Source organism: Chitinilyticum litopenaei DSM 21440, from assembly GCF_000428145.1.
In the GTDB taxonomy this organism is placed as follows: Bacteria; Pseudomonadota; Gammaproteobacteria; order Burkholderiales; family Chitinibacteraceae; genus Chitinilyticum; species Chitinilyticum litopenaei.
Window position 1 is genome coordinate 1 of sequence record NZ_ATZJ01000002.1, and the last position, 216,918, is coordinate 216,918.

Consider the following 216,918-nt stretch of genomic DNA (forward strand, 5'->3'; position numbering starts at 1 on the left):
CTCAAGATCGGCGCGGCGGTGATCCGCAACACCCGGCGTATCCGGATCCTGTTTGCCAGCCATCACCCACTGCGTGAGGTGTATCGCCTCGCGGCAGAGGCACTGGCCAGCCCATAGTCAAAACGAGTGCGGCCCCGACACGTTGACGCTTCGGGGGTAGGGGAAGCTGCGCCCGCAATCTGGAAAGCAGGCCAGTGCCCGCGCTGCAGAGCGGCGATCTGCTATCCGGGAGGAGTTTCTGCTGCTTGAGCCCGCTCAGTGAGCAGGTGGTGAAAAATCCGGGCTAGCCAGCAGGCTTGTATACGTTGGCGTATACGTTCACGGCGCTTCTTGGCCGGAATGCAACAAGGGCCTACGACCGTGAAGTCGTAAGCCCTTGTTTTTATTGGTCGGAATGGCGGGATTCGAACTCGCGACCCCTTGCACCCCATGCAAGTGCGCTACCAGGCTGCGCTACATTCCGAAAGAGGACGCATTATAGCGAGAGCGCAGGGCCTGGGCAAGCTGTATTGCATGCGTTGCCTCAGGCCTGCGGCTTGCCACGACATGCCGCGTTGCCTGCACAGTGAACAAGGGCCCAATGAACAAGGCCCGCGATGTGCATCACGGGCCCTGGTCTGATGGGTCTGATTCGGCGCTGCTGAATTTGGCACACGGTGACTTGCCGCCGCTAATCACACAGCTCAGCTTTCCAGCCAGTCCAGCAGATCTTCCAGCTCGTGGCGGATTTCCTGCACGCTGATGCCTTCGTCGGCGAATTCTGCGGCATCGCCACCATGGGCCGCGAGCTGATTGCGCGCGCCACTAATGGTAAAGCCCTGCTCATACAGCAGGCTGCGTATGCGCCGAACCAGCAACACTTCGTGATGCTGGTAATAGCGGCGATTGCCGCGGCGTTTGACGGGCTTGAGCTGGGTGAACTCTTGTTCCCAATAGCGCAGCACATGCGGCTTCACCCCGCACAATTCGCTGACTTCACCAATGGTGAAGTAGCGTTTGGCGGGAATCGGCGGCAATTCACTGCTGGGTATGACGCTGGCTGTGCTGTGCATAATGGGTTTCAACCATGCCCTTCAGCTTCTGACTAGCATGGAAAGTTACCACACGACGCGCGGAAATGGGAATTTCCTCGCCGGTTTTCGGGTTGCGCCCCGGGCGTTGCGGCTTGTCGCGCAACTGGAAGTTGCCGAAACCGGACAGCTTGACCTCGTCGCCATCGGCAAGCGAGCTGCGGATTTCATCAAAAAACGCTTCCACCATATCCTTGGCTTCGCGCTTGTTGAGCCCGACCTTGTCGAACAGCATGTCGGCAAGGTCGGCTTTGGTCAGAGTCAGGGTCGTGGACGGAATAAACTGCATGGCTATCTATCAAACTCGCAACTGGGCGCCGTGTTGTTCGGCAATCTGGATCAGGGAAGCGATGACCGGTTCAACTTCTTCATCGGTCAGGGTTTTCGCAGTATCTTGCATTAACACCTTGAATGCAAGGCTCTTTTTCCCTTCCGGCAAGCCCTTGCCACGATATACATCAAAGATTTCGATGCCGGTGACCAGCGGGTTTTTCAAGCCGGAAAAGGCCGCCAGCAGGCTGGCCACGGTGGCTGATTCATCGACCAGCAAGGCCAGATCGCGGCGCACCGGCTGGAATTTCGCATGGGGTTTCGCCTCGATGCGCGCAACATTCAGCAGCGCATCGGCCTCAAGCTCGAACAGCACGGGCGCAGAACCCAGTTCATAGCTTTGCACCCAGCGCGGATGCAGCTCACCCAGCACGCCGATGCTGCGGCCATCGAGCCACACCTCGGCCGAGCGGCCCGGGTGCAGCGCCGGATGGCTGGCGCGCCTGTATTCGGCCGTGCGTGGCGCCAGCAGCGCCTCGACGTCGGCCTTGATATCGAAGAAATCGACGGCATCCTTGCCGGCGCCCCATTGCTCGGCGTGGCGGCCACCCCAGGCGAGCGCGGCCAGCTTCTCGGGCTGCGTATCGGCCGTGGTGCCCTGGAACACGCGCGCCAGCTCGAAGAGGCGTACGCGATCCTGGCGGCGGTTCTGGTTGGCCTTCAGCGCGTTCACAAGGCCGCCGATCAGGCTGGAGCGCATCACGTTCCACTGGCTGGCGATCGGGTTGATCAGGCGTACCGGCTTGTCGTTGCCGGCCAGCTCGTTTTCCCAGCGCTCCTCGACGAAGGCGTAATTGATCGCCTCGAAATAGTCGCGCGCAACCAGCAGGTTTTTCAGCAGGGGCTTGCCGCGCAGATTGCCCGGCTGCGGCAGCATGGCCAGCCTGGCGGCCGACGGCGCAACCGGAATATTGTCGTAGCCGTAAACGCGGGCGATTTCTTCGATCAGGTCTTCCTCGATTTCGATATCGAAGCGGAAGGACGGCGGCGTCACCGCCAGCACCTCGCCCTGATCGGCCACGCCCAGCCCCAGGCTTTCCAGGATAGCGATGATGCGTTCGCGCGGCAGATCGACACCCAGCACGCGGGCGACGCGCGCCAGGCGCAGGCTCACCGCCGGGCGCGCCGGCAGCTCGGCAATCTGCTCGACGACCGGCCCAGCCTCGCCGCCGCAGATGTCCAGCACCAGCTGCGTCGCGCGCTCGAGCGCCACGCGCGTGGCGGTGAAATCGACGCCGCGCTCGAAGCGATAGCTCGAATCCGAGCCAAAGCCGATGCGGCGCGACTTGCCGGCGATCACGTTCGGCGCGAAGAAGGCGGACTCGAGGAAGATCTCGGTGGTGTCATCATCAACGGCTGTCTGTGCGCCACCCATGATGCCGGCCAGCGCGACGGGCTTTTGCGCGTCGGCAATCACCAGCATGTCGGCGTCCAGAGCCAGTTCCTTGTCGTTCAGCAGCACGATTTTTTCGCCGGCCTGCGCCATGCGCGCGGTGATCGCACCGGACAGCTTGGCATTGTCGAATGCGTGCATCGGCTGCCCCTGTTCGAGCAGCACGTAGTTGGTCACATCGACCAGTGCGGAGATGCTGCGCACGCCCGAGCGCTCGAGGCGCTGCTTCATCCACATCGGCGTTGCCGCCCTGGCGTTCACGCCGCGGATCACGCGGCCGGCGTAACGCGGGCAGGCCGCGGCATCGCCCAGCACCACAGCGCGGGTCACGTCCGTGCTCACTGCCGCCTCGGATACAGCAACGGATGTCTGCTCGCAAGCCACAAGGGCAGCGACTTCTCGGGCAATACCCTTGATGGACAGGCAATCGGTGCGGTTGGGCGTGAGCTTGAGCGTCAGCAGGCGATCGTCGAGCTGCAGATAGTCGCGCAGCGGCGTGCCCACCGGCGCATCCGCCGGCAGGATCAGCAGGCCATCGACGCCATCGGGAATGCCCAGCTCGTCGCCCGAGCACAGCATGCCGAAGGATTCGACGCCGCGCACCTTGGCGCGCTTGATCTTGAAATCGCCCGGCAGATTGGCGCCGATGCGCGCGCACGGCACTTTCAGACCCGGCGCCACATTGGGTGCGCCGCAGACGATGGTCAGCGGCTCGGCTTCGCCGACGTTCACCTGGCAGACGTTCAGGCGGTCGGCATCCGGGTGCTTGGCAATCGACAGCACTTCGGCCACGAACACGTCGTTGAAGGCCGGTGCGGCCGCTTCATTTTCTTCGACCTCAAGGCCCGCCATCGTCAGCAGATGAGCCAGTTCGTCGGAATTCAGCGCAGGGTTGACCCAGGTGCGCAGCCATTGTTCGGAGAATTGCATGGTTTTGCCCCTTGATCGATTAACGGAATTGCTGCAGGAAGGACTGGTCGTTCTCGAAGAACAGACGCAGGTCGTTCACGCCGTAATACAGCATCGCAAAGCGGTCCAGACCGATGCCAAAGGCAAAGCCGGTGTATTTTTCCGGATCGATATTCACATTGCGCAGCACATTCGGGTGCACCATGCCGCAGCCGCCAACCTCCAGCCAGCCACGCGCGCCCAGCACGTCGATTTCCGCCGACGGCTCGGTAAACGGGAAGAAGGACGGGCGGAAGCGCACCTGCAGGTCGTCACGCTCGAAGAAGCGGCGCAGGAAATCGACGATCACGCTCTTCAGATCGGCAAAGGACACGCCCTCTTCCACCCACAAGCCTTCCATCTGGTGGAACATCGGCGAATGCGTGGCGTCGGAATCAACACGGAACACTCGCCCGGGTGCGACGATCTTGATCGGCGGCTCGTTGTTGAGCATGTAGCGCACCTGGATCGGGCTGGTGTGCGTGCGCAGCACCAGCGGTTCCCCGTCGCTCTCGACGTAGAAGGTGTCCTGCATCGCCCGTGCGGGGTGATTCTTCGGGATGTTCAGCGCTTCGAAATTGTGGAAGTCGTTCTCGATTTCCGGGCCGTCGGCGACGTCGAAACCGATCGAACGGAACAGCGATTCAATGCGCTGCTGCACCAGGGTCACCGGATGAAGGCCGCCGGTGCTCGCCGCACGGCCGGGCAGCGTGATGTCGAGCGCCTCGGCGGCGAGCTGCTGGGCAAGCCGGAGCGCGGCCAGCGCCTCGCGGCGCGCGTGCAGCGCGGCTTCGAAGGCCTGCTTGGCCTGGTTGACCGTCGCGCCGAAGGTTTTCTTTTCCTCCGGCGGCAGGCTGCCCAGCTGCTTCAGCAGCGCGGTGATGGCGCCTTCCTTGCCGATGTAGCGGGCCTTGGCATTTTCCAGCTCCTGACCATCGGCAGCGGCATTCAGCGCCGCCAGCCCTTCTTCTAGCAGTTGATTGACATTGGCTACCATGATGTTCTCTTTGCCGCCAAAGCGGCATGAAATGGAGGAATGTTGGATCGAGGCTGTTTTCCACATGGTCCGCACCGGATACCCATCATGGGATATCGCTACAGGCCATCAGGAAAATAGGCTGGCTGCCTATACCCCCTTGCAATTCGGCAAGGGAATAAAAAAGGGAGGCTTGCGCCTCCCTTTTAACCAGCGGCTCCGCTTAGGCGAGGCTAGCCTTGGCCTTTTCAACGAAGGCGGCAAAAGCCGGCTTGTCGAAAACAGCCAGGTCGGCCAGAACCTTGCGATCCACTTCAACGCCAGCCTTCTTCAGGCCGTTCATGAAGCGGCTGTAGGCCAGACCCAGTTCACGCGCAGCGGCGTTGATACGGGTGATCCACAGTTGACGGAACTGACGCTTCCTTTGGCGACGGTCGCGATAGGCATACTGACCAGCCTTCATGACCGCTTGCTTGGCTACGCGGTAGACGTTTTTACGACGACCACGGTAGCCCTTGGCCAGGGCGAGAACTTTTTTGTGACGAGCACGGGCGGTTACACCACGTTTAACGCGAGGCATGTTTCTTCTCCTTTAGTTACGCGTAGGGCAACATCGCACGAACGTGACCCATGTTGGTCGCATCGACCATGCATGTGCCGCGCAGCTGGCGCTTGTTCTTGGTGGTTTTCTTGGTCAGGATGTGACGCTTGAACGCTTTGCTGCGCTTTACACCACCACCGCCAAGCACTTTCAGACGCTTGGCAGCGCCGCTCTTGGTTTTCATCTTGGGCATTGGAATGCTCTCCAAGTTTGCTTTTTGCTTCGGCGACAGGCGGCCACGGTTTCCCGCGACACTTAGGCCCGCCACCCCATGTATGCAGCCGGAGCAGGAAATCCTGCCAGGGAGCCGGCTGCCCCTCCCTTGAAATCAGCTCGGTCGGAGAAGATCAGATTTTCTTCTTCGGCGCCAGCATCATGATCATCTGACGGCCTTCCAGCTTGGGGAATTGCTCCACCACAGCCAGCTCGCCCAGATCGGCTTCAATGCGCTTGAGCTGCGCCAGACCGATTTCCTGGTGGGCCATTTCACGACCACGGAAGCGCAGCGTAACCTTGGCCTTGTCGCCGTCCTCGAGGAAGCGGACCAGATTACGCAGTTTGACCTGGTAGTCATTTTCGTCCGTACCCGGACGCAGTTTGACTTCCTTGACCTGGATCTGCTTCTGCTTGAGCTTGGCCGCATGCTCTTTCTTGGACTTCTGGTACTTGAACTTGCCATAGTCCATCAGGCGGCACACCGGGGGCTGCGCGTTCGGCGCGATTTCCACCAGATCCACCTCAAGCTCTTCGGCCTTTTCCAGTGCTTCGCGCAGGCTGACTACGCCCAGCTGTTCACCTTCTTCGCCCTGCAATCGAATTTCGCGCGCGGTAATCTCACCGTTGATCCGCGGCTCTTTTTCTTGAGCAGCTATTGTCGTTCTCCAAGTCAGTCAAAAGAAAAACCGTGCGTTCGGTCGCATCAGACCTTGGGGAGTTCCGCCCTCAGGCGTTCAATCAGCGCATCCACGCTGAGCTGCCCCAGATCTTCACCACTGCGGCTACGCACGGCCACCAAGCCCGCATCACGCTCCTTGTCGCCCACGATGAGCTGGTAAGGAAGCTTCTGCAAGCTATGTTCGCGGATTTTATAGGTAATCTTCTCGTTCCTCAAGTCGGCATGCACACGGAAGCCGGCGGCTGTCAGTTTCGCAGCCACGGTTTCGACGTATTCACGCTGACCTTCGGAGATATTGGCGATTACCAGCTGTACGGGTGCCAGCCACAGCGGGAAGGCGCCAGCATGATGCTCGATGAGGATACCGATGAAACGCTCCATCGAACCGAGCACCGCGCGGTGCAGCATGATCGGGCGATGCTTGCTGTTGTCCTCGCCGATGTATTCGGCCCCAAGGCGCTCCGGCAGATTGGGGTCAATCTGCAGCGTACCGCACTGCCACACACGGCCCAGACAATCCTTCAGCGAAAACTCGATCTTCGGGCCATAGAATGCTCCTTCACCCGGCTGATATTCGAACGCCAGGCCCTTGGATTCCAGCGCGGCGGCAAGACTGCCCTCAGCCTTGTCCCAACTCTCTTCCGTACCCACGCGTTTTTCCGGGCGCGTCGAGAGCTTGACCTGGATATCGGTAAAGCCGAAGTCCTGATAAACGGCCTGCAGCAGGTCGATGAATTTGGCGGCTTCGTCCTGCACCTGGTCTTCGGTACAGAAAATGTGCGCATCATCCTGCGTAAAGCCGCGTACACGCATCATGCCGTGCAGCGAACCGGACGGCTCGTTGCGGTGACAGGAGCCAAATTCGGCATAGCGCAGCGGGAGATCGCGATAGGAACGCAAGCCCTGGTTGAATACCTGGATATGCCCCGGGCAATTCATCGGTTTGACCGCGTAATCGCGCTTTTCCGACTGGGTGGTGAACATATTGTCGTGGTAGTTATCCCAGTGACCGGATTTCTCCCACAGCGAGCGGTCCATCACCGTCGGGGTACGGATTTCCTGATAACCGTGATTATTCAGCTGGCGGCGCATGTACTGCTCGATGGTCTGCCAGACATTCCAGCCCTTGGGATGCCAGAACACCATGCCCGGTGCCTCTTCCTGCATGTGAAAGAGATCGAGCTGCTTGCCGATCTTGCGGTGATCGCGCTTTTCGGCTTCTTCGAGCATATGGAGGTATTGCTCCATATCCTCCTTCTTCGCCCAGGCGGTGCCATATACCCGGGTGAGCATCTCATTGTTGCTGTCACCACGCCAGTAGGCGCCGGCCACCTTCATCAGCTTGAAGACCTTGAGTTTGCCGGTCGATGGCACGTGCGGACCGCGGCACAGATCGGTGAAATCGCCTTCGCGATACAGCGACAGCGGTTCATTGCTCGGAATGCTGGCGATGATTTCGGCCTTGTAGTGCTCGCCGATGCCCTTGAAGTAGGCCACCGCCTCGTCGCGTTCAAGCTCATAGCGCTCGACCGGAATATCAGCCTTGGCCAGCTCGGCCATTTTCTTTTCGATCAGTGCGAGATCATCAGGAGTAAACGGGCGCTCGTAGCTGAAATCGTAATAAAAGCCGTTGTCGATCACCGGGCCGATGGTCACCTGCGCAGTCGGGAAGAGCTGCTTGACGGCATAGGCCAGCAAGTGCGCAGTGGAATGACGAATCACCTCCAGCCCGTCGGCATCCTTGTCCGTGATGATTGCCAGCTGCACATCGCGGTCAATCAGGTAGCTGGTGTCGACCAGCTTGCCATCCACCTTGCCTGCCAGCGCCGCGCGCGCGAGACCCGCGCCAATGCTCGCTGCCACATCCGCCACACGCAGCGGCGCATCAAACTGTCGTACCGAACCATCCGGAAGAGTAATTACTGGCATGGTGATCGCCTTATGCAAAATTGATCTGAATTCTGTTTCGGGGCGCGCCGCAGGAACAAAAAAAAAGTGCGGCATAGCCGCACTTTTTTTACCTCAAGCCCAATGCACGGCTACCGTCTGCTTAACGCAAGGTAGTGGTGCAAGTTCGAAACATGGGCTTGACTCCATTTGTTTGGTAGGCACGATTGGACTCGAACCAACGACCCCCACCATGTCAAGGTGGTGCTCTAACCAGCTGAGCTACGTGCCTGAAGAGCTGCGAATATTACCGGCAAGACGGCAGACTGACAAGTGTTTTATTGCATATTCCGTGTCAGATTCCCGGTTTTCGCCAAAAATACCGCCAGATGAATCCCGGCCAGGCCAATACCAGAAACAGACAGAGCGTGGTCACATAAAACGGCCAGTTCTGTGGATGCGGGGGGCTCTGGCGCGACTCCAGCACATGGGCAAACACGCCCAGCAGCAGATAGAGCGCCATCCATTCCAGCAGGCGCCAGCCAAAATGCTTGCGCTGCCGGGTGCGCAAACCGAAGATGCGCTCATTCATAAAGGGCAGGTTGGCAGCAAGCGCCGCCAATCCGCCCAGCAGGATGGTTTCAGCCGCCACTTACAGCATCACTCCGGCCGCAGTGAGCTTGACCGCCAGCGACAGGCTGCTGAGCAACTGGCTCGGGAAAATGCCAAGAACCAGCAGCAAGAGGCAGTTCGCCGACAGCAGCACGCGCACATCGGCGCTCGCGGCAATGGCCGGCTGCTCACCCTCGGGCTCGTCGAAATACATGACCTTGACGACACGCAGATAGTAGAACGCGCCAATCAGCGAGAAGGCAACAGCCACCACAGCCAGCCAGACCGCATCGGCCGCAACCAGTGCGCGAAGAACCGACAGCTTGGCAAAGAAGCCGACGAAAGCCGGGATACCCGCCATCGAGAACATTACCATCAGCATCATCAGCGCAAACCACGGGCTGCGCTTGTTCAGGCCCTTGAAGTCGTCGACGTTCTCGCATTCGAAGCCGCTGCGCGACAACAGCATCAGGATGCCGAAGCCGGCCGCCGTGGTCACGACATAGGTAATTGCATAGAAGAAGGCAGCCGAGTAGCCCTGGCTATTGTGCACGGCCAAACCCAGCAGCAGGAAGCCCATGTGCGAGATGGTCGAATAGGCCAGCATCCGCTTGATGTTCTTCTGCGCAATGGCGGCAAGATTGCCCAGTACCAGCGAGGCGATGGCCAGATAAATCAGCATCTCGCCCCAGATCGGGCCAAATTGCTCAAGCGCCTGACCGAGCAAACGCAGCACGAAAACAAAAGCTGCGATCTTCGGCGCCGAGCCGATCAGCTGTGCCAGCAGCGTCGGGGCACCTTCGTAGACATCGGGCACCCACATGTGGAAAGGCACGGCACCCAGCTTGAAACCGATGCCGGTAACCACAAACACCATGCCGAAGGTCAGCAGGATGGGGTTGTACTGCTGCTGGCTGATGCGCGAAGCAACTTCATGCACATCGAGCGAGCCAGTCGCGCCATAAAGCATCGACATGCCATAGAGCAGCATGCCCGAAGCCAGCGCTCCCAGCACAAAGTACTTCATCGAAGCTTCACTGGCTTTGACCGCGCCACGCGGCAACGCCACCAGGGCGTAAATGGACAGCGAGAGCAACTCAAGACCAACGTACAGGGTCAGGAAGTTCGTGGCCGACGCCATCACCATCATGCCCAGCAGCGAGAACAGCGTCAGCGTGAACAGCTCGCCCTTGAGGATGCCGCGATCGGTCGCGTAGCCGCGGCCGTACACGAGCACCAGCGCAACGCCGAGCACCATGCCGATCTTGGCAAAATCGGCGACCGGATCGGCCACATACATATTGCTGAAGGCAAAACGGGCAACACTTGCACCACTTTCGGCCAGAGCCAGGCCCTGCTGCAGGCTCTGGATCGACAGCACGGCAGTCAGTGCCAGCACCAGCAGCGTCAGCAGGTAGGTTACCTGCTTGCGCGAGTCGGACACGAACAGATCAAAAATGAGGATGATGCACGCCGAGCAGAGCAGGAAGATCTCCGGCGTAGCCACCCATGCATTGAGACTGCTTGGATTCATGATTAAAACCTATGTCTTTGATTGGCCAGAGGGACTTACTGCAGCTTGGTCTGTGCAGCCAGCTCGATCAGATGATTGACCGATTGCAGCGTCACATCCGTAAAGGGCTTCGGGTACAGACCCATGCCAAGCACGGCAATTGCCAGAATCGCCAGCACCAGGAATTCGCGCTTGTTCACATCCTGCAGCTCGGCCACATGCTCGTTGGCAACCTCGCCGAAGATCACGCGTTTGTACATCCACAGCGTGTAGGCCGCACCGAAGATCAGTGTGGTCGCAGCGGCGAAGGCCACCCAGAAATTCACCTGAATCGCACCCAGCACGACGAAGAATTCGCCGACAAAGCCTGCGGTACCCGGCAAACCGGCATTGGCCATGGCAAAGAGCATGAAGAACGAAGCGAAGATCGGCATCTTGTTGGCCACGCCACCGTAGTCGGCGATCTTGCGGCTGTGTACGCGGTCATACATCACGCCGATGCAGAAGAACATCGCGGCGGAAACGAAGCCGTGGCTGACCATCAGTGCAATGGCACCCACCACCGCGTACTGGTTCAGCATGCCGTTGGCGAACATGAAGAAGCCCAGCGTCACAAAACCCATGTGGGAAATCGACGAATAGGCAACCAGCTTCTTCATGTCGCTTTGCACCAGTGCGACCATGCCGATGTAAACAACGGCGACCAGCGACAGCGCTACGAATACCCAGGCATACTCACGGGAAGCATCCGGGGCGATCGGCAGGGCAAACCGCAGGAAACCATAGGCCCCAAGCTTCAGCGTAATCGCGGCCAGCACCATCGAGCCGCCAGTCGGCGCTTCAACGTGAGCATCCGGCAACCAGGTGTGCACCGGCCACATCGGCACCTTAACGGCAAAGGCAAAGAAGAAAGCTACCAGCAGCAGGGCCTGGGCAGTCATGCCCAGCGGAACGCGGTAATAGTCGAGAATTTCGAAGCTGCCGGTCTGACGATACAGATAGATGAAGGCAACCAGCGTCAGCAGCGAACCCATCAGCGTGTAGAGGAAGAACTTGATCGACGCATAGACGCGGCGCGGACCGCCCCAGACACCGATGATCAGGTACATCGGGATCAGCATCGCCTCGAAGAACACGTAGAACAGGATCGCATCCAGTGCGGCAAACGCGCCGTTGATCAGGCCGGACATGATCAGGAAAGCCGCCATGTACTGGGCGACGCGCTCCTTGATGACCTCCCAGCCGGCGATCACGACCAGCAGGGTCGTAAAGCTGTTCAGGATCACGAACAGCACGGACAGGCCGTCCACACCGATGTGGTAGTTGATGTTGTAATCCGTCACCCAGGGGGTGCTGAATTCGAACTGCATGCCGGCGCTGAGCAGATCGAACTGCGTGTACAGCGGAATGCTCACCAGGAAACCGGCAAGCGCACCGGCCAGCGCCAGCCAGCGCGCAGTGTCTGCACGCCGGTCACCGCCGGTCGCCAGCACGATCAGGCCCGCCACAATCGGCACCCAGATCGCAAGGTTCAGAAAATTGCCCGTCATAGTCAACCTACTTGTAATGTATTGAATTCGGTCATCGGATGAGTTGAGCGGTCCGCCTTACAGCGCGCCGAACTGGTCCAGCTGGTACAGCCACCAGCTCAGCAGCAGAATGGCGCCGAGAATCATGGCAAAGGCGTAATGGAAGATGAAACCGGTCTGCACGCGACGCACGAGGCCGGATACGAAGCCCACCACACGCGCAGCACCGTTCACGATCAAACCATCGATCAGCAGCGTATCGCCCACCTTCCACAGCACGGTGCCGATGGCACGGCCGGCGGCGGCAAAGCCGTTGATGTAGAGATGATCCATGTAGTACTTCTCTTCCATCAGCTTCTTGATGCCGATGCCGCTGAAGAAGCGATCGCCGGCAGCAGCCAGATTCGGCTTGACCATGTAGAAGACATACGCGGCAACGACACCACCCAGCGCCAGCCAGAACGGCAGGGTCACAAAGGCGTGCATGGCCATCTGGAAGGCATGGCCGGCATGCTCAAGCACCGCCGTCATGCCGGGGTGAGCCGCCACATTGGTGTAAATCACGCTCTGGAAGAAGTCGCCGGCAACCATCGGGCCGATGGCGATGAAACCGATGATGACCGAGGGAATGGCCAGCAGCACCAGCGGCAGCGTGACCACCCATGGCGATTCGTGCGGCTTGTCATTGGGGCCAAGACCGTGATGATGGTCGTGCGATTCCTCTTCGTCGTCATGATCGCCATGATGAGCCTCATGACCCTTCTGCATCCAGCGCTCCTTGCCATGGAAGACGAGGAAATACATGCGGAATGAATAGAAGGCGGTAACGAAGACGCCCGCGAGTACGGCGAAGGTTGCGAAACCGGCGCCAGGCAGATTGCTGTGCTCGACGGCCAGGATGATCGAGTCCTTCGAATAGAAGCCCGACAGGAACGGAGTACCGATCAGCGCCAGCGAGCCGATCAGCGAAGTGATCCAGGTAATCGGCATGTACTTGCGCAGGCCGCCCATATTGCGGATGTCCTGGTCATGGTGCATGCCCATGATCACGGAACCGGCAGCGAGGAACAGCAGTGCCTTGAAGAAGGCATGCGTCATCAGGTGGAATACGGCCACCGAGTAGGCCGAAGCCCCCAGCGCCACGGTCATGTAACCCAGCTGCGACAGCGTGGAATACGCCACGACACGCTTGATGTCGTTCTGGATGATGCCGAGGAAACCCATGAACAGCGCAGTAATCGCGCCGATCACCATGATGAAGCTCAGTGCGGTATCCGACAGCTCGAACAGCGGGCTCATGCGCGACACCATGAAGATGCCGGCCGTCACCATGGTAGCCGCGTGAATCAGCGCGGAAATCGGCGTCGGGCCTTCCATCGAATCCGGCAGCCACACATGCAGCGGGAACTGGGCGGATTTGCCCATGGCACCGATGAACAGCAGGATGCAGGTTACGGCCAGCAGGTTCCACTCCACCCCGGCAAAGAGGCTGATGGTCTTGGCCTGCCAGCCGGCGGCGTCAGCCTGTACTTGCTGGAAGACGGTCGCGTAATCCAGCGAGCCGAAATGATAGAGCACGAGGCCGATGCCAAGCAGGAAACCAAAGTCGCCCACACGGTTGACCAGGAAGGCCTTCAGGTTGGCAAACGTCGCGGTCGGGCGCTTGAACCAGAAGCCGATCAGCAGGTAGGACACCAGGCCCACCGCTTCCCAGCCAAAGAACAGCTGCACGAAGTTGTTGCTCATCACGAGCATCAGCATCGAGAAGGTGAACAGCGAAATGTAGCTGAAGAAACGCTGGTAGCCCGGGTCTTCGTGCATGTAGCCGATGGTGTAGATGTGCACCATCAGTGACACGAAGGTCACCACGCACATCATCATCGCGGTCAGCGTATCGACCAGGAAGCCGACATTGAAGTCAACGCCATTGATCGTCAGCCAGGTATAGACGTTACCGTTAAAGGCCTCACCGCCCCCAAGCAGATACTTGAGCACGTATGCGGAAAGCAGGAAGGCGACCGCCACGCCGCCGATGGTGACGCAGTGCGCCGCCCGGCGGCCGATCGCCCAGCCAAAGAGGCCGGCCGCCAGCGCGCCAAACAAGGGCGCCAGCGGAATCAGCAGGTAGATTGTTTGCATGTCCATTGGATTTATCCGTATCTCTGTCGATTCTTGTTCTGGCCTTAACCCTTCATCGAGCCGAGGTCTTCCACGGCGATGGAGCGCAGGTTACGGAACAGCACCACGAGGATCGCCAGACCGATAGCCGACTCGGCTGCTGCGACCGTCAGGATGAAGAACACGAAAATCTGACCCGCCGAATCCCCCAGAAACTGGGAAAACGCGATGAAGTTCATGTTCACGGCCAAGAGCATCAGCTCAATGGCCATCAGCATCACAATGAGGTTTTTCCGGTTCATGAAGATCCCGAAAACGCTCAGTGCAAACAGGATGGCGCCCAGCACCAGATAATGCGTCAGTGTTACCACGATTGCTCCTCTCCCCTGCCTTAAGCCTGTTGTTCGCCGGCCGGCTTGTCAGCAGGCGCTTCCAGACGGGCATCCGCTTCCATCTTCAGCACGCGCACGCGATCTGCCGCCTTGACGGCGATCTGCTCGCCCGGCTGCTGGTACTTGGTGTTCTTGCGCTTGCGGATGGTCAGGCCAATCGCGGCAATCATGCCCACCAGCAGCAATACCGCCGACAGCTGGAAAGGCAGGAAATAAACGGTGTAGATCTGGCGACCGAGATCGGCCACGGTCGGGCCGGTCTCGACCAGCATTGCGCCCGGAATCTGCGCATTGCGGCTGGTCAGGATCAGGATCATTTCCACCACCATGATGGTCGCCACAACGGCTGCCACCGGGAAGAACTTCCAGAAGCCCTTGCGCAGTTCCTCGAAGTTGATGTCGAGCATCATCACCACGAACAGGAACAGCACCATCACCGCGCCGACATAAATGACGACGAGCGACACGGCCAGGAATTCCGCCTTGATGAGAATCCACAGACAGGCGCTGGTGAAGAAAGCCAGAATCAGCCAGAGCACGGCATGTACCGGGTTTTTGGCGGTAATCACGCGCAGGCCGGCAAAAACCAGCACTGCCGCGAAGATGTAGAACAAAGCCAGAGTCATTTGGCCTCCCCTTAGCGATATTTGGCGTCGGCCGCTTTGCGCTTGGCAATTTCGGCTTCGTATTTGTCACCCACCGCCAGCAACATCGGCTTGGTGTAGTACAGGTCGCCACGCTTCTCGCCGTGGTATTCGTAGATGTGCGTTTCCACGATGGCGTCGACCGGACAGGCTTCTTCGCAGAAACCGCAGAAGATGCACTTGGTGAGATCGATGTCATAACGCGTGGTGCGGCGGGTGCCATCGTCGCGCTGATCGGATTCGATGGTGATGGCCATCGCCGGACAAACCGCCTCGCACAGCTTGCACGCAATGCAGCGCTCTTCGCCATTGGCGTAGCGGCGCTGGGCATGCAGACCGCGGAAACGCGGGCTGTACGGTGTTTTTTCTTCCGGAAACTGCACGGTGATCTTCGGTGCGAAGAAATACTTGCCCGTCAGCATCAAGCCCTTCACCAGCTCGACGAGCATGAAGGTCTTGAAGAATTGAGTGATTTTCTCCATGGTCTTTTCCTTGTCCTTTTAATTCCAGATGGAGAACGGCGAGACGACCCAGGCGGCGACCACGATGATCCACACCAGCGTCACCGGAATGAAGATCTTCCAGCCCAGACGCATCAGCTGGTCATAGCGGTAACGCGGGAAGGTCGCGCGGAACCACAGGAACAGGAACATCATGAAAGCAACCTTGGCGACCCACCACAGGAAGGAAGAGGCGCCGAGAATCGGCCAGCTTTCCGGGAACGGCGACAGCCAGCCGCCGAGGAACATCACCGACGCCATCGCGGCAATCAGCCACATGTTGGCGTATTCGGCGAGGAAGAACAGCGCAAAGCTCATGCCCGAATATTCGATCATGTGGCCGGCCACGATTTCCGACTCGCCTTCGACCACATCAAACGGCGCGCGGTTGGTTTCGGCCACACCCGAGATGAAGTAGACGATGAACAGCGGCAGCAGCGGCAGCAGGTTCCAGCTGACCAGACCGTAGGCGCCAGCCTGCTTGTTGACGATTTCGGTCATATTCAGGCTGGAGGACACCAGCATCACGCCCACCAGCGCGAAGCCCATCGCCAGTTCGTAGGAAACCACCTGCGCTGCGGCGCGCATGGCGCCCAGGAAGGCATACTTCGAGTTCGACGCCCAGCCGGCGAGAATCACGCCGTAAACGCCCATCGAGGTAATTGCCATCACGTACAGCAGACCCACATTGATGTCGGCCAGCACGAAGCCCGGATAGAACGGCACGACCGCCCAGGCCGCCAGCGCCGGGACCAGCACCCAGATCGGGGCCAGGAAAAACAGACCCTTGCTCGACGCGGACGGGGTGATGATTTCCTTCAGCAAGAGCTTGATGCCGTCGGCTACCGGCTGCAGCAGGCCGAAGGGGCCGACGCGATTGGGGCCGATACGGATCTGCATGTAGCCGATCACCTTGCGCTCGGCGAGCGTGGCATAGGCAACAGCACCCATGATGGGCGCAACGATGCAGACAATCTTCAGCAGCGTCCAGACCACGAAACCGATTTCGTTGCCCAGCAGGCCATTGAGGAAGTCGGGAATCATTTGAATTTCCATGTTTTCTCCCCTCCCCTTATGCCTTGGCCACAGCGATGGCACCCACATGGGCAGCCAGCGCGCGAGTCAGCGGATGGTTGGCAGAGACGCGGATCACGTCATCCAGCAAACCGGCGTCCAGTGCCACTTGCAGCTCGGCAGTACCACCAGCCTGTTCCACACGGGCCAGCTCACCGGCAGCCAGACCCAGCTTGGCCAGCGTAGCCGCATTGGCTTTCAGCAATGTGGCATTGGCCGCATCGGCGGTCTTTTGCAGGCTGGGTGCGCGGCGCGAGTAGATGTCGGCCTGGTAAATCGACACTTCACCCAGGCGAACCAGGCCAGAGGCCGACTGCGCCTTAACGGCAACCGGGGCAGCCAGTGCATTCGACAGGCGCGGCGCAATGTCGCCGGCCAGCGCTTCGTCGCGGATTTCTTCGGACGAGGCGTAATCGAAGCCGGCAAAACCGAGCAGATTGCCCAGCACGCGCAGCACCTTCCAGGCCGGACGGGTTTCGCCCAGCGGACGCACGACGCCGTTGAAGCTTTGCGCACGGCCTTCCATGTTCACGAAGGTGCCGGAGGTTTCGCTGAACGGCGACACCGGCAGGATCACGTCGGCATGTTCCAGCGCGCAGGACGAGAAGCTCGACAGCGCCACGACCAGCTTGGCCTGCTTGACCGCAGCCAGCGCCTGAGCGCCGTTCTGCACGTCGAACTCGGCTTCCGCATTCAGCATGAAATAGGCCTGACGCGGCTTGGCGAACACGTCGCCGCCCGTCTCGGCGCCAACCAGTTGCGCGCCAACCGTGTTGGCGGCTTCGCCGAGCACGCCCAGCTTGGCGCCGGTCGCTTCGGCGATGGCGGTGGCAGCGGCGTAAATTTCGCCGTAGCGCGGGTGTTGCTGAGCGATATTGCCCAGCAGGATCGCAGTCTTTTCCTTGCCATCCAGAACGGCGGCAACAGCGCGAGCCTCGGCAGGTATATCAATGGAGCCAAAGTCCACATTGGCCGGCAGGGCAATACCCTTGGCTTCTGCCACAGCCTTCAGCACCTGCAGCACGCCTTCGACCAGCTGGTCCGGACGCACCACCAGTTCGGCGGCCTTGGCAGTAAGCAGATCGTCGCCATGCGGGTTGATCGCGGCGAGCTTCAGACCCTTCTTCACCGACTGGCGCAGACGTTGCGCGAGCAGCGGCTGTTCCTTGCGCAGCGTGGAGCCGATCACGACAACGGCGTCGCTGGCGGCCAGCTCGGCGATCGACTGGCCCAGCCAGGTCGCACCGGCGGTCTTCAGGGCAAAATCGGCAGCGCGCAGACGGGTTTCCACGGCATTGACGCCCAGACCGGACATCAGCTTGCGCAACAGGAACAGTTCTTCGACGGTGCTGTGCGGGGTGGCGACGGCGGCGACAGACTCGCGGCCGTGCTCGGCAATCACGCCCTTCAGGCCGTTGGCGACGAATTCCAGCGCGGTCTGCCAATCGGCTTCCTGCCAGACGCCGCCCTGCTTGATCATCGGCTTGGTAATGCGTTCTTCGCTGTTGAGTGCTTCGTAGGAGAAGCGGTCGCGGTCAGCCAGCCAGCATTCGTTGATGGCTTCGTTTTCCAGCGGCAGCACGCGCATGACCTTGTGGTTCTTGACCTGCACAACCAGGTTGGAACCCAGACCATCATGCGGACTGACGCTCTTGCGGCGTGACAGCTCCCAGGTCCGCGCCGAATAGCGGAACGGCTTGGACGTCAGCGCGCCGACCGGGCACAGGTCGATGACGTTGCCGGAAATTTCGGAATTTACCGTCTTGCCGATGAAGGGCAGCACCTCGGTGAATTCACCGCGGTTGGCCATGCCCAGTTCCTGGTAGCCGGCGATCTCTTCGGTAAAGCGCACGCAGCGGCTGCAGTGAATGCAGCGCGTCATGTCGGTGGAGATCAGCGGGCCCAGATCCTTGTTGGCCACCACGCGCTTTTCTTCCTGGTAGCGCGAGCCGGACTGGCCGTAACCGACGGCCAGATCCTGCAGCTGGCATTCGCCGCCCTGATCACAGATCGGGCAGTCCAGCGGGTGGTTGATCAACAGGAATTCCATCACGCCCTTTTGCGCGGTGACGGCCTGATCGGAATGGGTAAATACCTTCATCCCGTCGGTAACGGGCGTGGCACAGGCCGGCAGCGGCTTGGGAGCCTTTTCGACCTGTACGAGGCACATACGGCAGTTTGCGGCAATCGACAGTTTCTTGTGGTAGCAGAAGTGCGGGATGTGCACGCCAATGGAATTGGCTGCGTCCATCACGGTGCTACCCGAGGGAACCGTCAGTTTTTTGCCGTCGATTTCGATTTCCAGCATGATCGACTCGATTCAATGTGTGATTCTGTGATCCAACACTCAGGACAGCGCAGCGAACTGGCGCGTCTTGTGTTCGATCATGTATTCGAATTCGCTACGGAAATGCTTGAGCATTCCGCGCACCGGGAAGACGGCGGCATCGCCCAGCGCACAGATGGTGCGACCGGCAATGTTGTCACCGATGCTGGCAAGCAGGTCCAGGTCTTCCGGACGGCCCTCGCCATGCGCGATGCGGTGAACGATGCGGTACAGCCAGCCGGTGCCTTCGCGGCACGGCGTGCACTGGCCGCAGGATTCTTCGTGATAGAAGTAGGACAGGCGCTCGAGCGCGCTGACCATGCACACGGTTTCGTCCATCACGATCACGGCGCCGGAACCGAGCATGGAGCCGGCCTTGGCGATCGAGTCGTAGTCCATCGTGCACTGCATCATGATGTCGGCAGGCAGCACCGGAGCGGACGAGCCCCCCGGAATCACGGCCTTCAGCTTCTTGCCGCCACGCATGCCGCCGCACATTTCCAGCAGCTCGGAGAACGGGGTGCCCAGCGGAATTTCGTAGTTGCCAGGACGATTCACATGACCGGAAACCGAGAACAGCTTGGTGCCACCGTTGTTGGGTTTACCCAGCTCAAGGAATTTCTGGCCGCCTTCGCGGATGATGTAGGGTACGGAGGCGAACGTCTCGGTGTTGTTGATCGTGGTCGGCTTGCCATACAGGCCGTAGGACGCCGGGAACGGCGGCTTGAAGCGCGGCTGGCCCTTCTTGCCTTCCAGCGATTCCAGCAAGGCCGTTTCTTCGCCGCAGATGTAGGCGCCATAGCCATGGTGCGCATGCAGCTGGAAACAGAAATCGGTGCCGAGGATGTTGTCACCCAGGAAACCGGCGGCGCGCGCCTCTTCCAGCGCCTCTTCGAAGCGCTCGTAGGCTTCGAACACTTCACCGTGGATGTAGTTGTAACCCACGGTGATGCCCATGGCGTAGCCGCCGATGATCATGCCTTCGATCAGCGCATGCGGATTGGACACGATGATGTCCAGATCCTTGAAGGTGCCCGGCTCGCCCTCGTCGGTATTGCAGACGAGATACTTCTGGCCGGGGAAATTGCGCGGCATGAACGACCACTTCAGGCCGGTCGGGAAGCCCGCACCACCGCGACCACGCAGCGCCGAGGTCTTCATTTCGGCGATGATTTCGTCCTGGGTGATTTTCTCGTTCAGGATCTTCTTCAATGCGGCATAGCCGCCACGCTTTACGTACTCTTCGAGCCGCCAGTGGTTCGGATTGTCGAAATCGACGCCCTCGAACACGACGCCTTTTGCATAAACCGTCATCTTATTCGAGCTCCGCCAGTTTCTTGTCGATCGCGTCCGGGGTCATGTGATTGCACATGCTGTGGTTGTTCACCAGCATCACCGGCGCATAACCACAGGCCCCCATGCACTCGCCTTCGGCCAGCGTGAACCTGCCGTCCGCCGTGGTTTCGCCAAAGCCGATACCGAGCTTCTGCTTCAGGTAATCGGCCGTGGTGTAACCACCGGACAGCGCACAGGGCAGATTGGTGCAAACGGTCAGCTTGTATTTGCCCACCGGCTTGCGGTCGTACATGTTGTAGAAGGTTGCCACTTCATAAGCGGCCACCGGCGGAATGCGCACATAGCTGGCCACGAACTCGATCAGTTCGTTGGTCAGATAGCGCTTTTCGGTTTGCGCAATGCGCAGCGCGCCCATGATGGCCGAACGACGCTGGTCAGCGGGATACTTGGCCAGTTCGCGGTCAATCAGCGCGAGGGATTCTTGCGACAGCATTAGCGGTCCACCTCACCAAATACGATATCCTGGGTACCGATGATCGCGACGACGTCGGAGATCATGTGGCCGCGCGACATTTCGTCCAGCGACGAAAGGTGCGCATAGCCGGGGGCGCGGATCTTCAGGCGGTACGGCTTGTTGGCGCCGTCGCTGACCAGATAGATGCCGAATTCGCCCTTCGGGTGCTCGACCGCGGCATACGCCTCGCTGGCCGGCACGTGCATGCCTTCGGTAAAGAGCTTGAAGTGGTGAATCAGCTCTTCCATGTTGGACTTCATCGCATCGCGCGACGGTGGCGCAACCTTGTGGTTGTCGACGATGACCGGGCCCTTGTTGGCCTTCAGCCATGCCACGCATTGCTTGATGATGCGGTTGGACTGGCGCATTTCCTCGACGCGAACCAGATAACGGTCATAGCAATCGCCGTTCACGCCAACCGGGATGTCGAAGTCGAGCCTGTCGTACACTTCATACGGCTGCTTCTTGCGCAGATCCCAGGCGATGCCCGAACCGCGCAGCATCGCGCCGGTCATGCCCAGCTGCAGCGCACGCTCGGGCGTGACCACGCCAATGCCAACGGTACGCTGCTTCCAGACGCGGTTGTCGGTCAGCAGGGTTTCATACTCATCGACATAGGTCGGGAAGCGGTTGGTGAAGTCTTCGATGAAGTCGAGCAGCGAACCTTCACGGTTGTAGTTCAGCTTCTTGATGGCTTCGGCATTGCGCAGCTTGGATGCCTCGTACTTCGGCATTTCGTCCGGCAGGTCGCGATACACGCCGCCCGGACGGTAGTAGGCGGCGTGCAGACGCGCGCCCGATACTGCCTCATAGCAGTCCATCAGGTCTTCGCGTTCGCGGAAGCAGTACAGGAACATGGTCATCGCACCGCAATCCAGCGCATGCGCGCCCAGCCACAACAGGTGGTTCAGAATGCGGGTGATTTCATCGAACATGACGCGGATGTACTGGGCGCGCAGCGGCACCTCCAGACCCAGCATCTTTTCGATCGCCATGCAGTAGGCGTGCTCGTTGGCCATCATCGACACGTAGTCGAGGCGGTCCATGTACGGCAGCGACTGGATAAAGGTCTTGCTCTCGGCCAGCTTCTCGGTACCGCGGTGCAAGAGGCCGATGTGCGGGTCGGCACGCTCGACCACTTCACCGTCAAGCTCGAGCACGAGGCGCAGCACGCCGTGCGCGGCCGGGTGTTGCGGGCCAAAGTTCAGGGTGTAGTTGCGAATTTCAGCAGCCACCGTAATTCTCCTCGCGGATGATGCGCGGGGTGATTTCGCGCGGCTCGATGGTGACGGGTTGATAGATCACGCGCTTTTGCTCCGGGTCGTAACGCATTTCGACGTAACCGGAAAGCGGGAAATCCTTGCGGAAGGGGTGACCGACAAAACCGTAGTCGGTCAGGATGCGGCGCAGGTCCGGGTGCCCCTGGAACAGGATACCGAACAGGTCGAAGGCTTCGCGCTCGAACCAGTTCACGCCATTCCAGACATCGACCACGGAATCCAGTACCGGGAAGTCGTCATCGGTACAGAACACGCGCACACGCAGGCGGATATTGTGCTTGTAGGAAATCAGGTGATAGACCGATGCAAAGCGCGGGCCTTCCCAGATACCATCGCCATAGGCGCTGTAATCCATGCCGCAGACATCGACACAGGATTCAAAATGCAGCGCTGCGTCATCGCGCAGCAGCAGCGCGGTTTCATGCCAGCGCGCCGCCGGAACTTCGATGGTGACTTCGTTCAGCTCGCACTTCAGCGTGGCGATGCGATCGGCGCCGAGTACGCCATTGAGGCTCTCGATCAGTGTTTCAAGCTTGTTTGCCATGTCTCACCTCAGCCGCGCGCAATGGTGTTGGTGCGCTTGATCTTGTTCTGCAGCTGGATGATGCCGTAGAGCAAAGCCTCGGCCGTCGGAGGACAGCCCGGCACATACACATCAACCGGAACAATGCGGTCACAGCCGCGCACAACGGAATAGGAGTAGTGATAGTAACCACCACCGTTCGCACAGGAGCCCATGGAGATGACCCAGCGCGGCTCGGGCATCTGGTCATAAACCTTGCGCAGAGCGGGGGCCATCTTGTTGCACAGCGTACCGGCAACGATCATCAGGTCGGACTGGCGCGGGCTCGGACGGAACACCACACCAAAACGGTCAAGGTCATAACGCGCCGCACCCGCGTGCATCATTTCCACCGCACAACAGGCCAGACCGAAAGTCATCGGCCACAGCGAGCCGGTGCGCGTCCAGTTCACCACCGTGTCAAGCGAGGTGGTGATGAAACCTTTTTCCAGGGATTGCGCGTCAAGGGACTGTTTACTCATTTCGCTTACTCCCACTCCAGCGCACCCTTCATCCACTCATAGACGAAACCCACCACCAGAATGGCGAGGAAAATCATCATGGAGACGAAGCCGAACAGACCGATTTCCTTGAGCACGACAGCCCAGGGAACCAGGAAGGCAACTTCCAGGTCGAACAGAATGAACAGGATGGCGACGAGGTAATAACGGACGTCAAACTGAATGCGGGCATCGGTTGACGGCTCGAAGCCACATTCGTAGGGCGACAGTTTTTCCGGATCAGGACGGACGGTTCCCAGTACTTTCCCCACCCCCCAGCCGAGCAGCAGCGGGGCAACCCCCACCAGCAGACCGACCACAAGGAACAGAAGTACGGGGAAATAGCTTTCCAACATGCGATTCCCCAGTTCAGTGTGTTATCAAAAAGTCAAAACAGCGAGAAACTGTAAGCTTTTCTTGTTCTTGTTATTTGCCAAATCGTATTCGCAGACAAAGCGGCAGAGCCGCTTTGCTGGATGCCCCGATTGAGCGGGCATGAATGCTGGTGCCGACAGTGAGACTCGAACTCACACAGCCTAAGGCCACTACCCCCTCAAGATAGCGTGTCTACCAATTTCACCATGTCGGCAGCCTGGCCGGTACTGGCCAGAATAATTAGTTCGGGATTTCCTGCTTCGGCGCACTGGCCACGGCAGAAGCCTGCTGGCCGGCATCCAGCTTGACGTTCTTCATGACACCCAGATCATCCTTGGCCGGCGCAGTCAGCAGCACCAGTGCAAGCGCGGAAGCAAAAAAGACGGTCGCCATGACGGCAGTCATGCGACTCAGGAAATTGGCTGAGCCGGCGGAGCCAAACATGCTCCCGGCGGAGCCACTGCCAAAGGCAGCGCCCATGTCAGCGCCCTTGCCGTGCTGCAGCAGCACGAGCACGATCACCGACGCCGCGGCAATCACGTTGATCACAAGAGCGAATACAGCAAGTGCGGAAAGTTCCATGGTTTTTCCATCCAAACAGCGGCGAGCATTCTAGCATCAGCGCGCTGCTTTGCATATCTCGATGAATTCGAAACTGGACAGCGCAGCGCCGCCCACCAGTACGCCATCCACATGCTCGATCGCCAGAATCGACGCGGCATTGTTGGCCTTCACGCTCCCCCCGTACAGCACGCGCACGCGTGGATCGAGCTCGCTCTTGATGAGCGCATGAATGGGGGCAATCTGCTCACCCGAAGCCACCATGCCACTCCCCACCGCCCACGACGGCTCGTACGCCACGGCAAACAGGCCCAGCGGCAACCCCTTGAGCACTTGCAGCTGCTCGATGACCACATCCTCGGCCCTGCCCTCGCGGCGCTCGTCGGCCGACTCGCCAACGCAATACACACCAAAGAGACCCGCATCGAGCGCTGCACGCATCTTGATGCCGGCGCTCTCCGAGGTTTCGCCAAACAGGCGACGCCGCTCCGAATGGCCAATGATCACCAGCTCGCAGCCGACATCGGCCAGCATGCCGGCGGATACCTCGCCAGTATAGGCGCCAATGTGATACTGGCTGACATCCTGCGCACCACACTGGATACGGGTGGGGTGTAACAGCTGCTTGGCCAGCATCAGATAAGGGAAAGGGACACACACCCCTACGTTCGACTCAAGCCCAGCCTTGCTCACCTCGCCCAGCACCGACTTCACCTGACCGATACTGCCGTGCAGTTTCCAGTTGGCAATCACAAGCTGTTTCGGCATCCGGTCTCTCTGCGGCGGTGAAAGGTAAACAGTGATACTAGCAATGCGCCCAGTGAGGGTCAAACCGGCGCCGCCAGTACGAAGCAGTACCCGCGGCGAATTTGTAATATTTCGGAAATACTCGCTCGCTATGATGCGTCCAGCTCGAAAGACCGCGCCGCCTGACTAGCGCTACCAACTACACACGGAGACAACCATGACCTTTGGTCGCACACTGCTCGTTACCGCCGGCCTGACCGCTGGCCTGTTCACCCAAGCCTTTGCCGGCGACATCACTGGTGCTGGCGCCACCTTCCCCTTCCCGCTGTACGCCAAGTGGGCCGAACAGTACAAGGCAGCGACCAAGGTTGGCCTGAACTACCAGTCGATCGGTTCCGGCGGCGGCATCAAGCAGATCCAGGCCAAGACCGTTGATTTCGGCGCTTCCGACAAGCCGCTGAAGAAGGAAGAACTCGACAAGGCTGGTCTGATCCAGTTCCCGACCGTCATGGGCGGCGTGGTGCCGGTCGTGAACCTGGAAGCCGTCAAGGGCGGCGAGCTGAAGCTCACTCCGCAAGTACTGGCCGACATCTATCTGGGCAAGATCAGCAACTGGAACGACAAGGCCATTGCCGACCTGAACCCGGGCATCAAGCTGCCGGATCAGAAGATCACCGTGGTTTATCGCGCCGACGGCTCGGGCACGACCTGGATCTTCACCAACTACCTCTCCAAGGTATCGACCGAATGGAAGGACAAGGTTGGCAATGAAGCCTCCGTACAATGGCCGACCGGTGTGGGCGGCAAGGGCAACGAAGGTGTTTCCCAGTATGTGGGCCGCATCAAGGGCTCCATCGGCTATGTGGAATATGCCTATGCCAAGCAGAACAAGATGGACTTCACCCAGCTGAAGAACAAGGCCGGCAGCTTCGTGCAGCCGGATGACAGCACCTTCAAGGCTGCTGCTGCCGCCGCCGACTGGAAGGGCACCCCGGGCTTTGGCGTGATCCTGACCGACCAGGCCGGCAAGGATGCCTGGCCGATCACCGGCGCCACCTTCATCCTGATGCACGCCAAGCAGGACAAGCCGGAGCAGGCGCTCGAAGCCCTGAAATTCTTTGACTGGGCCTACAAGAACGGCGACAAGAGCGCCCTGGAAATGGACTACGTGCCGATGCCGGACAACGTGAAGAACGAAGTTCGCAGCAACTGGAAACAAATCGTCGGCGCCAACAACGCCCCGGTCTGGAAGTAATCCGCCCCACCCGAATGGCGGGTGATATACCATCGCCCGCTCTGCATTCGACAGCAACAGGAGCCACGGCTCCTGTTGCTGCTCCGGCAGGGTGTTGAACGACGTCGGCCTTTGCCACCGACGCCAGCCGCCGGGCCGCATCCGGTGCAGCGCGTCGCCTGAACGGGCCGCGACTTGTCCTATCGCTTTTCATGTCCTTTCCCGGCCTGACCGGGAAAACCGATCGCAGGCCGTTTTGCAACTGCCTGCCAGCCCCCAGGGAATTCACGATGACTGCGCAAGAACTCCGCCTGAAACAACAGCACAGACAGGATGCGGCATTCCGAGGCGCCACGCGCCTGTTCGCCATTCTGGTGCTGGCGCTGCTGGCAGCGATTATCGGCTCGCTGGTGTACGGCGCCTGGCCCGCCATCACCACCTACGGCCTGCCCTTCATTACCACGGTGGAGTGGAATCCGGTCACTTCCGCCTATGGCGGCTGGGACTCGATTTACGGCACGCTGCTCACCTCCTTTATCGCCCTGCTGATCGCCGTGCCGGTCAGTTTCGGCATTGCCGTGTTCCTGACGGAACTCTCGCCCCTGTGGCTGCGCCGCCCGCTGGGCATCGCCATCGAACTGCTGGCCGGCGTGCCGTCGATCATTTTCGGCATGTGGGGCCTGTTCGTCTTTGCCCCGTGGTTTGCCGACAACATCCAGCCCTGGCTGATGGACCATGTGGGCACCCTGCCCTACATCGGCTGGCTGTTCCAGGGCGCACCGATGGGCATTGGCCTCTTTACCGCCAGCCTGATTCTCTCGGTGATGGTCATTCCCTACATCACTTCGGTGATGCGCGACGTGTTTGAAGTCACCCCGCCGATGCTGAAGGAATCGGCCTACGGTCTGGGCGCCACCACCTGGGAAGTCGTCTGGAATGTGGTGATTCCCTACACCAAGAACGGCATCATCGGCGGCATCATGCTGGGCCTGGGGCGTGCGCTGGGCGAAACCATGGCCGTCACCTTCGTGATCGGCAATGCCCACCGGATTCCGGAAACGCTGTTCGACCCGACCACCTCGATTGCCGCGACGCTGGCCAACGAATTCGCCGAAGCCGCCAGCGAAATCCACATCGCCTCGCTGATCTATCTGGGCCTGTTGCTGTTCCTGATCACCTTCGTGGTGCTCGTCGCTTCCAAGCTCATGCTGATGCGCCTGCAACGCAATGAAGGCGCTCACTCCTGAGATCCAAGGACACCACAATCATGCTTAACCTCTATACCCGCCGCCGCATCACCAACTTCGCCACGCTGGGCCTGTCGATGGTTGCCATGACCTTCGGCCTGTTCTGGCTGCTGTGGATCATGTACACGCTGATCAGCAATGGCGCCAGCGCGATTTCCATCGACCTCTTCACCAAGACCACCCCCGCACCGGGCAGCGAGGGCGGCCTCGCCAACGCCATCCTCGGCAGCCTGCAGATGACCATCGGCGGCACGCTGCTGGGCACGCCCATCGGCATTCTGGCCGGCATTTACCTCGCCGAATTCGGCAGCAAGGGCTGGGTGGCGCCGACCACGCGCTTCATCAACGACATCCTGCTCTCCGCCCCGTCCATCGTCATCGGCCTGTTCGTGTACGGCGCCATGGTGGCGCAGATGGGTCACTTCTCGGGCTGGGCGGGCATCGTAGCCCTGGCCATCCTGGTGATTCCGGTCGTGCTGCGCACCACCGAGAACATGCTGAAGCTGATTCCGACCGCAATGCGCGAAGCCGCCTATGCGCTGGGTTGCCCGCAATGGAAGATGACGCTGTTCATCACGCTGCGCGCCGCCAAATCGGGCGTCATCACCGGCATCCTGCTGGCTGTGGCGCGCATTTCCGGTGAAACCGCCCCGCTGTTGTTTACCGCACTGAACAACCAGTTCTACTCGAACCTGAACGAGCCGATGGCCAACCTGCCGATGGTGATCTTCCAGTTCGCCATGAGCCCGTTCGAAGACTGGCATGCACTGGCCTGGGCCGGCTCCCTGCTGATTGGCCTGTTCGTACTGGGCCTGAACGTGCTGGCGCGCATCCTGACCCGCCAGCAAGGCTCGCACTGATACCCCTGACGAATTCACGAGACCACGACCATGACCACCGAACTGAAGCCCAAGATTGCCGTCAAGAACCTCAACTTCTACTACGGCAACTTCCACGCGCTGAAGAACATCAATCTCGACATCCTCGAAGGCCATGTCACCGCCTTCATCGGCCCCTCGGGCTGCGGCAAGTCCACGCTGCTGCGTACCTTCAACCGCATGTACGACCTCTACCCCAAGCTGCGCGCCGAGGGCGAGATCAACCTGAACGGCCAGAACATCCTCGGCAGCGGCGTCGACCTGAACATGCTGCGCGCCAAGGTCGGCATGGTGTTCCAGAAGCCGACGCCGTTTCCGATGTCGATCTACGACAATATCGCGTTTGGCGTGAAGCTCTACGAGAGCATGTCCAAATCGGAAATGGACGACCGTGTCGAATGGTCGCTGAAGAAGGCTGCACTGTGGAACGAAGTCAAGGACAAGCTGCGCCAGTCGGGCCTTGGCCTGTCCGGCGGCCAGCAGCAGCGCCTGTGCATCGCACGCGCCGTGGCGGTCAAGCCGGAAGTGCTGCTGCTCGATGAGCCGACCTCGGCGCTCGACCCGATCTCGACCGCGCATGTCGAAGAACTGGTGCACGAGCTGAAGAAGGACTACACGATCGCCATCGTCACGCACAATATGCAGCAGGCCGCGCGCGTGTCCGACTACACCGCCTACATGTACCTGGGCGAGCTGGTCGAAGTCGGCGAAACCGACGCCATCTTCACCACCCCGCAGCAGAAGGCCACCGAGGACTACATCACCGGCAAGTTCGGCTGATGGGGTGTGAGGTGTGGTCGGATGATACACACCACCCCATAAACACCAAACCCATACCCTTGTTGGCCTTCAGCCATATACCCGACAAAAAGCCGCCATATCCTGGCGGCTTTTTGTCGTCCTGGCTGGTCTGCGCCCGATGCACCGCACACAGCCCCGCCCTCCTCGCCCTCATCAGAATCCGCTGATGAAACATTTCCGTCATGCAAGCCCGGTATCGTAGGCAGATTACACGCCTGTACATGGATTTTCTGCATGCGCATTTCCCGCCAGCTCAAGCTCGTCACCCTGATTACCGTCCTGGCGCTGGGCACCGCCCTGCTGCTGGGGGGCTGGAACCTCTGGCAGCTGCGCCAGAATTTCGCGGAGTACCGCAACAGCCAGCAGGGCAGCCGCCTGCTGCTGGCGATGAAGGCCGACATGCTGGGCGTATCGCGCGCCGACCCGGTGCTGCCCGAGACGGCTGGCCGGCTGGCCGCCACCGCCAGTCGCGTGCAGCAGGGCGCCGGCGCGCTGGCGACGCTGCTCGACGCGGAGCAGGCCCGCCAGCTGCAGGCGCTGCTGGACAGCCGCTGGCAGAATTACCTGAAGCAGTTCCAGAGCGCCGTGCAGATCGCCGAGAGCAGCCCGCAGGATGCGCTGAGCATTCCCGAACAGATCTACCGCATCGAACTGGAACCGCTGATCACCGAATTCGACCAGCTGCTCGGCCAGCAAACGCGGCGCGCTGGCGAGCTGGACGACAAGATCGCCGTGCGCATTCGTCATGTGCTGCTGGCCGTACTGATTCCGCTCAGCGTGGCCGCCGTGCTGATCGTGCTTTCGCAGCTCGGTTTCGCGCGCCGCCTGCAGCGCCAGCTGCGCGACATGGACGTGATCGTGCAGGGCCTGCGCGGCGGCAATCTGACGCGCCGCATGCCCACGCCCGCCGATGAGCTGGGCGAACTGGGCCACGCCATCAACACCTTCATCGACAATCTGCACAAGGTGCTCGCGCAGACGCAGAAGGCCAGCCAGGGCATGCGCGAGGATGCGCGCAGCGTCAGCCACCTCGCCGACGAAGTGTCCGGCTACGCCCGCCAGCAGCAGCGCCAGATCGAAGAAATCCTCGATGCCAGCGGCACAATGAGCATCGCCATCTCGCAGGTCAGCCAGCAAGCCGAGCAGGCCAGCAACGCGGCGGGACAAGCGCGCGCGGCGGCGCACTCGGCGCAGGCCGCCGGGCACGCCACTACCGGCAATCTGGCCAGCCTTTCCGGGGAATTCCGCCTGGTCGAAGACAGCATGCAGCAGCTCACCCAGGCCTTTGGCCGCATTGTCAGCGTCAGCGAAGCGATCAAGGACATCACCGAGCAGACCAATCTGCTGGCGCTCAACGCCGCCATCGAGGCTGCGCGCGCCGGCGAGGCCGGGCGCGGCTTTGCCGTCGTCGCCGACGAGGTGCGCAAGCTCTCGCAGACCACCGCCGAGTCGACCCGCAACATCCAGCGCATCCTCAGCGATACGCGCAGCATCACCGAACGCACGCAGCAAAGCGTGCTCAATGCCAGCACGCTGTTGGCGACCTGCAATGCCGACGGCCAGACGGTCAGCGCCGCCTTCGGGCACATCCACGAGGTCGTCAGCCAGGTCTCGGGAATGATGGACGCCATCGCCAGCGCCGTTGAAGAGCAGACCGCGGTCGCCGGCGCGATCGAGGAGCGCGTCGCCGGCATGGCCGAGGGCATCCGCACCACCGCCGCCGACAGCCAGGCCATGCGCGACGAAATGCAGGGCCTGCGCGAACTCTCCGACGAGCTGGAAGGCAGCATGCAGGCATTCCGGCTGGCGTGAGGTCGGCAGGGACACTGATTGATCCGGCCCTCTGGTGTTTTCATTCGCAGGAGCGAACTTGCTCGCGATCAGCAATGCTTCGCGAGCAAGCTCGCCCCTACGTAAATTCAAAATTCTGAGGACCGGATCAATAATCAGGTTGGTTTTTGTGGCCTACCGAGCAGCCCCACCAATCAGACACAGGTATACCGCCACAACCATTCACCCTGAACGGCTTTCAGCGCATACCCCTCCAGCAAACACCAAGCCTCTGCATACGGTGTTCTGACAATGGCAGGATTTGCGCATTCGCGGCACAGTTGCGCGGGTAGAATTTCCGCATCCCCCTGCCCCACGGAGCCCCATCATGCTGCACGCGATTGCGACCGACCTCGACGGCACCCTGCTCGACGCCGACCACAAGATCGCCGACTTCACCGCGCAAACGCTGCGCGAGCTGCATGCGCGCGACATCCAGATCATCATCGCCACCGGCCGGCATTTTCTCGACGTGCGCGGCATCCGCGACGTGATCGGTGTCGACGCCTACCTGATCACCTCGAACGGCGCGCGCGTGCACGACGCCGAGGACAATGAGCTGCTCGCCGACAACCTCGAGCCGCACATCGTGCGCGCACTGCTGCAGGAGGAGTTCACCGCCGGCACGCTGGCCAACCTCTACGTCGACGAAGGCTGGCTGGTCGACCGCGAATGCCCGGAGCTGATCGGCACCTATTACCAGGATTCGGGCTTCGGCTACCAGGTCAGGAAGCTCGCCGCACACGATGGCTCTGGCGTCGCCAAGGTGCTCTACATTGCCGAGCACGCCCACCTGCAGGGCATTGAGGAACGCATCCTCGAGCGCTTTGCCGACGAGGTTTACATCACCTTCTCCGCGCACGACTGCCTGGAAGTGATGGCGCCCACCGTCTCGAAAGGCCACGCGCTGACCGAAGTGCTGGGGCGCCTGGGCATCGACGCCGAACACTGCATCGCCTTTGGTGATGGCCAGAACGACATCGAAATGCTCGCAGTCGCCGGCCACGCCTACGTCATGGCCAACGCCAGCCCGAAGCTGAAGGCCGCCCACCCGCAGCTGCCGGTGATCGCCAGCAACAACGAGCATGGCGTGGCGCAGCAGTTGCGCGCGCTGTTTGCCCTCTGATCCGCGGCAAGTGCCGGGCTAACAGGGGGTTGAAAAAGTCGGTTCTGCCGCCGACATCAAGCACCGGGCAAAGCCCGGCGCAAATCACCCTCTGTAAAATCCAGGGCTTTTTTGTTTTTCATACATTTTCCTGATTATGTCTCTGCTTCAGGAAGCCTGAGCAACAAAGGCGCTGATTAGCACGCTCTGCCCTGAAAGCCGCTGAGAAGCGCAGGTTTTCCGGGATCAGGCGCGGGACGTGTTTGAGGCCCGCAGGGCCGAGTTGTCCCGCGCCCCCGGAAAAACGAGCATCGCAAGGCACCCCGCGCAGCGGGGCGGCTGACCGGGCGCGCCTTGGGGGTGTCGGGGGGCTTGGCAAGACAAGCCCCCTGACGTGCCGCCGGGCACCCCCGGCATCAAAACACCGCGCCGCAGGCGCTGAAAACCTTGCTTCCTGAAGGAAAGACATAATCAGGTACATTTTTTACGGCGAGGCCGTAAAGAACGGGCCACAGGCTGTTTTTCAACAGCCTGCTAATTTCGCGCGGCGATGCGGTTGCTGACGGCGGCGGCGCCTACCAAGGCCGTGGCAATGCGCCCGGCCTTGAGCATTTGCGCGCCGGTCTGGCAGCTGCCGCGCAGGATCACCTCACCGGCCCGCACCGCAACAGCCAGATCAAAGGGGTAGAGCTCCGGATCGGCATCCAGCGCGGCTTTCACCCGCGCAGCCAGCGCCAGGTCAGCCGGGCTCACGCCGGTGACGGGCGTGCGTGCCGCCGGCTCAGCCTTGGGGCCACTGCCCGGACCACTGTTGGCACAGGCAGCCAGCACCAGCACTGCGCCGGGCAGCAGCAGTCGCCAGTCGCGCTCAGGCATGGCCGTCTCCCGCCTGCAGCCCGTCCAGGCGCCGGATGCGTTCTTGCGCGGTCTTCAGGGCTTTCTGGATCAGCTTGTAGCTGTCCGGATCGAATTGCGGGCGCGGGCTTGCCAGCAGCTCCGGCACTTCGGCCACATCGTGCACGCTGCCCAGATAACACCAGCGATCCAGCACATGCAGCACCGGCGCCCAGTCCGGCCCTTCGGCCAGTCCCACCGGCCCCGGATAGGGCCAGGCCGGCAGCCGGTGGCGCGCCAGCGCGGCCAGCAGGCGCGCATTGTGCGCGGCCGCCGGCTCGCGCGCGGCGCACACACCACGGCACTGGCCCAGCGCGCAGGCGGCGCAGGGCTTGCCACCCTTGGGGCGCACCTCCAGCCCCAGCACCTGCCGGCACAAGCCCTGCGCGTCGGCCAGCTTGCCAAGGACAGTATTGGCTTCGCGCTTCGAGCGGAAGGGGCCGAACAGCCAGTCGCCCAGCTCCGGCAAGTCGCCAAGCGTGCGGCGCTGCACGCGCAAGAGCCCGCCCTCATCGGCGAGCTCCAGCACGCACAGGTCCTCGGCACTGCGCGGCTGGGCATTGAGCCGGGGCCGCCATTGCCGCAACAGGCGCTGCTCCAGCAGCAGCATGCCCAGCTCGCCGCTGACCTCCTCCCAGGCAATGCGCGCCAGCTGCTGATTGAGCTGATGCGCCAGCAGCATGTCGCGATTGAGCTTGCCCACCACCTGCCCGGCCTTGGCCTGGCTGGCGAAATGCTGCAGCACGCGCTTGCGGATATTGGGCGCGCGCGCGATGAAGAGCGCATTGCCGCTGGCGTCGAAAAACTGGTAGACGCCCGGCGTTTCCGGCAATTCGTCGACCACCTGCGGGTCGACGCCGGGCGGCAGCGGGGGCCGGCGGATCAGCTCGGCGATTTCCGCCGCCAGCCGCGCTTCGCCATGCTCGGCGCGCGCCACCGCCAGAAACTGGCCCAGCAGGGCCGCGTCGGTCAGCGCGCGGTGCCGCCCGCCGCTGACGCTCAGGCCGTGGCGGGCGATCAGCGCATCCAGGCTGTGCTTGAACTGCTGCGGATACAGCTGGCGCGAGAGCTTGACGGTGCACAGCACGTCGGCGCGGAATTTCATGCCAAGGCGCTGGAATTCCTGGCGCAGGAAGCCGTAATCGAAGCGCGCATTGTGCGCGACAAACACCCGCCCCTGCAGGCGCGCCAGCACCGCGTCGGCCAGTTCGGCAAAGGTCGGTGCCTCGGCGACCATGGCGTCACTGATGCCGGTCAGCTGCTCGATAAAGGCCGGAATCGGCTGCTGCGGATTGACCAGCGAACTCCACTCGCGCACGCCATCGGCGGTGATTTCGACAATGCCGATTTCGGTGATGCGGTCACGCGCCGGATGCGCGCCGGTGGTTTCCAGATCAACCAGCACCAGCGGCGAGGAAAAATAGGGATTGCTCACAAAATCATCCAGGGGTATCTGCCTGCAACCAATTCTCATGAATGGCTACAGGGGCATATCCATCAGGGTATACAAATTCAAAATCCAACGCAGAAACACAGAGAAAGGCAAAAACCTTTGAACCACAGAGACACAGAGGGCACAGAGGAAACAAAACCCTGAGCAATGCCGATGAGGTGCTCCCGCTTTTCTCTGTGTGCTCTGTGTCTCTGTGGTTGATTTGGGTTTTCCGAGAAGTCTTGCTACTCAGGCACCGATTTTTCTCTGCGCCTCTGCGTTGCGGTTTTCCGGGTCAGCCGGCTTTGACAAAGCGCCAGCACTGATGAATGCGCTTGTTGCGGAAGTCTTCCGGCACCGATTGCGCCGATATGTCCTGCCCCAGCGGGGCAATATGGTCGTCGAGCTTGAAGCTGCGCAGATTGTTGGAGAAATACAGCACGCCACCGGGGTTGAGCAGTTCCAGGCAGGATTCGACCAGCCAGCCGTGGTCGCGCTGCACGTCGAGCACGCCGAGCATTTTCTTGGAGTTGGAAAAGCTCGGCGGGTCCATCACGATCAGGTCGAAGCGTTCGCGGTCGGCCATGGCGTTCTGCAGGAACTGGAATACATCGGCACGCACGCGCTGGTGACGCGTTTGATCCATGCCGTTCAGCTCGAAATTGCGCCCGGCCCAGTCCAGGTAGGTATTCGACAGATCCACCGTCAGCGATTCGCGCGCACCGCCGGCGGCGGCGTACACGGTAAACGCGCCGGTGTAGCTGAAGAGGTTGAGGAAGCGCTTGCCGGCAGCTTCCAGCATCACGCGGCGGCGCGTGTTGCGGTGGTCGAGGAACAGGCCGGTATCCAGATAGGCGCCCAGGTTGACCCAGAATTTCAGGCCGTGCTCGGTGACGACAAAATCCTCGCCCTTCTCGCCGGTTTTCTCGTACTGCTCGCTGCCCTTCTGGCGCTCGCGGCGCTTGAGCACGACGGCCGCGGGCGCGATGCCCAGCACCTCGGCGCTGGCCAGCCGGATGGTTTCCAGCCAGGCGGCATGCTCGTCCTCGCTTTGCTGCCAGCCGGTATCGAATTCCTGCAGGTGGGCGTGCTCGCCATAGATGTCGACGATCACCGGGAATTCCGGCACGTCGCGGTCATAGACGCGGTAACAGGCCAGTTCCTGCCGCCGCGCCCACTTGCCCCAGTGGCGGTAATTCTTCAACAGGCGATTGCGGTAACTGGCGATGTCGGCCATAACGATGCACTTCCCTTTGCAAAAATGGAATTCTACCAGTGTGCAGGATATGCTTTCAGGGTTAAGCGAATGCTTATTTATTACTGATCAATGACAGCCACCCTCGATTCCATCCCCTGCGACGACGCCGGGCAATGCTTCAGCCATCGCCTGGCCCGTGCAATGGCCGAGGGTCCGCACGCGCTGCTGCTGCTGGATGCACTGAGCAGCGACACGGGTGAAGTCAGTGATTTCTGCTGCGTCTACGCCAATGCGGCCGCCGTGCGCGAGCTGGGGCTGGGCGAGGCGGACGAACTGCTCGGCAAGCAGTTGCTGCGCGACTGGGCGAGCGTGAACGACCGCCAACAGCTCTTTCGCCTGAGCTGCGAGGTGCTTGCCCGCGACGAGGCCCTACTGCTGGAACTGCCCTTGCAGCATCAGGGTGAAACACACCATTACCGCCTGCAGCTTTATCCGGCGGCGCCCGGCGTGGCGCTGAGCCTGCGGCGCATCGATCACGAAGTGCGCAGCCGGCAGCTGGCCGAGGATTACACCCACCAGCTGGAGGCCGCCGTGCTGCAGCGCACGCAGGCCCTGCTTGACACCGAGCAGCGCGCGCACACCCTGCTGGGCGCGCTGCGGGTCGGCGTGATTGCCTGCGCGCCCGATGGCAGCCTGATCGAATGCAATGCCATGGCGCGGCGCCTGCTGGATCTCGACGCCGCCGCCGATGGCAGCCTGCACGGCAAGGGCACCTGGGTATTAATCGACAGCCAAGGCAAGCCATTACCTGCAGAGCAATACCCCGTTGCCAGCGTTCTTCGCACCGGCAAGCCACTGCAAGAGCAGGTGTACGGCATCGCCTATCACGATGGCCGGGCGCTGACCTGGTGTCTCAGTGACGCCTATCCGCGCTTTGACAGCGAGGGCGTGCGGCAGGAAGTCATCATCCAGTTTGTCGACATCAGCTCGCAAATCCGCCAGCAGCTCGCCAGCCAGCGCAGCCGCCAGCGCGCCGAGCACCTGCTCTACCTGCAGACCCGCAGCCATGAATTGCACGAAGCGGCGCTGCAAGGCGAGATCGAGCAGCTCGCCGCCAGCCTGACCGACAGTCGCCATGCGCAAATCCTGCATGGTGCGGCCAGCCCCCTGCACAATCCGGAAGGCAACCGCCTGCAGGTGCGCGTGCAGATGCATGGCCAGGATGACAGCGACAGCCTGCGCCTGCAGGTCTGGGGCAAGGCCCAGCCCTACGATGACCATGACCGCCAGTTGCTGGAGGAGCTGGGCCACGACTACTGGCTGGTGCTGCAGCAGCAAAGGCTGCAGGCCGCCTGGCAGAATGACCGCAAGCGCATGCAGCTGGTGATCGCCGCCAGCCAGATGGACATCTGGGAATACGAAATTCTCGACGACCCGAACAATGTGCGCATCCAGCGCGAGCATTCGGGCGGCCTGGGGCTGCCGAACAATTACACCAGCGAAGATGCCGAGGGTTTTCGCAACCGCCTGCACCCCGATGATCGCGAGCGCGTGCTTGCCTACCTGCAGCAATACCTCAACGGCGAGCTGGCGCACTATCAGCAGGAATTCCGCCTGCGTGACCGCCAGGGCGAGTATCGCCACATCCTCTCCTCCGGCGAGATCGTCGAACGCTACGCCGATGGCCGCCCGAAACGCATGGTGGGCACCCACCTCGACGTTACCGAGGAACGGCGCACAGTGGCCGAGCTGCGCGCCATCGAGGGCCAGCTGACCGCCACGCTCAACAGCGTCAGCCTGATCACGCTGATCCTTGACCGGCAGGGCCGCATCGAATTCTGCAGCGAACACCTGGCGCAGCTGGTCGGCCGCCCGGTGCAGGAGCTGCTGGGCATGGACTGGTTCAGCCACTTCCTGCCGGCCGGCACCGAGGACGTGCGCCAGATGTTCCACGCCGCCTTCGAACATGCCGCATTGCCGGCCGTCTACGAAAACCCCATCCTCACGGCCAGGGGCGGCGTGCGCCACATCCGCTGGCACAATTCGCTGCGCCGCAATGCCGATGGCGAGCTGACCGGCTCGATTTCCATCGGCGAGGACATTACCGACCAGCAAGCGGCGCAACAGGAACTGAAGCTCGCCGCGACCGTCTTCGACAGCAACAGCGAAGGCGTGCTGATCACCGACGCGCGCCTGCGGGTGCTCAAGGCCAACCGCGCCTTCAGTCTGCTGAGCGGTCACAGCAAGCCGCTGGGGCTGCGCGCCCAGCAGCTCTTCCTGACTGCCAGCAAGGCCGAATACCGCAAGCTGCGCTACCTGCTGGCCATCAATCAGGCCTGGCAGGGCGAAGTGGCACTGTGCCGCCCGCACGGCAAGCCGATTCCGGTCTGGCTGTCGATCAGCGGCGTGCACGATGACCAGCTGCGCATCAGCCACTATGTGGCGGTCGCCACCGACATTTCCGAACGCAAGCGCCAGCAGGCCCAGATCGAGTACATGGCCTACCATGATCCGCTCACCGGCCTGCCCAACCGCCTGCTGCTGATCGACCGCTTCCAGGTGGCGCGCGCGCTGGCCGAACGGCAAAACGGCAAGCTGGCGCTGCTGTTCATCGATCTGGACCGCTTCAAGCTGGTCAACGACACGCTGGGCCATCCGGCTGGCGACATGCTGCTGCAACTGGTCGGCGCGCGCCTGCATGATTGCGTGCGCGAAAGCGACACGGTGGCACGACTGGGGGGCGACGAGTTTCTGGTGCTGCTGCAGCTGCAGCACGGCTATGGCGCCTCGGAAGTGGCCCAGGCCATCCTGACCAGCATGGCGCGCCCCCTGCAGCTCGAAGGGCGCTCGGTACACAGCGGTGCGAGCATCGGCATCAGCATCTTTCCGGATGACGGACGCGACTTCACCGAACTGCAGCAGCGGGCCGACAAGGCGCTCTATCAGGCCAAACAGGAAGGCCGCAATGCCTTCCGCTTTTACAGCGAAACCATGCAGCGCCAGGTCGAGGACCCGCTGGAACTCGACACACGCCTGCGCGAGGCGCTGCGCAACAACGAGCTGCGTGTGCATTACCAGCCGCAGATCGCCCTGGAAAGCGGTCAGCTGGTGGGCTTCGAGGCGCTGGTGCGCTGGGAGCATCCGGCGCACGGGCCGATTTCACCGGCGCATTTCATCCCACTGGCCGAGGAAACCGGCTTCATCCTGGAAATCGGCGCCTGGGTGCTGCACGAGGCGTGCCGGCAGATGCGCGAGTGGCTGGATGCCGGCTATCCCCCGCTGACGCTGGCGGTGAACCTGTCGGCCATCCAGTTCAGCCGCGGCGATCTGGTGCTGCTGGTCAGCGACGCCCTGGCGCGCAGCGGCCTGCCGGCGCACTGCCTGGAGCTGGAACTGACCGAGTCGGTGCTGCTCAATGATGCCGATCTGTGCCGGCGCACGCTGAATACGCTGAGCAATATGGGGGTGCAGGTATCCATCGACGACTTCGGCACCGGTTACTCTTGCCTGGCATACCTCAAGGATCTTGATGTGGCCAAGCTGAAAATCGACCGCAGTTTCGTCATGAAGCTCAACGATGACCGCAACCGGGCCATTGTCAGCGCCATCATCAGCATGGCCCGGGCACTGGGGCTGACCACGCTGGCCGAAGGCGTCGAGCATCCGGCCGAGCTGCTGCAGCTGCACCGCCTGGGCTGCGAGGAAATCCAGGGCTACTTCTGCGGCCGCCCCTTGCCGGCCGAGCTGTGCCTGCCCTGGCTGGCCGCCCGCCTGAACGAGGAGCCGCTGATCGCCCCGCTGGTCAGCATTCCGAACGACTGAAAAGGGAAAACTGACATCAGCCCTGTCGCCACGGCGCCAGACATTGCGGAGGGCGGCCCCGGCAAAACCGCGGGGGCCACTGAGGGAATTGCACCGGGAGGGGCGCTTCGCCCCCCGCCGCGCCCGCCCTGCTACGTGTTGCCGGCCTGCCAGTCGACCAGATGTTCCAGCACGGCTTGCGGCACATAATGCGCCACCACCTTTTCCCAGCCGGCCGGACCGACCAGACCCTTGACCATCGTCGAGCTGATTTCGGCAATGCTGCGCGGCGGCATCAGGAAGACGGTGTCGATGTGCGGGGCCAGATCGGCATTCACATAGCGCATCTTGCGCTCGTATTCGTAATCGGCCGCCTCGCGGATGCCGCGCAGGATGTAGTGGGCATGGCGTTCACGGGCGAAATCGACGAGATAGCGGTTCTCGAACACCTCGATGCGCACCTTGGGCAGGTGCTCAAGGGCTGCGCGCAAGAGGCGCAGGCGCTGCTCGGTGCTGAAGGTATAGCGCTTGTCGGGATTCTCGCCGATGGCGACGATCATTTCGTCAAAGAGACTCACCCCGCGCTCGATCATCCACAGATGGCCATTGGTCACGGGATCAAAACTGCCGGCATAGACGGCTCTACGCATCACTTTTTCCTGCTGAGGTGAGGCGACACTATACCATCAGCACACATTTAATTATGATGACCGCAGCGTTCGTGCCGCGATCCGCGCCACGCCCGACACCAAGAAAAACAAGCCGTCAGCCCCTGTTTCCAGCCCCTGTTCTAGGAGTGCCCACCGTGATCCGTCCCCTGCTTCTCAGCGCCTGCCTGTCGCTCACGCCACTGGCCCTGGCCGACATCAACATCGGCCAGTCCGTTCCGACTTCCGGCATCGCCGCCGACACGGGCAAGGCGCTGGCCATCGGCGCGGCGCTGTATTTCAGCCGGGTCAACGCCCAGGGCGGCATCAATGGCGAGCTGATCAACCATATCGTGCTGGATGACGGCTATGATCCCAAGCGCGCACTGGGCAATACCCGCCAGTTGCTGGAACGCGACAATGTCGTGGCACTGGTGTCGTATTACGGCACCGGCACCGGTCTGGAGCTGAACCAGTCGCGCGTGCTGGACAACGCGCAAACCGCGCTGATCGGCCTGCATTCCGGCGCCCAGGCGCTGCGCGAAGGCAGCGCCAGCCCGATGATTTTCCATACCCGCGCCAGTTACGCCCAGGAAGCCGAGAAAACCATCCAGCTGCTGACCAGCCATCTGGGGGTCAGCAAGATCGGCATCGTTTACCCCGACAGCGCCTTTGGCCAGGATGGCCTCAATGCCGTCAAGGCGGCCATGCACAAGCGCAAGCTGCAACTGGCGAGCGAAATCCGCTATGCGGCCGACGGCGCCGACATTGCCACCGCCGCCAAGCAGATGGCCAAGGCCAATCCGGAAGTGGTGCTGATTGTCGCCGTTTCGCAGCCGGCCGGCCAGTTCATCAAGCAGTTCCGCGCCCAGGGCGCAAGCTCTCAGCTGTATGCGCTGTCGCCGGTGCAGTACGAGGCCATCGACAAGGCCATCACGCGCAAGCAGGCGCATGGCCTAGGGCTTAGCCAGGTTTATCCGTATCCGAACGACGCCCGCCTGCGCCTGATCCGCGAATTCCAGGCCGACGCCGGCGCCGTACTGAACAAGGGTGAATACGCCAGCTACGCGCTGCTGGAAGGCTACATCTCCGCCCGCCTGGCCGTGGAGGCGCTGCGCCGCTCGGGCAAGACCGTGAGCCGCGATGGCGTCTACAAGGGCTTGCAGGCGCTGGGGCGCTATGATCTGGGTGGCTTCACCATCGACTACAGCGGTGGCAAGCGCAGCGGCTCGAACTTCGTCGAGCTGACCATGGTTGCCCCGTCCGGCGGCCTGACCCGCTAAACACGGTGCGCCCGGGGTCACACGTCAACGTGGCGCACACCACAAGCCTGCGAGCCTTTGCTTGACCTTACGCCCTGCCGCTCTTAGCATCGGGGTCAGCTATAACAGGGTTTACCCCAATCAAGGAGAAGCAAATGAGCAACAATGACATCAAGGTGTCGTCGGGCAACAAAGAATCCAACAATATGGCGCTGCTGGTCTGGCTGGGCGCGCTGTTTTTCGGCTTCATCGTGCCGCTGATCATGTATCTGGTGAAGAAGGATGATGATTTCGTCCAGGACGTTTCCAAGGAAGCGCTGAACTGGTCGATCACCGCCATCATCGGCTACATCGCAGGCGCGATTCTGGCCGTTATTCTGGTCGGCTTCCTGATCATGTTTGCCGTAGGCATCGCCCATCTGGTGTTCTGCATCATCGGCGCCATCAAGGCCAGCAATGGCGAGTCCTACCGCCTGCCTTTCAATCTGCGTCTGATCAAGTAAGCATGACCCGGATTCTGCCCCAAAAGCGCCTGACGGCGCTTTTGTTATGTGCACTGGCCGGCATGTTCGGCCTGCACCGCTTCTATGCCAGACGCCCGATCAGCGGCGCCGTGCTGGCGCTGCTGATGATGGGCGGCATGCTCTGGTACTGGCAACTGCTTGCCGCCCTGCCGCCCGGCAGTGACTGGACAGACTGGCTGCAGGCGCTGACGCTGCCCGCGATCCCCATGGGCGTGGCCATTCTCTGGATGCATGTCGATCTGGTGCTGATCCTGCTCGGCCGGCTGGACTGATTCTCCAGGCGCGTCTCCCGCCCCCCTTCTGCTCCGGAGCAACTCATGCCCCTGCCCCACCGCCCGTCCGCCCTCTTGGGCGCCCTCCTGGCCTGCAGCCTTGCTGCGAGCGCGCAGGCTGACAATGCCCGCAGCGACCGCAATGACTACATCCGCAGCGAGAATGGCCAGTGCGCCGTGTGGGGTTCATTGCCAGACCAGAGCGATTTCGTGCTGCGCTATCAGGGCGGCTGCCAGAACGGTCGCGCCGAAGGTCGCGGCAAGGCCGAATGGTTGTCCAGGCCCGCAGGCCTGACGGTGCGTTACCGCTGGGAAGGCGAGTTCCGCAATGGCCTCTTTCTTGGCCGGCATGCGCTCAAGGGCCGTGCCGAAGCCTTGCCCAACGGCAGCTTCCTGATCGAAATCGCAGCAGCTGCCTACCTCGTCACCCGCACCCAGGCCGACGAAGCCCCGGCGTTGTGCCAACCCGAGCGTTTGCTGGTCAGCGTGCCCGCCCAGCTCGCCACTCAGGATCAGGACGTGCAAAACCGCATGCGCGGTGCTGGCCAGCGGCTGCAAGCGCTCTGCCCGGAACTGCGCAGCAACATCCGTGTAGCGGCGCTGGCTGGTGCGCCGGAATTGCAGGGCAATGGCCAGCTGCCGGCCGGCTTTGCCAGTGCGGGTTTCAATCCGCAGACCGGCCAGCTTGGCAACTTTCGCAATGAGCGCAGCCGCCAGCAAGCCGAAGAGGCTGCACGCGAGCAACACGCCGCTGCCATGCAGGCCAGCCGTGACGAGTTCGAGAAATTGGGTCGCCGCCATGGCGTGACGGCTTGGGTCACCATCGACCAGCTCGCCACCAACCCCTTCCGCTGGGAAGGACAAACCGTAGGCACGGTCGCCTTGGTCGAGGGCATGCTGACCCGCGAGCGCGCGCTGATCGCCAATGCCCTGCGCAGTTCCCCTTACGCCGTCCAGCTCGCCGGCATCCGCCCCGAAGAGGCGGGCAGCCAGCGCCCCATGCTGTTGATTGCCCGGGTTGGCAATCGCCAGTCCTTTCCCGGCGCACGACCCGACGACCCCGAGCTGACCCTGCTGCACTGGCAGGCCAGCATCCCCTGCCAGCAAGCCAGCTGCCGCGACCGGCTGGGCTGGCTGCGCAGCGGCGCAGGCAAGCTGGCCTGGGGCGAGCCCTGGCCAGCAGCGGCACGCTGAAGCAATCAGGAATCTGATTAAAAAGCTATCTCAGCAAGCATTGACTAGCAGCCCGTCATGCCGGCGAAGGCCGGCATCCAGACTGCAAACGTTTCGTTAACCCTTCTGGATTCCGGCCTTCGCCGGAATGACGGCAAGAAAGCTGAAGCGTCTTGCCAATCAGGAACAGGAAGACCGAGCAGACATCAATGCAGAGCAGCGCAGAGTTAGGATAAACACATCTGCTGCTTTTGCGGCCTGGCCTTGGACTGCGGCATTGCGATGGCTTGAGCCATCGACATCAGGGCTTTGAGCCCGTCTTTCCCTGCGAGCTCGGCATTTCCTGTACTGGACTCGGGGTAGCTGATATTCCTGGTCTGGCGGAAACGGCAAGGGCGACGCATGGCGTCGCCCTTGCCAGACCAGAGTATTAGCCTGCAGCCCAATGCCAGAAAGGGCTACAGCCACATACCCAAAAATCAACTGGCAAAGAAGTCCTTCACCTTGTCCATGAAGGACTTGGCGCGCGGGTTCTGCTGCTCGGATTCGCCGCGGCCGATCTCGTCGAACTCCTTCAGCAGCTCCTTCTGGCGGCTGGTCAGGTTGACCGGCGTTTCCACGACGATGTGGCACATCAGGTCACCGGTGATCGCCGAGCGCACGCCCTTGATGCCCTTGCCGCGCAGGCGGAATACCTGGCCGGTTTGCGAGCCGGCCGGAATGCTGATGCGCGCCTTGCCGTCCAGCGTCGGTATTTCGGTTTCACCACCCAGTGCAGCCGTCGCGAAGCTGACCGGCATTTCGCAATGCAGGTCGTTGCCTTCGCGTTCGAACACGCTGTGCGACTTGATGTGCATGACCACATACAGATCACCCGGCGGGCCGCCATTCACGCCGGCTTCCCCCTCGCCGGACAGGCGGATGCGATCCCCCTCGTCGACACCGGCCGGGATTTTCACCGCCAGGGTCTTGGTGGTTTGCACGCGGCCGCTGCCATGGCACTTGCGGCAGGGATCGGGGATGTACTTGCCGCTGCCGTGACAGGTCGGGCAGGTCTGCTGGATGCTGAAGAAACCCTGCGATACCCGCACCTGGCCATGCCCGCCGCAGGTGTGGCAGGTCTTGGCCTCGGTGCCGGGCTTGGCGCCCGTGCCGTGGCAGGTGTCGCATTCTTCATGCGCCGGAATCTTGATCTGCTTCTCGACGCCGCGCGCGGCCTCTTCCAGCGTGATTTCCATGTTGTAGCGCAGGTCCGCGCCACGATACACGTTCGAGCGCCCACCGCCGCCACCGCGTCCGCCTCCGAAGATGTCGCCGAAAATGTCGGAGAAGGCATCCGAGAAGCCGCCAGCGCCAAAGCCGCCGCCGCCCATGCCGGCCTGCTGGTCGACACCGGCATGACCATACTGGTCATAGGCTGCGCGCTTTTGCTTGTCGGACAGGATCTCGTAGGCTTCCTTCGCCTCCTTGAACTTGTCCTCGGCCTCCTTGCTGTCCGGATTGCGGTCCGGGTGATACTTCATCGCCAGCTTGCGGTAGGCCTTCTTGATCTCGTCGTCGCTCGCATCGCGGTTGACGCCGAGAATGTCGTAAAAGTCTTTTTTAGCCATTGTGTGTGAGGTGTGAGGTGCAAGGCGTGAGGTGTGACTAGTCTGCCCGCGTCTGCGAACGAATCAAGCCACCCAGCAAACCAAACACTTCATTCAAACCATCCTCCATGAGTTTCGAGGGTTCAGCCAACTTCAGGCGGCAAACGAGCAGATACTGTGTTTCCAGCTCGCTGAGCGAGCCACGGGCAATGCCAAGAAAATGCCCGAACTCCTTTGCAGTCATCCGGGCGGCTCCTTCAGCAATATTGCTTGGCACAGAAACAGCGGCGCGCCGCATCTGGCTGGTCAGGTTGAAAGCTTCATCGCGCGAAAGAGGGGAGGTAGTAAACGCATACACCGTCTCGACCAGCCGCATGGCGGCCTGCCATGCCAGCAAATCATGGTGCTTGCGCCTCACTCCTTACTCCTCGCGCCTCACTCCTTACTTGCTGTCTTTTACTTCGGTGAATTCGGCGTCGACCACATTGCCGTCATCCTTCTTGCCATCCGCGGCGGCTTGCGCGCCCGGTGCCTGCTCGGCACCAGCCTGGGCGTACATGGCCTCGGCGACCTTGTGGCTGGCTTGCGCCAGCGCCTCGGTCTTGGCTTCGATGGCTTCCTTGTCATCACCCTTCACGACCTCATCCAGCTCCTTGATGGCCGCCTCGATCTTTTCCTTCTCGGCAGCGTCCACCTTGTCGCCGGCGTCAGTCAGCATCTTCTTCACCGAGTGAATCATGCCTTCAGCCTGGTTCTTGGCGGTCACCAGCTCGTGCAGCTTCTTGTCCTCTTCGGCATTCAGCTCGGCATCGCGCACCATGGCTTCGATTTCGGCTTCCGACAGACCCGAAGACGCCTGGATGGTGATCTTGGCTTCCTTGCCGGACGCCTTGTCCTTGGCGCCCACGTGCAGGATGCCGTTGGCGTCGATGTCGAAGGTCACCTCGATCTGCGGCACGCCGCGCGGCGCCGGCGGGATGTCACCCAGATTGAACTGGCCGAGGCTCTTGTTGGCCGAAGCCTTTTCGCGCTCGCCCTGCAGCACGTGGATGGTCACGGCGCTCTGGTTGTCGTCGGCGGTGGAGAACACCTGCGAGGCCTTGGTCGGAATCGTGGTGTTCTTCTGGATCAGCTTGGTCATCACGCCGCCCAGGGTTTCAATACCCAGCGACAGCGGCGTCACGTCAAGCAGCAGCACATCCTTGCGGTCGCCGCCGAGCACGGCGCCCTGGATGGCCGCGCCAACGGCAACGGCTTCGTCCGGGTTCACGTCACGGCGCGCATCCTTGCCGAAGAATTCCTTGACCTTGTCGATGACCTTGGGCATGCGGGTCTGACCGCCGACCAGGATCACGTCATCAATGTCGGAAGCCTTCAGGCCCGCATCCTTCAGCGCGATCGAGCACGGCGCGATCGAGCGCTCGATCAGGTCTTCCACCAGGGATTCGAACTTGGCGCGGGTAATCTTCAGCACCAGGTGCTTCGGACCGGTGGCATCCATGGTGATGTAGGGCAGATTGATTTCGGTCTGCTGGCTGGACGACAGTTCGATCTTGGCCTTTTCCGCGGCTTCCTTCAGGCGCTGCAGCGCCATCACGTCCTGCTTCAGGTTGATGCCCTGCTCTTTCTGGAACTCGGCGATGATGTAATCGATGATGCGCTGGTCGAAGTCTTCGCCACCCAGGAAGGTGTCGCCGTTGGTGGCCAGCACTTCGAATTGCTTGTCGCCGTCAACGTCGGCGATTTCGATGATGGAGATGTCGAAGGTACCACCGCCCAGGTCATACACGGCGATCTTGCGGTCGCCCTTTTCCATCTTGTCCATGCCGAACGCCAGCGCGGCGGCGGTCGGCTCGTTGATGATGCGCTTGACTTCGAGACCGGCGATGCGGCCGGCGTCCTTGGTCGCCTGGCGCTGGCTGTCGTTGAAGTAGGCCGGCACGGTGATGACGGCTTCGGTCACTTCCTCACCGAGATAATCCTCGGCAGTCTTCTTCATCTTGCGCAGCACTTCGGCGGAGATTTGCGGGGGCGCCAGCTTCTTGCCACGCACTTCCACCCAGGCGTCGCCATTGTCGGCCTTGGTGATGGTAAAGGGCATCAGATCGATGTCCTTTTGTACTTCCTTGTCCTCGAAGCGGCGACCGATCAGGCGCTTCACCGCGTAGAGGGTGTTCTTCGGGTTGGTGACGGCCTGACGCTTGGCGGGCGCACCCACCAGGATTTCGCCGTCTTCCTGGTAAGCAATGATGGACGGCGTGGTGCGCGCGCCTTCGGCGTTTTCGATGACTTTCGGCTGGCCGTTCTCAATGACGGAAACACAGCTGTTGGTGGTGCCCAGGTCGATACCGATAATCTTGGCCATGATGTTCTACCTCAAAAATTCTGATCACTGAAATGCCGGACCAGCCATGCCAGGCCGGTCGCTGCGAATTAACCTTGCTGGAAAAATGGGGATGCCGAACGGGTATTCAAGCCCCGCCTGTCATCACTGTGCTGCGGCCACAATCACCATGGCGGGGCGCAATACCCGGCCAGCCAGCGTGTAGCCCTTTTGCATGACCGTCACGACCGTATTGGCCTCCTGATCGGCCGGCACGGCGGAAATGGCCTGGTGCAGATTCGGGTCCAGCTTGTCGCCGACGGCCGGTGCGATGTCCTTGAGTTCGAATTTTTCAAAGGCGGAAACCAGCGCCTTGTGCGTGAGATCGACGCCCATCTTCATCGCTTCGAAATTGCCGCTGTTATCCAGCAGGGCCATTTCCATGGCATCCTTCACCCCCAGCAGTTCGCGGGCGAATTTTTCCACGGCGAACTTGCGTGCCTTGTCGATTTCTTCGATGCTGCGGCGACGGATGTTCTCGCCTTCGGCGCGCGCGTACATCACGTCCTGCCGGGCTTTTTCCAGTTCGGCCAGCGCATTGGCAAGCTGGTCGTCCAGGCTGGGAATGCTGATGGTCTCGCCGGCCATGACTTCCGGGCTGGCCGACTGCTCGGCGGTTTGCTCGGGATTTTGCTGCAGATCGTTGGTGCTCATGCTGTCCTCCAAATCGGGTCAGGACAGCAAATGGGGATAACCATGGCCTTTTCAAGGGCCTTGTGCGGCCCCTTCATCAGCCGGGCCGATCAGCCCCATCAGAATATATTTGTTGCAGTGCAATAATTTTCTGCTTGAATACGCTGGACAAACCCTCGATTCGGGTCGTCTTATTCCAGACAGGAGAGCAGCATGAGCAACGCCGCACAACGCATCGCCCAGCTTGAGCAGGACTGGCAGACCAACCCGCGCTGGCAAGGCATCCAGCGCCCGTATTCCGCGGCCGACGTGGAACGCCTGCGCGGCACCGTGCTGATCGAGCACACGCTGGCTCGCCGGGGCGCCGATAAACTGTGGACGCTGATGCATGAACTGCCGTATGTCCATGCGCTGGGGGCGCTAACCGGCAATATGGCCATGCAACAGGTCAAGGCGGGCCTCAAGGCCATCTATCTGTCGGGCTGGCAGGTCGCTGCCGATGCCAATATCGCCGGCGAAATGTACCCGGATCAATCGCTCTACCCGGCCAATTCGGTGCCGCAGGTCGTGCGCCGCATCAACAACACCTTTGCCCGCGCCGATCAGATCCATCATGCCGAGGGTGACGACAGCATCGACTGGTACGCGCCCATCGTGGCCGATGCCGAAGCCGGTTTCGGCGGCGTGCTCAATGCCTTCGAGCTGATGAAGGCGATGATTGAAGCGGGCGCCGCCGGCGTGCATTTCGAAGACCAGCTCGCCAGCGTGAAGAAATGCGGCCACATGGGCGGCAAGGTGCTGGTGCCAACCCGCGAAGCAGTGGAAAAGCTGGTAGCCGCCCGTCTGGCTGCCGATGTGATGGGCGTGCCGACGATTCTGGTGGCACGCACCGATGCCGAAGCCGCCGACCTGCTGACCAGCGATGTGGATGACAACGACAAGCCCTTCTGTACCGGCGAGCGCACGCCGGAAGGCTTCTACCGCACGATGCCGGGGCTGCAGCAGGCAATCAGCCGCGGCCTGGCCTACGCGCCGTACGCCGATCTGGTGTGGTGCGAAACCGGCAAGCCCGATCTGGACTACGCCCGCAAGTTTGCCGAGGCCATCCACGCCAAATTCCCCGGCAAGATGCTGGCCTACAACTGTTCACCGTCGTTCAACTGGAAAAAGAACCTCGACGACGCCACGATCGCCAAATTCCAGCGCGAGCTGGGTGCGATGGGTTACAAGTTCCAGTTCATCACGCTGGCGGGTTTCCATGCGCTCAACTACGGCATGTTCAACCTGGCGCACGGTTATGCGCGCGAAGGCATGACCGCCTTTGTCGAGCTGCAGCAGGCGGAATTCGCGGCCGCAGACCGTGGTTTTACGGCGGTGAAACACCAGCGCGAGGTCGGCACGGGTTACTTCGACCAGGTCACGCAGGTCATCCAGCAGGGCCAGAGCTCGACGACCGCGCTGACCGGCTCGACCGAGGAAGCGCAGTTCCACTGAGCCCGCCCGCATCCCGCCCCGCCAGCCGGCGCGGTCGGGAGTGCGCCGCCCAACCCGACACGCCTGCCCATACCGGCAGGCGTATGCTTGTGAATGTCATGTAGGGAGTAAGCTGATGAACAATACCCCTGTAGGTGTTAATGCACCGCTGCCGGCCAATGCCCAGCAGGCGGCCATCCTGTCGCAGGATGCGCTGTATTTCCTCAGCCAGTTGCACCGCAAGTTTGAACCGCAGCGCCAGGCCCTGCTCGCGGCCCGGGCAGAACGGCAAGTACGGCTAAATGCCGGCGAGCTGCCGGACTTTCTCGCCGACACCGCCGACATCCGCGCCGCCAAATGGACCATCGCGCCGCTGCCGGCCGATCTGCTGGATCGTCGCGTGGAAATCACCGGCCCGGTCGAGCGCAAGATGATGATCAATGCGCTCAATTCCGGCGCCCGCTGCTTCATGGCCGATTTCGAGGATTCGAACACCCCGACCTGGCAGAACCAGATCGAAGGCCAGCTCAATGTCATCGACGCCTACCGCAAGACACTGTCCTACACCAGCCCCGAAGGCCGCGAATACCGCCTGGACGAGCGAACCGCGACGCTGATCCTGCGCCCGCGCGGCTGGCATCTGGACGAAAAGCATGTGACGGTGGACGGCGAAATCATGTCGGGCAGCCTGTTCGACTTTGGCCTTGCCGCGTTTCACAACCTGAAATACCAGCTGGAGCACGGCTCATCGTGCTATTTCTATCTGCCGAAGATGGAGTCGCACCTGGAAGCGCGGCTGTGGAACGATGTGTTCACCTTTACCGAATCCTTCCTTGGCGCGCCGCATGGCGTCATCAAGGCTACCGTGCTGATCGAGACGATCCTCGCCGCCTTCGAGATGGACGAAATCCTCTACGAACTGAAGGATCACTCGGCCGGGCTCAACGCGGGGCGCTGGGATTACATTTTCAGCTGCATCAAGAAATTCCGCAGCCGCGAGGGTTTTTGCCTGGCCGACCGCAGCCAGATCAGCATGACCACCCCCTTCATGCGCGCCTATTCACTGCTGCTCTTGAAAACCTGCCACAAGCGCGGTGCGCCGGCTATCGGCGGCATGAGCGCCTACATTCCGGTCAAGAGCGACCCGGCCGCCAATGAAAAGGCGCTGGCACAGGTGAAAAGCGACAAGGAACGCGACGCGGGCGACGGTTATGACGGCGGCTGGGTGGCGCACCCGGGGCTGGTGCCGATCGCCCAAGCGGCCTGGGATGCGGTATTGGGCGAGGCTCCGAACCAGATCGGCAAGCAGCGCGACGATGTGGTGGTAAAGGCGGCCCATCTGCTCGACTTCCAGCCGGAAGCACCGATCACCGAGGCGGGCTTGCGCAGCAATATTTCCGTGGGCGTGCAATACCTTGCCGCCTGGCTGTCGGGTCTTGGTTGCGTGCCGATCAACAATCTGATGGAAGACGCCGCCACGGCGGAGATCAGCCGCTCGCAAATCTGGCAGTGGTTGCGCAGCGACAAGGGGGTGCTCGACGATGGCCGCAAGGTCAATACGGCACTGTTCAGCGCACTGCTGCCCGACGAGGTCAGCAAGATCCGCGCGGCTGGCCGCTTCCCCGCCACGCTGGATGAAGCGGCGCGGCTGTTTGACCAGCTGACCACCAGCAGCGACTTCGTCGAATTCCTGACCCTGCCGGGCTACGCCCGCCTCGCCTGAGCCCCGGCCGGCTCGCGGCAATGCGGCGCCACCCGCCCTCCAGTGCACGGAGGACGGGTGGCCGCCTTCCGCCGGTTTTCTTCGCGCATTTACGCTGCAATGCAACACTCCCGGGCGCAAAATGGCTAGGCCGGGCAGCGCCAGCTAGAATGGGCAAACCAACCCGAACAGCGCACAAGCCGCCCCTCCATGAAACTGATCACCTCCCTCACCAGTCCTTACGGCCGCAAGGTTCGCATCGTGCTGGCCGAAAAACGCATCGACTGCGAACTGGTACTCACGGATACCAGCCAGCCCGATCACGCCGCACTGGAACACAATCCGCTCGGCAAGGTGCCGGTGCTGCTGATGGACGACGGCAAGCCGGTGTATGACTCCAGCGTGATCGTTGAATACCTTGATCATGTCTCGCCGGTCAGCCGCCTGATTCCGAACGGCCCGCGCCAGGTCGTCAGCGTCAAGCGCCGCGAAGCGCTGGCCGATGGCGTGCTCGATGCCGCCGTCGCCGTGGTGGCGGAGCGGCGCCGGCCGGCCGCGCAGCAATCCACCGAATGGATCGCCAAGCAAACCGGCAAGATCGAACGCGGCGTGATTGCCCTGGCCGAAGATCTGGGCGAGAAGAAGTACCTGCTCGACGACAGTTATACGCTGGCCGACATTGCCGCCGGCAGCATGCTGGCCTACCTGAATTTCCGCCTGCCCGAACTGGAATGGGCCAGCCACCATCCGGCACTCGCCGCCTACCTGCATCGTCTGGAAGAACGCCCCTCCTTCCAGGAAACCCGCCCGGTCGCTGCCTGAACCGTGCTCCGCGGACAAGCAGCACAGCTCAGAACGGCATCATCGCCTCGCCAACCGCCGCCTCGTGGGCGGCACCGAGGTCGCTTTCCAGCACCGCCAGCAGCTCGCTTTCCAGCAGCTGCTTTTGCGCGCGCACCTGCAAAAGCCGCAGGATGGCCCTGGGCTGCATCGCCGGCCGGTAGGGCCTATCCTGCGCCAGCGCCTGGTACAGATCGGCCAGATGAATGATGCGCGCCTCGATGGGCATCTCGGTCGCCAGCAAATGAAAGGGATAGCCGCGCCCGTCCAGTGACTCGTGATGCCAGGCGGCCCAGCGCGCGATCTCTTCCGCGCCCTTCAGCCGCTTGAGCACCATATAGGTGGCAAAGCTGTGCGAACGCATCACGCCGGCGTCATGCTCGTTCAGGCCGCAGGGACTGTCGAGAATGTCGTCGGGGATCTGCAGCTTGCCGATGTCGTGCAGCAGCGCTGCCACTTCCAGCGCCGCCACGCGCTCGGCCGGCAGGCCCAGCCGCTCGGCAAGATGTCTGGCGAGCCGTGCGACACCGCGCGAATGCTCGGCGGTAAAGGGGGACTTGGCATCGATGATGTCGGCCAGCAACTGGGCTCCGGTGCGGAAATCCTCCCAGGCCAGCGGCGTGCCGGGGTCGAGTTCGCGCATTTCATCCTGATAATCCAGCACGCACTCGCTGTCGAGCATCAGCCAGAATGCTTCGCGGCTGGACGCCTCGGCAAACACGTTCACCCATTCCGGGGCAAAAAAGCTGCCGGCCAGCTCGATGATGCGTCCGCGCAACTCGGGCGCTGCCGCCAGAGTGCTGCGGTCGGCATAACTGGGCCGTGACAGCGCATCGATGCGGTCAGCGAGAAACACCAGATTGGCCTCGCGGGCCAGCGCCGGCTGCTCGCGCCAGATCGGCAGCTGCGTGAGCTGCTCCCAGCGGGTGTGATGATGGCGCACCACCGGCGCCAGTGCGGCCAGCGGCGCACAGCGCTGCAGGAGTTCTGCGCCACGCTGGCAATGCGCTTCGGCGCCGGACCACTCCAGTTCGGCGGTCAGCGACTGATGAACCACGGTCGACGACACGCCGCAATCGTGCAGCAGGCCGGCGCGATGCATGCGCTGGCGCATTGCCAGATCGCCACCGGCATGCCCGGCGAGTTCGGCGGCCAAGAGTCCCACACGCCGGCCATGCCAGGGATCATCCATGCCGACCAGATCGACGGCATGGGCCAGCGTGAAGATGAAATCCTGCAGCGAAACGGTAGGCAGCGACATGGCGAATCCTGACATCAATCTGTAATCAGGATAGTCAGGCTTCGCCAGCTTGCCAGCACGAAGCACCGGCCTGCCCGCCAGTCGGCAGATGACATACCAAACACCCTATATGAATACAGCCCTTTTATTTAAATGGCCACATTCACATACATGCACTCATCCGAGCTTGGCCAGCAGGCTGGCCGCCATGCCGCGCGCCTCCTGCTTGGTGATCGCCGGCACACCCTTTTCCGGCGCCAGCCGACCGGAGAAGCGCACATCCTCGGGAGGCAATTCCTTGAGAAAACGGCTGGGCTGGGTGATCTGCCATTCGCCGGCGCGGCGGCGCTTGCCGCACCAGGTGATGGTCAGCGTGCGCTGCGCCCGGGTGATGCCGACGTACATCAGCCGGCGCTCTTCCTCGACGGTGCCGGCCTCGATGGAATTCTGGTGCGGCAGGATTTCTTCCTCGCAGCCAACCAGAAACACATGCGGGTATTCCAAGCCTTTCGACGCGTGCAGCGTGGTCATTTTCACCGCATCGACCTCTTCCTCGTCGCGCCCTTCGAGCATGGTGATCAGCGCAATCGTCTGGGTAAGTTCAAGCAGGTCCTTGCCGTCGCGCTCGCCCTTCTTGGCGATCCAGTCGACGAAGTCCATCACCGTGTTCCACTTGGTTTCGGCCGGGCGCGCTTCCTCGCTGTCGTAGAGCCAGGTTTCGTAGTCGATGGCCTTGAGCATTTCCATCAGCAGGGGACCGGCTGGCTCACGCGGCGCGCGAAACTGCATGCGGCCGATGAAATCGGCGAAATCTTTCAGTGGCGCGTATTGCGCGGCCTGCACCTGATGGATGAACCCCTCCTCGTATACGGCGGCATACAAGGAGATATTACGGTGCTGGGCATATACCCCGAGCTTCTCCAGCGTGACATTGCCAACACCGCGTTTGGGCGTCGTCACCGCGCGGATAAAGGCCGGGTCGTCGCGGTCGTTCACCAAGAGGCGCAGGTAGGCGAGGATGTCCTTGATTTCGGCCTTGTCGAAGAACGATTGCCCGCCGGAAATCTGATAGGGAATGCGGTGCTCGCGCAGGGCTTTTTCGATGACGCGTGCCTGAAAGTTGCTGCGGTACAGGATGGCGTAGTCCTTGAAGTCGGTCTGCGCCTCGAACTTGTGCGCCAGCAGCTTCATCGCGATCAGCTCGGCCTCATGTTCCTCGTTCTTGGTTTCGACCACCTGGATCGGATCGCCCACGCCCAGTTCGCTCCACAGGGTTTTCTCGAACAGCTTGGGATTGTTGGCGATCACCGCATTCGCACAGCGCAGGATTCGCGCCACCGAGCGGTAATTCTGCTCAAGCTTGATCACGCGCAGCTGCGGAAAATCGTCCTGCAGCGTGCGCAGGTTTTCCATGTTCGCGCCGCGCCAGGCGTAGATCGACTGGTCATCATCCCCCACGGCGGTGAACTGGCCCGAGACATTGCACAAGAGCTTCACCAGATCGTACTGCGTGGTGTTGGTGTCCTGGCACTCGTCGATCAGCAAATATCTGAGCCGCGAACGCCATTTCTGCAGGATTTCGTCATTGCGCTCCAGCAGATCGACCGGCAGGCGGATCAGATCGTCGAAGTCCACCGCCTGATAGGCCGTCAGCGTGTCCTGATACTGGCGGTACAGTCGCGCCAGATGCATTTCACCGTCGCTGGCGGCATTGCGGATGGCGTCGTCCGGGCCGATGCGGTCATTTTTCAGCAGCGAAATCTGGCTGACCGTCTGGCGGATCAGTCCCTTGTCGGTGGTCTGCAGGATGTCGGAGAGGATTTTCCAGCTGTCCGCCGAATCCAGAATCGAGAATTGCGGCTTGTAGCCCAGATGCTTCGCCTCTTCGCGCAGGAAACGCATGCCGAGGCTGTGAAAGGTCGAGACAGTCAGGCCGCGCAGCATGGGCGCGGGCAGCAAGGTGGAAACCCGCTCCTGCATCTCGCGCGCAGCCTTGTTGGTAAAGGTGATCGCGGCGATATTGCGCGCGTCCATGCCGGCCTGTTCGATCAGGTAGGCAATCTTTTGCGTGATCACCCGCGTCTTGCCGGAGCCGGCCCCGGCGAGCACCAGGCAGGGCCCGTTCAGGTATTGCACGGCGGCGCGTTGCGCGGGGTTGAGCAGATGCAGCATGGATGAAAAGCCCGATAGATCAGTGTCTTGCGAGGGCGCGATTCTAGCACGTGCACACTGCCATCGCCCGGCGATTGGCAGCGCCGGCATTCTGGATTACAAATGCACACATTACCGACTGCTGATGCTGCCAAACAATGGCCGACGAAGATCTGTTGCCGCTGCGCAAGTCCGACCTGCAAGTCGGCATCGCCCTGCCTTACCCGGTGTATGACCGGCAACACAATCTGCTGATTGCCGCCGGTGAAGTCATCCACAACGGAAAGCAGGTCGAAACCCTGCTGAAGATCGGCCTCTATACCAATCCGGCCTGGAGCAGGACGCGCGCGCGCAGCGGCCCGGTGGGCGGGGCGCGCGTGCACACCGGCGAGCCGGACGACGAAGAGAAAACCGGCAGCGCCGCGCTCGCGCCCGATGGCGGCGGCCGGGCGGCGGCAGGCGGCAAGACGCTTTCCTCGACCCGGCTGCTGCCGGGCGCCATTGTTTATCTGCAATCGGCCGGCGATGCGCTGAAGCCGAAATCCGCAGTGAAACTGATCGGCTGGCTGGAAAAAACGGCCGTCATCGTCAGCGCGCTCAGCCCGCAGGGCACCGTGCTGCCGTTTCGCGATGACGAGGTGCTGCAGGTCAAGACCATCGCCGGCAAGGACATCATCTCGTTTTTCGCGCCGGTGCTGAAAATGAGCTATGTGCCCTATCCGCACCTGCACCTGCGCTGGCCCGAGCAGCTGCAGGTCCATCAGCTGCGCAAGAGCCTGCGCGTCAATACCCGCCTGATTGTCAGCGTCAGCAACCTGACCCAGCCCGGCATCGCGGTGCGCTCGGCCCGGCTGGTCAACCTGTCGGCCGGCGGCGCCATGCTGGAAACGCAGGAACTGCTGGGCCTGAAGGGCGACGAACTGAGCATCGGCCTGCGCCTCACTGCAGCCGGAGAGGCGCACACGCTGAGCCTCAATGCCCTGATTCGCAACCACCACGATGCCGAAGTCGGCCCCGATGCCCAGGGCTGGGGCGTGGAATTCACGGCCCTGCCGATGGCCGAGCGGCTGATTCTGGAGCACTACATCTACCAGATGCTGCTGGAAAACTGAGGGGTGAGGGGTGAGGGGTGAGGGGTGAGGGGTGAGGGGTGAGAAAAGACAACCATACCCATAACCATATACAACCCAGACCCTTTATATAAAAGGGCCGGACTCACATACCCATCAAAAACCTTCCCTGACTAGCCAGACATCTCAGCAACTCCCAAATCAAGCACAGAGACAGGGAAAAGCGGGAACGCCATCAGCGTGCGCCGGGCAAGCCGGGCACTTCATCCCCGTCATTCACCTGATGGCTCCTGAGGCAGCACCCGGGCGAGCTTTGCCAGCCAGTCCCGCTGCTCGCGCAAGGCGGCGAGCGCGGCAGCTTCGCTGACTTCCATAAGACGCACGCTCTGGCCGGGTCGCCACTGGCCGCAACGCCACAGGTCGGCAGCGATCACCTGCGCGATGACCGGATAGCCGCCGGTCAGCTGGGCATCGGCCAGCAGCACGATGGGCTGGCCGGCTGGCGTCAGCTGCACGGCCCCAGGCTGCACCGGATGCGAGTAGATGCTGGCCGAGCGCGCCGCCAGCACCGGGCCAAGCAGACGCGCGCCCATGCGGTTGCTGTGCATGTCCACCCGCCAATGGCCCGCCAGCTCGCGCCGGGCGCCGGTCTCCAGCAAACCGGCCTGCGGGCCGGGCAGGATGCGCACCATGTCGCCGAAACGCGGCGCACGGATGCGGCGAGCCGGACCGCTAAAGCCGCTCTCCCCTACCGGCAGGACATCGCCCGCACGCAGGGCGCGCCCCTGCCAGCCACCCCAGCCCGAACCAAGCCGGGTGGCGCGGCTGCCCAGCAGCTCGGGCACGGCAATGCCGCCCGCCACCGCCAGATAGCTGCGCAAGCCCCAGGCGGGCGCGGCAAGCTGCAGCCGCTCGCCAGCGCGCAGCAGGAACGCCGACCACGCCGGCACGTCGCGTCCTTCCGCCCCGCCCTGCGAGGCGCTGATGCGCAGCGCACACGGCGCGCCGGTCAGCGCCAGCCAGCAATCGGCGCTGCTCTCGAGTTGCAGGCCGCCGAGCGTGATTTCCAGCGTCGCATCCCCGTCGGCATTGCCAACCAGGCGATTGGCCAGCCGGCAAGCCAGCGCATCGGCGGCGCCGCCTTGCGCCACGCCGTCGGCAAAACCGCTCTGGCTGCCCAGATCCTGCACGCTGGCCTGCATGCCCGGGCGCAGAATGTGCAAGTGCGTCATGCGTGCGCCTCCGGTTCGAAATGCAGCCAGTCGCCGGGCTGCAGCAGTGCGGCAGGGCTGTGCTGCGGGTTGAAGAGCGGCACCGCGCTGCGGCCGATCAGTTGCCAGCCGCCGGGTGCGTCCTGCGGATAAATGCCGGTCTGCGCGCCGCCGATGCCGACACTGCCGGCCGGCACGCGCAGCCGCGGCGTGGCGCGACGCGGTGCGGCCAGACGCGGGTCCAGCCCGCCCAGATAGGGAAAGCCGGGCAGAAATCCCAGGCAATACACGCGATACGGCGTGCCGGCATGCAAGGCGATCACCTCCGGCACGCTCAGTCCGCACAGCGCCGCCAGCTCGGCAAGATCGGGCCCGTCCGCGCCGCCGTAGCGCACCGGAATCCGGTGGTGACGAGCCCCGGCGCGCTCGTCCGGCGCCGCCTTTTCCCACTCGCGCACCAGCATGGCCTCGACGCGGCCGCGCGCCTCTTGCAGCGGATCAAAGCGCACGGCAAGGCTGTACATGCCCAGCACACAGCACCTGTGCCTGCGGCGCAGCCGCGCCTCCAGCGCCCAGAGCCGCTGCTGGCAGGCCAGCTCGGGCGCCGTTTGCAGCAACAGCATGCCTTCGCCCATAGCCACGATCGCCATCGTCATCGCCGTTTGTCCTTTTCGTCATGCAGCGCACAATTGTGCTGTAAAAAGCGCATGGAACCATCATACTGAAGCTGATTTTCCGCACGCCGCGAGCTCGCATGATTCTACAAAGCAAGCCCAAAGAAGCGCACTATCTGCACCCCGAACAATTGCGCGTCGGCATCTTCATTCATCTTGACCTGGGCTGGATGGACCACCCCTTTGCCCTGAGCAGCTTCAAGATCAAGAACGACGAGCAGCTGCGCCAGCTGCAGCAGCTGGGCCTCAAGCGCATCCGCTATTCCCCCGAACAGAGCGACTGCGAACCGCTCAGCGATGCGCCGCCAGCCCCGGCAGGCGCTGGCGAAGCACCGCCCGAGCCCGATCCGGCCCTGCTTGCACAGCTGGCTGCCAAGCGCGCCGCGCAGGAAAAAGAAGCGCGCCGCCAGGCCTTGCTGCAGGCCTGCGAGCGGGATTTCAGCCAGGCCGCGCAGGTGGTCAAGCAGATCAACAAGCAAATCTACGCGCGCCCGGCCGACACCGCCGCACAGGCCGACCAGCTGGTGACGCGCATGCTCGACTCGCTGCTCACCGACAGCGACATTGCGCTGCAGCTGATGAATGAAAAAAGCGCCGCCGAGGATCTGTATTTCCATTCGCTGAATACCTCGGTGCTGGCCTTTCTGCTGGCGCGCGCACTGGGGCTGGCGCGCGCGGACATCCACGAGCTGGGGCTCGCGACCTTGCTGCACGACGTGGGCAAGAGCCGCATTCCCGACCGCGTGCTGCTGAAAACCGAGCAGCTCACCCAGGCCGAGCGCACGCTGATTGCCCAGCATTGCGAATGGAGCATGGAAGCCGCGAGGGCTGCCGGCCTGTCGACGCGCATCCAGACCATCATCCTGCAGCATCACGAGCTCGCCGATGGCAGCGGCTACCCCAAGCGCCTGGCCCTGGAACGCATCGACCCGCTGGCGCGCGTGCTGGCCATCGTCAACAGCTACGACAATCTGTGCAACCGCATCAACCCCATCGATTCGCTGACGCCGCACGAGGCGCTGGCGCAGATCTTTGCCCAGCACCGCAACCAGTTCGACCCGCAGATGCTCGGTGTTTTCGTGCGAAGCATGGGGGTATATCCACCCGGCTCGCTGGTGCAATTGTCTGACGGGCAATACGCCATAGTGGTATCGGTCAATTCCTCGCGCCCGCTCAAGCCTGTCGTGCTGGTGCACGACCCGGCCGCCGCGCAGGAAGGGCCGCACATCATCAATCTGGAAGAAGACCAGACGGTGAACATCAGCAAATCGGTCAAGGCCGCCCAGTTGCCGCGCAGCGCCATCGAGCAGCTCAGCCCGCGCAAACGCGCCACTTATTATTTCCGCCCGAACGATGACTGACATGCCGCCCCCCGCCCTGCTGCTGGAGCACAGTCCGCAATGCCTGCTGCTGGTCGACAGCGGCGACCAGCGCATCGTGCACGCCAACCCGGCCACCGAGGCCATGCTGAACTACCCGCCCGGCGGCTTGCAGGGGCGACTGATCACCGACATCGAAACCGGGCTCAACGAGCTGTTCTTCTGGGAAGAAGTTGCCGCTGGCGAATACCGCCCGCTCTACAGCGTGCGCAGCGAATACCTGCGCCGCGACGGCACCATCCTGCCGGTGGAGCGCAGCGTGCGCCCCATCCATCACGAGGAACGGGTCTATCTGCTGATCGCCAGCCACGACATCAGCAGCGTGCTGATGCAGGAACAGCTGTGCGCACGCAGCGCCGCCCTGCTGTCCACCACGCTGGAAGCCACCGTCGACGGCCTGCTGGTCACCGCGCTGGATGGCCACATCGAGCATTTCAACCACCGCTTCGCCGAATTGTGGTCACTCTCGCCCAAGCTGCTCGAAGGCAATGACCAGGGTATCCGCGCCGCCATTGTTGCCCAGCTGCAAAACCGCAGCGAATTCGAGCACTGGTGGCGTCATCTGCTCGAGCATCCGGAACAGGAAGTCACCCACATCGTGCGCCTGCGTGACGGCCGCGTCATCGAACTGGCCTCGCGCCCGCAGAAGATGAACGACAAGCCCATCGGCCGCGTGACCAGCTTTCACGACATCACGCGCATCAAGCAGCATGAGGCCGACCTGCTGGATGCCCGCGACCAGGCGCAGGCCGCCAACCAGGCCAAATCCGAATTCCTCTCGCACATGAGCCACGAGCTGCGCACACCGCTGAATGCCATCCTCGGCTTTGCCCACCTGCTGCGCGACGACGCCAGCGAAGGCAACCGCGAAATGATCGGCCACATCCTCAGTGCCGGCCAGCATCTGCTGGGGCTGATCAACGAAGTGCTCGACCTGGCCAGCATCGAGGCGGGACGCCTGCAGATCAAGCCCGAACCGGTCGATCTCGCCGTGATCATCCAGGAATGCCTGATGCTGGTGCGCCCGCTGGCCAGCGCCCGCCAGATCACCCTCACGCCGCCGCAACTGGCCACCGGCCAGTACTGGGCCAGCGCCGACCCGAAGCGCCTCAAGCAAATGCTGATCAACCTGCTTTCCAACGCCATCAAGTACAACCGGCCCGAAGGCAGCGTCGGCCTGACGCTGGTGCCTGCGGATACCAGCTTCTGGCGCATCACCGTCAGCGACACCGGGGTGGGACTCAGTCGCGAGGAGCTGGCGCAACTCTTCCAGCCCTTCAGTCGCGTCGGCGAGCATCAGCACGACATCGAAGGCAGCGGCATCGGCCTGGCCTTCACCCGCAAGCTGGCCTTGCTGATGCATGGCCAGATCGGCGTGGACAGCACGCCAGGGCGCGGCAGCCGCTTCTGGATCGATCTGCCCGCCAGTGCGCCAGCGACGCCCCGGGCCAGCCAGGGCAACAGCGAAGCCAGCGCCGCCGCGCAAAGCGCCAAGGTGCTCTACATCGAAGACGACGAACTGAGCCAGCGCGTGCTGCAAAGCGTGTTCGCCAAGCGCCGCCCGCAATTCTGCCTGCTGGTGGCCGGCACGCTGGGCGACGGCCTCCTGCTGCTCGAGCAGGCGCAACCCGATCTGCTGCTGCTCGACCTGCACCTGCCCGATGGCCAGGGCCTGCCGCTGCTGCAGGCCGTGCGCGCCACCAACGCCGGGCGAACCGTCCCCATCATCGCACTGTCCGGCGACGCCGACCCCGCCCAGGCCGCCGCCGCGCTGGAATCCGGCTTTGCCGGCTATCTCACCAAACCCTTGCAGATCGACATTGCCCTGCAGCACATTGACGACATGCTCGCCGCACTGCGGGTAGCGGGACGGGGTGAGGCGTGAGGCGTGAGGCGTGAGGCGTGAGGCGTGAGGCGTGAGGCGTGAGGCGTGAGGAGCAAAGCATACCAACCACCTCATAAGCCCAAAGCCTAACTATCGAAAAGCCTGCAGCTCGATACCCTAAAGCCCCCCCTGATTAGGTAGCTACCTCGGCAAAGTACAATTCGTCATTCCGGTCAGCCCCTCACGCCTGCCCGGCATGCCGGGCCAGCGCCCAGGCGACGTGCTCGCGCACCAGCCCGCTCTCGTCCTGCACGCGCGACTGCAGAGCGGCCAGCACGGCCGGTGTCGTCGGCGCATTGCCCAGCCCCACCGCCAGATTGCGCAGCCAGCGCTCGTAACCGATGCGGTAAATGGCGCTGCCGGCCATGCGCTCGCTGAAATCCGCCGCGCTCCAGGCAAAGAGCTCGACCAGCGTCACATCGTCGAGGCCGTGGCGCACGTGGAAATCCGCTTCCTCGCTCGTAACAGCGAAGCGGTTCCACGGACAGACCAGCTGGCAGTCGTCGCAGCCGTAGACACGGTTGCCAAGCATGGGCCGGAATTCGACCGGGATGCTGCCCTGCAACTCGATGGTCAGGTAGGAAATGCAGCGGCGCGCATCGACTTGGTAGGGCGCGACGATGGCCTGGGTCGGGCAGGCATCGAGACAGCGCGTGCAGCGCCCGCAGTGCTCGTCGGGCAGCGGATCGTCAAGCGGCAGCGCCAGATCGGTAAACAGCTCGCCAAGAAAGAAATACGAGCCGTAATCGCGGTTGATCAGCAGGGTGTGCTTGCCGCGCCAGCCCTGCCCGCCCGCCACGGCCAGCGCCACTTCCAGCACCGGCGCGGAATCGACGAAGACGCGATGGCCAAAGGGCCCGATGCTGGCCGCCAGCCGTTCGGCCAGCTTTTGTAGCCGGTTGCGCAAGACCTTGTGATAATCGCGGCCCAGCGCGTAGCGCGAGATGTAGGCGCGCTCGCCGTCGGCCAGATTGGCCTCGGCGCCGGCAGCGCCCGGTGGCTGATAAGGCATGAAGACGGTGATGACCGAGCGCGTCCCCGGCACCAGCTCGGCTGGCCGCGCGCGCTTGAGGCCGTGGCGTGCCATATAATCCATCTCGCCGTGGAAACCGGCCGCCAGCCAGTCGCTCAGCCCCTGCTCGGCATGGCGCAAATCGGTGCCGGCAATTGCCGCGCGGGCAAAGCCCAGCTCGTGCGCCCAGGCCTTGATGCGGGCCGCCAGCGCCACCGGATCGGGCCCGGCCGGATCGAATTCAACAGGACAGGAATCTGCATGCATAGCCGCGATGATACCAGCGCCCCCGCCATTCTCGCTTTCCATCTGGCCGACGAGGCCGCCACGCTGGCGCTGGGCGCCCGGCTGGCCCGCGTGCTGCACGGCGGGCTGGTGATCGAGCTGGCCGGCGACCTGGGCGCCGGGAAAACCACGCTGACGCGCGGGATTTTGCGCGGTCTGGGCTTTGCCGGGCGGGTGAAAAGTCCCACCTATACGCTGGTTGAACCTTATGCAATTTCTAACTTATACTTTTATCACTTTGATTTATATCGATTTAACGACCCGGAAGAATGGGAAGACGCAGGGTTTCGCGAGCATTTCAACGCGGACAGCGTCTGTCTGATCGAATGGGCCGACAAGGCCGCGGGCCTCTTGCCCTCTCCCGACTGGCGCATCACGCTCAGCCCGGACGGCGAGGGCCGCCATGCGGTACTGGAAGCCATCAGCACACAGGGCAAGGCATGCGCAGCAAGGGTATAACCCCAGAACTCAACCCCAGCAATGGCTTCGAGGCAATACCCGGCAGACGCTTGCTGCTGCAGGCGGCCGCGGCCACCCTCTTGCTCAGCGTCATTCCACGCGGCCAGGCTGCCGGCAACGGCAATGTCGTCGCGGTGCGCGTCTGGCCTTCGCACGCCTATACGCGCGTCACCATCGAATCGACGACCCCGCTGAACTTCAAGCATTTCATGCTGAAAAATCCCGAGCGGCTGGTCGTGGATCTCGAAGGCATCGAGATCAACTCGCAGCTGCAAAGCCTCGCCGGCAAGGTACTGGAGGATGATCCCTATATCCAGCAGCTGCGCGCCGGGCGCAACAAACCCGATATCGTGCGGCTGGTGCTGGACATGAAAACCGAAATCCGCCCGCAGGTGTTCACCCTGCCGCCGGTCGCCGAATACCAGCACCGGCTGGTCATCGACCTCTACCCGGCGCACCAGGACGACCCGCTGCTGGCCTTTCTCAGCGACCAGGACAAGCCCGAAGGCGCGCCACTGGCGAAATCCGAGACGCTTTCCACGCCGCCGCGCGGCAGTGACAAGCCGGCGGGCGCCGAGCGCAAGCCCGGCGAGAAAACTGCCGACAAGCCCGAGAGCGTCGAGCGCGACAAGCTCAAGGTCGATCGCCTGATCACCGTCGTGCTCGACCCGGGCCACGGCGGCGAAGACCCGGGCGCCATCGGCCCGGCCGGCACCTATGAGAAAACCGTGGTGCTGGCGATTGCGCGACGGCTGAAAACGCTGCTGGAGGAAGAGCCGAATGTGCGCGTGGTGCTGACCCGCGACGGCGACTACTTCGTGCCACTGGGCACACGCGTGAAAAAGGCGCGGGCCGTGCAGGCCGACCTGTTTGTCTCCATTCATGCCGACGCCGCGCTACGCCCCGACGCCAGCGGCGCCTCGGTATTTGCGCTGTCGGACAAGAGCGCCACCAGCGTGCAGGCGCGCATGCTGGCCAAGAGCCAGAACGAGGCCGACCTGATCGGCGGCGTGAAGCTTGACAACCGCAATCCGGAACTGGCGCGCGTGCTGATGGACCTGACGATGACCTCGACCATCAACGACAGCCTGAAACTGGGCAAGGTGATGCTGGGCGAACTGGGCGACATCAACCGCCTGCACAAGCCGCAGGTCGAGCAGGCCGGCTTTGCCGTGCTCAAGGCGCCGGACATTCCCTCGGTGCTGGTGGAAACGGCCTTCATTTCCAATCCGGCCGAAGAACAGAAGCTGATCAGCGACGACTACCAGCAGAAAATGGCACTGGCGCTGCATCGCGGCATCAAGCGCTATTTCGCCAAATACCCGCCGCAACCGCGCACCAAGCTGGCCAGCAAGTAAGCGTGGCAATCCCTGCCGCCGCTTGCAGCATCAAGTAGGCGCAATGCTGCAGGCTGGCCTTCGGGGCGCGCTGGAGGAGCGGGAAAAGAGCTGACAAGGCTCCGGCAATCGGGGCAGCTTACTGATCCAGCCCCAGGGCATGCCCTACCGCACCCAGCAGCTTGGCCGGCGTGAAGGGCTTGACGACGAAACCGGCAGCGCCCTTGCCGAGCGCGCCGCGCACCTTGTCGATGGTGGCGTCCGCCGTCACCATGATGACCTTGGGGGGCGGCGAGATGGCCATGATCTGCGGCAGCAGGTCCAGCCCGCTGCCTTCCGGCAGATTGATGTCGAGCATCACCAGCCGCGGTTGATGCTGCTTGATCAGCTCCAGGGCATTGTCGGCGTGCGCCGACTCGGCCAGCACCTCGAAATCGGCGCTGCGCAGGATGGAGGACATGACGCTGCGCAGCACGCTGTCGTCATCAATCAGGACACAAGTGAATTTCTTTGGCATGGGATTTTCCGCATCGGGTGGCGTACGGACGGGCTGATATACTGTGGCGGCGCCCGTCGCGCCAATTGCTTTCATCATAGCCAAACCAAACTGACATGCCACGCATCCAGGTACTGCCCGACCAGCTCGTCAACCAGATCGCCGCCGGCGAAGTCGTCGAGCGCCCCGCCAACGCGCTCAAGGAAATGCTGGAAAACAGCCTGGATGCCGGCAGCAGCAACCTGCACATCGAGCTGCTCAATGGCGGCAGCAAGCTGATCAAGATCGTCGACGACGGCTGCGGCATCGCCAAGGCAGACCTGCCGCTGGCGCTGCATCGTCACGCCACCAGCAAGATCGCCAGCTTCGACGACCTGCAGCGCGTGGCCACGCTGGGCTTTCGCGGCGAGGGGCTGGCATCGATTGCCTCCGTCTCGCGCCTGACGCTGACCAGCCGCTATCAGGATGACGCGCACGCCTGGCGAGTCGAGGCCGATCACGGACAGCTGGGCGAGATCGAACCCGCCGCGCTCAGCCACGGCACCACCATCGAGGTGCACGAGCTGTATCACCAGCTGCCGGCGCGGCGCAAATTCCTCAAGTCCGACGCCACCGAATTCGCCCACTGCGCCGAGATGGTCAAGCGCCTGGCGCTGGCCAATCCGGGCCGGCAGTTCACGCTGCTGCACAACGGTCGCGCCGCCCTGCGGCTGGTCGCCGGCGATCTGGCGCGCCGTGCGGGTGAGCTGCTGGGCGAGGAATTCATCCAGAGCGGCATCACGGTTGACGAGGGCTTTGGCCCCCTGCGGCTGTGGGGCATTACCGGCAACCCCACGCTGGGCAAGGCCAGCCGTGATGCGCAGTATTTCTTCGTGAACGGGCGCTATGTGCGCGACAAGGTGATCCAGCACGCGCTGCGCGAAGCCTACCGCGACGTCTTGCACCATGACCGCCACGCCGCCTACTGCCTGTTTCTGGAGCTCGACCCGGAAACGGTGGACGTGAACGTACACCCGACCAAGATCGAAGTGCGCTTTCGCGAAAGCCAGGCCGTTTACCGCTTTCTGCTCACCAGCCTTACCAAGGCGCTGTCGGCCACCCGCGCCGGCGCCGCGCCGGCCATCCCGGATGGCGTAGACCCGGATACCGGCGAAATCCTGAGCCGGCCCGCATCGCCCGCGGCGCCAGCCCCCGTCTCCGCAGCGGGCAGCGTCCGCCCGGCGCCGCCGCGCGCCCCCAGTTATGCCGAACTGGCAGCGCGCCAGCAGGCCATGCCGCTCGCCAACGCCCGCGAAGGCCTGGGCTTTTATGACAAGCTGATCGGCGATCTGCGCCGCGACAATACACCACCAAGTATCACCCTACAGCCAATTAATGAAAATGGCTCCAAGGCAATACCCCAGGATCCCGCGAGCAGGCAAATGGCCGATGTCGCCAGCATGGCAACGCCGCCCCGGCCCGAGCCGGAAGCACCGCTGATTCCGCCACTGGGTTTTGCGCTGGGCCAGCTGCATGGTGTCTATATTCTCAGCCAGGCCAGCGAGGGCCTGATCGTGGTCGACATGCATGCTGCCCACGAACGCATCGTGTATGAAAAGCTCAAAAACGCGCTGGACCTGAACCAGATGCCGACGCAGCCGCTGCTGATTCCGCATGTGTTCGCCGCCGACGCGCTCGACATTGCCACCGTGGAAGAGCACGCCGGCGACATCGCCCGCCTGGGGCTGGAGCTGTCGGTGATGTCGCCCACGCAACTGGCCGTGCGTGCGGTGCCCCTGCTGCTGAAGGATGCCGACGTCGTCGAACTGGCGCGCGCCATGCTGGCCGACATCCGCACCGCCGGCATCAGCCAGCTGCTGTCCGGCCGCCGCAACGAGCTGCTGGCGACCATGGCCTGCCACGGTGCCGTGCGCGCCAACCGCCAGCTCACGCTGACCGAAATGAATGCGCTGCTGCGCGACATGGAAGCCACCGAGCGCTCCGGCCAGTGCAATCACGGCCGCCCGACCTGGTTCCGGCTGACGATGAAGGAGCTCGACGGCCTCTTCATGCGCGGGCAATGAAGCCGCGTTCCCGGCGACCAGCCAACTCAAAATTCAGAACATTCAAAACCTGCACCCCCCTTCAACGCAGAGACGCAGAGGAAAAGCACATCAACCGCCGGTATGCTTACGCCGTCTCTGCGTCTCTGCATTGAAAGCTTGTCTGCCAACCCGATTCACCCAGGCCGCGGCGTTTCCCTGCGCCGCTTTGCTGCCTGCTGCCCCGCTCTGCAGCATGACGCCCACCAGAAAGTGCTAAGGTAAACCGTTGCATCCCATGCTGTGCGCGCAATGAAAATCGCCCCTGCCCGGCCCGCCCTGCTGCTGACTGCCCTGCGACTGGGGGCCTTGCTGGCCCCCTTGCTCGCGCAAGCCGCGCCGTTTCCCTGTCCGGCGCAGCCGATCCGGCTGGCTTTCTATGAATACGGACTGCTCTATCACCAGGGCCGCGGCATCGACCGGGACCTCGTCGACGAGCTGGCGCGGCGCACCGGCTGCCGCTTTGATACCCGCGTCATGCCGCGTGCGCGCATCTGGGCCGACCTGGAAAGCGGCGCGCTGGACATGAGCGTCTCGGGAATCCAGACCCCAGCGCGCGACCGCTTCGCCTGGTTTGCCCATTACCTGAGCATGAAAAACCACGCACTGGTCAGCAGCGCGCTGGCCGGCGAGGTCAGGCAGGCCAGCGACTTTCTCGCCACCCCCCGCGCGCTTTTCGGCGTGGTGCGCGCATTCAAGCATGGCGAACAGCAGGACCGCTGGCTCGATACCCTGCGCCAGGCACAACGCGTGCAGGAAAGCCCCGATGCCCAGACGCTTTACCTGAAGCTGAAACAGGGCCGGGTGCAGGCCATTTTTTCGCAACCGCCGGTCTATCGCCATTACCTGCCCACGCTGGACATGCAGCAGCAGGTCAGCGTGCAGGACTGGACACCGCAGGAAAAAGGCGTGCCGCACGGCCTGATCCTGGCCAAGAGCCGCTTCAGCCAGACCGAGGCGCAGCACTGGCAGGAACAGCTCCACCAGATGCGCGCGGATGGCAGCCTGCGGGCAATCTACCTGCGCTATCTGCCGCCCGCCGACACCGACGCCCTGCTGGATTTCTGATGACTCCGACCCACTCCGGCCGCCCCCGCTCCAGTGCGCTTTCCAACCTGCTCGTGCGCCGCGTCGCGCTGCTCAGCCTGCTGCTTTCGCTGACGGTCGGCGCGCTCAACGCCCTCTATGTCTGGCGCGAGGAAACAGCCCGCCAGCAGCGCCAGCTCGATTCGGCGCTGGCCGCCTATTCCAGCAGCATCGGCAAGGCGCTCTGGGAGCTGGATTTCGACTCGGCCAGGGTGCAGCTGCAAGCACTGCAACGCTTTCCGGCCATTCTCAGCGTCGACCTGAGTTCTGCCGAACAGACGCTGAGTTACCGCAAGGCCGGTGCGGATTTGCGCCAGGAGGTGCCCACGCTGCGCTATCCGCTGCTCGCGCCGGACGGACAGCGCGAAATCGGCGAATGGCTGATCCGGCTTGACCGCGACCGTCTGCACGGCAACGTCTGGCAGGAAAGCCTGCGCTTCATCGGTCTGGTGACGCTGGAATTGTTCATTCTCGCGGGCATCCTGCTCTTGCTGGTGCAGCGCACCGTGGCGCACCCGCTGCGCCGCCTGTGGGAGCATGTGCGCGAGCTCGATGCCGGCAGCCTCGACAAGCCGGCCCCGCATCCGGCCGACGCACCGCGCAACGAACTGCACGAGCTGGCCGAGGGCATCACCGGCCTGCAGGCCAAGCTGCAGGAACAGCTGGAACTGCAGGACAGCGCCAGCCGCGCACTGGCAGGGCAGCGCGACCAGCTCGACCGGCTGCTCGCCGGGCAGACGCAGCGGCTCGACCAGGTACTGGCAGCGATGGCCGATGGCGTGGCCATGCTTGATCGCACGGGACGGCTGTGCTTCACCAATCCCGCCTGGCAAGCCATGCTGGGTGCACAGGATGGCCTGCCGCACGATGGCTGGCTGCTCGAACCCTCCTGGCCCGCGCTGCTGGCCGAGCTGGAAAGCAGCCACGCCCTGACCGCCCGCACGCTGACGCTGCGCCGTCGCGACGGCAGCGTGCTGCAGGCCGAGGCCAGCCTGTCGCGCATGCCCGCACTCACCGAAGACGACAGCGAGCGTTTCCAGCTCGTTGCCCGCGACATCGGCGCGCGGCTGGAAACCGAGCAAACGCTGATCGCCGCGCGCGAGGCGGCGCAAAACGCCAGCCTCGCCAAATCGGCCTTTCTGGCCAATATGAGTCATGAAATCCGCACACCGCTCAATGCCATCCTCGGCTTTGCCGAACTGCTGCAGGACACCGCACTGAACGAACGGCAGCAGGACTACCTGATGGCCGTGCGCACCAGCGGCGATGCGCTGATGGCCCTGATCAACGATCTGCTGGATTTTTCCAAGATCGAAGCAGGCCGGCTGGAGCTGGAGCGCATCGACTTCGACCTGCGCAATGTGCTGGAAAGCACGCTGGATCTCGTCGCGGCCAATGCCCGCGCCAAACAGCTGGAAGTCGTCTGCCTGGTCGCGCCGGGTGTGCCGCCGCGCCTGAAGGGCGACCCGAGCCGCCTGCGGCAGGTCCTGCTCAATCTCGTCAACAATGCCATCAAGTTCACCCCGACTGGCAGCGTGGTGATTCGCGCGGCGGCCGAAACGGCAGACGGCCGCAGCCGCATCCGGCTGGCGGTCGAAGATACCGGCATCGGCATCCCGCCCGATGTGCAGGCGCAACTGTTTCAGCCCTTTGTACAGGCGGATGCCTCAACCACCCGGCACTTCGGCGGCACCGGCCTGGGATTGTCGATCTGCCGCCGTCTGGTCGAGGCGATGGGTGGCGAAATCGGCGTCAGCAGCACGCCGGGGCACGGCGCATGCTTTCGCTTCAGCGTACTGCTGGAAATCGCCGAGGCAGGCACCGTGCAGACGCCGGCCAATATTGCGCTGCAGGGCCTGCAGGCCTTGCTGCTCAGCCCGCTGGCAGCCACGCGCGAACTGATTGAACAAAGCCTGGGCGAGCTGGGCATGCATACCCGCAGTGCCGACACGGTCGGCGCCGGGCTGGCGCAACTGGCCGGCACCGAGCCCTGCGCCGTCGCGCTGATCGACCAGGCGCTCGGCGAAACAGCCATTGACGGACTGCCGGCGCGGCTGCACGCCCTGCCCGGCCGCGAACGTCTGCCGCTGATCCTGCTCAGCCAGAACGCCCAGCCCGGCGAGGCCAGTGAAGCGCGCAACGCCGGTTTTGCCGCCTTCATGAGCAAGCCGCTGCATCCCTCGCTCTTGCCCGCCTGCATCGCCGAAGCCCTGCGTGTACAGGCACTGCCGCGCAGCGAACGCCCGCTGATCACCAGTCACCACGTCGCCGAACAACGTGCCGCCGAAAAACCGCTGGTGCTGCTGGCCGAAGACAACCCGGTCAACCAGAAGATCGCCGTACTGATGCTGGAAAAACTGGGCATGCGCGTCGAGGTCGCGGAAAACGGCCGGGCAGCTGTGGATGCGGTGCGCAGCCATGATTACGCACTGGTGCTGATGGACTGCCAGATGCCGGAAATGGATGGCTTTGCGGCAACGGCCGCCATACGCCAGCTGGCCGACGGCAAGGCCGCCGTGCCCATCGTCGCGCTGACTGCCAACGCCATGCAGGAAGACCAGCAACGCTGCCGTGCCGCCGGCATGAACGATTTTGTCGCCAAGCCGGTGAAGCTGCAGGCGCTGGAAGAGGCCTTGCGCCAGTGGCTGCCACAGCCTGTCACAGCAGCACCGCCGGCAGCCGTGTAAGATTCCCCCCTTACCGCCGCCATGCCCGAAGCCATGTCAGAACCCAGATTGCGCGTGCTGTCGCTCATCCCGCCGATGACGCAGCTCAATACCCCCTACCCATCTACCGCCTACATCACCGGCTTCTTGCGCTCCAGAGGCATACCCTCGGAACAGGAAGATCTGGCACTGGCGCTGGTGCTGCGGCTGCTGTCAAAGGACGGCCTTGCGCGCGTGCTCGACGCGGTGCTCGACATTCCGAAGAAGCAGCGCAGCCCGGCGCTGCGCTCCTTCATCCACCATTACGAACACTACCAGCGCACCATCGCGCCGGTGATCGCCTTCCTGCAAGGGCGCGATACCACACTGGCGCACCGCATCGTCAGCCGGACCTTCCTGCCCGAAGGCCCGCGCTTCGCAGCGGTGGACGCCTATACCATCGACGATCAGCAAGATCCGCTGGCCTGGGCCTTCGGTGCGCTGGGCACGCACGACCGCGCCCGCCATCTGGCGACGCTGTATCTGAACGACCTTGCCGACGTGCTGCGCGACGGCATCGATGAACGCTTCGAGTTCGTGCGCTACGCCGAATCGCTGGCCATCAGCCAGCCGACCTTCGAGCCGCTGGCTTGCGCGCTGGCCGCGCCGGCCAACCTGATCGACCGCGAACTGGCTGCACTGACGCTCGCAACGATTACGCGCCACCAGCCCGATCTGGTTCTGCTCTCGGTACCCTTCCCCGGCGCGGTGTACGCCGCGTTTCGCATCGCGCAGACGATCAGGGCAAACCACCCGCAGATCAGGATCGCGCTGGGTGGCGGCTTTGCCAATACCGAGCTGCGCGAGCTGAAAGAAGCCCGCGTCTTCGATTATTTCGACTTCGTCACGCTGGATTCGGGCGAACGCCCGCTGCTGGCGCTGATCGACCACCTGCAAGGCAAACGCAGTGCCGAGCGATTGGTTCGCACGTTTGTTCGAGAGAACGGCAAGGTCCGCTACATCAACTTCCCCGAGCCCGACGTACCCTTCGAGGAATGGGGCGCGCCGACCTGGGACGGGTTGCCGATTCACGACTACCTGTCACTGCTGGACATGCTCAACCCCATGCACCGGCTGTGGAGCGACGGGCGCTGGAACAAGCTGACCGTCGCGCATGGCTGCTACTGGAAGAAGTGCAGCTTCTGCGACATCACGCTCGACTACATTTCGCGCTACGAAACGGCGTCGGCCGAGATTCTGGTCGACCGCATCGAAGCCATCATCGCCGAGACGGGGCAAACGGGTTTTCACTTCGTCGACGAAGCGGCGCCGCCAAAAATGCTCAAGGCGCTGGCCGAGGAACTGCTGCGCCGTGGCGTGACGATTTCGTGGTGGGGCAATATCCGCTTCGAAAAATCGTTCACGCCCGAGCTGTGCCAGCTGCTCGCGGACAGCGGCTGCATCGCCATTTCCGGCGGACTGGAAGTCGCCAGTGACCGCTTGCTTACGCTGATGAAAAAAGGCGTGTCGGTCGAACAGGTCGCGCGCGTCACCGCCGGCTTCTCGCAGGCCGGCATTCTGGTACACGCCTACCTGATGTACGGCTTTCCTACGCAGACGCTGCACGATACCGTCGATGCGCTGGAGTATGTGCGGCAGCTGTTTGCCGAGGGCTGCATCCAGTCGGGCTTTTTCCACCGCTTTGCCTGCACCGTGCATTCGCCGGTCGGCAAGAACCCGGAAGAATACGGCGTGCAGCTGATCCCGCTGCCGGAAATCACCTTCGCCACCAACGACGTCGGCTTCATCGACCCGACCGGCGTTGATCACGATGCACTCGGTCGCGCGCTCAACAAGGCGCTCTACAATTACATGCACGGGCTGTGTCTGGATGACGACGTGCGCGGCTGGTTTGCCGAATTTGTCGATGAACGCATTCCGAAACCGCGCGTGGCGCGCCACTTCATCGCCCGCGCACTCGACGCGCAACACGGCGGAGGTCGCCATGAGCCACGATGAACGTCGCACGCTGCACTCCGACGGACTGGGCGCGTTCCAGCCGCACGGCAAGGTCGAAGTCTGGGCGACGGGGCAAATCCTGCATTACCGCGCCACCGGCCCCTTCAATCTGGAATTCCTGATCGCGCTCGATGCCGCTGACCGCGAGCTGATGGCCAGCGTCGCCGCACGCGGCCCCTTCGCCATCCTCGCGCAATTCACCGGCAGCATTGCCGGCACGCCGGAAGCGCTGGCCGCGCTGGAAAGCTCACTGGCCGAGCAGAACCGCCTGGGGCTGGCCAGCCTTGCGGTCGCCTTTGTCGTCGGTCCCGAGGTTGAAGGCCGGGTACTGATGAAGCGCATCTTTGCAGGCATCTATGCCCGCCAGGGCTTGCGCTTTCAGTGGTTCGAAGAGGCCGAAGCGGCACAGGCCTGGCTCGCCGAGAGCCTGTCGCACGCCGACAATCCGCCGCCATCGCCGTGATCGGGACGCCTCGTTATACTTGCCGGCCCCACCCTCCCCAGCCCCTGACCCTGCACACCGCCCTCATGCCCACACTGCCCCCTGCCGTCTTCCTGATGGGCCCGACCGCTTCGGGCAAGACCGCTGCCGCCATCCATCTTGTCGAATCCGGCCTGCCCGTCGAGCTGATTTCGGTCGACTCCGCGCTGGTGTTCCGCGACATGAACGTCGGCACGGCCAAGCCGACAGCGGACGAACTCGCGCGCGCGCCACATCGGCTCATCGACATCATCAGCCCCGAGGACAGCTACTCGGCCGGGCAGTTTCGCGACGACGCGCTGCGGCTGATGGCGGAGATCAGCGCACGCGGCAAGATTCCGGTGCTGGTCGGCGGCACCATGCTCTACTACAACACGCTGCAACACGGCATCCACGACCTGCCGCAGGGCGATGCCGCCTTGCGCGCCGAGCTGGAGGCCGAGGCCGCGCAACACGGCTGGCCGCATCTGCACGCGAAACTGGCGATACTTGACCCGGCAACGGCGGCGCGGCTCAAGCCCACCGACTCGCAACGCATCGAGCGCGCCATCGAAATCTGCCTGCTCGCTGGCAGGCCGATGTCGGCAATCCTGGCCGAACCCGGCGCCGCGCCGCTGCCCTACCGCTTGCTGAAAATCGCGCTGGAGCCATCGGATCGCGCGGTGCTGCACGAGCGCATCGCGTTGCGCTTCGATCTGATGCTGCAGAACGGCCTGCTTGACGAAGTCAGCGCCTTGCGCCGGCAATACACGCTGTCGCTGGATCTGCCATCGATGCGCTGCGTCGGCTACCGCCAGGCCTGGGAGCATCTGGATGGCCAGTACGACCAGGCGGAAATGCGCTATCGCGGCATCGTCGCCACGCGCCAGCTGTGCAAGCGCCAGCTGACCTGGCTGCGCGGCATGGACGACGTCGAGCGCATCGACTGCCTGGCCGACGGCGTGCCACAAGAAATCGCGACAAGGATCAGCGCCCTTGCGCGCTGATACGCTCGGTCGCATCAGCCCACAACCCATGAATGCAAAAAGCCGCAGGCATATACCTGCGGCTTTTTTGTGTCTTGCAGCGGCCAGGCATCAGGCAGCTGGGCACACGCTCAGCACTTCACGACCTTGCTGCCAGCCAGCATGTCGTGCATACAGCGGCGATCCGGACGGAAAATCGTTGCGACATTCATCAGGGTGAACGCCCAGCCGATAAAGGGCAAGGAACCCAGACTCTGCATGATGCCGTAGCGCATGAACACCAGTTTGATAAAGGGCAGCGGCTTGCCATCCAGACCCACGATCTTGATCTTGGCCACACGCTTGCCAACGGTCTGGCCATGCTTGGCAAGCAGATAGCCGTTGGGCAGCAGAAAGGCCAGCAAGCCCAGCATGATGAACAGCGGTGTCAGCAGCCATTCCGATGTCGAGCCGATCCAGGCCAGCGCCTGCGACTCACCCCAGATAATCAGGGGGGCAAACACAATCATGCCGACCACCAGGCCATCAAGCAAGGCCGCGCCAAGACGGGAGCCACGACTGGCCAGTTGATCGCTTTCAGAGATGCTCAGATCCGACTGCGGTGCAGCGTAGGGATTTTGACTCATGGTATGACCTGCATTGGTGAAAAGAGTCAAAAACAATACAAGCAAAAAATATTGAAGTCAGCAAATAGTCAGTATTTTGGTGGAAAAACGCAACAAACCGGCTGTGCCATGCCGACATGCGGGTCGGGCCAGATCAACCGTCCAGGCCAGGTTCGGTTGATGCTGCAAACGGACAGCACAAACAGCACATCAACAGAGCCTAGCGCCGCTGCGGCATGAAGGCCGGGTCGTGCAGCAGATTGCTCACGCCGTTGATGAAGAACTGCACGCCGATGCAGATCAGGAAAAAACCCATGATGCGCACCACCGCATTGATGCCGTTTTCGCCAAGAATGCGGTACAGCGGCGTCGAGGCGCGCAGCGTCAGCCACGAAATCCACGCGGTCAGCGCGATGCCGGCGACCACGCTGGCGTAGCCGAGCAAAAGCGGCATGTCGTTCTGCGCGTGCAGGCCGGACGACATCGAGATCACCACGGCAATCGAGCCGGGGCCGGACAGGAACGGCATCGCCAGCGGCGTGAACGAGATGTCGTTCTTGCTGTGCACCTCCACTTCGGCGGCATTGGTCAGCGCGCTCTGGTTTTCCTGCGGGAACAGCATGCGAAAGCCGATGAAGCTGACGATCATCCCGCCGGCGATGCGCAGGCCCGGGATGGAAATGCTGAAGAAATCCATGATCAGCGCGCCGGCAAGCAGAAAGGTCGTCAGGATGCCGGCCATGAAATAGCAGGCGCGCTTCACCTGGCGATCGCGCTCTTCTTCTGACAGATGCGCGGTCAGCCCGGGCAGCACGCCGACGGTGATCAGCGGATTGCAGATCGGCAGCAGCGCCATCAGCGTGCCGAAGACGGTGGTGAGGATGGCCAGCAGCATCGCGCTTCCTTCTGAATCGTCCGGGTCGGTCCATGGCATTCTGCACCGCACACAGCAGTGTCGCCACTGGAAAAACCCTGCATTGCGCACAAATGGCAAGCGCAACATGCCAAATATCAAGCAACAGGTATATTCCTGCAACCCTTATATATAAAAGGCTACAGAGACATACCCAGCACTATCACAAGACATGCCGCTGCAACCATCCTGCCAGCGCGTCGGCCAGTTCGCGCCGCCAGCTGCAGCGGGTGAAGACATGGTCCGCCGCGTCCAGCAGCAGCCGCTCGGCCTGCGGCAGCCGCGCCAAAAGCGGCAGCGCCGTATCGGCGGGAACGGCCGCATCGGCGCCGCCGCTGATGACCAGCACCGGCAGCGTGATGCGCTCGACGCCGGCCAGCGGATCGAGCGCGGCCAGCTCCTGCCGCAGCGCTTGTCCGATCGGCATGCCCAGGAAATCACAGCTGCCATCGGCCAGCGCCACGCCCTGGGCGGCGGCGGCCTCGACCACCTCGCGCAGATTCAGCGCCGGCGCGATCAGGCTCAGCGAGCGCAGCGGAACCGGGCTGTGCGGCGCGGCCAGCATGGCGGCGCGTCCGCCCATGCTGAAGCCGCACAGATGCCAGCCCAGTTGCGGATGACGCTGTGCCAGCTCGCGCAGCAAAAAGGTCGTCACCGCCGCCTGCTGCGCGAGCGTGATGTCGGCAAACGCGCCGCCACTCTCGCCACAGCCTGGAAAGTCGAAGCGGAAGGTGGCTATGCCGTGTTCGGCCAGTCGGCGCGCCAGTGCGACAAAGAAATAGGTGAATTCCAGCCGGTTGCCGGTAAAACCGTGCAGCAGCAGCAGCGCCTGCCTGGCGTCAGGCGGCACATCGGCCGAACCGATCAGCGGGATGCCATTCCAGTCCAGTTCGAGATGGGTCACGGGCTTGGTCTCTGTGATGTTGCGACGCACCATCCTACACCGGCCCGACGGGGCGGATTTGTCCGCAAGCAGCATTGTTGCGCGCACGCCATGCCGTGCATGCAGGCCGGGCACCGGCAAAAGCGGGCACGGGTCATGGGCATCTTTCCGGGTTTTGCTTGCTCGGAGCCCTCCCAGTCTCTGTGGCTCTCTCTGGTTTCGCTGTTTGCCGGGAATGGCTTGCCAAGCCGCAACGCTGAGGAAACTCCCGATAAGCAAGGGGAAACAAAAGCCGTACAGTAGCGCTTTATACAAGCTCCCGGGAAAACCGCCGTGAATGCCGTCCTGCTTGCCGTTGCCCTGATGCTGGGCCTGTCGCTGCTGCGCATCAATGTCGTCATCAGCCTGATTGTCAGCGCCGTCGTTGGCGGCATCGCCGGCGGGCTGAGCATGGCCGACACGCTGAAGGCCTTCCAGGGCGGGCTGGGCGGCGGCGCGGGGGTTGCGCTTTCCTACGCGCTGCTGGGCGCCTTTGCGATGGCGCTGGCCGAATCGGGCCTGCCGCACGCGCTGGCCGATCGGCTCGCCGTGCTGGTCAAGCGCCAGGGCGCAGGCGCCCGGGTGAAATGGGGCATCCTGCTGGCCGTGCTCGCCATGGCGATCGCCTCGCAGAACCTGCTGCCCATCCACATCGCCTTCATCCCGCTGATGCTGCCGCCGCTCTTGTACACGCTCACGCTGTTCAAGGTGGACCGCCGCATGGTCGCGTGCATCCTCACCTTCGGCCTGATCACGCCGTATATGTGGCTGCCACTCGGCTTTGGCGAAATCTTCCTCAAGCAGATCCTCCTGGGCAATATCGAAAAGGCCGGGCTGAGTGTCGCCGGGCTGGACGTGATGCATGCGATGCTGATTCCGGCGCTGGGCATGCTGGCCGGCCTGCTGCTCGCCGTGTTTGTCGGCTACCGCAAGCCGCGCGACTACGATCTGGGCAAGCTTGCCGAAGTCGAACGGACAGAGCGCCGCTACACGCCGCGCTCGCTGGCCGTTGCCGCCATCGCGGTGGTCGCCACCTTCGCCGTGCAGCTGTGGCTGGATTCGATGCTGCTGGGCGCGCTGGCCGGCTTCGCGCTGTGCGTCGCCGGCGGCGCGGTGGACTGGCGCCGTGCCGACACGACGTTCACCAGCGGCATGAAGCTGATGGCGACGATTGGCCTGATCATGATCGCGGCATCCGGTTTTGCCGAGGTGATGAAGGCGACCGGCGACGTGGCGCGGCTGGTCGAGCATTCGGTGGCCTTTGTCGGTGGCAGCAAGGCGCTGGGCGCGCTGCTGATGCTGCTGGTGGGGCTGATCGTCACACTCGGCATCGGCTCGTCGTTCTCCACCGTTCCCATCATCGCCACGCTCTTCGTGCCGCTGGCGATGCAGCTGGGCTTTTCACCCATCGCCATCGTCTGCCTCGTCGGCGTCGCCGGCGCCCTGGGCGACGCGGGCTCGCCGGCATCGGACTCGACACTCGGCCCGACCTCCGGCCTCAACGTCGACGGCCAGCACGACCACGTGTGGGATACCGTGGTGCCGACCTTCCTCTATTACAACATCCCGCTGCTGGTCTTCGGCTGGATTGCGGCAATGGTTTTGTAATCGGGTATATGCCTGCAGCCAATGCATGAAAATGGCTGCAGGCATATACAAGCCGATGTATCAAGCGGATGGCACGGCCATCCGCTTTTTCTTTCCCGCGTTTGCCGGCAGCTGATTGGACGTTCTGCTCGGCAAACCACAAAAGGCGCTTGAACCACCGAGGCACAGAAACATCGAGGAAACAAAACCTGAGAAATGCCGACCTGATTGGGCAGCCAGCACAGCAACATGGCATGCCGGCGTTCCACCGGGATTCCCTACGCTCAAAGCCGGCGTCCAGAGCGCTGCTTGAACAGGCATTGCCGCTCGATTCCCGCTTTGTCCATAGGAAAACCCCGTGGGACGCGGGAAGGCCGAAGTATTCTTTGCTGAGGTAGCTACCCGATCAGAAATACCGATGACGTGCTCCCGCATTTCTCTGTGTCGCTGTGGTTGATTTGGGGTTTGCCGAGATGCCTTGCCAAGCGAGTCCCGGCAACGAGGAGGGTCTGGGCTTTCTTTGATCCGCTGACACAGCGGACCCGCCGGTCTGCGGTGGTGCTTGCCCAGGCATTTGCGGAGCAGCCAAGTGTATATCGCTGGAGCCATTTACCAACATGGGCAAACGGCACATACCCATGAAAAAAACGGGAGGCCATCGCCTCCCGTTTTTCATGCGGACGTGGTGCTTACTTCAGCGTCACACCCCAGTTGCTTTCCACACACTTGGTGTACTGACCGTCGATCAGCGCGTTGTACGGGGTCTGGTAGCTGACCAGCTGGCACTTGTTCTCGCCGCCAACCTTCCAGTCCTTTTCCCAGTAGATGTTGAACGCAGCCGACGAACCGCCGTCGAAGCGGCCCATGCCGGCGCACTTCATCGATTCCTTCTTGATGTCCCAACCCAGCTCGCGGGAGAACTCGGTGTAGTAATCAATGCGGTTTTGCGCGGCGGCCTTGGTCGGGCTGTCCTGGCACTCGGCGTTGATGATCTGGATGGTGGTCGGGAAGTCGTTACCCAGCTGACGCGACTTGTCGAAGTCGTTCGGCACCCAGGTACCATCGATCACGTGCAGCATCGAGGGCTTCGGCGGTTGCGGATAGATGAAGAAGAACACGGCAGAGGCCAGGTTCAGCCAGGTATCGGCCACCAGCTCCGGATTGTTCAGCAGCTTGAACTGGTCACCATCGAACATGGCCTGCGAGAACGGGCCGTAGTTGTAGTTGTACGACAGCTGCTTGGCGCCACGGCCGAAGTAACCCTTGAACTTGCCATCCGGCAGCTTGCCGCAGGTCCAGGTCTTGTTGAAGACCGGGTCGTTGCACTCGGCGTTGTAGCCGGACATGCCTTCGGTCCAGCCCAGTTCGCGCACGTGCACCAGCGCCTGGCGCCATTCCGGGATGCCGAACTCGACGACGCTGTGACCACCGGTTTCCTGCGCGAAGTGCGCGAACATCGCGGCCAGCGAACGGCGGCAGATTTCGTCGCTGTTGCGACCATCGGCATAGGTGTCGCAGAAGGCCGGGAACTTGGCGACGGCCTGCAGGAAGCCGGTGTAGGTGTAGGACGGGTTGCGCACCTGGAAGAAGTAGTCGAACTTCTGCTGCGACACCAGCGCCTCGACGCGTTTTACATTCTCCGGATTGCTCGTCTTGCCGGGCGCCACGGCCTCGACCACGCTATTGGGCAGGGTGCGCACGGAGGCCTTCACCTTGCGGAAGATGTCGGAGTTGGTGAGCGTTGCCGCATAGGCTTCGGCTTCGGCCTTGGTCGGTACGCCGCCCGGCGCCGGTGTCGGTGTGGTCGAACCACCACCGCCGGTCGAACCACCGGTGCACGCACCACTATTCACCCAGACACCGCCCAGAGCCGGCTCATTGCCCTGCGTCCACCACTTGGCGCTGAAATTGCTGCCGAGATAGGACACTTTCGCACCGCCCTGGTAGGCCGTGCCGGCATTCCAGCCCGGTTCGCACGGCACGGTACCCACCGGCGGCGTCGGGGTCGGAGCGAGCGTCGGCGTGGCGGTCGGTGTGGCGGTCGGAGTAGCGGTTGGCGTCGGCGTGGCCGTCGGCTTCTGGGTCGGAGTCGGGGTGGCCGTGGGAGTCGCGGTCGGAGTCGGCGTTGCTGTCGGCTGTTGTGTCGGAGTCGGCGTGGCCGTGGGCGTTGCGGTGGGTTTCGCCGTCGGCGTGGCGGTCGGGGTCGGCGTGGCCGAACCACTTACTTCCGCCCAGGCGCCCCATTGCTGGGATCCCGGCACTTCGCCCTGCGTCCACCACTTGGCTTTCCAGGTCTTGCCCTGGTAGGTGGCGGTTTGGCCAGCGGTGTATACGCTGCTGGCATTCCATTCCGCAGCGAAAACGGACGCACTGAGGAACAGTCCGGCGACCAGCGCCGACAGTTTGATTCGAGTCATCTTCTCACACTCCATGTCCGGATCGTATTGCCGCGGGCGCCGGCAGGCGCCCCTATCGCGGGTTTCCGGTGCCCGCGAACCGGCATTGCTGATGGGAGTGTGTGACTGGTCGGACTATGCAGTGTTATGGCCCGGTCTTTGCCGGACATTGCGCATCATGTATTCGGATAGCGCCTACTAGACCACACTGGCGCCAATGGTATCAGCTTGTAGTGGCCCGTCAACAGTTACTTACAAACGGCATTTACCCCGGCACGGCAAGTGGTTTTTTGCCTGAAAACGATCAGACCAGCCCGGGCCACCCACCAAATAAGAAAATGATAATTTTCAAAAATAACGTTCGCATTTTATTCAATAAAATCATCAACCTAGCCACAAAAAGGCCACAAAGCCCGCATTCGGTCAATATGCCCTGCCAGCGCGGTGTTGCGTACGCCACTTTGCTTACAAAAAATTCGTAACGAAAATTGACAAGTACCGGCAAACGTGAAAAATTCCACCTCGCCTACCGGCAAGACGTAACAAAAAGCGTCCGCCTACCCCGCGAGAACGCCAGCGTCCTGATCTGATAGTCACCAGCAAGAGCTCGTCATGCCCGCAGCAGTGTCCCCGCTAGACTGCACGGGCCGACCCCCAAGAGCCGTTTGTGTGCGCATAAGAAGGGACCGGTAAAACCCGGCCCACAGTTGAACGGCTCCCGCCCGGGGGCCCAAACACACGGAAGATGAGGAAGTTCGAGATGAAAATGTTCCGACTGGCTGCACTGCCCGCAGCCTTGGCATTCGTTTGCGTGAGCGCCTTTGCTGCCGACTGGCAGTCCGGCACCGCCTACACCGCCGGCGCGCAAGTCAACTATCAGGGCCAAACCTGGGAAGCCAAGTGGTGGACCCAGGGTGAAGCTCCGGGCTCCAACCAGTGGGGCGCCTGGAAGCTGGTAGGCGCGACAACCAGCCCGACCGCCACCCCGACCCCGACTGGCACCGTCACCCCGACTCCGGGCGCTTGCTATGTGACCTACGCTGCCGCCACCGCTTACCCGGCCGCCAGCCGCGTAACCTTCAACGGCCGCAACTATGAAGCCAAGTGGTGGACCCAGGGCGACGACCCGAGCAAGTCCGGCGACTGGGGCGTATGGAAGGATCTGGGCCCGTGCGGCGGCACGACTGTAACGCCGACGGCCACCCCGACCGCTACCCCGACACCGACGGCTACCCCGACGGCCACTGCTACGCCGACTGCGACTCCGACGGCTACCGCAACACCGACGGCCACTCCGACGGCAACAGCTACGCCGACCGCCACTCCGACGGCAACGGCCACCCCGACACCGACTGCCACTCCGACCGTTACCCCGACTCCGGGCGAACCGTCCGCACGTCAGGTCGGCTCCTACTTCACCCAGTGGGGTGTGTATGGCCGCAACTATCAGGTCAAGGATGTCGACACCAGCGGCGCCGCAGCCAAGCTGACCTTCATCAACTACGCCTTCGGCAATATCTACCAGAAGAACGGTGGTTACGAGTGTGATGTTGGCGTGAACAAGCTGGAGCCGGGCGCCACCGACCCGAACGCACCGGGTGCAGCTACCGGCGGCGACTCCTGGGCTGATTACCAGCGTGGCGTTTCCGCCGCGCAATCGGTCGACGGCAAGGCCGACGAGTGGGGCTTCGCCTGGGATGATCCGCGCAATGGCAAGGAAGGCCCTCTGAAGGGCAACTTCAACCAGCTCAAGAAGCTGAAGGCCAAGTACCCGCACCTGAAGATCTATATCTCCCTGGGCGGCTGGACCTGGTCCAAGTGGTTCTCCAACGCGGCCAAGACCGATGCGCTGCGCAAGCAGCTGGTACGTTCTTGTATCGATACCTACATCAAGGGCAATGTGCCGTTCGACAACGGCTCCAATGCCGGTGGTCCGGGCGCAGCGGCCAACATCTTCGACGGCATCGACATCGATTGGGAATTCCCGGGTGTAGTTGGCCAGCCGTACAACACCGTTTCGCCGGACGACAAGAAGAACTTCACGCTGCTGCTGAAGGAATTCCGTGACCAGCTGAACGCTATCGGCAGCACCAACGGCAAGCACTACGGCCTGACCGTCGCCATCGGCGCAGGCAAGGACAAGATCGAGCAGACCGAAACCAGCGAGTACCACAAGTACCTCGACTGGATCAACGTCATGAACTACGACTACAACGGCGCCTGGGCCGCACAAGGTCCGACCGACTTCCAGTCGCACCTGTATGCCGACCCGAACAACCCGCAATACATCGACCCGAAGACTGGCCAGCGCAGCCTGGTGTCCTGGTACAACACCAATGACTCCATCCAGCTGCTGCTCAAGGGCGGCGTACCGGCGAACAAGCTGGTGGTGGGTGTAGCCAAGTATGGCCGCGGCTGGACCGGCGTACAGCCGGGCCCGAACGGCGACGGTCTGTACCAGAAGGCTACCGGTGGTGCCAAGGGTACTTACGAAACCGGTATCGAGGACTACAAGGTACTGAAGAACGCTCCGGGCAAGCTGTACTACCACCCGGTGACCAAGCAGTCCTACAAGTTCGACGGCAACAACTGGTGGAGCTATGACACCCCGGCCGACATCGCGCTGCGTGCCCAGTACGTGCGTGACAACAACCTGGGTGGCCTGTTCAGCTGGTCGCTCGACGGCGACACGCCGGATGCCGAACTGACCAAGGAAATGGCCAAGGTCAAGTAATCTGCCCCGGCAGACGGCTTGCTTCAGAAAACCCTCCTGGCAACGGGAGGGTTTTTTCTTGGCTCTGCCCCGGAACCGGGTTGCAGCGTCGCTTGCGCCACAGGCATACCGGATTGGGCCGCCGCTGCAGCAAGGCATGATTCATCAGCCGCTTATGACTCTTCCGTGTACCGAGCAGGCTTTCCAGTCAGGGTTCGTCATGCGGGCCACCACCATACCCAATCGGGTTATTCATCAAGGCCCATGATGAGCAATGGCTGCACGCATATACCCAAGGTCACGATGCAGACACCGGTGAACACAGTGCCCGAGACGCTGACGCCGTGCCTCCTGAAACAGGGGCATGATCAGCCAAACAAAACCCTCTCCACTGGAGAGGGTTTTGTTTGGCTGGCGTCCGGGTGATCCGGCTCAGTGCGGCTCGCTGCTGATGCGCGAAGGGTGGTGGCCCTGGGTGAAATACAGCGGGCGCTGCTTGGTTTCGCCAAAGATGCGCCCCAGGTACTCACCAAGCACGCCGATGAAGAAGAGCTGGATGCCGCCCAGGAAGAGCACGGTAACCATCAGCGAGGGATAGCCGGGCAGGTCGTGATCGAGAAACAGTGTCTTGCCGATGATCCACAGGCCAAACAGAAAGGCCGAGAAGGCCGTGAAAATGCCGATGTAGGTGGCGATCTTCAGCGGTGCGATGGTAAACGACGTGATGCCTTCGAGCGCGAAATTCCACAGCTTCCAGTAATTGAACTTGGTTTCGCCGGCCGCACGCGGGTCGCGGCGGTATTCGATGGCCTTGGACGGAAAGCCCACCCAGGCGAACAGGCCCTTCATGAAGCGGTGTTGCTCGCGCAACTGCAGCAGCGCGTCGACCGAGCGGCGGCTCATCAGGCGATAGTCGCCGACGTCGCGCGGGATTTTCACCTTGCCGGAAACCTTGTCCATGACCTTGTAGAACGCACTGGCCGTGGCCTTTTTCAGCCAGGTTTCACCATCGCGGTGCGTACGCTTGGCATAGACAATGTCGTAACCCGCGCGCCATTCGCGGATGAAGTCGTGAATCAGCTCGGGCGGGTCCTGCAGGTCGGCGTCGATCACGATCACCGCATCGCCGCTGGCATGATCGAAACCGGCCGTCATGGCGATTTCCTTGCCGAAATTGCGCGACAGGTTGACACTCGCCACGCGCGCGTCGCGCTCGCAGAAACCGTCGATGATGGCCTGCGTGCGGTCACGGCTGCCGTCATTCACAAAGATCATTTCGCAGCGGTAATCGGGCAACTCGTCGAACAGCGCGCTCATGCGCTCGTAGAACACGCCGAGCACGGCCTCTTCGTTGTAGGCCGGCACCACGACGGAAAGCAGCGGTTTGGTCATCTCTTCAACTCCATCCATGGCCATGCGGCCTTATTGTTATTACAAACCCGTTATTGCAAAGCAGATTCCTGATTAGGCAGCTACCTCAGCAAAGAACAATTCGTCATTCCCGCGAAAGCGGGAATCCAGCGATAATGCGTTTTCTAGCGGCGCTCTGGATGCCGGCTTTCGCCGGCATGACGAGTTACTGAGCTGGCTACCTAATCAAGACCAGATTTACCACAGAGACACAGAGGTCACAGAGCAGACCAGGCATGCTCCCTTCTGTGATTCAATTTTTCAGCGCCCGGCAGCGGGCTGGTGGCGAAACGCCCAGAGCTTGCTGCCGGCAAAATTCCAGAACAGGCAGATGCCGGTGACCAGCAGTTGCGCCCACCAGTGCGGCCAGACCAGCTGGGTGGCCAGCAGCCACATCAGCCCGGTATTGAGCAGCCAACCTGAGCCGGCGATCACGTAGAACTTGCTGGCAGCCTCCAGATGACTCTTGCTGCTGGCGAAGGTGAAATGGTAATTCAGCAGGTAGTTCACCACCGAGCCCAGCAGATAGCCCAGCCCCGAAGCCAGATCGGGGCGCCAGCCCAGCACATCGGCACCGACAAACAGCACCGCATACTGTGCCAGGGTACCCACCCCACCTACCAGCGCGAACCGCAAGAACTGCTTGAGCCCTGGCGACATACCCCCCTTGATCATGGGCGACGTACCCACAGGCCGACGCGCTGGTCCGGATTGCCCTGGAACTCAATCCACGCATACTGGCCGCCAATCGCCTGATTGACCAGCGCCCAGGCGCCGGGCACGGCATTGTGGTCACGGTAATTCCAGACGATGTATTCAACCTTGTTGGCGAGCAGCCAGTCGGACGCATTGGGCAAGGTGCCGGCGTAGAACTGGCGGATCTGTTCCTTCAGCGCCCAGGCCTGGCCGACACTGCCGTGCCAGGTCATCAGGTGCGATGGCCAGCCCAGCAGATTGGGCTTCACGGCAAACACCGCATAAATGCCCGAATCGGTGTAGGCGTCGCCATACCAGTTTTCCAGCACGATGCCATAGGGCGCCTTTTCCAGGTAGCGGAACATGTCACGCACCGTGGCGTCGCGCGTGTACAGGCCATGCGCGTGCAGCTTGCCCAGATCGCCCTTGCCGGTGTAGATCCAGTAGCGCGCCACATCGTAGGCGTAGATATTGATCAAGAGCAGCGAGCCCACCGTCACCCAGCGCACCCACTTCTTGGCGCTCATCAGCAGGGTGACACTCATCGCCACCGAGGCGCCGGTCCAGATCCAGCCCCACCACTTCATCGTGGTATTGGTGCGGTCGTAACGGCCACCGGTCGGATCGTCGACGTAGATGATTTCCGAAATCGCCAGCAAACCAAGGAACACCACCGAGAACAGCAGCGCAATGCGGCGCGTTTCCTTCTGCCACACGCCCAGGGCGGCAAACAGCAGGATGGGCCAGTGCACGGCGATAAACTGCATCAGCGGCGTGTGGTTGTACGATTCGACCAGCTTGATCGGCGTCGCCAGCGATTTGGCGGTAAAACCGGCCAGGAAGGGGTACAGCAGCAGGAAGCCGCCAATGCCGCCCGCCAGCAGCGCCGCCCAGTTCGGCGGCTGGCGATTCATGTAGCGCCAGGCGATCCAGCCCAGCACCAGCGCCCCCTGCAGCGGGAAGGTCCAGGTGTTGGTGGCGATCATCACCGGCACGGTGAGCGCCAGCAGCGCCTCATACACAAAGGTCGATTCAGCCGGCTCTGCCACGCCGCCGTCTTCCGCGCGCCTCGCCGGCCTTGCCGTCTCAATGGCTCCGATGGCGGCAATCGCCAGCAGCAAGAGGAAGAAGCCGCCCAGTGGCGGGTGATAGTCGCCGACATAGAACTGGTAACCGAAATCCTCGCCGGGCAGCTCGCGCGGCTCCCAGCTCGGGCTGGCCTGCTTGGGGAACACGCGCTGACCAAATTCGGTATTCAGGCGCTGATCCAGGAGGCCGATGAAACGCTGGCTGGCCCACATGCCGTCGTTGGCATGGTTGACCATGTCCTGCTCGCTGGCGTTCGCCGGCGCCTTGTAGGACAGATGAACGAAGGGCGTGGCGCCGGTGCCGCCGAAGGTCAGCGTCAGCACCACCAGCCAGCGCAGCCAGGCCTGCTTGAGGAAGCGCGCGGCGAAATCCCAGGCCAGCGTGATCGGCAAGGCCATCAGCAGCGCAAAGGCCACGTTGTAGGTCAGCCCCGGGCCCATGCCGAAAATGCGCCCCATCAAGGCCGCGCCGTAATGCTGGAAGGCATAGTAGAAGTCGAACTTGTTCGGCGGGAACCAGTGATCCAGCGGCGGCAGCTGCGCGCCCGGCAGGTAGTTGCCGATGAAGAACAGGTCGGTGACGCGCTCGGAGGTCGGATAAATGACCGGAAACGCCCACTTCCACGCCATGCCGTAGGCAAAGGCCAGCACGAAGACCAGCTCGGCGCGCCAGAAGGCCAGCTCACCCAGGCGCTTGCGCTCGGCATACAGCAGAAAGACGGCTGCTGCCGTGGTCAGCGGCCAGGCCCAGGCCAGCTTGCCCAGTCCGACAAAATGCTCGATGAAGAAAAACAGCAGGCAGAACAGCAAAATGCCGGCCGATCGCGCCAGGGCGAAGGATGGAATCCAGCGACTCATCAGCGTCGTGAGCCCCGCCACATTCACCAGCAACAGCAGGAGCGTAAAGAGGTAATAGATCAGGTTCATGGTTGTCTCGGTTCTGAAAGCTTAGCGCGCGCTGCGGCGCTCCCAAATGCCGGCCTCCTGGCCGCCGTTCTGATAGAAGGGACGCCAGTGGTAGTCGCGGCCGATCTGGATATTGATCTGCTGGCGCACGCCGGCCGTGCGCACATCGTCACCGAAAGTCCAGACGATGTAGCGCACCTGGTGCTTGTCGAGCCAGCCCAGCGGATCGGCGAGCTGGCCACGGTAAAAGGCCCGCACTTCGCCGGTGAGCTGCGTCACGAAGCTCGGCTGCCCGCGCCATTGCGCGACATGATCGGACCAGCCGAGCAGCACGCCCTTGCCGGCATTGAGCGACAGCGCCGAGGTGGCCGAATAGGCGCCATGTTCGACGGCCTCCAGCACCACGCCATCCGGCGAATTCTTCAGGTGCGTGAGCATGTTGCGGCTGATTTCATCCTGCTTCAGCCAGCCGTGGCCCGCCATCTGTCCCTTGTTGGGCTTGTCCGAATGCAGCCAGTACGACGCAATCGGCAGGGCATAGCTCAGCGAGGCGAACATCACTAGCATGGCCAGAACGCGCACCGGCAGCGCGCGCGCGGCCAGCGCGACGCTGCCCAGACCCACCAGCGCCGCCGGCCACAGCCAGGACCACCACTTCAGCGTGGTATTGAAGCGCTCGTACTTGCCGCCCATCGGATCGTCGACATAGATCATTTCCGACATCAGCAGCAAAAAGGCCAGCGACAGGGCCAGCCAGCCAGCCCAGCGCTGCTGGCGCCGCATGAACACACCCAGTGCCAGCAGAATCAGCAGCGGCCAGTGCATCGCCAGGAAAAAACGCCAGGGCGTATGGTCGGCCGCCTTCACCCAGGCCACCGGCGCCGACAGCGAGGCCGGAGCAAACTGGCTGAAGAAGGGATAGATCAGGGCAAAGCCCAGCAGCAAACCGCCGAGCAGCGCCGGCCACTCGTTGGCCAGCGTGTGCCGGCGGTGGATCAGCCAGAAGCCCAGCAGCAGGCATTGCAGCGGAAACACCCAGGCATTGGTCACCAGCACCAGCGCCGGCGTCATGCCCAGCGCAATACCCGGCAGCATATCCGCCCACACCCTTTTCTGCTCTTTGGCTACGGGCACATACCCCTCCTCGGGAGTGGGGTCTTGCTCCGGTTGCGGACGCTGGCCGCGCAAGGTCAGCGCCAGGGTGAACAGCAGCAGCACCAGGCCGCCCAGCGGCGGGTGATAATCGCCCAGATGGCTGAGATAGGCCACGGTTTCCAGCGGCAGCTCGCGGTTTTCCTTGAAGAAATAGCCACGCGGATCGCCAGCCACGGCCACGCCCAGCGGGGTATTCACCCGCTCGTCGAACATGCCGGAAAAGCGCGTACTGGCCCAGATGCGATCAACCGCCTGCTGACGGGCATCCACCTGCGGGTCGGCCTTGACCATCAGCGGCATCAGCGGTGCCAGCCCGTTACCGCCCAGCAACAGGGTCGCCACCACCAGAGCGCGGGCCCAGCGCTGGCGCAGGAAATGGCTCGCGACCTCCCAGGCCAGGCTAGCCAGAAAGGCAATCAGCAAGGCCCAGCCCAGGTTCATGGCCAGACCGGCCTCCAGACTGAAGAGGCGCGCGAGCAGCGCGGCGCAGTAATGCTGGAAGGCATAGTAGAAATCGAACACGCCACCGGCCAGCCAGTGATCCGCCGCCGGCAGCGTCTGCCCGCCCAGGTAATTGCTGATGAAATACAGGTCGGTGAGTTTTTCCGAACCGGAATCAATATTGGGAAAGGCAAAGCGCCAGGCAAAGCCATAGGCAAAGGCCAGCCAGAACACCAGCTCGCCGCTCCAGAACGCCCGCTGCGTGCGCCAGTCGCGCAAGCGCCAGATGGCCAGGCCGGAAGCCAGTGTGGTCAGCGGCCACAGCCAGGACAGACTGCCCAAACCGTGCAGATGCTCGATGGCGAACAGCACCAGGGTGATGAAGAGTACCGCCAGCAGCCGGGAGCTGGCACTGCCGCGCTCGCCGCCCGGCAGGCAACGCTGCATGGCCGCCGTCAGCCCGGTCAGATTGAACAGGACGAGCGCGGTCGTCAGCAAGAGATAGATCAGATGCACGCTTACAACTCCCTCCATCGCCACCCGGTGCGGACCGGGAATGCCATTCCGCGGCCAATGTTCGCCCAAGGGCATGATTTTATGTAGTGAGGCGGGCCATTCTACGTAACAGCGATTTGCCGGAGCAAGACTTCCTTACAATTTTCCGCCAGACGCGACAGTATGCCGGCAATCCGTGACGTTCACCATTTCACCTTTGCGAATTCAAGCCGGATTGTCCTGCGCCATTCCTGCGTGACCGCAAGCAAAATCGCGCCCTGGCAGGCAGGGATGCAAAAAAACAACGGCGTCCAAAGCAGTGCAAAACACTCACCACAACGGTGCAACGCAACATGAAACGATGCTGCAACAGGGATTTAGCGCCCATCCGCCTTGTGTGCATTGCACCATCTGCACGCTATATAAGAATTCTCTAAATTAATCACGGATGTAGTCGAAATTTTTTGCATACAAAATGATTGACAGCCGAAATACATTCTGTAAAAAATACGCCCACACCAAACGACAAGCACTTGAATTCCAAATACTTTAAACAGGAATTCAATAGCTTTTCCGGTGATTGCAAATTGCTTACACAAAATATACGCAGCCAGACCAGGCGAGCGAAGACGCACAAAATTAGCCGCTTATTAACCGGGCGGACATAAAAAGCAAGGCAATCAATCGGCTGGTGTAAAAACGTCGGCAAGTTCTGGATGAAGCTTGCCGGTCAATGCCGGGGTTACAAGAAGCCGCCCCGCAAAAACAGGAAGATGAGGAAGCTCTAACATGAAGAAGTTCCGCCTGGCCGTACTGCCGGCCGCTCTCGCACTGGTCTGCTCCGTCGCTTTCGCCGCTCCGCAGTGGCAAGAAGGCAATACCTACAATGCCGGTACCGTTGTCACTTATAACGGCAATGATTACAAGGCTCTGGTTACCCACACCGCTTATGTAGGCACCAACTGGAACCCGGCGTCGAGCCCGACCCTGTGGACCCTGGTAGGCACCGGCACCGCTACCCCGACGCCGACCGCTACCGCTACTCCGACGGCCACTCCGACCACTACCGCTACTCCGACTGCCACTCCGACCGTCACCGCCACTCCGACCGGCTCGGCTGGCTGCTATGACGCCTGGAAGTCCGGCACTGCCTACACCGGCGGCCAGAAGGTTACCTATAACGGCCGCAACTACGAAGCCAAGTGGTGGACCACCGACACTCCGAGCAACAGCGAATGGGGCCCCTGGAAGGATCTGGGCGTTTGCGGTACCACCGGCGGCACTCCGACCCCGACTGCAACGGCCACTCCGACTGCTACCCCGACCGCAACTGCCACTCCGACCGCCACCCCGACCGCAACCGCTACGCCGACTGCGACTCCGACGGCTTCGCCCACCCCGACCCTGCCGCCGCCGACCATCACACCGACCATCGTTCCGACCCTGCCGCCGGGTGGCGAAGTAGCTCCGCCGGCCGAAGCACAGGTTGGCTCCTACTTCACCCAGTGGGGCGTATACGGTCGCGACTATCAGGTTGCCGACATCATCAGCAACGGCACCGCCAATCAGCTGACCTTCATCAACTACGCCTTCGGCAACATCTATCCGAAGAATGGCGGCTACGAGTGCGGCATCATCAACAAGCTGGAAAGCGGCAATGGTGATGGCGGCGACGCCTGGGCCGACTTCGGTCTGACCGCCAAGCGCCGTGTCGATCCGTCCGACACCATCAAGTGGGACGACAAGCTGGCCGGCAACTTCCGCGAATTCGTGGCCTACAAGAAGAAGTTCCCGAACACCAAGCTGTTCATTTCGCTGGGCGGCTGGACCTGGTCCAAGTACTTCTCCGCAGCGTCGATGACCGATGCCCTGCGCAAGCAGCTGGTCAAGTCGTGTATCGACATCTATATCAAGGGCAACCTGCCGGTCGTTGACGGCCGCGGTGGTCCGGGCTCCGCAGCCGGCCTGTTCGACGGTATCGATATCGACTGGGAATTCCCGGGCGTACAAGGCGTGGGTTACAACACCGTATCGCCGGCCGACAAGCAGAACAACACCCTGCTGCTCGCCGAATTCCGCAAGCAACTGGATGAGCTGGCTGTCAGCACCGGCAAGAAGTACTACCTGACCGTGGCCATCGGTGTCGGCAAGGACAAGATCGACATGACCGAGCCGCAGGCGTACAGCAAGTATCTCGACTGGATCAACATGATGACGTACGACTTCAACGGTGGCTGGGCGGCACAAGGCCCGACCAACTTCCAGTCGCACCTGTATGCTGATCCGGCCGATCCGACCTACAAGTGCTCCGGCAAGGCTGGCGACACCTGCTTCGGCGACCGCAGCCTCGTGTCCTTCTACAACGTGAACGACTCCGTCAACCAGCTGATCAACGCTGGCGTGAACCCGAAGAAACTGGTTCTGGGCGTACCGTTCTACGGCCGTGGCTGGACCAATGTCGCCAACGCCAACAACGGTCTGTACCAGACTGCCAATGGCGCGGCTCGCGGCACTTATGAAGCCGGCATCGAGGACTACAAGGTACTGAAGAACGCTCCGGGCAATGTGTTTGTTCACCCGGTGACCAAGCAGTCCTGGAAGTTCGACGGCAGCAACTTCTGGTCTTATGACACTCCGGAAGTCATCCAGACCAAGATCGACTACCTGAAGTCCAAGGGCATGGGTGGTGTGTTCAGCTGGTCGCTGGATGGCGATGACAGCGCCGGCACTCTGGCCAAGGCCATGGGCAAGGTTCGTCAATAAGCAGTCTTGACGCCTGAAAAACCCTCCCGGCGACGGGAGGGTTTTTTTTCGGTTTTCCTGACTGACAACGCAATGCAATCATTCTGAAAAAAGCCCCCTGCAGCGACCAGGCCGCCTTGGCGCAAACCCGCGTCAATTCAGGCTTTGCACCGAAAAAAACCTTGCCACGGAAGCTGACAGGCAGTTAGCATGGGATATCCGGGTTCGTCGTCGTGCGAGCCTTTGCGCGCCCTGAATAACTGTTCGAGATGGCCATGCAAACGAAACAAAAACACATTCATTCCCTGCGCGGCTTCACGCTGCTTGAATTGCTGGTCGTACTGCTGATCATTGCCCTGCTTGCCGGCTATGTCGGCCCCAAGCTGTTCGGCGAGGTCGGCAAGGCCAAAACCAAGACCGCCATGAGCCAGATGAAATCGATCGCCGGTGCGCTCGACCAGTATCGTCTCGACAATGGCCGTTATCCGAGCACCGAAGAAGGCCTCGCGGCACTGACCAAGAAGCCTGCCAGCGCCAGCAACAAGTGGGCCGGCCCCTATCTGATGAAGGATGCGCCGAACGATCCGTGGGATCGCCCCTATGTCTACAAGGTGCCGGGCGACAACGGCCGTGATTACGAGCTGCTGAGCTACGGCCTCGACGGTCGCGCCGGCGGTGAAAGCGAAGACGCCGACATCAGCTACTGGCAGTAAGCCGGTTTCCAGCAGGATCAGTTCCCCTTTCCATGCGTTTCCACGTCAAAGCCCTCGTCAAAGGCGTCATGCAGGAGCTCGAAGTCGAAGCTGGCAACGAGCAGGACCTGCGTGAACAGCTGCGCCAGAAAGGCATGCAGCTGATCGCCGCACGCCCGGCCGCCCGCCTGCGACTGAGCCTGGGCGAGAAGGGCTTTCAGCTCTCGCTGTTTACCCAGGAGCTGATCGCCCTGCTCGACGCGGGCCTGACACTGATCGAAGCGGTGGAAACCCTGAAGGAAAAAGCCGGCACCGACGGGCACGGCGCGGTGCTCAACCGCATGATCGAAAGTCTGTACCAGGGCCTGCCACTCTCGAAAGTATTGGGCCAGATGCCCGAACACTTTCCTCCGCTTTACATTGCCACGGTGGGCTCGGCGGAAAAGACCGGCCACCTGGCCGATGCGCTCAAGCGTTACCACCACTACGAAAGCCGCCTGCAGATGGTGCGCAAGAAAATCGTGTCGGCACTGGTCTATCCGATGGTCATCATCACCATCGGTGGCGCCATCATGCTGTTCCTGCTGTTCTATGTGATTCCCAAGTTCAGCCAGATCTACGCCTCGATGCGCAATCTGCCCTTCGCGGCGCAGGTCATGCTGTGGTGGGGTGAACTGGTGCACCAGCATGGCCTGCTGCTGTTTGGCGGCATCATCGCTGCCATCGCGGTGGTGGTCTTGCTGCTGCGCTCCCCCGCCGTCAAGTCGCGCATCAAGGAAGCCTTCTGGCGACTGCCCAAGGTGGCGCAATACCAGCGCCTGTTTGCCCTGACCCGTTTCTACCGCACCGTGGGCCTGCTGCTCTCGGGTGGCCTGTCGATCGTCGCGGCGATGGAACTGGCGGCGCAATTGCTGCCCGCCTCAATGAAACTCGCTTTGACCCAGGCAATCACCGACATCCGTACCGGCCAGTCACTGTCGGCGACCCTGCCGCGCTATGGCCTGACCACGCCGGTTTCCGAGCGCCTCTTGCGCGTCGGCGAGCAGAGCGGCGAACTGGCCACGATGAGTGAACGCGCCGCACAGTTCTGCGACGAAGAAGTAGAGCGCGCCATCGAAATGTTCACCCGCCTGTTCGAGCCCATCCTGATGCTGGTGATCGGCGTACTGATCGGCACCATCGTCTTCCTGCTTTACATGCCCATCTTCGAGCTGGCTGGAAACATGCAATGAGCGCCCTTACCCTCGATTTCATTCTGGCGCTGCGGCAAAACTCGGAAGGGAAAGAACTCCCGCCGCTGATTGCCCAGTTGCTTGGCCTGGATGCCGCCGCCTACGTGCGCGAAGTTTCAGCTTTGCTTGGCATGCCCGGTTTTGTGCGCGCCGACCTCGAAAAGCTGACGCTGCGTTACGACATCCTGGGGTTTACCGATGCAGCCTCCCGCCTGTGTGTCGTTGCCGAGCATCCCCAGGGGGGGTATTGGTTTATCGTTGCGGATCCCTTTGATCCGCTGATCCGCAACTGGGCCATGCAGCACCTGGGCGTGCCCTTCAGCATGGCGTTCGCCTTCCACGACGATCTGCGCAACTTTTTCACCGAGCTGGAAACCTCGCATCGGGCGATGGACCAACTGGCCGTCAGCGAGGCCGGCGAGGCCAGTACCGACGGCATTCCGGAAATCTCGCTTGCCTCGCTTGCCAAGGACAGCAACCCCGTCGTAAAGCTGGTCAACTCGACCCTGTACGACGCGCTGAAGTCGAAGGCCTCCGACATCCACATGGAAAGCACGCCGCAGGGCCTGACGATCAAGTACCGCATCGACGGCGTGATTCTCGGTGCCGGCGGCGCCAACGGTGTGGAGACGGCCGAGCAGGTGATCTCGCGGCTGAAGGTGCTGGCCGACCTCGACATTTCCGAACATCGCATTCCGCAGGATGGCCGCTTCAAGGTGCTGCTCAATGGCCGCGAAGTCGATTTCCGCGTGTCCATCATGCCGTCGATCCACGGCGAAGACGCCGTGCTGCGTATTCTCGACAAGCAAAGCACGAGCAATTCCTTCACCAAGCTGCAACTCGACATCCTCGGCCACGAGCAAAGCACGATGGCCGCCATCCGCTCGCTGGCGCGCGAACCCTACGGACTGCTGCTGGTTACCGGCCCGACCGGCTCGGGCAAGTCGACAACGCTGTACGCCACGCTATCGGAAATCAATACCGGTGATGAGAAGATCATCACGATTGAAGATCCGGTCGAGTACCAGCTGCCCGGCATTCTGCAGATTCCGGTCAACGACAAGAAGGGCCTGACCTTCGCGCGCGGCCTGCGCTCCATCCTGCGTCACGACCCGGACAAGATTCTCGTCGGCGAAATCCGCGACGGCGAAACCGCGAACATTGCCGTGCAGGCCGCGCTGACCGGTCACCTGGTACTCACCTCGGTGCACGCCAACAGCGTGTTCTCGGTGCTCGACCGTTTCATGCACATGGGTGTCGAGCCGAACTCCTTTGTCGATGCGCTGATCGGCGCCGTTGCCCAGCGTCTGATCCGCAAGATCTGCCCGCATTGCATCACCGACGATTACCCGACCAATGAATTGCTCGAGCAGTCCGGCCTCTATCCGGCCGATGTGCGGGGCTGGACGTTCCGCAAGGGGGCAGGTTGCAATCATTGCCGCAATACCGGCTATCTGGGGCGCAAGGCCATTGCCGAAGTGCTGCGGCTCAACGACGAATTGCGCGAAGCCATCGCCAGCCGGGCGCCCGCCGTGCAGGTCAAGCAGATGGCCGTGCAGTCGGGCTTTCAGTCGATCCGGCAGGTAGCCCTGCTGTCGGTCGCGCGCGGCGAAACCACTTTGCAGGAAGTCAATCGTGTCACCTTTGTTGATTAAGCATACGATCTGGCTCAACGGGCACGAGTGCCACATGGTCAGCCATGCGCTGGGCAAGCGCACGCCCGTCTGGCAGGGCAGCCAGCAGCTCGACCGCGAAAACCAGCTGCTGTTGACGCAATTGCAGGATCTGGTCGATACCGCGCCGCGCGGCAAGCTCGGTCAGGACTCCGTCCATTTCGTGCTCGGCGCACCGCTGGTGCGCCACACCATGCTCAGCTGGCAGGATAATCTGCGCACGCTGGATGACTGGAAGGGTTACGCCAGCGTGCTGTTTGCCCAGCAATACGGCGTGGACATCAGCCAGTGGCGCATCCAGATCGCCGAGGAAGGCTATGGCCGCCCCCGGCTCGCCATCGCCATGGATGAATTGCTTTACCAGACCATTCTCGATGTCGTGCGCAATGCCCGGCTGCGCCTGCAAGGTGTCGAGCCGCTGCTGGCCCAGGTCGTGAACCGGCATTTCCGCCAGCTGAAGCACACCGAATACGCCCTGCTCATTCTGGAGCGGCAATTTGCCCATGTGGGTTTCTGGCGTGATCGGCAATGGCAATCGGTGAGCTGCCAGCCCTTCCAGGCCGGCAGCACGCTCAAGCGCGAGCAACTCTCCGCCCTGCTGCGCGACACCGCCATTCTCACCGGCCAGCCGCTGCCGGCCGAGGCCTACCTGAGCGCCGTCGATATCGATGCCAGCGACGTGGACGTCCATGCCGACGGGCTGATCTGGCTGGGCGCCCCCCTTCCCCAGTTCGCCAGTCCGGAGCCGCTCGCGTGAAGCCGCTTTTTCTTGACTTCCACCGCTCGCGTCAGGTCGTTCCCTGGCTGGGCCTTCTGCTGATTGCCGCCGGTACGGTTGCCATCCTTTCGGTCATGACCCAGCTGGATGTGGTCGACCAGCAACGCATCCAGCTGCTGCAGGACGAAGAAGACCTTGAGCTGAAATTGCGTCGCGGCCAGGCGCAGCAGCAATCCGAAGAAGCCTCCTCGCCGGCCACGCGCAAGCAGATCGATGCCCGTCTTGCACAGCTGCTGTCGCCGCAGCCGCTGCTGGCTACCGTCGAAACGCACTGGTCCGCCGATGTGGCCCTGCTGAAACTCGACCTCGACACGACAGCGAAGGATGTGAAGCTGGATCTGGAAGCCCGCAATCTCAACGACCTGCTGCTGTTCATCGACCGGCTGGAAGCAGACCCCGGCGTTGATCTCGTAACGCTGGCCCGCAGTGCCGCCAAGCTGGGAGACCCGCACCGCGCCATCACTGCAGCCGTGGAAATCAGCTGGCGCAAGGCCTCGGCCGCCGCCGCTGCGGCGAGTACCCCCGCCTCACAGCCGGCCTCGGCTCCGGCTGCGCCACAGGGCAATGCCGCGGCCAGCGCTGCGGCTGCCGCCAGCAAGACCACTCCGGCCGCATCGGGGGTGACGCGATGATCAACAAGGCCCAATTCCAGTGGTATTTGCGCCAGCTGCCGCGCTATGGCGGCCTGCTTGCACTGATCGGCCTGGTCCTGCTGGGACTGGCCGGGACACTGTATCTGCAGAAACTGGAGCCTGCCCGCAAGGCGCTGCAGGATCGCGAAGAGGAAATCAGGCGCAAATCCGCCCAGCTGCGCACGCTGGTCGTCAGCAGCAAGGCCAGCGCCGCCATCGGCGAGGTGCCGCTGAACCAGCCGGAAACCTACACCTTTTTCCTGCGCCGCCTGAATCAGCTCAACGAAAGCCACCAGATCAATCCGAGCCAGATGGACTACAAGACGGCGCTGGAGCAGGAAGGTCATTTTGTCCGCTACAGCCTGCAATTCGGTGCCACGGGCACCTACCCGAAACTGCGCGACTGGCTGGATGCCGTACAGGGCATTCCCGGCGTACGGGTTGAAGTGGTGAACATGAGCCGCAGCCAGATCGCCGAAGAGCAGCTGAGCGTGCAAATCCAGCTCTCCTACCTGACGGAGGTGCGCTGATGCTGTCGCGTCCATTGCAGCTGGTGCTGCTGATCACCGCAGGCCTGGTGGGCTACACCTGGTGGCAGGAAAAGCAGCACGATGAAGCCGCTGCCGAGCTGGAAACGCCTGCCCGCCGCGCGCCGAAGCGCGCCGAAGCGCCGCCCCGCGCCGCTTCGGCGGCCAGTGCCGCCAGTGCGGCGGCAATTCAGAAAGGCAGCCCGGTCGCCAGCGCCGCCAGTGCCGTAGTCAACCTGTTTCCGCGCCAGACCTGGGCGCCGCCCCCTACCCCCACACCGGTGCCACCGCCGCCGCCCCCGCCGTCCGCGCCACCACTGCCGTTCGTCATGGCCGCCAGCTGGCACGAGAACGGCATCGACCAGTTCATCGTCGAAGCCCAGGGCCAGCAGTTTGTGCTCTGCGAGCAATGCAACAGCGTCGGCCGCATTCGGCCGGGTGATACCGTTTTGGGCGTCTACCGCCTCGACAGGGTAAGTCGCGATCTGATCGTGTTTACCTATCTGCCCTTGAATCAGCAGCAACAGCTGCCCACCGGAGGAACGCCATGAAGCGTGCCCTGATTTATTCGATGCTCAGCGTAAGCATCCTCGCCGGCTGCGCAGCCGAAATGGCGCGCAAGGAAGGCGAAGACCTGATTGTCCAGGGCGACCCGGAAACCGGGCTGCGCCTCATGCAGGACAAAGTGGCCAGCTATCCGGACAACATCCCCCTGCGCACGGCCTTCCAGACGCAGCTGAACCAGCATCTGCTGCGGCTGCTGGCGGAAGGTGATGCTGCACGCAATGCCGGCAACAGCGCAGTGGCCATCAGCAAATACCAGCAGATTCTGGCCTGGGCGCCTACCAACGAGCGGGCCCGCGAAGGCGCGCGCCTGATCGAGCTGGGCGTGCGTCACGAGTCGATGCTGAAGTATGCCAACGAGATCAAGCTGACCCAGCCCAAGGAAGCGCTGACCATTGCCCGCCAGATCCTGCGCGACAACCCGGGCAACCAGCAGGCCAAGGCGCTGGCTTACCAGATGGAAGACAAGCTGTCGCGACAGTCGCTCAAGCCTGCGCTCTCGGCCAATCTGCAAAGTCCGATTTCCCTGCAGTTCCGTGACCAGCCGCTGATCAGCGTGTTCGAAATCATTTCGCGCGCGGCCGGCGTCAACTTCATTTTCGACAAGGATGTGCCGCCCAACCTGAAGGCTACGGTCTTTGCGCGCAATACCACCGTCGAGGATGTCATCAACCTGCTGCTGACCACCAACCAGCTTGATCGCAAGATTCTCAACGAAAACACCATCCTGGTATTCCCGAAGCGTCCGGACAAGGACCGGGACTACAAGGACCTGTCGCTGCGCACCTTCTACCTGAACAACGCCGACCCCAAGCAGGTGCTGGCGATGATCAAGCAGATGCTGAAAACCCGTGACGTCTACATCGACGAGCGCCTGAACATGCTGGTGATGCGCGACACGCCGGAGGCCATCGCCGTGGCCGAACGCCTGATCGCCGCGCAGGACATTGCCCAGCCCGAAGTGGTGCTCGAAGTCCAGGTGCTGGAAGTCAATGACTCCGATGTGCTGGATCTGGGCATCAAGTATCCGGCTTCGGTCAGCGGCACCGTGTACGGCACCGGCTTTGACGACAAGCGTATTGCCGGCCAGGTCATCCTTGACCAGATCGGCAGCCTGAACAAGGGTGACGTGCTGGTGAACCTGGGCTCGCCCACGATCACGGCGAATTTCCAGCAGCAGACCGGTCGCGGCAATCTGCTGGCCAATCCGAATATCCGGGTTAAGAACAAGGAAAAGGCGAAAATCGTCATTGGTGACCGCGTGCCGGTGGTGACGACGACCAACTCCAATGGTGTCGTCTCGGAAACCATCAACTACCAGGATGTGGGCCTGACGCTGAATGTCGAACCGTCGATCAGCAACGAAGGCGACATCGGCGTGAAGCTGACACTGGAAGTCTCCAACATCACGCGTACCATCACCACGTCGACCGGCCTGCTGGCCTATCAGATCGGCAACCGCCGCGCCGAAACCAATTTGTCCGCGCGCGATGGCGAAACGCAGGTTCTGGCTGGTCTGCTCAATCGGGTGGAGAAGAATGAAGGCAGCGGGCTGCCCTTCCTGAGCAAGGTGCCCTTGCTGGACCGCATCGCCGGCACCAAGAAAACCGAAAGCACCAAGACCGAAATCATCCTGATGATCACGCCGCGCATCGTCAAGGGCCTGAATGTGCCCTCGCCGCACATCCTGGACTTCGAAAGCGGCACCGAAGGCAGTCTGACCACCGAACCGCTGAAACTGCGCAGCGCCTCAACGGTGAATGTGAGCAGCAGCGGCGGCGGTGGCACCTATGTGCCGCCACCGGCGCCGGTGCCCACACCGGTTCCGCAACCCGTGGCCGTCACACCGCCACCGGCCCCCGCACCGACGCCCGCCTCCAGCCAGCCACAGTTCGGCGCGGTCACCACCGGCACGGCGCCAGCTGAAGCGCCGCCTCCCACACCGACGCCCGAACCGAACAGGTCCTACGGTGGCGGCATGGGTCGCCGCTGACGGCATGCGCGCCGCCATGTCCCAGCAAACCGGCTTCACGCTGATCGAGCTGATGGTCACGCTGACCATCCTGGCCGTGCTCGCCAGCGTGGCGCTGCCGCTTTCGCAAATTGCCGCCACACGCAATCGCGAGGAAGACCTGCGCCGCGCACTGTGGCAGATTCGCGAAGGCATCGACAATTACAAGAAGGCCAGCGATGAAGGCCGCGTGCGCAAGAATCTCGATGATTCCGGCTATCCGCCGACGCTGGAAGCCCTGGTCGAAGGCGTCAAGGACAGCAAGGACCCGGCCGGCAAGAATATCTACTTCATGCGCCGCATTCCGCGCGACCCCTTCTGCGACTGCCCGACGCTCTCCAACGCCGAAACCTGGGGCAAGCGCAATTACGCCAGCCCGCCCGATTCGCCGGAAGAAGGCACCGATGTATTCGACGTGTATTCCAAATCCGGCGGCACCGGCCTGAACGGTGTTCCCTATCGCGAGTGGTAAACGATGTCCAAGCCGCATTCCCTGCGCCGCGCCGGCTTCACGCTGATCGAATTGCTGGTGGTGCTCGCCATCATGGCCAGCCTGCTGACCCTGGTGGTACCGCGCTATTTCCAGCAGACCGACCGGGCTGCGGAAACGGTGCTCAAGCACAATCTGGTCGCCGTGCGCGACGCCATCGACAAGTTTTACGCCGACACCGGCCACTACCCGGCCAGCCTGCAGGAGCTGGTTGACCGCAAATACCTGCGTGAAATCCCGCTCGATCCGGTCAGCAACAGCCGCGACACGTGGATCATCGTGCCCCCCGATAGCGGCTCCGGAGTGTATGACATCAAGTCCGGCGCCAACGGCAGCGACAAAGATGGCAAGCCCTTCAACACGCTGTAGCCTCCGGCACGCGCAGCAGGGCTTCGCCTATGGCTGGGTACTGATGCTGGTGATGGTGATGGGGGTGTATCTCGCCCAGATCGGCGAAGTCTGGCAGACCAAGAACCAGCGCGCCAAGGAAGCCGAGCTCATGCGCGTGGGCGATGAAATCCGCCGGGCGATCAAGGCCTACACCGAGCAGAACACCGGCAATGGCCCGCAATACCCGCGCGAGCTGGCCGATCTGGTCAAGGACCCGCGCCTGCCGGTCACCAAACGCTATCTGCGCCGCGAGTACAAGGACCCGCTTACCGGCGAAGACTGGCAGCTGATTCCGGCGCCGGGTGGCGGCTTCATGGGCGTGTACAGCAAATCAACCGCCAGACCGCTGAAGCAGGACAATTTCCCGCAGGAGTATGCCTCCTTCAAGGACAAGCCAAGCTTTGCCGACTGGCGCTTTGCCTGGTGGCCGCAGGGCAATAGCGGTCGGCGGTGATGGTGTGAGGTCTGCGCAACAAGGCGTGAGGCCTTCAAGAGGACGCGTGAGGCGTGAGGCGTGAGGCGTGAGGCGTGAGGCGTGAGGCGTGAGGCGTGAGGCGCACTATACTCACACCCCTATTGCTCCACAAGCAAACACCACCAATGGCCATGGCTATATACCCAAGCCCTCATATCTGCCCGAGGAACCAGTTCACGATATAGAAGTGATCCTCGAACAGCTCGGCCTCCATGCGCTGGAATTCGTAGAGCGGCACCCATTTGGCGCGATCCGCATCATCACTGCCACGCACCTTGGGCAGCCCCTCGGCGGTGGGCGCCAACTCGATCAGATAGGCATGCGTGATCGTGCGCCCGCGCAAGGAGCGGCGCGGGTGATCAAACACCCGGCTCGCGCGGATCGACCCGGCCAGCACCGGCGCGGGAACCTTGAGACGCGTTTCCTCGCGCAACTCGCGAATCGCCGCATCGCGGATCGGCTCGTTCTGGTCAACAAAGCCGCCCGGCAAGGCCCATAGCCCCTTGCCCGGCAGGTTCTTGCGGCGAATCAGCAGGATGTGGCCGGAGTGGATGACGACCGTATCAACGGTGACAAAGGTCGGCGGATAGGGCGCCAGCGCCCAGGACTGGCGAAAGGCCTGCACGAAACGCCACTCTTCTTCGAGCTGGCGGTAGATCTCGGACTTGCGAAAATCATCCAGCCAGGCAAATACCGGCGCCGGCAGCTGCGTCGCACACTCGGCAAAACCGGCCCCTGCCTTGTCCCACAGCGCCCAGCGGATGCTTGAAGCCTGGATGCCCGGCACTTCGGGCACTTCCACGCGCTGCCACTGCGGAAACAGGTCAAGGTAATACGAGGCCTTGCTCTGCCCGCAGCCGATCATGCCAACCCGGAAGCCGGTCGCGCGCTGCTCGACACTGGCCGTGTCCACCGCCACCACCTTGTCGACCAGGCTTTGCACCTCGGTCACCCACTGCTGATCGTTGTACATGCGATCCGAGCAGCCGACGACGAACACGCGCGCCTGCTCGTCCGGCGTCAGCGCCGCGCGGATCAGCTGCTCGCGCTCGACCACATTGAAGGGGTTACGCGGACTTCTGGCCTGCCGCGCCGAGCCGCAGATGATGATGAGCTTGGCCGCCTGTGCCAGCGCCTGGCGCACCACGGCCAGGTGGCCGGCATGAAAGGGCTGGAAGCGGCCGATGAACACCAGATAGTCGAATTGCATGGTTTAAACACCCATTAACCACAGAGGCACAGAGGACACAGAGAAAAACGCAGACTCTCTGTGTACTCTGTGCCTCTGTGGTGAGATTACTTTACTGGTAGTAGCGCTTTGAGAAATCGAGCATGCGCTCGATCGGCAGGCGCGCGGCCTCCATCAGCTCCGGCGTCAGGTAATCAATCTCAATGCCACCCTCGCCACGTTGTGCACGCTCGACCGCGGCGATGGTGTTCATCTTCATGTACGGGCAGGAATTGCACTGGCAGCCGGCGTAAATCGGCGCCTGCTGGATGTTCAGGTCCGGACGGGCCTGGTGCATGTTGTAGAGGATACCGTCCTCGGTCGCGACAAAGATCGCCGCGTCGGGCTCCTTGTCGAAGGTCTTGATCCAGTTGAGCATGCCGGAGGTCGAGCCGACATAATCGGCCTGCTGCAGCACCGGCAGCGGGGATTCCGGGTGCGCGATCAGGTATTTGGCCGTCGTCACCGCGGCAAAGGCTTCATCCAGCGCTGCTTGATTGAACTTGTCGTGCACTTCGCACACCGCCGACCACAACGGCATGTCGTAGCCGTACTGGAAGTTCAGATACGCGCCCATATTGCGGTCCGGCGAGAAGATCACCTTCTTGCCCTCGGCATAGATGCTGGCAATGAGGTCATCGACGTTGCGGCTGGTGCAGATCCAGTCCGACAGCGCCTTGTGCTCGGCCGAGCTGTTGATGTACGACACGTGCACGTAATCGGGGTGTTCTTCGCGCCATTTTTTCAGCGCAGTGACATCGGTTTGCGTCACCAGCGAACAGGTCGAGCCGGAATCGGGAAGAATGACTTTCGCGCCCGGGTTCAGAATCTTGGCGGTTTCGGCCATGAAACGCACGCCGGCAAAGACGATGACATCGGCGCCGCATTCCTTGGCATACAGGGACAATTCCAGGCTGTCGCCGACCTTGTCGGCCATCTGCTGGATTTCGGGATGGGTATAGTAATGGGCAAGCGTGACCACTTTGGCCATGGGAATTCCTCCGGGCAAGAATGGGCGGGCTATCCCGCACCAGGCAACGCCCCTGCCCGCTCCAGCAAAGAACGCGGCAAGGACAACAGGGCATGCCCTCGACAACCGCACTGCGAATCCCGCAGCACCTAGGCATCACGCGATGATACGCCGATTTGCCGCTCGCCACAGCCCCGCCAGGCCAAGGGCAATGCTGGCGCAGCCCGGCGAGCCGCTGTCGCACACACGCTGCGCCGCAACAAGAATCCGTGACCGTTTGTCACCCGCTGACCATAATGCAAGGATTGCCACGGATCACACGGAGCCAGCCTTGAAACCGCATATCCAGCCCTTCTTCCCGCCGCAACGCACGCTGATGGGGCCCGGCCCCTCCGACGTCTACCCTTCCGTGCTGGCCGCCTGCGCCAAACCGACACTGGGCCACCTCGACCCGCTGTTCGTGGGCATGATGGATGAAGTGAAACAGCTGCTGCAGTACGCCTTCCAGACCAGAAACGAGATGACGCTGGCCGTGTCGGCGCCCGGTTCGGCCGGCATGGAAGCCTGCTTCGTCAATCTGGTCGAGCCGGGCGAAAAGGTCATCGTCTGCAGAAATGGGGTATTCGGCGAGCGCATGCGCAGCAATGTCGAACGCATCGGCGCGGTGGCGGTGACGGTCGACGATGACTGGGGCAAGCCGGTGGACGTGCAGAAAGTTTCTGACGCCATCAAGGCCAATCCGGATGCGAAATTTCTCGCCTTCGTGCACGCCGAAACCTCGACCGGCGCGCGCTCGGATGCGAAGGCGCTGTGCGCGCTGGCGAAAGCGCACGGCCTGCTCACCATTGTCGATACCGTTACCGCGCTGGGCGGCATCGAATTGCGCGTCGACGACTGGGGCATCGATGCCGTGTATTCGGGCAGCCAGAAATGCCTGTCCTGCGTTCCCGGCCTGTCGCCGATTTCCTTCTCGCCGGCGGCGGTCGAAAAACTGAAAGCGCGGAAGAGTCTGGTGCAGAGCTGGTTCCTCGACCAGACGCTGGTCATGGGCTACTGGGGCAATACCAGCGGCGCCAAGCGCAGCTACCACCACACCGCGCCGGTGAACGCGCTGTATGCACTGCACGAAGCGCTGCGCCTGCTGGCCGACGAAGGCCTGGAAAATGCCTGGGCGCGCCACGCCATGCTGCATACCGAACTGCGCGATGGCCTCGCCGCCCTTGGCATCGAATTCGTGGTGGACGAGCCTTACCGTCTGCCGCAACTGAATGCCGTGCACATCCCCAGCGGCGTCGACGATGCCGCCGTACGCAGTTGGCTGCTGAACGACTACAACCTGGAAATCGGCGCGGGTCTGGGTGCGCTGGCCGGCAAGGCCTGGCGCATCGGCCTGATGGGCTACGGCGCCCGCCGCGAGAATGTCGCGGTGCTGCTGGGGGCGCTGGGTGAAGTGCTGAAACAGTGATAGCCATACACCCATATGCCCACAGCCTTTTAAATGAAAGGGTTGTGGGCATATACCCAAAGAAGCCACCTGATTAGGCAGCTAGCTCAGCAAAACCCAGTTCATCATTCCGGCGCCAGCCGGAATCCGGCTGCAATGCCTGTTCGAGCGGCGCTCTGCATGCCGGCTTTGACCGCAGGGAATCCCCGAGGGACGCCCGCATGACGAGTTGCTGAAAATTGCCCTGATGGAATCATCACCTGAGATTTGAAAATGCACGCCCTGACTGCAGGCTGTTCAAACACGCATCATCAACGAGAAAAGCATGAGTGATTACCGCCAACAATTGCTGAACAAGCTGCTCGCTCTGGACGAAATCGATAGCGAGCATTTACCCGTGGTCACGCTGGACGAGTATTTCACCGGCAACGAACAGGAAGAATCGATCGCCCCGAATCAGTGGGAGTTTGGACGCCCCTCCATTCGGGAACTGCATGCACATTTCAGCCAGATCCAAGCCCGCGATGATGTCCAGTGTGTCCTGGTTGGCCTGCATCAGGACTGGGGGATGGCCCTGGAGAATGACGGGGACTGGCCTGCCGCCGAGAACATCCACATCATTTCCACGGCACCCGCACACATCGCCGAACAATGGGCAGAAGGACTCGAATCAGACGGCATCGGGGTAGGCTGGCCATATGGCAAACATAGTGCGGCGCCAGAGCCGAAAAATGGCGCTCAGGTCTATACCGTCTTCTGGGACTGAGTCCCTGCTCGCTCTCCTCATTTGGATCAGAACATTTGGATCAGAACATCATGCGCTGGCTTACCGACACTCCCGCCCTTCCTGATGAAACAGCCGCCCGCGCGGCCATCCAGTCCCGCATCACCGCATGGTGGAATGCCTTCGAGCGTGACCACGCCCGAATCAACGCCCTCTTCAGTGGCAACAGGGATCCGGAAGCCGATCTCGCCAGACGGATGGAGACTGAATTTGATCTCCCGTCCTGGATGCAGACTCACCTCAGTTCAATTCATGACGGTATCTACTGGGAATTCGGCCCGGCCATCCGGCAGCCCGGACACCGCCTGGCGATTACAGCCGAGGATGATCTGGCGCTGCGCCCGCTGATCAGCGCCATTCTGGAAGCCGCCCCCAAGCTGCCGGGCTGGGAGTTCTATCCCGAGCGCATTGCCGAATCCGCCGAACAGGTCAGGCTGACGGTCGAGGCACGCACCAGCGCGCCGTTCGGCGTTGTCGGAATCGCCTTTGTTCCGGGGGAATGGGGACGCATCGATGCTCGCATCCAGATCACCGAGGAGCTCGCCGCCGATACTGAACTAGCCGACGAGCAAGCCTGGCTGACTCTGCTGACTTTGCTGGGCGAGCATGCCACCTTTGACTGGTTTGGCTATTTCGACTTGTTCACCGAAGGTGATGACTTCATGGAGCTGGATGCAGCCCAAAGTCACTGGCATGCACTGCAGGCAGAACGCCGGGTAGCCATTGCCCCCGTGCCCAGGCAGACCCGTGATGATCAAACGGGATGCGGCGTTTACGAGCTCAATCCAGATGCCGCCGACGATTACCCGAAACGCCGGGATCTGCTGGTCGGCATTTACACCCGGCAGGAACTGGTCGACCCGCTGGTGCGAGAACGTGACTTCCACTCACCCAGGCTGCTCCCCGCCGGCCATCTGTTGTGCTATCTGAAAATCGACGGCAGCGAGGGACTGGACGACAGCGAGTTTGCCGATCGCGGCGAGATTGAAGACGCCGTCACACAAGTGCTGGAAGCCAGTGGTTACGGGATTGTCTGTGGCGGCGGCACCGGCCTGCGCTACAGCTATATCGACCTGATCCTGAACGACTGGCGTGCCGCCGTTCCGCTATTGCGCCAGCGCCTGCAGCAAGGGCGAATCAACCCGCGCAGCTGGTTGCTGTTCGCCGATGCGGCGCTGGACAAAGAATGGATTGGCATCTACGACCACACACCCAGCCCGCCGCGTGAGGAAGCACAACAGGGCTGCGACGCCTGAGCCGGAATAGGATGCCGTGCTGGCGCGGATCGGCCGCGAGGAAGTGCAGCACCGTCTGGCCTGATGGGTATACGCTTTGATGCTGTTAAGTGGAATGAAGTCTGAGCCATGCGTGCGCTAGTACTGATCTGCCTGATTGGCGGCCTTCTCTCTGCTGGAGCCGCTGTGAGTGCGTCTGAAATGCCTGTTGAAGAACTGCGCGCCCGTGATGAATGCGATGCTTTATCACAGGCAGATCGAAGGGCGTGCCTGCAAAGAAAAGTGGATCAAAGTCATGCTGTGTTGCGGGGCGTTGAGAAAAGAATGAGTCAATCAATCTCAGCCTGGGATGAGGATGATAAATACATTAGCTTGGCTAATGCTTTGTTTATAAAGTCAATTAAGGATTATGAGAAATATCGTGATTCGCATTGTGCATTTATTGCCACATTGAGCGGAGGGGCTGCTGGAACTGCTCACGAGGCAAGGCGGTTGGTCTGCCTTGTCGAACTCAATGCGAGGCGCGCAGAACAGTTGCGTAGTAATTTCCCAAAATAACTCAGGGTTGAACTGCAGACAACGCGGGCACAATAGAAGAAGGGGATACACATAGATGTATCCCCTTATAGCCCTTATGGAAAATAGGCTACAGCCACATACCCATCAAAAGCCCCATCAGGCCAGACGACGCAGCACTTCCTCGCGGCCGATCAGCGCCAGCACGGCATCCACCGACGGGGTGTTGGTAATGCCGCACACCTTGGCGCGCAGCGGCATGCCGACCTGCGGCATCTTCACGCCCTGCTGCTTGACGAAGTCCTTGATGAAGGCGCCAAGGCTCGCGGCATCCCAGCTTGGCAGCTGCGCCGCACCTTCGGCAAACAACTTCAGGCGCTCTTCGTCTTCCGGCTGCAGGTGCTTTTCGACAATCTCCGCCGTCGGGTTCAGCGGCTGGTAGAAATACTCGGCCTGATTGGCCATCTCGATCAGCGTCTGGCTGCGGTCCTTCAGCAGCGTGACGACGTCGGCGAGCGCCGGGCCGCTGGCGGTGTCGATATTGCGATCAGAAAGGAAGCCGGCAACGCGTTCGGCCAGTCTGGCTGCATCGGTCGCCTTGATGTGCTGGGCATTCAGCCACAGCAGCTTTTCGCGGTCGAAGCGGCTCGGCGCACTGGATACGTCCTTCAGATCAAACCATTCAACGAATTGCTCCATGCTGAAGAATTCGTCGTCGCCGTGTCCCCAGCCCAGGCGCGCCAGATAATTCAGCAGCGCCTCCGGCAGGATGCCCAGCGCATCGTAATCCACCACCGACACCGCATCGCGGCGCTTGCTCATTTTCTGGCCCTGATCGTTGTGGATCATCGGCAGATGCGCGAAGGTCGGCACCGTGGCGCCCAGAGCCTGATAGATCACGATCTGCCGCGGGGTGTTGTTCACGTGGTCGTCGCCACGGATGACATGGCTGATCTGCATGTCGTAGTCGTCGACCACCACGCAGAAGTTGTAGGTCGGTGTGCCGTCCGGACGGGCGATGATCAGGTCATCCAGCTCGGTGGCGCTGATTTCGATGCGACCCTTGACCGCATCATCCCAGGCAATCACGCCGTCGAGCTGGGTCTTGAAACGCACCACCGGCTGCACGTCGGCCGGCGGTGCCGGCAGCGTCTTGCCGGCTTCGGGGCGCCAGCGGCGATCGTAGCGCGGCTTTTCGCCCTTCGCCTCGGCTTCCGCGCGCATGGCTTCGAGTTCTTCCTTGCTGGCGTAGCAGTAATAGGCGTGGCCGCTCGCCAGCAGCTGCGCGATGACTTCCTTGTAACGGTCCATGCGCTGCATCTGGTAGAACGGGCCTTCATCGTAATCCAGACCCACCCAGTGCATGCCGTCCAGAATGGCCTTGACCGACTCGGGCGTCGAGCGCTCGAGATCGGTGTCTTCAATGCGCAGCACGAAAGTACCGCCGTGCTTGCGGGCATAGGCCCAGGAGAACAGCGCGGTGCGCACGCCGCCGATGTGCAGCAGGCCAGTGGGGGACGGGGCGAAACGGGTACGGATGGAGGTGCTCATGAATGATCCGGTAGCTGTAAAAACGCAAGGCTGCCATTTTAGCGGCAGCCTGCAGGAAGGGTGAAAAAATCGGGCCGGGAAGCGGCTTTACAGCGAGGCGCTGCGCATCGGCACCTGCGGCTTGAACTTGCTGTTGATTTCCAGCGGCAAGTTGGCCGGGTTGTCGATGGTGATCAGCTCGGTGCTTTCCGGCTGCGCCAGCATTTCCGGCGGCTCGTGGCGCGCCAGGATGTCGTAATAGCTCTGCAGCTTGCCGACATAAATCACCGGCTCGCCACCACGCGCATAGCCGTATTTCACCGTACGGAAGTACTCGGGGTTGCGCAGCAGCGGCAGCGTGGTTTTCACATCGGCCCAGGCATCCGGGTTTTTGCCCTGCCGGCGCGCCAGCGTGCGCGCATCTTCCAGGTGGCCAAGGCCGACGTTGTAGGCAGCCAGCGCCAGCCAGGTGCGATCCGGCTCGGCGATATCCTTGCCCACACGATTGCGCAGCTCGTCCAGCAGGCGCGCCGCACCCATGATGCTCTGATAGGGATCGAGCCGGTCCACGCCCAGATAGCTGGCGGTGTTGCCGGTCAGCATCATCAGGCCGCGCACGCCATAGGGCGAAACCGCATCCGGATTCCAGTGCGATTCGGCGTAGCCAAGCGCAGCCAGCAGTCGCCAGTCGATATCATACTGTCCAGCCGCTTCCTTGAACCACTTGCGATAGCGGGGCAGCACCGTGCCGATGCGTTCCTGGAAGACCTGCGCATCCCCAACCCCCACGCGATTCACATGGCCGTAGTAGCGATCAAGCAGCACGCGCACCGAGCCATCGGCCATTTGCTGGCCGATAAAGGCGTTGATCTTGGCCAGCAGCTCCGGATCGCTGTCCGGCACGGCCCAGGCCAGCTGCTGCGCACCGCCGCGTTCTTCGGCGATCGCCACATTGGGGAAATAGTTCTGCGCCACGTCGGCGGCATGCGATTCAACCAGCGCGTAGTCAACTTCACCCTTGGCCACGCGCTCGATCAGCGTTTCACTGTCGCCATCCTCGACCACATCCCAGGTCAGGCCCGCCAGGCGGGTCTTGATCTGGTTCAGCGAGTGCACGTATTGCGGCAGGGTCTTCACGACGGCATCGCCGGCGCCCAGACGCTTCCAGACATTGGCTTCATTCAGGCCGGCCTTGAACACCAGTACGGGCTGGATGCTCTGGTAGGCCGGGCCGAACTTCAGGCCTTCACCTTCAAATCCCTTTTGCAGGGCGACACCCACATGGGCCTCGCCGCGTTTCAGTCGCGTGAGCACTTCACCGTGATTGCCGGTGATGATAAAGCGCACTTTCAGGCCGTTCTGTTCGGCAAAGCGGGTCATCAGGTCGTACTCCAGACCTGCGTAGTTCCCGTCGGCGTCCACGTAGAGCGTGGTGGGGCCGTTTTGCACCAGTACAACCAGTTCCTTCGACTCTACCCACGGCAGTACCTTCTGTGCGGGAGCTTCGGTAAGCTCTCCACAGCCGGCCAACAGCAGTGCAGTCAGTGCCATCAGAAATCGTTTCATGCGTTTTCCGGAAGTCAAAACCGTCCGCATTGTGCCTTCATCGTGCAATGAGGACAAACAAGGGGCTTGGCGTTCGTGAAAAAGTTGGTTACAATCGCGCCTCTTTGCTGGAGAGGTGGCAGAGTGGTTGAATGTACCTGACTCGAAATCAGGCGTAGGTGCAAGCCTACCGGGGGTTCGAATCCCCCCCTCTCCGCCAGCATTCTGAAAGCCGCGCACTGCGCGGCTTTTTCTTTGCCCGTGCGAAGCACGGCAACTGCCTGATTGCATGGCAAATCGCCGTTCACTATAGGCAAGTTCGCGGTGCTGCCGAGCGCAAAGCCGGCAGCGTCAAACCGGCCCGGGCCGCACTGGCCGGGGTATGCCCGGAGCATCCCGCAGCCGAGCAGGCCCTGCAGCACGACACCCCGCCCCGCTGCGCCGGCATCGCACCGTACCTCTCCCGACCAGCGGCGGGGCTGGCCTTAGGTTCTGTTGACGTTTTGTTTGCGTTCCCGCTGGAGCGATTTTTGCGCCGAATCAAGGCGTTGCGAGCGCCGCATAACGGGTTATGTCAGCGACGCAACAACGCGGAGTCGGCGCAAAAAGCGCCCAGCCCTCCGGGTTTGGCTGTTTTTGGCCTGACACGGCGTTGCAAAGCCCTTGCATAGAACGACTATGCGGCGGGCTTCGCGCCTTGTTTCAGGCCAAAAACAGCACAAACGGGCTGCGCAAACAAAACGTCAACAGAACCTAGCCTCCGGCGCCCAGACGGCCGGCCCAGTCGCGGGCAAACTGCCAGGCAATGCGGCCACTGCGTGCGCCACGCCCCTGTGCCCACAGCAGGGCCTCGCGCCGCAGGCTGTCATCCCAGTTCGGGCAGCCAAAGGCCTGCAGCCAGTGCTGCGCGGCCAGCAGATACTCATCCTGGCTAAAGCCATAGAACGACAGCCACAGGCCAAACCGCTCGGACAGCGCCACCTTCTCCTCGATGGCCTCGGCGAAATGGATTTCACCGCCTTCGTGGCGCGTGGCGGCATTCTCGCTGAAATATTCGGGCACCAGATGGCGGCGGTTGGAGGTCGCGTAAATCAGTACATTGGCCGAGGGCGCGGCCACCGAACCATCCAGCGCCGTCTTCAGGCCCTGATAACCGTGATCGCCCTCTTCAAACGACAGGTCGTCGCAAAACACGATAAAGCGCTCGGGGCGTCCGGCGACCAGTTCGACGATGTCCGGCAGGTCATACAGATGAGCCTTCTCCACCTCGATCAGCTTGAGGCCATCGCCCCGGCAGGCATTCCACACGGCCTTGATCAGCGAGGACTTGCCGGTGCCGCGCGCACCGGTCAGCAGCACATTGTTGGCCAGATGGCCAGCCACGAATTGCCGGGTGTTCTGCAGCAAGCGCGCCTTCTGCGCAGCAATATTCTGCAGATCGGCGAGGTCGACGCGGTGCGGATGGCGCACGGCCTGCAGCCAGCCTGCACTCCCGTCACGACGCCAGCGCCAGGCATCGGCCCCCCAATCCATGGGCGGGTGCGGTGCGTGGCGGGCCTGCCAGACGCGCAAGGCCGCCTCGCCCTGCTCCAGAAACGCCCGCAGGCGTTGTTCCAGCTCGCTATTCATTGCTTTCCCCGGCTTGCAAAAGCGGTCAGTGTAGCGGGATTGCGACGCGCGGGCAGCCCTTGCCGCACATGGGCATATCGCAAGATGCTGATTTTTATCGCCTTAAAAATTTCGTAACACATTGACGGGTGATTCGGGCTGGTGCTAGATTGATTTTGCCGTTGCGGCATGGGGCTGCGGCGGACGTTCGGTTGTGTTAACAGGCCGGCACTCCCCACAGGAATGCCGCGCGGCCGGAGACGACACTCCGGCAACGAGTCGTCCGATCTCGGGGCATTCATCTTTATGACTGCCAGCGTTGCACGGGTGGGGATGACACCTGTCAACAAAATCTGCGACGTAGATAGTGAAACCTTCGTTAAAAGGGAGATCGCCATGCGATTCGACTTCATGGAAGGCTTAGCGAGTACGGTCAACGATGCGTTGATGAACTTGTTTCGGGCCTTCAAACCCTCTACTTATCTGGACCACGACGACTCGAGGAATCTCGCCCTCGAAGAGGCGGAACCCTTCCGGTAAAGACGGTCGGTCTGAAACTTGATGTAAATCCCGCAAGGGGCATGGGGGCGCAAGCCCCCTTGCTTTTGCCGGCGCTGCCATATACCCATGCAGTGATTTGCCCACAGCCAAACCAGCAAAAAGGCTGCAGCCATATACCCATGAAAAACGGGAGAGCCTGCGCCCTCCCGTTTTAAATTGCCGCCACGCCGCCGACAGGATCTTGCGGGCGGCTTGCGCCCCGATCACTGCCAGGGCTGGGCCAGCTCGATCCACTTCTGTGCAGTGTCGAGCCGCAGCGGCGAATACACGCCGACGTAGACTTCCGGCAGCGAATTCGCCAGCGGATCGACGCCGGCCGCCGTGTAGCCGCGCGCCTTGAAGTAGCGGTACTTGCCGCTGCCGTCGATGCGGAACACCAGGCTGTTCTGCGGGTAGACCGAGCCCGACTGCCAGGCCGCGTAGCCGTTCAAGGGATCGCTGTACACCGGCGGTGTCACGCGCGTATCGACCAGCGCCAGCGGCGACTCGTTTGATACGCGGAAGTCGTCGAAGTAGGCGTACTGCTCACTCGCCGGCGCCCAGTCGCTGCTGGAGCCGCCAAAGAAGGTATCCATCTTGATCGCCGACACGTTCACGCCCGCCGCATTGCGGAACAGCATCGCGGTGTTTTCCAGCACCAGCTCGCCGTCGACCCACTGGCGGAACACGCCATTGCTCTGGCCGATGTCGTTGAGCACCACCTGCTGCGTCAGCGTGTACCAGCGGCCCGGCTCGAACCGGCGTACCAGCCCGGCATAATCGCCGCACTCCTCCTTCTTGCCGGGGAAGTAGTAATACTGGAACGCCACGCCGTTCTCGCGCCACATCAGCCGCGTCGTGAAGCCATCGAAGCTGCCGTTGGCGATGCAGCCGGTCGGCGTGTCGCCGCCGCCCAGGCCCGGCAGCTTGCCGCCCTTCACCCAGGTGAATGCGGAATCGAAGCGCAGCTTGTATTGCAGGAACAGCGACTGCGCATTGCCGGACAAGGGCGCGTCAAAGGTCATCGCCGAATTGCCGCCCACCTGGCCGGCCAGATAGGCCACGCGCAGCACCTTGTTCGCCGCGTTGGCCGGATCGCCGACGATGCTCAGGCGACCTGCCGCAACGCCGGCCGACGACGGCGGCGCAATGCCCCAGTCCCCCTGGAACTGGCTGGCCTGGTAAAGCCCGAGGCCATGCTGGTCGAAGGTGTTCTGCAGCACCCAGCTGGCCGGAACGCCGGTCACCGGCGCGGTGGGGGTCGGCGTGCCAGTCGGCGTTGCGGTAGGCGTCGGAGTCGCCGTTGGGGTCGCGGTGGGTGTTGCGGTGGGGGTCGGGGTGACGGTGGGGCTTGCCGTTGGCGTCGGCGTGCTCGTCGGCGTGCTCGTCGGGGTCGCGGTTGGGGTCGCAGTCGGTGTCGCGGTTGCCGAAGGGGTGACGCCGCCGCAGCTGCCCAGGTCCTTCCATACGCCCCAGGCGCCGGATGCCGACGGCACGTCGCCCTGCGTCCACCATTTGGCTTCGTAATTGCGCCCGCCATAGGTCACGCGGCTGCCGCCGGCATAGGCGGTGGCGCTGCTCCAGGCGGAGTAACACGCGGTCGCCCCGGTCGGTGTCGCTGTCGGTGTCGCTGTCGGTGTGGCGGTCGCGCTTGGGGTAACGGTGGGTGTCGCCGTAGGTGTCGCCGTGGGGCTTGCGCTCGGCGTCGGCGTCGGCGTCGGCGTCGGCGTCGCGGTCGGCGTGACCGTGGGCTGGGTGGTCGGCGTGGCGCTGGGTGTCGGGCTTGGCGTGGGCGTGGCGGTCGGGGCGACGGTCGGCGTCGGCGACACGCTGCAGCTGCCGCCGGCCTGCCACAGCGTCGGCGAAGCGGCCGGATTCCAGTTGGTTCCGGCGTAGGCCGTGTGCGTTACCCGCGCAGTGTAAACGGCATTCTGATAAAGCACCGTATCGCCGGCGCTATAACTCAATCCCTCCGCCCAGTTGCCACGGCAGGCGGCGGCCGCATCCACGGCCGCCAGCAAGCCGAGCAACACCAGGCCATGGCGTGCAACAGCAGTCATTCGTCATCCTCCGGCGCGGCGGCCGGGCCGACTGATTGGCCGCTAGCGTTCGCGCTTATATATATGTGTTTTGCTTGCCGATCCGCCGCAGACAGGCAGGCCATGCTGCGGACGGTCGTGCTGCGAGTATTTGCGGCATGCAGGCGGCCGGTCAACCGCAGCCAGGCCGATGGCGGCGTGCTGAGGACGGAATGCGACATGTCTGGCCAGCGGGAGCAGACCGTGCCGCCCCCCCCTGAATACCACGTCATGTATTGCCATACAGCCATTCATGCATAAAGGCTGCATATGCATACCCATCATATGTAAACTTACCACCGCCTTCCTACTGCATCAAAGCTAGCGACAGCAAGCGCGCCTTGCCGTAAAATCAGGCAATTGCATACAGCGCGTCCGCGAGCCCGGCATGTCTGCCCTCAACACCCGCACCAAACTGAGTACCCTGCTCTCGGCCTGGGATGCGTACTGCGCCGAACCGCACTTCGATCATTTCGTCGAATTCGCCCTTGGCGTGAACACGCTGGCGGAGATCCTGCGCGTCGGCCCCAGCGTCGGCCTGGCACGCATCAGCCAGGATCTCGAACAGGAAGCACTGGCGCTGTTTGGCGCGCCGGAAAGCCATCCGATCAGCCCCGAAGCCCGCGAGCAGCTGGCGACCCATATCCGCGGGCTGAGCCAGTTGCTCACCGGCGAACAGCCTGCCGCCCTGCCCGACCGTCGCCAGCACTCCGCCGAATCCGCCGCCAGCGTCGCCTTGCAGCCACCGGCGCTCTACCTGATCAGCGACAATGACGTCCGCTGGCAAGAGCTGCAGGCCCAGCTCGGCTACTTCGGCCTCGCGGTGCAGCGCATCGGCTGGAGCGAGGCGCCCCGGCAGGTGCAGAGCTTCTTTCTGCTCGACCTCACCGGGGTGGACTGGCCGCAGCTTGCCGAACTGCGCCGCAACAATCCGGCCAGCCAGCTGATCGCGCTGGGGCTGGACAGCGAATTCGCACTGATGCACCAGGCGCTCAAGCACGGCTGCGACCACTGTTTCCCGCGCGACATGAGCCGCCCGGCCATGGTCGCGCACATTCTCGAATTGCAGGATCAGCATGACGATGACGGCTACCGCGTGCTGATCGTCGACGACTCCGTCACCGCGCACGCGCTGATCCGCCGCGCGCTGGCCGAACAGGGCATCGAAACCCGCGCGCTGGCCGATCCGCGCCAGGTGCTCGACACACTGCGCGAATTCCAGCCTGACCTGCTGCTGCTGGACATGTACATGCCGGGCTGTACCGGCGTCGAGGTGGCGCGCATCATCCGCCAGCACCCGGAATACCTGTCGATGCCCATCGTCTACCTGTCCGGCGAAACCGATCTGGCGCTGCAGGTGGAAGCCCTGCGCCTGGGCGGCGACCACTTCCTAACCAAGCCCTTCAACCCGGTGTTCCTGAACGCCATCGTGAAAAGCAAGATCGAACGCTACCGCGCCCTGCGCCGCTCGATGGAACACGACAGCCTCACCGGCCTGCTGAACCACACCAGCAGCAAGACCCAGCTCGACATCGCGCTCGACCAGTGCCGCCAGCAGCAAAAGCCGCTGTGCGTGGCCATGCTGGACATCGATCATTTCAAGCAGGTGAATGACCGCTACGGCCACCCGGTCGGCGACCAGATCATCCGCAGCCTGGCGTGGCTACTGAAAAAGCGCGTGCGCCACTCGGACATTCTCGGCCGCTACGGCGGCGAGGAATTCCTGCTTGCGCTGCCCGGGGCCAGCCTCAGCCAGGGCTTTGCCGTGCTCGAGCTGCTGCGCCAGGACTTCGCCGCCATCCACCACCCTTACGCCGACGGCTATTTCCAGCTCAGCTTCTCCTGCGGCATGGCCGCCTACCCGGCCATCGAAAGCCGCGAGGCACTGATCCAGGCCGCCGACGACGCGCTGTACCGCGCCAAGCGCGGCGGGCGCAACCGCGTGGAATGCGCATGAACGACGCCGGGCCACCGGCAAGGCCATACTCTCCACCCTCAACAATGCAGGTATAGCCCTGCGGCCTTTTTCCAAGAAAGGGGCTGGCCACATACCCCTGTCAGCGCCAGAAACGGCGCCATTCGCTCATGCCCAGCAGCGTGCGGCACTCGCTGCGATCCAGCCGGTCACCCAGAAAACGGCCGGTCCGGAACGCATGATCGCCTGCGGCGATGGCACGCAACTTGTTCTTGCCGGACATGCCGTCCACCTCGCGCGCCACCCGTTGCCGGGCCCAGAAATAACGCCCCTCTTTCTCGTCATAGCGTTCCGCGCAATACTTCATGGCGCCGGCAAACGCACCAAGGCGCCGCGCCTCGGTACGCTCGGCAAAGGCAGCTTCGGCCGTCAGCAGCAGACCGGTGGCAAGCAGCGCGCACAACCATTCCGATTTGGTGATCCCTTTTTTTTGCATAACACCCTCCTGGCTTGCGTGTCGCGACAACGCGGAAACATCTTTGTGCCACGATCTTTTCCGGCCCTGGGTGCATGCTCCGGTTGCGGCAGGCAGCGCCGCCGTCCTGACGGTTGCAGAGGGCAGGTGGCGAGCCAGAATCAGTCGTGGCGTGCGTGCAGGTTGCGACCCTCAGTCCCAGCGCGACTTGACGATTTCCCGGCGAATTTCACGGCGCGCCTCGCGGCGCTCGGAGCGCACCTCCCGCTCGGCCTTGCGTTTCGCGGCACGGACTTCGCGCGCGCCTTCACGGATTGCCTGACGGCGCTCCCAGGCATTGTCGGCGTTGTAATAATCACGGGCGGCTTCGCGGCGTTCGGCCATGACTTCGCGGGCGCCATCGACCTTGGCCTGACGGACTTCGCGAGCCCCCTCGCGGATTTCGGAGTGAACCCCGGCCATGGCCGGGGCCGCCAGCAGTGCAGCGGCCAGACAGATCAGCAGTTGTTTCATGATGGGCTCCTTGCAACATTCGGATTGCGATGGAACCCATGCTAAGCGCCTGAAGGAAAATGCTTAATAGCGTGTGCGGTTTCGCACAGCCGTTCAGAACGCGTGCGGCAGCGGTTTGAGGATGAGAAAACGCCCGCGCTCGTCCTGGGTCAGGTAGCCGCCGCTGCGCAATTCTCCCAGCATGCGGTTGACCATCTCGCGCGACAGGCCGATGCGCGCCGCCAGCTCCTGCTGGCTGAGCGCCACCCCGCTGATGTCGTGCGAATTGCGTGCGCGCCGGTCCAGCCGCACCAGCAGCCGGCGCAGGCGCTGATAGCCATTGCTCTGCCCCAGCAGATTGAGTGAGTTGACCAGATGGTAGACCCCCTGCGCCAGTTCCCGCGCCACCGCCTCCCAGGCTGCGGGATGCGCGTCCAGTGCGCGACGCAAAGCCGTCAGCGGCAAGGCGAGATAGCGGCAGTCTTCCTGCACCACCAGATTGACCTGCGCGACCGGCTCGGTAAACAGGACATGCAATCCGGCTACCGCGCCGGCAGCCATATGGCCGTACAGATAGGCGCGCGGGCCATCGTCAGCATTGGCGATCGCCCGCACGACACCGCGGGTGAGCAGCAGCAGCTCGGCAATCGCATCACCCTCATGCCAGAGGATCTCGCCGGCCACTGCCGCCCGCCAGGAAGCTTCCGTCAGCAGCGCTGCGCGCGCCTCGGCGGAAAAAGCGTGCAGCAGCGGGAACAGCAACATCAGCAACGTACTGTCTGCATCGGCAGGATTTGCGGCTTCGCCCGCCAGTGGATCAATGGCCATCGCTGCTCTGCCCCGCCAGCTGGACGATCACGGCCTGAATGCCATTGGCGACGCGCGCCAGCCGCAGGTAGTCGAGCTTGTCCGGCGTGTCTTGCGGTGTGTGGTAATGCGGATAACGCATCATCGCCGTGTCGGTGACCATGATGGCGGGGATGCCTTCCTGCCAGAAACTCCAGTGATCGGAATAGCCGAGCGGATCGGTCAGGTGGGCCAGTGCCGGAATCGTGTCGGGCAGCGCCAGCCCCTGCGAGGGGAAGGCGGCGGCGGCACGAAAGGCCGCGACGCTGTCACTCAGCAGCTCGCGCGACTGGCGGTTGCCCACAAAGGCGACGTAATTGCCGGCCGACGGATAGAAGAGTTTCATCAGCTGATGCGCGTAATGCTGGCTGCCTGGCGTATCGGAGTAATAGCCCAGCGTTTCCAGCGACAGCATGCCGATCACGCGCTCGGCACTGCGGCTCGCCGCCTGCTTCGCATAGCGCACGCTGCCCATGTCCGGCCCCTGGAAATACGGTGACTCCTCGTTGACGAACCACACCAGCCGCACGGTGCGCGGCAGCGGCGTGGCTTTGAGCGTGCGCGCCAACTCGAGCAGCACGGCCGCGCCCGAGCCATTGTCGTTTGCGCCAGGCCCCTCCGGCGAGGAATCATAGTGCGCCCCGATCACCAGCGCCTCGGCGCGCTTGCTGCTGCCGGGCAGCACCACCTCCAGATTGCGCACGCTCACGCCATCCACCTGATAGGGCTGGATCTGTACCGCATGGCCCTGCGCTTTCAGTGTGTCTTCGATATAGGCACTGACCTGCTGCAGTGCGGCCGCCTCGCGCACATGATGTGGCGCACTGGCGATGTGCTGCACATGCCCCGCAAGACGCGTGGCCAACTCGCGCTCGCCAGCAGTCCAGGGGGGCAATTCGGCACCATGCGAGCGCCCCGGCATGGCGAACTGCCACCACAGCACGAGAACAATGCCACCCAGGATCGCGACCAGCAACCCAGTAATGCGCAGCAAGGATATGAAACATGCTTTCAGCATGGCTGGCTCCAAATACGCCTACGCCCCGCAAAACGGGGCGTTGGCCGGCATGCAAACCGATCAGCTGCGATAATCGGCGTTGATCTTCACATAGTCGTAGCTGAAATCGCAGGTCCAGACCGTCGCCGCCACATCGCCACGGTTCAGCTTCACCGTTACCGCAATTTCCGGCTCATTCATCACGCGCTGGCCCTGCTCTTCGGTGTAGCTGGCCGCGCGGCCGCCCTTCTCGGCCACCAGCACGTCGCCCAGCCACACTTCCAGCGTATCGACATCCAGCTCGACCGGCGAATAACCGATGGCGGCCAGGATACGGCCCAGGTTGGGGTCGGACGCGAACATCGCGGTCTTGATCAGCGGCGAGCGGGCAATCGCGTAGCCGACATCCTTGCACTCGTCCCAGCTCTTGCCGCCTTCGACGTTGATGGTGATGAACTTGGTCGCGCCTTCGCCATCCCGCACGATGTATTGCGCCAGTTGCTGGCTGATTTCCAGCACGGCATCACGCAGTGCGGCGAAATCGGCGTGGTTTTCCGAATCGATTTCCGCATTGCCGGCCTGGCCGGTGGCGATGAGGATGTAGCTGTCGTTGGTCGACATGTCGCCATCCACCGTGATGCAGTTGAACGAACGATCGGTCGCCCATTTCAGCAGTTTTTCCAGCACCGGCTGCGCCACCGCTGCGTCGGTCGCCAGATAGCCGAGCATGGTCGCCATGTTCGGGTGGATCATGCCGCTGCCCTTGCTGATGCCGGTCAGCGTCACGGTCTTGCCGCCGAGCACGATCTGCTTCGACGCCGCCTTGGGAACAATGTCGGTGGTCATGATGGCGTTGGCCGCATCGGCCCAGTTGGCCGGCTTCAGATCGGCAATCGCCGCCGGCAGCGCGCCGACGATCTTGTCCGCCGGCAGCGGTTCCAGAATCACGCCGGTCGAGAACGGCAGCACCTGTACCGGTGCCACGCCCAGCAGCTCGGCCAGCGCAAAGCACACGGTCTTGGCGCGCTCATGACCATCCAGGCCGGTGCCGGCATTGGCGTTGCCGGTGTTCACCACCAGCGCACGCATGTCGGAACGCTCGCCCAGATGGCTCTGGCAGATGCGCACGGGCGCGGCGCAGAACTTGTTGCGGGTAAACACACCCGCCACGCGGGTGCCTTCCGCCAGCCGCATCACCAGCACATCGCGACGCCCCGGCTTCTTGATGCCGGCCGAAGCAATCCCCAGCTCGACCCCGGCGACGGGGTTCAGGGTCAGCGATTCAAGTGCGGGAACGTTTACGGGCATGGCGGGCTCCAGAAAAGCGGCAAAAGTAGCGATTGTAGCGCGGGAGTGTGGCAAAGGGCGTAGCAGGACATGTCGATCCCGTCGCTTCTACGTCAATTACCCCTCCGGTTGTTGGATTGCACTTGATTAATTTACCACGGCGTAATGGCCGCTCTTCCGGGCTGATGAGCTTTTGCGTACGCTGCTCGCTCAATCTGCGAGCATCTCGCACTCATGAGCAACCTCATCCAGGACGGCTTGTCCAGCGTACTACCGACTCGCCATCCACTAACTCAGGATTCGCGCATGCCCATCGTCGAAGCAGCCATTCAAATCAATGCCCCGGCCGCGCTGGTATATGCCGTGTCGCAGGATTATCGGGTGCGTTATGACTGGGACCCATTCCCCGAGTCGATTGAAGTCGTTTCCGGCTCGATGGAGGAATTGACAGTCGGTACGCAGGTACGGGTGCGCTCGCGCCTGGGCATGACGATGCTGGTCGAATTTGTGCAGGTCGCTCCGCCTCGGCGGGCGGCGATCCGGATGATCGAAGGGCCGGCGCTGATCAGCAAGTTCGCCGGCTCCTGGCTGTTCGATGCCACCGGCCCGGATGGCACGCTGGTTCGATTTCGCTATGCACTGGCAACGCGGCCGCGCTGGCTGGCCTGGGCCGGTGATCGCATAGCGACGGCCTATTTTTCTCGCACCGCCCGCCAGCGCCTGCAGGGGCTGAAACGCTACTGCGAGGCCCTTGCCGGCACGCCAGCCCAGGCCATGCCGCAAGAGCGAGCATAAACCCGGGCGAAGCCATCAGGCACGGCATACCTGTTTACATCAGCTGCCACAAGCGATTGCCATAAACGAGTGCCTGCGGATGGGCAACGGTGAACCAGACCGCCGTTGCCGCCGCCAGCAGCGACAGCGGCATGCCCCAGCGCAAGACGGGAGCGACGGCGGCGCTGCGCTGGCGACCGAAGCGCTGGCTCAAGCGTCCGTAGAGCAGCCAGGCGGCCAGTGCGGAAAGGATGGCGGCAAGCAGCAGTTGCATGGGAAAGGAGATCCCGGCGTGCTCTTCCATGCCGATGGCGGCGCCGGCAAAAATGCCCGGCAGCAGATAGGCCGGCGTCCAGAAGAGGCAGGCCAGGGCGCAGGCAGGAAAGAAGCGCCGCGGCGGCATGGCAAGCATGCCGGCGACCATCGGCAGCACCGGACGGGTGGGGCCGATAAAACGGCCGGCGAAAATGCCGCCACCTCCGTGCCTGCGCAACACCCGCCGCGCCTGGACCAGCAGCCCGCGGTGCGGGCGCACCAGTGGATGTTGCTGCAGACGCATGCGGTAGCGCTTGCCCAGCCAGAACGAAAAACAGTCACCCAGCAGGGCGGCCAGAAACCCCACCAGGCAGGCCAGCCACAAATCGATCACGCCTTGGCCGACCAGCGTGCCGATGGCGATCATCAGCACGGTCCCCGGAATCAGCAAGCCAAGCAGGGCAATGGATTCGGCCAGGACAATGACAAAAAGCAAGGCAAGAGCCAGCTCGCCCGAGTGTGCAAGCGCGGTGTTGAACAGGGATTCCATGCTGTGTGGCCTGATTGACAGAAACGCGCCTTAGTCAGTCGCAAATCGGGCTTGGTTCAGCGCTGCGCAAAAAAATTGCAGACCGGGGCTGCGCGACACGCGCCTGCAAGCAGGCGGCACTACGGAATGCCCTCCCCGGATAGATGATCCGCACGCTCCAGAATGATCCTGTGCCATTGGCTTACGCAGCGGCACGACGTTTTGCGTGAAAACTGGCACAACGCCGAAAGAGCGGGCCAGACTCGTCGCCGCGAACAGTCCGTAACGAAACCGCAATCAGCGCAAAGCCATGCCCGGCAAGGCATGCAGCCACTTTTGCCGAGCGGCGGCTTAAGCATCCGGGCTAGCCCTGCCTGCAATAGTCGAGTAAAATAGTCGGCTTAATTCTGGCTCTCTGGCGCGGTCATGCTCGACTACCTGCACGAAACCATCAAGGTGATACTGGAACGCGATCCTGCGGCGAAAAGCCGGCTGGAAGTCGTGCTCTGTTATCCGGGCTTTCATGCACTGGCGCTGCACCGGGTTTCGCACGGGCTGTGGGTACGCGACCTGCGCCTGCTGGCGCGGGTGGTATCGCAGATCGGCCGTTTCTTTACCGGCATTGAAATCCATCCCGGTGCGACCATTGGCCGGCGCGTGTTCATTGATCATGGCATGGGCGTGGTGATTGGCGAGACAGCGGAAATCGGCGACGACGTCACCCTGTATCAGGGCGTGACGCTGGGCGGCACTTCGCTCGTCAAGGGCGCCAAGCGCCACCCGACCCTGGAGCGCGGCGTGATCGTCGGCGCCGGCGCCAAGGTGCTGGGCGGCTTTACCATCGGCGAGGGCGCGAAGATCGGCTCGAATGCCGTCGTGGTCAAGGCCGTGCCGGCCGGCGCCACCGCCATCGGCATCCCGGCGCGCATCGTCGAGGCCGTGCCGCAGCCGGCCTGCAGCGAGGAAGACCAGGCGCGTGCGGCCAAGGCAGCACAACTGGGCTTTTCGGCCTACGGCATTGCCAGCGACATGAACGACCCGATGGTGAAGGCCATTCACGGCCTGCTCGATCACACGGTGGCCACCGATGCGCGCCTGGAGGCCATCCTGAAAAAGCTGGAGCAGCTGGGCGTGGATTGCGCCGAAGAACGCGCCCGCGACGATCAGTTCGACCCTGGCTACCTGAACCGCATCGTCGACTGACCCCACCCGAAAACCGGCCCGAAAGCCCGACTGAACCAGTCGGGCTTTTAGTTGACTAAATCAGTAGGTTATTTTAGGATAAGCCCTATTCCGAGCCAGCCCTGTCGCCAGTAGCGCAGCCGGCTTCCCTCCGGGAAGCCGGCCACCCGAAGGTGCAGCGGCCGGCCAATCACGATCACGGCTCCATGCCTGTGCATGGCAGCGACCCGGGCCAGAATCAGGGCCCAGATACGCGAGGACACCAGCATGCGCCTGACAACCAAAGGCCGCTTTGCCGTTACTGCGATGCTTGATCTGGCGCTGCGCGAAGCGAACGGCCCGGTCACGCTGGCCGGCATCAGCGAACGCCAGCACATTTCGCTCTCCTATCTGGAGCAGCTGTTCGGCAAACTGCGCCGCCGCGAACTGGTGGAAAGCGTGCGCGGCCCCGGTGGCGGTTATTGCCTCGCCCGGGTGCCGCACGAAATCACCGTTGCCGAAATCATCTGTGCCGTGGACGAGCCGCTGGACGCCACACAGTGCGGCGGCAAGGAAAACTGTCGCGACGAGCACCGCTGCATGACCCACGATCTGTGGGCCGGGCTGAACCGCACCATCTATGACCACCTGTCCGCCGTCACGCTGGGCAAGCTGATCGACGAGCACCTCGCCAAGCAGAAACGCCGCAGCGACAACGCCGCGCTGATCGACGCGCGCGGCCTGAAAGATTCAAAAGACCCTTCCGGCGTCACCGCCGCACATTGAGCACCGGCCATGAACAAGAAACCGATCTACCTCGATTATTCCGCCACCACTCCGGTTGACCCGCGCGTGGGCGCCAAGATGATCCCCTACCTCACCGAGCTGTTCGGCAACCCGGCCAGCCGCTCCCACCCCTACGGCTGGGAAGCCGAAGCGGCGGTGGAAGAAGCGCGCGAGCAGGTCGCTGCGCTGGTGAATTGCGATCCGAAGGAAATCGTCTGGACCTCGGGCGCCACTGAGTCGAACAATCTGGCGCTCAAGGGTGCCGCGCACTTCTACAGCAACAAGGGCAAGCACCTGATCACGGTGAAGACCGAGCACAAAGCCATTCTCGACACCATGCGCGAGCTGGAGCGTGAAGGCTTCGAAGTCACTTACCTTGATGTGCAGGACAACGGTCTGATCGACCGGGCCGTACTGGAAGCCGCCATCCGCCCGGACACCATCCTGATCTCCGTGATGTTCGTGAACAACGAAATCGGCGTGATCCAGGACATCGAAGGTATCGGGGAGCTGTGCCGCAGCAAGGGCATTCTGTTCCACGTCGACGCCGCACAAGCCACCGGCAAGGTGAAAATCGACCTGAATGCGCTGAAGGTCGATCTGATGAGCTTCTCCGCGCACAAGACCTACGGTCCCAAGGGCATCGGTGCGCTGTACGTGCGCCGCAAGCCGCGCGTGCGCCTCGAAGCACAGATGCACGGCGGCGGCCACGAGCGTGGTTTCCGCTCCGGCACGCTGGCCACGCACCAGATCGTCGGCATGGGCGAAGCCTTCCGCATCGCCCGCGAAGAAATGGACGCTGAGAACCAGCGCATCGGCGCGCTGCGTGATCGCCTGTGGAACGGCCTGAAGGAAATCGAGGAAGTGCACCTCAATGGCGACATGACGCGCCGCGTGCCGCACAACCTGAACGTGAGCTTCAACTACGTCGAAGGCGAGTCGCTGATCATGGCGCTGAAGGACCTGGCGGTTTCCAGCGGCTCGGCCTGTACCTCGGCCTCGCTGGAGCCCTCCTATGTGCTGCGCGCGCTGGGCCGCTCGGACGAGCTGGCGCATTCGTCGATCCGCTTCACCATCGGCCGCTTCACGACTGAAGAAGACATCGACCACACCATCGAGCTGTGCAAGACCAAGATCGGCAAGCTCCGTGAGCTCTCGCCGCTGTGGGAGATGTACAAGGATGGCATCGACATCTCCACCATCGAGTGGGCCGCCCACTAATTTGCTCCGGCTCGCAGCGCCCTGCGGCGTTGCGTTACCGCTTGTTTACAGCAGTAAACCGCGCGACACCGCGCCTTGCAGGACACCGCGACCCGGGCAAATTGCCCGGATGTGCGCGACCAATACAGATTAGAACTCGGAGGTACACAAAATGGCATACAGCGAACAGGTCCTCGACCACTACGAAAACCCGCGCAATGTGGGCTCCTTTGAAAAGGGTGACGATAGCGTCGGCACCGGCATGGTCGGTGCACCGGCCTGTGGCGACGTGATGAAGCTGCAGATCAAGGTCGGCGAAGACGGCGTGATCCAGGATGCGAAGTTCAAGACCTACGGCTGCGGCTCGGCGATTGCGTCCAGCTCGCTCGTCACTGAATGGGTGAAGGGCAAGACGCTCGATGAAGCGCTGACGATCAAGAACACGGCAATTGCCGAAGAACTGGCGCTGCCGCCGGTGAAAATCCACTGCTCCATCCTGGCCGAAGACGCCATCAAGGCAGCGGTAGAAGACTACAAGAAGAAACATCAGTGAGGCGTCAGGCGTGAGGCGCAAGGTGGAACACCACTTCGCCTCACCCCTCTCCCCTCACTCCTCACGGAGTTCAACATGGCACTCACACTGAGCGAAAGCGCCGCCAATCACGTGGCCAACTTCCTCGCCAAGCGCGGCAAGGGGCTGGGCGTACGGCTGGCCGTGAAAACCGCCGGCTGTTCGGGCATGGCGTACAAGCTGGAATTCGTCGACGTGGAAAACCCGGAAGATCTGGTGTTCGAGAGCAATGGCGTGAAGATCTACACCGACGCCAAGAGCCTCGCCTACATCGACGGTACCGAGCTCGACTACACCAAGGAAGGGCTGAACGAAGGCTTCAAGTTCAACAACCCGAACGTGAAGAACGAGTGCGGTTGCGGCGAGAGCTTCCACGTTTAAAAACCACTCGTAGGATGGGTTGAGCGCAGCGATACCCATCATTTCGCAGCGCAGCAGCCATGCCTTGATGGGTATCGGCCTTCGGCCTCAACCCATCCTACGCATTGCATTTGGGCCTGAACGATGCAGTTTGATTTCAACCAGACGTATTTCACGCTCTTCGGCATGCAGCAAGGCTTTGCCATCGATACCCGGGAGCTTGATCAGCGCTATCGCGACCTGCAGGCACTGTGGCACCCCGATCGCTTCGCCAGCAGCGATGACACGGCCCGCCGCCTGTCGCTGCAGGCCTCGACCTTTGTCAACGAGGCCTGGCAAACGCTGAAGTCGCCGCTGGCCCGCGCACGCTACCTGCTGCGGCTCAATGGCATCGACACGCAGGAAGACACCAACACGGCCATGCCGATGGACTTCCTGATGCAGCAGATGGAATGGCGCGAAGCGATTGCCGAGGCCAAGAGCAGCCGCCATCTCGATGAACTCGAACGCCTGGGCGCCGAGCTGCGCGAGGAAATCGCCGCGCTGGAGCAGCTGCTGGGTGGCCAGCTCGACGTCAGTCAGTGGGATGCGGCCAGCACCTCGGTGCGCAAGCTGCGCTTTCTGGAAAAGCTCGACCAGGAAATCGGTGACGCCATCGAAGCGGTGATGTTCTAGGTCGTACCCCGCAACGGTGTTGCGCGCGTCTGGATGAGGCGCGACCTGCTTGATCTGCAGCACTCTGCTTGTTGCGCCATCGCCAGCCCGGCAGCCCTTTTCGATACTGCACCATGTTCAACCCATTGGATTCCAACCCTGAGTCGCGGCATACCCCAACACCGATCACGCCAAAGCCCACTACCAGAAAAGGCTGCAGATCAATACCCGTGACTGACGATTAGAATTCAAGCCAAGCACACAGGATGAAAGCCAATGGCTTTGCTGCAAATTTCCGAACCCGGCATGAGCGCCGCTCCGCACCAGCACCGGCTGGCGGTCGGCATTGACCTGGGCACCACCAATTCGCTGGTCGCCACCGTCAAGAGCGGCAGCGCGGTCTGCCTGCCGGACGCCGAAGGGCGCATGCTGCTGCCCAGCGTCGTGCACTACGGCCGTGACGGCCTGCTGGTCGGCCACGCCGCGCAAGCCCGGCAAAATGAAGACCCCGCCAATACCATCGTGTCGGTCAAGCGTTTCATGGGTCGTGGCGTGCACGACATCGGCGAGCTGGCCACGCCTTACCGCTTCGTCGACGAACCCGGCATGCTGAAGCTGGTGACGCGCGCCGGCGTGAAAAGCCCGGTCGAAGTCTCTGCCGACATCCTCGCCACGCTGAAGGCCCGCGCCGAAGCCAGCCTGGGCGGCGAACTGGTCGGCGCCGTGGTCACCGTGCCCGCCTACTTCGACGATGCCCAGCGCCAAGCCACCAAGGACGCGGCAAAACTCGCCGGACTCAATGTGCTGCGGCTGCTCAATGAACCGACGGCCGCTGCCATCGCCTATGGACTCGACAATGGCGCCGAAGGCACTTATGTCGTGTATGACCTCGGCGGCGGCACCTTCGATGTATCGATTCTCGAACTGTCGCGCGGCGTGTTTGAAGTACGCGCCACCTCCGGCGACGCGCAACTCGGCGGCGACGATTTCGACCACCGCCTGTATTGCTGGGTGCTGGAGCAGGCCGGCCTGCGCGGCCCCAATGCCCACGACCAGCGCCTGCTGCTCACGCGCGCGCGCGAGGCCAAGGAGGCACTGACCGACCACGACAGCACGCGCATCACCGCCGTGCTCTCCGACGGCCAGGTCATCGATCAGGAACTCAGCGCCCACGATTTCCAGCAGCTCACCGCGCACCTGGTGCAAAAGACACTGCTGCCGGTAAAGAAGGCGCTGCGTGATGCCAAGCTCACCGCGGCCGACATCAAGGGTGTGGTGCTGGTCGGCGGCGCCACGCGCATGCCGCATGTGCGCCGCGCCGTCGCCGAACTGTTCGGCCAGCAGCCGCTGACCAACCTCGACCCGGACAAGGTCGTGGCGCTGGGCGCGGCGATGCAGGCCAATGTGCTGGCCGGCAACAAGGGCGACGACGACTGGCTGCTGCTGGATGTGATTCCGCTGTCGCTGGGGCTGGAAACCATGGGCGGACTGGTCGAAAAGGTCATCCCGCGCAATTCGACCATCCCGACCGCGCGCGCACAGGAATTCACCACCTTCAAGGATGGCCAGACCGCGATGGCTATTCACGTGCTGCAGGGCGAGCGCGAGCTGGTTTCCGACTGCCGCAGCCTGGCGCGCTTCGAGCTGCGCGGCATTCCGGCCATGGTCGCCGGCGCGGCGCGCATCCGCGTTACTTTTCAGGTCGACGCCGACGGCCTGCTGTCGGTGTCGGCACGCGAACAATCCACCGGCATCGAAGCCAGCATCGCGGTCAAGCCGTCGTACGGCTTGTCGGATGAGGAAGTGGCGCGCATGCTGCAGGAATCGATGCAGCATGCCCAGGACGACATGCAGCAGCGCAAGCTGGGCGAGGCGCGGGTCGAGGCTGAAAGCCTGCTCAATGCGCTGGATGTGGCGCTGGCCAGCGACGGCGAGCTGATCGCCGCCGAGGAGCAGGCACGCATCCGCACGAGCATGGCCGAGCTGCGCGCACTGTGCGCGGCGGACAATGCCGATGCCATCCGCCTTGCCGCCGAGGCTCTCAACCAGGCCAGCAGCGATTTCGCCGCGCGCCGCATGGACGCCGCCGTGCGCCGCGGCCTGGCGGGGCACAATATCGCCGAACTGTAAAAACCGCTTGAACCACAGAGGCACAGAGGGCACAGAGGAAAAACGTCAGAGTTCAGCTTGCTGCGACTTTCTCTGTGCTCTCTGTGTTCGCTGTGGTTAAAAATCAGGAAAGACCATGACCCAGATCGTTGTACTCCCCCACGCCACGCTGTGCCCCGACGGCGCGGTGATCGATGCCGAACCGGGCACCAGCATCTGCGATGCCCTGCTGGAAAACGACATCGAAATCGAACACGCCTGCGAGAAATCCTGCGCCTGCACTACCTGTCATGTGCTGGTGCGCGAGGGGCTGGCCAGCCTCAACGAGGCGGATGAGCTCGAAGAAGACCAGCTCGACAAAGCCTGGGGGTTGGAGAGCTGCTCGCGGCTCTCGTGTCAGGCCATCGTCGCCGACACCGACCTCGTCGTCGAGCTGCCGAAATACACCATCAACCACGCGCGCGAACACCACTAAAAGGTATAGGCCTGCAGCCATTTGCCAAAAATGGCTACAGCCATATACCCCAATGGAGAAGATCATGAAATGGACCGATAGCCGCGAGATCGCCATCGCACTGGCCGACACGCACCCCGATGTGGATCCGACCAAGCTGCACTTTGTCGAGCTGATGAAGTGGGTGCTCGAGCTGGAAGGCTTTGACGATGACCCCAAGCATTGCGGCGAGCGCATTCTTGAAGCAATCCAGCTGGCATGGATGGACGAGGCCGACTAAAACACCTTAAACTGCTGCCAGCAAACATTAGCAACTGGTAATAAAGCAGAAAGGTCGCCATGGCAAAGTCGAGTTCCCCTGCAGCAGCCCCCCGCCTCACCCCACTGGCCCGCCTGCTGGGCCTGCGCGATCTGCTCGGGCAGATGCTGGCCAATCCGCACGCCTTTGCCGACACCCTGCCACAGCTGATCCGCCAGTGCGTACACAGCATCCAGCTGGCCTGCGCCGAGAATGCGGAACTGGCCACCGCCAGCATTCAGGTCTGCCAGCAGGGCGACTACCCGAGCCGCCATGCCTGCAATGTTGCCATCCTTGTCGAGCAGGTGCTCAGCGCGCTGGACTGGCGCAGCGAGGAGCGCATTCCCGTCGTCGCCGCCGCCCTGACGATGAACATCGCCATGCACCAGCTGCAGGCCGAACTGGCACAGCAAAGCACGCCACTGACCGAAGCACAGCGTCAGCAAATCCAGCTGCACCCCATCCGCGGGAGGGATCTGCTGCGCGAACTGGGCGTGGCCGACGCCGCTTGGCTGGAATGCGTGCTGCAACACCACGAGGCACCGGACGGCAGTGGCTACCCCCAGCAATTGCGGGGCTCGGACGTGCTCTTCGAGGCCCGCCTGATCGGCCTGGCCGACCGCTATTGCGCCATGCTGTCCAAAAATGCCTGGCGACGCGGACAGCAAAGCGATGCTGCGCTGATCGCGGCGCTCAACGGCCCCTTGCAGTCGGTGGATGGCAAGCTGGGCCGCATGTTCACCCAGACGCTCGGCCCCTACCCGCCCGGGGCGCTGGTGCGCCTGGTCAATGGCGAAACGGCCATGGTGCAAAGCCATGGCCGTACGCTGGAAACCCCCTTGCTGATGGTACTGTTCGCTGCGGACGGTCGCCCGGTGCTGAAACCGGTCTTGCGCGACAGCGCTCAGGCCGAGTACACCATCTGTGAAGTGCTCGACCTGCAGGCCGCGCAAGAGCAGATCAACCTGCAACAGGTCTGGGGGCCGGACGCCCAGCTGCCGCAAGCCGAGCAAACTGCCGCCACTCCGGCAGGCTGACCTCCGGCTGCCGTGAGTCCGGGGCGGCTGGCGCTTATTGCGCCTGCGGCGCCGAAGCGCGCCGCTGCATTTTCCGCTCGCGCATCTGCTCGCGCCAGGCCTGACGCTCGGCATCGCTGACAACCCCGTCCTTGCTGGCATCCATGCGGTCGAAATGCGCCTCGGCACGCTGCAGGGCATCGGCACGCGTCATGTCCTGCTGCATTTTCGGCATGTCCCCATGCTTCGGGCCGCCGCCGTGCTTGCCGCCACGCGGGTTGGGACACTGCGCACGCACCTGTTCGCGCCAGGCCTTGCGTTCGGCCGCGCTGACCACGCCATTGCGATCACCGTCCATCTGGTCGAAATGTTCGCCTGCCTGCTGCAGGAACTGGGCCTTGCCGACATCGCCCTGCGGCATTTTCTGCATCGGGCAGGACACCGAAGGGCTGGCCGCAAAGGCCGCCAGTGAAACGCTGGCCAGCAGGGCGGCTACGAGTTTGGAATGGGCCATGATGTTCTCCTGAAGATCTGAACTGAAAAGAGAGTTGCGATGCCGGCCGGCATGTCCTGATCAACGCAGCACGACCTGCCGCGTTGACACGATCTGCGCTATGCTCTGCGCCCCATACTGAAGGAGCGCTTATGAGCACGTTTGCCGATCATCTCGCCGGTCTGCCGGGCATCGACCATCTGGCGGCACTGGAATTGCTGCATGGCGACAGCATTGTTGCCCGCATCGAAAACAAACCTGGCCAGGCAGGCAGCCTGCGGGTCTATCATGCGCTGTATCAGGAATTCGGCTGCATCAATGCCGTGGCCGCGGACAAGGGCATTCGCCTGTATGCCGAGCACAGCGAAGATGCACGCGCCAATCCGGGCAAGCACCCGAACATCGACCGCCTGTTTGCCGTCGACGCCGCGCAGCCTTTCGCGGTACGCCTGATCGAAAACAGCAAGGCCTGACAAATCGGCCCGGCCGGTGGCTGCCATGCTGCCGACATGACTTTTGCAGGAGTATCCCGATGGCTGCTTCCGGCCTGTTTATCGATATCGTGCTGCCGGTCTGCATCGTGACGGCCTTCGGCGGATTTTTCCTGCTGCTCGGGCTGTCCCGCCTGCTGTACGACTATGTCGAACGCAACTACGGCACGATGCTGAACAAGACGCAGAGCATATCCTTCATGGTCGACCAGGATCTGGCCATGGCCTATGTCGGTGACATCTGGCGGCTGACGCGCACCGGGCATTTCCGCCGCATCGAGTCGGGACTGTGGCGCGGGCTGTTTACCGTGAATGCCCTGATCGGCATCCTGACCACGGTCGCCCTGCTGGTGCTGGCGCTGGGCTTTCTGGGCCTGCTGCGCTGATGTGTGGCCCAACCGGCAAACAAAAACCCGCGCAATGCGCGGGTTTTTGCTGTTGGCCATGCATGCAGCAGGCGGCAGATCAGGCGTCTTTCGCCTCGTTCACGACCGGTGCCGCACTTGGCCGCGGCGGCAGGAAAAGCGCGGCGATCTGCTGCTTGCGCTGTGGCAGCGGCGGCAGATTGCTCGGATAGACCACGCCAGCCATCGGGTCAGCATCGCGTTCGCGGCGCGGCGCACGTTCATGCTCGCGCCGTGGTGGTGCGGCAGCATCACGAGAGTCGCGACGGCCACGCTCGCCGCGCTGGCCATCGCGGGGCTCGCGCGCTTCACGCGGGAAGCGTTCCTCGCGGCGCGGTGGCGCCAGCGGCTCGGTCCCCGGGGAAAAGCCCGGCACCGGAATCAGCGCCAGATCTTTCTTGATCAGCTTCTTGATCAGCTCGAACGCCTTTTCCTCTTCGGGCCCGACCAGCGAGATCGCCACGCCGGTCGCTCCGGCACGGCCGGTGCGGCCGATGCGGTGCACATAGTCTTCCGGGTTGTTCGGCAGCTCGAAATTTACCACATAAGGCAGATCGGAAATATCGAGGCCGCGCGCGGCCACGTCGGTCGCTACCAGCACCTTGACCCGGCCCTCCTTGAAACCAGCCAGGGTTTCCATGCGGGCGCGCTGGTCACGGTCGCCGTGGATGGCCTCCACCGCAAAACCGTCACGCTTCAGGTCGCGACTGAGCTGATCGGCGTTCTGCTTGGTACGGGTAAAGACAATCACCTGCTCCATCGCATGCAGGCGGATCAGGTGGGCCAGCAGCGCCTTTTTGCGATAGCTTTCGACCGGATGCAGCTCCTGCTTCACCGATTCATTGGTGGAGTTTTGCCGCTCGACCTGGATCAGCTGCGGCGCGTGCATGAAATCATCGGCCAGCTTCTTGATCTCGGGGGCAAACGTCGCCGAGAACAGCAGGGTCTGCTTGCGGGAAGTGCACAGATTGAAAATGCGGCGGATGTCGAGAATGAAGCCCATGTCCAGCATGCGATCGGCTTCATCAAGTACGAGGATCTCAACCTGCGACAGGTTCACGGTCTTTTGTTCGATGTGATCAAGCAGTCGCCCGGGAGTTGCCACCAGGATTTCCACACCGGCGCGCAAGGCCGGAATCTGGCCCTTGATGTCGACGCCACCGTACACGACATGATTGCGCAGCTTGCTGTACTTGGCATAGGTCGTGACACTGTCGTGCACCTGATCGGCCAGCTCGCGGGTCGGGGTCAGCACCAGCGCACGGATCGGATGCTTGGCAGGGGAAACGCTGGGGCTGGCATGCTTCAAAAGGCGTTGCAGAATCGGCAGGGTAAACGCGGCGGTCTTGCCGGTGCCGGTTTGCGCTGCGCCGAGTACATCTTGTCCGGCCAGCACGACGGGAATCGCCGCAGCCTGAATGGGGGTGGGATGCTCATAGCCCTGTTCGCTGACGGCCCTGAGCAGTTCCGGCGCCAGGCCGAGCGCTGCAAATGTCATCCTTTTGTTACTCCAGTGTGCAAAAAATAAGCAGCCGATTCTACACCATGCGGCCCGAGCTGCCTACCTTACACTGTGGCAGAAAATCATGGCGGCAGCAGGACTTAGCCGACCGTTGCAGAACAAGCCACGGCCCTTTTTCAGGGCGCAGCCGCGAATAAGGGATGAAAACAGCAACGGCACGCTGGCCATGCAAACAGCGATTTGCGCCGGACTTGGGCCGGCGCTTGCTGCCACTCGAAAATCCGGCTTTATCAAGCCCCGGTTAGGCTCTACACTCTCGGCCATTCGCTCATTCAGTCTGCAGGAGTCGCCATGTTCGATCAGGCCAGAAGCACGCTCACCACCATTCGCGATCTGCACCGTTTTGCGGTCAGCCGTTTCCAGATTGCCGAGCTCTTCTACGGGCATGGCACCGACAATGCCTGGGACGAGGCCGCTTACCTCATCCTCGCCACGCTCAAACTGCCGCTGGATCGCCTCGAAGCGGTGTACGACGCCAGGCTGTTGCCCACTGAGCTCGAGCAGGTGCTGGGCGTGCTGCAAACCCGCGTCGAAACCCGCAAGCCCGCCGCATACCTGACCAAGGAAGCGTTTCTGGGCGATTACCGCTTTTATGTGGACGAGCGCGTCATCGTGCCGCGCTCCTTCATCGCCGAAATCCTCAACCATGGCGGGCTGGCGCCGTGGATCGAGTATCCGGAACTGGTGCATCGCGCCGTTGACCTGTGCACCGGTTCGGGCTGCCTGGCCATTCTGCTGGCCGACCACTTCCCCGATGCCCAGATCGACGCCGTCGACCTGAGTTCCGACGCACTGGATGTCGCGGAGATCAATGTCGCTGACTATCACCTGGGTGAGCGCATCGACCTGCTGGACGGCGACCTGTACGAACCGCTGGAAGGCGAAAAATACGACCTCATCATTTCCAACCCGCCCTATGTCGATGCACACAGCATGGACGAATTGCCCGATGAATACCGCCACGAACCGGAAATGGCGCTGGGCAGCGGCGAGGATGGCCTGGACATCACGCGCCGCATCATCGAGAAGGCCAGCGAACACCTGACCGAGCAGGGAGTGCTGGTCGTCGAGATCGGCCACAACCGCGACGTACTGGAAGCCAGCTACCCGGAGCTGCCCTTCGTGTGGCTGGACACCGAATCGGGTGATGGTTTTGTCTTCCTGCTCACCCGCAACATGCTGCTGGAAGCCGGTTACTGAACACCCGGCAATGCCACCAAGACAAACAGGGCTGCGTTTGCGCAGCCCTGTTTGCTGTTTGCCGCCTTCAGAACAGCGCAGCGAGCTTGGGGTCGCCACTGCTCATCGCCAGCTCCAGGGCGGTATGCCCCCGGGCATCGAGCAGGGTCTTGTCGGCGTCATAGCTCAGCAAGAGCTCGATCATGCGGGCATTCTTGCTGTTGACGGCCATATGCAGCGGACTGCGCTCCTTGGCGTCCTGACGGTTGACGCTGGCGCCGGCTTCAAGCAGGCGCACCACCACGCGCATCTTGCCCGCACTCACGGCCAGCATCAGCGGGGTGTGGCCGTCGTTGTCGACCGGGTCGACGCTGGCGCCAGCATTGAGCAGGACTTCCACCGAATCGACGCTGCCGGAGGCGGCAGCATAATGCAGCGCGCGCTTGCCCTGCGCATCGGGCCACTCGATGGCGGCGCCGAGGCGGATCAGCGCCTCGATGCAATGCTCGTGGCCATACAGGGCTGCGCCCAGCAGCGCCGTGCTGTTGCTGTCGGGCAGCTTGGCATTCACCATCAGCCCGGCCTCGAGATGCTTGTGGATGGACTCGATGTCGCCGCGCTGGGCGGCGTCGACCAGCGTTTCCACCGTCAGCGTCACGCCATTGCTGCGCTTCTCGCCCTGCTGCATTTCGGCCGTTTCCCAGACATCGTCAAAATGCGAAAGCTTGGCTTCGGCCTGATGGCGCATGGCTTCGGTCTGATGGTTGCGCACCCAGCCGTAGAGGCGGAAGAGATCCTTGGCCACCGCCTCGGGAAAGCCCTCGCGGTCCCCGCGCTGGTCAAACAGCAGGCCGTTGAGGTAAACCAGCAATTCCGGCGTGCCCCAGAGCGAAATCATGCGCTCGACAATGCGCGGGAATTGCGTGGCCAGCGCGTGCGGGTATTGCGTTTCATCGCCGCCCAGTTTGTGCAGGAGATCCTGATTCATCGTCGTGCTCATGGTCGCGCGCTTCCCGTACTGATGATTTGTCAGTCTAGGATGTTGCAAGCGCAGAGCAAGTCAGCCGTGATAACCGGTGCAAACTTCAGACCAGCTGCAGAGTCTCGCGCTGCGCCAGTGCCGTCAGTGCCTCGCGCACGACCGCGCCCAGCGGATGCGGTTGCCAGCGCCAGTGCTGCAGGCTGGCCACTGGCAAGAGACCGAAGAGACTGTTGCTCAGCCAGAGCTGTTCGGACCTTGCCAGCTCTTCCAGCGTCATATCCGAGGGTATTGCCTCATAGCCCATACTGGAAAAAAGCTCCAGCAAGATACCCCGCATCACCCCGGCCACGCCGGAGTTAACCAGCGTCGGCGTCAGCACCCGCCGGCCCTGCAGCGCGAACACATTGCTGATCACCCCCTCGACGACCATGCCGTCGCGATCCAGCAGCAGGCCGTCGAAGATGGCCGGGTCCTGCCATTCCTGACGCGCCAGCACGTTTTCCAGGCGATTGAGATGCTTGACGCCGGCCAGCGCCGGCTGCCAGCTGGCACGGGTTTCGCACACGCGCAGCGTCACACCGTGCTCGAAATGGGCGGCGGGATACTGCGGCAGCGGCGCGGCCTGAACGATGCGGTTCGGCGTGCAGGCCGCCGGCACGGCATAGCCGCGCGCCGATTCGCCGCGCGTGATGATGATCTTTACCGTCGCGTCGCGCACGCCCAGCCGCCGCAGATCGTCCAGCAGCGTCGCCTCGTCCGGGCAGACGATGGCCAGCGCCGCGCAGTCCGCCCTGAGTTTCGCGTAATGCCGCGCCCAGAACGCCACGCCGCCCGCCTCGACCTTCAGCGTACGAAACACGCCGTCGCCGAACTGGATGGCGCGATCGGCCAGGCTGAGCGCCTCGGCCGGCTGGCCGTTGATCAGCTTCATTTGTTGACCTTCATTGGGTTACTCCCAGCGCGCGCAGGAGGCCGCGCGCCTTGTGGCGGGTTTCCTGCAGCTCGCGTTCGGCGTCCGAATCGGCGACGATGCCGGCGCCGGCGCGGAAATACAGCTGCTCGTCGCGCATCAGGAAGGTGCGGATCAGGATGTTCAGGTCCAGCGAGCCATCGCGGTTGATATAGCCCAGGCTGCCGGTGTAGGCGGCGCGCGGGCGGTCTTCCAGCTCGCGGATGATCTGCATGCAGCGCACCTTGGGGCAACCGGTGATGGTGCCGCCGGGGAACAGCGCGCGCAGCACGTCGGCCGCCGTCATGCCGTCGCGCAGCTGCGCGCGGATGTTCGATTCGATGTGATGCACGAAGGCGTAGGTCTCGACCGCCATCAGCTCGTCGACATGCACGCTGCCGGGCACGGCGATGCGGCCCAGGTCGTTGCGCTCCAGATCGACGAGCATGATGTGCTCGGCGCGCTCTTTGGGTGTGTCGATCAGGGCCTGCTTGAGGCGCGCATCCTCGGCCGGGTCGCTCGAGCGCGGGTGCGTGCCGGCGATGGGCCGGGTCTGCACGACGCCATCGCGCACGCTGACCAGGCGCTCGGGCGAGGAGCTGACAATCTGCAGCCCTTCCAGATCCAGCAGTGCGGAAAACGGCGCCGGGTTGGCGGCGCGCAAGGCGGCAAACACGTCGGCGGCGGCGCCCTGCGCCAGCGTCACGTCCCAGCCGCGCGACAGGTTCACCTGGAACACGTCGCCGTCGTAAATGTACTGCTTGCAGCGCGCCACGCCGTCGAGAAAGGCTTGCGGCGCGTCCTCGCTGATGGCCGCCACCTGCAATGGCCGGGGCTGCCAGCCGGAATCCGCGGCGAGCAGGGCCGCCAGCGCGTCGAGTTCTTCCGGCGTTTCCGCCAGCAGCGTCACTTCGCCGCTGCTGCGCTCGCACACCACGGCCGCCGGGCAGCGCACCAGCGCCGCCAGCGGGTAAGCGGATGTCCGCGCCGGCACCGTAGTCTCGAAGGTTTCCAGCAATTCATAAGCGGCATACAGCAGCCAGCCGCCATGAAACGGCAGATGGCAGGGCGTGACGGCGACGCGCGGCAAGGCGGCCAGATCGGCCACCAGCGCAGCACCTTCGTGCGCCTGATAGATACGGCTGGCGCGCGGCAGGGCAAACAGGATGTCCCAGCCGCTGCGCTGCGCTGATTGCAGCAGTGCAGGAAACTGTTGCGGATTGCCGGCGGCCAGCGCCAGCAGGTCGAGCCCCCGGGGACCGGGCCGGCTCACAATCCGGGTAGAGGGAATGGTCATCATGACCGGCATTTTAACAGGCCGCCGCCTTGCGGCTCAGCGCGTTTTCCCGAATTCGGCTAGCGGATCCGCATCCTGATTAGGTAGCCAGCTCAGCAACTTGTCATGCCGGCGAAGACCTGCATCCAGCGCGACGCTCGAACAGGCATTGCAACTGGACTCCGGCTTTCGCCGGAATGACGAATTGTACTTTGCTGAGGTTGCTACCTAATCAGGAACAGCATTGCGGCTGCGGCAGCACGCGACTTGAAATCGGCGCGCAGCCCCCAAGTTTGGTCTTAGCAACAAGCGGAGAGAACATCATGCGCATCCCCTTCCTGGCCCCCTTTGCCCTCGCGGCCCTGCTGTCCCCGTTCCTTGCCCAGGCCAGCGAAGTGCGCACGGTTCCCGCCGTTGATCTGCAGCGCTATCTTGGCCAGTGGTATGAAATTGCTGCCTTTCCGATGCGCTTCCAGGCCCAGTGCACCGGCGACACCACGGCCAGCTACACCCTGCGCGACGATGGCCAGATCGGTGTCGTCAATCGCTGCAAAACGGCCGACGGCAGCGTTGACAGCGCGAATGGCCGCGCCAAAGTGGTCGAAAACAGCGGCAATGCCCGCCTGCGCGTGACGTTTTTCTGGCCTTTCTATGGTGACTACTGGGTTATCGGACTGGATCCGGATTACCAGTGGGCCGTGGTCGGCCATCCCTCACGCGAGTACCTGTGGGTATTGAGCCGCAGCCCGCAACTGTCGCCACCGGCGCTGGAAGCGGCGCTGGCCAGTGCGAAAGCCCAGGGCTACAGTCTCGACAAGCTGCGCTTCACGCCGCAATCGGCGGCGGGCGCAAGGTAAGCCGCACGGCCGGTCTGGCCAGCAGCCGGGATACAGGCCTGCCGGCTGCCGCGTCCTGCCAAACCGGAAGAACAACAAGTGTCGCAGGTATGGAGCCACAGCCCATTACTACAAAGGGCTACAGCCATATACCCAGGATGATCAGTTCAGCGCATCGACGCTGTCTGCCGTATCGAGCAGCGATTCGATGGCGCGCTCGAACAGCGGCGCATCTTCCAGCAGGCGCAATCGGCCATTGCCCAGCATGCGGCGGAACAGCTGGACGCTGAGCAGGCTGGGCGCAGCCTGATCGGCCAGCGTCAATACCATGCTCGATTCGTTCGGGCTCATCCAGCACAGTTTGGCGGCCACCGGGCTGCCGACGATATTGATTTCGATCGCCACCCCGGCGCGCAGGCGGGCAAACAGTTCGTCGAATTCGGCCTCGGCCAGCGGGCCAATGCCCAGGCTTTCGTCATCATTGTTCGGCTGCGCAGCGACGAGCAGGTCGATGTGCTCCAGCTCGGCCTGGATTTCGCCAATGGCCTGCTGCAGGAGCACCGGATTGACCTGCTCCAGCGGCGGCAGGCTGGCGGGATCGGGCTCTTGGGCCGACTGACCGATGAAATCGCTGAACTGCGCACGCAGCTCGGCAATGCTGGGCACGGTCGCCGTCGTCTGGCTGACGCGCAGTGCATGCCGATGGGCCTCGACCAGCCAGCCCAGCAGGGCCTGCCGCTGCTCGGCATGCCAGGGGGTATGAACCAGCCCTTCATTCAGTGTGGCCAGCATCGGCGGAATCAGCGCCAGCAGGGTCTGCCGTTCGCTGCGGTCGGCTTTGGGTGCGATGCTCCACAAGAGCTCGGGCACCAGCATGCGGTAACGCAGGGCGCTCACCGGATCCTCGCGCTCGGCGAATTCGATGGCGTAGGCCCAAGTATTGCCAAGAAAATCCTGCAGATACGGGTCCAGCGTAAAGGGCGCGAGCGCGTCGGCCACCTGCGCGGTGATGCGGGCATAGCGCAGCGTGCGGCTCTCCGCGCTTTCCATGGCGCGCGCGGCGCGGTCGACCTTGTCGTTCGCCGCGCGCAGCTCGCGGGCGATGAAGGCATCCAGCTCGTCGAGCATGCTGGAAAACAGCGCAATGCCCTCATCCTCGCCGGCCAGCAGGGCCTCGATGATGCGGCGGATTTCCGCCGTGACGCGCTCGGCGCCGGGGTCGAGCTGCTGCAGGCCCTGGGCGATCGAGCCTATGCGGTTGACCAGGAGGCGCGCCGGATGATGCTTCTGCGAGAACAGCGCCGGATCCTGCAGCGCCGACTTCAGCACCAGCAATTGCAGGCGGCCAAGCTGGGCGCGGATTTCGGCGGGCACCTGGCCATCGCGCAGAATGAATTCGAACAGCATGCCGACGATGTCGATGATCATCTGTTCGTTGAGGTCGGCACTGGCCTCGCTCAGTTGCGGACGCATTTCCAGAATCAGGTTGCGAACCTGCCCTTCGCTGTCGAGCAGCGTGGCGCCGCCGGCAAAACTGGTCTGCTGCAGTTCGCTCAGCGAGTCTTTCAGCGAGGGCGTCAGCGGCAGTCCGGCGCGTGCCGGCACGCCACCGGTAAAGAAGCCGCGCACGGCCTGACCCAGACCCTGCACGCTGGCAAGCCAGCCGCCGGCCTGCGCGGCGGGCGCTTCGGGCTGCGCCAGCGCTACCGCCGACCAGCCACCCACCGCGACATCCGGCGTGACGCCGGCTGCCTGGGCGCGCACCAGTTCCAGCAAGCGGTTCAGGCGCTGCGGGGCCGCAGCCGCCTGGGCAGCAGTCAGCGTCTCGCCGGCCGCCGGCAGGGGGGCGTCATCCGCGGTGACGGGCATGTGACCAGGCAGCTGGCGAATGCGCAGCTGCAGCTGGGCGGCGATGCCGTGATTGGCCAGCAGCAGGTTGAGCTCGGCATAGATGCCCTGCACCTTGCCAAGCAGTTCATCCGCCAGTACGGCGGTCAGCAAGTCCTGCTGGCTGGGGGTGAGATTCAGCGTTTCAACCGCCATGCCCAGGCAACGCGACAGCAGATAGGGCCGGAAGGGGTTTTCGCGCTCGTTGATGTTGTCCTGGTCAAAGAGCACGGCCATGCGGATGTTCAGATCGCGCAACTGCTCCTCGGCCGAATGACGCATGCGCGTGGTGATTTCGTCGATGCGCAATTCGCCGTCAAAGGCCGAGACATCGACCAGGGAGAGTGACTGGCTGTTGAAGGCTTCGGAAAAGGATGGGCGAAAGGTGCTGTAGGCGGTCTGGTAACTGCGGTTGAGCAGGCGCTCCATGGCGGAAACCAGATTGTCCTGGATTTCCTGCTGCCGGGACATGACGATCACGCGGATATCGAGCAGATCGCGCTGCTCGACAATGCTTCCCGCCCGATCCGCCATGCCAAAGAGCGTGTCGGCCGCGCGGGCGATCAGGCCGTCGATGGCCTGATTGAACACCCGCAGGAAGGTGGTCCGCGTGATGTTTAGCAGATCGTTTCTGTCCATGACCATCCAACTTGTTCGGTATGTTGTCGTTATTGCTGGCTGTTGCGCACCAGAGGGCCGGCGCCTGTCCGGCACCGACGCGCGATTATAAGCGCTTCACCTTACGCCGCGTAGATTGCGGCGACAAGCAGCAGACAATGGGGCGGCCCTGCGGGGTGAACGGCAGCGGGCGGCGTCCGCCGGACATGCAAAAAACAACAGCCACCCGAAGGTGGCTGTTGTGGCAGGGCTGGCAAGTGCCTGCTTATACCCGCTTGAATACCAGCGTGCCGTTGGTGCCGCCAAAACCGAAGGAATTGGAGATCGCCACGTCAATCTTCATGTCGCGGGCGGTATTGGCGCAGTAGTCCAGATCGCAGCCGGCCTCGATGTCCTGCTCGACCAGATTGATGGTCGGCGGGGAAACCTGGTTGTGGATGGCCAGAATCGAGTAGATCGCCTCGACACCGCCGGCACCGCCCAGCAGATGGCCGGTCATCGACTTGGTCGAGTTCACCACCAGCTTCTTGGCATGTTCGCCAAACGCCAGCTTCAGCGCATTGGTTTCATTGGCGTCGCCCAGCGGGGTCGAGGTGCCGTGCGCGTTCACGTACTGCACTTCGTCCGGATTCACACCGGCATCGCGCAGCGCGTTGGCCACGCCGCGCGCCGGGCCCTCGGCATTCGGTGCGGTGATGTGGTGCGCATCCGAGCTCATGCCAAAACCCACCAGCTCGGCGTAAATCTTCGCGCCGCGCTTCCTGGCATGTTCGTATTCTTCGAGCACCAGCACGCCGGCACCCTCGCCCATCACGAAGCCGTCGCGGCCCTTGTCCCAGGGACGCGAGGCCGTCGCCGGATCGTCGTTGCGGGTGGACAGCGCCTTCATTGCGGCAAAGCCGCCCACGCCCAGACGCGAAATCGCGCCCTCGGCGCCGCCTGCCACCATCACGTCGGCATCGCCGTACTGGATGATGCGGGCTGCGTCGCCAATGGCGTGCGCGCCGGTCGTGCAGGCGGAAACAATGCCGTAGCTGGGGCCCTGATAGCCCTTGAGAATGGTCACGTGGCCGGCAATCAGGTTGATCAGCGAACCCGGAATGAAGAAGGGACCGATCTTGCGCGGGCCGCCTTCGATCAGGTCGACACCGGTGTTCTCGATCAGCGGCAGACCGCCGATGCCGGAACCGATATTGACGCCAACGCGGGTCTTGTCGAGGTCGGCCACATCGTCCAGGCCGGAATCGGTCACGGCCTGCAGCGCAGCAGCAATGCCGAAATGGATGAACAGATCCATGCGGCGGGCGTCTTTCGGGCTGATGTACTGGCTGATGTCGAAATCGCGCACTTCACCGGCAATCTGGCAAGCCAGGTCGCTGGCGTCGAAACGGGTGATGCGGCCGATGCCGGACTTGCCGGCCAAGAGATTGGCCCAGCCGGTGGCGACATCATTGCCGATCGGCGAAACATGGCCCAGGCCAGTGACCACTACTCTGCGTTTGGACACAGTGGAACTCTCCAGAAACGATGCCGGCAACACGTCCGGCATGGCGCCTGCGAATGCGCAGGCCGAATGCGACAAGACCCCTGCGCTGACTGCATGAGTCAGGGCAGAGGTCTGTAAACAAGGCGGATTACTTGCTCAGGTTGGCGCTGACGTAGTCAACGGCTTGCTGAACGGTAGTGATCTTTTCAGCTTCTTCGTCGGGGATTTCGCACTCGAATTCTTCTTCGAGAGCCATCACCAGTTCAACGGTGTCAAGGGAGTCGGCGCCGAGGTCGTTCACGAAGGACGACTCGATCTTGACGTCGGTTTCCGGCACGCCAAGTTGTTCGGCTACGATTTTCTTAACGCGTTGTTCGATGTTTTCCATGGATTTTTCCCAAGCCTTCCTAGCTGTGTTGGATGAAAAGCGACCGCATTCTATCAAAAATCCGCGCGCATGTAACGGCGCGTATTTGCATTCGGTCAAACGGGCGCAGTCTAACCGAGGCGGCGGCAATTGCAAATAGACCGCCGCCCGGTGTCACATTTACTTCATCGGCCCGGCGGTTTGCCGCAGACCTGAATCAGTTCATGAACATGCCGCCGTTGACATGCATGGTGTTGCCGGTGATATAGGACGCGCGATCCGAAGCGAGGAAACCGACGGCGTCGGCGATGTCCTTCGGCAGGCCCAGACGGCCCAGCGCAATCGCCTCGACCAGCTTGGCCTTCTGCTCGTCCGGCAGCGCCTTGGTCATGTCGGTGTCGATGAAACCGGGCGCAACCGCATTGACCGTCACGCCGCGGCTGCCGATTTCCTTGGCCAGCGACTTGGTGAAGCCGAACAGCGCGGCCTTGGCGGCCGAGTAGTTGGTCTGCCCGGCATTGCCGGTCGCGCCGACGACGGAAGCAATATTGATGATGCGCCCCCAGCGCGCCTTCATCATGCCGCGCATCACCGCCTTGCTGAGCTGGTACACCGGCTTGAGGTTGGTGGCCATGATGGCGTCCCACTCCTCGTCCTTCATGCGCATCAGCAGATTGTCGCGCGTGATGCCGGCGTTGTTGACCAGCACGGCGACCGGGCCGTAGTCCTTTTCGATGGCGGCGATGATGGCCTCGCAGGCGCCCTCTTCGGTCACATTCAGGCGCAGGCCCGCGCCGGCGGCACCGGCTTCTTTCAGATAAGCGGTAATCGCTTCGGCGCCGCTGTCGCTGGTCGCGGTACCGATCACGGTAGCACCCTGGCTGGCGAGCTCGAGCGCGATGGCCTGACCGATGCCACGGGATGCGCCGGTCACCAGCGCGACTTTTCCTGCAAGACTCATGGTTCAATCCTTGTTGTGCGTGCCAGCTTGCGCCGGCAAACCAGATACATGACAACCCATAACGCTGCAGCCTTTACTCAAGAAAGGCTGCAACAGCATACCCTTAGAGAACAGCCTTGAGCTCGTCAAAGGCGGCGAGGCTGGTCAGCGCGACGTGCTGCGCATCGGCGGCCAGACGCTTGTTCAAGCCAACCAGCACCTTGCCCGGACCGCATTCGGCAATCACCGACGCGCCATCGGCCGCCATTTTCTGCACGGTTTCCACCCAGCGCACCGGCTGATACAGCTGGCGCGTCAGCGCGTCGCGGATCTGCGCCGGATCGGTGTAGGCCACGACGTCGGCATTGTGGATCACCGGGAAGGTCGGCGCGGAAATGGTGATCTGCGCAAGCGCTGCGGCCAGCTTTTCGGCGGCCGGCTTCATCAGCGCGCAGTGCGAGGGCACCGACACCGGCAGCGGCAGCGCGCGCTTGGCGCCCTTGTCCTTGCACAGTGCCATCGCTCTTTCAACCGCCGCTTTGTTGCCGGCGATCACTACCTGGCCCTGCGAATTGAAATTCACCGCCTCGACAACCTCGCCCTGCGCGGCCTCGGCACATGCGGCAACAATATCAGCATCGGCCAGGCCCAGAATCGCCGCCATCGCGCCGACGCCTTCCGGCACCGCAGCCTGCATGGCTTCGGCACGCAGGCGCACCAGACGCACGGCATCGGCAAAGGCAATCGAACCGGCGCAGGCCAGCGCGGTGTATTCGCCCAGCGAATGGCCGGCAGCCACCACCGGCAGCGCGCCGCCCTGCGCGGTCCACGCGCGGAAGACCGCCACGCCGGCGGTCAGCATCAGCGGCTGGGTGTTGACGGTGGCATTGATGACGGCCACATCGGCGTCGGGCTGGATCATCGCCCACAGATCCTGGCCCAGCGCGGCACTGGCTTCTTCAAAGGTCTGGCGCACGCTGGCGTCATCAAGAAAGCCGGCCATCATGCCCAGCGACTGCGAACCCTGACCGGGGAATACGAAAGCAAGAGACATGTGTAAAACCTCGTAAGGTGTGAGGTGTGAGGTGTGAGGCGCAAGTGCGATGCAAGGTTTTACACCACCCCCCTCACGCCTCTCCCCTCACCCAAATTAAAATTTGGCCAGCACCGAGCCCCAGGCAAAACCGCCACCGATGCCTTCCATCAGGATGGTCTGGCCGCGCTGGATGCGGCCGCTTTTCACGCCGGCATCGAGCGCCAGCGGAATCGACGCGGCCGAGGTATTGCCGTGCTCGGCCACCGTGACAATGACCTTGTCCATGGACAGCTGCAAGTGCTTGGCGGTGGACTCGATGATGCGGATATTGGCTTGGTGCGGCACCAGCCAGTCGATGTCCGCCTTGTCCAGGCCCGCTTTTTCCAGCGTTTCTTCGGCGACGGCCGACAGCGCCTTCACGGCAAACTTGAAGACCGCGCTGCCATCCATGTGGATGAAGGCCTCGCCGTCGATGGCGTTGGCCACCGTGCGGCCCGGCGTTTTCAGAATGCCGTTGTAGCGGCCGTCGGCGTGCAGGTGCGTCGCCAGAATGCCGGTTTCCTCGTCACTTTTGAGCACCACGGCGCCGGCGCCGTCACCGAACAGCACGCAGGTGTTGCGGTCGTTCCAGTTGACGATGTTCGAGAGCTTTTCCGCGCCAACGACGACGGCGCACTTCGCCGCGCCGCTCTTGATGAACTGGTCGGCGGTGGTCAGCGCATAGACGAAACCGGCGCACACGGCCTGCATGTCAAAAGCCGGAAAGCCGTGCACACCCAGCTTCTCCTGCAAGATGCACGCGGTAGACGGAAAGATGTTGTCGGGCGTGGTGGTGGCGACGATCAGCAGATCGACTTCGCCGGCGGTGACGCCAGCACTGGCGAGCGCTTGCTGCACCGCAGCCAGCGCCATGTCGGACGTGCTTTCCTCTGCCGCGGCGATATGGCGCTGACGGATGCCGGTGCGCGCCACAATCCATTCGTCACTGGTCTCGACCCTGGCCGCCAGATCGTGGTTGCTCAGGATGCGCTCGGGCAGATAACTGCCCGTGCCTGCAATGCGGGAAAACATAAACGGACTCCTTCGTTTGGCAGGCGTCGTGAAAACAGCCTGCGGCCCGTTTTTCACGGCAAAGCCGGGAAAAATGCCTGAAAAACAACAATAAACCCTTGACTGTACAAGTGGCGACTTGCGCCGGGCCGTACCCGGCGGCGGATGCCGGCGAAAACCCGGCTTTTAACACACTGCGGACGCTGCAGCAGCCTGCCGGAACGCCGTTTACTGCACCGCCGCCGACTCGCCCAGATCGGCGACCTGCTGCTGCACCTGATCGGTAATGCGCTGGATGACCCCAGCGCGCGCCTCTTCCAGCGCCTGCTTGAGCGCCCAGTAAAAGGCCAGCTCGTCGGCGCCGCCGTGGCTTTTCACCACGATGCCGCGCAGCCCCAGCAGCGAGGCGCCATTGTAGCGGCGCGGATCCATACGCTTCCTGAACCGGTTGAGTACCGGCATCGCGCACAGGGCCAGCAGCTTGCTGACGGGGCCTCGGGTGAATTCTTCCTTGATGAAGTCGGCCATCATCTTGGCCAGCCCTTCGGATGCCTTCAGCGCGATATTGCCGGGAAAGCCGTCGCAGGCAATCACATCGACATTGCCGCTGTAGAGATCGTCACCTTCGACATTGCCGATGAAATTCAGCGGGGACTGGCGCAACAGTTCGGCCGCCCCCTTGACCTGCTCATTGCCCTTGATTTCTTCCTCACCCACATTGAGCAGGCCGACTCGCGGACGGGGCTGCTGACGCAGCGCCTCGAACAGCGCCGAGCCCATGATGGCGAACTGCACCAGTTGCGCGGCAGTGCAATCGACATTGGCGCCCAGATCCAGCACGCAGGTCTCACCCCCCTTGCGGGTTGGCAGCAGCTTGGCAATCGCCGGACGATCCACCCCCGGGATGGTTTTCAGCACGAAACGTGCGGTGGCCATCAGCGCCCCGGTATTGCCGGCCGAGACACAGGCATTGGCCTCGCCGGTCTTGACCAGATTGATCGCCACGCGCATTGATGAATCTTTCTTGTTCTTCATCGCCGACTGCGGCGACTCGTCCATCGCGACCACTTCACTGGCCGGATGCACGCGCAGGCGCGGGCCGGTTTCGGTGCGATGCGCCTTCAGCTCGGCGGCAATGGCGTCGGGCAGGCCGACCAGCACCACATCGACATCGGCATGCTCGCGCAGGAAGCGCAACACGGCCGGCACGGTCACGTGCGTACCGTGATCGCCGCCCATTGCATCAACTGCTACGGTAATTTCCATCAGGCTATCCAGAATGACGAACGGCGCAAACAGGATTGCCTGTTTGCGCCGTTGAGACTAAATCTTTGCTTGCGCAAGGATTTAATGAATTACTCGCCCTTGGCCTTGACCACGCGACGGCCCTTGTAGAAGCCATCCGGGCTGACGTGATGCGGACGATGCACGGTGCCGCGCTCGTCAACGGCGATCGCCGGAGCGGTCAGGAAATCGTGAGCGCGGTGCATGCCACGCTTGGACGGGGACTTTTTGTTCTGTTGAACGGCCATGATTACTACTCCTTGAAAACCAGTTTTTCAGTTTCAGTTATTCCGCTTTCCTGGTTTTCAACTGAGCCAGGACAGCAAACGGATTCGGTTTGTCCGACACGATCATGACGTCATCGGCGTCACAACGGTCGTGGCGCGGCGCGTACGGCAGCGCCAGCAATACTTCTTCTTCGACCAGCGCCAGCACATCCAGCGCGGGATCGATCAGCAGGCCCTCGAGGTCTTCGTCAGCCTCTTCGGCTTCGTCCAGCAGAGCCTCGTCGGCAAACTGGGTCAGTACCGTCTCGCAGGCCAGCTGGAATGGCATGGCCTTGAGACAGCGCTGGCAGCGCAATTGCAGCTCGCCGCTGACCTGCAGGAACAGATAAGGCCGCTCCAGCTTGTCGACACCGCCTTCCAGCGACCAGACCAGCTCGGCAGCATGATCCAGCACGGCATCGGCCAGTCGCGGCAGGCTTGCTACCGCCACTTTTCCTGCCAGCTGCTCGCGGGCAATCGCAAATTCTGCGCTATTGATCACGGACATGGCAAGCATCGGCAACCCAAGAAACCGCGCATGATACAATCCCGCCACACTGGCTGTCAAAGCTTTAGACGCGCACCAATCCGGAATTCACATGCAAAAACAAGCCCCTTTCACGTCCGAGGCCGCCCTGCCGCTGGTGCTGGCCTCCACCTCGCCCTATCGCCGCGAGCTGCTGCAGCGCCTGGCCCTGCCCTTCTCAGTCGCCAGCCCCGAGGTCGACGAAACGCCGCTGGCAGGTGAAACGGCGCACGCCACCAGTCTGCGGCTGGCCATGGCCAAGGCCCAGGTTTTGCGCGAGCGCTTTCCCGCCCACCTGCTGATCGGCTCGGACCAGGTCGCGCTGCTCGACGGCGTGCAGCTCGGCAAACCGGGCACACACGAGCGCGCCGTCGCGCAGCTGCAATTGATGCGCGGGCGCACCATCGAATTCCACACCGCGCTGGCGCTCCACAACAGCCAGAGCGGCAATACGCAGACCCATGTCGACATCACCCGCGTGGTGATGCGCGACTATGACGACGCCACCATCGAACGCTACCTGCGCCATGAACAGCCCTACAACTGCGCCGGCAGCGCCAAGACCGAAGGCCTGGGCGTGGTGCTGATCGCGCGCATCGACAACAGTGACCCGACCGCCATCATCGGCCTGCCCATGATCGCGCTGAGCACCATGCTGATGAACGAAGGAGTGCAACTGGTATGAGCGGCACCCTGTACCTGATCCCGACTCCGCTGGGTGGCGACACGCTCGCCGACATCCTGCCGGCCGACGTCATCGGCATCGCGCAGCGGCTCACGCATTTCATCGTCGAGGCGCCGAAAACCGCGCGCGCGCACCTGAAACGCTTCGGCACCCCGCACGAGCTGCGCAGCCTGTGGATGCAGGAGCTGAACGAGCACAGCAAGGACGGCAATCTCGCCAGCCTGCTGGAGCCCCTGCTGGCCGGCCACGACGTCGGACTGATGAGCGAAGCCGGTTGCCCGGGCGTCGCCGACCCCGGCGCCAATCTGGTGCGCCTCGCGCATCGCAAGGGCATACGCGTGATGCCGCTGGTCGGCCCATCGTCGATCCTGCTCGCGCTGATGGGCTCGGGCGCCAATGGCCAGAAATTCCGCTTCAACGGCTATCTGCCGGCGAACGATGTCGAGCGCGTTGCGGCAATCAGGGCGCTGGAAACCAGCTCGCAGAAGGAAAAACAGGCCGAACTGTTTATCGAAACGCCCTATCGCAACAAGGCGCTGCTCGATGCCTTGCTGACCAGCGCGCGCCCGCAAACGCTGCTCACCGTCGCCTGCAACCTCAGCCTGGCGGATCAGTATCTGAAAAGCCTCAGCATTGCCGACTGGCAACGCAGCCCCGCGCCGGACCTGCACAAGAAACCAACCGTCTTTGTGCTCTACGCCGCCTGATACCCAATACCCCATGACCAGCAGACCCTTTCACAAGAAGGGCCTGCACCACATACCCACAACAGGAAAGCAAAACGCGTACGCCAGGCTCGCGCGCCGGGTTCGTCTACCGGCAATGGCCGGCAGCCCGGCCGCCAGCCTCTGCCTCAACCCCCATCCGGCTGCGGCTCGTCGAGCACCACGCGGTCGCGCCCGCCGCGCTTGGCGCGGTACAGCGCGGCATCGGCACGGCAGATGGCCGCATCCAGCGCCTCCCCCTGACAGACGGCAACGCCAAAGCTCGCCGTTACCGTCATCCCCAGCGGCCACCCGGCCTGGTGCAGGGATTTGCGCAGCTTTTCCGCAACCAGCTCGGCGCCATCCAGGCTGATTTGCGGAAAGAACAGCACGAATTCCTCGCCGCCCCAGCGCACCAGATAATCGCTGCTGCGAATGCCGCTTTGCAGCGTTGCAGCGAACTGCTGCAAGACCCGGTCGCCGACATCATGCCCGTAGGTATCATTGATCTGCTTGAAATGGTCGATGTCGGCAAACACCACCCCCATTTGCGTGCAGCGGCCATGGCCGGCCAGCAACTCGTCGAGCAGGCCGGTACGGTTGCGCACGTCGGTCAGCGCGTCGTAATGCGCGGCATGATCCATGTCCAGCCTTTGCTGCTCCAGCCGGGTGGCCAGCCCCAGCAGGTCGTCGACGATTTCACGGCTGCTGCGCAGGTGGCGCCAGACAACACCGCCGATGACGGCAAGCCAGATCAACCCCAGCAGCAGCAGCAATTCACCGCGACTGAGCCATTTGCCGCGAAATTCGATGTAGTCGACCTCGACATCATGATGCCCCGGCTCCATCAGCGTGGACGAGCCGAACTGGATCAGCGGCACATTGTCGAGCTCCATGCTGGCGTGTTCGGGCGGAATCTTGTGCTGGGCGACCCACCAGCTGGCCACGGCAAAGGATTTGATCGGCAACTCCAGTTCGCCGCCATCGGCAGGCGGCACCAGAAACGCGCCCATCACCTTCCAGGTTTCGTTGCGGTCGGGACTGGCGTAGGCCGGGTTGAAATTGCGCAGGAAAACGCGCATCTGGTGCGAGCCCACACCGCGGTAACGTGCCTTGATCGCCAGACGATCAAACCCGGCCAGATCCAGCCCCTGCTCCGGCTTGCCGACAAAGACCGCCAGCTCGCAGAACGGCCACTGGTATTGCGGTGACAGCTCGCAGGTGAAACGCCACTTGTCCGGCATGGGAATGTGGCGCGCAACCGAGCCGCCACCAATCAGCCGGTCGTCGATGACCTCGATCCGGTGGCCAGCGGCCGGCGTGATCCGCAGCGTCCGGTTCATGCCGGCATGCTGCCACCACAGCAGCAAGGCACTGCCCAGCAGCAGGGCCGCCAGCGCAGAGGCAAACGACAGGGATGGCCATTTCATGCATTTATTCTCCAGTTCCTGCCCATTATCGGGCACCCGCCGCCTTTGCAGGAAAGAATGCGCGCATCAGGCCAGCGGGGGGTTTGCGCATTGTCTTGGCGCGCGCCTGTGGTTTAATGACAGCTTTCCTGCCTCTTCATCTTTCATTGCCGCACAAGGAATCCCGATGAGCAAAGCCATCATTCATACCGAGCACGCCCCCGCCGCCGTTGGCACCTATTCGCAGGCCATCCGGGTGGGCAACACCGTCTACCTGTCCGGCCAGATCGGCCTTGAACCCTACAGCGGCGTGCTGCTGGACGGCTTTGATGCGCAGGCGCATCGCGTGTTCCAGAACCTGCGCGCCGTGTGCCAGGCCGCTGGCGGCGACCTGTCTGACATCGTGAAGCTGGGCGTGTTCGTCGTCGACCTGGCAAATTTCGCGCGGCTGAACGAAATCATGGGTGAATATTTCCAGGCCCCCTTCCCGGCGCGCGCCGCCGTGCAGGCCGCCGCCCTGCCCAAGGGCGCGCTGGTCGAGGCCGACGCGGTCATGGTTCTGGCATAAAAGACAGGTATAACCCTGTAGCCCAATACCTCGTTATCGTATAGCCATATACCCAAGGAGCAACCATGAGCTTCGCCAATCCCGGAGATGAAGAGCTGCGCACGCTGCTGGACAACACCCGGCGCATCGCGGTGGTCGGCATTTCCGACAAGCCCAGCCGCGCCAGCCATGGCGTGGCGAAGCTGATGCAGCAATGGGGTTTCACCATCATCCCGGTCAACCCGATGCTGGACGAGGTGCTGGGCGAAAAGTGCTATCCCAATCTGCTCGCCATCCCCGAGCCGGTCGACCTGGTGAATGTGTTTCGTCGCCCGAGCGAAGTACCGGCGATCGTCGACGACGCACTCGCCATCGGCGCGCCAGCGCTGTGGCTGCAGCTCGACGTGATCGACGAAAGCGCCGCGCAGCGCGCGCAGGACGCCGGCATGACCGTGGTGATGGATCGCTGCCTGATGGTCGAATACGGACGGCTGAGCAGTGAGTGAGACCAGCCACCTGATACTGGGCGACTGCGCGGCGGACGTCTTGCGCAAGGCCCTGCCCGGCGCCGCGGTGCTGGTCGCGCGCGATGATCTGCCCGTCGGCCCGCTGGCCGATGTCGATGGTGACGGCACACAACGCGCGGCGTTCTGGGAAGCCGTGAACCCCTTTTTCCCCTACCGCTTCGCCGACAAGCTGGCCGAGGAGCGCGCGCTGCTGGCGAAGCTGCCCGACGAACTGACCGTCTGGGTCGGCCATTCCAGCGGCGAGGAGCTGCTGCTGCGCCGCGTCGCCTGGTGGCGCCAGGGGCGGCCATTCACGCTGGTGCGCGTGCCGCCCATCCCGACCTATCTTCCCGATGGCATGTTTGCGCTGGGCATGTGCGACTCGGAGCAGCTGCAGGCCGCCACCGGACTTGGCGAGAAAATCGGCAAGAAAACGGTCGCGGCGCTCGCCGCCGAGTGGGAAAGCCTGCGCGCCGGCGACGGCCTGCGCAGCTGGCGTGACGGCCGCTTCCAGCTGGCCGGCATCGACAGCCTCGACGATGAGCTGTGGCAATGCGTGACGCCGCGCTGGGAAGCCGCCGCGCTGGCGGTCGGCGAATGGATGGCGAATTCGGACGGTTTTTTTCGCAGCGACTGGCTGGGCAGCTGGCGCATGGCGCTGCTGGGCCGCGCCGGCCGCGTCGAATTCGCGGAAGCCGACCCGGATTTCTCGCTGGCCCGCTCGCGCGTGCGCCGCGCCGGCGGCTAGCCGCAAAGGCCCCCTCAATTAGCGCAGCTACTGGCTCAGCAGAAATCGCCGCTGTACCCGACCTTTGCCACCGATTAGAGTTGAGCAAGGCGCCTTACAACGAGCCGCATCGGTTCTTTATTTATTGTTGCTCTTGCGGCATCACAGAGGGCTCTGCATCTAAAGCCGAGCGAAGGCATTCCTCCACCTGGATGCCGGCCTAAGCCGGCATGACGGGCCCCTCTCCTTCTGGCGCCCCACTGAGAGAGGCACCGGACCAGGCCACTGCAAATGCGGTTTAGCACGACAGGCCCTGAAAGCCGCCGAGAAGCGCAGTTTTCCCCGCAGGGGGAGGACCAGGAGCGGGGCGTGTCTGAGGCCCGCAGGGCCGAGTTGCCCCGCTCCCCTGGAAAAACGAGCATCGCAGGGCACCCCGCGCAGCGGGGTGGCTGACCGGGCTCGCCTTTCTTTGCTTACTTTCTTTGGTGAAGCAAAGAAAGTAACCCGTTGGCGCGACGGAATCGCGCATCAAAACACCGCGCCGCAGGCGCCAAACAAACAACAGCTAAACTACCGGCCTGCACACCCGACGGCATGCAGACCAAGGACCGCCACCATGCCACTCCACTTCAGCAAAATGCACGGCCTCGGCAATGACTTCATGGTCATCGACGGCGTGCGCCAGCAAATCACCCTCAGCCCCGAACTCATCCAGCAATGGGGCGACCGCCACTTCGGCATCGGCTTCGACCAGCTGCTGCTGGTCGAAAAGAGCGAGCAGCCCGGCGTCGATTTCCGCTACCGCATCTTCAACTGCGATGGCGACGAGGTCGAGCAGTGCGGCAACGGTGCGCGCTGCTTCGCGCGCTTCGTCCACGACCAGGGCCTGACCGACAAGACCGAAATCACCGTCGAAACCGCCAAGGGCATCATCTACCCGAAGCTGGAAAAGGACGGCAATGTGACGGTGAACATGGGCGTGCCGCGCTTTGCGCCGGCCGAGATTCCGTTCGAAGCGCCGAACGAAGCGCTGATCGACCCGCTGATCGTCGGTGAGCGGGTCATCGATATTTCCGTCGTCTCGATGGGCAACCCGCATGCGGTGCAGGTCGTCGACTCCGTCGTCACCGCTCCGGTGGCCGAACAAGGCCCGCTGATCGAAAACCATCCGCGCTTCCCGGCGCGCGTGAACGCCGGCTTCATGGAAATCGTCAGCCGCACGGAAATCCGCCTGCGCGTGTTCGAGCGTGGCGCCGGCGAAACGCTGGCCTGCGGCACCGGCGCCTGCGCGGCGGTCGTCGCCGGCATCCGCCGTGGACTTTTGAATGAGAGCGTACTGGTGCACACACGCGGCGGCGACCTTACCATCGCCTGGGCCGGCGCCGGCCAGCCCGTCTTCATGAGCGGCCCGGCCGTCACCGTGTTCAGCGGCGAGCTGGCGATATAAAGTCCTTTCACCACAGAGACACAGAGGCACAGAGGCACAGAGAAAGGCGGCATGCCTTGGCAAAAACCCGACATGGCACACTCGTTCCATCGGTTTTCCTCTGTGTCTCTGTGTCTCTGTGGTTCAATTTGTTTTTCTCTTCCCTGGGCTGAAACTGCAATGCAAGAACAGGACATGCTCGACTGGCTGCGCCAGCACCCCGAATTTTTCGATCATTTCGCGCACGAGATCGCTGACATCTACGTCGCGCACAGCCACGGCGGGCAGGCGGTGTCGCTCACCGAGCGCCAGCTGCAGACGCTGCGCGACCGCAACCGCGCGCTGGAAGCCAAGCTCGCCGAGCTGCTGCATTTCGGCGAGGAAAACGACCAGATTTCCGACAAGCTCCATCGTCTGGCCGTCGACCTGATGCAGGCGCAGGACCTGCCCGGCATCATCGGCACGCTGGAATTCCATCTGCAGCAACGCTTCAATGTCCCCCACGTCGCGCTGCGCCTGTGGCTGCCCGGTGTTGAAAGCAATCTGCGCGAATTCGAGCCGGTGGGCGAAGCCGTCGGCAAGCTCGCACAAAACCTGGTTTCGCCCTATTGCGGCCCCTACGCCACCGACGAGGTGCGCGGCTGGTTCGCCAGCGATACCGAGCTGAAATCCTTTGCCCAGTTTGCACTGAAGACCGGTGGAGAGCCCTTCGGCATTCTGGTTATGGCCAGCACCGACCCGCAGCGCTTCTTCCCCGACATGGGAACGCTGTATCTGCAGCGCCTGTCCGAGCTGGTTTCCGCCGCCATCCGCCGCGTCAGCCCCGGCCAGCCGGCGGCCGAAGTGGCGCCGGAGGCACGCCATGACGACGTCCCCATCCTGGATGAGGAAGCTCCGGCGGATGTCTGAAACCCGCCTGGCAGCCACGCCGGCACTGGGGCAGCACCTCACCCCGCCGTCTGAACCAGCCGTAGCGGAAGACCCGGCCAGCGCGTTCGCACACTTCTTCCGCCATCTGCAGGGCGAACGCATGGCCAGCGCGCACACGCTGGCCGCCTACCGGCGTGACCTGGGGTATCTGGCCGAACTGGCCAGAGAACAAGGGCTGGCGACACTTACCCCACAGGATATTCGCGGCATGGTGCGCCAGCTGGCCGCGAGAAAGCTGTCGGGGCGCTCGATTGCGCGCATCCTGTCGGCCTGGCGCGCGTTTTACCGCCTGATGAGCCGCGACTTTCAGTGGCCGCTCAACCCGGTGGACGGTGTGCGCCCGCCCAAATCGCCCAAGCGCCTGCCGGAAACGCTGGTCACCGATGCGGCCAGCGGCTTTCTCGACGCGCTGCCCGACGACGAGCCGCTCGCCTGTCGCGACAAGGCGATCTGCGAGCTGGCCTACTCCTCGGGGCTGCGCGTGTCGGAGCTGGCCGGGCTCAGGCTCGCCGACCTGGATCTGGTCCAGGGCGAGGCGCGCGTGCTGGGCAAGGGCAGCAAAACGCGACTGGTTCCCGTCGGCCGCGCCGCCATCGAGGCGCTGCGCCGCTGGCTGCTGCTGCGTCCGCAGCTGGCGATGAGCAATGCCGCCACCGTGTTCGTCAGCCAGAACGGCACGCCGCTGACCACCCGCGCCATCCAGCTGCGCCTGCAGCACTGGCAAAAAGTACTGGGCCTGCCCGACCCGCTTTACCCGCACAAGCTGCGCCACAGCTGCGCCAGCCATCTGCTGCAATCCTCCGGCGACCTGCGCGCGGTGCAGGAGCTGCTCGGCCACGCCAGCATCGCCACCACGCAGGTCTATACGCACCTGGATTTCCAGCACCTGGCCAAGGTCTACGACGCCGCGCACCCGCGCGCGAAAAAGCCGGATGAGGACGAAACGCCACAGGTGAAATAAGCGACTTCAGCGCGTATCCGGCAAGCGCCGACACCCGCGCATCCTCGCGGTCAGGGGACAAACTCATCAAGCAGCTTGCATTGCAGACCCTGCTTCTCGATCAGCTGCTTCCCTGTCCATTGCCACGCTTTTTCCGGCTTGAACGGCTTACCATTGACGACGGGCTTGGCGCCCTTCAGGTAGTAGCCATACACCTCCTGCAGCGCCTGTTTGCCCGAATCGCTACACAGCTGCTTGAAATCGCCGGCATTGACGGCCTCAAACGCGGAATGCCTTTTCGGATCGAATCCCGCCAGCGGCACGATGGCCGCAATGGCCTGCCCTGCATTGCCATGGATCACGGGTTGCCGGATCGCCAGGAAGTAGCTCACGCCGTCATCCAGCAGCTCGCTTCTTTGCAGGTCATACGGGATACCCTTTTGCTTGTTCAGGTTAAGGCCGCGCGCCTTGTACCAGGCTGCGGCATTCTGGCCGGGCGGCGTCTGGCCAACCAGACTGGCCATGTTCGCCGAAGCGGCCTGTACCGGGCTGGCCGGCGCCACGCTGGCGGCGCCCACTCGGGCGACATACTTCCTGCTGCCCTCATCCCATGCCCAGGTCGCCACGCGCGGCGACTTCAATTTGACGACCTTGCCGCTGGCGGCTTCACTGCCGGTCGTGGTGGTCTGGAACTGGCTCATGCCACCGGCCACGGGAACGACGGCCAGTTGCACCTTGCTGGAATAAGTCTGAGCCTTGCCAAGGCCGACGCCCTCGTTGTCCGCATCCCCGGCGATATTTGCCAGCTGCACGATCTGGCCGTTGTCGACCCCAGCCAGCAACCAGGTCTGCTGCGTGTAGCCTTGCCCGCTACTGCCGTTCTGAATGATCCAGCCCAGTTTGCCCCGGCCCAGATCCAGCCACTGGAAGCTGTCCTTGCCCGGCAGGTTGCCGTATTGCCCCCACCACAGATCAGGAACCCAGCGCTGGCGAATTTCCCAGCCCTTGCCGGTGTTCACAAAGCGTGCGAACAGCAGATTTGCGGCCGACGCACGGCTATCCCCATTGGCGCCGGCGGCGATGGTGTACATTGCCAGCGTGCCGTCGGCCTCGGTCACCATCCGGGAATCGACCCACTCCACCATGGCCACTTCGCCACCATGCAGTTTGGCCCTGGCCTGCCCCTTGGCATTGGCCTGGCCAAACCACGCATTCATGATGGCCTGCACGGGTAATTGCGCAGGCGCAGGCTGAATCAGCAGACGCCCCGTCGGCGTGGCAGAGGGCGCCTGTTTCGAGCTGTTGCCTGAGCCGGATGGTGTGGTGCCGGAGCCTTTGTCCGGGTTTGACACACAGCCTGTCGCAACAAGCATGGCCAGCAGGATGGCACTCAAGGGGATGGGACGCATTGGGTTTCCTGTCATTGGTAAATGCACTGAAAGAGGCGGAAGCTACCAGAATGTCTGGGCATTGGCTGTCAATTCGTTCACAACACACGGGCCAGATGCTTACGCAGCAATGAAGTTCGGCATGGGCCGACCATGCGGCTAATGGTGCCGAATGCAAATACCGCACCTGCCCAGCGCACAGCAATGCAAAAGCAGGTATCAAGCCATAGCCTTTGTATTTGAAAGGCAAAAACCATTTACATTGACGGGTATATTCACCAGCCGCCGAACAGCGCCTGCAGCTCACGCCGATAATCGGCCACTGCGGCATCGCCTTCGCGCGGCGCCCAGCAGCCCCACTCGTCTCCGGCTGGCGGCACGTACGGACCGGCCTTGCACTCCAGAAAGATGGTGCCTCTGGCAAGCGCCAGCACCGCATGGAATTGCCCGGCCGGAATATCGATGGCCATCAGCGGGCCACCGGGGGCAAGGCGATGCACGGCGCTGATTGCACCCTGCTCGTCGAAGAGCACGACGCCCAGCTCGCCGGCCAGCGCCAGCAGCAATTCAGCCTTCTGCGGATCGCGATGGCGGTGCGGCGCCACATAGCAGCCCGGTTCAATCGCGATCAGTAGCCGATGGCAGAGGTCGTCGAGGCTGGCGTGCAGATTGTGATGCGTGCGCCCGCGCGGCGATTCGCCAGCCCGGACGTTCAAAGCGGCGAGCAAGTCGCGATCAACGAGGCTCACAGAATGATGCCGCCACCCAGACAGACATCGCCGTCGTAGAGCACCATCGACTGCCCCGGCGTCACCGCCCATTGCGGATCAGTGAACTTCAGCTCGCAGCGGCCGTCGCCCAGATCGACCAGCTCGCAGGCGGCGTCCTGCTGGCGGTAGCGGGTTTTCGCGGTGTAGCGGCCGGGGGCCGGCGCTTCACCGAGAATCCACGAGCAATCCTGTGCGACCAGCGTCGATTTCAGCAGCAGCGGGTGGTCGTGGCCCTGGACGACGATCAGCTCGTTTGCCGCCATGTCCTTGGCCGCCACGAACCACGGCTCGCCGCTGCCCGATTTGTCGCCACCGATGCCCAGCCCCTGGCGCTGGCCCAGCGTGTAGAACATCAGCCCCATATGCTCGCCCATCACGCGCCCTTCCGGCGTGACCATGCGGCCGGGCTTGGTCGGCAGGTAGCGGTTCAGGAATTCGCGGAACGGCCGCTCGCCGATGAAGCAGATGCCGGTGCTGTCCTTCTTTTTCGCGTTGGGCAGCTGGATCTGCTCGGCGATCGCGCGCACTTCACTTTTCAGCAAGCCCCCGAGCGGGAACACCGCCTGGCTGACCTGGGCCTGCGACAGGCGATAGAGGAAGTAAGTCTGATCCTTGCTCTGATCGCGGGCTCTGATCAGCTCGGTGCGCCCGTCGGCGCGCACACGGTTGCCGCAATAGTGGCCGGTTGCCATCTTCGCGCCGCCCAGCGCAATCGCGTAGTCCAGAAAGCATTTGAACTTGATTTCGCTATTGCACAGGATGTCCGGGTTCGGCGTGCGCCCGGCCTGGTACTCGGCCAGGAAATAGGCAAACACACGATCCTTGTATTCGCTGGCAAAGTTGACCAGCTCGATGTCGATGCCCAGCAGATCGGCCACCGCGATGGCGTCCATGCTGTCTTCCTTGATCGAGCAATACTCGTCGTTGTTGTCGTCTTCCCAGTTCTGCATGAAGACGCCATGCACCTCGTGCCCCTGTGCTTTCAACAGGTGCGCGGTGACCGAGGAATCGACCCCGCCCGAGAGCCCCACCACGATCTTGCTCATGCCAGTGCCCCTTCGTTGCGGGCGTCGAAATCGCGCAGCAGCTCCAGCGGGTAGCGCTTGCCGGCCAGATAGTCATCGACGCAGGCGAGAATCAGCGGGCTGCGGTGCTGCGCGCTGCGCGCAATCAGTTCATCACGCGTGAGCCACACGGCGGCTTCGATGCCGTCGTCAAGCTGGCGCTCGGGATAATGCACTCCCAGCTCGCCGGTAAACGCGTAGCGCAGATAGGTGAGATCGGTGCCGGGAACGGTCCACTGGTAGATGCCGACCAGCGCCGTCGGCTTGAAGGTGTAGGCAGTTTCTTCCAGCGTTTCGCGCACGCAGGCCGCCACAATCGATTCGTTTTTCTCGACGTGGCCAGCAGGCTGGTTGAGCTTGAGTTCGCCCTGGATGCGCTCTTCGACAAACAGGAACTTGCCGTCACGCTCAACGACGGTGGCGACGGTGGTATTGGGTTTCCACATGGGATCAGGCTTGGCTGGGCAAAAGGCGATTTTACCAGCTGGCGGCACTTGCGCCGCGGCAGCTCGTCAGCGCAGGGCACGCGACGGGCCGCCAGACAAGCAATGGCCAAATACCCAGCAAAGGATAGCCACACAGCCCATTCATTTAAATGGCTTCAGACACATACCCGACAAAAACTCAATGGCCTTGGAACATGAACTTCTCCGCCGGCCCACGCTTCCGCGCTCCTAAACAACAAAACCAGTGAACCACAGAGACACAGAGAGCACAGAGGAAGCAAAACCCTGAGTAATGCCTATGACGTGCTCGCGCTTTTCTCTGTGTTCTCTGTGTCTCTGTGGTTGATTTGGATTTTGCCGAGAGGTATTGCCAAGCAGCTCAGGTCTTGAAACGCGCCACCAGCTCGCGCAGGCTGGCCGAGAGATGTTCCAGCTGGCCGACGGCCTGCATGATGTCGGCCATGGCCTGGTCATTGCTGCTGGCCATGCTGCTGATGCGCTCGATGTTCTGCGCAATATCGGTGCTTGCCGCCGCCTGCTCGCGGGTCGAGCCGGCAATCGACTGCACATTGTCCACCAGCGCGCCGGTCGCGCCGCAAACCGCCCCGATGGCGGCGCTGGCCTGCTGGGACAGCTCGACACAGCTGCCGATATAGCCGCGCGTGGCGCTCATTTCCCGCCCCGCCGTGCCGACCTCCTGCTGGATGCCGTTGACGATCTGGCCAATTTCGACGGTGGCTTCGGCTGTGCGCGCGGCCAGCTTGCGCACCTCGTCGGCCACAACGGCAAAGCCGCGGCCCTGTTCGCCGGCGCGCGCGGCCTCGATGGCGGCATTCAGCGCCAGCAGATTGGTCTGGTCGGCGATGTCCTTGATCACGCTGACGATCCGGTCAACATTGCCCAGCTCCTGATTGAGCCCCTGCATGGTGTGCGACAGCGCATCAATGCTGCGATTGACCTCGGCAATCTCGCCAGCCACCCGCCCGACCAGCTGCTGGCCAGCCTCGATGCCGCTGCTGGCGGTGTGCGCCAGCTGATTGACATCTTCGGTGGTGGTGGCGATGTGCTGGATGCTCACCGTGACCTCCTCGACACTGGCAGCGGTGGCGCTGGAGGCTTCCGCCTGCTGGCGCGAGGCACGCCCCACCGATTGCGCGCTGCCGGTCAGCCCGGCGGCGGCGCTACCCACCGCCTCGCTCTGCTCGCGCACCTGCACGAACATCGCACGCAAACGCTCCATGAACTGGTTGAAGGCCTGACTGCTGCGGCCGATTTCATCGCCGGAATGCACGTCCAGCCGCCGGGTCAGGTCCCCGGTGCCTTCCGCGAGCGTGGCCATGGCGCGCGCCAGTCGCGCCAGCGGCCGGGTGAGCACGGTGAGCAGGCCGGCGATCAGGGCCAGCATCAGCAAACCCGCCACCACGCCAATCACGATCGCGCGATTGCGGGCAGCCACGGCGTCGGCCATGATCGTCGCCTTGGGCACCAGCACGCCCAGCGCCCAGTTCTGCCCGCTTTGCCCCATGCGTACCGGTTGCCAGTGCTGGATCAGCCCGTCGCGCTCGAAACGCACGATCTCCCCCTTGGCCAGTTGCGCGAGAAAACCGGCGGGATAGGCGGCCTCGGCCACCGGTTTGCCCAGCTGCGCGGCATCCTGCGCCACCACATGCAGGCCACCGGCCGAAATCAGCTGCAACTGCCCGGTGCCCAGCGGTTGCTGGCGGGACAGGGTCTCCTGCAGCTTGCCCAGCGGCAGGTCGACTGCCGCGACACCGGCAAATTTGCCGCCGGCATCGCGCAGGACAACCGCCAGCGAGGACATCAGCACCTGCTTGCCCTGCACCTCGTAGGCATAGGGCTCGGTGACGGTATCGCGGCCACGCTGCTTGGGGGTGTAGTAGAAATCGCCCCAGCCCGGCTTTTCATATTCCGGCTGGTAGCCCGCGGGATTGCCGCGATAGGGCTCGGCGAGCTTCTGCTGCGCGGCCCCCAGCATCACATCCTGCGCGATCTTGTCGCCCACGCGGGTAATGTAGGGCATGTAGCGTCCGCTGGGGTCATGCAGCGGCCAGTCGCTGGCGTACTGCGCATCCTTGCCGTCGAGCGCATCGGGCTCCATCAGCATCCACAGGCCGGATGCCTGAGGGTAATCGGCGAGCAGGCGCATCAGCAGCCTGTCCAGCGCCTTGCGCTCGGGCATGGCCCCGGCGCGCAGGCCGTCGACCGTGGCGGCCAGCTGTTGCGGCAGCGCGTAGGCCAGATCGAACTGCGCCTCGATCTGCCGGCCCTGGCTGGCGGCCTCCAGCTCCAGGCGCGCCAGGCCGTTCTTCTCGGCGTCGCGGTAAATCCCGCTGCTGATGACGGTGATCATGATGCCAAAGCCCGCCACGATGGCGAACGCTGCCGCGCTGACGACCTTGGTGCGCAATTGCATGTTTTGCCAGACTGACCGCATGAAGGCTCTCCGTCGCCGATGCCGGACGGCATCCCTCTCCGCTATATGGCTGGCGCAGCCCGCAAGAGCAAGGAACACGGCGTCAGCGCGCCGATCAGCTGTAAGAAATGCCCAGAAAAATGCCCCAGGCCCGCCAAAGCGGGCCTGGGGCATTGGGGCCGGTCATGCGCCGGGCACGGGCCCGGCTGGCCGCATTACTGCTGCGGCGCCGGTTCGGCGACGAAAATCTCCACCCGGCGGTTCTGCGCCCGCCCGGCCACCGTGGCGTTGTCGGCCACCGGCTCGCGCGCGCCGCGCCCATCAATGGCCATGCGGCTGAAAGCCACCCCCCGGTTGCTGAGGTAATCGCGCACGGCCGCCGCACGATTGACCGACAGCGGGTTGTTGATGGCATCGCTGCCGGTGCTGTCGGTATGGCCGACGATGGTCACCCGCGTCACCGGATTCTGGTTCAGCGTCTGGGCAAAGCGGTCGAGAATCGGCCGCATGTTCGGCTTGATCGCGTATTTGCCGGTGTCAAAGGAAAAGTCGCTGGGCACCTCGAGCTTGAGCTCGTTGTTGGGCGTCTTGCTGACTTCAATGCCGGTACCTTCGGTGGCGGCTTCCATTTCCTGACGCTGCTTTTCCATGTGCGAAGACCAGATATAGCCGCCGATGGCGCCAACGGCGGCGCCGATGGCCGCATCCCGGCCGACATGGTCGCTGCCGGTGGTCTTGCCGATGATGGCGCCAGCCGCCGCACCACCGAGGGCGCCCAGCAGTGTGCCCTGACCGGTTTGCGTCATCTGGCCATTGGCGCAACCGGTCATGACCAGAACCAGGGCGAGAGGCAAAAGGGCTTGTTTCATGGCGAGCATCCTTGTGTAAGCGCAATGTGAAGCAATTTTAGGCGCATTCGTGTTACCGGCGCTGTAGGCAAATTCACACCAGCCTGTCCAGCCCCGATCCGGTACTGCCCTCATCCTGGCAGATGCCGGCTTAACGGCAGGTTAACGGCGCCCCACACTCAGGCCAGCACGCCCCCGCGGTAATCCTGAATGGCCTGATGCAGCTCGGCCTCGGTATTCATCACGAAGGGCCCGTATTGTGCAATCGGCTCGCCCAGCGGCTGCCCGGCCAGCAACAACAGCCGCGCGCCCTCCGCTCCGGCAAGCAGCGAGACGCCATCGGCGTGCGCCGCATTGTCCAGCACTGCCATCTGTCTCGACGGCACCGGCGTCCCGGCAATCTGCACCTCGCCCCGGTAGACATACACAAAGGCATTGTGGGCGACGGGCAAGGCCTGTGCGAAGGTCATCCCGGCATCCAGCCAGACATCCAGATACAGCGGCTCGGTATCCGGGCGCGTGATGGCGCCGGTGATGCCCTGGCTTGCACCAGCCAGCACGCGCACGCGTCCGCCGCCGGGCAGCGCATAGTCGGGAATCGCCGCTGCCGGAATGTCGCGATACCAGGCCGGCTGCATCTTGCTGCGGGCCGGCAGGTTCAGCCAGAGCTGGAACCCCTCCATCAGGCCATCCTCCTGCTCGGGCATTTCGCTGTGGATGACGCCGCGCCCGGCGCACATCCATTGCATGCCGCCCGGTTCCAGCAGACCTTCATTGCCGGCCGAATCGCGGTGGCGCATGCGCCCGGCCAGCATATAGGTCACCGTTTCGAAACCGCGATGCGGGTGCGGCGGGAAGCCGGCGATGTAGTCGTCGGGGTTCTCGTTGGCAAAGGCATCGAGCATCAGGAAGGGGTCAAGCCGGCGCTGCAGTTCGCTCGCCAGCACGCGGGTGAGCTTCACGCCCGCGCCATCGGCAGTGGCTCGCCCGGCGACGAGGCGCTCGATGCGGCGGGATGCGTGGACAGTACTTGTCATGATTTTCTCCTGAACGCTGATCGGCGGCCTGATCCACCCTGACTTCACCAGGGTATCAACCTGTACCACATACTGCAAAAGGGCAGCAGGAATATACCCGCCACCCTTCATAATCAATCCGCACTACCTGGCACACCGTTTTGCCGTGTGCCTTTCGTGCAATCAGGCCAGTACTGCGTCGATGTCGCTGCGCGCCCTGGCCAGTGAATCCGGTGCATCCGGCATGGCCATGCCTTCGGCGTAGATGAATTCGACGTCGTGCATGCCCAGAAAACCCAGCACGGTCTTCAGAAACGGCACTTGCGTGTCGCTGGCGCTGTCGCGATGCACGCCACCGCGGGTCAGGGCGACATAGACCTTCTTGCCGGTCAGCAGGCCTTCCGGGCCGTTTTCGGTATAGCGGAAAGTGACGCGGGCGCGGCAGATGGCGTCGATCCAGTTCTTCAAAAGACCGGTCACGCTGAAGTTGTACATCGGCACACCCAGTACCAGTACGTCGGCGGCCTGCACTTCGGCGATCAGCGCATCATCCAGCGCCACACGGGCAGCCTGTTCCGGGCTGCGAGCGTCTTCGGGCGTCATCAGCGCGGTCAGCGCGGCTTCGTCGAGCACCGGGTGCGGATTGCGCGCCAGGTCGCGCACGCTCACCGCAGCGTCGGGCTGGCGAGCCAGGAGGCTGGCGACGATGGCATTGGCCAGCTCGGTGGATTGGGAACCGCTGCTGCGGGCGCTGCTGTTGATTTGCAGGATGTTCATGGTGTCTCTCCGGGTGTGGGGTGGTGATGGACACACTGTATTCCCTGCAAACAAACCGATAAATCCGGCAAAATGGCAATCATTATTCCACCAATGGGACAATTCCATGACCCCAGACCCTGCCGACCTGCTGCTCTTCGCCCGCATCGTCGAAGCAGGCAGCTTCGTGCGCGCCGCCGAGCGCAGCCAGCTGCCGACCTCCACGCTGTCACGACGCCTGTCGGCGCTGGAGGAACAACTGGGCGAGCGCCTGCTGCTGCGCACGACGCGCACGCTGACGCTGACCGACTTCGGCGCGGCCGTGCTGGAACATGCCCGCCAGATCGAGCAGGAAACCGCTGCGGCGCAGGCGCTGGCCGAGCACCGCCAGCAGGCCCCCAGCGGTACGCTGCGCGTCTCCATGCCCAATGATTTTGCTGCCCATCTGCTGGCGCCGATGCTGGCCGAGTACGGCCAGCGCTACCCGGAAGTGCAGGTATTGCTCGATCTGTCGCCCGGGCGGGTCGACCTGATTGCCGAGGGTTACGATCTGGTGATCCGCATGGGTGCGCTGCCGGATGACGCCAGCCTGGTCGCCCGGCGCATCTGGAACTACTGCCCCGGCCTGTATGCGGCACCGGCTTACCTCGCGCAGGCCGGCATTCCCGCGCACCCGGCCGATCTGGAGCATCACCGCCTGCTGTGCCTGCTGGCCCGCAGCGGCGACCCGGTCAGCTGGGAGCTGCAATTCGGCGAGGAACGCTACACGCCACAGGTGGCAGCCCGCCTGGCCGTGAATTCGCCTGACATGCTGCTGCGGCTCGCCGAACAGGGGCTGGGGATTGTCGGCTGCTCGCCGGTGTTTGCCGCCAGCCGCCTGGAAAGCGGCCGGCTGCAGCCGGTGTTGCCCGGCTGGCGGCTGCCGATGGTTACCGGCTGGGCGGTCTATCCGGGCCGGCGGCTGCTGCCGCTGAAAACCCGCGCCTTTCTGGAATTGCTGGAAGCGTTTCTGTCCTTCGCACGCTGAGCATCAGGGTCAGGCACCGCTCAGCGCGGCTTGTTCGGCCCGCGCCGGCCGCGCTGTTTCGGCCGCCCCTGGCCTTGTGGCGGCCTGCCGCCGGTCTTGCTGGTGGCGGGCGCGGCCACCTGCAGTTCACGCCACTCGCCAGGCTGCAACCCATCGAGGGTATAGCCCCCCACCCCATTGCGAACAAGGCGCAGCGTCGGATACCCCACCTTCGCGGTCATGCGCCGCACTTGCCGGTTCTTGCCTTCACTAATGATGATCTCCAGCCAGGTCGTCGGAATCGCGGCACGAAAGCGCACCGGCGGATCGCGCGGCCACAGGCCGTCCGGCTCGGCAATGATGCGCACCTGCGCCGGCTGCGTGACAAAATCCCCCAGATCGACGCCATGCCGCAAGGGTTCCAGATCGGCGTCCGCAGGCGCACCTTCAACCTGCACCCAGTAGGTTTTCGGCTGCTTGTGCCGGGGGTCGGCAATGCGCGCCTGCAGCGGCCCGGAATCGGTCAGCAGCAGCAGGCCCTCCGAATCGGTATCGAGCCGGCCCGCCGGATAGACACCGGGCATGTGCAGCACGTCGGCGAGGCACTGGTGCGGTGGACTGGGGCTGAACTGGCAGATCACGCCATACGGTTTGTTCAACAGAATCAGACGCGCCATGCGGTCTCCCTTGTCCTGATACGGCCAAACCGGTGATAATAGTGCGTTTTTTCGTCAGCACGCCACCGCAGAACGCGGGCGACGGAAACAGATCACCCAGCGACAGCTTACTCAAAAACAGGAAAGAACGATGAGCCTGATCAAAGTACCCCAGGGCGGCACCAAGATTGTTCCGAATCTGGCCACTCCCGATAATCCCATCATCCCGTTCATCGAAGGTGACGGCATTGGCGTGGACATCACGCCGGTGATGATCGATGTGGTCGATGCAGCCGTGGCCAAGGCCTACGGCGGCGCCCGCAAGATCCACTGGATGGAAATCTACTGCGGCGAGAAGGCTTCCCGCCTGTACGGCAATGACACCTACCTGCCGCAAGAAACCCTGGATGCACTGAAGGAATACGTGGTGTCCATCAAGGGCCCCCTGGCCACGCCGGTTGGCGGCGGCATCCGCTCGCTGAACGTGGCGCTGCGCCAGCAGCTGGACCTGTACGTCTGCCTGCGCCCGGTGCGCTACTTCAACGGCGTTCCGTCGCCGCTGAAGCGCCCGGACCTGACCGACATGGTGATCTTCCGTGAAAACACTGAAGACATCTACGCCGGCATCGAATGGGAAGCCCAGACCGAAGGCGCCAAGCAGGTCATCGACTTCCTGCAAGGCACCATGGGCGTGAAGAAGATCCGTTTCCCGGAATCCTCCTCCATCGGCATCAAGCCGGTTTCCAAGGAAGGCACCGAGCGTCTGGTACGCAAGGCCATCCAGTACGCGATCGACAACAACCGCAAGAGCGTTACCCTTGTTCACAAGGGCAACATCATGAAGTTCACCGAAGGCATGTTCCGCACCTGGGGCTACGAGCTGGCCAAGAAGGAATTCGGTGGTGTCGAGATCGACGGCGGCCCGTGGCTGCAACTGCCGAACGGCATCGTGATCAAGGATGTGATCGCTGACGCCTTCCTGCAGCAGATCCTGCTGCGTCCGGCCGAATACGACGTGATCGCCACCCTGAACCTGAACGGCGACTACGTTTCCGACGCACTGGCCGCACAAGTTGGCGGTATCGGTATCGCTCCGGGTGCAAACCTGAGCGACAACGTGGCCTGCTTCGAAGCCACCCACGGCACCGCACCGAAGTACGCTGGCCAGGACAAGGTGAACCCGGGCTCGCTGATCCTGTCCGCCGAAATGATGCTGCGCCACATGGGCTGGAAGGAAGCGGCCGACCTGATCATCGCCTCCATGGAAAAGGCTATCGGCGACAAGCAAGTCACCTATGACTTCGCCCGCCTGATGGACGACGCCAACGAAGTGTCGTGCTCGGACTTCGGCAAGGCCATGATTGCCCGCATGTAATTGCTGGCCTTCACTGCACACAACAAACCCCGCCTCGGCGGGGTTTGTCATTTGCGGCGTCCGCCAGCGGCAGGAAAGCCCTTGAAGTCGCCATCCCCCCTCGGTATCGGTGCCGGCTTGGTATCGGGCGGCCGTGTCGGCCGGGGCTTGTCATCCGGCCAGTCCGGACGGCCAGGGTAAGTCGGGCGCGGCCTGACAGGACGATAGGGGTAAACATCAAACCAGCCCTCCACGGCAGAAGAACCATCGCGCTCGCTGGCCTCACAGTCTTCGACACACCCCTCCGCCGCCTGCTGGCGTCGCGAGGTCGAATAATCGGGCACCACGCCAACCGCCGGCTGTTCAGGGGCAGTCGACTCGGTAGGCTCGGGGATGGCGGGCGCAGGCAGCACGCTAAAGCCGCTGTCATCGGCCATGCGCTCGGCCGTTGCCCCTGCCGGGCAGGGTTGATCACTGTAGATCAGCGAGCCATCCGCCTTGCGGCACTTGTTCAACTCGGCGCCGGCCGTGCCCGTCAGGCCAGCCAGCAGCGCAACCACCAGTACACGCACCATTTGCGTCTCCAGCCCTGGCACCGGCATCAATGCGGCGTCACCACGGGACGACGCCCCGGACGCAAGCGGCGATCCTGGTCGTCGTAGCCGCCACTGCCTTCAAACGACTCATCCATGATCTGCGGAGGCCAGTCATCAACACAGCGCTCGTCGTCTTCCGGACACTTGCGCTCCTGCGCCTTGCTTGCCGGAGCGGCGTCGGGCTCGGCCGGAGCGGCCTGCACGGGCTTGGGCACTGGCGTTGGGGCCGGCACATCGAAGGCGTCGACCACGCTGATGCTGGCCCCGGGACTGAGGGCCTCTTTCAGCGTGCCCGCCGGACAGGGCTGATCGGTGAACATCAGCGAACCATCCGCACGCCGGCATTTGCTGACTTCGGCGACGGCCTGCAGGGAAAGGACTGACAGCAAGCAACACAGCAGCAGACGCATGGCGGGGCTCCGGAATCATGGGGATTTTCCAGCATAAGCCTGAAAAACCCGCGCCTGCCATTTTTTGTCGCACCTGGCCGCAAAGCGGAAGCGCGTTGCCGGGGAGCATGAAAAATGCCAGTCAGCATGGCTGACTGGCATTGTGCCGCAGGGCGGCGTATTACTGCGCCGAAATGCTCAAGCTGCCTGGATATTGGCGGCTTGCTTGCCCTTCGGGCCGGTCGTGATTTCGAAGGAGACGCGCTGACCTTCCTTCAGGGTCTTGAAGCCCGGCATGTTGATTGCGGAGAAGTGAGCGAAGATGTCGTCGCCGCCTTCGTCCGGAGTAATGAAACCGAAGCCTTTGGAGTCATTGAACCACTTAACAGTACCTTGAGCCATTTTGTCTGGTCTTCCAATAGAACAAATTCAAACCGGCCTGGCTCGCCCAGGCCCACCGTGAGGTTTGAGTGCAAGACCAGCAAACAGGTCCAAACCGGTACTGCATGAAACTTGTACATCAAACTCGAGTCATGTTTTTACGCGACTTTGACAAATAAGGTCAAGCATATGGGGCCGGCTGCCGATAATTATGTTGTTTTCTGTGGCGTGCTTGAAAAGCACCGCCTGCGCTCCAAAATGAAAGCTAAGCGCGACATTTCCGATACCGATGACCACACAGCAACAACATGATGCAGAACTCCTCGAGAAGAGGAAAACCCAAGCCCCGCCGCCCTTCTGGAGCGTGGTTCTTTTAAACGATGACTTCACCCCGATGGATTTCGTGGTGGATGTCCTGATGAAATTCTTCAACATCCGCGAGGAACGCGCCACGCGCATCATGCTCCAGGTTCATACCGAAGGGCGTGGAGTGTGCGGCACCTACCCCAAGGACATCGCGGCCACCAAGGTCGCCCAGGTAAGTGACTACGCACGGGAGCACCAGCATCCGCTGCAATGCATCATGGAGGTGGAAAATGATCGCCCAGGAACTTGAAGTAAGCCTCCATCTCGCGTTTATGGAGGCGCGGCAAAAGCGCCACGAATACATCACGGTCGAGCACCTGCTGCTCGCCCTGCTGGAGAACCCGTCCGCCACCGAAGTGCTGCGCGCATGCGGCGCCAGTCTGGACGAACTCAAGCGGGCGCTTTCCGATTTCATCGGTGAGCACACCCCGGTTGTATCCGGCAGCGACGAGGTGGAAACCCAGCCGACCATCGGCTTCCAGCGCGTGATCCAGCGCGCCATCCTGCACGTGCAAAGCTCGGGCAAGAAGGAAGTGAACGGCGCCAACGTGCTGGTTGCCATTTTTGGCGAAAAAGACAGCCATGCCGTGTATTTCCTGCACCAGCAGGGGATCACGCGACTCGATGTGGTCAACTTCATCGCGCACGGCATCAGCAAGCAGGCCAGCAGCCAGCCACCGCAACCCAGCCAGCGCAGTGAACAGCAGGAAGACGGCGACAATGAAAGCAGCAGTGGCGGCGCCCTGGACAGTTTCACCCAGAACCTGAACAACGCAGCACTGGCCGGCCGCATCGATCCGCTGATCGGCCGTGAAATGGAGCTGGAGCGTGTGATCCAGATCCTCTGCCGGCGCCGCAAGAACAACCCGCTGCTGGTCGGTGAGGCCGGCGTTGGCAAGACGGCGCTCGCCGAAGGCCTGGCACGCCGCATCGTCGAGGGCAATGTGCCGGACATTCTGGCCGACGCCACCGTCTACGCGCTCGACATGGGCGCGCTGCTGGCCGGCACCAAATACCGCGGCGATTTCGAGCAGCGCCTGAAAGCCGTCATCAAGCAACTGACCGAGGAACGCAACGCCATCCTCTTCATCGACGAGATTCACACGCTGGTCGGCGCCGGGGCGGCATCCGGCGGCACGCTCGATGCGTCCAACCTGCTGAAGCCCGCACTCTCCAATGGCGCGCTGAAATGCATCGGCGCAACCACCTATACCGAGTTCCGCGGCATTTTCGAGAAAGACAACGCGCTGTCGCGCCGCTTCCAAAAGGTCGACGTGGTCGAACCAACGATCGAGCAGACCATCGAGATCCTCAAAGGACTGAAGGACAAGTTCGAGAGCCACCACGGTGTGAAATACACGGCGGCGGCACTGTCATCGGCGGCAGAGCTGTCGGCCAAGTTCATCAACGACCGCCATCTGCCCGACAAGGCCATCGATGTGATTGATGAAGCCGGCGCCGCGCAGAAAATCCTGCCGCGCTCGAAGCAGAAGAAAACCATCGGCAAGGTGGAAATCGAGGACATCGTCGCCAAGATTGCCCGCATTCCGCCGAAGAACGTTTCCAGCGACGACAAGAACACGCTCAAGACGCTCGAGCGCGACCTGAAGAACGTGGTGTTTGGCCAGGAAAAAGCCATTGAGGCACTGGCCAGTGCCATCAAGATGGCACGCGCCGGGCTGGGCAACCCGCAAAAGCCGATCGGCGCCTTCCTGTTCTCGGGCCCCACCGGCGTAGGCAAGACCGAGGTGGCGCGGCAGCTGGCCTACACGATGGGAATCGAGCTGATCCGCTTTGACATGTCCGAATACATGGAGCGCCATGCGGTCAGCCGCCTGATCGGCGCCCCTCCGGGATATGTGGGCTTCGAACAAGGGGGGCTCTTGACCGAGGCCATCACCAAGCACCCCTACTCGGTGCTGCTGCTGGATGAAATCGAAAAGGCCCATCCGGACATCTTCAACATCCTGCTGCAGGTGATGGATCACGGCACACTGACCGACAATAACGGCCGCAAATCGGATTTCCGCAATGTGGTGATCGTCATGACCACCAATGCCGGGGCCGAGGCGCTGAACAAGCCGGTCATCGGCTTTACGGCGAAAAAGGAAACCGGCGACGAGATGCAGGAAATCAAGCGCCTGTTCACGCCGGAATTCCGCAATCGCCTGGATGCCGTCATTCCGTTCGCACCGCTGAACCACGAGATCATCCTGCAGGTGGTGGACAAGTTCCTGATGCAGCTCGAATCCCAGCTGCACGAGAAGAAGGTCGAGGCCCACTTCTCGCCGGCGCTGAAGGAAATGCTGGCCGAGAAAGGTTTTGATCCGCTGATGGGCGCGCGGCCGATGGCGCGCCTGATTCAGGACACCATCCGCAAGGCACTGGCCGACGAGCTGCTGTTCGGCAAGCTGGCCAATGGCGGTGAGGTCACCATCGACCTGGACGATGAGGACAAGGTATACCTCCAGATCCATGACAAGGAAATGGTTCCAGCCTGATAGCCAGGCAGGTATAAGTCAGCAAAAAGGGCAGCCATGCGGCTGCCCTTTTTGCTGTCGACAGCGCCGACTCAGGCGGCCTGATGCACCGTAACAATCTGAGCAGGCATGGGCGCCGGGAAGCCGGCCTCGCCGAGGGCTTCCTTGATCACGCGATTGGTATCGAAATACACCTGCCAGTAATGGTCATTGTGGCAATAAGGGCGCACGGCCAGTACCGGGCCTACCAGATTGAATTCCAGGATCTCCACATCGACCGCAGGCTCTGCCAGCACATTCGGAATTGCCGCGATTTTTTCCTTCAGCAAGGCGCGCGCAGCATTGTGATCGGCACTGCCGGCCAGCTGCGCCTTCAGATCGACGCGCCGGAAGGGATTCAGCGAGTAGTTCTGGATGGTGTCGCTGAATACCTTGTTGTTGCCAATAAAGGTAACGACATTGTCCGGCGTCACCAGCGTGGTGGCGAACAGGCCGATTTCGGTCACCGTTCCCGTCACGCCGGCCACGGTGACGAAGTCACCGACCTTGATCGGTCGCAGCACGATCATGAATGCGCCACCGGCAAAATTGCCCAGCAAACCCGACCAGGCCATGCCGATCGCCACGCCCGCAGCGGCAATCAACGCCGCGAAGGTAGTGGTCTGGATGCCGAAATAGCCCAGAATTCCCACTACCAGCAGAATATTCAGCGTCACCGCCGTGACCGATCCCACATAACGCAGCACGGTTGGGTCGACCTTCTGGCGACCCAGTGCGTTCTGCACCATATTGACGGCCACGCCGATCAGCCAGCGGCCGATCACCCAGAAGATGATGGCAGCGAGGATCTTCAGGCCGATATCGGTCGCGTAGGTCAGCAGCAGATCCTGATACTTTTGCAATGCATCCAGATTCATGACGAAATCTCCATGGTTATTAGCAGCAATTTGCAGAATTCCTGCAATCACGCTGACAAAGCTACCATGAAAACCCGAAAGAATCAGCCGCGCGGATGATGCTCGCGGTGCAACTGTTTCAGCCGTTCACGCGCGACATGGGTATAGATTTGCGTAGTGGTAATGTCGGAGTGCCCCAGCAACATCTGCAGGGCGCGCAAATCGGCGCCGTGTTGCAGCAGATGCGTGGCAAAAGCGTGCCGCAAAACGTGCGGACTGAGTGCCGCCAAAGGCACCCCTACCCTGGCCGCATATTGCTTGATGATGAACCACATGCCTTGCCGTGTGAGCGGCTCGCCACGCTGATTGACAAAGAGCAGCGCCTCGCTGCGCCCCGCCAGCAGGTCCTGCCTGGCCTCCCGCATGTAACGGAGCACGGCCTCGGCGGCATAATCCCCCAGTGGCACCAGACGCTGCTTGCCGCCCTTGCCGGACAACACCTGCACGAATTTTTCCCGCAGGTAAACCTGTGACAGCGGCAAGGCAACCAGCTCCGACACCCGCAAGCCGCAGGCGTACATCAACTCGAACATCGCACGATCACGCAAGCCGGCCGCCGTCGCGAGATCGGGCGCAGCCAGCAGCGCAGCCACCACATCCTCGGACAACACCCTGGGCAAGGGCCGCACCCGCTTGGGCGCCTGCAGTTCGGCACAGGGATCGGCCGGCAGCACGCCATTTTGCACCTGATAGCCATAAAAGCGCCGCAAACTCGCGATGCGGCGCGCCAATGTTGCCGCTTTCAGATCGCGGGATTGGCGCGCCAGAAAAGCCTGGACCGCGTCGCGATCCGCCTCCAGCAGCGTCAGTCCACGCGCATCGGCAAGCCAGTGCGCCCAGATCGCCAGATCATTGCGATAACTGGCCAGCGTGTTGGCCGACAAACCATCTCCCAGCCAGATCTGGTCGAGAAAGCGGTCGATCTGCCCGCTACTGGCAGCAAGCACTTCAGACAAGCAACACTCCTTCATGGCGCAACAGCCAGCGCTTGATCGGCAGCCAGTCCACACCGTTGCGGCTGGCATTGAAGCCCCCGATGCCACCACCGGCGGCGAGCACCCGATGACAAGGGATCAGCAAGGGCAGCGGGTTGCGTCCGCAGGCATTGCCGACCGCGCGCGGTGCTGAACCGATCTGGCGGGCAATATCGCCATAATGACTGATTTTCCCAGAGGGTATCTCGCTGATTGCCTTCCAGACATTGAGCTGGTGATCAGTACCCTGCAGGGCATAGGGCAGCTCCAGGCAGAAGCGCGGGTCGGCATAATAGTGCTCCAGCTGCCCGGCAAGCTCCGCCACCAGCGGATCCGCCGTCGAACGCAAGGGCGTGTCGTCCGGCAGGAATTCCAGCACACTGAGCTTGTCAGCGGCGAGGCTCACGCCCAGCCGGCCGAATGGCGCGGCGAGCACAGCCTGGAAATCGTCCAGTCGCCAGGGATTCTGCATGGATGACCTCCGTGCTTGGCAAAACTTGATCGTAAAATGCGCACCGTCGCCAGGCAATAAAAAACGCGGGCCGAAGCCCGCGTTTTCATGCGCAAAGTCGTGAGACTCAGGCAGCAGCAGCGACCTTGCGGGCCGGCAGCTTTTCCTTGATGCGCGCGGACTTGCCCGAACGCTCGCGGAGGTAGTACAGCTTGGCGCGACGAACGTCACCGCGGCGCTTCACTTCGATAGCGGCAACCAGCGGGGAGTAGGTCTGGAAGGTACGCTCAACACCGGTGCCGGAAGAAATCTTGCGGACGATGAAGGAGCTGTTCAGGCCACGGTTACGCTTGGCGATGACCACGCCTTCGTAAGCCTGCAGACGCTCGCGGTTGCCTTCCTTTACCTTCACGCTGACGATAACGGTATCGCCAGGCGCGAATTCGGGAACGGTTTTACCCAGACGAGCGATTTCTTCTTGTTCGAGTTGTTGCAGCAGATTCATTGCTTTACTCCATTAGATGCCTGTTCCTTCTGCCCCGCGGTCTGGGGAGAGCCGGCTTGTTCACCGTGCTCCGCCTTGAATTCGGCCAGAAGACGAGCTTCTTCTTTGCTAAGTGGACGCTGTTTCAGCAAGTCCGGGCGTCGCAACCAGGTGCGCCCCAGCGCTTGCTTTAACCGCCAGCGTCGGATGTTGGCATGATTTCCCGAAAGCAGGACTTCCGGAACCGCCATGCCGCGGTATTCCACCGGACGGGTGTAATGCGGGCAATCCAGCAGCCCGTCCGCAAATGAATCTTCCTCGGCGCTTGCCGCGGTGTTCAACACCCCGGGCCAGTGCCGGCTGATCGCATCGATCAGCACCATCGCCGGCAGCTCGCCCCCCGACAGCACATAATCGCCGATCGAAATTTCTTCGTCGACATGACGCTCGATCACGCGCTCGTCGATGCCTTCGTAGCGACCACACAGCAATACCAGGCCGGGTTTAGCCGCCAGACTCAATACTTTCGAGTGCGTCAGCGGCATACCCTGTGGCGAGAGGTAAACTGTCCAGGGTTCAACCCCATGCTCTTGCTGGCGCGCTTTTGCACTTTCCAGTGCAGCCTCCAGCGGCTCGGGAATCATCAGCATCCCCGGCCCACCACCGAACGGCCGATCATCGACAGTGCGATAATTGTTGCTGGTGAAATCACGCGGATTCCACGCCTGCAGATCAAAAATGCCCAGTTCGACCGCACGCCGGGTTACGCCAAAGCGGGTCACCGCTTCGAACATCTCCGGAAACAGCGTCACGACATCGAACAGCCGGCGATCGCCCTGCGGAGCGGCACGCTCAGTAGTCAAGACCCCAATCCACGGTAATCAGGCGCTCGGCCTGGTCAACGGTCAGCACGACAGCGGCCACGAAAGGCAGCAAACGCTCGGTCTTGCCCTCATGGATCACCAGCACATCATTCGCACCGGTGGACAAGAGGTTGCTGACAACGCCCAGTGCTTCACCCTGCGTATTCACGACACGCATGCCGACCAGATCGGCCCAGTAAAACTCATCCTCACCCAGCTCGGGCATGGCACTGCGCGGCACAGCGATGGTACAGCCACGCAAGGCGTGCGCTGCATCACGATCGGCAATGCCTGCCAGCTTGGCGGCCAGTTTCTTGGCGTGAGCCTGACCCTGTTCAAGCACGCAGGCTTGCCAGTGACCATCACGCCCCAGCCACCAGGTTTCGTAATCGAACAGACTATCGGCGTACTCGGTATCGGCCACAACATTGACCCAGCCATGCACGCCAAAAGCCCCGCTGATGTAGCCCATGCTCACCAGATCATCTGGCACTTCAGCATCGGGCTGCAGGCGGGGCAGTTGGGATTTCAGCGCCATGAACGAATCAGGCAGCCTTGTAACCCTTGAGCAGCTTGGCGACGGTGTCGGACGCTTGAGCGCCAACGCTTTGCCAGTAGCTCACACGGTCCATTGCAAAACGCAGGGATTCGGTACCTTCCGGAGCAACCGGATTGTAGAAACCCACGCGCTCGATGAAGCGACCGTCGCGACGGTTACGGGAATCGGCAACGACCACGTTGTAGAACGGGTTGTCCTTGGCGCCACCACGGGCAAGACGAATAACGACCATAGCTGAAAATCCAGTATTCAGGTTTGCACGAAACCCGCGATTATCCGCGAATTCAAATCAGGAGGCAAGCGCCGCCGACACCGAACGTCGCAAGACGGTCACATGCCCGGCAACATCCCCTTCATGCCACGCATGAGCTTGCTCATTCCACCCTTGGAAAACTGCTTCATCATTTTTTGCGTCTGCTCGAACTGGTTCAGCAGGCGATTGACCTCCTGCACCGTCACACCGGCACCCGCCGCAATTCGGCGCTTGCGCGAAGCCTTGATCAGCTCCGGCTTTTGCCGCTCCTGCGGCGTCATCGAGTTGATGATGCCCTCGATGCGCGCCACCGCCTTGTCAGTCACCTGGGGGCTCGCCGCCGCGCTCAGCTGCCCCGGCAGCTTGTCAAGCAGCGCACTCATGCCCCCCATCTTCTTCATCTGCTGAATTTGCGCCTTGAAGTCTTCCAGGTCAAAGCCCTTGCCGGACTTGACCTTCTTCATCATGCGCAAGGCTTCGTCCTGATCGACGGTTTTCTGCACATCTTCGATCAGCGAAAGCACATCCCCCATGCCAAGAATGCGACTCGCCAGACGGTCCGGGTAGAACGGCTCAAGGCCACTCAGCTTTTCGGCGACACCGATGAACTTGATCGGCTTGCCGGTCACCTGACGCACCGACAGGGCGGCACCGCCGCGGGCATCACCATCCATCTTGGTCAGCACGACCCCGGTCAGCGGCAGCGCCTCGCTGAACGCCTTGGCGGTATTTACCGCATCCTGCCCCTGCATGGCATCGACAACAAACAGGGTTTCCACCGGTTTGACCGCCGCATGCAAGGCCTGGATTTCCAGCATCATGGCCTCGTCGATCGCCAGACGACCGGCCGTATCGACAATCAGCACATCATGGAAATGCCGCTTGGCATAATCCAGCGCCGCCAGGGCAATCTCGACAGGCTTTTGCGCCACATCGGACGGGAACCACTCCACTTCGACCTGGGTCGCCAGTGTCTTGAGCTGCTCGATCGCGGCCGGCCGGTAGACGTCAGTCGACACCAACAGCACACGCTTCTTGTCGGACTCCTTAAGCAGCTTGGCCAGCTTGCCCGACGTGGTCGTTTTCCCCGCCCCCTGCAGACCAGCCATCAACACCACCGCCGGAGGCACCGCCGCCAGATTCAGCGCATCATTGTGCTCACCCATCAGCTTGGTGAGCTCCTCGTACACGACACCAATGAAGGCCTGCCCCGGTGTCAGACTGCCGACAACCTCCTTGCCCTGCGCGCGCCCCTTTACATCCGCAATGAACTGCTTGACCACGGGCAGCGCCACATCGGCCTCCAGCAGCGCCATGCGCACTTCACGCATCGCATCCTGAATATTGTCTTCGGTCAGGCGGGCCTGGCCGCGCAAGTTTTTGACGACACCGGACAGGCGACTGGATAAGTTTTCGAACATCGGCGCACCTACGCAAAGCAACTCTGGTTGGAAACAGGCCCATGACCACATGGGCTCTGTTAGACTAATTAACCTGTCATTCTACCCTGAAGCACCGCTCGTGACTTGGCTCGCTATGCTCGCCCTGTTCGCTTATCTTCTGCTGAGCGGACACTACATTCGGCAAATTCTGCCCAAACACCCGGGCGGCCTGCTCCCCATGCCGCTTACCAATGCACTCTTGATTGCCGGCAGCTTGAGTCACGCCGCTGCTCTCACCATCAAGTTTCAAGCCTACCCGTGGCACTTTGGCGCCAGTGAAGCCCTGTCGCTGACCGCCCTGCTGTGCGTCACACTGTACGGACTGGGCCGCTCCATCCTGCCACTGAAGGGTACCGAGGCGCCGCTACTCGCTTTCGCCGCCTTCATGCTGGCCATCAGCCTGGTCCTGCCGCCCGGCCACGCCATCACCAGCTCGGACCTGCTGTCTCGAATCCACTTTGCCTGCGCCTTGCTCACCCAACCGCTCCTCATTATTGCGACAGGTATGGCCCTGCTGATCAAGCACAGCAACAGACAGCTGCACAATACCCACAAGGGCATCCTGGCCAGAGCACTGCCACCGGTACTCACCCTGGAAAAACTGCTGTTCATTGCCCTGGGCGCCGCTTACGCCATGCTCAGTGCAGCCTTGCTGACAGGCCTGCTGGCAAGCCTGGATCCAGCCAGCAACACCCGCTTTCTCAGTCACAAGGTATTGCTTTCGATTCTGGCATGGATCGTCATCGGCATACTGCTGATCGGACACCGCCGTGCCGGCTGGCGAGGCCGCCTTGCCGCCAACTGGACTCTGGCCGGAGCCGCCCTGCTGTTTCTGGGCTATCTCGGCACACGCTTGGTGCTTGAAGTGATACTGAAGCGCTAACAAAACTGACAAACATGCCGCATCTGCAAGCGCGGCGCTTCTGCCTGAGAAAATCATTCTGCTAGACTGAACAGCATAAGAGCTCCGCCAGGTGATATAACTCATTGCCCAGCATAAGCGGACGCTTGCCACACCTTGGAGCATTTACGAGCATGAGCGCTGCACCACTTGCTGGCCTGGCGAGACTTCTGGTCCAGCACGGAAAACTTAATGAGGTCGATGCGGATGCCCTGCAAGTCGCGGCAGTGACTGCAAAAATCAGCTTCATTGAACAACTTACCAAAAGCAAAAAATTGAGCGCCGGTGATGTTGCGGAGTTTTCTTCGCAAACTTTCGGCTTCCCTTTGCTTGACCTGAACCAGTTCGACCCCTCCTACGTTCCGGCCGGCGTACTGGACCACAAGCTGATGAGCGCTCAGCGCATCATCCCGCTCTACAAGCGCGGCACAAGCAAGCTCTTCATTGGCATTTCCGACATTACCAATCTGCAGGCGATCGAAGAGGTGCGCTTTCAGACCGGCCTGCAGGTCGAACCCATCGTCGTTGAAGACGACAAACTGGCGCTATTCCTGGAGCGCCTGATCGAGGCCAGTGGCGCAAAACTCAAAGACCTGATGATGGACGAGGCCGAACTGGCCTTGAGCGGTGGCGAACAGGAAGAAACCAACGACACCGGGAATGCGGACGTTGATGACGCCCCCATCGTCAAGTACATACAGAAAGTACTGATGGATGCAATCAACGAAGGCGCATCCGATGTCCATTTCGAGCCCTATGAAAAGTTTTATCGCATCCGCTACCGCAAAGACGGTGTGCTGCGTGAAATCGCCCAACCCCCCCTTGCCATCAAGGAAAAAATCGCCTCGCGGATCAAGGTCATTTCAAAACTCGACATTTCGGAGAAGCGCGTACCGCAAGACGGCCGGATGAAGCTGGTGCTCAGCAAGAACCGCGCAATCGATTTCCGGGTTTCGACACTGCCGACACTGCACGGCGAGAAAATCTGTATGCGTATTCTGGACCCGACTTCCGCAACTCTGGGCATCGACGCCCTGGGTTACGAACCAGACCAGAAAGCAGCAATGATGGATGCAATCCAGCGCCCCTACGGCATGGTACTGGTAACAGGCCCGACAGGTTCCGGCAAGACCGTTTCGCTGTATACCTGCCTGAACATCCTGAACGAGCCGGGCATCAATATCTCGACCGCCGAAGACCCTGCCGAAATCAACTTGGCCGGCATCAATCAGGTCAACGTCAATGACAAGGCCGGCCTTACATTTTCCTCGGCGCTGAAGGCCTTCTTGCGCCAGGATCCAGACGTGATCATGGTTGGCGAAATCCGGGACCTGGAAACCGCCGACATCGCCATCAAGGCCGCACAGACGGGTCACATGGTTTTCTCCACCCTGCACACCAATGACGCGCCGGGCACACTGACGCGCATGATGAATATGGGGGTCGCGCCTTTCAATATTGCCTCCTCGGTGATTCTCATCACCGCCCAGCGCCTGGCACGGCGACTGTGTTCGAACTGCAAGGTGCCGGCCGACATTCCGCGTGAAGCACTGCTGCAGGCAGGCTTCAGCGAGGCCGATCTTGATGGCAGCTGGACACCGTATCGTCCGGTAGGGTGTGACATTTGCAAAGGATCGGGCTACAAAGGGCGGGTAGGCATTTATCAGGTCATGCCCATTTCCGACGAAATGAACCGGATCATCATGAAAAACGGCAATGCGATCGATATCGCCGATCAGGCAAGGCGTGAAGGCGTACGGGATTTGCGCATGTCAGGACTGCTCAAAGTCAAGCAAGGCATGACCTCTCTCGAGGAAGTCATGGCCGTGACCAACGAATAACACAAAAACGGAAAAACGCATGGCTACGCCCAAAAAAGCCCCCGTTGTGAAAGAGTTTACTTTTCTGTGGGAAGGCAAGGATCGCACAGGAAAAACCATTAAAGGCGAAATGCGCGCAGTCGGAGAGAACATTGTTCGCAATACCCTGCGCCGACAAGGCATCAATGTGCTGCGGGTCAAGAAACAGCGCATGGCCACCGGGCGCAAGGTTACCGAGCAGGACATCGCCATGTTTACCCGGCAAATGGCAACCATGCTGAAATCCGGCGTACCACTGCTTACTGCCTTCGATATTGTCGCCAAGGGGCACAGCAACCCGTCAGTCACCAAGCTGCTGATGGAGATCAAGACCGACATTGAAACCGGCTCATCCCTCACCCAGGCATTTCGCAAGCACCCGAAGTATTTTGACGCGCTGTATTGCAATCTGGTGCAGGCCGGCGAGCAGGCAGGTATTCTGGACGCCCTGCTGGCGCGTCTCGCCACCTACAAAGAAAAAATCCTGGCCGTAAAGAAAAAAATCAAGTCGGCCATGTTTTACCCGACGGCAATCATTGTCGCCGCCTTTGTAATTACTGCGGTGATCATGATTTTCGTCATCCCGACCTTCAAGGACCTCTTCGCCGGATTTGGTGCCGAATTACCAGGCCCGACCCAGGTTGTGATCGCAATCTCCGATGCGTTCATTGACTACTGGTACCTCATCTTTGGAGGACTGGGTGGCGGCATCTACGCCTTTCTAACCCTCTGGCGACGCAGTGAGAAAGTGCAAATCGCCATGGATCGCTGGCTGTTGAAACTCCCGGTACTTGGCGAGATCGTCCGCAACGCCACCATTGCACGCTGGGCCAGAACCTGTGCGACCATGTTCGCGGCAGGCGTTCCCCTGGTTGAATCGCTCGACTCGGTTGGTGGCGCATCCGGTAATTATGTCTATCGTTCGGCCACCAAGAAAATCCAGTCCGAAGTCAGCACAGGTACAAGCCTGACGATTGCCATGCAGAACAGCAATGTATTCCCGAACATGGTCCTGCAAATGGTCTCGATTGGTGAGGAGTCCGGCTCACTCGACTCGATGCTTGGCAAGGTCGCCGATTACTACGAAGACGAAGTGGATAACGCTGTTGAGGCCATGTCGAGCTTGATGGAACCTGTCATCATGGTAGTTCTGGGTACGCTGATCGGTGGCTTGGTCATCGCAATGTATCTGCCCATCTTCAAGATGGGGGCTGCCGTTGGTGGCTGATCTCCTCGCATTCTTGCCACACTCCTGGTTTATCGCCCTGACCGTGATCGTCGGCCTGTGCATCGGCAGCTTCCTCAATGTGCTCGTGCACCGGCTGCCGATCATGATGGAACAGGACTTTCGCCATGAATGCGCCTGTCTTGATCAGCCAGAACCACCCGCGCGAAGCCAGGCCTACAATCTGTTCACTCCCCGATCAGCCTGCCCGCGATGCGGGCATGCCATCGGCGCAGCAGAAAACATTCCCGTCATCAGCTGGCTAATGCTCAAGGGACGCTGTAAAAACTGCAAGAATCCAATCAGCGCCCGCTATCCGCTCGTGGAAAGCGCATGCGGTATTGTGGCCGGTCTGCTGGCCTGGCAATTGGGGCCAAGCGACCTTCTCTTGCCAAGCCTGCTGTTTGTCTGGATTCTGCTGGCATTGACCCTGATCGACCTTGATCATTTTCTGCTGCCCGACAGCCTGACCCTGGGTTTGCTCTGGCTTGGGCTCGCATTCAACCTGACCGGCCTCTTCGCCCCACTGCCGCATGCCGTCATTGGCGCCATCGCCGGTTACGGTTTGCTCTGGAGCGTTTACTGGCTGTTCAAATTGCTGACTGGCAAAGAAGGCATGGGCTATGGCGACTTCAAGTTGCTGGCAGCACTGGGCGCCTGGCTGGGCTGGCAGAGCCTCCCTGCAATGCTCTTGCTGGCCTCACTGAGCGGCGCGGTAATCGGCATTGGCCTGGCACTTGGGCAACGCAAGAGTTTGCGCAACCCCATCCCGTTCGGCCCCTATCTAGCAGCAGCAGGGCTGATCATGATGTTCGCCGGCAAGCAGGTCCAGGGCTTGCTGTTTCCGCTGTGAAGCCCGGACTGATCGTCGGGCTGACCGGCGGGATTGGCAGCGGCAAATCCACTGCCGGTGCTTTTTTTGCGCAACATGGTGTGCCGGTTCTCGATACCGACATGCTGGCGCATGAACTCACCCGCAGCCCCTCCCCCGCGCTCAGCCGAATTCGTGACGAGCTCGGCAAGGAGTGGCTAACTGCGGATGGCTCACTCGACCGGGTTTATGCTCGCCAGCAGATTTTCAGCAAGCCTGAGACGAAGGCCAGACTCGAAGCCATCCTCCATCCCATGATCCGCGCCCGCTGCAGCGAATGGCTGAGCCGCCAAGATACCGGCTATGTGCTGCTGCTGATCCCCCTGCTGTTCGAACAGGCAAGCTTTCAGCAGCTGACCAATCGCAGCCTGCTGATTGACTGCCCGACAGCCCTCCAGCTCAGCCGGGTCCGTCAGCGCAGTGGACTCACCGATTCGGAAATCGGGCGCATTATTGCCCAGCAAATGTCGCGAGAAGCGCGCTTGGGCAGGGCCGACGATGTGATCTGCAACGACACTACACCCGAAAACCTGCAAACGCAGGTCAATGCGTTGCATGAGCGCTATGTATTGCTCGGCAAAAGCGGGCACGGGTTTTCAAATAACTGACCATGCTGCAGAATTGCATATCCTTTCCAGGTATTTCGCCGTGATCAGCTACGAATTTCCAGTCAACGAACGCATCCGCACGCTGCTGCGCCTTGAGAAGCTGTACGAGCGCACGCAGTACTATGCCGGGAAAGAACAGGCGCAGGATCATCACACGGCCCTGCTTGGCATTTTTGAAATCATGGAAGTAGCAAGCCGCGCAGATCTGAAGTCCGACCTGATCCAGGAGCTGGATCGCCAGCGGCAATCGCTGGCGGCCTTGCGCAACAACCCGCAAATTTCCGAAGAAGCACTCGAACGGGTGCTGGCGGAAATTGAAAGCACCCACGCCCGCCTGCTGGAAATGACCGGCAAGTTTGGCCAGTACCTGCGGGAGAACGACTGGCTGATGGCCATCAAGCAGCGCGTGACCATTCCGGGCGGCGCCAGCGAATTCGACCTGCCGTCGTATCATTACTGGCAATTGCAGCCAGCCAACCGCCGCATGGCAGACCTTGAGCGCTGGCTGTCCCCCCTGCTTCCAATCAAGCAAGGCCTGGACATCGTCCTGCGCTTGCTCCGTGACTCGGCCAAGGCCTGCCATTTCGTGGCCAAGCAGGGCCATTTTCAGCAAATGTCCGGCGGGAAGACCGTGCAGATGCTGAAAATCGCCTTGCCTGCCGATACACCGGCAGTACCCGAACTCTCGGCCAACCGCTACGCCATCAATATCCGCTTTGTCGTCCCTTCCACATCCGGAGAACGCTCACGGCAAGTGGACGCCGATGTCGCCTTCACGCTCAGCTACTGCAATCTCTAACCCCATTGCCCCCGCCTTGGGCGCCCCACCCTGAACACATACCCCCGGCAGTCAGCACCAGCGCTTGCCTGGAAATCATACCAAGCCAACCGGCTGACAGACATCAGGCCCGTCTGCAACCGTTCCTTCATGGTACTGCCATGAAGTCGTCATGCTGCATCATTAAGGTGAGCCCCAGAACCGAGGAGGCTCACCATGCTCGAACAGCAACAGACGCTTGGCACACGTACGCGAACCGAACTGATCTCCCGCCTGGCCGATTCGGCCGAAGCCGTGCGTGCGGCACAAATGCTGCGCTACCGGATTTTCGCGGAAGAAATGGGCGCCCGGCTTTCCTGCCGCGAACCAGGCATCGACCAGGATTTTTTTGATGCCTATTGCGAACATCTGCTGGTCCAGGATGAACGCAGCGGCGAAGTCGTCGGCACTTACCGGATTTTGTCGCCCCACCAGGCCCGCAAACTGGGCAGCTATTACAGCGAGACCGAATTCGACCTCACGCGCCTGCAGCACCTGCGCCACCAGCTGGTCGAGCTGGGCCGCTCGTGCGTTCACCCCGATTACCGCAACGGCAGCACGATTGCGCTGTTGTGGTCCGGCCTGGCCGACTACATGCACCGCCATGGCTACGACTACCTGATCGGCTGCGCCAGCATCTCGCTGCGCGACGGCGGTCAGCAAGCCACGGCCGTGCGCCACCACCTGATGCAGAAAGCCCTCTCGCCGATCGAATGGCGCACCTTTCCGCGTCACCCGCTCACGCTGCTGCCGGGCATCAAGCCCTGCGATGCCGGCGACCTGCCGCCACTGGTCAAGGGCTATCTGCGCGCCGGCGCGATGATCTGCGGGGAGCCGGCCTGGGATCCGGATTTCAACACGGCCGACTTCATGATGATTTTGCCAATGAGCAAACTGAACCCGCGCTACGCCCGCCATTTTCTGCGCAACTGAGCGCGTGATTCCTTGCCATGCCAAGCCTAGACAAAGCCGGTAAACTTCCCGGCATGCCAGTCCTGACCCTCACCCCTGCCCAACCAGCCGCGCGCCGCCTGCCCGGATTCGCACGCGCCAGTTGGCGCCTGGCGCGGCTGCTCGCCCACATCCTGCGCGGCGTGCTGATTGCAAACGCCGGTTTTGAACGGCGGGACAGCCATGAACGCCAGCTGGTGCTGCGCACATGGTCACAGCAGCTACTGGGCATTCTCGGCATTCGCGTCGAACTTGGCGCGGCACCAGCCAGCCTGCCGGACAGCAAGGGCTGCCTCTTGCTGGCGAATCATGTCTCCTGGCTGGATATTTTTGCCATCAATACCGTCTGCCCAAGCCGCTTTGTCGCCAAATCGGAAATCCGCGACTGGCCCGTGCTGGGGAAACTGGTCAGCAAGGCCGGCACCCTCTATATCCAGCGCAACAGCCGCGCAGCCACGGCCAGCACCAAGCGGGAAATCGATCATTACCTTACCCGGGGCGAATCGGTGGCCTTCTTTCCGGAGGGCACCACCAGCGACGGCAGCGGCCTCAAGCCCTTTCGCGGCGGCCTGCTGCAATCGGCGCTGGATCAAGGGGTGGCGATCCAGCCCATCCTGCTGCGCTATCGCGCTGCAAATGGCCGCCTGAGTCAGGCGGCGGCTTATATCGACGACGTGTCGCTGCTGGCTTCGCTGTGGCGGCTGGCCTGCGAGCCCTACACCATCGTTGAGCTGCACTTTCTCGCGCCGCGCTCCGGCCTGCCGGCCACCCGCAAGGAGATGATTCGTCAGCTGGAAGAAGAAATGCGCCTGCACCTACAAGCCGCATAAGAAGCAAGCGGCAGCACACGGCCGATCCGGAGCCGGGCAGCCGTGCGACAGACGCCGGCAATGCCCGGCAGTCCTGCCCGGACAAGATGTCAGCTCACCTCTGCGACACCCCGGTTGGCCAGCGCATCAGCGCGTTCGTTGAGCTCATTCCCCGCATGCCCCTTGACCCAGCGCCACTCGATGTCGTGTCGTGCCTGCGCGACATCCAGCGCCTGCCATAATTCGGCATTCTTTACCGGCTTCCGGTCGGCGGTCTTCCAGCCGTTGCGCTTCCAGCCATGAATCCAGGTCTGGATACCGTTCTTGACATACTGCGAGTCGGTCCACAGCACGATCTTGCACGGCCGGGTCAGGGCATTGAGCGCCGCAATGACCGCCTGCAACTCCATGCGGTTATTGGTGGTCGCGGGCTCGCCGCCGAACAGTTCCTTCTCGTGACCATTGCAACGCAGCACCGCCCCCCAGCCACCCGGGCCGGGGTTGCCCTTGCAGGCGCCATCGGTATAGATCTCCACTTCAGTCATACAGGGTATAGCTCCACAAGCCATATCTAAAAAAGGCTAGAAGGCAATACCCTAAAGCCACCAACAGGAAAACAGCTGCAGCGCCGTGCTTTACAAACCCAGCGATGCAAGATTTTACGGCGTGCCGCAGCCCGGCGCTCAGGACTTGCAGCGATCCTGCCGCGCGCGGATGCGCAGCCGCTCGGCCACGCCAGCCGGTGTTGCCGCCGCCGGAGTAGTGACACGCCGCCATTGCGGCTCGATGATGCACATGCCGCGCACCCGCTTGACCACATCCAGGCAATACACGCCGCCGCCGCCCGGCCACCAGCGATCGCCAGCGCCATCGAGAAAACGGCTGTGCTCCAGCCAGCGCCCCCGCTGCACCGGCAAGCGGTGACAGAGAAAATCACCACGCAGCTGCTCCAGCCCCAGCAAGGCCAGCCAGTCCTTCAGGCGCGGCAGGGGCAGAAAATTGCCCTGCCAGGGGGCCGTGTCATTGTGGCGCAAGCGCCGCAAGCCCCACAGGCTCCAGGGATTGAATCCGGTGATCAGCAACCGGCCTTCCGGCACCAGCACGCGCTCCGCCTCGCGCAAAACGCCATGCGGATCACTGGCAAAATCCAGCACATGCGGCAACACGAGCAAATCGATGCTTTGCTCGGCCAGCGGCAGGGCATGGGGCGCGCAGGCAAGACTCACCCCGCGCGACAGGCCGGCCTGGCAGCGCCAGGGCATGCGGTTGGCGCGCAGCGCATCCAGCACGGGCAACTCCAGCTGCAGGGCCTTGTAGCCGAAGATATCGGCCACGGTACGGTCGAACCAGCCCGCTTCGGCATGCAGCAGATAGCTGCCCAGTGGTGTGGCCAGCCAGCCGGCAAACTGATCAAATGCGTGTTCGGTACTCATCGGGGACGATTCCATGCTGACGGTCTGCGCACTGCCCATCCTGTCGGACAATTATATCTGGGTTTTACACGATGGCCGCCGCGCTGTCGCGGTCGACCCGGGCGAGGCAGCGCCGCTCACGGCCTGGCTTGCACGGCAGCGCCTCGAGCTGGCCGCCGTGCTGATCACCCACCGGCACTGGGATCATGTGAATGGCCTGCCCGCCCTGCTGGCCAGCCACGCAACCCTGCCGGTATTCGGCCCGCCCGGGATCGACCACATCCGGCACCCGCTGGTGGAAGGCGACACGGTGGATGTGCTCGGCCAGTCCTTCACGGTGCTGGCCATTCCCGGCCACACCCGCGAGCACCTGGCCTATCTCGGCGCTGGACGGCTGTTTTGCGGTGACACACTGTTTGGCGCCGGATGCGGACGCATGTTCGACGGGCCACCCGAACACTATCAGGCCAGCCTTGCACGTCTGGCCGCGCTGCCCACCGATACCCTGGTCCACTGCACGCATGAATACACGGCCAGCAATCTGCGCTTTGCCGCCGCAGTCGAACCGGACAATCCGGCAATCACCGCGCGCATGCAGGTTGTGAGCACATTGCGCGCACAAAACCAGCCGTCGGTCCCGTTCACGCTGGCCGAAGAACTGGCGACCAACCCCTTTCTGCGCCTGACCCAGGCTGCCGTGCAAGACGCCGCCCGTCGGCAGGGCGCGGCCAGTCTCGACGCTGCCGAGCTGTTTCGGGCGCTGCGCGCCTGGAAGGATCATTTTTAGCGCGTCAGCGCAGGATTGACGCTGGCGAAAGCCCCCTTTAACATCTGTGACATTTTGTTTCTCCCGCGAGCCAGCCTCATGCGACTACGCCTGCATTCCCTCCTGACCGGCGTTGCGCTGCTGGCCTGTGCGCAGGCCGCACAGGCTGCGGACACGCTGATCCGCCTCGATTACCAGCTCAACCATCCGGAAGTCCGCAACAATCAGGACATCCGCGCCATTCGCGAAGCCCTGTTCGGCGACAGCAACCTCGCTCGCTACGAAGACATCTGGGCGCGTGTGCGCTCCGGTTTCGGGATCCAGGAGCTGGATCACCCGCTGGTGGAGAAATGGGAAAACTACTACGCCTCCCGCCCCGATTACCTGAACCGCATTGCCGAGCGCGGCAGCCGCTATCTCTACTTTGTCGTCGACGAGGTCGAACGGCGCGGCATGCCGATGGAGCTGGCCCTGCTGCCGATGATCGAATCGGCCTACAATCCGCGCGCGGAATCACCGGCCCGTGCCGCCGGCATGTGGCAATTCATTCCGGAAACCGGCAAACACTACGGTCTGGAGCGTACCTGGTGGTATGACGGCCGGCGCGATGTCGTCGCCGCCACCGGTGCTGCACTGGATTACCTCGACACGCTGCATGGCATGTTCGATGACTGGCAGCTGGCTCTGGCCTCATACAACTGGGGTGAAAACGCGGTGAAACGCGCGGTCGACCGCAACGCCGCCGCCGGCCTTGGCACATCTTATGCCGAGCTGCGCATGCCCGATGAAACCCGCAACTACGTGCCGAAACTGCTGGCCATCCGCAACATCATTGCCGATCCGGAAGCCTACGGGGTCACGCTGCGCAGCATTCCCAACCAGCCCTACTTTGCCACCCTGCAGCCGCGCAAGCACATGGATGTGAAAGTGGCCGCCGAGCTGGCCCAGATTCCGGTAGACGAGCTGCTCAAGCTCAATCCGGGCTTCATCCGTCCGGTGATTGCCCACAAGGACGACCGCCAGCTGGTGCTCCCGCTGGACAAGGTGGAAACCTTCCAGCGCAACCTCGAGAGCTACGACAAGCCCTTGCTGAACTGGCAACCCTATGTCACCCGGCAAGGCGAAAACCTGAACGAGCTGGCGACCCAGTTCGGCATCACGGCGGACGAACTGCGCGACATCAACGAAATCGGCGAGCGCGAGGTCTTGGCGCGCGGCCAGACCATTCTGGTCCCCAAGGCCGAGCACCTGGACATCTCGGACCGGCAAACGCTGGCGGCTCTCTCCGCCAATCGCCGCGCCGAGCCCATCGACACCGGCGCCGACGATGCACCGCGCAAGGTTCAGAACGCACGCACGCGCAGCAGCGACACGGCCAGCCACCGCGTGGCCCGGGGCGAAACCGCCTACAGCATCGCCCGACGCTACGGCATGAGCGTGGCCGAGCTGCAGGAAATCAACGGACTGCGCTCAACACGGCTGAACCAGGGGCAGACCCTGAAGGTGGCCGCCGGCGACGCGCCCCGTCAGGAGAGCCGCAAAGGCAAAAACGAGGCGCAGCAATATGTGGCCAAGCGCGGCGATACCTACAGCTCGATCGCCAAACGCTACAACGTGGCCACCGCCGACCTGCTGCGCTGGAACAACGCCAGCCGCAAGACTACGCTGCAACCGGGCACGCTGCTGGTCATCAACAACTGACCGGAGCCGCGCCGATCCAGCCCGGCATGCGCATCAAAAAAACCCCGCCAAGGCGGGGTTTTTTTGATTTTTTGATGTTCCTGGCAGCACTCAGCGTGGCGGCGAGGTGCGCTGTGGTTTCAACTCCCGATCCACTGCCTGCCACTTGGCATGATGCTCGCGAATCAGGTGTACGGCGTCCTCGATGCTGTCAACGACGACCGGAATCTGCATGTCCACCGGGCTCGCCAGCCCCGCGCCATTGTCCACCATGAACATGCGCGACCAGTCGACCAGCTCGTGCCACATTTCACCAACCAGGATGAGCGGCGTGTCGTAGAGCTTGCGCACCTGCAGCAGCTGCCAGACCATCGACAGCTCCAGCAGCGTGCCGATACCGCCCGGCGTCACGATAAAGGCGTTCGAGCGCATGATGAAATGGTGCAGGCGCGAAAAGAAGGTCTTGTGCTCGAACACATGACCGACAAAATCATTCACTTCCTGCTCGAAATCGAGATCGATGCGGATGCCCACCGAGGCTTCCGGATGATCCGGTGCGCCATGACAGGCGCCTTCGTTCGCAGCCTGCATCAGGCCCGGGCCGCCGCCGGTGACAATGCGGCAGCCCATCGCCGCGAGCTCGCTGGCCAGCTGCTTGACAGCCTCATAAGCCGGCGTACCTTCCTGGATACGGGCGGAGCCAAAAATGGTGACATGGTAATCCGGCGTGTGCGCAGGGCGCAGCCGGGAGAGTTCATCAACGGTGTCCCACAGGCGCAGGACGGCATTGTTGACAATGTTCAGGGCTTCGTCATCGTCGATGACACCGATCGGTTTATTGTAGGAATTGATCATGGCCGTTCTTCTTCTGACGTTTACAGCCCCGGCCCGCGCCGAAGCCTCACTTCGATGGTAGGCTTACTGAACTCGCTCTGGCAAGCCCGAACAGCCCCGGCTATTTGATTGGCAGCGGGGCAGCAGCAGGGGATAATGCCGGCTCGATGTTTACCCGCTGTTTCCGCCATGTCCGAGCCCACCCCCTCCCCACCGTTTGCCGAATGGCCGCGGCCGCACTACGGCTGGCTGGCGGCCAGCTTGGGCCTGGTCATGCTGATGAGCTTCGGGCTGAATCGCTGGCTGGGCTGGAGCGGCTGGCTGCTCGTGGCCGCACTAGCCGAACAGGCCTTCCCATCCCCCCGCAAGACCAGAGCCGACTGGCGCCTGGCGTGCGGCCTCGCCCTGCTGGGCTGCAGCCTGCTGCTGGGCGAAGGCCTGTTGCGCACCAGCGGCGAACCACTATTGACGGCCTGGCTGGCTCCCGCGCACGGCGCGGCCTCGCGCGCCCTTGGCCTGGCTTTGCTGCTGGGCGGCCTGGCCTTGGCCATTCCGCTCTGGCGCCAGCGCAGCTGGCTGGCGCTCAGCGAAGACCTGGGCCTGTTTTGTGAAGACCTGGTGCGGCTGCTGCTGAAACGCGCTTCCCCACAAAAAATCAGTGCGGACAATACGCAGACGCCACCGCCATTATCGCCCACTCCTCCCGCACCGCCGGAGCGGGCAGTGCGTACGCGCCCGCTGCGCAGCACCGCGCCTGCGACCGCATCCGCCCCCGAGACAAGTACAGCCGCACCCGACACGCCGGCAAGCGCGCCAGCCCTGCATCTGGATGAAGACCTGCCAGCTCCGGCTGCCCCGCAGCCCGCAGAAGCACCGTTGGCCCGCCGCCCGCCATTGCCCGTCATCACCACGCTCGCGCCGCCGCCCGTCGCCACGCCTGCACCCACTCCCAGAACCCCCAGGGCACTCCCCGTCATTGATCGCGGGCAAATCGTGCGCAATATGGAGCAGGCCAGCCTGCGCCGCAGCGGCCAGCGCCCGTCCGCTGCCGGCAAGGCCGCACAGCCCAGCGAACTGCCGCTGATTGATGCCAGCGAAATCCGCCAGCGCCTCAACGCCATCCATGGGCGTACACCAGTCGCCAGCGACCGGAATACCTACCAGCGTACTCAGCCAGAGCCCAATGGTGAAAAAGGCAGGAAGGTCATACCCACTGGAAACACTGGCGCCCGCCCGGTGCGCATCCTGGCGCCAGCCACAACACCGGCCACCGCCACCGCACTGGCCAGCATCGCTGACACAACCGTCCAGGCAGACCCGCTCCCGCAGGACGCCACGCCGCCCAGCCCCCTGCCTGCAGCACCTGTCCAACCGGCCGCCGAGTTGCAGCTGGCTCCGCCCAGCCTGCCGGCCGAGCTGCCGCAAGCGCCCGCCCCCCTCAGCAGCCCGGCTCCACAACGCGAGGCGGAAACGGCTCCCGCACCGAACACCGCCTTGCCAGCCAGCCTTGATGCCTGGCTGGCATCCACCAGCGAGCTGTACGGCGAGCTGGAGGTCGCCCTGCCGGCCAGTACGACGACCAGCGCCAACCCCACGCCGGCTCCAAGCCCCGAGCTCACTGCCGGGCACACCTTTACGCCTGTGCCCCCCGTCCCCCAGCCCGCCGCCGTGCCGCCAGCCATGTCAGCCATGTCAGCCACCACGGCGATAGCCCCCGTGTTTACCGTGCTGGATGCACCACAGGCACAGCCACGCCCGCAAGTCTTCCGCCCCGGCTACGACGACAGCATCCTGCCGCCGCTGGACCTTTTACAGGCCGCCAGCGCCCAGCTCACGCGCATGAGCGATGACGAACTGATCGAGCGCGGCATCGTCATTGAGGAAAAGCTCGCCGAATTCAAGGTAAAAGCCAGCGTACTCGACGCCATCGCCGGCCCCGTGGTCACCCGCTACGAAATCGAACCCGCCACCGGCGTGCGCGGCAGCCAGATCGTCAATCTGATGAAGGATCTGGCGCGCGCACTCGGCCTCGTGTCGATTCGCGTCGTCGAAACCATCCCCGGCAAGACCTGCATGGGGCTGGAACTGCCCAACCCGACCCGGCAGATGATCCGCCTGTCGGAAATTCTGGAGGACGAGGTCTTCACCGGCTCGCACTCCAAGCTCACCCTGGCGCTCGGCAAGGACATCACCGGTAAGCCCATCGTCACCGACCTCGCCAAGGCGCCGCATCTGCTGGTGGCCGGCACCACCGGTTCGGGCAAGTCGGTCGGCGTCAACGCAATGATCCTGTCGATGCTCTACAAGGCCACGCCGGACGAAGTGCGCTTTATCATGATCGACCCGAAGATGCTGGAATTGTCGATCTATGAGGGCATCCCGCACCTGCTGGCGCCGGTGGTCACCGACATGAAGCTCGCCGCCAATGCGCTGAACTGGTGCGTGGCGGAAATGGAAAAGCGCTACCGCCTGATGAGCCACATGGGCGTGCGCAATCTGGCCGGCTACAACGCCAAGATCAAGGACGGCGAGAAGCTGGGCCAGAAGCTCACCAACCCGTTCACGCTGACGCCGGACAACCCCGAACCGCTGGAACACCTGCCGTTCATCGTGGTGATCGTCGATGAATTCGCCGACCTGATGATGGTCGCCGGCAAGAAGATCGAGGAACTGATCGCGCGGCTGGCACAAAAGGCACGCGCGGCCGGCATTCACCTGATCCTCGCCACCCAGCGGCCGTCGGTCGACGTGATCACCGGCCTGATCAAGGCGAACATCCCGACGCGCATTGCCTTCCAGGTGTCGAGCAAGGTCGATAGCCGCACCATCCTCGACCAGATGGGCGCGGAAGCCTTGCTGGGCCAGGGCGACATGCTCTACCTGCCACCGGGCACCGGCTACCCGCAGCGCGTGCACGGCGCCTTTGTGGCCGATGACGAGGTGCATCACGTCGTCGAGTACCTCAAGCAATTCGGCGAGCCGGATTACGTCGACGGCATCCTCAATGGCGGCTTTGACGCCGAGGCGGCCGGCGGCAGTGCTGCAGGCGGAAGTGAAGGTGGTGACGAGAGCGACCCGCTGTATGACGAAGCCGTCGCCTTCGTGCTGAAAAGCCGCCGGGCATCGATCTCCAGCGTGCAGCGGCAGCTACGGATCGGCTACAACCGCGCCGCGCGCCTGATCGAGCAGATGGAAGCCGCGGGGCTCGTGAGCCCGATGGAAAGCAACGGCAACCGCACGGTGCTCGCCCCGGGCCGCGAATAATACCCATAGGCATATATCGCCACAGCCTATTACAAAAAAAGGCTGCAGGCCACTACCCCAATAACGCAGCCATTGCTGCACGGACGGATACGATGAAAATCGCCCTTGCCCAGATCAACCCCGTCGTTGGCGACCTCGCCGGCAATACCGCACTGATTTTCGCCGCCGCGGAGCAGGCCCGCGTCGCTGGCGCCGACATCATCGTCACGCCCGAACTGGCGCTCACCGGCTATCCGCCGGAAGACCTGCTGCTGCGCCCGAGCTTTCTGGCGGAGTGCAAAAAGAAGCTCGGCGAATTCATCGACCGGCTGGACGGCATCACGCTGGTCGTCGGTCATCCGCACGCCGCCGGCGATGAGGTCTTCAATGCGGCCACCGTCATTCGCGACGGCAATGTGCTGGGGCGCTATGAAAAAATGCTGCTGCCCAACGACGCGGTGTTCGATGAGGTGCGCTACTTCACCCCCGGCTTTGCGCCGCTGGTCTTCGAGCAGGGCGGCACGAAGGTCGGGGTCGCGATCTGCGAGGACATCTGGGACACCGAGCCGGCAGCCGCCGCTGCTGATGAAGGTGCGGAACTGCTGCTGGTGCTGAACGCCTCGCCGTTTCACCGCGCCAAGGAAGCCACCCGCCAGCAGGTCGTGCGCGAGCGCGTCGAGGAAACCGGCATGGCCATCGCCTACTGCAATCTGGTCGGCGGCCAGGACGAGCTGGTCTTCGACGGCCAGTCCTTCGCGCTGAACAGGGCCGGCGACGTCGTCGCGCAGGCTGCGGGCTTTGCCAGCGAACAACTGCTGCTCGACTACGTGGCTGGCGACCTGCAGGCGGCCAGCCGCGCCGACGATCTCGCCGACGAAGAAGCCGTCTATCGCGCGCTGGTGCTCGGCGTGCGGGATTACATAGGCAAGAACGGCTTCCCCGGCGTGCTGCTGGGGCTGTCGGGTGGCATCGACTCGGCGCTGACGCTGGCGATCGCCTGCGACGCGCTCGGCGCCGACAAGGTGCACGCGGTGATGATGCCGTCGCGCTATACCGCCGACATTTCTGTCGACGATTCGCGCGAGATGATCGCGCGCCTTGGCTGCAAGTATTCCGAAATCGAAATCTGGCCGATGTATGAAGCATTCATGGCCGGGCTTGCAGATGAATTCGCCGGCCGTGACATGGACACGACCGAGGAAAACCTGCAGAGCCGCATCCGCGGGACGCTCCTGATGGCGCTGTCGAACAAGAGCGGCAAGCTCGTGCTGACCACGGGCAACAAGTCGGAAATGACCACCGGCTACGCAACGCTGTACGGCGACATGGCCGGCGGCTTTGCCGTGCTGAAGGATGTGGCGAAAACGCTGGTATACCGCCTTTCCACCTGGCGCAACCGGACCAGCGCCTACCCGCAGGCCAGCGTGATCCCCGAGCGCATCATCACCCGCCCGCCATCGGCCGAGCTGCGCCCTGACCAGAAAGACCAGGACAGCCTGCCCGACTATGCGGTGCTGGACGCCATCCTCGCCCTGTATGTCGAGGAAAACCGCAGCATCGCCGACATCATCAAGGCCGGCTACCCAGAGGCCGATGTGAACAGGGTCGTGCGCCTCCTGAAGATCAACGAGTACAAGCGCCGCCAGGCGCCGGTCGGCCCGCGCGTCACGCAGCGGGCGTTCGGCAAGGACTGGCGCATGCCGATCACCAGCCGCTATCTGGCCTAAGGGTTTTCCGCAACTTGCCATGCATCGCAAATGGAATGACAGCCATGGCTGTCATTCCACTGTCACCCGACTTTGCTACGGTTGTGCTTTACCGTCTCATGACAAGTCGAGGGTATGACCCCCACTCCCAGCCGCGATGCCCTGCATGCCGAACTGTCGCACATTCTTGACGACAATCGGCTTTCAGCCCTGTTTCAGCCCATAGCCGCACTGCCCGAGCAGCAAGCCTATGGCTTTGAAGGACTGATTCGCGGGCCATCCACCAGCGCCCTGCACTCTCCAATCAATCTGTTTCGTGCGGCAGAGGATTGCCAGTTGCTGCCCGAACTGGACTTCGCCTGCCGGCGCGCCATCATCCGCGCCTTTGTCGCCGAGAAGTTGCCGGGCAAACTGTTTCTGAACGTCAATCCGGTCTGCCTCACCCAACCCAACTATCGCCCCGGCGCCACACTGGAGCTCTTGCTGGAAGCCGGCCTGGCGCCACAGCGCGTCATCATCGAACTGACCGAAACGCAGCCGGTAGCCAATTACGAACTGCTGCACGAGGCCGTGCGCCATTACCGGGAAATGGGCTTTCGCATCGCACTCGATGACCTGGGCGAGGGCTTCTCTTCGCTGCGCCTGTGGTCGGAACTGCAGCCCGAATTCGTCAAGATCGACAAGTATTTCATCCAGGGCCTGGCCAGCGACGCACAAAAACGCCAGTTCGTGCGCTCCATCCAGCATATTGCCGTCACCACGGGCACGCGCGTGATTGCGGAAGGCATCGAGTCGACCCAGGAGCTGGAAGTCATCCGCCAGATCGGCATACGCCTGGGCCAAGGCTACCATCTCGGCCGGCCGCAGGCACACCCGGTGCTGCTGCCGCCGCCCTCAGCCAGCGCGCTCAGCACGCCAGCAGGGCGGGACGGTAATGCCAAGACGGCCGGCAGCCTGCTGGTCAGCGTGCCGAATGTCTCGCCGCGCGACAGCAACGCCACCATTTACGAGCTGTTTTCGCGCAATGGCGCCCTGCATGCCTTGCCAGTGGTTGATCGTGAGCGCCCGCTGGGCATTCTGCGCCGGCACGAGGTGCTCGAGCATTTTGCGCGCCCCTACAGCCGGGAGCTGCATGGCCTGCGCCCCTGCACCATGCTGATGGATCCTGCGCCGCTACTGGTTGAACAGACGGTCAGCCTGCAGGAACTGTCGCTGCTGGTGAGTTCGGGCGAGCATCATTATCTGTCGGATGGCTTTATCCTGACCGATCAGGGCCGTTATCTCGGCATGGGCACCGGACGGGATCTGATGCGCGCCATCACCGAGCTGCAGATCGAGGCCGCCCGCTATGCCAATCCGCTGACCGGCCTGCCAGGCAATGTGCCGATTCAGCAACGCATCCAGGAACTGCTGGACCTGCAGCGTGATTTTGCGGTCGTCTATGCCGACCTCAACCATTTCAAGCCCTACAACGATCTCTATGGCTATGCGCGCGGCGATGACGTGCTGCAGCTCAGCGCGGAGCTGTTGCGCGCTCATTTCGCCGGTGAACATGATTTTGTCGGCCACATCGGCGGTGATGATTTCGTGCTGATCCTGCTGGGTGCGCTCTGGCAGGAACGCTGCGAGGCGATGCTGGCTGATTTTGACCAGCGCGTCCTGCGCCATTTTGACCCGGCGCACCGGCTGGCCGGTGGCTACATGGCACCGGACCGCAAGGGCGAGCTGCACTGGCACTCGCTGGTCTCACTGGCGCTCGGTGCAGTGGAAGTGCGCGGCGGCGCCTATGAAAACCATCATGAAGTGGCAAGTGCGGCCAGTGCGGCCAAACATCAGGCCAAGCATCATGAAGGCAGCAGACTGTTTGTCGAACGCCGTGACCCGTTGCGTCAGGATCTGCTGGCCAGGCAGAGTGAAAATCGCCGGGTGGCGGCCTGAGCAGCCAGGAAACCGCTACACGCGTCCCAGCGCGGAAATATCCGCACGCGTAGCCGGGGCGAATCCGGCCCGCTGCGGCAGGCCAGCAGTTCCTCAGCCGCCAGCACTGCGGCCAGGATCGCGCAAGCGGTCCAGCGACCAGTCCAGCCCCATTTCCTCGTTAGCCATTTCCAGCAAGGGAATCAGGGTATGCATCAATGAAGGCAAATGCTCCCTTACCTCCAGCCGCATACCCTTGCCCAGCATTACCAGCGCCTCGGCGATCAGCGGGGTCTGCGTGCGCACGGCAGTCATGTCCGGCATGGTGACGCGGTTGTCGCCAGACTCGGCATACAGCCGGGTATTGGCCATGCCGATCAGGGCCGCCGCGCTGGCAGCATCGTCATGCCAGGAGTTGGCCACGGCAATGCTGCCGGTAACATGCACCTGTTCGTTGCGGAAATTGATGCGGGCATTGGCCATGGCCTGGCGCAGCCGCTCGGCCAGGATCTTGGCCTCCGTCAGAGTGGTGGCCGGTGAAACCACGGCGAACCGCGCCTCGTCAAGCCGCGCCAGCGTGTCTTCACGGCGCAGCTTGGCTTCCAGCAGCTTGGCCAGCAAGCCCAGCATCTGCTGGGCGGCGCGATCACCGAGTTTGTCCCGCAACCCCTGGAAATGGTCGATTTCAAGCAGCAACAGGGTGACTTCACCGTTGTGACGCAGGGCGAAGGCCAATGACTGTTCCAGCTGCAGCATCAGCAGGTTCTGCGAGCCGACGCCGGTTTCATGATCGGTCAGCGCCTGCTGCTCCTGCAGCGCGCGACTGACCGCCAGCTCCCGCCGAGTGACAGCCAGATCAAGATTGGCCTTGACCCGGGCCAGCATCTCGCTGCGATCGGTAGACTTGCTGATGAAGTCGCTGGCGCCGGATTCGACACAGCGCTGACGGGTTTCCTCGTCTTCTTCGCCGGAAATGATGATGACCGGCAAATACTGGAAGCGTTCGTCAGGCTGCTGACGCACACGGCTGAGCAGGCCGATGCCATCCAGCTCCGGCATGGTCAGATCCGAAATCAGCAGACTGATGTCATCGTCGGCCTGCAAGCGGCGCCAGCCGGCCTCGCCATCAGCTTCTTCCAGCAATTCATACTGCTCACCCAGATGCTTGCGGATCGTGGCGCGAACAATGCGGGAGTCATCAACAATCAGGATGCGCGGGCGGTGATTCAATTCGGGATTCAGCGTCATGAAGGCCATTCCTGCAGGAAACCTCTGCCAATCTAGCACATTCCGCCAGACGGTCACACCGGCAGATGGGGGCAAGCCGTGCTGCCAGTGATATAGTTAAGCACCACCCAGCTCAAGCAGAGGTCCGGCATGGCCAGCACTTATCGCCTGCAACTCGGCATTGCAATGCTCAGTCCCCAGGAAGCCGAGCAGGTATTGCATGCGCTGCGCCAGCTCTGGCAAAGCCCCTGCTGGGTCAGCAAGCAACTGCATGGCGAGCAGATTGCCCTGCTGACCATCCGCCATGAGGCGGCCCTAAAGCCGGGCGAAAGCCCGGACTGGTTCATCGACCGGCTCGCCGCCGGCCTGTGGCGCGCCATCGGCCGCTACGCGCGCATCAGTGTTGACCTTGCGCCACACGAGGCGCCGGACGGCAAGCTGTATATTCTGGATGAGCACCATTACCGGGAAATCCTCAAGGATTTCCGCTTCAGCCCAAGCACCGCACGCTGAACAGGCCAGTCCGACTGTACTGCAGAGGGCCAGCAAATCACGAGGCCTGAAAACACAAAACCCCGCACAAGCGGGGTTTTTGACAAGCATGTCTTCGGACAATCAGGCAGCCATGGCCTTGATTGCAGCAGACAGGCGGCTCTTGTGGCGAGCAGCCTTGTTCTTGTGAAAGATTTTCTTGTCAGCGATGCGGTCAATCACGCTAACCGATTCCTGGAATACGGTCTTGGCTGCGGTCTGATCACCTGCTTCGATAGCCTTCAGCACCTTCTTGATCGCGGTGCGGAAAGCGGAACGCTGGCTAGCGTTGTGCTGGCGGGCTACTTCAGCCTGACGCGCACGCTTGCGAGCTTGGGCGCTGTTTGCCATGGTAAAACTCCTGAATTTATGAAATTTGTGTCCCGGCCGGTTTGCTGCCGCATGCTTGATGCTGCAAAAGCCGACACACAGACTCGGAAACCCGCGATGATAGCGTTAGTCCGGGCCAATTGCAAGCAGGAACAACGGCGGCCGCGCGTTTGCTGCGCTTTGGCGTTATCATCGCACAGCCCAATCAGCCGCACGTCCACTTCCAACAATGAATCTGCTCAAAGCCCTCGCCGCCGTCAGCTCCATGACCATGATCTCCCGGGTTCTCGGGCTGGCGCGAGAGATGATCATCTCGCACACCTTTGGCGCAGGCGCGGCCACGGATGTCTTTTTCACCGCCTTCAAGTTGCCCAATCTGCTGCGGCGAATTTTTGCCGAAGGTGCGTTTTCGCAAGCCTTTGTGCCCATCCTCGCCGAACACAAGACCAGACATGGTGACGAAGCGACGCGCCACTTCGTCGCGAAAATCTGCGGAGCACTGACACTGGCGTTACTGGTGATCACCGCCCTGGGCATTCTGGCTGCACCACTGATCATTTATGTCTCGGCAGCAGGCTTCAGCAGCAACCCGGCAAAATTCACCCTTGCGACAGAACTGTTGCGCTGGGTTTTCCCCTACATCCTGTTCATATCGCTGGCCTCGTTTGTTGGCAGCATCCTCAATACCTACAACAAGTTCTCCATTCCGGCGTTTGTACCCACACTGCTGAATCTGTCCTTTATCGCATGCGCAATTTTCCTGGCACCACTGCTGCATGAACCGATTTATGCCCTTGCGATTGCCGTACTGCTCGGCGGCCTCATTCAGCTTGCTTTCCAGTTGCCCTGGCTTGCTCGCTGCAAGATGCTGGTCTGGCCGAAGCTGGACCTGAAAGATAGCGCTGTACGGCAAGTGATGGGCAATATGCTGCCTGCCCTGTTTGGTGTTTCGGTAGCGCAAATCAGCATACTGTTGAACTCGAACCTCGCATCGTTTCTCGAGGAAGGCAGCATTTCCTGGATTTTCTACGCGGACAGACTAATGGAGTTCCCGGTCGGTGTCCTCGGCGTGGCACTGGGCACCATTCTGCTCCCCAGCCTTTCAAAAAGTGTAGCCAGCGACAATCAGGCCGAGTACTCCCGCCTGCTGGATTGGGGCCTCCGGCTTTGCCTGCTGCTGTGTCTGCCAGCAACAATCGCGCTCGGATTACTGGCGGAGCCACTGATCCTCACCGTGTTTCAGAGCGGCAAATTCACCTTGCATGACGCCCAGATGACACAACAGGCACTCACCGGCTACAGCATTGGCCTCCTGGGCATGATCATGGTGAAGATCCTCGCCCCAGGCTTTTATGCACGCAAAGACATCCGCACACCGGTAAAGATCGCCTGCATCGCACTGGCCATCACCCTGGCGATGAACATCACCTTCATTATCACCCTGCCCTACAAGCACGCCGGGCTGACTCTGGGCATTGCCCTTGGCCAGTGCCTTAACGCCTGGCTCCTGTACAGGGCGCTGCGCGCAAAGGACTACTTCATGCCACAACCTGGCTGGCTGGTCTTCTGCACGAAGCTGCTGCTGGCCGTGATTATCATGGCTGGCGCCCTGCTAGCCGGCCTGCACTGGCTACCGGACTTCGAGCTGGCCACCCGCCTGCAACGCACCGGTCAGCTCGCAATACTGGTTGGCCTGGGAGCAGGCACCTATTTCGCGGCACTCATCCTGCTCGGGTTCCGGACACGCCACTTCAAGCGCCACACCAGCCATTGAGGAGCAGAGCACTTGCGCACGCCCCTGCGAGCAACTCGCCCACAGGACGGCCTGTAGCCACCCCCGGCTGGTCGCCCCAGTAGTTTTCTGCCACCGCGTGATACACCACAATGTATACCCTGAAAAGGCTTATCTGCATTAGGCCCCAGCAATATACGCACAGCAGCACCATTACTATTGATTCAGCACGCGGATGTCTTAACTTGCCCCTTACCACCGGGAACGGCCTGAGAGCCAATCGACTTCAATCCTCAGAAAGCCTGAGCAAAAGGAAAGCAAGACGAGCACAGCGCCATCCAGCAGCCTGGAAGGCAACCAGCAAGCGGCGCCATTACGCCACATGGCGCTGGAGCCCCCGCCACCACCCAAGCATAACCGCACACTTGTGCGGCAAAAAAAAAAACGCCTGCACGATGCAGGCGTTTTCTCGGAAAAACTACTTATTCAGCAGCTTCAACCACTTCAGCTTCTTCCGGACGATCCACGAGCTCAACGTAGGCCATCGGGGCGTTGTCACCAACGCGGAAGCCACACTTGAGGATACGCAGATAGCCGCCGTTACGGGCCGCATAGCGGGGACCGAGAACGTCGAAGAGCTTGACCACGATATCGCGATCACGCGTACGGGAGAAGGCCAGACGACGGTTAGCCAGCGACGGCTTCTTGCCCAGAGTGATCAGGGGCTCAGCCACACGGCGCAATTCCTTGGCCTTCGGCAGAGTTGTCTTGATCATCTCGTGACGCAACAGGGCGTTAGCCAGGTTGCGGAGCATCGCCAGACGATGGGATGTCGTGCGATTCAGTTTACGATTAGAAAGACGGTGACGCATTTGTCAGTTCCTTAGCTTTAACCAACGATCAGGGCTTTTCCAAGCCGACCGGAGGCCAATTTTCGAGACGCATGCCGAGGCTGAGACCCTTGGAGGCCAGCACTTCCTTGATTTCATTCAAGGACTTGCGACCCAAGTTCGGGGCCTTCAACAGTTCGGTTTCAGTACGCTGAATTAGGTCGCCAATGTAGTAGATGTTCTCAGCCTTCAGGCAGTTCGCAGAGCGAACCGTCAACTCGAGATCATCAACCGGACGCAACAGAATCGGATCGATCTGCGGCGCTTGCGGTGCCGGCTCTTCAGCAGGCGTACCTTCCAGATCGGCAAAAACCGAAAGCTGGTCAATCAGCATGCGAGCGGCTTGGCGCACAGCTTCTTCGGGCTCGATGACACCATTGGTTTCGATATCAATGATCAGCTTGTCCAGATCGGTACGCTGCTCAACGCGAGCGCTTTCAACCTGATAGCTGACACGACGGATCGGACTGAACGATGCATCCAGCACGATATTGCCAATGGTGCGGCCTTCTTCCTTGGCAAGACGAACCGGAGCAGGCTGGTAACCACGGCCGGCTTCGACCTTGATTTCCATGCTGAGCTTGCCACCTGCAGAGAGATGGGCAATCACATGCTCCGGGTTGATGACTTCGACATCGTGCGGCAGCTGAATATCAGCCGCAGTCACAACACCTTCGCCGTCCTTGACAAGATTCAGCGTGACAGAATCCCGACCATGCAGCTTGAGCACAAGGCCCTTCAGATTCAGCAGGATGTCAACGACATCTTCCTGCACGCCATCCAGAGCGGAGTACTCATGCACAACACCCTCGATCTTGACTTCGGTGGGGGCATAACCCGTCATCGAGGACAGCAGAATCCGGCGCAGTGCGTTACCAAGCGTGTGGCCATAGCCGCGCTCGAACGGCTCCATCACCACTTTGGCGTGGGCCGCACCTTGCGCTTGCACATCAATGATGCGAGGCTTGAGCAACTCGTTTGTGTTAATTTGCATAAGTCAGTATCCCTTGCCTTACCGGGGTCAGGTTATTACTTGGAATAGTATTCCACCACCAGCGATTCATTGATGTCGCTGGACAGGTCGGAACGCTCCGGTGCGCTCTTGAACACACCTTCCATCTTTTTGCTGTCAACCTGTACCCAGCCAGGAAAGCCGATACCTTCAGCCAGCGACAGTGCCTCAACGACACGCGCCTGCTTCTTGGATTTCTCGCGAACAGCAACTACATCACCTGCCTTAACGGAGTAAGACGGAATGTTAACCACTTGACCGTTAACGGTAATCGCTTTGTGGGAAACCAGTTGACGGGATTCAGCGCGAGTGGAGCCGAAACCCATACGATAAACAACATTGTCCAGACGCGACTCAAGCAGCTTGAGCAGGTTTTCACCTGTCGAGCCCTTGCGACGGGCAGCTTCTTCGAAGTAGCGACGGAACTGGCGTTCGAGAACGCCGTAGATGCGACGGATTTTCTGCTTTTCACGCAGGTGCACACCGAAGTCAGACAGACGCGGAGTCTTTGCGCCATGCTGGCCTGGGGCTTGTTCCAGCTTGCACTTGCTGTCCAGAGAACGGCGAGCACTCTTCAGGAAAAGATCAGTACCTTCGCGACGTGCGAGCTTGCACTTGGGTCCAATATAACGTGCCATAACTTACTCCGGGATTAGATACGACGCTTCTTCGGCGGACGGCAGCCGTTGTGCGGAATGGGCGTCACATCCGAGATGCTGGTGATCTTGAAGCCGAGTGCGTTCAGTGCGCGCACAGCGGAATCACGACCCGGACCCGGACCCTTGATGCGAACTTCGAGGTTCTTAACACCGTATTCTTGGGCAACTTTACCAGCGGCTTCTGCTGCTACCTGAGCGGCAAAAGGTGTACTTTTACGAGAGCCCTTAAAACCAGCACCACCCGAGGTAGCCCAAGACAAAGCATTCCCTTGGCGATCGGTGATGGTAATGATCGTGTTGTTGAAGGAAGCATGCACATGCACGATGCCTTCGGACACGCTCTTCTTGACTTTCTTACGTACACGTACTGTGTTTGCTTTAGCCATTATTTAGTCCTTAATTACTTCTTGCCGGCAATCGCCTTGCGCGGACCCTTGCGAGTACGTGCATTGGTGCGAGTGCGTTGACCGCGAACCGGCAGGCCTTTGCGGTGACGGAAACCACGATAGCAGCCAAGGTCCATAAGACGCTTGATGCTCATGGTTACTTCGCGGCGCAGATCACCTTCTACAGTGTACTTGCCGACTTCGTCACGCAGTTTGTCAAGTTCAGCATCGCTGAGATCCTTGACCTTCTTGGTAGGCTCAATGGCAGTCGCCGCACATACCGCATAAGCGCGAGTGCGACCAATACCATAAATAGCCTGAAGGCCGATCACAGCATGCTGATGATTAGGAATATTAACCCCAGCAATACGGGCCATATTTCTTACCCCAGGTTGAAAAAGAGGTGGATTCTACCACCAGAAGCTGATTGACTCAATCAGCCCTGGCGTTGCTTGTGCCGCGGATCAGTACAAATCACACGCACAACACGGTTGCGGCGAATGATTTTGCAATTGCGGCAGATCTTCTTGACCGACGCTTGAACTCTCATCGTCTTTCCTTTTCGATCAAAATAAAATTCCGGACTTACTTTGCCCGGAATACGATGCGGGCCTTGCTCAGGTCATACGGCGTCAACTCAACCGTTACCTTATCGCCCGGCAAGATGCGAATGTAATGCATCCGCATTTTGCCGGAGATATGACCAAGTACCACATGTCCGTTTTCGAGCTTGATGCTGAAGGTTGCATTAGGCAACGTTTCCAGCACCACGCCCTGCATCTGTATGACGTCTTCTTTCGCCATTACCTACCAGCGCGTCAGCCGCCCTTGAAATTTGCTTTTTTCAGCAGCCCCTCATACTGGTGCGAGAGGACATACGACTGCATCTGAGCCATAAAATCCATCGTCACAACGACCATGATCAGCAGCGAAGTACCACCAAAGTAGAACGGAACATTCCACTTCAGAATCAGGAATTCCGGAATCAGGCAGATAACGGTGATGTAAACAGCACCGACCAGAGTCAGCTTCAGAATCAGCTTTTCAATGTATTTGGCCGTATGGTCACCAGGACGGTAGCCCGGGATCATGGCGCCACTCTTCTTGAGATTGTCGGCCGTCTCCTTCGGGCTGAACACAAGCGCCGTGTAGAAGTAGCAGAAGAAGATAATGGCAGCCGCATACAGAAAGACATACAAAGGCTGACCAGGATGCAGCATATCGCCGATAGACTTCAGAAAGCCTAGCTTCTCACTGTTGCCGGTCCAGGACAGTACGGTGGCAGGAAACAGGATGATGGAAGACGCAAAGATTGGCGGAATCACACCAGCCATGTTCACTTTCAGCGGCAGATGCGTACTCTGTGCCTGCATCACGCGATTACCGACCTGGCGCTTGGCATAGTGCACGGGCACCTTGCGCTGACCTCGCTCGACAAAGACAACTCCAGCAGTGAGCAGAATGACACCACCGAACAGCACAAGCACCAGCAGGTAGGAAAGCTGCCCCTGGCTGGCCAGATTGAGCGTTTTGCCAATTGCCGAAGGAACGCCAGCTGCAATACCGGCACAGATCAGGATGGAGATACCGTTGCCAATACCTCTCTCGGTAATCTGCTCACCCAGCCACATGAGGAACATGGTACCAGTCACAAGCGACACAACTGCCATGGCCATGAAGAGACCAGAAGGTATGATCACCAGCTGGGGCTGCTTCAGCAGCATCGATGCGATACCAATACTCTGGAAAGTAGCCAGAATGACGGTCGCGTAGCGGGTGTACTGGGTAATCTTACGACGCCCCTGTTCACCCTCTTTCTTCAATTGCTTCAGACTGGGCAGCACCTCGGCGGCAAGCTGCAAGATGATCGACGCCGAAATGTACGGCATGATCCCGATCGCAAATACGGTGAAACGCTCAAGTGCACCACCAGAGAACATGTTGAACATGTTCAGAAGACCAGTGCCCGCACCATCAAAAATACTCTTCAATGCTGCCGGATCAATACCTGGCACCGGAATATGAGAGCCGATGCGATACACGATGAGTGCACCGATCAGGAACCATATCCGCTGCTTGAGATCCGCAAACTTGCCACCACTTGCCTGAGCGGGATTTGCCACGTTGCTGCCCTATCCTAAGCCAATTACTCGGCGATTTTGCCGCCAGCCGCTTCGATTGCCGCACGGGCACCCTTGGTTGCCTGGATTCCAGACAGGGTAACCGCACGCTCGATCGTGCCGGACTGAATTACCTTCACCACCAGTGCACGCTGGGAAACCAGACCAGCCTGAACAAGGGAGAGCACATCGATCTGGTCAATCGGCAGCTTGTTCAGTTCAGAAAGGGTAACTTCAGCGTTGCGTGCCTTGGTCAGCGAAACGAAACCACGCTTGGGCAGACGGCGCTGCAGCGGCATCTGACCACCTTCGAAACCAACCTTATGGAAACCACCGGCGCGCGATTTCTGACCCTTGTGACCACGGCCTGCAGTCTTGCCCAGACCGGAACCGATGCCACGACCCACGCGACGCTTAGCGTGCTTGGACCCTACACCGGGCTTGATAGTATTGAGTTCCATTTAGCCCTCAACTTTCAGCAGATAGCTGATCTTGTTAGCCATGCCGCGGTTTGCCGGAGTATCCAGCACATCCGCAGTCTGGTTGATCTTCTTCAGACCAAGACCACGTGCACAAGCCTTATGGCTTTCCAGGCGACCAATCAGGCTCTTGACCAGAGTCACCTTGAATTTCTTGGCATCAGTCATTTGCAACCCCCAAGATCTCAGCAACAGTCTTGCCACGCTTCGCAGCAATATCGCCAGCGGTATGCAGCTTGGACAGACCATCCAAAGTTGCGCGCACGATATTGTAAGGATTGGTGGAGCCATGGCACTTAGCAGTGATGTTGTGAACACCCATCACTTCAAAAACAGCGCGCATCGGGCCGCCAGCAATAATGCCAGTACCTTCAGGGGCAGGCTGCATGAAAACAGTCGTCGCGCCATGCTTGCCAATCACGGTGTGCGGAACAGTACCGTTCTTCAGCGGAGCCTTGAAGAGCTTGCGACGAGCCTCTTCCATTGCCTTCTGAACAGCAACAGGAACCTCTTTCGACTTGCCCTTGCCCATACCAACTCCGCCATCACCGTCACCAACAACAGTCAGTGCAGCGAAGCCGAGAATACGACCACCTTTGACGACTTTGGTCACGCGATTTACGCTGACCATCTTCTCCCGAAGGCCGTCTTGGCGATCTTCAATTTCGTTCTTTGCCATTTTCAACTCCAAACCGAATTAGAAGACCAGGCCGGCTTCGCGAGCGGCATCAGCAAGAGCCTTCACGCGACCATGGTACTGGAAGCCGGAACGATCAAAAGCAACGCTGCTTACACCTGCTGCCTTGGCCTTTTCGGCAATGCGCTTGCCTACAATCACAGCAGCTTCAACATTGCCGCCATGCTTGATCTGGGAACGCACATCAGCTTCCAGAGTCGAGGCAGAAGCAATGATCTTGCAGCCAGTCTCATCAAAGACTTGTGCATAGATGTGGCTATTGGTGCGATGCACCGCAAGGCGCACGACCTTGAGTTCCGCAATCTTGGCACGAGTTTTACGTGCACGACGGACTCGGGTGATATTTTTGTCCATGATTCAGCCTCGATTACTTCTTCTTGGTTTCTTTCAGAACAACCACTTCATCAGCGTAGCGAACGCCCTTGCCCTTGTACGGCTCGGGAGCGCGATAAGCGCGGATGTCTGCAGCGACCTGACCGATAGCCTGCTTGTCAGCACCCTTCAGAATGATCTCAGTCTGGGAGGGAGTCTCAACCTTGACGCCAGCAGGCATCGTATGAGCAACAGGATGGGAAAAGCCAAGGGTGAGGTTCAGAACATCGCCCTGAGCCTGAGCACGGTAACCCACACCAACGAGATTGAGCTTGCGCTCAAAACCCTTGGAAACACCAGTGACCATATTGTTCGCCAGAGCACGCAAGGTGCCGGACATGGAACGAGCCTGCTTGGAACCACTGCGGGCAGCAAAAACAAGCTCGTTGTTTTCAACGGATACGGCCACGTCGCTGCCAATTGCCTGCGACAGAACACCGTTAGCACCCTTGATAACCAGAACGCCGTTTTCGACTTTAACTTCAACACCGGCAGGAATTACGACCGGATTCTTTGCTACACGAGACATTTCATTACCTCATTAAGCAACGATACACAGCAGCTCGCCACCAATACCATTGGCACGCGCTTTGCGATCGGTCATAACACCCTTGGAGGTCGACAGGATCGCGACACCAAGACCATTCATTACCTGCGGGATGTCACCAACGCCACGGTAAATACGCAGACCAGGCTTGGAAACGCGCTCGAGGCGTTCAATTACCGGGCGACCAGCATAGTACTTGAGCTCAATGGAGAGCTCGGGCTTTGTTTCACCTGTTACGGCGAACGATTCGATATAACCCTCATCCTTCAGCACCGCTGCAATTGCAATCTTCAGCTTGGAAGAAGGCATGGCGACAGTAGTCTTGTCTGCGCGTTGTGCGTTGCGGATGCGGGTCAGCATATCGGCGATCGGATCATGCATTGCCATAATCTATCTCCTGTTCCGATTACCAGCTTGCCTTGACCAGCCCCGGAATCTCGCCCTTGAAAGCGAGATCACGCAGCTTGCCACGACCGAGGCCAAACTTACGATAAACACCACGTGCACGACCAGTCAGCTGGCAGCGGTTACGCTGACGAACAGGGGATGCATTACGGGGCAGTTGTTGCAGCTTCAGGCGTGCCTGAAAGCGATCTTCTTCGCTGGTATTGCTGTCAGCAATAATAGCCAGCAGTGCCTGACGCTTGGCAGCGAACTTTGCCACGACAGCAGCACGCTTTTCCTCGCGTTGGATTAGTGCGACTTTAGCCATGATTCGCCTCAGTTCTTGAACGGGAATTTGAAGGCAGCGAGCAGAGCACGTGCTTCATCGTCGGTCTTGGCTGTCGTGGTGATGGTAATGTTCATACCACGCAGAGCATCGATCTTGTCGTACTCGATTTCCGGAAAGATGATCTGCTCACGAACACCCATGTTGTAATTGCCGCGACCGTCAAATGACTTGGCGGAAATACCACGGAAGTCACGTACACGCGGCAGAGCCACAGTAACCAGACGATCCAGAAATTCGAACATACGCTCACGACGCAGAGTCACCTTGCAGCCAACCGGATAACCGTCGCGAATCTTGAAGCCGGCAATCGATTTCTTTGCCTTGGTCACAACAACTTTCTGACCAGCAATTTTCTCGAGATCGCCAACAGCAAACTCCATCACTTTCTTGTCAGCAACCGCCTCACCAACACCCATGTTGATGGTGATTTTTTCAATGCGGGGGACTTCCATGACGGACTTGTAACCGAACTGTTTAACCAGCTCAGGAACCACCTTCTCTTTATAAAACTCTTGCAAACGAGCCATCGTGAACCCCTCAGCCGCCAATTACTTCGCCAGTGGACTTGAAGATGCGAACTTTCCTGCCATCTTCCAGCACCTTGAAACCAACACGATCAGCCTTGCCAGTTGCAGCATTGAAGATCGCAACATTGGAAACATGGATGGACGCGGTGATATCAACGATACCGCCTTGCACACCACGCATCGGGTTCGGCTTAACGTGTTTTTTGGCTACATTCACGCCTTCAACCACGATACGGTCTTCAGCGGGGATAACACGCACCACAGCGCCACGCTTGCCAGCATCCTTGCCAGTCAGCACAACGACTTCGTCGCCTTTACGGATTTTGTTCATCTGCAACTCCTCACAGAACTTCAGGCGCGAGCGAAACGATCTTCATGAAGCGTTCGGTGCGCAGCTCACGAGTAACCGGCCCGAAGATGCGGGTACCGATGGGCTCGAGCTTGTTGTTGAGGAGAACAGCGGCATTGCCGTCGAACTTTACCAGGGACCCGTCGGCACGACGAACACCCTTGGCAGTACGGACAACGACTGCATTGTAAACATCACCCTTCTTGACACGACCACGCGGGGCAGCATCTTTGATGCTGACCTTGATGATATCGCCAACAGAAGCATAGCGACGCTTGGAGCCACCCAACACCTTGATGCACATAACAGAGCGCGCACCGGTATTGTCAGCAACCTCCAGCTTGGATTGCATTTGGATCATGAGAAAAACCTCCAACTTAATCCGCAAAAATCCGGAAACCGGACTACCCGGCATGCCGGGTCAAAGCGGCTAGTTTTGGATCCCGGTTGGGAAAATCTCACCGCGACAGGACGCCGAAGTGAGGATGAAAAACGGGCATTATACCCAAGGTACAATGCCCGCGCAACCAGCAAGACTCACAAATTAAACAGTGCGAGCCTTTTCCAGCAATTTACTTACTGCCCAGCTCTTGGTCTTGGAGACGGGGCGAGTCTCAACGATCTCAACCAGATCACCTTCATTAAAGGCATTGGCTTCGTCGTGAGCATGATACTTCTTGGACTTGCGAACCATCTTGCCATAAAGCGGATGCTTCACAAGATGCTCAACCAAAACAGTTACGGTTTTGTCCATTTTATTGCTGACCACACGACCGGTCAGCGTACGCTTGAGTTTAGCTTCGCTCATGGTTACGCAGCCTTCTGTGCCAGAATGGTACGAATGCGCGCAATATCCTTACGCACACGCTTGATTTCGCTGGTTTTTGCCAGCTGGCCAGTTGCATGCTGCATGCGCAGGCTGAATTTGGCCTTCAGCAACTCCGTCAGCTCGGCCTTCAGGTCGGCAACGGACTTCTGATTCAGTTCGTTTGCTTTCATTATTGCCCCACTTGACGAGAAACGAAGGTCACAGCGAACGGCAGCTTGGCAGAAGCGAGACGGAATGCTTCGCGCGCAATCGGCTCAGCCACACCATCCAGTTCATAAATAACCTTGCCAGGCTGAATTTCGGCTACGTAATAATCCGGACTACCCTTGCCCCCACCCATACGAACTTCTGCAGGCTTGCGGGAAATCGGCTTATCCGGGAATACACGAATCCATACACGACCACCACGCTTGATGTAGCGGGTGATTGCACGACGAGCAGATTCAATCTGGCGAGCAGTCAGACGGCCACGAGCAACCGCCTTCAGGCCAAAAGTACCGAAGGAAACAGCATTACCGCGAGTAGCGATACCAGTATTGCGACCCTTCTGGACTTTACGATATTTCAGTCTAGTTGGCTGCAGCATTGCGGCCTCCCTTGCGCGGCTTCTTCGGAGTCTCAACAGGTTCTGCGGCAGCCTTTTCACCCGGCTTTACATCACCCTTGTAGACCCAAACTTTAATACCAATGATACCGTAGGTAGTCTTGGCCTCAGAAGTAGCGTAATCGATGTCAGCGCGCAGAGTATGCAGCGGAACTCGACCTTCACGATACCATTCAGTGCGGGCAATTTCGATGCCATTCAGACGGCCAGAAGACATGATCTTGATACCCTGGGCACCAAGACGCATGGCATTCTGCATTGCGCGCTTCATGGCACGACGGAACATCACACGCTTCTCGAGCTGAGAGGCGATGCTATCCGCAATGATCTGCGCATCAATTTCCGGCTTGCGAACTTCTTCGATGTTCACATGCACCGGAACCTTCAGAATATTCTGCAGCTCTTTCTTCAGCAGCTCGATATCCTCACCCTTCTTGCCGATCACAACGCCCGGACGAGCGGTAAAAATAGTGATCTTGGCGTTCTTGGCAGGACGCTCGATTACCACACGGCTCACAGATGCATTTGCGAGCTTTTTCTTGAGGAATTCACGTACTTGCAGATCCTCATTGAGCATCCCCGCAAAATTGCGGCTGCTAGCAAACCAGCGCGATGCCCAATTCTTGGTAACGGCAAGACGAAAACCCGTCGGATGAATTTTCTGACCCATTACACGCTCCTTAATCACCAACAGTCAGGGTGATGTGGCAGGTCTGCTTCTCGATGCGATTACCGCGGCCCTTGGCACGAGCGGAGAAACGCTTCAGGGAAGGCCCCTTGTCCACAAAAATTGTCGTCACCTTCAGGGCGTCAATATCGGCACCCTCGTTGTGCTCAGCGTTCGCAATTGCGGACTCAAGCACCTTCTTGATGAGGACAGCACCCTTTTTCGGGCTGAAAGCGAGAATGTTCAACGCCTGGTCAACCGGCTTGCCGCGAACGAGATCAGCAACCAACCGAGCTTTCTGGGCGGAGAGGCGAGCGTTGCTCAGTACAGCAGATACTTGCATTTCTTCACCTTATCGCTTGGCTTTTTTGTCGGCAGCATGGCCCTTGAAAGTACGGGTCAGCGCAAACTCACCCAACTTATGACCAACCATGTTTTCATTGACGTACACCGGTACGTGTTGGCGACCATTATGAACGGCGATCGTGAGACCCACGAAATCCGGCAAAACGGTAGAACGGCGCGACCAGGTCTTGATCGGACGCTTGTCGCTGGAGGCCCTCGCAGCGTCAACCTTCTTGATCAGATGGAGGTCGACGAAAGGTCCCTTCTTAACAGAACGAGCCATGTTTAATTACCCCTTGTTCGCATGACGACGACGCACGATCATGTTGTCAGTGCGCTTGTTGCTGCGAGTACGGAAGCCCTTAGTCGGCTGGCCCCACGGGCTAACCGGCACACGACCTTCACCAGTACGACCTTCACCACCACCATGCGGGTGATCTACCGGGTTCATTGCTGTACCACGGACAGTCGGACGAATACCGAGCCAACGCTTTGCGCCAGCCTTACCATACGAACGCAGGCTATGCTCTTCGTTGCCCACTTCACCAAGTGTAGCGCGGCAATCAATATGCACTTTGCGGATTTCACCAGAACGCAGACGCAGTTGAGCATAAATGCCCTCACGCGCAAGCAACTGCACGGAAGCGCCAGCAGAACGAGCCAGCTGTGCACCCTTGCCAGGCTGCAACTCAACGCAATGGATGGTAGAACCAACCGGAATATTGCGGATCGGCAGAGCATTACCCGACTTGATCGGGGCATCAGAGCCGGACACAACAGTAGCACCAGCTTTCAGACCCTTCGGAGCAATAATGTAACGACGCTCGCCATCGGCATAACAGAGAAGTGCAATGTTTGCCGTACGGTTCGGATCATATTCCAGGCGCTCAACTTTGGCGACGATACCATCCTTGTTGCGCTTGAAATCAATCACACGATAATGCTGCTTATGACCACCACCTTTATGACGGGTAGTGATATGGCCGTTATTGTTACGGCCAGCATTTTTGCTTTGTGATTCGAGCAAAGGCGCATATGGCGCACCCTTGTGCAGATCGGGATTTACCACCTTGACAACCGCGCGGCGACCTGGCGATGTCGGCTTTACTTTTACCAATGCCATTTCTCAGTCTCCTTATTGCGCGACAGCAAGGTCAATTTCCTGACCCTTTGCCAAACTGACGTAAGCTTTTTTCCAGTCTTTGCGACGCCCAACAAAGCGACTAAAGCGCTTGGTCTTGCCCTTCACATTGAGGACAGTCACCGCTTCAACCTTGACCTTGAACAGCAGCTCAACAGCCGCCTTCACTTCAGCCTTGGTTGCATCCTTGGCAACACGGAAAACAACTTGCTCGTTCTTGTCTGCAACAAAAGTGCTCTTCTCGGACACAACCGGGGCCAGCAGCACATGCAACAGACGATTTTCAGTAAATTGCGTCATGCGAACATCTCCTCAAAGGCCGCAAGAGCTTCACGCGTCAGAAGAATCTTCTTGAAACGCACAAGGCTTACCGGATCGGCCTGAGACGGCTCAAGCACAAGCACATTCGGCAGATTGCGGGACGCAAGATACAGATTTTCATCAAGCTGCTTAGTGATGATAAGCACGCTATCCAGATTCAGACTATTCAGCTTTTCAGCGAACGCCTTAGTCTTTGGAGTATCGACGGTAAAACCATCGACAACCACGAGACGATCTTCACGCACCAGCTGCGACAGTATGGTCGCAATACCAGCGCGGTACATCTTGCGGTTCACCTTCTGGCTAAAGTTCTCATCCGGCTTGTTCGGGAAGGTTTTACCACCACCACGCCACAGCGGAGAAGACGCCATACCTGCACGAGCACGACCGGTACCCTTCTGACGGAAAGGCTTATGCGTTGTATGCTTTACTTCGCTACGATCCTTCTGCGAGCGATTACCGCTGCGAGCATTTGCAAAGTAAGCAGTAACAACCTGGTGAACAAGCGCCTCATTGAATTCACGGGCAAACAGGGCGTCAGAAGCAGCAACCGCCGCTTGTGCATCACCATTTGCATTAATGACTTTCAGTTCCATTATGCACCTGCCTTCACACTCGGACGCACCATCACGTCATTACCCTTGGAGCCCGGGACTGCACCCTTGACCAGCAGCAATTGACGCTCGGCATCGACACGCACCACTTCCAGATTTTGCACAGTACGCTTGGCATTACCCAGATGACCAGGCATGCGCTTACCGGGCAGAACACGACCCGGATCCTGAGCCTGACCAATAGAGCCAGGAACATTATGCGAACGAGAATTACCGTGGGAGGCACGATTGGAGGAGAAATGGTGGCGCTTGATCGCACCCGCAAAACCCTTACCCTGAGTGGTACCAGTAATATCAACCAGCTGACCAACAGTGAAGATTTCTACGGAAAGCTGATCACCAGCCTTCAATTCGGCAAGCTTATCCGCATCAACGCGAAACTCAGCAAGACCACGACCAGCCTCGACACCAGCCTTGCGGAAGTGACCCGCCTCAGCTTTGTTTACACGACTAGCCTTTTTAACACCGAAAGACAACTGCACGGCAGTATAGCCATCAGTTTCTACGGACTTGATTTGCGTGACGCGATTGGCAGACATGTCCAGCACAGTTACCGGAATGGAAACACCATCCTCAGCAAAAATGCGGGTCATGCCAACCTTGCGACCGACAAGACCTAAGCTCATAGTTATTCCCTTTAACAGGGCCGGTTACGATTGACCGGCTATGATCGAAAAAAATAAACGGGCTTACCACCCGAAAGTGATAAGCCCGCGATACTAGCACAAGATTTTACCACTCACAAGATATTCTCGTGAGCACTGTAAAATTATTGCAGCTTGATCTCAACATCCACACCCGCCGGCAGATCCAGCTTCATCAAAGCGTCGACGGTCTTGTCAGTAGGATCAACAATATCCATCAGGCGCAGATGAGTGCGAATTTCAAACTGGTCACGCGACGTCTTGTTCACGTGCGGCGAACGCAGAACATCAAAGCGCTCGATCTTGGTAGGCAGCGGAACCGGACCCTTGACTACAGCACCAGTGCGCTTGGCGGTTTCTACGATTTCCTGGGCAGAACGATCGATCAACTGGTAATCGAAAGCCTTCAGGCGGATACGGATTTTCTGGCTTTGCATTGTCCAGACCCCTTATTCGATGATCTTGGCAACAACACCGGCGCCGACGGTACGGCCACCTTCACGAATCGCGAAGCGCAGACCTTGTTCCATGGCAATCGGAGCGATCAGGGAGACGGTCACTTCCACGTTGTCACCCGGCATCACCATTTCGGTACCAGCCGGCAGCTCAACCGCACCGGTCACATCGGTGGTACGGAAGTAGAACTGCGGACGATAGCCATTGAAGAACGGAGTGTGACGACCACCCTCTTCCTTCGACAGCACGTACACGGAACCAGCAAACTTGGTGTGCGGAGTAATGGAACCCGGCTTGGCCAGAACCTGACCACGCTCAACGTCTTCACGCTTGGTACCACGCAGCAGCGCGCCGATGTTGTCGCCAGCCTGGCCTTGATCCAGCAGCTTGCGGAACATTTCCACACCGGTACAAGTCGTCTTGACGGTCGGCTTGATACCAACGATTTCGATTTCTTCACCAACCTTGACGATACCGCGCTC

The 216,918-nt window shown here is 61.9% G+C and carries 216 protein-coding genes, 4 tRNA genes and 1 pseudogene; 89 read left to right on the forward strand and 132 right to left on the reverse strand.

The window, feature by feature from the left end; all coding sequences use genetic code 11:
• Nucleotides 1-386: 386 nt before the first annotated feature.
• The 28 genes from C515_RS0101950 to tpiA form a co-directional block, all read right to left on the reverse strand.
• A tRNA-Pro gene (locus C515_RS0101950) sits at nucleotides 387-463 on the reverse strand.
• A gap of 220 nt (nucleotides 464-683) precedes the next feature.
• The gene (locus C515_RS0101955; protein WP_051304536.1) at nucleotides 684-1,052 is read right to left on the reverse strand and encodes a MerR family transcriptional regulator; all 369 of its coding nucleotides are present in this window, start codon (nucleotides 1,050-1,052) and stop codon (nucleotides 684-686) included.
• On the reverse strand, nucleotides 1,018-1,335 hold the full coding sequence (locus C515_RS0101960; protein WP_028454151.1) for an integration host factor subunit alpha: 318 nt from the start codon (nucleotides 1,333-1,335) through the stop codon (nucleotides 1,018-1,020). The genes C515_RS0101955 and C515_RS0101960 overlap by 35 nt, the downstream gene beginning before the upstream one ends.
• A gap of 33 nt (nucleotides 1,336-1,368) precedes the next feature.
• A complete protein-coding gene (pheT, locus tag C515_RS0101965) occupies nucleotides 1,369-3,723 on the reverse strand; it encodes a phenylalanine--tRNA ligase subunit beta (RefSeq protein WP_028454152.1) in 2,355 nt (784 codons plus the stop codon).
• 19 nt (nucleotides 3,724-3,742) lie between these two features.
• Nucleotides 3,743-4,738: a phenylalanine--tRNA ligase subunit alpha gene (pheS, locus tag C515_RS0101970; protein ID WP_028454153.1), complete on the reverse strand. Its 996-nt coding sequence runs from the start codon at nucleotides 4,736-4,738 to the stop codon at nucleotides 3,743-3,745.
• A 202-nt stretch (nucleotides 4,739-4,940) separates the two neighbouring features.
• Nucleotides 4,941-5,297, reverse strand: a complete 357-nt coding sequence (rplT, locus tag C515_RS0101975; protein ID WP_028454154.1) for a 50S ribosomal protein L20 — start codon at nucleotides 5,295-5,297, stop codon at nucleotides 4,941-4,943.
• A gap of 16 nt (nucleotides 5,298-5,313) precedes the next feature.
• Nucleotides 5,314-5,511, reverse strand: a complete 198-nt coding sequence (rpmI, locus tag C515_RS0101980; RefSeq protein ID WP_028452289.1) for a 50S ribosomal protein L35 — start codon at nucleotides 5,509-5,511, stop codon at nucleotides 5,314-5,316.
• Nucleotides 5,512-5,665: 154 nt separating this feature from the next.
• Nucleotides 5,666-6,208 (reverse strand): translation initiation factor IF-3, encoded by a 543-nt coding sequence (infC, locus tag C515_RS0101985; RefSeq protein ID WP_444541986.1) that lies wholly within the window; start codon nucleotides 6,206-6,208, stop codon nucleotides 5,666-5,668.
• A 29-nt stretch (nucleotides 6,209-6,237) separates the two neighbouring features.
• The gene (thrS, locus tag C515_RS0101990) at nucleotides 6,238-8,142 is read right to left on the reverse strand and encodes a threonine--tRNA ligase (RefSeq protein ID WP_028454156.1); all 1,905 of its coding nucleotides are present in this window, start codon (nucleotides 8,140-8,142) and stop codon (nucleotides 6,238-6,240) included.
• A 173-nt stretch (nucleotides 8,143-8,315) separates the two neighbouring features.
• Nucleotides 8,316-8,392 (reverse strand) — tRNA-Val (locus tag C515_RS0101995).
• 63 nt (nucleotides 8,393-8,455) lie between these two features.
• The gene (locus tag C515_RS0102000; protein ID WP_028454157.1) at nucleotides 8,456-8,752 is read right to left on the reverse strand and encodes a DUF2818 family protein; all 297 of its coding nucleotides are present in this window, start codon (nucleotides 8,750-8,752) and stop codon (nucleotides 8,456-8,458) included.
• Nucleotides 8,753-10,246 (reverse strand): NADH-quinone oxidoreductase subunit NuoN, encoded by a 1,494-nt coding sequence (nuoN, locus tag C515_RS0102005; protein WP_028454158.1) that lies wholly within the window; start codon nucleotides 10,244-10,246, stop codon nucleotides 8,753-8,755.
• A 35-nt stretch (nucleotides 10,247-10,281) separates the two neighbouring features.
• The gene (locus tag C515_RS0102010; RefSeq protein ID WP_028454159.1) at nucleotides 10,282-11,775 is read right to left on the reverse strand and encodes an NADH-quinone oxidoreductase subunit M; all 1,494 of its coding nucleotides are present in this window, start codon (nucleotides 11,773-11,775) and stop codon (nucleotides 10,282-10,284) included.
• Nucleotides 11,776-11,832: 57 nt separating this feature from the next.
• Entirely contained in the window at nucleotides 11,833-13,899 is a 2,067-nt protein-coding gene (nuoL, locus tag C515_RS0102015; protein WP_028454160.1) for an NADH-quinone oxidoreductase subunit L, read from the reverse strand.
• 38 nt (nucleotides 13,900-13,937) lie between these two features.
• A complete protein-coding gene (gene nuoK, locus C515_RS0102020) occupies nucleotides 13,938-14,243 on the reverse strand; it encodes an NADH-quinone oxidoreductase subunit NuoK (RefSeq protein WP_245574971.1) in 306 nt (101 codons plus the stop codon).
• Between the two features lie 20 nt (nucleotides 14,244-14,263).
• Complete coding sequence (locus C515_RS0102025) at nucleotides 14,264-14,890, reverse strand: NADH-quinone oxidoreductase subunit J (RefSeq protein WP_028454162.1); 627 nt, start codon at nucleotides 14,888-14,890, stop codon at nucleotides 14,264-14,266.
• A gap of 11 nt (nucleotides 14,891-14,901) precedes the next feature.
• Nucleotides 14,902-15,390, reverse strand: a complete 489-nt coding sequence (gene nuoI / locus C515_RS0102030; protein ID WP_028454163.1) for an NADH-quinone oxidoreductase subunit NuoI — start codon at nucleotides 15,388-15,390, stop codon at nucleotides 14,902-14,904.
• An 18-nt stretch (nucleotides 15,391-15,408) separates the two neighbouring features.
• Nucleotides 15,409-16,464, reverse strand: coding sequence for an NADH-quinone oxidoreductase subunit NuoH (nuoH, locus tag C515_RS0102035; protein WP_245574972.1), 1,056 nt, complete (start codon nucleotides 16,462-16,464; stop codon nucleotides 15,409-15,411).
• Nucleotides 16,465-16,480: 16 nt separating this feature from the next.
• Nucleotides 16,481-18,790, reverse strand: a complete 2,310-nt coding sequence (nuoG, locus tag C515_RS0102040; RefSeq protein ID WP_028454165.1) for an NADH-quinone oxidoreductase subunit NuoG — start codon at nucleotides 18,788-18,790, stop codon at nucleotides 16,481-16,483.
• Between the two features lie 39 nt (nucleotides 18,791-18,829).
• On the reverse strand, nucleotides 18,830-20,122 hold the full coding sequence (gene nuoF / locus C515_RS0102045; RefSeq protein WP_028454166.1) for an NADH-quinone oxidoreductase subunit NuoF: 1,293 nt from the start codon (nucleotides 20,120-20,122) through the stop codon (nucleotides 18,830-18,832).
• Nucleotide 20,123: 1 nt separating this feature from the next.
• Entirely contained in the window at nucleotides 20,124-20,597 is a 474-nt protein-coding gene (nuoE, locus tag C515_RS0102050; protein WP_028454167.1) for an NADH-quinone oxidoreductase subunit NuoE, read from the reverse strand.
• Complete coding sequence (locus tag C515_RS0102055) at nucleotides 20,597-21,853, reverse strand: NADH-quinone oxidoreductase subunit D (RefSeq protein ID WP_043647799.1); 1,257 nt, start codon at nucleotides 21,851-21,853, stop codon at nucleotides 20,597-20,599. Before C515_RS0102055 ends, nuoE begins: the two co-directional genes overlap by 1 nt.
• Entirely contained in the window at nucleotides 21,843-22,442 is a 600-nt protein-coding gene (locus tag C515_RS0102060) for an NADH-quinone oxidoreductase subunit C (RefSeq protein WP_028454169.1), read from the reverse strand. Before C515_RS0102060 ends, C515_RS0102055 begins: the two co-directional genes overlap by 11 nt.
• Before the next feature lie 8 nt (nucleotides 22,443-22,450).
• Nucleotides 22,451-22,942 (reverse strand): NuoB/complex I 20 kDa subunit family protein, encoded by a 492-nt coding sequence (locus tag C515_RS0102065; RefSeq protein ID WP_028454170.1) that lies wholly within the window; start codon nucleotides 22,940-22,942, stop codon nucleotides 22,451-22,453.
• A gap of 5 nt (nucleotides 22,943-22,947) precedes the next feature.
• Nucleotides 22,948-23,316, reverse strand: a complete 369-nt coding sequence (gene ndhC / locus C515_RS0102070; protein WP_028454171.1) for an NADH-quinone oxidoreductase subunit A — start codon at nucleotides 23,314-23,316, stop codon at nucleotides 22,948-22,950.
• Between the two features lie 147 nt (nucleotides 23,317-23,463).
• Nucleotides 23,464-23,549, reverse strand: a tRNA-Leu gene (locus C515_RS0102075).
• A gap of 26 nt (nucleotides 23,550-23,575) precedes the next feature.
• Nucleotides 23,576-23,917, reverse strand: a complete 342-nt coding sequence (gene secG, locus C515_RS0102080; protein ID WP_028454172.1) for a preprotein translocase subunit SecG — start codon at nucleotides 23,915-23,917, stop codon at nucleotides 23,576-23,578.
• A 36-nt stretch (nucleotides 23,918-23,953) separates the two neighbouring features.
• Complete coding sequence (gene tpiA / locus C515_RS0102085; RefSeq protein ID WP_028454173.1) at nucleotides 23,954-24,664, reverse strand: triose-phosphate isomerase; 711 nt, start codon at nucleotides 24,662-24,664, stop codon at nucleotides 23,954-23,956.
• 196 nt (nucleotides 24,665-24,860) lie between these two features.
• On the opposite strand from tpiA, the gene pstS reads away from it, so the two are divergent.
• From pstS to C515_RS0102115, 6 genes are all read left to right on the forward strand, one after another.
• Nucleotides 24,861-25,898 (forward strand): phosphate ABC transporter substrate-binding protein PstS, encoded by a 1,038-nt coding sequence (gene pstS, locus C515_RS0102090; protein WP_028454174.1) that lies wholly within the window; start codon nucleotides 24,861-24,863, stop codon nucleotides 25,896-25,898.
• A 269-nt stretch (nucleotides 25,899-26,167) separates the two neighbouring features.
• On the forward strand, nucleotides 26,168-27,124 hold the full coding sequence (pstC, locus tag C515_RS0102095; RefSeq protein ID WP_028454175.1) for a phosphate ABC transporter permease subunit PstC: 957 nt from the start codon (nucleotides 26,168-26,170) through the stop codon (nucleotides 27,122-27,124).
• Between the two features lie 20 nt (nucleotides 27,125-27,144).
• Nucleotides 27,145-27,984, forward strand: coding sequence for a phosphate ABC transporter permease PstA (gene pstA, locus C515_RS0102100; protein WP_051304537.1), 840 nt, complete (start codon nucleotides 27,145-27,147; stop codon nucleotides 27,982-27,984).
• 30 nt (nucleotides 27,985-28,014) lie between these two features.
• Nucleotides 28,015-28,782 carry a phosphate ABC transporter ATP-binding protein PstB gene (pstB, locus tag C515_RS0102105; RefSeq protein WP_028454177.1) on the forward strand — a complete coding sequence of 256 codons (768 nt, stop codon included), beginning with the start codon at nucleotides 28,015-28,017 and terminating at the stop codon, nucleotides 28,780-28,782.
• 255 nt (nucleotides 28,783-29,037) lie between these two features.
• A complete protein-coding gene (locus C515_RS0102110; protein WP_028454178.1) occupies nucleotides 29,038-30,615 on the forward strand; it encodes a methyl-accepting chemotaxis protein in 1,578 nt (525 codons plus the stop codon).
• Between the two features lie 346 nt (nucleotides 30,616-30,961).
• A complete protein-coding gene (locus C515_RS0102115) occupies nucleotides 30,962-31,759 on the forward strand; it encodes a Cof-type HAD-IIB family hydrolase (RefSeq protein ID WP_028454179.1) in 798 nt (265 codons plus the stop codon).
• Nucleotides 31,760-32,272: 513 nt separating this feature from the next.
• Here C515_RS0102115 and C515_RS22200 read toward each other — a convergent pair.
• The 3 genes from C515_RS22200 to C515_RS0102130 form a co-directional block, all read right to left on the reverse strand.
• On the reverse strand, nucleotides 32,273-32,614 hold the full coding sequence (locus C515_RS22200; RefSeq protein WP_051304538.1) for a BON domain-containing protein: 342 nt from the start codon (nucleotides 32,612-32,614) through the stop codon (nucleotides 32,273-32,275).
• The gene (locus tag C515_RS0102125; RefSeq protein ID WP_051304539.1) at nucleotides 32,607-34,067 is read right to left on the reverse strand and encodes an exonuclease domain-containing protein; all 1,461 of its coding nucleotides are present in this window, start codon (nucleotides 34,065-34,067) and stop codon (nucleotides 32,607-32,609) included. Before C515_RS0102125 ends, C515_RS22200 begins: the two co-directional genes overlap by 8 nt.
• Before the next feature lie 292 nt (nucleotides 34,068-34,359).
• Nucleotides 34,360-35,301, reverse strand: a complete 942-nt coding sequence (locus tag C515_RS0102130) for a class I SAM-dependent methyltransferase (RefSeq protein WP_028454181.1) — start codon at nucleotides 35,299-35,301, stop codon at nucleotides 34,360-34,362.
• A gap of 90 nt (nucleotides 35,302-35,391) precedes the next feature.
• Here C515_RS0102130 and C515_RS22205 point away from each other — a divergent pair, with 90 nt between their 5' ends.
• The gene (locus tag C515_RS22205) at nucleotides 35,392-39,084 is read left to right on the forward strand and encodes an EAL domain-containing protein (RefSeq protein ID WP_051304540.1); all 3,693 of its coding nucleotides are present in this window, start codon (nucleotides 35,392-35,394) and stop codon (nucleotides 39,082-39,084) included.
• A gap of 131 nt (nucleotides 39,085-39,215) precedes the next feature.
• On the opposite strand, the gene coaD is transcribed toward C515_RS22205, so the two are convergent.
• Nucleotides 39,216-39,713, reverse strand: a complete 498-nt coding sequence (gene coaD, locus C515_RS0102140; RefSeq protein ID WP_028454182.1) for a pantetheine-phosphate adenylyltransferase — start codon at nucleotides 39,711-39,713, stop codon at nucleotides 39,216-39,218.
• Between the two features lie 155 nt (nucleotides 39,714-39,868).
• Here coaD and C515_RS0102145 point away from each other — a divergent pair, with 155 nt between their 5' ends.
• The 4 genes from C515_RS0102145 to C515_RS0102160 all read left to right on the forward strand — a co-directional run bounded on the left by C515_RS0102145 (nucleotide 39,869) and on the right by C515_RS0102160 (nucleotide 42,962).
• Nucleotides 39,869-40,993, forward strand: coding sequence for an ABC transporter substrate-binding protein (locus C515_RS0102145; RefSeq protein WP_028454183.1), 1,125 nt, complete (start codon nucleotides 39,869-39,871; stop codon nucleotides 40,991-40,993).
• A gap of 134 nt (nucleotides 40,994-41,127) precedes the next feature.
• A complete protein-coding gene (locus C515_RS0102150; RefSeq protein WP_028454184.1) occupies nucleotides 41,128-41,475 on the forward strand; it encodes a DUF4870 domain-containing protein in 348 nt (115 codons plus the stop codon).
• Nucleotides 41,476-41,477: 2 nt separating this feature from the next.
• On the forward strand, nucleotides 41,478-41,768 hold the full coding sequence (locus C515_RS0102155; protein WP_028454185.1) for an NINE protein: 291 nt from the start codon (nucleotides 41,478-41,480) through the stop codon (nucleotides 41,766-41,768).
• 45 nt (nucleotides 41,769-41,813) lie between these two features.
• The gene (locus C515_RS0102160) at nucleotides 41,814-42,962 is read left to right on the forward strand and encodes a hypothetical protein (RefSeq protein ID WP_043647801.1); all 1,149 of its coding nucleotides are present in this window, start codon (nucleotides 41,814-41,816) and stop codon (nucleotides 42,960-42,962) included.
• 458 nt (nucleotides 42,963-43,420) lie between these two features.
• On the opposite strand, the gene dnaJ is transcribed toward C515_RS0102160, so the two are convergent.
• The 4 genes from dnaJ to grpE all read right to left on the reverse strand — a co-directional run bounded on the left by dnaJ (nucleotide 43,421) and on the right by grpE (nucleotide 47,567).
• Nucleotides 43,421-44,551 carry a molecular chaperone DnaJ gene (gene dnaJ / locus C515_RS0102170; protein WP_028454187.1) on the reverse strand — a complete coding sequence of 377 codons (1,131 nt, stop codon included), beginning with the start codon at nucleotides 44,549-44,551 and terminating at the stop codon, nucleotides 43,421-43,423.
• A gap of 37 nt (nucleotides 44,552-44,588) precedes the next feature.
• Complete coding sequence (locus tag C515_RS0102175) at nucleotides 44,589-44,948, reverse strand: four helix bundle protein (protein WP_028454188.1); 360 nt, start codon at nucleotides 44,946-44,948, stop codon at nucleotides 44,589-44,591.
• 24 nt (nucleotides 44,949-44,972) lie between these two features.
• Nucleotides 44,973-46,895: a molecular chaperone DnaK gene (gene dnaK / locus C515_RS0102180; RefSeq protein WP_028454189.1), complete on the reverse strand. Its 1,923-nt coding sequence runs from the start codon at nucleotides 46,893-46,895 to the stop codon at nucleotides 44,973-44,975.
• Nucleotides 46,896-47,018: 123 nt separating this feature from the next.
• A complete protein-coding gene (gene grpE / locus C515_RS0102185; protein WP_028454190.1) occupies nucleotides 47,019-47,567 on the reverse strand; it encodes a nucleotide exchange factor GrpE in 549 nt (182 codons plus the stop codon).
• 192 nt (nucleotides 47,568-47,759) lie between these two features.
• On the opposite strand from grpE, the gene aceA reads away from it, so the two are divergent.
• The 3 genes from aceA to C515_RS0102200 all read left to right on the forward strand — a co-directional run bounded on the left by aceA (nucleotide 47,760) and on the right by C515_RS0102200 (nucleotide 51,543).
• Nucleotides 47,760-49,040 carry an isocitrate lyase gene (aceA, locus tag C515_RS0102190; protein WP_028454191.1) on the forward strand — a complete coding sequence of 427 codons (1,281 nt, stop codon included), beginning with the start codon at nucleotides 47,760-47,762 and terminating at the stop codon, nucleotides 49,038-49,040.
• A gap of 115 nt (nucleotides 49,041-49,155) precedes the next feature.
• The gene (gene aceB, locus C515_RS0102195; RefSeq protein ID WP_043647803.1) at nucleotides 49,156-50,742 is read left to right on the forward strand and encodes a malate synthase A; all 1,587 of its coding nucleotides are present in this window, start codon (nucleotides 49,156-49,158) and stop codon (nucleotides 50,740-50,742) included.
• A gap of 189 nt (nucleotides 50,743-50,931) precedes the next feature.
• Nucleotides 50,932-51,543 carry a glutathione S-transferase N-terminal domain-containing protein gene (locus C515_RS0102200; RefSeq protein ID WP_028454193.1) on the forward strand — a complete coding sequence of 204 codons (612 nt, stop codon included), beginning with the start codon at nucleotides 50,932-50,934 and terminating at the stop codon, nucleotides 51,541-51,543.
• 28 nt (nucleotides 51,544-51,571) lie between these two features.
• On the opposite strand, the gene C515_RS0102205 is transcribed toward C515_RS0102200, so the two are convergent.
• Entirely contained in the window at nucleotides 51,572-52,822 is a 1,251-nt protein-coding gene (locus tag C515_RS0102205) for an HD domain-containing phosphohydrolase (RefSeq protein WP_051304541.1), read from the reverse strand.
• 156 nt (nucleotides 52,823-52,978) lie between these two features.
• Nucleotides 52,979-54,973 carry a UvrD-helicase domain-containing protein gene (locus tag C515_RS0102210; RefSeq protein WP_028454195.1) on the reverse strand — a complete coding sequence of 665 codons (1,995 nt, stop codon included), beginning with the start codon at nucleotides 54,971-54,973 and terminating at the stop codon, nucleotides 52,979-52,981.
• Nucleotides 54,974-55,110: 137 nt separating this feature from the next.
• Between C515_RS0102210 and C515_RS0102215 the strand changes: the two genes are divergently transcribed.
• Nucleotides 55,111-56,064 carry a flagellar brake protein gene (locus C515_RS0102215; protein ID WP_028454196.1) on the forward strand — a complete coding sequence of 318 codons (954 nt, stop codon included), beginning with the start codon at nucleotides 55,111-55,113 and terminating at the stop codon, nucleotides 56,062-56,064.
• A gap of 230 nt (nucleotides 56,065-56,294) precedes the next feature.
• Here the strand turns inward: C515_RS0102215 and C515_RS19140 are convergent, their stop codons facing one another.
• Both C515_RS19140 and pxpB read right to left on the reverse strand, forming a co-directional pair.
• Nucleotides 56,295-57,254 carry a 5-oxoprolinase subunit C family protein gene (locus tag C515_RS19140; RefSeq protein WP_043647804.1) on the reverse strand — a complete coding sequence of 320 codons (960 nt, stop codon included), beginning with the start codon at nucleotides 57,252-57,254 and terminating at the stop codon, nucleotides 56,295-56,297.
• The gene (pxpB, locus tag C515_RS0102225) at nucleotides 57,251-57,889 is read right to left on the reverse strand and encodes a 5-oxoprolinase subunit PxpB (RefSeq protein ID WP_028454197.1); all 639 of its coding nucleotides are present in this window, start codon (nucleotides 57,887-57,889) and stop codon (nucleotides 57,251-57,253) included. Before pxpB ends, C515_RS19140 begins: the two co-directional genes overlap by 4 nt.
• A 98-nt stretch (nucleotides 57,890-57,987) precedes the next feature.
• On the opposite strand from pxpB, the gene C515_RS0102230 reads away from it, so the two are divergent.
• Complete coding sequence (locus C515_RS0102230) at nucleotides 57,988-59,268, forward strand: cyclic di-GMP phosphodiesterase (RefSeq protein WP_043647805.1); 1,281 nt, start codon at nucleotides 57,988-57,990, stop codon at nucleotides 59,266-59,268.
• Nucleotide 59,269: 1 nt separating this feature from the next.
• Nucleotides 59,270-61,171, forward strand: a complete 1,902-nt coding sequence (locus tag C515_RS19145; protein WP_051304542.1) for a PAS domain-containing hybrid sensor histidine kinase/response regulator — start codon at nucleotides 59,270-59,272, stop codon at nucleotides 61,169-61,171.
• A 181-nt stretch (nucleotides 61,172-61,352) separates the two neighbouring features.
• Here the strand turns inward: C515_RS19145 and queG are convergent, their stop codons facing one another.
• Entirely contained in the window at nucleotides 61,353-62,450 is a 1,098-nt protein-coding gene (gene queG, locus C515_RS0102240; RefSeq protein WP_051304543.1) for a tRNA epoxyqueuosine(34) reductase QueG, read from the reverse strand.
• On the opposite strand from queG, the gene tsaE reads away from it, so the two are divergent.
• A complete protein-coding gene (tsaE, locus tag C515_RS0102245) occupies nucleotides 62,445-62,927 on the forward strand; it encodes a tRNA (adenosine(37)-N6)-threonylcarbamoyltransferase complex ATPase subunit type 1 TsaE (RefSeq protein ID WP_028454200.1) in 483 nt (160 codons plus the stop codon). The two genes, queG and tsaE, sit on opposite strands and share 6 nt — an antisense overlap.
• Nucleotides 62,909-64,285, forward strand: coding sequence for an N-acetylmuramoyl-L-alanine amidase (locus C515_RS0102250; protein ID WP_051304544.1), 1,377 nt, complete (start codon nucleotides 62,909-62,911; stop codon nucleotides 64,283-64,285). The genes tsaE and C515_RS0102250 overlap by 19 nt, the downstream gene beginning before the upstream one ends.
• 118 nt (nucleotides 64,286-64,403) lie before the next feature.
• Here C515_RS0102250 and C515_RS0102255 read toward each other — a convergent pair whose 3' ends face one another.
• Entirely contained in the window at nucleotides 64,404-64,781 is a 378-nt protein-coding gene (locus tag C515_RS0102255; RefSeq protein ID WP_028454202.1) for a response regulator, read from the reverse strand.
• A gap of 95 nt (nucleotides 64,782-64,876) precedes the next feature.
• Here C515_RS0102255 and mutL point away from each other — a divergent pair, with 95 nt between their 5' ends.
• From mutL to miaA, 6 genes are all read left to right on the forward strand, one after another.
• Entirely contained in the window at nucleotides 64,877-66,823 is a 1,947-nt protein-coding gene (mutL, locus tag C515_RS0102260; RefSeq protein ID WP_028454203.1) for a DNA mismatch repair endonuclease MutL, read from the forward strand.
• 270 nt (nucleotides 66,824-67,093) lie between these two features.
• Nucleotides 67,094-67,909: a substrate-binding periplasmic protein gene (locus tag C515_RS19150; protein WP_051304546.1), complete on the forward strand. Its 816-nt coding sequence runs from the start codon at nucleotides 67,094-67,096 to the stop codon at nucleotides 67,907-67,909.
• On the forward strand, nucleotides 67,909-70,614 hold the full coding sequence (locus C515_RS19155) for a hybrid sensor histidine kinase/response regulator (RefSeq protein WP_051304547.1): 2,706 nt from the start codon (nucleotides 67,909-67,911) through the stop codon (nucleotides 70,612-70,614). Before C515_RS19150 ends, C515_RS19155 begins: the two co-directional genes overlap by 1 nt.
• Nucleotides 70,615-70,647: 33 nt before the next feature.
• Complete coding sequence (locus tag C515_RS0102275) at nucleotides 70,648-72,591, forward strand: B12-binding domain-containing radical SAM protein (protein WP_028454204.1); 1,944 nt, start codon at nucleotides 70,648-70,650, stop codon at nucleotides 72,589-72,591.
• A complete protein-coding gene (locus tag C515_RS0102280; RefSeq protein WP_028454205.1) occupies nucleotides 72,578-73,054 on the forward strand; it encodes a hypothetical protein in 477 nt (158 codons plus the stop codon). The genes C515_RS0102275 and C515_RS0102280 overlap by 14 nt, the downstream gene beginning before the upstream one ends.
• A gap of 65 nt (nucleotides 73,055-73,119) precedes the next feature.
• Entirely contained in the window at nucleotides 73,120-74,058 is a 939-nt protein-coding gene (gene miaA / locus C515_RS0102285) for a tRNA (adenosine(37)-N6)-dimethylallyltransferase MiaA (protein ID WP_028454206.1), read from the forward strand.
• A 110-nt stretch (nucleotides 74,059-74,168) separates the two neighbouring features.
• Here miaA and C515_RS0102290 read toward each other — a convergent pair whose 3' ends face one another.
• The 3 genes from C515_RS0102290 to C515_RS0102300 form a co-directional block, all read right to left on the reverse strand.
• Complete coding sequence (locus tag C515_RS0102290; protein ID WP_028454207.1) at nucleotides 74,169-74,663, reverse strand: RDD family protein; 495 nt, start codon at nucleotides 74,661-74,663, stop codon at nucleotides 74,169-74,171.
• Between the two features lie 199 nt (nucleotides 74,664-74,862).
• A complete protein-coding gene (locus tag C515_RS19160; protein ID WP_051304548.1) occupies nucleotides 74,863-75,537 on the reverse strand; it encodes a MarC family NAAT transporter in 675 nt (224 codons plus the stop codon).
• Nucleotides 75,538-75,718: 181 nt separating this feature from the next.
• Nucleotides 75,719-76,459, reverse strand: a complete 741-nt coding sequence (locus tag C515_RS0102300) for an alpha/beta hydrolase (protein ID WP_158380765.1) — start codon at nucleotides 76,457-76,459, stop codon at nucleotides 75,719-75,721.
• A gap of 312 nt (nucleotides 76,460-76,771) precedes the next feature.
• Here C515_RS0102300 and C515_RS0102305 point away from each other — a divergent pair, with 312 nt between their 5' ends.
• Nucleotides 76,772-78,085 (forward strand): Na+/H+ antiporter family protein, encoded by a 1,314-nt coding sequence (locus C515_RS0102305; protein ID WP_028454209.1) that lies wholly within the window; start codon nucleotides 76,772-76,774, stop codon nucleotides 78,083-78,085.
• Nucleotides 78,086-78,753: 668 nt separating this feature from the next.
• Here the strand turns inward: C515_RS0102305 and C515_RS22905 are convergent.
• On the reverse strand, nucleotides 78,754-80,481 hold the full coding sequence (locus tag C515_RS22905) for a glycoside hydrolase family 19 protein (protein ID WP_081686701.1): 1,728 nt from the start codon (nucleotides 80,479-80,481) through the stop codon (nucleotides 78,754-78,756).
• Nucleotides 80,482-81,220: 739 nt separating this feature from the next.
• Between C515_RS22905 and C515_RS0102325 the strand changes: the two genes are divergently transcribed.
• Nucleotides 81,221-83,194 carry a glycosyl hydrolase family 18 protein gene (locus tag C515_RS0102325; RefSeq protein WP_051304549.1) on the forward strand — a complete coding sequence of 658 codons (1,974 nt, stop codon included), beginning with the start codon at nucleotides 81,221-81,223 and terminating at the stop codon, nucleotides 83,192-83,194.
• A 411-nt stretch (nucleotides 83,195-83,605) separates the two neighbouring features.
• On the opposite strand, the gene C515_RS0102330 is transcribed toward C515_RS0102325, so the two are convergent.
• The 4 genes from C515_RS0102330 to C515_RS0102345 form a co-directional block, all read right to left on the reverse strand.
• Nucleotides 83,606-84,565 carry a glycosyltransferase family 2 protein gene (locus tag C515_RS0102330; protein ID WP_028454211.1) on the reverse strand — a complete coding sequence of 320 codons (960 nt, stop codon included), beginning with the start codon at nucleotides 84,563-84,565 and terminating at the stop codon, nucleotides 83,606-83,608.
• 279 nt (nucleotides 84,566-84,844) lie between these two features.
• Complete coding sequence (locus tag C515_RS0102335) at nucleotides 84,845-85,258, reverse strand: GtrA family protein (RefSeq protein WP_308417116.1); 414 nt, start codon at nucleotides 85,256-85,258, stop codon at nucleotides 84,845-84,847.
• The gene (locus tag C515_RS0102340; RefSeq protein ID WP_028454213.1) at nucleotides 85,255-87,294 is read right to left on the reverse strand and encodes a DUF2298 domain-containing protein; all 2,040 of its coding nucleotides are present in this window, start codon (nucleotides 87,292-87,294) and stop codon (nucleotides 85,255-85,257) included. The genes C515_RS0102335 and C515_RS0102340 overlap by 4 nt, the downstream gene beginning before the upstream one ends.
• Before the next feature lie 21 nt (nucleotides 87,295-87,315).
• Nucleotides 87,316-89,385, reverse strand: coding sequence for a DUF2298 domain-containing protein (locus tag C515_RS0102345; protein ID WP_028454214.1), 2,070 nt, complete (start codon nucleotides 89,383-89,385; stop codon nucleotides 87,316-87,318).
• 768 nt (nucleotides 89,386-90,153) lie between these two features.
• Between C515_RS0102345 and C515_RS0102350 the strand changes: the two genes are divergently transcribed.
• The 12 genes from C515_RS0102350 to C515_RS0102405 all read left to right on the forward strand — a co-directional run bounded on the left by C515_RS0102350 (nucleotide 90,154) and on the right by C515_RS0102405 (nucleotide 101,549).
• Nucleotides 90,154-92,127 (forward strand): glycosyl hydrolase family 18 protein, encoded by a 1,974-nt coding sequence (locus C515_RS0102350; RefSeq protein WP_028454215.1) that lies wholly within the window; start codon nucleotides 90,154-90,156, stop codon nucleotides 92,125-92,127.
• A 254-nt stretch (nucleotides 92,128-92,381) separates the two neighbouring features.
• Nucleotides 92,382-92,819, forward strand: coding sequence for a type II secretion system major pseudopilin GspG (gene gspG, locus C515_RS0102355; RefSeq protein WP_043647849.1), 438 nt, complete (start codon nucleotides 92,382-92,384; stop codon nucleotides 92,817-92,819).
• 32 nt (nucleotides 92,820-92,851) lie between these two features.
• Nucleotides 92,852-94,030: a type II secretion system F family protein gene (locus C515_RS0102360; protein WP_028454217.1), complete on the forward strand. Its 1,179-nt coding sequence runs from the start codon at nucleotides 92,852-92,854 to the stop codon at nucleotides 94,028-94,030.
• Nucleotides 94,027-95,685 carry a GspE/PulE family protein gene (locus C515_RS0102365; RefSeq protein WP_028454218.1) on the forward strand — a complete coding sequence of 553 codons (1,659 nt, stop codon included), beginning with the start codon at nucleotides 94,027-94,029 and terminating at the stop codon, nucleotides 95,683-95,685. Before C515_RS0102360 ends, C515_RS0102365 begins: the two co-directional genes overlap by 4 nt.
• A gap of 34 nt (nucleotides 95,686-95,719) precedes the next feature.
• A complete protein-coding gene (locus C515_RS22210; RefSeq protein WP_051304550.1) occupies nucleotides 95,720-96,460 on the forward strand; it encodes a hypothetical protein in 741 nt (246 codons plus the stop codon).
• Nucleotides 96,457-97,113 (forward strand): PilN family protein, encoded by a 657-nt coding sequence (locus tag C515_RS22215; RefSeq protein WP_051304551.1) that lies wholly within the window; start codon nucleotides 96,457-96,459, stop codon nucleotides 97,111-97,113. The genes C515_RS22210 and C515_RS22215 overlap by 4 nt, the downstream gene beginning before the upstream one ends.
• Nucleotides 97,110-97,643, forward strand: a complete 534-nt coding sequence (locus C515_RS0102380; RefSeq protein WP_028454219.1) for a hypothetical protein — start codon at nucleotides 97,110-97,112, stop codon at nucleotides 97,641-97,643. Before C515_RS22215 ends, C515_RS0102380 begins: the two co-directional genes overlap by 4 nt.
• Complete coding sequence (locus C515_RS0102385; RefSeq protein WP_028454220.1) at nucleotides 97,643-98,191, forward strand: hypothetical protein; 549 nt, start codon at nucleotides 97,643-97,645, stop codon at nucleotides 98,189-98,191. Before C515_RS0102380 ends, C515_RS0102385 begins: the two co-directional genes overlap by 1 nt.
• On the forward strand, nucleotides 98,188-100,197 hold the full coding sequence (locus C515_RS19185) for a secretin GspD/PilQ domain-containing protein (RefSeq protein WP_051304552.1): 2,010 nt from the start codon (nucleotides 98,188-98,190) through the stop codon (nucleotides 100,195-100,197). The genes C515_RS0102385 and C515_RS19185 overlap by 4 nt, the downstream gene beginning before the upstream one ends.
• Nucleotides 100,198-100,213: 16 nt before the next feature.
• Entirely contained in the window at nucleotides 100,214-100,687 is a 474-nt protein-coding gene (locus C515_RS0102395; protein ID WP_028454221.1) for a type II secretion system protein, read from the forward strand.
• Between the two features lie 3 nt (nucleotides 100,688-100,690).
• Nucleotides 100,691-101,074 (forward strand): type II secretion system protein, encoded by a 384-nt coding sequence (locus tag C515_RS0102400; protein WP_028454222.1) that lies wholly within the window; start codon nucleotides 100,691-100,693, stop codon nucleotides 101,072-101,074.
• Nucleotides 101,049-101,549, forward strand: coding sequence for a membrane protein (locus tag C515_RS0102405; RefSeq protein WP_028454223.1), 501 nt, complete (start codon nucleotides 101,049-101,051; stop codon nucleotides 101,547-101,549). The genes C515_RS0102400 and C515_RS0102405 overlap by 26 nt, the downstream gene beginning before the upstream one ends.
• 172 nt (nucleotides 101,550-101,721) lie before the next feature.
• On the opposite strand, the gene C515_RS0102410 is transcribed toward C515_RS0102405, so the two are convergent.
• A complete protein-coding gene (locus C515_RS0102410; protein ID WP_028454224.1) occupies nucleotides 101,722-102,780 on the reverse strand; it encodes a bifunctional nicotinamide-nucleotide adenylyltransferase/Nudix hydroxylase in 1,059 nt (352 codons plus the stop codon).
• A gap of 91 nt (nucleotides 102,781-102,871) precedes the next feature.
• The gene (gene nadA, locus C515_RS0102415; protein ID WP_028454225.1) at nucleotides 102,872-103,789 is read right to left on the reverse strand and encodes a quinolinate synthase NadA; all 918 of its coding nucleotides are present in this window, start codon (nucleotides 103,787-103,789) and stop codon (nucleotides 102,872-102,874) included.
• A gap of 310 nt (nucleotides 103,790-104,099) precedes the next feature.
• Between nadA and C515_RS0102420 the strand changes: the two genes are divergently transcribed.
• The 4 genes from C515_RS0102420 to C515_RS22910 all read left to right on the forward strand — a co-directional run bounded on the left by C515_RS0102420 (nucleotide 104,100) and on the right by C515_RS22910 (nucleotide 107,789).
• Nucleotides 104,100-105,233, forward strand: coding sequence for a pyridoxal-phosphate-dependent aminotransferase family protein (locus C515_RS0102420; protein WP_028454226.1), 1,134 nt, complete (start codon nucleotides 104,100-104,102; stop codon nucleotides 105,231-105,233).
• 304 nt (nucleotides 105,234-105,537) lie between these two features.
• Nucleotides 105,538-105,978, forward strand: coding sequence for a YfbO family protein (locus C515_RS0102425; protein WP_043647809.1), 441 nt, complete (start codon nucleotides 105,538-105,540; stop codon nucleotides 105,976-105,978).
• Between the two features lie 50 nt (nucleotides 105,979-106,028).
• Entirely contained in the window at nucleotides 106,029-107,252 is a 1,224-nt protein-coding gene (locus C515_RS0102430) for a hypothetical protein (protein ID WP_144290306.1), read from the forward strand.
• Nucleotides 107,253-107,360: 108 nt separating this feature from the next.
• Nucleotides 107,361-107,789, forward strand: coding sequence for a lysozyme inhibitor LprI family protein (locus C515_RS22910; RefSeq protein WP_081686703.1), 429 nt, complete (start codon nucleotides 107,361-107,363; stop codon nucleotides 107,787-107,789).
• Between the two features lie 117 nt (nucleotides 107,790-107,906).
• On the opposite strand, the gene gltX is transcribed toward C515_RS22910, so the two are convergent.
• Entirely contained in the window at nucleotides 107,907-109,298 is a 1,392-nt protein-coding gene (gene gltX / locus C515_RS0102435) for a glutamate--tRNA ligase (protein WP_028454229.1), read from the reverse strand.
• Nucleotides 109,299-109,385: 87 nt separating this feature from the next.
• Nucleotides 109,386-110,843 (reverse strand): membrane-bound lytic murein transglycosylase MltF, encoded by a 1,458-nt coding sequence (gene mltF / locus C515_RS19190; protein WP_051304553.1) that lies wholly within the window; start codon nucleotides 110,841-110,843, stop codon nucleotides 109,386-109,388.
• A gap of 109 nt (nucleotides 110,844-110,952) precedes the next feature.
• On the opposite strand from mltF, the gene C515_RS0102445 reads away from it, so the two are divergent.
• A tRNA-Ser gene (locus C515_RS0102445) sits at nucleotides 110,953-111,042 on the forward strand.
• A 533-nt stretch (nucleotides 111,043-111,575) separates the two neighbouring features.
• Here C515_RS0102445 and C515_RS19195 read toward each other — a convergent pair.
• Complete coding sequence (locus tag C515_RS19195) at nucleotides 111,576-112,451, reverse strand: ATP-binding protein (RefSeq protein WP_043647811.1); 876 nt, start codon at nucleotides 112,449-112,451, stop codon at nucleotides 111,576-111,578.
• A 285-nt stretch (nucleotides 112,452-112,736) separates the two neighbouring features.
• Between C515_RS19195 and C515_RS0102455 the strand changes: the two genes are divergently transcribed.
• The gene (locus tag C515_RS0102455) at nucleotides 112,737-112,970 is read left to right on the forward strand and encodes a hypothetical protein (protein ID WP_144290307.1); all 234 of its coding nucleotides are present in this window, start codon (nucleotides 112,737-112,739) and stop codon (nucleotides 112,968-112,970) included.
• Between the two features lie 224 nt (nucleotides 112,971-113,194).
• On the opposite strand, the gene C515_RS22915 is transcribed toward C515_RS0102455, so the two are convergent.
• Complete coding sequence (locus C515_RS22915) at nucleotides 113,195-115,030, reverse strand: polysaccharide lyase (RefSeq protein WP_081686705.1); 1,836 nt, start codon at nucleotides 115,028-115,030, stop codon at nucleotides 113,195-113,197.
• Nucleotides 115,031-115,436: 406 nt separating this feature from the next.
• Here C515_RS22915 and C515_RS0102475 point away from each other — a divergent pair, with 406 nt between their 5' ends.
• A complete protein-coding gene (locus tag C515_RS0102475) occupies nucleotides 115,437-117,005 on the forward strand; it encodes a GGDEF domain-containing response regulator (RefSeq protein WP_028454231.1) in 1,569 nt (522 codons plus the stop codon).
• A 100-nt stretch (nucleotides 117,006-117,105) separates the two neighbouring features.
• Here C515_RS0102475 and C515_RS0102480 read toward each other — a convergent pair whose 3' ends face one another.
• The 5 genes from C515_RS0102480 to argJ all read right to left on the reverse strand — a co-directional run bounded on the left by C515_RS0102480 (nucleotide 117,106) and on the right by argJ (nucleotide 121,081).
• Entirely contained in the window at nucleotides 117,106-117,459 is a 354-nt protein-coding gene (locus C515_RS0102480; protein WP_028454232.1) for a hypothetical protein, read from the reverse strand.
• A 171-nt stretch (nucleotides 117,460-117,630) separates the two neighbouring features.
• The gene (locus C515_RS0102485; RefSeq protein WP_028454233.1) at nucleotides 117,631-117,951 is read right to left on the reverse strand and encodes a hypothetical protein; all 321 of its coding nucleotides are present in this window, start codon (nucleotides 117,949-117,951) and stop codon (nucleotides 117,631-117,633) included.
• 93 nt (nucleotides 117,952-118,044) lie between these two features.
• Nucleotides 118,045-118,758, reverse strand: a complete 714-nt coding sequence (locus C515_RS22225) for a Crp/Fnr family transcriptional regulator (RefSeq protein WP_028454234.1) — start codon at nucleotides 118,756-118,758, stop codon at nucleotides 118,045-118,047.
• Nucleotides 118,748-119,794 carry a M28 family peptidase gene (locus tag C515_RS0102495; protein WP_211233962.1) on the reverse strand — a complete coding sequence of 349 codons (1,047 nt, stop codon included), beginning with the start codon at nucleotides 119,792-119,794 and terminating at the stop codon, nucleotides 118,748-118,750. Before C515_RS0102495 ends, C515_RS22225 begins: the two co-directional genes overlap by 11 nt.
• A 60-nt stretch (nucleotides 119,795-119,854) precedes the next feature.
• On the reverse strand, nucleotides 119,855-121,081 hold the full coding sequence (argJ, locus tag C515_RS0102500; RefSeq protein ID WP_028454236.1) for a bifunctional glutamate N-acetyltransferase/amino-acid acetyltransferase ArgJ: 1,227 nt from the start codon (nucleotides 121,079-121,081) through the stop codon (nucleotides 119,855-119,857).
• Nucleotides 121,082-121,294: 213 nt separating this feature from the next.
• On the opposite strand from argJ, the gene C515_RS0102505 reads away from it, so the two are divergent.
• On the forward strand, nucleotides 121,295-121,855 hold the full coding sequence (locus tag C515_RS0102505) for a type II toxin-antitoxin system RatA family toxin (protein ID WP_211233963.1): 561 nt from the start codon (nucleotides 121,295-121,297) through the stop codon (nucleotides 121,853-121,855).
• A gap of 34 nt (nucleotides 121,856-121,889) precedes the next feature.
• On the opposite strand, the gene C515_RS0102510 is transcribed toward C515_RS0102505, so the two are convergent.
• Nucleotides 121,890-122,639: a DedA family protein gene (locus C515_RS0102510; RefSeq protein ID WP_028454238.1), complete on the reverse strand. Its 750-nt coding sequence runs from the start codon at nucleotides 122,637-122,639 to the stop codon at nucleotides 121,890-121,892.
• Nucleotides 122,640-123,044: 405 nt separating this feature from the next.
• Between C515_RS0102510 and cysE the strand changes: the two genes are divergently transcribed.
• The 10 genes from cysE (at nucleotide 123,045) to C515_RS19225 (ending at nucleotide 131,248) form a co-directional block, all read left to right on the forward strand.
• Nucleotides 123,045-123,821 (forward strand): serine O-acetyltransferase, encoded by a 777-nt coding sequence (gene cysE, locus C515_RS0102515; protein WP_028454239.1) that lies wholly within the window; start codon nucleotides 123,045-123,047, stop codon nucleotides 123,819-123,821.
• Nucleotides 123,822-124,067: 246 nt separating this feature from the next.
• Nucleotides 124,068-124,565: a Fe-S cluster assembly transcriptional regulator IscR gene (iscR, locus tag C515_RS19220; RefSeq protein ID WP_043647815.1), complete on the forward strand. Its 498-nt coding sequence runs from the start codon at nucleotides 124,068-124,070 to the stop codon at nucleotides 124,563-124,565.
• 9 nt (nucleotides 124,566-124,574) lie between these two features.
• Nucleotides 124,575-125,786, forward strand: a complete 1,212-nt coding sequence (locus C515_RS0102530; protein WP_028454241.1) for an IscS subfamily cysteine desulfurase — start codon at nucleotides 124,575-124,577, stop codon at nucleotides 125,784-125,786.
• Nucleotides 125,787-125,937: 151 nt separating this feature from the next.
• Nucleotides 125,938-126,318: a Fe-S cluster assembly scaffold IscU gene (gene iscU, locus C515_RS0102535; RefSeq protein ID WP_028454242.1), complete on the forward strand. Its 381-nt coding sequence runs from the start codon at nucleotides 125,938-125,940 to the stop codon at nucleotides 126,316-126,318.
• Between the two features lie 75 nt (nucleotides 126,319-126,393).
• Nucleotides 126,394-126,717 carry an iron-sulfur cluster assembly protein IscA gene (gene iscA / locus C515_RS0102540; RefSeq protein WP_028454243.1) on the forward strand — a complete coding sequence of 108 codons (324 nt, stop codon included), beginning with the start codon at nucleotides 126,394-126,396 and terminating at the stop codon, nucleotides 126,715-126,717.
• A gap of 123 nt (nucleotides 126,718-126,840) precedes the next feature.
• Nucleotides 126,841-127,371 (forward strand): Fe-S protein assembly co-chaperone HscB, encoded by a 531-nt coding sequence (gene hscB, locus C515_RS0102545; RefSeq protein WP_028454244.1) that lies wholly within the window; start codon nucleotides 126,841-126,843, stop codon nucleotides 127,369-127,371.
• 255 nt (nucleotides 127,372-127,626) lie between these two features.
• Nucleotides 127,627-129,480, forward strand: coding sequence for a Fe-S protein assembly chaperone HscA (gene hscA, locus C515_RS0102550; protein WP_028454245.1), 1,854 nt, complete (start codon nucleotides 127,627-127,629; stop codon nucleotides 129,478-129,480).
• Nucleotides 129,481-129,595: 115 nt separating this feature from the next.
• Entirely contained in the window at nucleotides 129,596-129,934 is a 339-nt protein-coding gene (gene fdx / locus C515_RS0102555) for an ISC system 2Fe-2S type ferredoxin (protein WP_028454246.1), read from the forward strand.
• 64 nt (nucleotides 129,935-129,998) lie between these two features.
• Nucleotides 129,999-130,193, forward strand: coding sequence for a Fe-S cluster assembly protein IscX (iscX, locus tag C515_RS0102560; RefSeq protein ID WP_028454247.1), 195 nt, complete (start codon nucleotides 129,999-130,001; stop codon nucleotides 130,191-130,193).
• Nucleotides 130,194-130,252: 59 nt separating this feature from the next.
• A complete protein-coding gene (locus C515_RS19225; protein WP_051304555.1) occupies nucleotides 130,253-131,248 on the forward strand; it encodes an HD-GYP domain-containing protein in 996 nt (331 codons plus the stop codon).
• 34 nt (nucleotides 131,249-131,282) lie between these two features.
• On the opposite strand, the gene C515_RS0102570 is transcribed toward C515_RS19225, so the two are convergent.
• The gene (locus C515_RS0102570) at nucleotides 131,283-131,741 is read right to left on the reverse strand and encodes an EF-hand domain-containing protein (RefSeq protein WP_028454248.1); all 459 of its coding nucleotides are present in this window, start codon (nucleotides 131,739-131,741) and stop codon (nucleotides 131,283-131,285) included.
• A gap of 131 nt (nucleotides 131,742-131,872) precedes the next feature.
• Here C515_RS0102570 and C515_RS0102575 point away from each other — a divergent pair, with 131 nt between their 5' ends.
• Complete coding sequence (locus C515_RS0102575; RefSeq protein ID WP_028454249.1) at nucleotides 131,873-132,193, forward strand: DUF2322 family protein; 321 nt, start codon at nucleotides 131,873-131,875, stop codon at nucleotides 132,191-132,193.
• 59 nt (nucleotides 132,194-132,252) lie between these two features.
• On the forward strand, nucleotides 132,253-132,597 hold the full coding sequence (locus C515_RS0102580; RefSeq protein ID WP_028454250.1) for a hypothetical protein: 345 nt from the start codon (nucleotides 132,253-132,255) through the stop codon (nucleotides 132,595-132,597).
• A gap of 79 nt (nucleotides 132,598-132,676) precedes the next feature.
• On the opposite strand, the gene C515_RS19230 is transcribed toward C515_RS0102580, so the two are convergent.
• Nucleotides 132,677-134,113, reverse strand: a complete 1,437-nt coding sequence (locus tag C515_RS19230) for a DEAD/DEAH box helicase (protein ID WP_051304556.1) — start codon at nucleotides 134,111-134,113, stop codon at nucleotides 132,677-132,679.
• 315 nt (nucleotides 134,114-134,428) lie between these two features.
• Between C515_RS19230 and prmB the strand changes: the two genes are divergently transcribed.
• The gene (gene prmB / locus C515_RS0102590; protein ID WP_028454251.1) at nucleotides 134,429-135,337 is read left to right on the forward strand and encodes a 50S ribosomal protein L3 N(5)-glutamine methyltransferase; all 909 of its coding nucleotides are present in this window, start codon (nucleotides 134,429-134,431) and stop codon (nucleotides 135,335-135,337) included.
• 67 nt (nucleotides 135,338-135,404) lie between these two features.
• On the opposite strand, the gene C515_RS22230 is transcribed toward prmB, so the two are convergent.
• The 3 genes from C515_RS22230 to C515_RS0102605 form a co-directional block, all read right to left on the reverse strand.
• On the reverse strand, nucleotides 135,405-136,316 hold the full coding sequence (locus C515_RS22230; protein WP_081686706.1) for an ankyrin repeat domain-containing protein: 912 nt from the start codon (nucleotides 136,314-136,316) through the stop codon (nucleotides 135,405-135,407).
• A gap of 85 nt (nucleotides 136,317-136,401) precedes the next feature.
• Complete coding sequence (gene pabC, locus C515_RS0102600; protein WP_028454252.1) at nucleotides 136,402-137,229, reverse strand: aminodeoxychorismate lyase; 828 nt, start codon at nucleotides 137,227-137,229, stop codon at nucleotides 136,402-136,404.
• Between the two features lie 10 nt (nucleotides 137,230-137,239).
• Nucleotides 137,240-138,547 (reverse strand): aminodeoxychorismate synthase component I, encoded by a 1,308-nt coding sequence (locus C515_RS0102605; protein WP_245574973.1) that lies wholly within the window; start codon nucleotides 138,545-138,547, stop codon nucleotides 137,240-137,242.
• 299 nt (nucleotides 138,548-138,846) lie between these two features.
• Between C515_RS0102605 and C515_RS0102610 the strand changes: the two genes are divergently transcribed.
• Nucleotides 138,847-139,380 (forward strand): lipocalin family protein, encoded by a 534-nt coding sequence (locus tag C515_RS0102610; RefSeq protein WP_043647818.1) that lies wholly within the window; start codon nucleotides 138,847-138,849, stop codon nucleotides 139,378-139,380.
• Nucleotides 139,381-139,521: 141 nt separating this feature from the next.
• Here C515_RS0102610 and C515_RS0102615 read toward each other — a convergent pair whose 3' ends face one another.
• From C515_RS0102615 to C515_RS0102655, 9 genes are all read right to left on the reverse strand, one after another.
• Entirely contained in the window at nucleotides 139,522-141,885 is a 2,364-nt protein-coding gene (locus tag C515_RS0102615) for a DUF1631 family protein (RefSeq protein ID WP_158380766.1), read from the reverse strand.
• Nucleotides 141,886-142,129: 244 nt separating this feature from the next.
• Nucleotides 142,130-143,371, reverse strand: a complete 1,242-nt coding sequence (fabF, locus tag C515_RS0102620) for a beta-ketoacyl-ACP synthase II (RefSeq protein ID WP_028454256.1) — start codon at nucleotides 143,369-143,371, stop codon at nucleotides 142,130-142,132.
• Nucleotides 143,372-143,498: 127 nt separating this feature from the next.
• Complete coding sequence (acpP, locus tag C515_RS0102625) at nucleotides 143,499-143,738, reverse strand: acyl carrier protein (RefSeq protein WP_028452126.1); 240 nt, start codon at nucleotides 143,736-143,738, stop codon at nucleotides 143,499-143,501.
• Nucleotides 143,739-143,934: 196 nt separating this feature from the next.
• Nucleotides 143,935-144,678 carry a 3-oxoacyl-ACP reductase FabG gene (fabG, locus tag C515_RS0102630; RefSeq protein ID WP_028454257.1) on the reverse strand — a complete coding sequence of 248 codons (744 nt, stop codon included), beginning with the start codon at nucleotides 144,676-144,678 and terminating at the stop codon, nucleotides 143,935-143,937.
• Between the two features lie 103 nt (nucleotides 144,679-144,781).
• The gene (gene fabD, locus C515_RS0102635) at nucleotides 144,782-145,711 is read right to left on the reverse strand and encodes an ACP S-malonyltransferase (RefSeq protein WP_028454258.1); all 930 of its coding nucleotides are present in this window, start codon (nucleotides 145,709-145,711) and stop codon (nucleotides 144,782-144,784) included.
• A gap of 96 nt (nucleotides 145,712-145,807) precedes the next feature.
• The gene (locus C515_RS0102640) at nucleotides 145,808-146,764 is read right to left on the reverse strand and encodes a beta-ketoacyl-ACP synthase III (protein WP_028454259.1); all 957 of its coding nucleotides are present in this window, start codon (nucleotides 146,762-146,764) and stop codon (nucleotides 145,808-145,810) included.
• 207 nt (nucleotides 146,765-146,971) lie between these two features.
• Nucleotides 146,972-148,009 carry a phosphate acyltransferase PlsX gene (gene plsX, locus C515_RS0102645; RefSeq protein WP_028454260.1) on the reverse strand — a complete coding sequence of 346 codons (1,038 nt, stop codon included), beginning with the start codon at nucleotides 148,007-148,009 and terminating at the stop codon, nucleotides 146,972-146,974.
• Between the two features lie 89 nt (nucleotides 148,010-148,098).
• Nucleotides 148,099-148,275: a 50S ribosomal protein L32 gene (rpmF, locus tag C515_RS0102650; RefSeq protein WP_028454261.1), complete on the reverse strand. Its 177-nt coding sequence runs from the start codon at nucleotides 148,273-148,275 to the stop codon at nucleotides 148,099-148,101.
• A gap of 37 nt (nucleotides 148,276-148,312) precedes the next feature.
• Nucleotides 148,313-148,801, reverse strand: coding sequence for a YceD family protein (locus C515_RS0102655; protein ID WP_245574974.1), 489 nt, complete (start codon nucleotides 148,799-148,801; stop codon nucleotides 148,313-148,315).
• Nucleotides 148,802-148,892: 91 nt separating this feature from the next.
• Between C515_RS0102655 and C515_RS0102660 the strand changes: the two genes are divergently transcribed.
• Both C515_RS0102660 and C515_RS0102665 read left to right on the forward strand, forming a co-directional pair.
• Nucleotides 148,893-149,504 carry a Maf family nucleotide pyrophosphatase gene (locus tag C515_RS0102660; protein WP_051304558.1) on the forward strand — a complete coding sequence of 204 codons (612 nt, stop codon included), beginning with the start codon at nucleotides 148,893-148,895 and terminating at the stop codon, nucleotides 149,502-149,504.
• The gene (locus C515_RS0102665; protein WP_028454264.1) at nucleotides 149,501-150,211 is read left to right on the forward strand and encodes an SAM-dependent methyltransferase; all 711 of its coding nucleotides are present in this window, start codon (nucleotides 149,501-149,503) and stop codon (nucleotides 150,209-150,211) included. The genes C515_RS0102660 and C515_RS0102665 overlap by 4 nt, the downstream gene beginning before the upstream one ends.
• Before the next feature lie 146 nt (nucleotides 150,212-150,357).
• Here C515_RS0102665 and C515_RS0102670 read toward each other — a convergent pair whose 3' ends face one another.
• A complete protein-coding gene (locus tag C515_RS0102670) occupies nucleotides 150,358-151,638 on the reverse strand; it encodes a GGDEF domain-containing protein (RefSeq protein WP_028454265.1) in 1,281 nt (426 codons plus the stop codon).
• A gap of 166 nt (nucleotides 151,639-151,804) precedes the next feature.
• On the opposite strand from C515_RS0102670, the gene C515_RS0102675 reads away from it, so the two are divergent.
• The 6 genes from C515_RS0102675 (at nucleotide 151,805) to C515_RS0102700 (ending at nucleotide 156,714) form a co-directional block, all read left to right on the forward strand.
• Nucleotides 151,805-152,185, forward strand: coding sequence for a Rid family detoxifying hydrolase (locus C515_RS0102675; RefSeq protein WP_028454266.1), 381 nt, complete (start codon nucleotides 151,805-151,807; stop codon nucleotides 152,183-152,185).
• Nucleotides 152,186-152,250: 65 nt separating this feature from the next.
• Entirely contained in the window at nucleotides 152,251-152,670 is a 420-nt protein-coding gene (locus C515_RS0102680) for a CoA-binding protein (protein WP_028454267.1), read from the forward strand.
• Nucleotides 152,663-153,418 carry a DUF3658 domain-containing protein gene (locus C515_RS22235; RefSeq protein WP_028454268.1) on the forward strand — a complete coding sequence of 252 codons (756 nt, stop codon included), beginning with the start codon at nucleotides 152,663-152,665 and terminating at the stop codon, nucleotides 153,416-153,418. The genes C515_RS0102680 and C515_RS22235 overlap by 8 nt, the downstream gene beginning before the upstream one ends.
• 595 nt (nucleotides 153,419-154,013) lie before the next feature.
• Nucleotides 154,014-154,844, forward strand: coding sequence for a diaminopimelate epimerase (dapF, locus tag C515_RS0102690; protein ID WP_028454269.1), 831 nt, complete (start codon nucleotides 154,014-154,016; stop codon nucleotides 154,842-154,844).
• A 159-nt stretch (nucleotides 154,845-155,003) separates the two neighbouring features.
• A complete protein-coding gene (locus C515_RS19245) occupies nucleotides 155,004-155,732 on the forward strand; it encodes a DUF484 family protein (protein WP_081686708.1) in 729 nt (242 codons plus the stop codon).
• Entirely contained in the window at nucleotides 155,725-156,714 is a 990-nt protein-coding gene (locus tag C515_RS0102700; RefSeq protein ID WP_081686709.1) for a tyrosine recombinase XerC, read from the forward strand. Before C515_RS19245 ends, C515_RS0102700 begins: the two co-directional genes overlap by 8 nt.
• A gap of 50 nt (nucleotides 156,715-156,764) precedes the next feature.
• On the opposite strand, the gene C515_RS0102705 is transcribed toward C515_RS0102700, so the two are convergent.
• The 8 genes from C515_RS0102705 to C515_RS0102740 form a co-directional block, all read right to left on the reverse strand.
• Nucleotides 156,765-158,102 carry a hypothetical protein gene (locus tag C515_RS0102705; protein WP_043647822.1) on the reverse strand — a complete coding sequence of 446 codons (1,338 nt, stop codon included), beginning with the start codon at nucleotides 158,100-158,102 and terminating at the stop codon, nucleotides 156,765-156,767.
• A 254-nt stretch (nucleotides 158,103-158,356) separates the two neighbouring features.
• Nucleotides 158,357-158,830: a WbuC family cupin fold metalloprotein gene (locus C515_RS0102710; RefSeq protein ID WP_028454272.1), complete on the reverse strand. Its 474-nt coding sequence runs from the start codon at nucleotides 158,828-158,830 to the stop codon at nucleotides 158,357-158,359.
• Nucleotides 158,827-159,897, reverse strand: a complete 1,071-nt coding sequence (mnmA, locus tag C515_RS0102715; RefSeq protein WP_028454273.1) for a tRNA 2-thiouridine(34) synthase MnmA — start codon at nucleotides 159,895-159,897, stop codon at nucleotides 158,827-158,829. The genes C515_RS0102710 and mnmA overlap by 4 nt, the downstream gene beginning before the upstream one ends.
• Entirely contained in the window at nucleotides 159,894-160,361 is a 468-nt protein-coding gene (locus tag C515_RS0102720) for an NUDIX hydrolase (protein ID WP_028454274.1), read from the reverse strand. Before C515_RS0102720 ends, mnmA begins: the two co-directional genes overlap by 4 nt.
• A gap of 379 nt (nucleotides 160,362-160,740) precedes the next feature.
• Complete coding sequence (locus C515_RS0102725; protein ID WP_028454275.1) at nucleotides 160,741-162,816, reverse strand: methyl-accepting chemotaxis protein; 2,076 nt, start codon at nucleotides 162,814-162,816, stop codon at nucleotides 160,741-160,743.
• A 194-nt stretch (nucleotides 162,817-163,010) separates the two neighbouring features.
• Entirely contained in the window at nucleotides 163,011-163,664 is a 654-nt protein-coding gene (locus tag C515_RS0102730) for a YiaD family glycine zipper/OmpA-like lipoprotein (protein ID WP_028454276.1), read from the reverse strand.
• Nucleotides 163,665-163,822: 158 nt separating this feature from the next.
• The gene (locus C515_RS0102735; protein WP_051304560.1) at nucleotides 163,823-164,680 is read right to left on the reverse strand and encodes a pirin family protein; all 858 of its coding nucleotides are present in this window, start codon (nucleotides 164,678-164,680) and stop codon (nucleotides 163,823-163,825) included.
• A 162-nt stretch (nucleotides 164,681-164,842) separates the two neighbouring features.
• Nucleotides 164,843-165,436 (reverse strand): FMN-dependent NADH-azoreductase, encoded by a 594-nt coding sequence (locus C515_RS0102740; protein ID WP_028454278.1) that lies wholly within the window; start codon nucleotides 165,434-165,436, stop codon nucleotides 164,843-164,845.
• Between the two features lie 106 nt (nucleotides 165,437-165,542).
• Here C515_RS0102740 and C515_RS0102745 point away from each other — a divergent pair, with 106 nt between their 5' ends.
• The gene (locus tag C515_RS0102745) at nucleotides 165,543-166,442 is read left to right on the forward strand and encodes a LysR family transcriptional regulator (RefSeq protein WP_028454279.1); all 900 of its coding nucleotides are present in this window, start codon (nucleotides 165,543-165,545) and stop codon (nucleotides 166,440-166,442) included.
• A gap of 131 nt (nucleotides 166,443-166,573) precedes the next feature.
• Here C515_RS0102745 and C515_RS19250 read toward each other — a convergent pair.
• Nucleotides 166,574-167,098: pseudogene (locus tag C515_RS19250) on the reverse strand (pseudouridine synthase); the annotation flags it as partial.
• Nucleotides 167,099-167,228: 130 nt separating this feature from the next.
• Between C515_RS19250 and icd the strand changes: the two are divergent.
• The gene (icd, locus tag C515_RS0102755) at nucleotides 167,229-168,452 is read left to right on the forward strand and encodes an NADP-dependent isocitrate dehydrogenase (RefSeq protein WP_028454280.1); all 1,224 of its coding nucleotides are present in this window, start codon (nucleotides 167,229-167,231) and stop codon (nucleotides 168,450-168,452) included.
• Between the two features lie 47 nt (nucleotides 168,453-168,499).
• Here icd and C515_RS0102760 read toward each other — a convergent pair whose 3' ends face one another.
• The 3 genes from C515_RS0102760 to C515_RS0102770 form a co-directional block, all read right to left on the reverse strand.
• The gene (locus C515_RS0102760) at nucleotides 168,500-169,006 is read right to left on the reverse strand and encodes a DUF4124 domain-containing protein (RefSeq protein WP_028454281.1); all 507 of its coding nucleotides are present in this window, start codon (nucleotides 169,004-169,006) and stop codon (nucleotides 168,500-168,502) included.
• A gap of 26 nt (nucleotides 169,007-169,032) precedes the next feature.
• Entirely contained in the window at nucleotides 169,033-169,437 is a 405-nt protein-coding gene (locus C515_RS0102765; RefSeq protein WP_028454282.1) for a hypothetical protein, read from the reverse strand.
• 177 nt (nucleotides 169,438-169,614) lie between these two features.
• Complete coding sequence (locus C515_RS0102770; protein WP_028454283.1) at nucleotides 169,615-169,818, reverse strand: cold-shock protein; 204 nt, start codon at nucleotides 169,816-169,818, stop codon at nucleotides 169,615-169,617.
• Nucleotides 169,819-169,929: 111 nt separating this feature from the next.
• On the opposite strand from C515_RS0102770, the gene C515_RS24315 reads away from it, so the two are divergent.
• Genes C515_RS24315 through clpA form a run of 3 tightly spaced genes read left to right on the forward strand, consistent with a single transcriptional unit; the run spans nucleotide 169,930 to nucleotide 172,664 of the window.
• Entirely contained in the window at nucleotides 169,930-170,109 is a 180-nt protein-coding gene (locus tag C515_RS24315) for a hypothetical protein (RefSeq protein ID WP_211233964.1), read from the forward strand.
• Complete coding sequence (clpS, locus tag C515_RS0102775; protein ID WP_028454284.1) at nucleotides 170,087-170,413, forward strand: ATP-dependent Clp protease adapter ClpS; 327 nt, start codon at nucleotides 170,087-170,089, stop codon at nucleotides 170,411-170,413. The genes C515_RS24315 and clpS overlap by 23 nt, the downstream gene beginning before the upstream one ends.
• A complete protein-coding gene (gene clpA / locus C515_RS0102780; RefSeq protein ID WP_028454285.1) occupies nucleotides 170,394-172,664 on the forward strand; it encodes an ATP-dependent Clp protease ATP-binding subunit ClpA in 2,271 nt (756 codons plus the stop codon). Before clpS ends, clpA begins: the two co-directional genes overlap by 20 nt.
• A 71-nt stretch (nucleotides 172,665-172,735) precedes the next feature.
• On the opposite strand, the gene C515_RS19255 is transcribed toward clpA, so the two are convergent.
• The 8 genes from C515_RS19255 to ffh form a co-directional block, all read right to left on the reverse strand.
• Nucleotides 172,736-173,560: a mechanosensitive ion channel family protein gene (locus C515_RS19255; RefSeq protein ID WP_043647827.1), complete on the reverse strand. Its 825-nt coding sequence runs from the start codon at nucleotides 173,558-173,560 to the stop codon at nucleotides 172,736-172,738.
• An 83-nt stretch (nucleotides 173,561-173,643) separates the two neighbouring features.
• Nucleotides 173,644-174,546 carry a site-specific tyrosine recombinase XerD gene (gene xerD / locus C515_RS0102790; RefSeq protein ID WP_043647881.1) on the reverse strand — a complete coding sequence of 301 codons (903 nt, stop codon included), beginning with the start codon at nucleotides 174,544-174,546 and terminating at the stop codon, nucleotides 173,644-173,646.
• Between the two features lies 1 nt (nucleotide 174,547).
• Nucleotides 174,548-175,045 (reverse strand): methylated-DNA--[protein]-cysteine S-methyltransferase, encoded by a 498-nt coding sequence (locus tag C515_RS0102795; protein WP_028454287.1) that lies wholly within the window; start codon nucleotides 175,043-175,045, stop codon nucleotides 174,548-174,550.
• Between the two features lie 106 nt (nucleotides 175,046-175,151).
• Nucleotides 175,152-175,529 carry a 50S ribosomal protein L19 gene (rplS, locus tag C515_RS0102800; protein ID WP_028454288.1) on the reverse strand — a complete coding sequence of 126 codons (378 nt, stop codon included), beginning with the start codon at nucleotides 175,527-175,529 and terminating at the stop codon, nucleotides 175,152-175,154.
• On the reverse strand, nucleotides 175,526-176,332 hold the full coding sequence (gene trmD / locus C515_RS0102805; RefSeq protein ID WP_281170841.1) for a tRNA (guanosine(37)-N1)-methyltransferase TrmD: 807 nt from the start codon (nucleotides 176,330-176,332) through the stop codon (nucleotides 175,526-175,528). The genes rplS and trmD overlap by 4 nt, the downstream gene beginning before the upstream one ends.
• 28 nt (nucleotides 176,333-176,360) lie before the next feature.
• Nucleotides 176,361-176,909 carry a ribosome maturation factor RimM gene (gene rimM / locus C515_RS0102810; protein WP_081686710.1) on the reverse strand — a complete coding sequence of 183 codons (549 nt, stop codon included), beginning with the start codon at nucleotides 176,907-176,909 and terminating at the stop codon, nucleotides 176,361-176,363.
• A 7-nt stretch (nucleotides 176,910-176,916) separates the two neighbouring features.
• Nucleotides 176,917-177,162, reverse strand: a complete 246-nt coding sequence (gene rpsP, locus C515_RS0102815; protein WP_028454291.1) for a 30S ribosomal protein S16 — start codon at nucleotides 177,160-177,162, stop codon at nucleotides 176,917-176,919.
• 98 nt (nucleotides 177,163-177,260) lie between these two features.
• Entirely contained in the window at nucleotides 177,261-178,604 is a 1,344-nt protein-coding gene (gene ffh / locus C515_RS0102820) for a signal recognition particle protein (protein ID WP_028454292.1), read from the reverse strand.
• Between ffh and C515_RS19260 the strand changes: the two genes are divergently transcribed.
• The 8 genes from C515_RS19260 to C515_RS19265 all read left to right on the forward strand — a co-directional run bounded on the left by C515_RS19260 (nucleotide 178,564) and on the right by C515_RS19265 (nucleotide 186,687).
• Complete coding sequence (locus C515_RS19260; protein ID WP_144290309.1) at nucleotides 178,564-179,508, forward strand: cytochrome C assembly family protein; 945 nt, start codon at nucleotides 178,564-178,566, stop codon at nucleotides 179,506-179,508. The genes ffh and C515_RS19260 overlap by 41 nt on opposite strands.
• Nucleotides 179,509-179,660: 152 nt before the next feature.
• Nucleotides 179,661-181,367: a type IV-A pilus assembly ATPase PilB gene (gene pilB, locus C515_RS0102830; protein ID WP_028454293.1), complete on the forward strand. Its 1,707-nt coding sequence runs from the start codon at nucleotides 179,661-179,663 to the stop codon at nucleotides 181,365-181,367.
• 19 nt (nucleotides 181,368-181,386) lie between these two features.
• Entirely contained in the window at nucleotides 181,387-182,613 is a 1,227-nt protein-coding gene (locus C515_RS0102835) for a type II secretion system F family protein (protein WP_028454294.1), read from the forward strand.
• Complete coding sequence (locus tag C515_RS0102840) at nucleotides 182,552-183,463, forward strand: prepilin peptidase (RefSeq protein WP_281170840.1); 912 nt, start codon at nucleotides 182,552-182,554, stop codon at nucleotides 183,461-183,463. The genes C515_RS0102835 and C515_RS0102840 overlap by 62 nt, the downstream gene beginning before the upstream one ends.
• A complete protein-coding gene (gene coaE / locus C515_RS0102845) occupies nucleotides 183,460-184,089 on the forward strand; it encodes a dephospho-CoA kinase (RefSeq protein WP_028454296.1) in 630 nt (209 codons plus the stop codon). Before C515_RS0102840 ends, coaE begins: the two co-directional genes overlap by 4 nt.
• A 40-nt stretch (nucleotides 184,090-184,129) precedes the next feature.
• Entirely contained in the window at nucleotides 184,130-184,888 is a 759-nt protein-coding gene (gene zapD / locus C515_RS0102850) for a cell division protein ZapD (RefSeq protein WP_028454297.1), read from the forward strand.
• A gap of 195 nt (nucleotides 184,889-185,083) precedes the next feature.
• Entirely contained in the window at nucleotides 185,084-185,839 is a 756-nt protein-coding gene (locus C515_RS0102855) for a GNAT family N-acetyltransferase (protein ID WP_028454298.1), read from the forward strand.
• Between the two features lie 53 nt (nucleotides 185,840-185,892).
• Nucleotides 185,893-186,687, forward strand: a complete 795-nt coding sequence (locus C515_RS19265; protein ID WP_051304562.1) for a lysophospholipid acyltransferase family protein — start codon at nucleotides 185,893-185,895, stop codon at nucleotides 186,685-186,687.
• Between the two features lie 89 nt (nucleotides 186,688-186,776).
• Here the strand turns inward: C515_RS19265 and rnhA are convergent, their stop codons facing one another.
• Together rnhA and C515_RS0102870 are read right to left on the reverse strand one after the other, a co-directional pair.
• Entirely contained in the window at nucleotides 186,777-187,211 is a 435-nt protein-coding gene (gene rnhA / locus C515_RS0102865; RefSeq protein WP_028454299.1) for a ribonuclease HI, read from the reverse strand.
• A gap of 138 nt (nucleotides 187,212-187,349) precedes the next feature.
• A complete protein-coding gene (locus C515_RS0102870) occupies nucleotides 187,350-188,099 on the reverse strand; it encodes a class I SAM-dependent methyltransferase (RefSeq protein WP_028454300.1) in 750 nt (249 codons plus the stop codon).
• 13 nt (nucleotides 188,100-188,112) lie between these two features.
• On the opposite strand from C515_RS0102870, the gene gloB reads away from it, so the two are divergent.
• Entirely contained in the window at nucleotides 188,113-188,865 is a 753-nt protein-coding gene (gloB, locus tag C515_RS0102875) for a hydroxyacylglutathione hydrolase (protein ID WP_028454301.1), read from the forward strand.
• A 78-nt stretch (nucleotides 188,866-188,943) separates the two neighbouring features.
• Nucleotides 188,944-190,545 (forward strand): lytic transglycosylase, encoded by a 1,602-nt coding sequence (locus tag C515_RS19270; protein ID WP_144290310.1) that lies wholly within the window; start codon nucleotides 188,944-188,946, stop codon nucleotides 190,543-190,545.
• 90 nt (nucleotides 190,546-190,635) lie between these two features.
• On the opposite strand, the gene C515_RS19275 is transcribed toward C515_RS19270, so the two are convergent.
• Nucleotides 190,636-191,379 (reverse strand): LOG family protein, encoded by a 744-nt coding sequence (locus C515_RS19275; RefSeq protein ID WP_043647829.1) that lies wholly within the window; start codon nucleotides 191,377-191,379, stop codon nucleotides 190,636-190,638.
• Between the two features lie 168 nt (nucleotides 191,380-191,547).
• Here C515_RS19275 and C515_RS0102890 point away from each other — a divergent pair, with 168 nt between their 5' ends.
• The 3 genes from C515_RS0102890 (at nucleotide 191,548) to C515_RS19280 (ending at nucleotide 198,245) form a co-directional block, all read left to right on the forward strand.
• Entirely contained in the window at nucleotides 191,548-194,622 is a 3,075-nt protein-coding gene (locus tag C515_RS0102890) for a DNA translocase FtsK (protein ID WP_051304564.1), read from the forward strand.
• 92 nt (nucleotides 194,623-194,714) lie between these two features.
• Nucleotides 194,715-196,328 (forward strand): NAD+ synthase, encoded by a 1,614-nt coding sequence (locus tag C515_RS0102895; RefSeq protein WP_028454303.1) that lies wholly within the window; start codon nucleotides 194,715-194,717, stop codon nucleotides 196,326-196,328.
• Nucleotides 196,329-196,442: 114 nt separating this feature from the next.
• Nucleotides 196,443-198,245, forward strand: coding sequence for a GGDEF domain-containing protein (locus tag C515_RS19280; protein ID WP_051304565.1), 1,803 nt, complete (start codon nucleotides 196,443-196,445; stop codon nucleotides 198,243-198,245).
• A gap of 93 nt (nucleotides 198,246-198,338) precedes the next feature.
• Here the strand turns inward: C515_RS19280 and C515_RS22240 are convergent, their stop codons facing one another.
• Entirely contained in the window at nucleotides 198,339-199,472 is a 1,134-nt protein-coding gene (locus tag C515_RS22240; protein ID WP_051304566.1) for a diguanylate cyclase domain-containing protein, read from the reverse strand.
• Between the two features lie 129 nt (nucleotides 199,473-199,601).
• Here C515_RS22240 and C515_RS0102910 point away from each other — a divergent pair, with 129 nt between their 5' ends.
• Complete coding sequence (locus C515_RS0102910) at nucleotides 199,602-199,964, forward strand: hypothetical protein (protein WP_028454304.1); 363 nt, start codon at nucleotides 199,602-199,604, stop codon at nucleotides 199,962-199,964.
• Between the two features lie 102 nt (nucleotides 199,965-200,066).
• Here C515_RS0102910 and rpsT read toward each other — a convergent pair whose 3' ends face one another.
• Nucleotides 200,067-200,333 (reverse strand): 30S ribosomal protein S20, encoded by a 267-nt coding sequence (gene rpsT / locus C515_RS0102915; RefSeq protein WP_028454305.1) that lies wholly within the window; start codon nucleotides 200,331-200,333, stop codon nucleotides 200,067-200,069.
• A gap of 208 nt (nucleotides 200,334-200,541) precedes the next feature.
• On the opposite strand from rpsT, the gene murJ reads away from it, so the two are divergent.
• Nucleotides 200,542-202,086, forward strand: a complete 1,545-nt coding sequence (gene murJ / locus C515_RS0102920; protein ID WP_028454306.1) for a murein biosynthesis integral membrane protein MurJ — start codon at nucleotides 200,542-200,544, stop codon at nucleotides 202,084-202,086.
• A gap of 440 nt (nucleotides 202,087-202,526) precedes the next feature.
• On the opposite strand, the gene rplQ is transcribed toward murJ, so the two are convergent.
• The 30 genes from rplQ to C515_RS0103065 form a co-directional block, all read right to left on the reverse strand.
• Complete coding sequence (gene rplQ, locus C515_RS22920) at nucleotides 202,527-202,916, reverse strand: 50S ribosomal protein L17 (protein WP_081686716.1); 390 nt, start codon at nucleotides 202,914-202,916, stop codon at nucleotides 202,527-202,529.
• Nucleotides 202,917-202,944: 28 nt separating this feature from the next.
• The gene (locus tag C515_RS0102930; RefSeq protein WP_028454308.1) at nucleotides 202,945-203,928 is read right to left on the reverse strand and encodes a DNA-directed RNA polymerase subunit alpha; all 984 of its coding nucleotides are present in this window, start codon (nucleotides 203,926-203,928) and stop codon (nucleotides 202,945-202,947) included.
• 35 nt (nucleotides 203,929-203,963) lie between these two features.
• Complete coding sequence (gene rpsD, locus C515_RS0102935) at nucleotides 203,964-204,584, reverse strand: 30S ribosomal protein S4 (RefSeq protein WP_028454309.1); 621 nt, start codon at nucleotides 204,582-204,584, stop codon at nucleotides 203,964-203,966.
• A gap of 14 nt (nucleotides 204,585-204,598) precedes the next feature.
• On the reverse strand, nucleotides 204,599-204,991 hold the full coding sequence (gene rpsK / locus C515_RS0102940; protein WP_028452728.1) for a 30S ribosomal protein S11: 393 nt from the start codon (nucleotides 204,989-204,991) through the stop codon (nucleotides 204,599-204,601).
• A 14-nt stretch (nucleotides 204,992-205,005) separates the two neighbouring features.
• On the reverse strand, nucleotides 205,006-205,368 hold the full coding sequence (rpsM, locus tag C515_RS0102945) for a 30S ribosomal protein S13 (protein ID WP_028454310.1): 363 nt from the start codon (nucleotides 205,366-205,368) through the stop codon (nucleotides 205,006-205,008).
• Between the two features lie 59 nt (nucleotides 205,369-205,427).
• Complete coding sequence (gene rpmJ, locus C515_RS22925; protein ID WP_018748524.1) at nucleotides 205,428-205,541, reverse strand: 50S ribosomal protein L36; 114 nt, start codon at nucleotides 205,539-205,541, stop codon at nucleotides 205,428-205,430.
• Between the two features lie 35 nt (nucleotides 205,542-205,576).
• Nucleotides 205,577-205,795, reverse strand: a complete 219-nt coding sequence (gene infA / locus C515_RS0102950; protein WP_028454311.1) for a translation initiation factor IF-1 — start codon at nucleotides 205,793-205,795, stop codon at nucleotides 205,577-205,579.
• A gap of 14 nt (nucleotides 205,796-205,809) precedes the next feature.
• Nucleotides 205,810-207,114 (reverse strand): preprotein translocase subunit SecY, encoded by a 1,305-nt coding sequence (secY, locus tag C515_RS0102955; RefSeq protein ID WP_028454312.1) that lies wholly within the window; start codon nucleotides 207,112-207,114, stop codon nucleotides 205,810-205,812.
• Nucleotides 207,115-207,137: 23 nt separating this feature from the next.
• The gene (gene rplO, locus C515_RS0102960; protein ID WP_028454313.1) at nucleotides 207,138-207,572 is read right to left on the reverse strand and encodes a 50S ribosomal protein L15; all 435 of its coding nucleotides are present in this window, start codon (nucleotides 207,570-207,572) and stop codon (nucleotides 207,138-207,140) included.
• Complete coding sequence (gene rpmD / locus C515_RS0102965; RefSeq protein ID WP_028454314.1) at nucleotides 207,573-207,758, reverse strand: 50S ribosomal protein L30; 186 nt, start codon at nucleotides 207,756-207,758, stop codon at nucleotides 207,573-207,575.
• A complete protein-coding gene (gene rpsE, locus C515_RS0102970; protein ID WP_028454315.1) occupies nucleotides 207,751-208,269 on the reverse strand; it encodes a 30S ribosomal protein S5 in 519 nt (172 codons plus the stop codon). The genes rpmD and rpsE overlap by 8 nt, the downstream gene beginning before the upstream one ends.
• Before the next feature lie 18 nt (nucleotides 208,270-208,287).
• Nucleotides 208,288-208,641 (reverse strand): 50S ribosomal protein L18, encoded by a 354-nt coding sequence (gene rplR, locus C515_RS0102975; protein WP_028454316.1) that lies wholly within the window; start codon nucleotides 208,639-208,641, stop codon nucleotides 208,288-208,290.
• Between the two features lie 13 nt (nucleotides 208,642-208,654).
• Nucleotides 208,655-209,188, reverse strand: coding sequence for a 50S ribosomal protein L6 (gene rplF / locus C515_RS0102980; protein WP_028454317.1), 534 nt, complete (start codon nucleotides 209,186-209,188; stop codon nucleotides 208,655-208,657).
• 12 nt (nucleotides 209,189-209,200) lie between these two features.
• Complete coding sequence (rpsH, locus tag C515_RS0102985; RefSeq protein ID WP_028454318.1) at nucleotides 209,201-209,593, reverse strand: 30S ribosomal protein S8; 393 nt, start codon at nucleotides 209,591-209,593, stop codon at nucleotides 209,201-209,203.
• A gap of 19 nt (nucleotides 209,594-209,612) precedes the next feature.
• A complete protein-coding gene (rpsN, locus tag C515_RS0102990; protein WP_028454319.1) occupies nucleotides 209,613-209,918 on the reverse strand; it encodes a 30S ribosomal protein S14 in 306 nt (101 codons plus the stop codon).
• Nucleotides 209,919-209,926: 8 nt separating this feature from the next.
• Nucleotides 209,927-210,466, reverse strand: a complete 540-nt coding sequence (gene rplE / locus C515_RS0102995; protein ID WP_028454320.1) for a 50S ribosomal protein L5 — start codon at nucleotides 210,464-210,466, stop codon at nucleotides 209,927-209,929.
• Between the two features lie 10 nt (nucleotides 210,467-210,476).
• Entirely contained in the window at nucleotides 210,477-210,797 is a 321-nt protein-coding gene (gene rplX, locus C515_RS0103000) for a 50S ribosomal protein L24 (RefSeq protein ID WP_028454321.1), read from the reverse strand.
• A gap of 10 nt (nucleotides 210,798-210,807) precedes the next feature.
• The gene (rplN, locus tag C515_RS0103005) at nucleotides 210,808-211,176 is read right to left on the reverse strand and encodes a 50S ribosomal protein L14 (protein ID WP_028452716.1); all 369 of its coding nucleotides are present in this window, start codon (nucleotides 211,174-211,176) and stop codon (nucleotides 210,808-210,810) included.
• 183 nt (nucleotides 211,177-211,359) lie between these two features.
• Nucleotides 211,360-211,623, reverse strand: coding sequence for a 30S ribosomal protein S17 (gene rpsQ / locus C515_RS0103010; RefSeq protein WP_028454322.1), 264 nt, complete (start codon nucleotides 211,621-211,623; stop codon nucleotides 211,360-211,362).
• Nucleotides 211,624-211,625: 2 nt separating this feature from the next.
• Complete coding sequence (gene rpmC, locus C515_RS0103015; RefSeq protein ID WP_028454323.1) at nucleotides 211,626-211,814, reverse strand: 50S ribosomal protein L29; 189 nt, start codon at nucleotides 211,812-211,814, stop codon at nucleotides 211,626-211,628.
• Nucleotides 211,814-212,230, reverse strand: coding sequence for a 50S ribosomal protein L16 (gene rplP, locus C515_RS0103020; RefSeq protein WP_028454324.1), 417 nt, complete (start codon nucleotides 212,228-212,230; stop codon nucleotides 211,814-211,816). Before rplP ends, rpmC begins: the two co-directional genes overlap by 1 nt.
• Nucleotides 212,214-212,918 carry a 30S ribosomal protein S3 gene (gene rpsC / locus C515_RS0103025; RefSeq protein ID WP_028454325.1) on the reverse strand — a complete coding sequence of 235 codons (705 nt, stop codon included), beginning with the start codon at nucleotides 212,916-212,918 and terminating at the stop codon, nucleotides 212,214-212,216. The genes rplP and rpsC overlap by 17 nt, the downstream gene beginning before the upstream one ends.
• Before the next feature lie 10 nt (nucleotides 212,919-212,928).
• Entirely contained in the window at nucleotides 212,929-213,258 is a 330-nt protein-coding gene (gene rplV / locus C515_RS0103030) for a 50S ribosomal protein L22 (RefSeq protein WP_028454326.1), read from the reverse strand.
• A gap of 9 nt (nucleotides 213,259-213,267) precedes the next feature.
• The gene (rpsS, locus tag C515_RS22930; protein WP_081686717.1) at nucleotides 213,268-213,543 is read right to left on the reverse strand and encodes a 30S ribosomal protein S19; all 276 of its coding nucleotides are present in this window, start codon (nucleotides 213,541-213,543) and stop codon (nucleotides 213,268-213,270) included.
• Between the two features lie 6 nt (nucleotides 213,544-213,549).
• Nucleotides 213,550-214,383 (reverse strand): 50S ribosomal protein L2, encoded by an 834-nt coding sequence (gene rplB / locus C515_RS22935; RefSeq protein ID WP_081686718.1) that lies wholly within the window; start codon nucleotides 214,381-214,383, stop codon nucleotides 213,550-213,552.
• A 12-nt stretch (nucleotides 214,384-214,395) separates the two neighbouring features.
• On the reverse strand, nucleotides 214,396-214,701 hold the full coding sequence (gene rplW / locus C515_RS0103045; RefSeq protein ID WP_028454328.1) for a 50S ribosomal protein L23: 306 nt from the start codon (nucleotides 214,699-214,701) through the stop codon (nucleotides 214,396-214,398).
• Nucleotides 214,698-215,318 carry a 50S ribosomal protein L4 gene (gene rplD, locus C515_RS0103050; RefSeq protein ID WP_028454329.1) on the reverse strand — a complete coding sequence of 207 codons (621 nt, stop codon included), beginning with the start codon at nucleotides 215,316-215,318 and terminating at the stop codon, nucleotides 214,698-214,700. Before rplD ends, rplW begins: the two co-directional genes overlap by 4 nt.
• The gene (gene rplC, locus C515_RS0103055) at nucleotides 215,318-215,962 is read right to left on the reverse strand and encodes a 50S ribosomal protein L3 (protein ID WP_028454330.1); all 645 of its coding nucleotides are present in this window, start codon (nucleotides 215,960-215,962) and stop codon (nucleotides 215,318-215,320) included. Before rplC ends, rplD begins: the two co-directional genes overlap by 1 nt.
• A 143-nt stretch (nucleotides 215,963-216,105) precedes the next feature.
• Nucleotides 216,106-216,417, reverse strand: a complete 312-nt coding sequence (rpsJ, locus tag C515_RS0103060; protein WP_028452705.1) for a 30S ribosomal protein S10 — start codon at nucleotides 216,415-216,417, stop codon at nucleotides 216,106-216,108.
• A gap of 12 nt (nucleotides 216,418-216,429) precedes the next feature.
• Nucleotides 216,430-216,918: EF-Tu C-terminal domain-related protein (locus tag C515_RS0103065; protein ID WP_028454331.1), on the reverse strand; the 489-nt coding region annotated here is incomplete at its 5' end.

What these genes read in the sequence shown, in the direction of transcription:
- C515_RS0102115 (WP_028454179.1), top strand. Translation starts at nt 30,962, where the DNA reads ATGCTGCACGCGATTGCGACCGACCTCGACGGCACCCTGCTCGACGCC.
- dnaK (WP_028454189.1), bottom strand. Translation starts at nt 46,895, where the DNA reads ATGGCCAAGATTATCGGTATCGACCTGGGCACCACCAACAGCTGTGTT.
- C515_RS0102110 (WP_028454178.1), top strand. Translation starts at nt 29,038, where the DNA reads ATGCGCATTTCCCGCCAGCTCAAGCTCGTCACCCTGATTACCGTCCTG.
- C515_RS0102760 (WP_028454281.1), bottom strand. Translation starts at nt 169,006, where the DNA reads ATGGTGCGTGTACTGGTGGTTGCGCTGCTGGCTGGCCTGACGGGCACG.
- infA (WP_028454311.1), bottom strand. Translation starts at nt 205,795, where the DNA reads ATGGCGAAAGAAGACGTCATACAGATGCAGGGCGTGGTGCTGGAAACG.
- C515_RS22225 (WP_028454234.1), bottom strand. Translation starts at nt 118,758, where the DNA reads ATGGCCATTGATCCACTGGCGGGCGAAGCCGCAAATCCTGCCGATGCA.
- C515_RS0102605 (WP_245574973.1), bottom strand. Translation starts at nt 138,547, where the DNA reads ATGATGACCATTCCCTCTACCCGGATTGTGAGCCGGCCCGGTCCCCGG.
- tpiA (WP_028454173.1), bottom strand. Translation starts at nt 24,664, where the DNA reads ATGCCGAAACAGCTTGTGATTGCCAACTGGAAACTGCACGGCAGTATC.
- miaA (WP_028454206.1), top strand. Translation starts at nt 73,120, where the DNA reads ATGCCCACACTGCCCCCTGCCGTCTTCCTGATGGGCCCGACCGCTTCG.
- C515_RS0102745 (WP_028454279.1), top strand. Translation starts at nt 165,543, where the DNA reads ATGACCCCAGACCCTGCCGACCTGCTGCTCTTCGCCCGCATCGTCGAA.
- C515_RS22205 (WP_051304540.1), top strand. Translation starts at nt 35,392, where the DNA reads ATGACAGCCACCCTCGATTCCATCCCCTGCGACGACGCCGGGCAATGC.
- rpsQ (WP_028454322.1), bottom strand. Translation starts at nt 211,623, where the DNA reads ATGAGCGAAGCTAAACTCAAGCGTACGCTGACCGGTCGTGTGGTCAGC.
- C515_RS0102330 (WP_028454211.1), bottom strand. Translation starts at nt 84,565, where the DNA reads ATGACCAAACCGCTGCTTTCCGTCGTGGTGCCGGCCTACAACGAAGAG.
- rpsP (WP_028454291.1), bottom strand. Translation starts at nt 177,162, where the DNA reads ATGGTCGTTATTCGTCTTGCCCGTGGTGGCGCCAAGGACAACCCGTTC.
- C515_RS0102705 (WP_043647822.1), bottom strand. Translation starts at nt 158,102, where the DNA reads ATGCGTCCCATCCCCTTGAGTGCCATCCTGCTGGCCATGCTTGTTGCG.
- mnmA (WP_028454273.1), bottom strand. Translation starts at nt 159,897, where the DNA reads ATGAGCAAGATCGTGGTGGGGCTCTCGGGCGGGGTCGATTCCTCGGTC.
- C515_RS0102730 (WP_028454276.1), bottom strand. Translation starts at nt 163,664, where the DNA reads ATGAAACAAGCCCTTTTGCCTCTCGCCCTGGTTCTGGTCATGACCGGT.
- nadA (WP_028454225.1), bottom strand. Translation starts at nt 103,789, where the DNA reads ATGGCCAAAGTGGTCACGCTTGCCCATTACTATACCCATCCCGAAATC.
- pstB (WP_028454177.1), top strand. Translation starts at nt 28,015, where the DNA reads ATGACCACCGAACTGAAGCCCAAGATTGCCGTCAAGAACCTCAACTTC.
- pheS (WP_028454153.1), bottom strand. Translation starts at nt 4,738, where the DNA reads ATGGTAGCCAATGTCAATCAACTGCTAGAAGAAGGGCTGGCGGCGCTG.
- C515_RS0102250 (WP_051304544.1), top strand. Translation starts at nt 62,909, where the DNA reads ATGCGCAGCAAGGGTATAACCCCAGAACTCAACCCCAGCAATGGCTTC.
- rplD (WP_028454329.1), bottom strand. Translation starts at nt 215,318, where the DNA reads ATGGAACTGAAAGTCATTAATGCAAATGGTGATGCACAAGCGGCGGTT.
- C515_RS0102290 (WP_028454207.1), bottom strand. Translation starts at nt 74,663, where the DNA reads ATGAGTCAAAATCCCTACGCTGCACCGCAGTCGGATCTGAGCATCTCT.
- pabC (WP_028454252.1), bottom strand. Translation starts at nt 137,229, where the DNA reads ATGAAGCTGATCAACGGCCAGCCGGCCGAGGCGCTCAGCCTGGCCGAT.
- gloB (WP_028454301.1), top strand. Translation starts at nt 188,113, where the DNA reads ATGCTGACGGTCTGCGCACTGCCCATCCTGTCGGACAATTATATCTGG.
- C515_RS19280 (WP_051304565.1), top strand. Translation starts at nt 196,443, where the DNA reads ATGACCCCCACTCCCAGCCGCGATGCCCTGCATGCCGAACTGTCGCAC.
- rpsM (WP_028454310.1), bottom strand. Translation starts at nt 205,368, where the DNA reads ATGGCCCGTATTGCTGGGGTTAATATTCCTAATCATCAGCATGCTGTG.
- pstA (WP_051304537.1), top strand. Translation starts at nt 27,145, where the DNA reads ATGCTTAACCTCTATACCCGCCGCCGCATCACCAACTTCGCCACGCTG.
- argJ (WP_028454236.1), bottom strand. Translation starts at nt 121,081, where the DNA reads ATGCCCGTAAACGTTCCCGCACTTGAATCGCTGACCCTGAACCCCGTC.
- cysE (WP_028454239.1), top strand. Translation starts at nt 123,045, where the DNA reads ATGCTCGACTACCTGCACGAAACCATCAAGGTGATACTGGAACGCGAT.
- C515_RS0102205 (WP_051304541.1), bottom strand. Translation starts at nt 52,822, where the DNA reads ATGTCGCTGCCTACCGTTTCGCTGCAGGATTTCATCTTCACGCTGGCC.
- rimM (WP_081686710.1), bottom strand. Translation starts at nt 176,909, where the DNA reads ATGGCGCTGAAATCCCAACTGCCCCGCCTGCAGCCCGATGCTGAAGTG.
- C515_RS0101955 (WP_051304536.1), bottom strand. Translation starts at nt 1,052, where the DNA reads ATGCACAGCACAGCCAGCGTCATACCCAGCAGTGAATTGCCGCCGATT.
- rnhA (WP_028454299.1), bottom strand. Translation starts at nt 187,211, where the DNA reads ATGACTGAAGTGGAGATCTATACCGATGGCGCCTGCAAGGGCAACCCC.
- dnaJ (WP_028454187.1), bottom strand. Translation starts at nt 44,551, where the DNA reads ATGGCTAAAAAAGACTTTTACGACATTCTCGGCGTCAACCGCGATGCG.
- pstC (WP_028454175.1), top strand. Translation starts at nt 26,168, where the DNA reads ATGACTGCGCAAGAACTCCGCCTGAAACAACAGCACAGACAGGATGCG.
- fdx (WP_028454246.1), top strand. Translation starts at nt 129,596, where the DNA reads ATGACCCAGATCGTTGTACTCCCCCACGCCACGCTGTGCCCCGACGGC.
- C515_RS0102795 (WP_028454287.1), bottom strand. Translation starts at nt 175,045, where the DNA reads ATGCAGAATCCCTGGCGACTGGACGATTTCCAGGCTGTGCTCGCCGCG.
- C515_RS19145 (WP_051304542.1), top strand. Translation starts at nt 59,270, where the DNA reads ATGCCGCCCCCCGCCCTGCTGCTGGAGCACAGTCCGCAATGCCTGCTG.
- rpmI (WP_028452289.1), bottom strand. Translation starts at nt 5,511, where the DNA reads ATGCCCAAGATGAAAACCAAGAGCGGCGCTGCCAAGCGTCTGAAAGTG.
- C515_RS0102400 (WP_028454222.1), top strand. Translation starts at nt 100,691, where the DNA reads ATGTCCAAGCCGCATTCCCTGCGCCGCGCCGGCTTCACGCTGATCGAA.
- C515_RS19230 (WP_051304556.1), bottom strand. Translation starts at nt 134,113, where the DNA reads ATGACATTTGCAGCGCTCGGCCTGGCGCCGGAACTGCTCAGGGCCGTC.
- plsX (WP_028454260.1), bottom strand. Translation starts at nt 148,009, where the DNA reads ATGGAAATTACCGTAGCAGTTGATGCAATGGGCGGCGATCACGGTACG.
- C515_RS0102655 (WP_245574974.1), bottom strand. Translation starts at nt 148,801, where the DNA reads ATGTCCGTGATCAATAGCGCAGAATTTGCGATTGCCCGCGAGCAGCTG.
- nuoG (WP_028454165.1), bottom strand. Translation starts at nt 18,790, where the DNA reads ATGCTGGAAATCGAAATCGACGGCAAAAAACTGACGGTTCCCTCGGGT.
- mutL (WP_028454203.1), top strand. Translation starts at nt 64,877, where the DNA reads ATGCCACGCATCCAGGTACTGCCCGACCAGCTCGTCAACCAGATCGCC.
- C515_RS0102485 (WP_028454233.1), bottom strand. Translation starts at nt 117,951, where the DNA reads ATGAAACAACTGCTGATCTGTCTGGCCGCTGCACTGCTGGCGGCCCCG.
- C515_RS19255 (WP_043647827.1), bottom strand. Translation starts at nt 173,560, where the DNA reads ATGAATCTGGATGCATTGCAAAAGTATCAGGATCTGCTGCTGACCTAC.
- rpmD (WP_028454314.1), bottom strand. Translation starts at nt 207,758, where the DNA reads ATGACTGATGCCAAGAAATTCAAGGTGACTCTGGTCAAGAGCCTGATT.
- C515_RS0102660 (WP_051304558.1), top strand. Translation starts at nt 148,893, where the DNA reads ATGCAAAAACAAGCCCCTTTCACGTCCGAGGCCGCCCTGCCGCTGGTG.
- C515_RS19140 (WP_043647804.1), bottom strand. Translation starts at nt 57,254, where the DNA reads ATGACGCACTTGCACATTCTGCGCCCGGGCATGCAGGCCAGCGTGCAG.
- hscB (WP_028454244.1), top strand. Translation starts at nt 126,841, where the DNA reads ATGCAGTTTGATTTCAACCAGACGTATTTCACGCTCTTCGGCATGCAG.
- C515_RS0102740 (WP_028454278.1), bottom strand. Translation starts at nt 165,436, where the DNA reads ATGAACATCCTGCAAATCAACAGCAGCGCCCGCAGCAGCGGTTCCCAA.
- C515_RS0102720 (WP_028454274.1), bottom strand. Translation starts at nt 160,361, where the DNA reads ATGTGGAAACCCAATACCACCGTCGCCACCGTCGTTGAGCGTGACGGC.
- C515_RS19275 (WP_043647829.1), bottom strand. Translation starts at nt 191,379, where the DNA reads ATGATCAATTCCTACAATAAACCGATCGGTGTCATCGACGATGACGAA.
- C515_RS22915 (WP_081686705.1), bottom strand. Translation starts at nt 115,030, where the DNA reads ATGACTGCTGTTGCACGCCATGGCCTGGTGTTGCTCGGCTTGCTGGCG.
- C515_RS0102200 (WP_028454193.1), top strand. Translation starts at nt 50,932, where the DNA reads ATGAAACTGATCACCTCCCTCACCAGTCCTTACGGCCGCAAGGTTCGC.
- iscU (WP_028454242.1), top strand. Translation starts at nt 125,938, where the DNA reads ATGGCATACAGCGAACAGGTCCTCGACCACTACGAAAACCCGCGCAAT.
- pxpB (WP_028454197.1), bottom strand. Translation starts at nt 57,889, where the DNA reads ATGACGATGGCGATCGTGGCTATGGGCGAAGGCATGCTGTTGCTGCAA.
- hscA (WP_028454245.1), top strand. Translation starts at nt 127,627, where the DNA reads ATGGCTTTGCTGCAAATTTCCGAACCCGGCATGAGCGCCGCTCCGCAC.
- icd (WP_028454280.1), top strand. Translation starts at nt 167,229, where the DNA reads ATGAGCCTGATCAAAGTACCCCAGGGCGGCACCAAGATTGTTCCGAAT.
- thrS (WP_028454156.1), bottom strand. Translation starts at nt 8,142, where the DNA reads ATGCCAGTAATTACTCTTCCGGATGGTTCGGTACGACAGTTTGATGCG.
- C515_RS19245 (WP_081686708.1), top strand. Translation starts at nt 155,004, where the DNA reads ATGCAAGAACAGGACATGCTCGACTGGCTGCGCCAGCACCCCGAATTT.
- nuoI (WP_028454163.1), bottom strand. Translation starts at nt 15,390, where the DNA reads ATGGAGAAAATCACTCAATTCTTCAAGACCTTCATGCTCGTCGAGCTG.
- C515_RS19150 (WP_051304546.1), top strand. Translation starts at nt 67,094, where the DNA reads ATGAAAATCGCCCCTGCCCGGCCCGCCCTGCTGCTGACTGCCCTGCGA.
- ffh (WP_028454292.1), bottom strand. Translation starts at nt 178,604, where the DNA reads ATGTTCGAAAACTTATCCAGTCGCCTGTCCGGTGTCGTCAAAAACTTG.
- C515_RS0102930 (WP_028454308.1), bottom strand. Translation starts at nt 203,928, where the DNA reads ATGCAAATTAACACAAACGAGTTGCTCAAGCCTCGCATCATTGATGTG.
- C515_RS22905 (WP_081686701.1), bottom strand. Translation starts at nt 80,481, where the DNA reads ATGACTCGAATCAAACTGTCGGCGCTGGTCGCCGGACTGTTCCTCAGT.
- murJ (WP_028454306.1), top strand. Translation starts at nt 200,542, where the DNA reads ATGAATCTGCTCAAAGCCCTCGCCGCCGTCAGCTCCATGACCATGATC.
- C515_RS0102670 (WP_028454265.1), bottom strand. Translation starts at nt 151,638, where the DNA reads ATGAAATGGCCATCCCTGTCGTTTGCCTCTGCGCTGGCGGCCCTGCTG.
- C515_RS0102495 (WP_211233962.1), bottom strand. Translation starts at nt 119,794, where the DNA reads ATGCTGAAAGCATGTTTCATATCCTTGCTGCGCATTACTGGGTTGCTG.
- iscA (WP_028454243.1), top strand. Translation starts at nt 126,394, where the DNA reads ATGGCACTCACACTGAGCGAAAGCGCCGCCAATCACGTGGCCAACTTC.
- nuoF (WP_028454166.1), bottom strand. Translation starts at nt 20,122, where the DNA reads ATGACGGTTTATGCAAAAGGCGTCGTGTTCGAGGGCGTCGATTTCGAC.
- C515_RS22200 (WP_051304538.1), bottom strand. Translation starts at nt 32,614, where the DNA reads ATGCCTGAGCGCGACTGGCGACTGCTGCTGCCCGGCGCAGTGCTGGTG.
- rplR (WP_028454316.1), bottom strand. Translation starts at nt 208,641, where the DNA reads ATGGACAAAAATATCACCCGAGTCCGTCGTGCACGTAAAACTCGTGCC.
- C515_RS0102725 (WP_028454275.1), bottom strand. Translation starts at nt 162,816, where the DNA reads ATGCGGTCAGTCTGGCAAAACATGCAATTGCGCACCAAGGTCGTCAGC.
- C515_RS22240 (WP_051304566.1), bottom strand. Translation starts at nt 199,472, where the DNA reads ATGACGCTGAATCCCGAATTGAATCACCGCCCGCGCATCCTGATTGTT.
- C515_RS0102765 (WP_028454282.1), bottom strand. Translation starts at nt 169,437, where the DNA reads ATGCGTCTGCTGCTGTGTTGCTTGCTGTCAGTCCTTTCCCTGCAGGCC.
- C515_RS0102335 (WP_308417116.1), bottom strand. Translation starts at nt 85,258, where the DNA reads ATGATCAAGGGGGGTATGTCGCCAGGGCTCAAGCAGTTCTTGCGGTTC.
- nuoE (WP_028454167.1), bottom strand. Translation starts at nt 20,597, where the DNA reads ATGCTGTCGCAAGAATCCCTCGCGCTGATTGACCGCGAACTGGCCAAG.
- C515_RS19195 (WP_043647811.1), bottom strand. Translation starts at nt 112,451, where the DNA reads ATGAATAGCGAGCTGGAACAACGCCTGCGGGCGTTTCTGGAGCAGGGC.
- fabD (WP_028454258.1), bottom strand. Translation starts at nt 145,711, where the DNA reads ATGTCTCTTGCTTTCGTATTCCCCGGTCAGGGTTCGCAGTCGCTGGGC.
- C515_RS0102575 (WP_028454249.1), top strand. Translation starts at nt 131,873, where the DNA reads ATGAGCACGTTTGCCGATCATCTCGCCGGTCTGCCGGGCATCGACCAT.
- iscX (WP_028454247.1), top strand. Translation starts at nt 129,999, where the DNA reads ATGAAATGGACCGATAGCCGCGAGATCGCCATCGCACTGGCCGACACG.
- acpP (WP_028452126.1), bottom strand. Translation starts at nt 143,738, where the DNA reads ATGGAAAACATCGAACAACGCGTTAAGAAAATCGTAGCCGAACAACTT.
- rpsK (WP_028452728.1), bottom strand. Translation starts at nt 204,991, where the DNA reads ATGGCTAAAGCAAACACAGTACGTGTACGTAAGAAAGTCAAGAAGAGC.
- C515_RS0102425 (WP_043647809.1), top strand. Translation starts at nt 105,538, where the DNA reads ATGAGTGATTACCGCCAACAATTGCTGAACAAGCTGCTCGCTCTGGAC.
- C515_RS0102060 (WP_028454169.1), bottom strand. Translation starts at nt 22,442, where the DNA reads ATGGCAAACAAGCTTGAAACACTGATCGAGAGCCTCAATGGCGTACTC.
- C515_RS0102735 (WP_051304560.1), bottom strand. Translation starts at nt 164,680, where the DNA reads ATGACAAGTACTGTCCACGCATCCCGCCGCATCGAGCGCCTCGTCGCC.
- C515_RS0102280 (WP_028454205.1), top strand. Translation starts at nt 72,578, where the DNA reads ATGAGCCACGATGAACGTCGCACGCTGCACTCCGACGGACTGGGCGCG.
- rplN (WP_028452716.1), bottom strand. Translation starts at nt 211,176, where the DNA reads ATGATCCAAATGCAATCCAAGCTGGAGGTTGCTGACAATACCGGTGCG.
- rplB (WP_081686718.1), bottom strand. Translation starts at nt 214,383, where the DNA reads ATGGCATTGGTAAAAGTAAAGCCGACATCGCCAGGTCGCCGCGCGGTT.
- rplC (WP_028454330.1), bottom strand. Translation starts at nt 215,962, where the DNA reads ATGAGCTTAGGTCTTGTCGGTCGCAAGGTTGGCATGACCCGCATTTTT.
- C515_RS19185 (WP_051304552.1), top strand. Translation starts at nt 98,188, where the DNA reads ATGAAGCGTGCCCTGATTTATTCGATGCTCAGCGTAAGCATCCTCGCC.
- rpsD (WP_028454309.1), bottom strand. Translation starts at nt 204,584, where the DNA reads ATGGCACGTTATATTGGACCCAAGTGCAAGCTCGCACGTCGCGAAGGT.
- C515_RS0102350 (WP_028454215.1), top strand. Translation starts at nt 90,154, where the DNA reads ATGAAGAAGTTCCGCCTGGCCGTACTGCCGGCCGCTCTCGCACTGGTC.
- C515_RS22230 (WP_081686706.1), bottom strand. Translation starts at nt 136,316, where the DNA reads ATGAGCACGACGATGAATCAGGATCTCCTGCACAAACTGGGCGGCGAT.
- C515_RS0102360 (WP_028454217.1), top strand. Translation starts at nt 92,852, where the DNA reads ATGCGTTTCCACGTCAAAGCCCTCGTCAAAGGCGTCATGCAGGAGCTC.
- pstS (WP_028454174.1), top strand. Translation starts at nt 24,861, where the DNA reads ATGACCTTTGGTCGCACACTGCTCGTTACCGCCGGCCTGACCGCTGGC.
- rplW (WP_028454328.1), bottom strand. Translation starts at nt 214,701, where the DNA reads ATGACGCAATTTACTGAAAATCGTCTGTTGCATGTGCTGCTGGCCCCG.
- ndhC (WP_028454171.1), bottom strand. Translation starts at nt 23,316, where the DNA reads ATGTTGGAAAGCTATTTCCCCGTACTTCTGTTCCTTGTGGTCGGTCTG.
- C515_RS0102010 (WP_028454159.1), bottom strand. Translation starts at nt 11,775, where the DNA reads ATGACGGGCAATTTTCTGAACCTTGCGATCTGGGTGCCGATTGTGGCG.
- rplP (WP_028454324.1), bottom strand. Translation starts at nt 212,230, where the DNA reads ATGCTGCAGCCAACTAGACTGAAATATCGTAAAGTCCAGAAGGGTCGC.
- dapF (WP_028454269.1), top strand. Translation starts at nt 154,014, where the DNA reads ATGCCACTCCACTTCAGCAAAATGCACGGCCTCGGCAATGACTTCATG.
- C515_RS0102610 (WP_043647818.1), top strand. Translation starts at nt 138,847, where the DNA reads ATGCGCATCCCCTTCCTGGCCCCCTTTGCCCTCGCGGCCCTGCTGTCC.
- C515_RS0102210 (WP_028454195.1), bottom strand. Translation starts at nt 54,973, where the DNA reads ATGCTGCATCTGCTCAACCCCGCGCAACGCGCCGCCGTGCAATACCTG.
- rplT (WP_028454154.1), bottom strand. Translation starts at nt 5,297, where the DNA reads ATGCCTCGCGTTAAACGTGGTGTAACCGCCCGTGCTCGTCACAAAAAA.
- aceB (WP_043647803.1), top strand. Translation starts at nt 49,156, where the DNA reads ATGAACAATACCCCTGTAGGTGTTAATGCACCGCTGCCGGCCAATGCC.
- rpsN (WP_028454319.1), bottom strand. Translation starts at nt 209,918, where the DNA reads ATGGCTAAAGTCGCACTAATCCAACGCGAGGAAAAGCGTGCTGCTGTC.
- rplX (WP_028454321.1), bottom strand. Translation starts at nt 210,797, where the DNA reads ATGAACAAAATCCGTAAAGGCGACGAAGTCGTTGTGCTGACTGGCAAG.
- C515_RS0102895 (WP_028454303.1), top strand. Translation starts at nt 194,715, where the DNA reads ATGAAAATCGCCCTTGCCCAGATCAACCCCGTCGTTGGCGACCTCGCC.
- C515_RS0102675 (WP_028454266.1), top strand. Translation starts at nt 151,805, where the DNA reads ATGAGCAAAGCCATCATTCATACCGAGCACGCCCCCGCCGCCGTTGGC.
- C515_RS0102700 (WP_081686709.1), top strand. Translation starts at nt 155,725, where the DNA reads ATGTCTGAAACCCGCCTGGCAGCCACGCCGGCACTGGGGCAGCACCTC.
- rpmC (WP_028454323.1), bottom strand. Translation starts at nt 211,814, where the DNA reads ATGAAAGCAAACGAACTGAATCAGAAGTCCGTTGCCGACCTGAAGGCC.
- rplQ (WP_081686716.1), bottom strand. Translation starts at nt 202,916, where the DNA reads ATGCGTCACCGTCTTTCTAATCGTAAACTGAATCGCACGACATCCCAT.
- C515_RS0102325 (WP_051304549.1), top strand. Translation starts at nt 81,221, where the DNA reads ATGAAAATGTTCCGACTGGCTGCACTGCCCGCAGCCTTGGCATTCGTT.
- C515_RS0102580 (WP_028454250.1), top strand. Translation starts at nt 132,253, where the DNA reads ATGGCTGCTTCCGGCCTGTTTATCGATATCGTGCTGCCGGTCTGCATC.
- C515_RS0102475 (WP_028454231.1), top strand. Translation starts at nt 115,437, where the DNA reads ATGTCTGCCCTCAACACCCGCACCAAACTGAGTACCCTGCTCTCGGCC.
- grpE (WP_028454190.1), bottom strand. Translation starts at nt 47,567, where the DNA reads ATGAGCACCAACGATCTGCAGCAAAATCCCGAGCAAACCGCCGAGCAG.
- C515_RS0102480 (WP_028454232.1), bottom strand. Translation starts at nt 117,459, where the DNA reads ATGCAAAAAAAAGGGATCACCAAATCGGAATGGTTGTGCGCGCTGCTT.
- C515_RS0102395 (WP_028454221.1), top strand. Translation starts at nt 100,214, where the DNA reads ATGTCCCAGCAAACCGGCTTCACGCTGATCGAGCTGATGGTCACGCTG.
- nuoH (WP_245574972.1), bottom strand. Translation starts at nt 16,464, where the DNA reads ATGGAAATTCAAATGATTCCCGACTTCCTCAATGGCCTGCTGGGCAAC.
- nuoN (WP_028454158.1), bottom strand. Translation starts at nt 10,246, where the DNA reads ATGAATCCAAGCAGTCTCAATGCATGGGTGGCTACGCCGGAGATCTTC.
- secG (WP_028454172.1), bottom strand. Translation starts at nt 23,917, where the DNA reads ATGGAACTTTCCGCACTTGCTGTATTCGCTCTTGTGATCAACGTGATT.
- C515_RS19225 (WP_051304555.1), top strand. Translation starts at nt 130,253, where the DNA reads ATGGCAAAGTCGAGTTCCCCTGCAGCAGCCCCCCGCCTCACCCCACTG.
- fabG (WP_028454257.1), bottom strand. Translation starts at nt 144,678, where the DNA reads ATGAGTCTTGCAGGAAAAGTCGCGCTGGTGACCGGCGCATCCCGTGGC.
- C515_RS0102380 (WP_028454219.1), top strand. Translation starts at nt 97,110, where the DNA reads ATGATCAACAAGGCCCAATTCCAGTGGTATTTGCGCCAGCTGCCGCGC.
- C515_RS0102215 (WP_028454196.1), top strand. Translation starts at nt 55,111, where the DNA reads ATGGCCGACGAAGATCTGTTGCCGCTGCGCAAGTCCGACCTGCAAGTC.
- C515_RS0102275 (WP_028454204.1), top strand. Translation starts at nt 70,648, where the DNA reads ATGTCAGAACCCAGATTGCGCGTGCTGTCGCTCATCCCGCCGATGACG.
- C515_RS0102025 (WP_028454162.1), bottom strand. Translation starts at nt 14,890, where the DNA reads ATGACTCTGGCTTTGTTCTACATCTTCGCGGCAGTGCTGGTTTTTGCC.
- pilB (WP_028454293.1), top strand. Translation starts at nt 179,661, where the DNA reads ATGAGCGCTGCACCACTTGCTGGCCTGGCGAGACTTCTGGTCCAGCAC.
- gspG (WP_043647849.1), top strand. Translation starts at nt 92,382, where the DNA reads ATGCAAACGAAACAAAAACACATTCATTCCCTGCGCGGCTTCACGCTG.
- C515_RS19160 (WP_051304548.1), bottom strand. Translation starts at nt 75,537, where the DNA reads ATGCTGCTGGCCATCCTCACCACCGTCTTCGGCACGCTGATGGCGCTG.
- C515_RS0102385 (WP_028454220.1), top strand. Translation starts at nt 97,643, where the DNA reads ATGCTGTCGCGTCCATTGCAGCTGGTGCTGCTGATCACCGCAGGCCTG.
- C515_RS0102065 (WP_028454170.1), bottom strand. Translation starts at nt 22,942, where the DNA reads ATGAGTAAACAGTCCCTTGACGCGCAATCCCTGGAAAAAGGTTTCATC.
- C515_RS0102150 (WP_028454184.1), top strand. Translation starts at nt 41,128, where the DNA reads ATGAGCAACAATGACATCAAGGTGTCGTCGGGCAACAAAGAATCCAAC.
- C515_RS22210 (WP_051304550.1), top strand. Translation starts at nt 95,720, where the DNA reads ATGGTCAGCCATGCGCTGGGCAAGCGCACGCCCGTCTGGCAGGGCAGC.
- C515_RS0102160 (WP_043647801.1), top strand. Translation starts at nt 41,814, where the DNA reads ATGCCCCTGCCCCACCGCCCGTCCGCCCTCTTGGGCGCCCTCCTGGCC.
- C515_RS0102405 (WP_028454223.1), top strand. Translation starts at nt 101,049, where the DNA reads ATGGCAAGCCCTTCAACACGCTGTAGCCTCCGGCACGCGCAGCAGGGC.
- C515_RS0102855 (WP_028454298.1), top strand. Translation starts at nt 185,084, where the DNA reads ATGCTCGAACAGCAACAGACGCTTGGCACACGTACGCGAACCGAACTG.
- tsaE (WP_028454200.1), top strand. Translation starts at nt 62,445, where the DNA reads ATGCATAGCCGCGATGATACCAGCGCCCCCGCCATTCTCGCTTTCCAT.
- C515_RS0102870 (WP_028454300.1), bottom strand. Translation starts at nt 188,099, where the DNA reads ATGAGTACCGAACACGCATTTGATCAGTTTGCCGGCTGGCTGGCCACA.
- C515_RS19265 (WP_051304562.1), top strand. Translation starts at nt 185,893, where the DNA reads ATGCCAGTCCTGACCCTCACCCCTGCCCAACCAGCCGCGCGCCGCCTG.
- C515_RS0102890 (WP_051304564.1), top strand. Translation starts at nt 191,548, where the DNA reads ATGTCCGAGCCCACCCCCTCCCCACCGTTTGCCGAATGGCCGCGGCCG.
- rpsJ (WP_028452705.1), bottom strand. Translation starts at nt 216,417, where the DNA reads ATGCAAAGCCAGAAAATCCGTATCCGCCTGAAGGCTTTCGATTACCAG.
- C515_RS0102230 (WP_043647805.1), top strand. Translation starts at nt 57,988, where the DNA reads ATGATTCTACAAAGCAAGCCCAAAGAAGCGCACTATCTGCACCCCGAA.
- C515_RS0102640 (WP_028454259.1), bottom strand. Translation starts at nt 146,764, where the DNA reads ATGTTTTCCCGCATTGCAGGCACGGGCAGTTATCTGCCCGAGCGCATC.
- C515_RS0102570 (WP_028454248.1), bottom strand. Translation starts at nt 131,741, where the DNA reads ATGGCCCATTCCAAACTCGTAGCCGCCCTGCTGGCCAGCGTTTCACTG.
- C515_RS0102340 (WP_028454213.1), bottom strand. Translation starts at nt 87,294, where the DNA reads ATGAACCTGATCTATTACCTCTTTACGCTCCTGCTGTTGCTGGTGAAT.
- C515_RS0102505 (WP_211233963.1), top strand. Translation starts at nt 121,295, where the DNA reads ATGAGCAACCTCATCCAGGACGGCTTGTCCAGCGTACTACCGACTCGC.
- rpsC (WP_028454325.1), bottom strand. Translation starts at nt 212,918, where the DNA reads ATGGGTCAGAAAATTCATCCGACGGGTTTTCGTCTTGCCGTTACCAAG.
- rplO (WP_028454313.1), bottom strand. Translation starts at nt 207,572, where the DNA reads ATGGAACTCAATACTATCAAGCCCGGTGTAGGGTCCAAGCACGCTAAG.
- C515_RS0102910 (WP_028454304.1), top strand. Translation starts at nt 199,602, where the DNA reads ATGGCCAGCACTTATCGCCTGCAACTCGGCATTGCAATGCTCAGTCCC.
- C515_RS0102615 (WP_158380766.1), bottom strand. Translation starts at nt 141,885, where the DNA reads ATGGACAGAAACGATCTGCTAAACATCACGCGGACCACCTTCCTGCGG.
- C515_RS0102430 (WP_144290306.1), top strand. Translation starts at nt 106,029, where the DNA reads ATGCGCTGGCTTACCGACACTCCCGCCCTTCCTGATGAAACAGCCGCC.
- C515_RS0102665 (WP_028454264.1), top strand. Translation starts at nt 149,501, where the DNA reads ATGAGCGGCACCCTGTACCTGATCCCGACTCCGCTGGGTGGCGACACG.
- C515_RS0102835 (WP_028454294.1), top strand. Translation starts at nt 181,387, where the DNA reads ATGGCTACGCCCAAAAAAGCCCCCGTTGTGAAAGAGTTTACTTTTCTG.
- C515_RS0102155 (WP_028454185.1), top strand. Translation starts at nt 41,478, where the DNA reads ATGACCCGGATTCTGCCCCAAAAGCGCCTGACGGCGCTTTTGTTATGT.
- C515_RS0102255 (WP_028454202.1), bottom strand. Translation starts at nt 64,781, where the DNA reads ATGCCAAAGAAATTCACTTGTGTCCTGATTGATGACGACAGCGTGCTG.
- coaD (WP_028454182.1), bottom strand. Translation starts at nt 39,713, where the DNA reads ATGCGTAGAGCCGTCTATGCCGGCAGTTTTGATCCCGTGACCAATGGC.
- rpsT (WP_028454305.1), bottom strand. Translation starts at nt 200,333, where the DNA reads ATGGCAAACAGCGCCCAAGCTCGCAAGCGTGCGCGTCAGGCTGAAGTA.
- rpmJ (WP_018748524.1), bottom strand. Translation starts at nt 205,541, where the DNA reads ATGAGAGTTCAAGCGTCGGTCAAGAAGATCTGCCGCAATTGCAAAATC.
- rplV (WP_028454326.1), bottom strand. Translation starts at nt 213,258, where the DNA reads ATGCAAGTATCTGCTGTACTGAGCAACGCTCGCCTCTCCGCCCAGAAA.
- C515_RS19270 (WP_144290310.1), top strand. Translation starts at nt 188,944, where the DNA reads ATGCGACTACGCCTGCATTCCCTCCTGACCGGCGTTGCGCTGCTGGCC.
- C515_RS0102680 (WP_028454267.1), top strand. Translation starts at nt 152,251, where the DNA reads ATGAGCTTCGCCAATCCCGGAGATGAAGAGCTGCGCACGCTGCTGGAC.
- rplS (WP_028454288.1), bottom strand. Translation starts at nt 175,529, where the DNA reads ATGAATCTGCTGCAACAACTCGAACAAGAAGAAATCGCTCGTCTGGGT.
- rpsE (WP_028454315.1), bottom strand. Translation starts at nt 208,269, where the DNA reads ATGGCAAAGAACGAAATTGAAGATCGCCAAGACGGCCTTCGGGAGAAG.
- rplF (WP_028454317.1), bottom strand. Translation starts at nt 209,188, where the DNA reads ATGTCTCGTGTAGCAAAGAATCCGGTCGTAATTCCTGCCGGTGTTGAA.
- rplE (WP_028454320.1), bottom strand. Translation starts at nt 210,466, where the DNA reads ATGGCTCGTTTGCAAGAGTTTTATAAAGAGAAGGTGGTTCCTGAGCTG.
- C515_RS0102365 (WP_028454218.1), top strand. Translation starts at nt 94,027, where the DNA reads ATGAGCGCCCTTACCCTCGATTTCATTCTGGCGCTGCGGCAAAACTCG.
- rpmF (WP_028454261.1), bottom strand. Translation starts at nt 148,275, where the DNA reads ATGGCCGTTCAACAGAACAAAAAGTCCCCGTCCAAGCGTGGCATGCAC.
- aceA (WP_028454191.1), top strand. Translation starts at nt 47,760, where the DNA reads ATGAGCAACGCCGCACAACGCATCGCCCAGCTTGAGCAGGACTGGCAG.
- rpsH (WP_028454318.1), bottom strand. Translation starts at nt 209,593, where the DNA reads ATGGCAATGCATGATCCGATCGCCGATATGCTGACCCGCATCCGCAAC.
- queG (WP_051304543.1), bottom strand. Translation starts at nt 62,450, where the DNA reads ATGCATGCAGATTCCTGTCCTGTTGAATTCGATCCGGCCGGGCCCGAT.
- nuoL (WP_028454160.1), bottom strand. Translation starts at nt 13,899, where the DNA reads ATGGACATGCAAACAATCTACCTGCTGATTCCGCTGGCGCCCTTGTTT.
- C515_RS0102530 (WP_028454241.1), top strand. Translation starts at nt 124,575, where the DNA reads ATGAACAAGAAACCGATCTACCTCGATTATTCCGCCACCACTCCGGTT.
- C515_RS0102510 (WP_028454238.1), bottom strand. Translation starts at nt 122,639, where the DNA reads ATGGAATCCCTGTTCAACACCGCGCTTGCACACTCGGGCGAGCTGGCT.
- mltF (WP_051304553.1), bottom strand. Translation starts at nt 110,843, where the DNA reads ATGAAACGATTTCTGATGGCACTGACTGCACTGCTGTTGGCCGGCTGT.
- C515_RS0102130 (WP_028454181.1), bottom strand. Translation starts at nt 35,301, where the DNA reads ATGGCCGACATCGCCAGTTACCGCAATCGCCTGTTGAAGAATTACCGC.
- clpA (WP_028454285.1), top strand. Translation starts at nt 170,394, where the DNA reads ATGATCGCCCAGGAACTTGAAGTAAGCCTCCATCTCGCGTTTATGGAG.
- C515_RS19155 (WP_051304547.1), top strand. Translation starts at nt 67,909, where the DNA reads ATGACTCCGACCCACTCCGGCCGCCCCCGCTCCAGTGCGCTTTCCAAC.
- rpsS (WP_081686717.1), bottom strand. Translation starts at nt 213,543, where the DNA reads ATGGCTCGTTCTGTTAAGAAGGGACCTTTCGTCGACCTCCATCTGATC.
- prmB (WP_028454251.1), top strand. Translation starts at nt 134,429, where the DNA reads ATGTTCGATCAGGCCAGAAGCACGCTCACCACCATTCGCGATCTGCAC.
- gltX (WP_028454229.1), bottom strand. Translation starts at nt 109,298, where the DNA reads ATGAGCACCTCCATCCGTACCCGTTTCGCCCCGTCCCCCACTGGCCTG.
- C515_RS0102455 (WP_144290307.1), top strand. Translation starts at nt 112,737, where the DNA reads ATGACTGCCAGCGTTGCACGGGTGGGGATGACACCTGTCAACAAAATC.
- pheT (WP_028454152.1), bottom strand. Translation starts at nt 3,723, where the DNA reads ATGCAATTCTCCGAACAATGGCTGCGCACCTGGGTCAACCCTGCGCTG.
- iscR (WP_043647815.1), top strand. Translation starts at nt 124,068, where the DNA reads ATGCGCCTGACAACCAAAGGCCGCTTTGCCGTTACTGCGATGCTTGAT.
- clpS (WP_028454284.1), top strand. Translation starts at nt 170,087, where the DNA reads ATGACCACACAGCAACAACATGATGCAGAACTCCTCGAGAAGAGGAAA.
- C515_RS0102770 (WP_028454283.1), bottom strand. Translation starts at nt 169,818, where the DNA reads ATGGCTCAAGGTACTGTTAAGTGGTTCAATGACTCCAAAGGCTTCGGT.
- C515_RS0102410 (WP_028454224.1), bottom strand. Translation starts at nt 102,780, where the DNA reads ATGCAATTCGACTATCTGGTGTTCATCGGCCGCTTCCAGCCCTTTCAT.
- C515_RS22910 (WP_081686703.1), top strand. Translation starts at nt 107,361, where the DNA reads ATGCGTGCGCTAGTACTGATCTGCCTGATTGGCGGCCTTCTCTCTGCT.